We start from the raw sequence: 218,569 nt of genomic DNA on the forward strand, positions 1-218,569 counted from the left end.
CTCCTTCAAGTCCGCTCGACTTGCATGTATTAGGCACGCCGCCAGCGTTCGTCCTGAGCCAGGATCAAACTCTCCATGAATTTGATTGCTCATTACTTTGTTTTATCGCTTTTCTCATGAATGGCGAACCATTCATAAGGGCAGTTTTGCTCGTTGTTCAGTTTTCAAAGAACAATTTCTTTTTGTGTGTCAACCGCGTTTTGCTCAGCGGCGACTTTTATAATATATCACAGTTGCCTATCTGATTGCAAGCATTTTTTTTCGTCTTTCGACATTTTTTTAGAAGCTGATTATGTATTCATTAATTCCTCATAATCTGTTCCTTGTACGATTATTACTACAATCCCCGTACAACTCGCCGATTAACTTAAATGCCTGCTTCAAAAGCGGCGAGTATTAATTTATCATATTACTTTCATTTGAGTCAAGCCTTTTTTAAAACTTTTTTAAAAGCGCTGTCACCCCAACAAAAAAGCCCGCAGCACTACAGTGCTTGCGAGCCTCTTCCTTCATTCTATCTACATCATATAACGCAATTCAAGCGCCTCCGTATCACCATTATCCGGCATTACAGCAACCTCCCGGATCAAGGAACGCTTCACGAGCTTTTGTACAAGCAAAGACAAATCAACATGCAACGCTTCTATAGAAGGATGTAATTGAAGCTCCAGGATACTCCATGGCTCTTCTCTATCCCCCATGAGTCGGAACAATAGCGTGCAGCAAGCTTTCATTTTGTTCATCACGGTAAACTCGCACGCAAGCATTACTAGCTCAACGCGCTGTTGAATGGTCTCGTGACTAACAGTCAGCTCCTCATACAGCTTGTACACTCCAGGGTGAACGAGTCGCATTTGCCGCCATACCGTCAATTCCGGATGTTGTCCTTCTTCTATAAGTACAATGTGCGCCCAATGATGAAGCGCCGACAATACATGGCTGTATGCATCCAATATATTGTTGTTCTCCAGCTCATGCTTTGCCTGTAAATACGTGCGCAGAAAGCCGGTAAACTCGATCAACAGCTTCTGCTCCTTCATCGTATCCGGAAATAACATTAAGCGTTCGCGAATATTCATCAGATAGCCCTCGCGATCCAATACGATCTCCCCCCGAACAATCCACTCAATCAAATTGCGCTGCTCTCCGCTGGAAATCCATTGCTGCATGCTGTCCGAGTCAATCGTACGAATTAGAATACGTTCCCCGTCAAACCGCATGTGCTCGGTTCCGGCGGCGCCATTGCGCTCTCTGATGACCAGCAGTAGTAAGTCCAAACCTTCAATAAAGGGGTTGTATGGATATGGATTCTCGATAGCGGCAAGACTGATGACATCAGGCTGCGAGCGAAAAGTTTGCGTGAAATGCTTTATGATATGTTTCACTTCTGCCTCCATATAGCTTATCCGAGAGGATTCAGCTATAATAATAGTCTATGGGTATATCTTTTTCGACAAGGCAGGTCCGGTTTCCTGCTTCCGCAGTAAGAAAACCGTCCTAATTCTTATATGAACATTGTCATGGAGAGGATTGGAAAACGTGAACAAGTTTTTTTTCAAATCAGCTAAAATTAATGAGTTTCGTTTATGGGGTCTTGTCTTCACTTTGGTCGGCATGGGCGTAATGATTGTCGGCACCGGAGGCATCATCTGGTGGGGGCAAATAGGCAGGATCATTGCCGCCGTCTTTATGGTTATCGGCATGATTTCGCTGCTGATCAGCGTCATGGTCTATTTCTGGGCCGGCATGATGTCCACAAGCGCGACGATGCTGCAGTGTCCGGAATGCGGCCGCCAAACAAAAATGCTTGGCAAAACAGACCGTTGCATGTATTGCAAAACGATACTTACGCTTGACCCGGCGCAAGCCACACATGCTCCTGCAGAATAATCACTCCATTGAAAAGCAAACACCCCCTTCGCCAGTTCCAACCGGCAAAGGGGGTGTTTCTTTATTTATATACGATATTAGGGCCGTTTGCTGATCGCGTCATCAATCGTTTTCCAAATGGAAGGGGTTTGAAATGCTCGCTGCCAAGAAGCAGCGCCTGCCAAGTCGTATTTTCGGACAAGCCCGATTCTCGCTTGTATCGATACTTCATCTTCAATCCATATACGCTGCAAAGCATCATCCTCTTTGTATTCCACGTAATGCTGCCCCGCATCCTTGTCAAACACAGGCTTCAGCTTTTTAGCTGCTACAATTTCCTTTACCCGCTCCATCCCAACAGCTTTCGAGCTGACCTTCTTAGCTCCGTCGCTGTCCGTTTTCTCGGTCCAAATGCGGGTGTAGAGCGGCATGCTCAGCACAAGCTTGCTGGCAGGAACGCCGTCCTCTTCCAAAATACGAACGATCGAGCTCTCCGTCCAGCCGATCGAGGCAACCGAACCGGCCTTCGGACTCGATGCCCAGTGCTCGTCATAAGCCATGACCATCATATAGTCGACAACTTTGCCGAGTGAAGCCCGGTCGAGAAACAATGACCACATCTCACTATTCGATTTAGGAGTAACATCTATGGAGACGACTAATCCTTGCTCATGCAGCAAAGGCGTCATTTCCCGGACAAATTGCACTAGATTAGCCTTGTCCGACGTTTTTACATTTTCAAAATCGATATTGATGCCTTGCAGATCATATAACTGGGAAAAAGCAAGCAGCTGCTGAATCATGGAGAAGCGCGTTTCCACACTGGCGAGCGCTTGCGTTGTCCGCTCCGGTTCAAAACCGTTGCTGAATAACGCCCATACTTGCATGCCCTGATTATGTGCCCACCTTACATAGGCCGGGTCGGCTTTAGCTTTTATCGTTCCCTTCGCGTCCTTCAACTCGAACCAAGTCGGGCTTACGACATTGACGCCTTGCATGTCATTGATCTTAGAAGGGTCGATCTTCTTCTCATATACCGCTTCCCAGACCAGGTTGATTTTGCTGCCCATTACCTTCCACGCTTGAAAAGGAGGCTCTTGCTTCGGCAGCGGAATCGTTTCGATCGTCGTTAACGCGGCACTCTTCTTGGCCATATAGCCGACTTGTCCTTGCGGACCTTGCACGAAGAGCCATCCGTCACGCTCTCCCCATATCCGTACGCTGCCGCCTTGCGGAACTCGTTCCACATAAGGAGCGCGGATCGTCGGCTCAGTCCGGATCGCTTCTCCTTTTTTCCCAACCGCTTGGGCCAGTTGAATGTTCTCGCCTGCCTTAAGCAGTACGACGATCCCGGAATCCGCTTCATATTCCGCTTTCAGCCCGTAAAGCTCCTTGAGCGGTGTAAGCGGGATATAGACGTTTTTGCCATTCAGCTCGGCCGCCATCTCCAGCTTGTAAGGCTTCTGATTGACGGTCGCGGTCAAAGAGTCCGTCTTCATATGAAGCACTTTATCCGCCGTCGTCATAATAATGGACTTTGAATCAGGCTCATAACGGATGAGCTCGTCCGATCCAAGCACATGACCAAGAATGGACAAAGGGAGCTTTACCTCATCATTTTCAATAACGGCCCCTTCCGCCAGCACTTCACCCTCGAACGTGATCGGATGCTCCGCTTCATAATCCATCACCTTAAGTTGAGTATTCGGTATATACCTCATATACAGCATACAGCCGATAACGGCAATCATGCCGACTACAAACATGAACAGCAAAAACTTGAAACCCCCGCCCTTTCGACGGCGCGGCGTCCTGGTGTACGTCGCTTCCAATTGCTCACACTCCCATATCATTCAGTTATCCTTCTTATAAAAAAACGCGCAAAGCCGGAGTTACCGCGATTTGCACGTTCGTTAGCAAGCATTAAGTTACAATTACAATAAGCTGGTTTCCGGCGTCTTCTTCGTTAAGCAGCTGGAACATACGCCGTAGATTTCCATACGATGGCCCTCTACAACAAAGCCAGTAATATTCGACGCGGCCCGTTCCACTTCCAAAAGCGGCGGATAGTGAAAATCGACGATTTGTCCGCAGTCCTTGCATATTGCATGGTAATGGTCCGACAGATCGGCATCAAACCGGCTGGAATCGTCGCCATAGGTCAATTCACGGACCAAGCCCGCTTCCACAAACAATCTCAAATTATTATAGATGGTCGCCACGCTCATACTAGGAAAGTTTGGTGACAGCGCTTTATAGATTTCGTCCGCTGTCGGGTGCGAAGTCGCATCCATCAAGTAACTCAATATGGCATGACGTTGCGGGGTCATACGGACGCCATTCATCTTCAACTGTTCCAATGCCTGGCTCACGCTGGATACTCCCATTCCCCTCACGCCTTTCTGCTAAGTAGTTAAGACCATTGTACGTTCATTCAAAATGATTTGTCAATGAAAGCGCTGCTCGCGAGAAGTCCAATTGCATGAATAGAGATACTGTTTGTCGCATTGATCTGAATCCGGTAGGTACCTGCCCCTACCGTACCTCTTACCGTTTTTTTGCTGACGGTAAACGGAAAGTCGGTGTCAATGCTGCCGAACGTAACCGAGCCGTACACGGTGAAATCCCCATTTTCCGGCGCTTCGACCTTGATCTCGCCTACCGAGCTGTCCACGTCCCAATCGCCGCCGATGACAGAGCTTGATAATTCAATTCCGCCATTCAACGTATCTGCTTTAACGGATGAGGCTGCTTCCTCGATACTGATTTTACCATTTTTCGTCTCGGCTTCGACTGCTCCGCCAGCATCTTTAACCTTCACGCTTCCGTTAATGGTCGTAGCGACTAACTCTCCAGAAACGGAGGCTACATCTACTGCGCCATTTTTAGTTGTTGCATTCGCTGAACCTGTAATACCGGATAGCTTCACGCTCCCCGAAATACCAGAAGCCTCCACATTGCCTTGAATGTCCGATAGTTGGATATCGCCACTGACGTTATTGACCCGCAGTCCACCTGCAGCCGCTACTCCATTCACATCAACTTCCCCGTTGGTCACATGGACGGAGAGCGATAATTCGGTCGCTTCCCGCGGCATCGTCACGATCAGGTTAATGCGCGGCTTGCGGCCGCCGCTCGCTCCATAAGGCTCGCCAATCCCTTGAATGGTCAGCTTAGCCGAATCACTTGAGGTGTCTACCCTCGATTTCTCCGCAATACGTCCCGCTTCCGTCTGATCTTCAGTATCGACCCAAACCTCCGTATCGACGAGAACACTGTTCACATCACCGGAGCGCAGCGTCACGTGCCCGTTAGGATTCGAAATCGTCATTTCGGAAACGCTCTCTTCTAACGGTATGACGATTTGCTCTTTTGTATAACGAAAGCCTTTCTCCTCGCCGTAATCCGCGCTACCCTTCAGCTCGACATATTGGTCCAGCCACTTAAAGGGCAGCTCCGCATATTGCGTGACCACGAGTGCCGTTGCCGCAATAATAATCGCGAGCAGACCGCCCCCGAAATCTAAACGCAGCCTTCTTTCCTTTTTCCGGTTAAAGATGCTGAACAGAATGATTTCTGCTCCAAGCAATACAAAAACCGCGGGCCACCAATGCAGCAGCAGCGCAATGTCATTCCGGTTTTGCAATTGGTCGGACAATAGCAAGCAACCGATTGCTACAATGATTGCGGCTGACGTGAAGCGGCCTAGCTTAAACACATCCACCGCCCCTTTCCAATAAATAATGATTAAGATCAGTGCTGTTACGGCCAGCAGTGGTCCCACCGAGTAGTCCGCGAGCTCATTCATCCAAGGGACGAGACTAGCTGGGGGACGGATGAGAATGGCAAGCAGCAGGCCTCCTATCATCAGCAGAAAACCGCTCACCATCGTCAGTCTGGAAGGCTTCTCCGTAGGCCGCTCGACGCTTTGCAAAGCATCATACACGCTGACGAAATAAAAGGCTGGCACCGCTAGCGCCAAATAAACGATAAATAACAAATGTCTGGCCCCGTTTGCGTCCGCCAAGCGGATGATCGCCGCAACGTCCAGCATCAGTCCAGCCATAATCAACAGGCCGCGCGCATAACGTCCTGCATATAAATGCCCGCTGCCCGGGAGGATAAAAGCAAGCACCGCGGCAAGCAGGCGGCTCTTCGGCCGTTTTACTCCGAGCTCACGCAATGGACTCCCTCCATATGTTTAATTTGGTCGAGCAGCGTAAGCAAGGATTCGGATTTCGGCAGCGTCACGTACAGATGAAGCATGAACTGCCTTTCCGCTTCTTCACCGAGCTCCTCCAGCAGCATTTTCCGGATGACGATCTGTCTTTCGGTCAATAACGCGTTCAATGTCAAAATAATTGCCGAACGCTCCTCCGCCTGTATCTTCAACAAATATTCCCGTTTCGCGCTGATATATCGCTTCTCCAGCTTGTTGAAAGCCCATAGCGTCAGGAGCACCATAATAGTCGAAGAAGCTGCCGCGAAATAAAAGCCTGCACCGATCGCAAGGCCGATCGCAGCCACAACCCATAAGGAAGCGGCTGTCGTTAATCCAGTAATCGATTTGCCCGTATACAATATAGTCCCAGCTCCAAGGAAACCTACGCCCGTAATGACGGCTGCGGCCAGACGAGCCGGATCCACCCTTACATTCGTCTCATTAACGAAATCCGAGAAGCCGTATATCGACAGCAGCATCAGCAGACAAGACCCGATACAAACGAGAATATTCGTCCTGAGGCCGGCTGCATGATTAGACTGTTCACGTTCAAGGCCCACCAAACCGCCCAGCACTAATGCCAGAAGCAGCCTAAGGAAAATATGATATTCGTTAATCGACCAGGGATTGGCGACCGCATGCACCATTTCGCAGACAACCTTTCTATGTGAGCCTATTGTAACATATTTGTATGCGCCCAGCTGCCTAACTCGTTCCTTCCAAGCAAAAAAACAGCGCCGTTCATCATGACGATGAGCGGCGCTAGTTTGATGAAACGCTATTGCAAAAAGCGAAAGCGGGTGCTGATTATTTCAACCGATCAAGGAGCAGCTTGTTAACCAATCCCGGATTTGCTTTGCCTTTCGTTTCTTTCATAATCTGACCGACAAGGAATCCGATCGCCTTTTCTTTGCCTGCCCGGAAATCTTCAACCGATTGCGGGTTAGCCTGGATGATCTGATCCACGATCGCCAAAATCGCGCCTTCATCGCTAATTTGCACCAGCCCTTGCTCTTCCACGATTTGCTGCGGCAGCTTGCCGGATTCCAGCATCGCTTTAAACACGGTTTTGGCGATTTTGTTGCTGATCGTCCCCTTCTCAAGCAGACCGATCATTTCTCCCAAGCCTTGACCGGTAATCAATACATCGGCAAGCTCTTGGTTGTTGGCGTTCAGGTAACCAAGCAGGTCGCCCATAATCCAGTTCGATACGGTTTTTGCATCCTTCGTATGCGCAAGGCTCTCTTCGAACAGATCGGCCAATTTCTTCGAGGATGTAATGACTTCTGCATCATAGGAAGGCAAGCCGTAGTCGGTCGTATAACGAGCTTTGCGGGAATCCGGGAGCTCTGGAATCGAAGCGCGAACGCTTTCCTTCCACTCTTGACTGATATGGAGCTGTACCAAATCCGGGTCTGGGAAGTAGCGATAGTCATGCGACTCTTCTTTGCCGCGCATCGATATCGTTTTGCCCTGAGCTTCGTCCCAACGGCGCGTCTCCTGCACAACCTTCTCGCCGCTGTCGAGCACTTCGGCCTGACGCAGCTGCTCATACTCCAAACCGCGTTGAACGCCGCGGAAGGAGTTCATGTTTTTCAACTCAGCACGTGTTCCGAGCTTTTCTTGTCCGTATGGACGAAGGCTGATATTCGCATCGCAGCGAAGGCTACCTTCCTCCATCTTCACATCCGACACTTCGCAATACAGCATAATCGCTTTCAGCTTCTCAAGGTAAGCTTTTGCTTCCTCTGGTGTACGGATATCCGGCTCGGATACGATCTCAACGAGCGGCGTACCGACACGGTTGAAATCGACAAGCGAGGCGTATCCGCCATCAACGTGAGTCAGCTTGCCTGCGTCTTCCTCCAGATGAAGACGGGTAATGCCGATTCGCTTCGTCTCGCCGTTAACCTCAATATCAATCCAGCCATGTTCACCGATCGGCTGATCGAATTGCGAGATTTGGTACGCCTTCGGAGAATCCGGATAGAAATAGTTTTTACGGTCGAATTTGCTGATGTCGGCAATTTGGCAGTTCAACGCCATCGCCGCTTTCATCGCGTATTCCACGGCTTGCTTGTTCAACACCGGCAGGACGCCCGGATGTCCAAGACAGACCGGACATGTATGTGTATTAGCCGGAGCGCCAAAAGCAGTCGAGCAGCCGCAGAAAATTTTACTATTCGTATGCAGCTCGACGTGAACCTCAAGTCCGACTACTGTTTCGTATTTATTCGCTTCAGACATCGTTATTCTCCTCTCATCCCAGCTGCGGACGGCCGCGGTGGAATTCGGTGTTCTGCTCGAACGCGTGCGCTGCGCGCAATACGGTCGATTCGTCGAAGGCTTTACCGATAATTTGCAGACCGATCGGCAAGCCGTTCGAGCTGCCGCAAGGAATGCTGATTGCCGGAACGCCGGCAAGGCTGACTGGGATTGTACAAATATCGTTTAAGTACATCGTCAGCGGATCGCCGACCTGCTCCCCGATACGGAAAGCTGTCGTTGGCGCCGTTGGTCCCATAATGACGTCAAACTTGCTGAATACTTGGTCAAAGTCTTGCTTGATCAGCGTCCGTACTTTTTGCGCTTTCAAATAATAAGCGTCATAGTAGCCGGAGCTAAGCGCATACGTGCCAAGCATAATGCGGCGCTTCACTTCCGGTCCGAAGCCTTGGCTGCGGGACTTGCGGTACAGATCAATCAGGTTGTCCGGATTGTCGGCACGCACGCCGTATCGAACGCCGTCGAAACGGGCCAGATTGGAGGAAGCCTCCGATGAAGCGAGCAAATAATAGGTCGCGATCGCATATTCGGTATGCGGCAGCGATACTTCTTCCCAAGTCGCGCCCAGGCTTTCATATACTTTCAGAGCGTTCAGAACCGCTTCCTTCACTTCAGGATCGATACCTTCGCCCAAATATTCCTTCGCTACGCCGATTCGCAGACCTTTTACATCGCCTGTCAAAGCACTAGTGTAGTCAGGAATGCTTACATTAGCAGACGTGGAATCTTTGCCGTCGAAACCTGCAATGGCTTGCAGAACATAAGCGGAATCTTCGACGTTTTTCGTCAATGGTCCGATTTGGTCCAGCGACGAGGCGAAGGCAACGAGTCCATAACGCGATACGAGTCCATAAGTTGGCTTCAAGCCCACGATGCCGCAATAGGCTGCAGGCTGACGAATCGAACCGCCAGTATCCGAGCCGAGTGAGAAATACACTTGGCCAGCAGCGACCGATGCCGCAGAGCCGCCGCTGGAGCCGCCCGGTACATAGTCCGTATTCCAAGGATTGCGCGTCGGGTAAAAGCTTGAATTCTCATTCGAGCCGCCCATTGCGAATTCATCCATGTTCAGCTTGCCAATCGTTACCGATTGAGCCGATTTCAGCTTTGCGACTGATGTCGCATCATAGATTGGATTATAGTTGCTAAGGAATTGGCTCGCACATGTCGTGAGCAGCCCTTCCGTTACGATATTGTCCTTAATACCGGCTGGAAGCCCGAACAGCAGCCCCCGCTCCGAGCCGTCCTGAAGCTGCTTGTCCAGTTCCGCAGCTTGACGACGGGCGTTCTCCTCATCAAGCGTAATAAATGCTTTAATGGAAGAATCCGTCTCTGCAATGCGGCGGTAAGAAGCATCCACCAGTTCGGATACTTGAAGTTCTTTATCATTCAGTTTGTTATGTACGTCCTGCAGGCGCAGATCAAACAGTGCCAACTGCAGCTCCTCCCTTCAATTAACCAATCTCTTTATTCCAATACAGCCGGTACTTTAATTTGGCCGTCTTCTTCATCAGGTGCGTTAAGCAGCACTTTCTCAATCGGCAGCGACTCTTTCGTCACGTCTTCGCGCATCACATTCGTGATCGGCAGAACATGACTTGTTGGTGCTACGCCTTCGGTATCCAGGCTGTTCAGCTTTTCCGCATATTTCAGAATCGCATTAAGCTGGTCGGTGAACTGCTCCTTCTCCTGCTCGGACAGCTCCAATCGCGCCAGGTTGGCTACATGCTCGACATCTTTCAACGTTATGCTCATGGAATGCATATTCCTCCCTTTCCATCCTTCACTTCATTCTTCCCATTATAGCTTAGATTCGCATTTTCACAAAGTAGTCGTACAGGTCTCTTTTGCAAAAAATGACGACAAACAAAAGCTCCCCCCGATAGATCGGAAGGAGCGATACCCAATTAAATCCAAGCCTTCAGGTTAACCTGCCGGATGAAATCTTCCTTGCTCTGGCTCTCGCTGCTTGTACTTTCTACCTCAACCTGCACTTCCTCGCCTTTGACGATCCAGTTGAACAGCTCCTCATTATAAGTAGCAAGCGCATAATCAATCAGCGCCTCCCGCTCCACGCGGTCCACTTCTTCTTGAATGAGCACCTCTTCCAGCTCGACATCCTCATCCGGGATAAGAAAATTGCGGTTCGCCGCCGGCACACGCAGCACGTAGTCAAATACATTGTCGACGTTGCGGTCGTAAGCAATTATATAGCCATACTCCCCTACGGGAAGATTTTGTTCGTATTGGTCGGCGATTATGACGACCTTTGACCCTAATTTCAGCATCGTCTTCACTCCAGTCTCTATCAGCCGCGAATTATAACTATTATCCTACTAAAAAATAATAGCCATGTCCAATAGAGTAATAGAAGTTAAGGTTATCGCCTATTTATATGACATTTATGGAAGCTCCATCCGCCGCATCCGCCACACGGCTGCGTATAGGATGGCTGCCGTTAACACGGCGCCTGCGATGATAATCATACCTGCGGCGTCCGGTATAGAACCGAGAAGAAAACCGCTTGCTAAGCCCGGTAACTGCCCGGGACTCCAGGCGAGCGCGCTTGGCAGGAACGAAGCCGTCAGCGACAAAAGAATCGCAAGCCCCAAAGCGGAAAAAGCCGCAGCAGCTCCGCTTCGAAGCCATACGCTCCCCGCTATCATCAACGTGCCAATAACCGACAGCCACAGCGCAAATACAAGCAGTGCTTGTATCGCACGTATTGCATCCACTTCCCCGATGAGCAACGAAGTGTAATACCATGCCCCTAAATAGCCGATCGTTAATGACCCCCATACAAGCACAAGCATCGCCGTCCATTTCGCTAGTAAATAAGCGGATCGGGAAATGGGCTTCACGAGAATCATCGAAGCCGCCCCCGAGTTTCGCTCACTCGATACCGCTCCCATAAAACCCAGAGCGACGATCAAACTGCCGATCATGCCATATTGCTGCAGCGTTTGCGCTAGCACCTCACCGCTTTGAGGCTTAGGCATTTCTATAACCGTACCTTGCGGAAAATTTCCTGCATTTGCTAGTATATCAGGCAAAAAGTAGGTCACAATTGGCTGGCTTACCCCCAATAAAAGAAATACTAAAGGCAACCATAGCAGCTTATAGCTACGAGCAAGCTCCAGCAGTTCCTTCCGCCAAATAATCATCCATTGGCTCATCCAGACACCACCTTCATAAACAAGTCCTCCAGCGTCGAATGGCCAAACTCCAGCTTGGCTACCCGAATCCCATCCTCGGCAAGCTGTCCAAGCAGCTCCCGTCTAGCCAGCTCCATATCGGTTACGACTAGCTCTATTCCCTTCTCAATTCTGCGCAGCTCCTTCACATAGGCTCCGCCCTGATACGACACACACCATTGCTTGGAGTGATCGTCACCTTCGATATGCAGCGTGATGACGGACATACGGTGGTTGTTCTTAATCTCCTCTATGGAGCCTTGCAGAGCCATCTCACCATTACGAATAATAAGAACGTCATCGCATAACTGTTCGGCGTCATGCAGAACATGAGTGGAGAACAGCACCGTCGTCTCCTGCTTCAATTCTCGCAACAGCATCAGCACCTCATGCCTGCCGAGCGGGTCGAGTGCCGATACCGGTTCATCCAATATGAGCAGCTTCGGTCTATGGACAAGAGCTTGCGCAAGCCCAAGTCGCTGCTTCATTCCTCCGGAATAGCCGCTGATTGCACGATTGGCTGCGGCGGAGAGTCCTACCCTCTCCAGCAGCGCGTCGGCTTGACTCCTTGCTTCAGCAGCAGACAAACCGCATAGACGGGCAGCATAGACCGCATATTCACGGCCGGTCATCCAGCCGTAGAATGAAGGTGCTTGCGGAAGATAGCCGAGCAGTGAGTTAGGACTTTGTCCAGGCTTTACTCCCGCATAGCTCAGCTTCCCGCCTGTAGGCTGCAATAATCCCGCCAGCATACGGATGGTCGTCGTTTTCCCCGCACCGTTGGGACCCAGAAGCGCTGTGCAGCGCCCTGGTGCAATGTCAAAGCTGATGCCAGCTACCGCCTGTGTAGATCCAAACGCTTTGGTCAATTGCTCAGCTCGCAACAATGCGCTCATTAATCATTCCTCCTGCCGACCACAAAAAACAATACGGGGCCAATAATATTTACAAATACGATAACCAGCACCCAGAGCCATTTTGGCCCTCTCGTTTGGCTCGCCTTAGCGAGCGCGACCAATGCCACAATAACTAATATGAGCTGTATGACGAAAAGCGGGGCGATGATCGGCAGAAGCTTACTAAGTTCCATTGTCGATTCATTCATTCTCATGCCCTCCCTATTATTAGATTCTTATTAAAGGTATCTTCTTTAGTCTTTTAGTTCGAAGCAAAGCTGGAGAAGTAAATAATGAGTCCAGCGAATAGAAGCAGACCAATGACGATAAGCCAGCTGAGCGGACTCCCCATATTGACCGTATAACCGATGCCTTGTCTTTTCTCTACAAACAGCGACGGGTCGGACTTGTTATAATAGATGACACCCAGCTTCCAATGCTGATCAGCATCCATCGGCAGAACGGCAGTTTCTTCTGCGAACGTTGTTCTCTTCGCACGAATCATAAGCACGATAAATACAGCAACCGTGACAAAAAGTACAATCATGAACGACGTGGTGCCAGCCCCGATAAAACGGCTGCTCGCTTCCAAGACACTAGCTAACTTCAACAGGGAGAATAAGGCCACAATGAGCAGACCCATACTAATCATCAACAAAGAGCTTAATCTGCGGAAATGAACGCTATTGCGGCGCGATGCTTCCGGATTGGCCGGGTCGATCTGCTGTTTGGTTACATCTATGAGCCAATTAATTCCCATGAACATTCCGATCATGACCAATTGAATGATACTGAGGTCAAATACAGTTATGAAGCTTTTCGTCGAGAATCCGTCGGCTACACCTTGAAGGTCATAATGCGTTGCCATTCGCTCGGGAATGGAATCATAGATGACCGTTAAATAAATAGCTGTTCCCGCCACAATAGCGAAATGCAGCAAAAACCATAAATTCGAATATCTTTTTTTCTGTTTATGGAAAGACATATCCACGACGATCTTCTGTCCAGGCGGCGTCTGTACTTCCCAGCCTTTATCGGCTTTCAGCTTCTTTACCCTGTAATAGCTGCGTACATACAGAAAGGAATGACCCAGCAGCGAGAAAAAAATGGCGGTCAGCAGTGCGATTGCGAAGCGTATATCCCCCAGCCATGGCTGCAAAGCGATATAAAGGATCAGCCCGGCTATTGAAACGACAACCGACCACTGCAAATAATTTTTCCTGGCAGCCTCAAGGCTCGTATCTTTCAGGTAAGGCTCTGGAATGGCAACGCCAAATCGAATCGATCGTTTAGCCAGAAACGGCGAAAGGATCATAATGATGTTCATGGGCAAGTAAGCCGCTAGCATAAAAATAATGAAATCCTGCATACCTGTCACTCCTTATCTTGTGGTTGAATGTCGTTGTAAAGCCGGGCGATGATTTCCGTCAGCTGTTCCTGGTTTAGTCCCCGGCAAAGCGATTCGGCTACGACCGGTCTTAACTGCTGGCCTAGCTTCGCTAAATAGTGCTCCGTAACTTGCGGCATCTCTTCCTTCTGCACGACGATGACGCCTTTCTTCCGGTGAACCTGAATAAACCCTTCCTGTTTGAGCAATGTGTAAGCTTTATTGACGGTATGCAGATTGATCCCGATGTCGGAAGCTAAGCTTCTTACTGAAGGGAGAGACTCTCCTGGCTCCAGTCTTCCGCTGGCAATTCCCTCGATGATCTGATCCATAAGCTGCGTATAAATAGGAATTTCCGATTGTAAATCCAATTCAATCATCATATTGGCGCCTCTTTTGCTCTTATTGTTACATCTGTTATACATATAATATAACAGATATCTTTTTACTGCAAGATGATCTGTCGATTTTAGGCTAATACCCCGAGCTGTATGAGGATCAAAATGCAAAAGTACATTTTGATTCGCTGCAAAAGGTCTAAAATCGCTATCAAAATGCAAAAATACATTTGAATTCCGTCTTTTTCGCCTTCTAACAGCCATTTTCGCGATTCAACCTGTACTTTTGCATGTTGAGCCCCGATATGGGCGAAAAAGCTGCAATCGACCTGCACTTTTGCATGTTGATGGACATAGCCTAGAGATTACTCCATGCAAAAATGGCCAAAAAACAGAAATGGCGGTGCCGGGGATTAACTCCCAAGCACCGCCATTTCTTTATTTTCGCTCCCGGCTGTACCATTCCCAAACGGGTTCAATGGAAGCCTGGTCTAAACATCTCACGCTGTACTCCTGCTCGCTGCCCAAAGCATGAACAGATAACGAGTATAGCCGCTTGCGCTGCTGCCACCTCGTTCCTCTCACACTCATTACAACGATTTGCGGCCTGCGGATATAGTAGGTTATGCGGGACAAGTAACGTTTACGCAACGTCAGCTGTCCGTTTTCAAGCCCTATTCCCGCCGTCTTATAACGGGACCAACACCAGTAAGCGACGATTGGCAGCAACACCAGCGACAACAGACCAGGGCCCTTGAACAAGAAGATCAAGGCAGCACTGAGGACTGCGGCAATGATCAGTTCAACTCTCATATAGTAGAGAAGAGCCCGCTTCGGAGCCGGCGTATCCGCCTTTTGAACCTTCAAATGCGGCACATAACTGCCCAATACTTCCTGAAGCTTCACACGCGCAATGAACGGATGAAGCACCAGCCGCTCGTTTTTATCTGAAGATACGACCTGCAGCCGAATTTTCGCATAGCCGGCCATTTGCTGCAGCAGATTCTCCTCGATGATGACTGCCTGCACCTTGCGTGGATCAAACACATGTGTTTTCTTGTCCAGAAGGCCGTAGGAAACTGCTACCCTCTTCCCCTCCATACGAACCTCAAAGCCCGCAAACTTAACGAGAAAGAGTATGCTCGAGAGGATCCATGCCAGCAAGAGAGCGCCTGCAACAATCAATAGAATGCCTAAATAGTCAGCCATGAGGCTTTTTGATTCCTGCGCGATATTTTCAATGAAATGATCGGGGGCAATCAATCGAATAAAATCATCGGCAAAAGAGATTAAACCCGCAACGAAAGCAGCTACGAGTCCGAAGTTCATGGACGTTAAGCCCGCCATAAGCAACTGCCCGCCATTCAAACGGTAACGTGTTTCCTCTTGCCTAGGCACGACAGCTGACGGCTTCTCTTCCGCTGTATCAGAGGACAGCCCGGTTGCAGGTTCGGCGGGAGTCTCTGAAGCCTGTGCAGCACCTTCCATCATTGCACCCTTGTCGCTGCTTCTAAGCAGCTGTGCCCGAAGCTTCTCCGCTTCTTTCGCCGACAAGGCCGCTAATATCCCTTCTGCCTTCTTATTGCCGCCGGGCGTTTCGATTTTAAGCTGAGCAACGCCCAATATGCGCTGAATAAACGGCTGCTCGACATTAACCGAATGGATACGTGAAAAATAAATCGTTTTCTCATCGCGAAATAAAACGCCCTTCTGAATCACGATACGATCCTGCTCCAGCACATAACTGAACTTTCGCCAATCAAAGTAACCATACACCAGAAGCAGCGCGATGACGGCCCCAATTCCGAGGTACCAATAGAGATTCAAGTGGGTAAGCTTCGTCCCCCTCAATAGCGTAATAATCGCCACAGGGAGCAAGCCTTTGACTGTTTGCAGCAGAGCAAACAGCATGTAAACCGGATGCAGCTGACGGCGATCAATCATCCTGATCATCTACTTTCGCCAGCAGACCAATCTGCCGCTTCAAATCAGAAGCTTCATCCTGCTTCAGGCCGCTAATCTCATGAGTCGTGGCCGCCGTCACCACCTTAACACTAGCCAGCTTATATTTCCGCATAAGCGGCCCGCTTTCCAGCTCCACATGCTGGACCCGGACCATCGGAATGAGCACATTCTTCTTGAAAATAATGCCGGAGGCCAGCTCCAGCTCCTCATCAAATAATTCATATTGGAAGCTGCGATACTTCCATAGCGGAATAAACCAGGTGAACCAAACGGCAGATAACGTCACAACGGCCAGTGCGATCCAAGCCGGAAGAAACGTCCACTGATTGGACCCGGCCAATGCCGTGTACGCGATGATCAGCGCATAGCCTATCGAGTGAGTAATTAATGAACTGATTCGGTACACGGTAATATAATCTTGGTCCAATCTCCTGCTTAATGGACGATTCATTCCGGCAGCACTCCTTTAGGGCAATTTAATTAATTCTTCTTTAGTACGCGTTAGCGGACGCGGAGATTCATCGGTTATTAGGTAGCTGTTCTCGATCCCTACCACACCTTGTCCCGGAAACGTAAATTTCGGCTCCACAGCAATAACCATTCCGGGCTGCAGCGGCATATCGAAGCCTTTCGCCAGAACCGGCCATTCATCGATTTCCAGACCGATCCCGTGTCCGAGGAACTTGGCCTGATCGGCCCCGTAGCCCATGAAATGAGCCGACAGACCGGCCGACAACGCCTGCTCCAGCGAATGCGTATACAATGCCGAACATACGGTGCCGGGAATCATTCGTTTCTCCGCCTCGCGCAAAATCGCTTCCGATGTCTGGTAAGCAAATGCCAGCTTCTCCGGAAGCTCCCCGATGACGGCCGTTCTTGTCTGATCGATAATATAGCCGTCGATACAACAGCCAATATCAAGCAAGATGGGCTCGTTTCGCCGAATAAGGCTGCGACTGACGCTTTGCGGCGATGCCGCACCAAGCCCCAACCCGCCTGCGGGACCGTCAAAATAACTCGGCATCGCCGCCGCTGCTCCAGCTATCAGCATGCCTGTCGCAATCTCCTGGTTGTAGCCGCGCATCCGCATAAGACCGATATGCCCGCGTATCCGCAATTCATATTCAATTCGGGCAATCCAGGAAAGCTCCGACATTCCCTCATGCAAATCGTTCAGCGACTCCGTCAGCGCTTCATCCACTGCTTTCGCAGCCGCTTGAATCCGCTCCACTTCCATCTCCGACTTGATCATTCTAAGTTTGCGAATCGATGCCGATCCATCCAGCAGCTTCACATTACCGTCCGGGCCAGCCAACAGTTCGGCCAGCTTCAAGTACGTTTGCGCAGGCAAGACATCGAGATCGGCAGCTATTCGCAAAGGTTGACCTGAACCGAACAATTCGGGATAATCACGCGCAAGCGTTTCCCTAAATTGCCGGAAAGCACCCAGTTCCTTAACGGTAACTCCGGTTTCTTGCTTGGCGCGCTCCACGCTTCTTTTAACATAAAAGACCGGTTCCCCATGGGCAGGGACGAAAGCATATCCTGTCTGCATAGAGCCGGTAAAATAGTATAAATCGATATTTTGAGAGATCAGCATGCCATCCATTCCGCCCGACTGAAGCTCTCCCTGTAAACGGGAGATTCGCTCAAAGGCAACAGATGTAGGGACATCCTGTAATTGATTCATCATTTTCTCAACTCCAAAGCGCAATGAATACTCCCGTATTACTGTAAAATCAATGTGGGAGCTTACGCTTATTACAACAATAATCCTCAGCTTCGTCAACCTGTCATAAGCCTTTCCTTGCATGCGGGCTTCTGAATGAGAGTTCTAAATAGCGAACCTGCTTCGTTATTCGAGAATGACTAGACCTACAGCGAATCACCTTCGCTAATTTGCGAAGGTAAGTTCGCTCGAGGAGGGCTAGTTGCGGTCGCTGCACAGAATAGCGAACCGTTTTTCGATGTTGGTGAACCTAGCTTCTCGGATAGCGAAATTTGGTTCGCTGTTGGCCGTACATGCACGGAATGAGTCAAAATAGCGAAAGTAGGTTCGCTGGAGAGCGAACCTGCTTCGTTAAAACAAGAGTAACTAGAACTGCAACGTAGCGATATCGCAAATAGGGAATCCGCTTCGTTATTCGAGAATGACTAGAACTATAGCGAACCGCCTCCACTAATAAGAGAAGAAATGAACAGTCATCTTCATCAGGTCGTTTAAATCCTCATCCAACCACCTGCTCCGCAACGCCTTTAATTTCCCAGCCAATTGGCTTAGTGGCGGTGAAAATTCTAGGATGCTCCATTCGGATTATAAGAATAACGCCGGGACTGCGCAGCGTCGCTTCATAATCGTATTCATCGTTACGGTAAACGTATGGAAAACTAACGCCTTCATCAATAATCTGGAACACAAGAATTTGAATCGGCTCACGAAGCGGAGAGTTCGGCAGCGGCTTCCAATCATTCCCGCTTAGCTGCAAATTCGCCGCCAAATAAGAGGAAGCTGCGGCTCTCGCCGCAGCTTCGTCAATACGAATGATTCCCTCGGACAAAGCCTGCCGGTCAAGCTGTAAAGCCGCAGCGTGTGCAGCACGGTTCACAGCCCGCTTCCCTTGGTGCAAAAGCTTCATGGCCGCTTCCTCATCCGTCTGCTGCAAATGAAGCGTCATCCACACCGTTACCATCAGCGTCAACAGCAGTAGCTTATACAAACAACGATTGCCCCCTTCTTAAGGTACATATTCGCTCATTTTAATTCCGAAAGCTCGCATTCTCTCATTCTCATCTACAGGAGCCAGACCGATTAAGCGATCGATCTGAAATAAGTTTTCATAAGGATAGCTCATCGTCAGACGCAATCCGCTTCCCCGGGGAAGCGGCGCTGCCGGATTCGTTGCTCCAAGCCCATTGTCAGAGCTTATTTCGTATTCCACCGCTTCCGGCCGCATCCCGAAGCTTGCAAGCCTGCTGCGGGACTGGTCAATCATCTCCGTGTCGATGTAGCCGTAGGTTCCGCTTGCTCCAACCTCCAGCAAATAATCGGTCTCCTGCTGCAAGACAGCCTGCCGGACAACGAGAACATGACGATAGATCGGCGAGAACATCATCCAGCACATCGTTGCGGCGAATAAAACAAATACGAGTATGCTCTTCATGGACTTAATTGCCGGATGTAGCCCCCGATTGCGTCTCCGGAATCGCTTAAGCTCTTGTTCATCCCGCGCTCTCCTTCCATAACGTTCGTATAGATGACAATGACAACAATAAGGAGCAGCAGTGTCATTAGGATGCTTCTCATCCTTCCATCATCCCTCCGGAACAGCCTATCTGCTAGAAAGCATTTGGCTGATTTTCGTATTTGCAGCTTCGCCCTGTGACGTAATTTGACTGCTCGTTCCTGTCGTATCCTTCGTAATAATGTTATTGAACAGCAAAATGACGACAACAAGCATCATAACGGTCATTAAAATATTGCGCATCTCGTTTCACCCCTTTCGATAATGAATTAACCCAAAGACTCGAACAGCTTCTGCCCCTCTCTAATCCAGGGATAAATAAACACTTGAAAGGTATACAGAATCGGAATGCCTGCAATGATAAACAGTCCGTACGAGGCCGTCTCCTTGCGGCTTTCCTTCGCAAGCTCTAATTTCTCCTTATAATCCTGAATTCGCTCGCGAAGCAGCTCATAGTATTCAGGACTCTCATGCAGTCTTAACGAGTCGATTGTCTCGGCAAAGCTCATCCCGTCATCGGTTCCGATCCGATGCTTGAAGCGCCGAAGCGCCTGTTCGGCATCGTGATACCACTCCGTCAGCAGCCTGTCCATCTCCCCCCGCAGAACACGGGTATAGGGTACGCAGCGCGTCAGCTTCGTATGGATATGGAGCGAAGACTCTGCCAAATAAAGCAGTTGATTGCTCATGATGTAAATTTCTTTCGTGATGCGATACGCCCTCAGCTTCCGGATTGAGCGAAGCCAAGGCAAATCTGCATATAGCACTGCAATTAGCACGACAAGTCCAATCGGTAACAGCCCAGCTCGTCCCTGTCTCAGGTCCACTCCAAGCACCCCCAATACAATCAACGGAAGTAGAACTAGCAGAATGCGTCTGCCGGCAACATACCAAGCCGCATCAGCTGTTAAGCCGCAACCGGCCAACAGCGTCTCCCGATCGGCAAAGGAAGACTGATCCCGCCCCAGCCGAAGCCGTCGCAGCCATCTGTCCGGCACCTGTTGATGCTGCCAGTCCAGTTTGACCAAATGTGTCCAGCGTGGTCTTCTTCGCGGAAGCAGCCGGAACAGGGCGAGCACGGCAATAAATCCGAATAGAAGCTGGCCTGCGAACAGACTAAAGCCCGTAAGCCATTGGGTCATTTGCATTTGCATGGCAGTCGCCAGCCCCTTCCCTCTCCTATTTATTGAAACAATTGCGGTGGCTAAAGCTTGCGTCTTGAAAGCCATAATCCCATTAGAAACGAACAAAAGATAAGTACAACCGCATTGAGGAGCATATCTCTCCCGCCAGGGTCAAGAACGTAATACCGATATGCACTTTGTTTGTTGTAATGCACATTAATGCCAATAAACAATGCCAGAAACAGCAGCGGTGTAAAATTGACGATCCGGATTTCAAGCAGCCGATTGCGCTCCTGTTCATTTGATCGTCTAGCCTTGCGCATGTCCCCGATTAGCTCCTTCAAACTGTCGGCAATCGGCGTCCCTTCCGAAAGAGCCGCCCGGATAATATTAACGAAATAATGGCCCCAGATATGGCCCAGCGAAGCAGCGAAAATACGCAGGCTCGCTTCATCATCTCCCCGTACGGACAAATTGCGGTACAACTGCTCAAATACAGGCTGAATCGGGCCGAGCAGACGCCTTTCCTCTACGGTACGCTGGAGTGCAATTCGCACCTGCCTGCCTCCTGTCACTAAATAACATTGATAGAACAGTTCAATGGATGGCAAAAAATCAAGCTGAAGCTGCAATTGCCGTTGAACAAGCATAGCTCTTAGCGTCGTATACGGCAGAAAGCCAGCGACAAGTCCGATAAGAAGCGTCCCCTTTATACTTTGAAAATAAAAACCGCCAGTCGCAATACCGGCCAGAAGCAATACAGCTGAAAAAACCGCCAGTCCCGTTGGCGACAGCTTAAGCTGCAGCGTTTCGAGCAATTCCGCCAAATGGCTGTACAGCCTGTCGTACCGTTTCAATCTCTCGGTCAGCCGAAAACTCAGCCGGCCTCTTTGGCGAAATGCTAGCTTATCCCGCCTTGCTTGTTCGGCGCTCCATAACGTAAGTGCAAACCGGATGGCTATGAAAAGAAGCAGAAACAGCAAAAGGGCGGCTGCGGCAATCGACAGCTTATTCAATAGCCGCCCCTCCCCGATCAAGTCTCACTCTGGCTTTGGCGGACGGGGACTCTGGAAATAGCCAATCCCGGGTATGTTCATCGTAACGCACCCAATCCCGAACGATTACACCTCCTGAAGCCCAATCGATTTCTCCAATCCGGGCAATAATTCGTCTGCCGTCGATATTTCGCATCTCGATGCCGATTTGCGTCACATACTCAGCGATTCGCTTCGTCAGCCGCTCCGGATTCATCCCCCGGCCATCCAGCATGCACATGTCGCAAATCGCCTCCGGCACATCCTCCAGCGTATTAGCATGAACGGTAGTCATGCTGCCGGAATGCCCTCTCGTACAGGCCCGAACATAAATATTGGCATCCATATCCCGAATTTCGGCATGAATAATGCGGTCGGGAGACTGGCGTAATGCAAGCTTGAAAGCCTGTTCCGCCCGGTGCAATGAATCCTCTTCTTCCGCTTCATATTCCACCGTGTTCTTATTTGGAAAATCCCGCCCGAGCATCATCTCGTAACGGCCTTCAATCGTTACAATTCTCTCCTCATCAGGAAGCTCGGCGATGAGCGCCTTAATTAAATGCGTTTTACCGGAATTCGTTGGTCCAATGATAACGAGATTGAATCGGGATTGAAGGACGGCGTGGAGCATGTCCATCATTCGTGCATTCAGCGTCGAATAGGGCGGAGCAGCCAGCGCAGCCAAGCTAAAGCTCCTGACGATGAAGAAGCGGATTGTAAGCGTTGGCCTCGATGTGAAACCGAAGCCTGTCATCGTGACGCGGGAGCCGTCCCGGAGGACAACCTCGGCCCATCTTTTACGCGGACCAATCCGGTCATTATTATAGAGAACGAGGTTTTGCTGAATTCGCTCCACCTCGCGTTCATGCTCGAAGCAGTACCTCGAACGCGCAGCTTGTCCGCCTCGAACTTCATAGATAACCGTACCTACCACCTGAATCTCCTCCAGATCATCCTTCTGGCGAAGAACGAGCTCGAGCACATTCAAACCGATGACCTCGGCAAAAACCGCTTCGGCCAAAGTCTGATAGCTATGCGCATAACCCTCCAACTGATGAATGCGCAGCCGGATCAGTTGATCTTCAATAATGGCTAGAATTTGCTCTCTTTCGTTAGCGAATCCCAGAACAGCCCGGTTCAACGTTTCGTTATACTGCCGCCGTTCCTCCTCCGACAGGCCGCGAGGTGATGCCAGGTAAGCTTTCATTTCCTCCGCCAGCCTGCTGAAATCGTCGCTGCGCTCCTGTCTGCTGCCCGTTCCTTCACTTTCCCCTACGGGCGCAAGCCGGCGGACGGCTGAAGCATAGCCTGTCGGAGAAAATCTTCCGTCGCCAGTACCGGTTTCAACACCTGTTGTCATGAGCCTACCCCATTCCGGTGCGACAGCAGCTTACGGTACCAAGGCTGCGTATGCACAGCCGGAAAGTCGCGGCGAACGCCATGCTTGAGCATAATACTTTGAGCGGATCGCTTCATGGCAGCCTTTCCTTCGGGATCTTCTTTCAGCCATTGACCATAAGTTCCATTGTCCAATTGCGTAAACAGATTGCTGGACAACTGCAGCTTTCCAAGCTTCGCCGTCCCCATCTCTTTGCATATTTCCTTCATACGATAACCTCCAGTGCTCCAAGGCGATTGAATAACGATCGTTGCAAACTGCTCGGATTGAATGCCGAACAAAGGGGATAACTGATGAAGCCAACGCTTCCCATCCTCTTGAAAATGGGATAAAGCACTTGTCGTCACGACAATCCGCGAATCCGCTCTGCGCAAGGCACAAATCGTAGCTGCATTGTCCCAATAAGCACCGACGTCAACGATGACGAGTGAGAAGGCCCTCGTTGCGATGTCTATCAAATGCTCAACTTCCTCCGGCGTGAAATATTCGGCCTGATCCCGGTGCAAATTGCCGAACAGTACATGCAGGCAGGGCCGCTCCTGAACCCGGTGCACTGCCCGCTGCAGCTTCTCTACGGTTAAGAAACCAGATTTAAGCTCCGGGCGAAGCTTGTCCAACGTAACGGGAGGCGAGTCCACGCCGATGTAACGGTGAATTTTGGCGCTTTTCAGATGAAGGCATAAGTAAACGACTTGCTTATCGCTCGCTTCGGCAATCCGGTAAGCCAGTGCAAATGCCGCTGTCGTTGTACCGATATTGGGAGTAGTGCCCACAAAAGCGATAACCGGCGAAGCGGCTCCCGCATCGTTCATGATCCCTCACCTGTCCGCTCCGCAGGCACGTTAAGCGATTCAGGACTGAATGCGATAACCAGCTTTCCCGCACCTTCCTTGCAGTAGCCGTCAATTAGCAGCCACTGCGGTTCCGTCAGATTCAAATTAATATAATCGATCATTCCGTTCGCATCCCGCCTCGAAGCGTACATGCGAGCTTTATCATCGTCAGCGAGCGACAACAGATTCGAGTTTTGCATATTATCGATCTCCGTATTGCCCGATGATTTCACAGATGCGACTGTTACCAGCTCCTCGAACAGCCGCCGGGACGGCTCACCTTCACCGGACACATAAAGGGTTACTTTATCACCAGCGCGAATGCCATTGGAGATTGAGCGGACGTACTCCCTAGGAATCTGAAACGTCGATTCCGAGCCCGCTGGAAGCAAGCGGTAGCGGTTGATTTTCCATGCAAGGATCGGCTCATTCGTTCCAAGCGGAACGACTGTCTCCATTCCGGCTACTGCGCTTGCATCAAGGAGCATATCCTTGTCCAGCGTATCCCGCGGCATGCGCCGGTAAATCAAATCTTCCATTTCAAGCCGCTTGCCTGCTTCAATGAACCGCTTCGGCACGACAACCGCAACCGTCTCCTGCTTCTCCAGCTGCAGCCGCTGCATATGAAACAAACCATAAACGACCGAGACCGACAGGAGCGCGGCCGCCACACTAATACCCGCACTACGCTTTCTGCTCATCTATTCTCTCCTCCTCAGCCCGGCAACGCATAAAAAAAAGAACGCAGCAGTAGCCCTAAGGCTAATCTACTTGCGTTCTTCGCAAAGCATTGCTTAACTATATAGAAATTCAACAACCAATTAATGTAATAATAGCAACTAATAGCAATGTTGTCTACACATAATTTGAATTGCGCAACAATTCCAACAGTTGGTGCAATAACAGAAAAAAGCTTCCCCGCGCTGACGGCGTTTATGCCGGAGCAGAAGAAGCTTCCTTTTCCCTAACTAAATCCATTAAAAATCGATTAATCCAACGCTGATCAGCAAGGCATCGTCGACCTTGCGCATCGTCTCGTCGTCCAGATGGGTTATCTTATCGGTTAACCGCTGCTTATCAATGGTTCGAATCTGCTCCAGCAGCACGACAGAATCACGGTCAAATCCATGGGCGGCCGCATCCATCTCGACATGAGTCGGAAGCTTAGCCTTCTGAATTTGCGCCGTAATTGCAGCCACGATTACAGTTGGGCTGAAACGGTTACCAATGTCATTTTGAATAATAAGCACCGGCCTTACGCCCCCCTGCTCCGATCCGACGACGGGGGACAAGTCCGCAAAAAAAACATCACCGCGTTTAACGATCAAGTTCTACACCCCGCTTACGAGACGCCCCAGCATATGGTCGGCTTCTTCCTCCGCTTGAAAAGCTTCTGAGGCCATATTCAAGTTGATTTTCGCCATCTCGAGATAACCGCGCTGCATGGATTCGCGGATTTGCCGTTTTTTACGTTCGACAAGATACAATTTCATGGCCTGCCGAATAAATTCGCTGCGATTGGAGTTCTCCTTCGCGACGATTCCGTCCACTTCCTCCAATAGCTGATCCGGCAAACTAATCATGATCCTCTTGGTGTTCTGCACATTGGCCACCGAGCAAGCACCCCCAAAACTTTTCCAAAAACCATTCATATTCATTATTGCATTAATAAGCCGTCGCTATACTCCAACATATCTATGTGACGCGTATATCAATTATGCTGTATGATTTCGCGTATAGCACCATGTACGTCAGTTGCCTTACTTAATTCGCGATAATTGGCGAAATTCCTTTTTACTCTAACAATTTTTGCGGTTTGGAAAATTTTCCACCTAAATTAACGGGTTTTCGACTGCAACCGCCTTGCCATTCTTCATATAAATACGCGGAACGCGGGCAGTCATCATACATGTCACTTCGTAATTAATGGTACCGAGCTGCGCTGCAACTTCCTCAGCTGTAATGCATTCCTCACCCTGGCGGCCGATCAGTACGACCTCTTCACCCGGTTGAACCGCTTCTTCACCGGATACTTCGTCCAACGCAATCATACATTGATCCATGCAGATCGTTCCGAGCACCGGCACTTTCACGCCTCTTACCAGCACCTTTGCTTTACCGCCCAGCATCCGGCTAAAACCGTCGGCATAACCGATAGGAAGCGTTCCTATCTGCTCCTGCTTGGAAGTAACGTAACGGGAGCCGTAGCTGATTCCCCAGCCTGGAGGCGCTTCCTTCACCATGACAACCTCGCTCTTGAGCGACATGACCGGCTCTAACGCAATTACGTCCCGCTTCACTTCATCCGAAGGATAAAGGCCATACATGCTGATCCCCAGTCTTACCATATCGCTAGGCCATTCGGGCATATCGATCCCTGCTGCGCTGTTCGCAGAATGAATAATCGAAATCGGCAGCTGATTTTGCTTTACATAATCGACAATTTCACTGAATCGCTCATATTGCTGCTTTGTATGGCTTTTATCCAGCTCATCCGCTCGTGCGAAGTGAGTGAACAGCCCCTCAACCTCAAGCTGCGGAACTTTCAACGCCCGTTCGATAAAATCAGCAACGGCGTGAACCCCCAGCAGACCTAATCGTCCCATGCCGGTATCCATCTTGACATGCGCTTTCAGCCGTTTGCCGTCTTCGCGCAGCGGCAGCGCCGCAGCCGCCTCCAGAACATCCTCACGGAATAAGGCCACCGTAACGTCCTGGCTTCGGGCTACTTCCAGCGCATAAGCAGGAACGTAGCCAAGCACGAGTATCGGTGCCGTTATGCCGGCCTGTCTAAGCTGGAGCGCTTCATCTAGAAAAGCAACGCCCAGATAGTCGACGCCAAACTGTTCGGCTTCGCGAGCAACAGCAACCGCCCCATGGCCGTAAGCATTCGCTTTCACGGCAACAAGCAGCCGCCGGCCTTCAGGCATCGTGTTTCGGAACGCTTGAAGGTTGTGATTGAGTGCATCAAGCGAAATTTCTACCCTCGTCGGGCGATAATACGAATCCAAGTCGTTCACCTAACCTCTCTGACGGCCAATCCCTATATCCAACATCCAGTCCGGACGATAAACATCATAAAAACAATGTTATACGTTGCCGCTTGGGCTGTCAATGAATTGGCCGCCTGAAACAGTTAGTACCTCTTGGAAACTCACTGCCGCTTATTTCGATGTGTCTGCCTGAACGGATTGCGCGATTTTAATCATATCGGATTCTGACAGTGTAGAGCTTGTAAGGCGGAATTGATTGCCTTCATACAGCCAAGTCAACGTATGCTGCTCCTCACCCGTACTCATTTGTCCAATTGTGAAGCCTAAGTCATACATCTCGCCTTCGCTATAGGATGCCGCCTGATCTTTAGGCTGCGTTTGAATGAGCGAATAATCGTAAGTGCCCGTATAACGGGTCATGAGACCGGCATTGCCGCCAAATACGATATCCACACTGTCTTTCTCTGAGACGCCTGTCGGCATATACGTCGGCAGCATCACTTGCAGAATAGCTCCCGCTTCATCTGGATGAGCGATCGTCTCATCGCTCTCATCTTTAGCATTGGCATTATCTGCTTTTCCTGCTGCCGGATCTTTTTCCGAGCCGTTATTGACTTCACCGCCCGCTTTCGTGCCCGCGTTGCTGCTGTTATCGCTAGGAGTAGTCGCTTCCTCGCTGCCTTCTCCATTGTCCTCCGGCTGGACAGTTGTCGCTTGATCGCCTGTGCCGCCATTAGATGGAGCAGATTTCATATTTGCTTCCGTCTCAAAAGCGCTGCTTTCGAATTTTGGTCCAAATTCAAACGTATCGAATTTCACATCGACCATCACGGAAGCATTGGTATCGCTGACTTCCACATGCACCGGTTTGAAATCCGACTTGTTCAGCCAGATTTTTTGACGGGCAAGCGAGCCGTTATTGTAATTGGCCATGACGTCAAATACATAGGAGTTGTCTTCGACTGCGAATTGGCGGGAGTTATCGAGCAGAATGCTTTGTACCAGCGTTTGATACAAATACACCTGACCTTGGTTTTGCGGCCAATCGCTTTGGAAACGGAATACTTTGTTCAGACGGGGAGTGAGTACAAATACGCCGTCGTCATTGCGGAGCACAATTTGCGTAATGTCTTTCTCGGTGTTGGTCAATTTAATCCGGTAAAAATTAGGCTTCTGATAAGAAACCTCAACCGCATACTGGAGAGGCTGTGTGCCGGTATTGAGGGTCATCGTTCCGCTCCCCCGATAGCTCTCCATGCTGCTCACCGTTTTATCGAGCTCCTTGACCACGGACTCGGCGTCCTTCGTCCCGCAAGCGCTCAATACGAGTGAGAAAACTAACAAAATTGCCGCGGCCCATGTAATGCGACGCATTCCAATCAACCCCTCTTCACAATGTTTTTCCAACTGGTAACATGTCTATGAGGGAACTTGGACAATTATGCGGACTGGCAATAGCTTGGCTCTACTTAAATTTTTCGGTGTTTGTGTAAGAAGCTCAGAAAGCTTAGCCATTCAGGGAATATCATACAAAGGATCATTTATTCCATCGACAAAATCATTGAAAATTAGACTATCTATATGCAACTTTGATAGAAACCGACCTTAATAAACAATTAATCTTGAGAAAAGAGGGGGATTTTAGCAAAAAAGGGATTGTAAAGTGAATTTAAGCCGCTATAATAAGATGTGAACGTTGTGTGACGACGTCAATTATTATCAAAGGGAGAGATTATTTTTGGAACTCAATAACGAACCGCAAACAAATCCTTATAATGCGGGGTATAACCAGCAAGTATCGCCGATTATTTCGGTGAAAGAATGGATGCTCATGATGCTCATTTCGATCATTCCGATCGTTGGTATTATCATGATGTTCGTCTGGGCTTTCGGAGAAGGCAACCCTACTAAGAAAAACTACTATAAAGCGGCTTTGCTGTGGTCTGCAATTGTTCTCGTCCTTTATATTCTTATTGTAGTATTGTTCCTGGGCAGCATGTTCGCTGCATTTGGCAATATGTAATACCTGCTACATACCCGCTGAGGGGCGGTCAGGCTGTCGAGAAATTCTCGGCAGCTTTTTCTTTGACCATTTATTGTTCTACGCCGTAACTGCTGCTACAGAATATGTGGTCAAACTCCGCTGTTATCCCCCCAAACTCTATGCGCCATATTCGTTCAGCCAGTCCTTTTGCCACTCTTGAAATGGCTTGGCTTGAACTTCTTCCAGCTTCTTGCCGTCTAATGACCAATATCCTCCATCTGATGCATCTTCATGCGGAACTGAAGTGCCCCCGATCGGCGTGCCGTCGACTACATAGACAAATACATTTACTTTGCCCTGCGACTTCACAATGAACTTTTCAACGTCGATGGTTTTACCGAAATAGGAGGCAGGGTTAACTGACTGCAGTCCCCAATACATCATATAGGGCAGGGTGACAATTTTTTGTTTCGTTAATTCATAGCTTTCTGCATGGGCTTCATAGGACAACACTTCATAGCCTCTATCTTCAAGAAAGCTTATAGCTGCGGATTGGTTTATTGGCCTATCATTGCGACCTGTGCACCCGATCAATAATACAAGCAGAAGAATGGGGATGACATATTTCATTCGGATCCTCCAATTGTTATCGTCTTTACCCACCAAACGCTATCGAACCAAGTAAAGTTGCAGCTCTAGCCTTGTGCAAAAGTGTAAAAAAGCCCCTCGGCATCTTACAAACCGAGGGACTTGCAAATGTTGTTATTTTTCCGCTTCCTTAATTTCAGCCAGCAGCTGTTGCAGCTCCGGATTGGCAGGAGGCTCTTTCAAATCGAGGCTGCGCAATGCTTCTACCGCAATTTTCAGCACTGCGTAATTCCGGTACCACCGATTATCAGAAGGAATCAAATGCCATGGCGATGCCTTGCTGCATTTCTCGAACAGCTCCTCGTAATAGTTGCTGTATTGCTTCCATGATTTACGTTCCAACAGATCGGAAGGGTCGAACTTCCAGTTTTTACTCGGATCCTCGATCCGGCTGATCAGCTTCTCCAATTGGAATTGCTTTGATATATGCAAAAACAGCTTTACAACCTTGACGCCGTTATCGGCAAGCAATGCTTCAAAATGATTGATATGTTTAAACCGGCGTAATGCCTCCGCGTCGTCCACTTTGCCGTGCACTCTTGTAATCAGTACATCCTCGTAATAGGAGCGGTTGAAAACAGCGATTTGGCCAAGTGCTGGCACGGCGTGATGTGTCCGCCACAGAAAATCATGCCGGGATTCTTCCTCGGTCGGAGCTTTGAAGCTATGCGCCGAAATGCCTTGCGGGTTCAATCCGGCAAAAACCTTCTTAATCACTCCGTCCTTTCCGCTGCAATCCATTCCCTGAAAAACAAACAGAACGGCATGCTCTTTCCCAGCGATCAGCTTCTCCTGCAATTCCTGCAGCTCCTGCTCCAGCTCCTTAATCTCCTTCGCAACCTCATCTTTATTCTGAAATCGTCCTGTGTCCTTAGGGTCGAAATTCGAGAGATTAACTTTCTTTTTCACCGAAATCCGAAACTCCTTGCTCATGCCCTCACAGCCTTTCTTCTTATCCTTATATCCTTTTAATTCTATTTTCTTATTCTTATCCCTTCATCATTCCCCTTAAACAAACTTTTCAATGGTCAACATTGTGGGTAATGAAACAAATAGGAACCGAAAGGAGAGAATGAGATGGGAACTTATGTAGAAGTTGAAAAAAACGTTTCTTTATATGTAGAGGATGTCGGAACGGGGACTCCAGTCATCTTCCTGCATGGCTGGCCGCTTAACAGCCGGATGTTCGAATATCAATTTACATGGCTCTCCGAACAGGGGTATCGCTGCATCGGCATCGACCAGCGGGGCTTCGGCAAGTCGGATGCTCCGGCAGAAGGCTACAGCTATGACCGCTTGGCAGATGATATTAAAGCAGTTATCGACCGCTTGGAGCTGGATCAAGTCTATTTAGTCGGTTTCTCTGTAGGCGGCGCAATCGCCGTTCGTTACATGGCGCGCCATGGCGGCTATCGCATCCGCAAGCTTGCCTTGCTGGGAGCAGCCGCTCCAGCTTTCACGCAGCGGGACCAATATCCATACGGAATGAAGCGTGAGGATGCCCAAGCTCAGATTGCAGCAATCCGGCAAGACCGGCCTCAGCTGCTTCGCGACTTTGGATCACAGTTTCTAGACGGTGGCGGGGAGAGAGCTATAAGCGAGCCTTTCAAAGACTGGCTTCAACAGCTTGGCCTCGAAGCTTCCGCTTGGGGCACCGTGCACACCTTCGAATCACTCCGGGATGAAGACTTGCGTGACGATATCCCGCAGATCAAGACAGCAACGACCATCTTCCAGGGAATGAAAGACATCATCTGCCCGCCGGAATTTGCTACGCTGCTGCTTGCCGGCATTGACGGCTCTACGCTTGTTCAGTTCGAACAGAGCGGACACGGGATGCTGTTCGATGAGCCGGACAAGTTCAATGAAGAGCTGCTGCGCTTCCTTAAATAGATCATGTAAGCAAAGGAGGAGCCCTGTGAAGAGGCTCCTTCTTTGCTTGCTCTCATGAGTCTATCCCCTCATAACAGCCACAGAATTTTTACATCTTCCGCTTTATACCGCTTCAAACCGGCTAATATCGTCCCATCCCCGCCGCCCGACCCGGTCGTTCCCCGCCTTAAGACCAGTTCGAGAAACCGACTGGGGACTGTTACGAGCAGCCGGAATCCATACTACAATAAAGACATCGAAGAGCAAGTCGAAAGGATGATGGGAAATGAAAAAATTATTTCGTTCACAGGCTGACCGCAAGCTGACAGGTCTTTGCGGAGGCATCGGGGAGTGGCTGGGTGTTGATCCTACTGTAGTTCGATTGTTGGTAGCAATAGCGGCACTATTCAGCTTCGGGGCGGTCGTGTTGATCTACATCGTCGCATCGATCTTCGTTCCTAAAGCGCCTTACGGCGATTTCAACTACACTAACCAATACCACTTTTAATTTCATTTGATAAAAACTAAGGGAGAGATGATGATGGGAATTTTGGAGAGAGTTTTTTCGATAACGAAGGCAGCAGCAAACGAAATGTTGGATAAAATTGAAAATCCGGTTATGATGCTGAATCATTACCTGAGAGATTTGGATGAGGATATCGCCAAAGCGGAGCGTTCGCTGGTCACTCAGCAAGCTCAAGTACGGATGCTGCAATCGAAGCTCGACGAGCAGAATGGTCAAGCCGCTTACTACGAAGACAAAGCGGTACAAGCTGCATCTGCTGACCGCGAAGCGGAAGCTAGAACGGCATTGGAAGCCAAGCTGCTCTATAAAGAGCATGCGGATGAATCTTCCCGTCTGCTTGAATTTGCACAACAAGCTGTTACCGAAATTGAATTGCGCCTAGAAGCATTGAAGGAAGAACGTACACGTCTGCAAGGAAAACGTACGGAACTGATTGCACGAGTCCAGCAAGCCGGCGTAGTATCCGGGGCACCTGCCCCGCAGTCTTTTGAGGGCAGCTCGGCTGCGAGAGGCTTCGACCGGATTGAGCAAAAGGTAATGGAATGGGAGGCGGCTCGCGAACTCTCGAAAGCGCCATATGGCAGCTACAGCGGTTCAGCGTCCAGCGTTCCGAATCCGCAGCAAGAGAAACGCAATGCGCTAGTTGAAGAAGAGCTTCAGCGTCTGCTGAACAAATAAACGAAAGAGCCCATTCTTGCATACAGCAAGACGGGCTCTTTTTGTTTTTCATTATTTCATTATTGGAAAGGTAACCCGAATTGTCGTACCCGTACCGGGGTAGGTGCGCACCGTAATTTCGCCGCTCATTGCCTCTACGAGCCCTTTCGAAATGGCCATGCCCAGACCTGATCCGTCCGTTGAGCTTGCGCTATCGGTCCCGCGATAATAACGCTCAAATAGCCGGTTTGCTGTATCTCCGTCCATGCCATTGCCGTTGTCGCTGAATGATAGCGCCACTTGCCCTCTGTCCTCCACCTCTTCAACCTTTACCGTCAATATCGTTTCAGGAGGATTATACAGCCATACGTTAGCTGCAATGTTCGCTATGACTCGCTCCATCCAAGGCTTATGCAGCTTTGCATACAACGGTTTGTCCGCCGGAACAAATCGGATTCTCTCTTTATTGAATGACGGACTGGCTCCCGCACGTTCTAAAGCGGCTCCCAGCCATTCATTCAGTTCGATTCGTTCTCCATCTTCCTGCTGCATACCGGCACTGATCCGATAAGACATGGCCAAGTCGTTAATCAGCGTATCCATATGAGCAGCTTTCTCCAGCATGATACGGGAAAATTTGCGAACCTCCTCCAGGCTCCATTCATAGCTGTCCTCGGCAAGCATATGCGTATAGCCTTTAATAGAGGAAAGCGGTGTTTTCAAATCATGGGTAATGCCTGAAATCCATTCTTCGCGCAAATGTTTATTTTGCTCCCGAAGCTTCTGATCTCTTAGCAAAGTAGCAGCCAAATGATCGATCGAATAAAGCACCTCTGCAAACACCCGGTAACGTGAACGCCACTCCCCGGAACGCTTGCGGCTGACAGCAATTCCTCTGCGGTCAAGCGGTTCCTTGAATTCCGCTTTGCCTAATGAATTAAGCCAAGCAAGCATATGAAGCATCGGCACCCCGAAACGATGCGCATTCCATAAGGAGAGCAGGGTAAAGACGATAATTAAAGCAATGAACATAACCGTCATTGCAGTAAGCAGAACCTTCCCCTCCGGCGGCAGCCATCCCCGATCTACTTTTCCGCTCGTTATATTGGGTAGTCCTACGATCCAGGTTCTGCCGGTATCCTCCTCGTAAGAAGTGAGAATGCGGTCGTCAAAACGATAGAAGTACAAAGTACGAACGACCATATCGTCAATTTTATAGCGGCTTTCGACGCCCTTTGGTTTATTGAACGAAGCCAGTTCCGCACCATTGGAATCCAGTAATTGAACAAATCCGCCTAGGGAACGCAGCCTGCTAGCCGCTTTCTCTGGAATGACTAGTTCACTGCCGGAAAACCTGGCTTCGGCCTTCACTTGCTCGAACAACGGGGTCAGTTCATTGCGCGTTCCATAGATCAGTGTAAACAGCTTGCCTTCCTTTTTCTGCACCCATAAATAGATTTCATAGGGAAAAGCATTTTTGTTTAACCAATACTCCATTAACTGCCCGGAAGTATACTGCTTGGGCACATCATTTGGCGTGTTGTAGGAACGCTCCACTTGACCGTTCTCATCCAGGCTTTGCAGCCAGCCGTTATTTTTCTTCACTCGTTCCAGCAAGCCTGGCTCAAACTCGAAGCCGTCAGTCGTAAGCTTGGAGGATTCAACGAGCCGCTCCAGTCCAACAGAGGCAAAATCACGGGAAATTTGAATTTCAGCATATTGGCGTATAACCCACAGGCCCGACAGCACTACGATCAGCAAAGAGACGATACCCGCAATCGATAATTGAAAAACGAACCGCAAAGCTAATCGCCGCTTAATGTTCATCGCTTCTCGATTCCTTTTGCTTTGGGTTGAATCAGCTTATACCCAAGCCCTCTTACATTCACGATAAATTGGGGGTTGGACGGGTCGGCTTCAATTCGCTCGCGGATGCGGTGAATATGAACCATAACTGTATTATCATCGTTAAAGGCGTCAACGCCCCACACTTGCTCATACAGCTCGCTTTTACTAAATATCCGATTCGGATTTTCACATAAAAACAACAACAATTGAAATACGAGCGCCGGGCATGATACCGTCTCGCCCTCAACGATCAGTTCTCCTGCTTCCGCGTTTACCTGAAAACGTCCATAATCATAGACCGTTTGCTGCTGCAGACGTGTACTTTGTCCAGATTGACCCGCCGCAAGCCGTTTGGCATGCGTATACCGACGAAGCTGTGAGCGTATGCGGGCTACAACCTCCATCGGATTAAACGGCTTTGTAATATAATCGTCGCCGCCTACCGCAAAGCCGGTCAATTTATCAAAATCAGATGTCCGTGCTGTCAAGAACAGAATAGGGGCGTCAGTCAGTTCCCGTAGAAATGGAGCAGCCTCAATCCCGCTTCGGCCAGGCATCATAACATCCAGAACGATCAGATCATATTCCTTAACTCTGCAAGCGGCAAGCGCCTCCTCAGCGGATGACGCATTGTCGATGTCGGTAAACCCTTCTTTCTCCAACACGATTTGCATTAATTCAACTATAGAATGCTCGTCATCGACAAGCAGAATGGAATGGCTGTTCATTCCGTACCTCCATCTTCTTCACGCCGTTTATTTCATTAGTTTACCATGATCTTTGCGATGGAACCCATAGCGCTCTCTTAACGCAACCTTAATTCTGCTTCCTATGAAAGCAGCATGAATTAAACTTGTGTTCACTAAAGCGTTCAGTTCCTATAAGGTTGCCCTGTTATTCTAACGGAGGATAGACAATCGATGAATCGGAGGCGTTTAGGTTGGAGAAAAAATCAAATTTTAGAATGAGAAGGATTGCTTTAATATTGGTTGCAGGTGCATTTGCCGGCCTTCTGGCTGGATGCGGAGGCAATAAGGAAGCACCGGCTTCCGCACCGACCGTGAAAGAAGCCGTGACGAACGAAGGCGAGAAAAGCGAATTTAAATTCGAGAATTTACCAGACCTTCTTTTGAACGGAGAGTATGAGACGATCTACAACCATACGAATCAGGCATTCAAAGATGAAATCAGCCTGGCTGATTTCAGTGCCTTGGTTGGAGACTTTAGCAAGGATGTTGATTCACTGCAGCAGTCCTCTATCTTGAAGTTGAACGGAATGGATCTGCGGTCATGGACAACTCCCGGCGGCAATAAAGGACTGATCGCACTCGTCGATGCGAGCAATGAAATCAACAGCCTGCAGGTCCGGTCGCTTGACGTCTACCCCGAAACCGATGCTCAGTTCACCAATACGGCTTTCGAGCCGCCGTTTAAAGGAGACTGGTACGTCTATTGGGGCGGAATCAACGCTTTAGTGAACTATCACTACGAGTATCCTGGCCAGCGTTATGCCTATGACATCATTAAAGTGAAGGATGAGAAATCCTATAAAGGCGATCCGCTTAAAAACGAAAGTTATTACGCCTTTAATCAGGATGCCTTCGCTCCTGCAGACGGTATAGTCGTAAAGGTCGTCAACGATATTCCGGACAATGAGCCTGTTGGCGTTATGAATGAAAAAGCACCCGAAGGCAATGTCGTCGTAATCGATCATGGCGGTGAATACAGCTTTATCGCGCATATGAAGAAAGGCACCATCGTTGTAAAAGAGGGAGATAAAGTAGAAACAGGCGATCTCCTCGGTAAAACAGGTAATTCCGGCAATTCCAGCGAGGCGCATCTTCATTTCCAAGTATCCAATGGCCCTGATTTATTCGATGGCACGCATGCCATTCGTGTACAATGGAAGAACAAAATCGATGACTCGCAAGGACATACGATTTCCAGCGATTAAAATAAAACAAGGCTGGCGCATTCAAATGGCGCCAGCCTTGTTTTATTTTGTCTATTGAGCCGATTGCGAATCCAGCAATTTCAGTATTACCGTAACGACCTCCGCACGGGTAGCGATGGCTTGCGGATCAAATGTATTGCCGGGTTTACCCTCCAGCAGACCTGCTTTAGCTGCAGCAGCGGCTTCTTTCACCGCCCACTTCGGGATACTGCTGTCATCGGCAAAGCTTGTTGACGTTTCTCCGCTCGTATCAAGCTTTGCCGCACGGGCAATAATGACCGCCAGTTCAGCTCGGCTAATGCTGCCGGATGGACGGAAGCTTCCATCCGCATAGCCTTGAATCAATTGCTGTTTCTGGACCGCTGATGCATGCGGACTGGCCCACTCCGGTATTTGGCTGCTGTCCTGGAAGGTGCTTCTTTCTGTTGCTGCTGTGTCGAGCTTCAGCGCCCTGCTGAGCATGACGGCGAACTCGCCGCGCGTAATCGGATTCTCAGGATGGAAGCTTCCATCACTATATCCCTTCACAATGCCTAAAGCTTCTGCACGGGCAATCGCGGTCTCCGCCCAGTGTCCTTTCGTATCAGCAAACGCCTTAGCCGGTTCTCCGCTGGCACCAGGGGACGGGCTTGGACTTGGGCTAGGTGTTGCGCTTGGAGTCGGACTAGGGCTAGAGCTTGGACTCGTACCCGGATTAGAACCCGAACCTGGCGTCGGGCTCGGAGTCGGGCTTGGCTCCGGGCTCGGGCTAGTACCCGGACTTGGCTCCGGACTCGTGCCTGGGCTTGGGCTAGTACCCGGACTTGGTTCAGGGCTGGTGCCCGGTCCTTCGTTTGGAGAAGGAAGAGGCTCTTGTGTCGCAACCGCCGAAGCCGGATCGAATTGAAGCCTCACCTGATCTTCACCGCTGTAATGATTTTCCGGCCAATCGACTTTCACCCAGCCATCTATGACAGATGCCAGATTGGAGACATTAAAATAAACAACACGCGTATTCGCTGCCGTATCTCTGAATAGCACGGGTACATTTTCCCCGTTTAGCTTGAAGCCCGTAATAACGGAATCTTGCTTAATCGTAAAATAAAATGTTTTTTCCGTACCGGAAACGTGAAGCATACCCGGACTGACAACAAATGTCTGCATAACGGAATTGTCTGAGCTTCCGGACTTCAACACTTTAAAATTAACATAATAATTGCCGTCAGCAAGAGCTTCACCCGGAACCCGGGCTGCCTCAAATTGCTGTCTCGCTGCTTCCAAATTTGCAAATGCCGCTTGAATATCTGATCTTGCCGCAGCCGGGTGATCTGCAGTCTGCTTCACCTCGCTAATGACCGCTTGAAAGCTCTCTTTAGCCTCTGTGCTATATTGTCCCGGCTGTGTCCCAGCTTCTGACTCATCATGCAGCTCTTGAGCAGCCTCAACCGCTTGATTCAACTGATGCAACAGCTCCACATTGAAATTCAAATAAAGCGTCTTTTCAACTGTAGGCTGATCAGTCGTTTTGTATACGATAGGAAGCAACCCGTTCGTTGCATTCAGATTTGTCGAATTTAGAATTAACTGCCCGGTATATTCGTCCTTATCAGGACGGTTTGCAACCTCTCTAACCGTCTGCTTGGCGCCAATGCCGGTTCCATCACTGAAGGCTGGATTATAAGTGGCGCTGTACCAATCCAGCGATACGAATTTTGACTTAAATTCACTGTAGTTTTTTATCGTAATCCGCTCATAAATTTTAGCGCCGGAGATCACTTCGACCGTTTCCGGTACGAAAAAGGAGGCAAACTCAGACTCCACCGCATTAGGCGAGCGGCTGTCCAGTACAACAAACCGGCCTACCCCTTGCGTAGCGACATTATCTGCAATTTCAACCAGATAGTTTTGCAGGTCTGACACTCTTCCATTCACTTGGGCCTGTGAGACTTGTGCATTGTCCCGATCCTGAATAGCAGCCGTTATTAGCGTCTGAAGCTTATTCCGATAGCTCGTGCTAATGGGCGTATCGGGAATTTCTCCTCCGCTGACAATATATTTCCGAAGCGCATCCGTTGCACCCGTGTAGGTTACCGGATCAGCGACCGCCGCTGCCCCGAACGGTTTGGAAGCCGCATAGACGGACTGCGCCTCCACAATGACATTGCGAAGTGCTGCTTTATCAACGACAATCTTTGAAGCTTTAACTTGCTCCACATGTTTGTTGAGTTCAAAGAAGGCTAGACCAAACTCTGACTCTGTGGCATTTTCCTCAGCTGCAGCAGCAGCCGCTTTTTGAATTGCGTTATGTAACCCGTTCTTCGTTCCAACTGGGTAATAGCCGTCCCCGGTTCCTTCCGTTATTGTGTCGTGAAGGCTTTGCGCTGTTGCGATAAGCGTATTCAGCCCCTCAAGCGATACTGGATCGCCTTCCGTCCCCGGTACAATTCCGCTTGCATCCAGCTTAAGCTGTACCGGATACCAATTGTCATATTGAATGTGTGCCGTTGAAATATAGACATGAATGAGAATATCATACGTTTTAGACAAATCGGTTACGACATAGCTTGCAATTGATGCGTTCGGGTCATTGCTATAGGCTGATATGTAGTTCTCCGCTCCGCTTATTAGCTGACCGCCGCTAATAACAGCCCGGGACGCTCCATCCCTCAGAATGCCGACAAACGGAATGTCCTGTTTCGCAGTAATTTCATGTTGAAAGGTAATCGTCCCGTTCTGTACAATCAGCTTCCCGCTTCCGGCTACCGAATAATCTTGAAGCTTGGAGGAGGTTTGCTTCCCATCCTCATAATAATGAAATCCTACCGGGTACTCGCCGTCTGTTAGCGAAGCGGCAGCAGCCGACGAACCAAACGGAGCAGCGATGGCCGTCTGTAAAATAAACAAAAAGGCCATTACCGCAGCCAAGCGGCTTTTTCCCTTCAACTTCAACACATCCACATCCTTTTCATTGAATTAGGCCAGTTGTCATGCTCCGGCCAATAAAAGAGAGAAGAAAAGACCTGCCTGCAAGGGCAAGCCTTTTCTTCCTGTCATCTTTACGCTTCGACTGCGCCAGCCGTGTTAAACAAGAGGCGTGCGTCGCGTGTGTATTGATAGCCATTCGGAGGATAGACCGAAGACGGGATGTCTACGTAAATTTGAATATTAACGTAACTGTCAAGATCGTCAGTTGTGAACTGGAAGGCATAGTTGCCTGCCGTTGCAGGCGTTACGCTCGTTGCTTCCACATAACCGGCACCGTTATTGACCCGGAAGTTCTGGATGTAACTGTCGTTAGTGAATTCTACCGTAACCGTAAAGGAATTGCCGTCGGCCACGACAACTGCAGGTGCCGCGATATAGCCGGTCAACATCGATGGAGCGGTGCTGGTAGCCGAATAAGCCGCATATTGAATTTTGTAAGTTCCGTCATCAGGGAAGGTTGCCGCAAATGCAGGCGTGACATAAGCAACAGCTACAGCAATAAGAAGCATGAACATAACGAGATTTTTACGGAATTTGATTACCAATACAAACACTCTCCCTTAATCGTTTTTTGGTTGGACATTCTGCTACTCACCAGCGAAGACGACCTTTCACACTCCTTTCCTTGTAGACGCTGCAAACCGAAAGAGGAGAACGATATTTTGTCGATAATGATAATTATTATCAATACATGCTTAAAAAAAAGGGTTTTGCTGGCAGCATTCTGCTTTACCGGCATCACCAATCATTTTTGATACACTCATGAAAATGAATATCATTATCAATATAGTCGTAAAAAAAAAGCTCCTCTAAGTCCAGTGCCTTTCATTGGCAGCAAACGATATCACCCATAATTTGCTATCAACGACATCATTGTAATAGAGCCAACTAAAAATTGTCAATACATTTTTTTGAAATTATTGCCGTGTTCGGACTGAGAATTGAAAGAGCTCCCGCTCATATGTACATCACTTGATAAGTAAATGTGCATTGTAGATCCCTTGATTGAGGGGCTATAATAACCTCGGTCAGCTTGATTGATAATGAGAATCATTACGCAGTTATTTAGTCAGCCCTCTATCATTCTCGCAACAGACAACAATCAGCATAGGAGTGGATTCTGCAATGGCAAGCTCAAAAAAAATGACAGTGATACTGGCAACGATACTGCTAGTAGCCATGATAGGATTAAGCGGCTGCGCCGCAAACGGAGGTTCCAGCTCCAGTACGAATAACAATCAGACAACGCAAGGCAATAGCACTGCGACTCCTGAAAGCAGTCCTGTACCAGAAGAAGATGCAACGCGAACGGTGAAAGATCAATTTGGCGAGGTCACAGTGCCCGCACATCCGCAAAAGGTAGCCGGCATCTACATGGAAGATTATTTAAAAGCGCTTGACGTTAGCCCTGTTGTTCAATGGTATCACCCGCTGTGGGGGACGCAAGAATATTTGAAATTGACTTCTCCTACATGGGATATTACAGGTGATATGGAGAAATTATTAGCTTATGAACCTGATCTGATTTTTGTTGACGGGGGAGCGGATGCAACGATGTATGAGCAATATTCCAAAGTCGCCCCTACTTACCGTATTCCTGATTCCGCCTTGCAAGATCCTCGCCTTATTCTGACAACGGTGGCTGATGTCTTGGGCATTCCAGAGAAAGCCGAACAGTTGCTCAGCGATTATGATAAGCAAGTAGCCGAGACCAAATCACTGCTGCACGAAAAAATTGGAGACGAAACGGTCGCCGTCCTGCGCATCAACATCAGCGATAAGTCCATTAATATTCTCGGTTACAAGAACAGGTTCATCGGAGCTACACTGTACCATGACTTAGGATTAAAAGCTCCCAAAATGGTCGAGGAAATGGAAGCCTTTATTGACTTGATCTCGATGGAAGCTATTCCCGATTTAAATGCAGACCACTTGATCATTCTCCCGTCTAACGGCAACTGGGAATCTCCAGAAAACCAAGAGGCGATCTCGAACTTGTTTGAAAGCCCCATCTGGAAGTCGGTTCCAGCCGTTAAAAATGGTCATGTGTACAAAGTAGAGCGCTCCCATTGGCAAACCGGCGCTATTCTAGCCAATAAACTGAAAATGAATGATCTTACCGCCATTTTCTCCAAATAACAATTATTCGAGCGAAGCTCTTCAAGCAAATAAAAGCTTGAAGAGCTTCGCTTTTTCTTTTACACTATAACTATGATAATGATTCTCAGTTAGGTGGCGATTAGATTGACGCAGCAAGCGGCTATCGCATATTGCGCGATGAAAGAGATACGGCATGAGCCCTTGCAGGGTTTATATAACGATGAAGATAAAGAAGAAAGCGTCTATACGATGCTCGTTATTACCGAGGGAAGCGGCACTGCCCGCCTTGCCCAAGACGGTATTCGTCTCATCCGCGGATCTTGTCTGATTACCCCTCCCGGCTCAGAGCTTACTATTAAGCCGGAACGCAAAGGACTGCAGGGCTATATCATCTCCTTTCTATGGTCCGGCGTTCCTGGGAAGTTAGCTTCTGCCAGCCGTGACGTTAACCTGTTCCCTTGTACGGGAGAAATGACTTGCCTTCCTTTTTCACAAGCGATAGAAAGTATTGGAGCGATCTATAGCCACCGCTTGCTTCACGGACAATTGGAGCTTTTTCAAAATCAGATTCGATTTCAGCAGCTGCTGCTTTTTCTTCTCCAGCAGAACCAGCAGCAAACGGCAGAGACCGACATTCGCCGCGGAATGGAGCAATCCATCCGGTACTTGAAAGAGCATTACCGCGAACCCTTCACTGTCGATCTGCTTGCCGAGCGGACGATGGTCAGCCGCTGGCGATATACAAGAATGTTCAAGGAGCTAACCGGGCAATTGCCGCTTGATTATGTAAATGGGATACGAATCGAGCGCTCCAAGCAGCTGCTCCTTCAGACGGAAGATCGGCTTCACGCGATCGCAGAAACGGTGGGCTATAACAGCGAATACTATTTTAATCGGCGTTTTAAGCAAACGGTGGGCATCTCTCCCGGACAATATCGGCGGATTCATCGGGATGATTTAAAAATCTACGCTCCCTACATGGAGGATTTCCTGTTGGCGCTAGGCATCAATCCCATTGCGCAATGCTGGGACGCCAGATGGGGCAAGCAGGAGTATCTGGGCCTGCAAGATGTCCCCGTTCTAGACCCAACAAGTCTGTCTGATTTATCCGCATGCAAGCCAGACTTTATCATTCTAGATGGCGGCTATGAAAAATATCCGATTAGCATCCGCCAATTTGAGCGCCTTGCCCCTACGTATCGTCTCCAGCACCCCGGCGAGAATTGGCGTGCCACCTTGCAGACAATGGCCGATTTTTTGGGTAAGACGGAGCAAGCCGATCAAGTAATTGCACAATATGAGAATAAAGCGGAAGCAGCAAGTCTACGCTTGCGACGCTCCGTTTCCGGGCAGTCGGTGGCCTGCGTAAGACTGTCTGCGTCCGGTATTTATCTATATGGGGGAGTGGATCTTGGGTATACAGGCTCCGTCTTGTATGGGGATCTGGATTTGACGCCTCACCCGCTTGCAATCGAACTCTCAGCTCGAGCGTCACGGCTGGAAATGCTGACTGCGGAAAAACTGAAAGAGCTGGATGCTGAGCATCTCTTCGTCGTATACGATAAATACGAAGGATCTATTCCCAACCCGAATATGAACCCGATTTGGAGGTCGCTGCCGGCGGTACAAGCCGGACGCGTATACGAGGTTGATTTTCTTACCTGGATGAATTACGGAGTCCTTTCCCATAACAAAAAAATCGATGACGTTCTTCTTGCTTTAGCTTAATAAACGTATACAAGCACGAAGGCTTAATGCTCCTCCCCTCATAGGAGCTTTCCTATTACGAAAGTTAACATTGTTCTAACGTTTATGAAATACGCCGCTAATACTGTCCCCTTATAGTAAAGATATCAAGGAAACAGGAGGCGAAATCAGCATGATCGTATTCGATGTTGTAGTAGATGGAGAAGTGAAGGAAACGATAAAGCCGGTGAATCAGCGCTTGAAGGAAATTCATGTTTATGTTCAAGAAGAAGCCGTTCGGGTACAAGAACAATATAGCGGAAGCATTTACTTGAGCCGCAGAGTCGAATACAACTAACGCAAAAAGATGACCCCACAACAGAGGCCATCTTTTTTTTTGCCTATTTGAGATGGAATGGTTCAGTGCTGCATGCACATGTTTACAAACGGAAGCTTCCGTTCGTTTCTCCGCCGGCCGCCGCTTGATCACGGAATCCCCGCTTAAACAGCAGTGATACGGAAAATCTGGCGCAGACAAGAGCGAAAGCAACAAAAAGCAGCGCCCATATAAAGCCCGGCAGTATGGTTGCCCGACTTAGATTGGCGGCATCGCCTGCCGCGCCGGGAGATGTAATCGATAGGCTTAAAATAATGAATGGACTCAATATCGACTCCACCAGACAAATGAATGCGATCAACAAATAGTAGCCGTGCCGCAGCCATTGCGGAGCCATCGCTCCGATTACTCCAGTAATAACGGCAAAACCTGCGCACCACAGCATGCCGTAGCCATTTCGCACGAATAGCGCAAGACCAATCGCCGCCAGCGCCGTAACGAGATAAAGACCCGCTCTTTCATTCTTTCTTGCATATAGCCAGAACAACAGCAGGGCAAACAGTGCAGCCCCTGTATAACCGGCAAGCGAGATCGGAATCGACATCCACGATTCTGCATAGCTCGTATAAGTAACCCCGCTCTGATTCGCATATAGGTAAATATGATTGACCTGCCCCTTCAGCAGCAACGCCGCCAGCGCATGCCCCAATTCGTGAACTAGCGTATCCACATTGCGGAAAAAAGCAGAAAACGGAATAAATCTCGTTAAGAAGACCGTAACCAAAACAACCACAGCTGTCTGCAGCCAAGCTCGCATCGCAATCCCTCCAAACCTTCCTACCCTTTTTTACTTCATTATGGCATATGAGGTTTCATCCGGTCTCGCAAAAAGAAAAGAAAAACTGCGGCCCCCTCCTTCTGGAAGTATGCCGCAGTTCATTTTTATTAAACGCCGTATTGATCGATTTTGATCAAATTAGTGGCACCTGCACGGCCGGTAGGCGTTCCCGCTGTAATGACAACATAGTCGCCTTTTTCCAGCAGGCCGGTTTTGCCGCCATTGCTCAAAGCGGTTTGGAAAATGCCGTCAGTCGATTCCGGTCTTTCCTCGCCCTTAACAGGAATGACGCCCCAGAGCAGCGCTAGCCGCTGCAGTACATTGTCATTCGACGTAATCGCGATAATCGGCGATTTAGGACGATATTTGGAAACCATACGCGCCGTAAAGCCGCTTTCCGTTGGCGTCAAAATCGCTTTCGCGTCCAGTTCCAGCGAGGAGCTTACAACGGCTTGACTAATGACTTCAGTAGTTGTTGTCGGCTGCTCCGAGCTGCGCTGACGGAAGCCGTCCGCATAGTCAAGCATCGATTCCGCGCGTACCGCGATAGATGACATCGTGCTGATCGATTGTACCGGATATTTGCCGGCAGCTGTCTCACCCGAAAGCATGATCGCGTCCGTGCCTTGAAGAACGGCGTTAGCTACGTCGCTTACTTCCGCCCGGGAAGGACGCGGGTTCACTTGCATGGAATCCAGCATATGCGTCGCTACGATAACCGGTTTGCCGGCTAGATTACACTTATTAATCATCTCGCGCTGAATCATCGGTACTTCCTCTACCGGGATTTCAACGCCGAGATCGCCCCGTGCAACCATGATGCCGTCGGAAGCTTCAATGATTGCATCCAGGTTGTCCACGCCTTCTTCATTCTCGATCTTCGAAATAATTTGAATATGGCTCGCTCCGTTTGCCTGAAGCAGCTCGCGAATTTGCAATATATCTTCAGCACGCCGTACGAAGGAAGGCGCGATAATATCGATACCCTGCTCGATGCCGAAATGAATATGGCGAATGTCGCGTTCCGTTACGCCTGGCAGCGTCGTGCGGATACCTGGCAAATTAACGCCTTTTCTAGGCTTGATGATGCCGCCGTTCAAGATCATACAAAGGATTTCCGTCCCTTGGGCGGACTGTACTTCAAGCTCAATCAGACCGTCGTCCAGCAAAATTTTATCCCCTGATTTAATAACGAGCGGAAGCTCGCTGTAATTGACATGAATCCGCTCTCCGTTACCAACGATATCCTCTGTCGTCAACGTCAGCGTCGATCCTGTCTTGAGCTCGTAAGAAGCTTCTTCCAGCTTGCCGATCCGAACCTCTGGACCTTTAATATCAAGCAAAATCGGCACGATTGCGTTTGTTGCCTGTGCCGCTTCGCGTATACGTTCAATTCTTCCCGCATGGTCTTCCAGCTCGCCATGAGCCATATTAAGCCGCGCTACGTTCATTCCCGCTTGAATCATTTCCTTAAGCACATCTGTCGAGTCGCAGGCCGGTCCCATCGTACATACGATTTTAGTTTTGCGCATTTTGTCGATTCCTCCCGAAAGAACATTGTCATTGAGTATTGTAGCGCTAATCTTCCCAACGGACTACGAAATATAGTACGCTATATGAAAAATAGTACGTTTTTGAAAGGAGCTTTTGCCATGTTTCGATTTGTACAAATTCGCCAGGACCGGGGCGTAGATTGGTTCGACGACGGGTCAAGAGCACCGGGAGCCTCTACGCTTGTACTTGCCAGCTACGGCAAATCCGTTTATTGGATCGAGCATGAAAAAGTTATTTTGGACAAAGGGGAGGCCCTGTATATTCCCGCCTGCCAATCCTATTACGGCAAGTGTATTCCGACTGTGTTTCATGAGAAATATGTCATCGAATTTACCGGTGCGGATCAGCTTGCGGGACTTCCGATCGCTCAAAGCGATACTTGGGTAAAAACGAAGCTGGGCATGTACGATCTATGCCTCGGACGAATTAGAACGGTCTATGCCGACTGGATCGACAAGGCGCCCTATGCCGATATTCGCGGACTTGCTGTTTTGACTGAATGGCTGGCTGTCTGGAACCGCGAGCTGGACGAGGGTACGAATTCTCCGGAAATTCACCAAAGCGTGGAACGGATGAAGCAGTATATATCCGACTATTACCAGCAGAAAATAACGAAGGAAGAGCTGGGCGATTATATTCATAAAAGCCCTAACTATGCCGCCACGCTTTTCCGCCGGGTAACCGGGCAGACCATCAGCGAGTTTGTTCATGCCGCGCGGATTAAGAAAGCGATCTATATGCTTGTCGACTCTACGCTAACCGTAGGCGAAATCGCCGAGTTTGTCGGCTATAGCGACGTCTCTTATTTTCAACGAATATTCAAGCGGGAAACAGGTACGACGCCAACCGAATACATGCGCGAACGGCCCTCACCTACAGCTTAGTATTTCAAATAATAACCGTTGACAATGAGTCTGATAATCATTATCATTCTAGAGGACAATGTACTCTGTTAATACTGATACTTATTTATTGGGAGGCTTTACTACATGTTTACTAGCAATCGTACAAAACCAGCTTCACTTCTCATACTTTTACTATCGCTCACCCTGCTTCTTGCAGCCTGCGGCGGCAATTCCAACAAAGGCGCGAACCAAAATTCCAACGAAGCGAACGTATCGCCTTCACCTGATGCAAGCACCGAACCCGCTTCCGAAAAAATCGTAACCGATGCTGCCGGCAACAAAGTAACGATCCCGGCTAACCCGCAGCGGATCGTAGCTTCCTATTTGGAAGACCCGGTGCTTACCCTCGGTTCTACACCTGTCGCTCAATGGACTGTCAACGGAGGTGTTCAGAATTATTTGCAGGATAAACTCGCTGGTGTACCAACATTAGATTATGATATGCCGCCTGAGCAAGTAGCGAGCTTTGAGCCTGATTTAATCCTTGTCTCCTCTGAAGCGACTGCACAAAAGGGGCTGTACGAGCAATATTCCAAAATTGCCCCAACGTATGTTGTCGGTGATAAGGTAAGCAACAACTGGCGTGAAGCGCTGCGGACCATTGGCGGTCTGCTGGGCAAATCCGAACAGGCAGAGCAAGCGATCAAAGATTACGAGCAAAAAGCGGCAGACAGCAAAGCCAAGCTGACTGAAGCCATCGGCACGAAATCGGCAGCAGTCTTCTGGCTGACAGGCAAAAACTTTTATCTCGTTGATGAAAAAGTATCGAGCGGGGCCGTTCTATACGGGGACCTTGGCATGAAGCCTTCCAATCTAGTTATCGAAATTCCGGAGGAATCACGCGGCAACTGGAGTCCTATTTCGCTCGAAAAACTCGCGGAACTGGATGCTGACTATATTTTCATCTTAAACAGCGATAAAAGCGCGGGCGATACTTCCATTATTGATGGACCAGTCTGGAAGAACATCCCGGCTGTAAAAGCCGGCAACGTCATTGAGCTTGATTCCAATAGCAGCTGGCTTTACAAAGGCAAGCTTGCCAACGAAAGAATCATTGACGATGTAATGAAGGCATTGGTGAAATAAAATTGAGAAGTCGGGGGCAGCTTGCTCCCGACTTCTCAATCCCCCCTTTTTCGGATGTTCCCCCATTTATAGGCATATATCCTTCGGCATACATAAGGATCTATGCCTTTTATTATGGCCGTTGGCTCCTTCCAAGTTGTAATTCGCATCTTGTATCTTCAGCTGTTTTCTTTGAGAGGTGGCCTCTCTTGCCGATGGTTTATCTTATTAGCTTTGAGCTTTACAAAAAGATAAGCCATATAATGAGAGAATACATACGTGAGAACAGTTAATAGGAGGGTACTTCCAAGACCAAGCTTTTGATGGATTAAAACAGCGTACAAACCAATAAAAAGGAAATGAATAAAATAGATTTCTGTCGTTAAGGCACTTGCGCTCTTTAAGAATGTCCACCCTAGTCCATGTAGTTTATTAGATATAAAATAGAGAATGCTTATCCAGAATAGGATAAAAAGAATATAAACTAGATTCACAATTATCGTATGATGGTAATAAGAACTGTCTGATTCATATCCCGTTGGAAAATTAAAAAGGACAACGCACACAGAATATGCAACGAGAATGATAGAGGTAACTTTGAATACCCTCTTATAAAACTCAAATTTATTACCCGTTTGAATTAAATAAGTACCAAAGAGATATCCCCCAATAGGATAGGCAATCCATGTGAAAAATGGGAAGTATGAAAAATCATTGCCAAACAATAGAGCGGTAAAAGGTGCAACAGCTGTTGCTTCATAATAGGGAATATACGGTAACATGAATAAGTTGAATATCATAAATAATAATAAAACAAGCATGTATTCTCTAATGGAAAAGTTGAAATAGAGTGACACGGCAAAAAACAGCATCGCCAGCCCTGCAAATTGCAAAATATCAATATAAAAAAGGTTCTCATACACTAAGTTACTAACTGCCACAGGAGATTCAAACCCGAGAAAAGTATTGATCCAAGCCGGAATAACTGAACGGAATAGATTTAAGATATAGCCTGCCGCTACTAAGGTTAACCCACGTTTGACAAGTAGACCCGGTGTATTCTTTCGAGAATAAATAATCCCAACCCCAAGTAAAAACATAAAAACGGGAGCGGCCGGAACACCACCTAATAGCTGTGTCAAAATCCCATAAATAGACTCTTCTTGAGTAGAACGATTACTAAGCTCTAATAACATGTGTATCAAAACCATAAAAATAACGGCTAATCCTCTGGCTACGTCTAATTCATTTTGACGCCCAACATTTTTTTTATTACTGACGTCTATCAACGATCGCACCTTTTTTGACGATACATGAGATCGTATCCAATTTTCGGAATAATCTTGGTGATGTGAAAATGATTTTGATCATATAGCATTTGAGCTTTTTTCTCATTTTCATGCGTAGATGTATATAAACATAAATACTCTTTCCCGCGCAGCCTAGCTTTTTCTACCGCGTAATCCAATAGATTGATACCGATACGTTGCCCACGATAACGCTCATCCACACAGTACCAGCCGATCCAATCCTTTTTTTCAAAATCGTTCTGCAATTCATAAAGTCCAATGATCCCCATAACATGATGATCTTGTATCGCAATATAGTATTGAAAAGAGCGGACATCTTGATCGACCGTAGCTTGATACTTACTCAGCTCTTTTGAATCCAAGCTAGCTTCTAATTCCCGCGCAGGAAATACGCCTTCCTCCTCGTCACCAAAAACAGAGTTGACTAATAGACTAGCTTCGCCTAAATATTCTTTTTGAAGCTCAACGATTTTCATTTTACTCATCCTTCGCAATGTTATTCCAAGTTGGGAAACCATATTTCTGGAGCTGCAGCTTCTGTTATAGGGTAATACTCGATTTCTGGAAGCAACGATATGGATTGATCTGAGGTCAGTAACCATTCTGACAATACCCGGTTTCGTGTCTGACTGAAGTCCTCATCGGTCATTCCATTCACTTCGAATTTCACCCAGTTTCTTGGCGGAAATTTGACAACTTCAAATTCATTCATTTCCTCAACTTGATCTGTAGTTACTATTCCTACACCGTAAGTAAACCTATCCGTATCTCCAGCTAGACTAATGCCAACAAAGGAAGTCGCAGCATATTTTTTTTCTAATTGACTCAAAGTGCCCTTCATCGTTTCTTGATGCCAAAAATTTTCGATGTCTTTCAAATAAACGGACTTGTCATTAGAAACAGAAATTGTTTTTCCGACAAAATACATCGTGGGATAATATTCTGTTATAGCTAACAAAGGCGCACTGCTTTCAATGCTAAACTTAATATGCATAGGTCCAAAATAGTTGATAATCTGAGAGGTTGACTGGTTTCGAACGTCTTTGGGAGAGACACCATGAAACCTTTTGAAAGCCTTGGAAAAAGCTTCGGGCGTTTCATAGCCCATGTTCAATGCCGTTTCTAAAATGGAGAGGTTTTTCGTTTTCAAGGAAATTCCCGCGTTACTTAACCTCCGATTTCGAATATATTCTCCGATGGTCATACCTGTTATAATTTGAAAAGTCTTTTGCAAGTCAGATACATTCGTATAAAATTGTTTGGCTAAACTATCAGGAGTCAGCTTTCGATCATACAATTGTTTTTCAATTTCTAATAAAGCCTGGGATATAATTTTTATCTGTTCCATTTTGAAATCTCCTTCTAGTTGCTTATTCTAACCCAACCCAATGAAAAAAGTCTGTCTTATTCAAACGAGTTTTGTCCGTTTTCACAAGAAAAAAAAGGCGTTTCGGGAGATGCTCCCGAAACGCCTTTTGGTTATTTTATGCTTTAGCTATAAACCGGTACACTTTGCTCTCAAAATCGCCATGGAACTGCGGGAATGGCAGACCGGCATACATCAGCTCGTCGCCGCCGTACGACTCTCCGGTCGCTTGGAGCGTGTAGTCCAGCTCTGGATTCAGCCCCTTCAAGGTGAAGCGGTTAAGCGGATGATACGGCTGGCGAAGTACAGTCATGAAGAATACCAGCGCTTCTTGCTTATCCTTGGATACAAACATCCAAGCCGTGTCATTGCCCTCGAACGGGCTTTTCAGACGATAGAAATCCCCAAACTGAACGAGGTGACGGACTTCCTTATAGAATGCAACTTGATCCTTCACCACGGTTTTCTCATCTTCCGTGAATTTCGTCAAATCCAGCTCATAGCCGAAGTTGCCGGATAACGCGACGTTGCCGCGAGTTTCAAGCGGAGTCGAACGGCCAACCTGATGATTCGGAACAGCGGATACGTGCGCGCCCATCGAGCTGATTGGATAAACAATGCTCGTACCGTATTGGATTTTCAGACGGCAGACCGCATCTGTATTATCACTCGTCCAGGTTTGCGGCATGTAGTAGAGCATACCCGGATCGAATCGTCCGCCGCCGCCGGAGCAGCTTTCGAACAGAATGTCAGGGAATGCCGAGGTAATGCGCTCCATCACGTCATACAGACCCAGCATGTAGCGATGCGCAGTCTCCCGTTGACGTTCCGCAGGCAACAGCGCAGAACCAATCTCGGTCATATTGCGGTTCATATCCCACTTCACATACGTAATTGGCGCACTTGCAAGTACGGCCGACACCGTCTCTACGATGTAATTGCGTACATCGGCGCGGGACAGGTCAAGCACCAATTGCTGACGCGCAGTCGTTCTTGTGCGTCCTTCAACGTGCAGGCACCAGTCTGGATGAGCGCGGTACAGCTCGCTCTCTGGCGAAATCATCTCAGGCTCGAACCAGAGCCCGAATTGCATATCCAAGTTGCGGACACGATCTACCAGATCTTCAAGGCCGTTAGGCAGTTTCCGGCGATCAACGAACCAGTCCCCCAGCGAGCTTCTGTCGTTATCCCGTTTGCCGAACCAGCCGTCATCAAGTACGAACAGCTCAAGCCCCAGCTCCTGGCCGGCTTTGGCAATCGCTTCGATTTTGTCTGCTGTAAAATCGAAGTAGGTCGCTTCCCAGTTGTTGATCAGAATCGGACGGCTTTGATCGCGGAATTTGCCGCGCGTCAGACGGTTGCGGTACAGGTCATGGAAAGAGCGCGACATGCCGCCAAGTCCTTCAGAGGAATGTACGAGTACAACCTCAGGCGCTTGGAATTGCTCGCCCGGCTCCAGCAGCCAGCTGAAGTCAAATGGATTGATGCCCATGAACAACCGGGACGTGTGGAACTGGCTAACCTCAACCCCAGCTGTAAAGCTGCCGCTGTAAACGAGGTTTACACCGTAAACTTCGCCATGATCTTCATCTGCGCCTTCGCCAAGAAGGGCGATAAACGGATTTTGCATGGAGCTGCTTGAACCCCTGCGGCTCTCAATGGATTGCATGCCTGGCACCAGCTTGCGGCGGTGAATGTAACGCTCGCGCGCCCAAGCTCCCGACAGCTGAAGCATCTCGTATTCATCATTGGCAAAGTCAAGGCTCATGCTCAATGCGCGCAATACTTTCAGTTCGGCACTGCCATTATTGATCAGTCTAGCGGAGCGCGTGATTGCGTTGTAATTTTCGAACACGGTATAAGTCAACACAACAGTCAGTCCCGACAGCGCATCCTTCAACGTAATTTCAAGCGTTTCCGCTTCCTCGTCGCTCTCCGTGTAAACCGAAGGCAGTCCTGCCAGTTGCGGTTTGCCTTTGCGGATTTCATGCGATTCGTAACGCAGATCGGATACGGTCGTTCCGTTTGTCAGCTGTACTTGATAAGCTGGCGAGCGGAAGTCGGAGTTGCCGAATGCCGGATACTCGTGCGGCAGTGTATCCAGTGAAAATTCCGGATCGGTAGTCGGGCTGAACGACGAGCGTTCTTTCAGCTCCAGCAAGCGCTCAAGACGGCTGCCACGAACGCGGCGGCCCCAGTAAAGATGCGCAGGATAACCGCCTTTTACAATTTTGATCACATAGCTAGTTTCGCGAGACTGCAGGTGAAAAATTTGTTTTTGTTCATCAAATTGAATTCCCATGTTGTAAGCCTCCTAGGTTGTGTTAACTATTTGCAGCTAAACCGCCGCAGCTTTCTCTAATAATAAGCTTGGTTTCAATCGTAACCTCCATCGATGCCTCACGGCCTTCGATTCGCTCCATCAGCAGTTGAACGGCTGTCTTGCCCATTTGCTCCGTATAGGCTTTCACTGTGGATAGCGGCGGACTGAGAAACGCCGACATTTCAATATCGTCAAAGCCAACGATCGCCATTTCATTCGGAATGTCCACGCCATGCTCATGTAACGCTCGCAGAGCGCCGACAGCCATCGGATCGCTGCCGATAAAGCAAGCGGTCGGACGATTGTTTTGCAAGAGCAGCGCTTTCATCTGTTCATAACCGCCGTTTGTCGACCAGTCTCCTGCATGCAGGATCAGCTCTTCCTTAAGAAGGCCTTGCTTCGCCAAACGTTCCTTGAAATGTCTGGTCCTCGGATCAAAGCCTTCGTCACTGTCACCGCCGATATAAGCGATCGTCTGGTGCCCCAATTGCAGCAGATGATCGACCACGCTGTTGACGGCTTGCCGGAAATTGAGATGCACGGAGTCGTAATCGCTCAATTGCTCCCAATGATCGACCAGCACGACTCGGTCTGTATGGCCGATGAGATGAACGATGGTCTCCTGAGCTATCGTGCCCACCGCGATAAGTCCGCTAAGCTGATGGCTCGGTTGAAGCTCCATCCCGCTGTTCAGCCTCCATACTTTGCCGATGGATAAGCCAAGCTCCTCACAGCGGGTTTCGATTCCGCGCCGAATGGAGGCAAAGTAAGGGTCGCTGCTCTCCTCTTCAACTGACAACGAGAGCAGCAGTCCGATTTGCTGGTTTGCCAGCATTCCCTCTTGCTTCAAACGCTTAAGACGGGTCGGCTTGTACTGCAGCTCCTCGGCTGCAGCGAAAATCCGCGCTCGCGTAGCATCGCTGACTGCCATTGAAGCATCGTTGTTCAATACGCGAGATACTGTCGCGGAGGAGACGCCGGCCTTTTCGGCGATTTGTTTGATCGTAGCCATCGCATCACCATTTCAGAGTAATTTCCGTTCATCCGCTCCTATAGCAGCAGAGTTTTATTGCTTTGGTTGTTTGGTTTGTTTGAAAACATAAGACGTTTAATTTTAGTTAATAAATTTACTAAATTACATGATTAATTGTATCAAATATAGTCCGCTCTCTGCAACTGTTAGATTAAAATAGGCTGCGCATGCTGCAACAATACCGTCTGTGTTACGTCTTTGTGGATACAATAAACTTAGAAAGTGTCCGCATTTTGAACAAAATGGAGGGATTCGGTTATGAAAAAAATGCTGCTTCAGCTTATGCTGCTTATCATTGTCTTTGCTACCGCATGTTCGGCAAATAACAGTCCGGAAGGAGCAAGCGTTCCGCCAGCAAGCCCTACACCAACCGGTCAACCGCCTGTTACGACGCCGACACCTGAACTGCAGCCAGCCACAGCCGAGCAAACTGCTAAAGCTATTATTACCGCTTTGAAGAATAAAGATCATCAAACTCTCGTTTCCTACATTCATCCCGATAAAGGAGTCCTCTTCTCTCCCTATGCTCATATTGATGTTACTAGCGCCGAAGTATTTAAAGCGGATAAGCTGCCTCAACATGACGATTCTACCGTCTATTATTGGGGCGATTACGACGGGTCTGGTGAAGCGATATCTTTAACTTACGGCCGTTATTATGACAAATTCGTATATGATCAGGATTTTGCCGCTGCTGAAAAGGTTAGCACGGACTCCATCGTCGGCAAGGGCAATTCACTCCTCAATATCAGTGAAGTTTTCCCGGGCAGCACAACGGTGGAATATCATTTCAGCGGCTTTGACCCGCAATACGAAGGCATGGACTGGGAAAGTTTAATTTTAGTTCTGGAGAAGGACGGCTCTGTCTGGCATCTGAGCGCCATCGTCCACTCGAGTTGGACGATTTGAGTGATCGTTGACGCTCCCACGTTTGCAGGATGACCGACTTCTCTTTCTAAACTAAGGTGGCTCGCCATAGCGAAGCGGATTCGCTATTTTGCGAAGGCAATTTCGTTGTTGGGGCTCGGCAAGACTAATTAGTTGGAGGACAGCGAACTTATTTTCGCTTTTCATGAACCAAGGTTCTCAATTAGCGAAATTTTGTTCGTTGTGGACGTACAGTTGGCGGACAGCGGGCTCTGCTGCGAATATGGCTTCGCTGTTTAGCGAAGCTGGTTCGTTCGGGCAAACGTGACATTTATGCAACGTTCGCCAAGCACTGCTCGAGGTTTGAACGCCGAAGTGCGACTGAGCACTCCGCATGCCGAAATGATAACAGCGCTGCCTGAAGGTGGAAGCGCGCGCAGTGCGAGAATGTGCAAACGTGCAAAAAACAAAGCAGGGCTAGCCATCACCGGCCTGCCCTGCTTCCATAAGTTAAAAATCTTTTCGCGTAATAACGAGCAATCCGGCAAGCAGCACAACCACCGTATAGGCTGCCGAATAAATAAGGAAAGTGTTGGACGGCGGGTTATTTACCGCGAATAACATCATAAAGCTGTTGCCGTGCAGACTGTTCGCGAATTCATGAATCGAAAACATCTCCGCCAGCATGCGCTGCTGCAACGAGTCGGCGGGCATGATGAGCGTAATAAGTCCCGTAATCGTCGACAGCGACTTGACTCCCTCTTCACTAATTTGCCCGGTATCGGATACCCTTGAGATCATGCTTCCCAGCCAGCCCATTCCGAACAACATCGTCATCGCGACTCCGTTGCCAAGCGAGCTAAGCCAGCAGGACCCCAGCATGGTTAGCGAAATAAGCAGCGGCACGACTGATGCATAAAGCAAAAAAGATTTGAACAGCACTGCCATTTCCAATTGGATGCCGGTTTGCAACCAGGTTACACATTGAATCGCAATGAATACGATCAGCGCATACACAATACCAAAGACGTTGAAACCAAGCCATCTGCCCAAATACCATTTCCAGCGCTTTATCGGTCTTGCTAGGACGGACTGCAGGACGCCATGCTCAGCTTCTCCAGAAACGGCGGCAACTGAGCTGAATATCGCTAAAAAAGCCACGGCAAAGGCTCCAAAAAAATAACCTAGAGATAGAATAATAGCCCCATCGCGAAAACGTTCGAACAGATGGCCGAATGAAGCAAATTCATTGACATTAGGCTTCCTGTCCCCAATAATAGCATCCGATACGAACCAAAATGCGATCAGAAACAAGGCGGTCATCACAATCGTCATGAGCGTAACCCGCTTCCGCAGCATTTCCTTGAGCGTCAATCGCCACACTGCGTTCATCGGCGTTCCCCCCTATGATCCAGGCCCGAAACGGATTTCAGGAACCACTGATCCAGACGTGACGAAGCCTTCTTCGATTCATACAGCGTCAGTCCTTGCTCAATCAGCCGAAAATGAAGCAAGCCTATCTGCTCTTCATTCTCTACAGCAGTCTCCAGCCAGACAACGCCTTCCTCCAACAATTCCTCAGCTTCAGCATCACTTTCCGTTACGACTGTAACCGACAACCCCGTTGACTCACTTAGCCAATCCAGTACAAAAGGCGTAAACCCGCCTACCTTAAGCAGCCATTTGTTTCGAGAATGAAGTACATCGTTCAAGGAACCATTGGACAGTATCGAGCCGTTATTAAGCAAAGCGATACGATCGCACATTTGCTCGACATCCTCCAGCAAATGCGAGTTCAGAAAGATCGTCTTCCCTCTTCCGCGCAGCCGGATCAGCAGTTCCCTGACTTCATATCTGCCGACAGGATCAAGCGCCGAAGCCGGTTCATCCAGAAACACGATGTCCGGGTCAGCTAGCAAAGCGCAGGCTAGTCCAAGCCGCTGCTGCATGCCTTTGGAATACCCTTTAATCCGGTCCCTGCCCCGGCTGCCGATCCCTACTTCATCCAGCAGAGAGTGAATACGCTGCTTCGCCATTACGCGGTCAAGTCCGCATAATTGGGCATGAAAGTGAAGCGCCTCCTCGCCGGAGAGCCAGCCCGGGTATCGGAACAGCTCCGGCAAGTAGCCTATTCTTCGCCTAGCTTCAACGCTTCCGGCGGCCATGCCGAATATGCGGGCTTCTCCAGAGGTCGGCTTAATCAAGCCGACGAGCATTTTAACCAGTGTGCTTTTCCCTGCTCCATTAGGCCCCAGAAAACCAAATGCTTCCCCCGCTTCAATGTGAAGAGAGACGCCGCGAATGCCGCGGCCGTCTCCATAATCCTTCGTTAACTGTTTCGTTTCAATTGCAGTACTTGTCATTGATGAGTCAGCTCCGTTATCAGCTCAATAACCGCAGCGCGGTCCTCGTACCCTTCAAAATAGGCGCCGACCCTTTTGCCGTCAGCCAGCCACAACGCGCTCCAGGTTGTTTTTTCTTGATCACGCTGGAACTTTTCCAAATAAATGGTTTTATCGTTGATCGTAAACTGCTCCATTTTGCCGTTTGAGACAATTGGGAAAGGAATTTGGCCTTCTTCCAGCCTCGAGGTGTTTACGATGGCATCTCGTATATAGTCCGGCAATACCGGAAGCCGCACCACGGCATCAAACGCTTCCTGTGCGTCAATGCTCGGATCAATATCGATCGTCGGCGCATCCATATAGCTGAGGCTAATCGAACGGCCTTCACCCGACTTAGAGCCCGTCACCTCTTTGTAATACACATTTAAGGCGCGGCCGATCTTAAGGTTCAACGGTTTTCCGTCGACAGATTCCGGCAGCAGTTTTTTCGCGCCCAGCTTTTTCATCGTTTTATTTATCTCTTCGACGTTCAGCTTCAGCGTATAAACTGAGTTTTGATTGGAGCCTTTCGTTATTTCGGTCTGTTCACCTAGCTTCAGCTCGGGCACAACTACCCCGAATTGCTGCAAAATTTGGCTGTCGGTTATATCGCTGTTATACTCGCTCGTTTTACTTGAAACAAAATCGCCGAAACGGGTGCTCAAATTCGCATCGCGATAAAAGATTTGCGCCAACTGTTCCAAATCATTTTCCTGTACGACGACGACTTCATTCATCTTGAACTGATTAAGCAGCGCAGCCAGCGCCTGATTTGTCGTCGGAATCGCGATCATAATCGCAATAACCGCAGCCGCTCCAGACATGCCGACTTTCAGTGCATGCCGCTTTAGCCATCTGCTGCTACCTGACGGCTTCTTTGCAGCAAACGACGGGATCTCTGCCTCAGCCAAACTGCCGCTCTCCACGTTTTTATGGACTGCTGCCAAAGCAGCCACTTGATCGTTAACGCTCTCTTGTACTTGCTCTGAACTTATTTCAGCAGCAGCGCTTCGCTCTTCCGCCCATTGTGCCCACAGCGGCGACTTCTCTTCTCCTGCAAGCTTTGCCTCCAGCCGGGCCCATGCCTCTTCTTTATGCCGCTTCTCATCTGCAGTCCATTTATCATCCTTCATTGTCATTTCGCTAACCTCCTATTCATTGGACATAATACCGTCCGGCTTCATTGCCTGCCGTTTGAACCGTTCTCCCGCCCGTTTCAAGAGCGTGCCCACCTGCGGCTGCTTCAGTCGCAGCTTCTCCGCTATTTCTGCATAGCTGTATCCCGAATATCGCAGCATCAGAAGCTTGCGGTCCCGCTCGGGCAAAGCCTCAAGCAGTTGCTTCACCTGTTCCTGCTCGTCCCGCTCCAAAATCGTCTCTTCATTGGACTGAAAAGCTTGCGGCTGGACCATAAATTGCTGCTCGGACTTTTGAAGCAGCGCCCGCTCCCGATTTTTTTTATCGATATAGTCATAGGCTTGTCTAGTTAGAACCCGATGCAACCAAGCGCCTGCGGCTTCCAGTTGATCCGGCGGATTTCGGTACAGCTTTAGAAAAACTTCCTGAGCAATATCTTCAGCCGCAGCTTCATCGCGCAATAGCGCTATAAGCTTGCGGCGTACGGACGGATAATGCTGGTCGAATAATTGGCGAAACAGATCCGGCGCCGAATGTTCCACTTTCCGATAACCTCCTTTATTTCGCTTAAGCTATCTATAAGACGAACGATAGAACGATTATGTAACAGGGTCAAAAAAAAAGCCGCCTCAGCGAGGCGGCCTTCATGGCCGATACTTTATTGTTCGGCGGATATAGCCGATTCATACAATGCGGCGAACTGATCGGGCGGAACAGGCGGGCTGTAGAAGAAGCCTTGCACCAAATCGCATTTATGCTTGCGAATGATATCCAGCTCTTCCTGTCTTTCTACACCTTCCGTTACAACCTTCATATTGAGATTATGAGCGATGACGATCAGTGATTTGAAAATCATTTGTTTCTTAATATCGCCAACGATGTCATGAATAAAGGTTTTGTCGAGCTTCAAATAGTGAAGCGGAATATTTTGCAAATAGCTAAGCGAAGAATAGCCTGTGCCGAAGTCGTCCAGCGACAGCTTGACGCCCAGCATCTGCAGCTCATGCAAAATTCTCAGCGTATGCTCGGGATTGTCCATAAAGATCGACTCCGTCAGCTCCAGCTCGATCTGCTCCGGCTTTACCCCAGCCTCTTCAATAATCTTCTCTATCGTATGGACGATGTGCTTCTGCTGAAATTGAATCATCGACATGTTCACACTAATCGAAAGCGGCGTAATGCCTTCGCGTTCCCATTGTTTAATTTGCTTGCAGGCTTTCCGCAGCACCCATTCACCAAGAGGAATAATAAAGCCTGTTTTTTCCGCTAACGGAATGAACTCAAGCGGCGATACCATGCCAAGCTCCGGATGCTTCCAGCGCAAAAGAGCTTCCGCTCCGTATACGCGGCCGGTAGACAGCTCGATTTTCGGCTGGTAGACGAGTGTAAATTGCTCCCCCTCCAGCGCGGCGAACAGACTGTTCTCCAGCACGATTTCTTTCTTCGGCACATCATTCATCGAAGGCGAATAGAGCGTAGACGTATTGCGCTGCTTCTTTGACAAGTAGAGCGCAATATCAGACTCCTTCACCAGCCGGTCGCCTGTCCAGTCATGAAGCTCATGCTGAAGACTCATGCCAATACTTGCAGTCATGTAGAACAGCCGGTCCTTCAATCGAATCGGCTCTGCGATAACCTGCAGGATCGTTTCGCCGACCATAATCGCTTGATGCAGATGGCTGATATCCTCAAGCAGCACAACGAACTCATCGCCGCCGAACCGGAATACATGCCCGGAGACTGAATCCGATGTTCCGTTCTGATTCACCACATCTACAATTCGCATCGCAACTTGCTTCAATAGCAAATCGCCCATGGAATAGTCAAGCGTATCGTTAATGATCTTGAAACGGTCCAAATCGATGTAAAGCAGTGCGGAGTGGCTGAAAATACTTCCCTGCTGCAGACTTTGCATTTTGGATTCCCAGTGCCGCGTATAGCCGTAACGGTTCGGCAAGCCGGTAAGCAGATCATGTGTCGCCTGAAATTCAATGAGATCCTCCGCTTCCTTGCGGTAATCGATCATCCGGTTGAAATGATCCGCCATATGCTCAAACTCGTCATTCGTTTGAATATCGAGTTTTTGCTTCAAATCCCCGACAGCAAGTGCTGCGGAAACCTGCGCAACCTTGCGAATATTTTGCAGCACGATTTTTCTGACCAGCAGCACCATCAACACCGTCATTACAATAAGCGCAGCAATCGATATCGCAATCGAATTCCACAAGCTGTTCCTAAACTCCTTGAGCATGTTCTCCTTCGGGATGACGAGCTCAAAGTGCCAGGTATAATCTTTAATTGCAATCGGATAAAAGATACGAAGCACTTTTTTGGACGTATTCGGATCAACATCATAGGACATCGACGACTCATTCTTCTTCAGCAGAGAAGGATTCTCGAAAGTTGACCACGGTTGATAAGGCTGCAGAACCCGATCAGGATAGGCACTGTTCACCACATATTGATTGCCTGATGAGATGATATTGGCGTAGCCGTCCAGCGGATGGAGCTTGCCCACCTCGTTGCTCAGCATCTCCAGCGAAAAGTCTGCCCCTACAATGCCGAGAAATCGTCCTCCCTTATCCACAATTGGAAATACAAAAGAAGTCATCATGATCTTTTTCCCATTGATTTCATAGTCATAGGGTTCCATCATCGTAAACTTCTTCGTCTTTTTCGGGATTTGATAGAAGTCGCCTTCCCCCGGCACTTCATAGTGCCGAAGAGGCATATATTGAACCATCCCGTTCATTCGAACAACATAAGGCAGAAACCGTCCGGTCTCGTCATCATGGTCCGAGGCGTTGCGGTGGGTGGCATCGCTTTGGTCAAAAGCATCAGGCTCCCACAGTGTATATGTACCTAGCAAATAAGGATTATCCTCTATCATTTGCTCCAATAAGCGCACGACAGTGTCCCGGCTGGCCGCGTCATCCTCCCGCATCTCCAGCATTGTGTCCCGCAGCATTTCCAGTTTTGTGAGCGTTTGATTAACGGATTGCGAGAATCTTCCGATATAAGCAGTAGACTGCGTTTGAGCCAGCAGCTCGCCCTCGCGTAAATTCGCATCGTAAAGCTTCATTAAATGAATCGACACCAGCAACGCAAACGACAGCAGCATGAGAGCCCCTAGTGCCGTAATTAGCTTCTGTGCAATACTGAGCCTCATTTTCTTCAAAGTAACGATCCTCCTGTGACTGGAACCATCAGCGTCGATTCGACGATATTTGTCAAAATATGATTTGTTTCTAGTATACTTGACAAATAATGTGAAGCACAATGCAAATGTTCATCCTTTCGTCACTAGAACCTAATATTAATCGACATATCTTGTCGAATTCTATTCCAATGCTCGCCTATCCCCACAACTCACTCCCAAATGCTTATTCCATTTCTCGTCTATAGCAAAAAACCCCCGGTTTCACCGAAGCGAAAAGCGGAGATTTTAGACCATGCACAGAGCCCGGATAGGCTTCGCGCATCAGCATCTTTTAATAGAAGAGATCGATAGGACTACCCTTTGACAGCCCCAGCGGTCATTCCCTTCATGACTTGCTCCTGGAAAATAAGATAGACGATAATCGTCGGAATAACCGCTAGCGCCATCGCCGCCATCGTTAGCTTATAGTCAGTCGAATAACCGGTTGCAAACACCGACAAGCTGAGCGGCAGCGTCTTGAGCTTCGGATCGCTCATAAATACTAACGCAAACGAGAAGTCATTCCAATACCGAAGAAAAGCGAGTATGCCGACCGTCGCGAGCGCCGGCAGCGCTAACGGCAGCATCATCCGAAAGAAAATACCCCAATAGCCCGAGCCGTCAATCTGTGCTGCTTCCTCGACTTCTTTCGGGAAACTGTTCATATAGGCGACGCAGATAAATATCGCTATCGGCAGTTCAAACGCCGTATAGGGCATAATCAGCGCCGCATAAGTGTTCAAAATATGGATTTTATTCATTAATATAAACAACGGAACGAGCGTACTGTGGATCGGAATCAGCATCCCCAGCATGAATACGCCCATAACGAGCAGCTTGCCTCTGAACTGAAAGCGCGACAGCACGTAGCCGCTTAATGCACCAAGTACAAGCGTAAGAATCAGGGAAAGTATCGTGACGAAAAACGAGTTGACGTAAGCTCTCCCCATCTCGGCAACTTCCCATGCCCGGGAAAAGTTGCTCCAGTTCCAGTGACTAGGCAAGCCGAATGGGCGGGAGAAAAACTCTTCGTTCGTTTTCAGTGCGCTTATAAACAGCCAAAGCAATGGATACAGCGTAACTAAGGCGTAGACGGTAAGAGCGGCCCCGATAAGTTTCGATTTCAGCCAACGGAATCGGGGCAATCCCGCTTCCGATCGGCTGGAGGAGGCTGGCTGCAGCGGCCTGGTCATGGGTGCGGACATACGAATCGTCCCCCTCCTATTTTTTGGATTTCATCAAATATTGGCTTCCGGCTACCATAATCAAGCTAATGACGACAATCATCGTAGACACGGCACTGCCGTAACCGAACCGATAGATCGAGAACGTATTGTTGTACATATAGGAAGCCAGCAGCTCCGTCGAATGGGCAGGCCCGCCGCCCGTCATGACATAGATAAGGTCAAATGCCTTCAAACTTCCGGAAATACAGAGCACGACAGCTACTTTAATCGTGTCCCAGATCATCGGGAGCTTAATAGAGAACAGCTTCCGTGAGCCATGGGCGCCGTCAATCTGTGCCGCATCGTCAATTTCGGAAGGAATGTTCTGCAAGGCTGCGATAAACATAACGAGATAAGGCCCTACGTTCAGCCAAATAATCGGAACCATGATGGCGTACATCGATACCGACGGATCGGACAGCCACTGCATCTTCCAGCTGCCGAGTCCCAAAGAGTCGAGCAGAAAATTAAGGACGCCGATTTGCGGATGATAGATGTAGCCCCAAATGATACCGACGACGACCGATGAGAGAACCATCGGCATAAAGATGGATGCGCGGATAAACTTCTGAAACCAGCCGTTTTTCAACAGCACAAGCGAAAGCAGCAGCGCAATCGGCACCTGTCCGAATACGGAAGCAGCTACGATAAGCAAATTGTTTTTAAATGATTTCCAAAACAGCGGGTCTTGCAGCACTTCGGCATAATTGTTCAAGCCGATAAACTTCATCGGGCCAATGCCCTTCCAATCGAAAAATCCGTAATAAGCCGACCAGACGATCGGTACGATGACGAAAAAAATAAAGATGCCCAGCGTGGGGAGCAAGCCGATCGCGATAAAGCTTCTAGTACGCATTGATGTCATGTTCATCCCTCCAACATCGAGCCAGAACGGCGGCCGTGCAGGCCGCGCGCTCCATTAACGGTTCGACTTGCCCTTATTGGCCTAACGCTTTCGATTGCGCATCTTGAATTTTTTTGGCGATATCCTCTGGCTTGCCGCCCATCAGCAGCTCCTGCAGACCATTATTAACCGCTTCGCCTCCTGCAGACGTCAGTTTACCGTCATATACAGGGGTCAGCTTCACGTTGTTCACCAGCTCATAAACTTCGCTGAAGATCGGCGACACTTTGCTCTTATCCAGCTCGACTTTGTAACTGACCAATTGATTGCTCTCCAGCGTCCGCTTCTGCGCATCTGGGCCCGACATTGCATAGATCAGCTCGAATGCAGCATCCTTCTTCGTGCCGGTTGCATCTTTGCCAAGTCCCATGCCGACGCCAACAACGCCTGACAATGTGTTCGGCTCACCCTTGCCGCCCGGAATCGTCGGCAGCACCGTTGCCCCCATTTGCTCCAGTGCTTCTGCATTCGCATTGGAAGCCAGATTCGACAAAGCCCAGCCTCCGTCGATCATCATCGCTGCTTTGCCTTGAGCAAACATTTGCTCCATTTGTGTATTATCAATGGCATTAAATCCGTCCTGGAAAGCGCCGGCTTTGCCCAGATCCTGCATATACGTCAAAGCCTGTACAAATTCCGGATCGGTAAATGAAGCGCCGTCCTGTTTAACTGCCTTCAAAAACCACTCCGTACCCGTCACCCGGTCAGCGAGCGAGCTGAAAATGCTGGATTGCGCCAGCCAAGCCGCTTTATTGCCCAGCGCGATCGGTGTAATTCCTTTTCCTTTCAACACGCTGATGGCGTTCATCAGCTCATCCCATGTTTTAGGAACCGTAAGACCGTTTTGTTCTAAAATCGATTTGTTATAGTAGAGAATGGAGGTTGGTGACAAGCCCATTGGCGCGCTGTAAATTTTGCCGTCAACCGTGAACGCGTCAAACGAGTTTGGCATGAAGCCGTCTTTCCAATCCTGGTGGCTGTCAATCAGCTCGTTCACCGGCTGAATAAGTCCGGCTGCGGAAAATTCCTGTGTCATTGAGCCATTCGAAAGAATAAACACATCCGGCATTTCGCCAGCAGCCGCTACCGTCTTCAGCCTCGTCTTGTAGCCGTCCGGCGGAATCGCTTGAATATCCAGCGTAACGTTAGGATGATCCTTCTGGTATTGCTCTATAATGGAACGCATCGTTTGCGCCCGCAGATCATCGCCCGTGAAATTATGCCAAAGCGACAGCTTCACTTTCTCGCCGCCCGCAGGCTTCTCACCCTCGCCCGCCGTTCCCTTGTCGTTCGTGCCGCCGCATGCGGCCAGGACGGAAATAAGAAGCGCTGCTATTACTACCAATGCCATTCTTTTCTTCATGTCATGTTTCCTCCTTCAATAGTGGGGTTACATTCGAGTATAGGGAAACCAACCTGACATTGGCAGGGGACAGACACCGGATTAAGGGTAGAAAAAGATCAGCTTCTTGCCCGATATTCGGAAGGCGTTAGCCCCGTGTAACGTTTGAACAGCTGGCTAAAATATTTCATATCGGCGTAGCCAACCCGGCTGGCCACGTCGCTCACCTTAATCGGAGAGTCGCCCAGCAGCGCCTTCGCCCGCTCGATTCGGGCAATGGTTACAAATTCAATATAGGTATGGCCGGTCTCGCGCTTAAACACCTCACTGAAATGGTTCGGGTTGAGATGAACGTTTTTAGCGACTTGCTGCAGCGTAAGCTCCTTATCCAAATGATCGTGGATATAGGCGATGGAGCGGTTAATGTAGGGAATCCCTGCGTTTCCCACCGCTTCTGCGTAGACATGCATAAGGTGATTTAAGGGTGCTAGCATTTGCAATCGTTGGCTGTCGCTAATGGCTGCTTGTTCTGAAATCCGGGGCAGATGGGCAAGCGTCCCGCTCCCTTCTCCAAAGGATGCCAGCACGCGCTCAATCCAGCGATGGGCGGAAATGAGCACAGAATTGACGAACGCCTGCATCGATTGCGGCGTAGCATCAGGATCTGCCAGCAGCGCTTCCGTCGTCGCTTCCACCCATCGCTGCAAGGAGGCTGGATCACCCTCCTTGAGAAGTGTGGTGAGCATTTGCTCCTCTTCGATCGTGCAGACGGTACGACCGCCTTTCCGCTCGATCACATTGGCGTAACACAACAAACGCACCTCCCTTGCGAATTCCTGAAAGCCCAGAGCGATGGCCGACTCTTTATTCGATAACGGCAGGCCGCTCCAATCCGCAACGATGGAGCCTGCCCCCGCAAACAATTTGCATTTCAGTCTCCGCTCGATTCGAAGCAGGTCGCTATCAAAGCGCTTTAGCCCGCCTTCATCGCCCAAAAGGCCGTCCCGTCTCAACACGACGAGCAAAACGTTATCACGAATAAGCGCCTCGCCCTCTACCAGCTCTCTCATCATATTGTGGACCGCGAATAGAAGCAGTCTGCCGTCCTCGGCTGCGCCTCCCCAGCCCGAAGCCGTTACGGTAACAGCCTGTAAGGGGGAAGCTGCGCCCAGCTTGAGTCCCGGCAGCAGCTTTCCAGCCTGTTCCAGCTGCCGTTCATCAGGCTCCGGACCGGAGACGAGCTTCTCCAGCAGCGAATCGCGCAGCTGATCCGGCTTTAACGTATGCAAGCGGCCAAGGACCCGCTGCTTTGCCCCGTTAACTGCACGGATGATCTCGTCCGGACGGCTTGTTTTCAGCAAATAGTCGCTAACCCCCTGACGGATCGCTTGCTGCGCGTAAGAGAACTGGTCGTAGCCGGTCAAGATGAGCACTTCACTATCAGGGAGCAGACGTCTGGCCTCACCGGCCAGCTCCAGCCCGTCGCGTCCGGTCATTCGGATGTCGGTCAGTATAATTTCCGGCCGCTCCAGTGCGATCCTCTCCATCGCTTCCTCTGCGGAGGCCGCCGGCCTGAGCAGCTCATAACCAAGCTCCTCCCATTTGATAACTGTGCTAAGACCAGTCCGAATAATAACCTCGTCATCGACGATTAAGAGCTTCATACCGCTTCCTCCTCCTGTGAGATGGGAATTGCGAAAGAGACGCGCGTGCCGATTTGTTCGGTGCTTTCCACACGCAGTCCCGCTTCCGTTCCGTAATGCAGCAGCAGCCGCTTATGGACGTTGCGCAAGCCATAGCTTCCTTCCTGCAGCCGTTCACGCTCTCTGACCCGGTCATCCGGACCGTGCAGTTCTTTCTCGATTGCAGACAGCTTTAGAGCGTCCATTCCAGCTCCGTTATCCGATACGGCAAAAGCCATCCAGCCCCCTTGCCGCTGGGCGGTTACCGTAATTTCACCAAAGCCTTCTCTTTTCTGAACCCCATGAATGAGCGCATTTTCAATTAAGGGCTGAAGCAGCAGCTTCAGCATGACCTGCTCCCGCAGCTCGGGATCAATCCGCATCGTCAGCTTAAAGCGATCCGGGAAACGAATGGCCTGAATCGTCGCATAGTGACCCGCATGCGCGGCTTCCTGCTCCACCGGGCAAAACTCCTCCCCTTTATTCAGGCTGAATCGCAGAAAATCGCTTAAACTGCCAACCATATCGGCGGTCTTCGCATCCTGATTCATAAGCGCCATCCAGTGAATCGAGGATAGCGTATTGTAAAGAAAGTGCGGGTTGATCTGCGCCTGGAGCGCCTGCATATCCGCTTCTTTTTTGTACGATTCCTCCAGCTTAACCTGCTCGGTCAATGCAGCAATCCGCTCGCTAAATTTGTTATAGCTCCGAACCAGCTGACCAACCTCGTCCATCGTCTCGACTGGGTATGTCTGCATTGGCTCCTCCGGATTCGAGCTTTTTAGAAATTGGGTCAGCATCGTCAACGGGTTCGTAATGCGCTGAACGAAATAAAGCACAAGCGCCGTTACGATAATAATCGAGAGCACGATGACGATCGCCATAATTTTCAGCACATAGTTGTTTTGCGACCGGTACTCGGAGAAAGGCATAATGCCCGTCAGCCGCCAATTGACGCCTGCAACCGTATCATGCAGAACTGTCCGTTTGTCATCGCCGCTTCCGTAATTAGCTGCCCCTGAATGGCCTTTAGCGCTGTAACCGGGCAGCAGCTCCGCCATCGTGGCGGGCATCTTTTCTTGAATGGAGCCCGTTAATAACTGTCCTTCCGCATTGGACAGCACAACGCTCCCGCCTCCCGGCATGCCGGCTTGGGCCAATATTCTAGAAAGCGCTTTCTCATCAACGCTAATAACAAGCGTGCCGATTTGTTTGAACGAATTAATGCTTCGAATCGGCCGGACGAGAGAAATAACCTGCTTCGTTCCCGCCGCTGTCGTCGTCTCATAGCGGGTCGACCACCACTTCTCGGAAGCTTGAAAGCTTTGTCCGTCTTGTCCCGAAATCGTCGGCAGCGCTGTCTTAAAAATCGTTGTATTGGATAATAAATGCGATTGGTACATGGGATAAATCGTAATGTCGGAAATATAAGATTTGGAGAATACGAGATTGGATAAAAACTCGATCATCTGCGTCTGCTTGACGGCATCGTCGCCGCGGTTGCTTAAGTACTGCTGAATATCCTTTTGCCCGATAATAAAGATCGAGATGTTCTCAATATCCTGCACGATGAACTCCAAATTAGTAGCCGTCTGGCTTAAAATGCTCAACCCCGACTGCTTCGCCTTCTGCTCCGTTGCTGTTGACGCCATGTCGTAGGAAAACAAACCTAGCGCGAGCAGCGGAATCAATACAGACAGCAGGAGCAAAAAGCTAAGCTTTCGTTTCAGCGAGCTGCTGATCCAGCGCATTTCCCATCTCTCCCATCCTCGCTTCAAGTTCTAGCCTCTTGGTGTGCTATTCACAGCTATCCTACCATACTTTTTTTTAGCAAAACAGATTTTTTGTTTGATTTTTACAATCATCAGGTGTACCCTGTAGGCAGTAAGCGATTAAGGAAAGCAGGGATAGCATGGAATCGATTGCCCAGGAGCTCAGCTTCATGACCGAGTTGGCGAAAGGCATTACTGCGCAGTTCGGCGATAGCTGCGAGGTCGTCGTGCACGACTGGTCGCGCCCCTATGATTCAACGATTGTCGCGATTGAGAACGGTCACGTCACCGGACGCAAGGTCGGCGACCCCGGCACGAATCTGGGGCTCGAAATTATGCGAGGAACGACCGAAGGCGACAATCGGCATAATTACATTACACAAACGAAAGACGGCCGCATCCTTCGCTCTACTTCGATGTATGTGAAGAACAATGCGGGGACGATCATCGGTGCTATCTGCATCAACTTTGACATCACCGATCTTATGGTAGCGGAGAAAACGCTGCAATCTCTCACCGCAAGCGGGCTCGCGCCTGTTCGCGAGTCTTTCGTCAGCAACGTCAACGATTTGCTGGATACGCTCATTCAAGAGACGCAGGAAGCGATCGGCAAACCGGCGGCCATTATGGCGAAGGAGGATAAAGTCCGCTTCATTCAGCTGCTGGATCAAAAAGGCGCTTTTCTGATTAAAAAATCAGGAGAGAAGGTATGCAGCTACCTCGGTATTTCGAAATATACGCTGTACAGCTATTTGGATGAATCAAAATCTGCGGCAGCCGATTCCGATGCTCAAGCAGAGCCGGCCTCGGTGCCTGATCGAGGAGGTTTGTAAAATGTCGATGTCCTTGCAAGCAGAGGAAGAAATCGTCGTGAAAGGGAATGCCCCGGAAACGCCCTGTATCATCATTGACAGCTCTGTCGTCGACCACAATATCCGTGAAATGGCAGAGCGTATCCGGCGTCTTGGAGTCAAGCTCCGCCCGCATGCCAAGACACATAAACTGCCGGAAATGGCCGCTCGCCAAGTGGAAGCAGGGGCTGTCGGCATTACCGTTGCCAAGCTGTCGGAAGCGGAAGTGATGGCGGATGGCGGCATTGCCGATATCTTCATCGCTTACCCTATCGTCAGCGAGAAGAAGCTGCGGCGGGCCGCGGTATTAAGCCGGCGTATCCGGCTGATTCTTACTGTCGACAGCTTGGAAGGCGCAAGAAGGGCGGCAGCTGTCGCTGTGAAGGAAGAGTCAACCTTTGAGGTTCGTCTTGAAATCGACAGCGGCTTGCATCGTACCGGCGTATTGCCGGAGAACGCCCTTGCGCTTGCCAAGGAGATTCATGCGCTGGAGGGTATTCGCTTGACCGGCATTTTCACCTATCGCGGTGCCATGCTGGATGGCAAGTCCACGATGGATCTGCGGGCAGCGGGTCTTGAAGAAGGACGGCTCATGGCCGTTACAGCTCAGGCATTGCGTGCCGAAGGGCTTCCCATCGCGGATGTCAGCGTAGGTTCTACGCCAACATCCGTGTTTGCAGCAGAGGTTGAAGGCGTAACCGAAGTCCGGCCCGGCACTTATATTTTCCATGATCGGATGCAAGCGGCCTATGGCGTATGTTCCCTTGAAGATTGCGCAGCTACAGTCTGGGTCACGGTAGTCAGCCGTCCTTCGGCGGAATTGATCGTCGTGGACGGCGGCAGCAAAACCTTCGCCACCGACGTGCAGCCGAACAATCCGCCGCTTCATCTGCAAGGCTTCGGCCATATTATGGGGGCGCCTGATGCGGTTCTGGAGCGAATGAACGAGGAGCATGGCATGATTCGCATCGGTGCCCATCATCCATACGAGGTAGGCGACGTTATTCAGATTATTCCGAATCATATTTGCAGCACCGTTAATTTGCATAATGACGTCTATGTCACGGAGCCTAGCGGCGCTTTACGGAAAACGCGGGTTGCGGCGCGCGGCATGCTGGAATAGCAAGGCATTAAAGTTTTTATTATGATCATTCATCCTATTTCCCCCGGGAGGGTCATTGCGGCATGCTGGATCTCATATTGAAAAACGGAAAAATCGTCGACGGCAGCGGAAACCCTTGGTTTGCTGGCGACATCGGCATAAAGGACGGCATCATTGCTTCTATAGGCAGCGTGGATCAAGAGGCTCGCGAAGTCATTGACGTCGGAAAGCAAATTATTTCACCCGGTTTCATTGACGGGCATTGCCACTCCGATCTGATGATTATCGACCACCCTTACAGCGAGATCAAGCTGCAGCAAGGGGTAACGGCCGAGGTCGTCGGCAATTGCGGCCTCGCCCCTGCCCCATTCGTCCGGAGCCGGGCCGAGCTGCTTCAAACCTATGTGCAGCCCGTGCTTGGCAGTACGAATTGGGAATGGCCGTGGGAGACGGTCGGGCAATATATGGAGCATGTCGCCCGATCTAATCCCTCTGAGCATATCGCAACCTATGTAGCCCATGGCGCGCTGCGAATTGCTGTAATGGGATTCGAGAACCGTCCCGCTACTAAAGCTCAGATTGATCGGATGAAAGAGCTGCTGGAGGAAGGACTTCAAGCAGGCGCGATCGGCTTGTCCATCGGCCTGCTGTATGCGCCCGGCAGCTATACCTCCCGCGAAGAGCTGGCAGAGCTTTGCAGTGTGCTTCCAAAATATGATGGTCTGCTCTCCACGCACATCCGGGGTGAAGGCAATAATCTGCTGCCTTCGGTTCAAGAAGTGATCTGGATTGCGGAGAAGGCCGGCATTTCACTGCATATTAGCCATTTGAAGGCCGCCGGCAAGGCGAATTGGGGTAAAGCGCTGGATGCGCTTGAGCTTGTTGAGGATGCAAGGGCTCGGGGCATGGATGTTACCGTTGATGTCTATCCGTATTCGGCAGGCTCCACGACACTCACGACTGTCCTTCCCCCTTGGGTGCTGGAGGGCGGAATTGAGCGGACGCTTGCCGCATTCCGCGACAAGCAGCTCCGCTTGCGTATCAAAGAGGAGCTGAGCCGCGAGCAGGACAGCTGGGACAATCTCGTCTGCTCCACTGGCTGGCAAAGCATTATTATTGCCTCTGTTCAGAGTGATGCCAACCGGCATCTGGAGGGCCGATCCATTGCGGAAGCTGCCGAGCTGCGGGGCGAGCACCCCGTCGATTGCATGATGGACCTGCTGCTGGAGGAAGACGGACAGATCGCGATTGTCTATTTCCATATGTCCGATGATGATGTAAAGCAGGTCATCGGCTACGAGAAGTCGCTGATCGCCTCCGACAGCTTGAATTGCGAAACCGGCAAGCCGCATCCGCGGACTTATGGCACTTTCCCCCGTGTCTTTGCCAAATATGTCCGGCAAGACAAGGTGCTGTCCTTAGAGCAAGCGGTTCGCAAGCTGACCTCCTTCCCTGTGCAGCGCTTTAAGCTGGGCAAAAGAGGACTGCTCGTGCCTGGCTACGCTGCCGACTTGACCGTATTCAATCTCGATACGATCCAGGATACCGCAACCTTCGAGCAGCCTCGCCAATACCCTACGGGCATTAGCCATGTCATCGTTGGCGGCCAGTTGACGCTGCAGCACGGCACGCACACCCATAAACGCGAAGGCCAGTTGATTCGCGCGCATCGCTGCTGCTCGCTTTAGAAGTTTTATTGAGAAAGTAACTACAGAATAGAGCAAAAATAAGGTTAAGGTTAGAGTTAACCCATTATAAGGAGGAATTTATTCATATGTCTAAAATCGATCAACGCCTGGCTGAGCTGGGTATCGTTTTGCCTGAAGTAACCGCCCCTAAATTTTCTTACATCCCGGTGAACCAGACGGGTAATCTAATTTATACATCCGGCTTCGACTGCCGTATTGACGGCGTACTTATGTATGAAGGCAAAGTTGGCTCTGACCTGACAATTGAGCAAGGACAAGAAGCTGCCCGTCAAGTTGTCATTAACCTGCTTGCGGCAATGAAAGCCCATTTGGGTGATCTCGACCGTGTCGTTAAAATTGTCAAAATTCTCGCCTTCGTCAACAGCGCTCCCGGCTTTGGCGATCAGCCTTACGTGATCAACGGCGCTTCTGATCTGCTCATTTCCGTATTTGGCGAAAATGGCCGCCATGCGCGTTCCGCCATTGGCACAAGTGATCTGCCGTTCCATACGCCAGTGGAAATTGAACTGATTGCAGAAATCCGCGACTAGGAAAAAACAAATAAAAGGCTGAAGTTTCAACGGAGTGCAGGACGCGTTCGAATTACTCGAAATGTCCATTCACTCGCTGAAGCTTCAGCCTTATTTCATTGTTGGATTAGCTTTCTTTCACTTTCGTCTTTTGACTCGGAACTGTTTGTTTCTTCTCCTCAGCGCGGCGCTGCTTACGCAGCTCATCGAGCAATTGATCCGCCGATTTGCCTTCCGTGCTGATGCCATGTTCAGTGGCAACGCGCTTCAAATGCTCCAGCCGCTTCGCTTGATGCTCCGCTTTGAAAGCTTCCCATTTGTCCTTGTCCTTCACCTTCGCTGCTTTCAGCTCGTTCTTCAGTTGATCCGCCGTCTTGCCTTCTGTGCTAATGCCGAAATATTTCGCCATATAGCGCAGTTTTGCAAGACGATGTTCTTCTATTTGAGCCGCCGACGGGGGATTGCCATGATGATGCTCATGGTCTGACTTCCAGCCTTCATGGGAGCTGGAATGGGATTGTGCGTCAGCACCCTTCTCTGCCGATTGCTGATCTTCCGGCTGTGCCGCATACGCCGGAGCGGCTGCTACGAACAGCGCTATGGTTAGCAGCGCGACAAACGATTTTGTTCTCATCCTGTTGCCACAACCCTTCTATTCTTTTCATGATGCGTTGCGGGAGCATGCGTGGCTCCTCTTGGATTATTTTTCCCAACGTTCATGACGAATAGACGTGAAGAGCTTTTAATCGTTTCGCTCTAGCTGTATCAATTGCTCCAGCAGGCTCTCCTTCGAGAAATGCTCGCCGATGAATACCGCGACATCATTCACATCCCCTTGCGGAGTAATGCGCATGAAGTCCGTCTCCTTGTACGCATATTGGAATAGAAAACGGCTAGCCGTATCAGAAAAGGTCACAATGCCTTTTGCCCGATAAATATTGTCCGGCAGCCCCTTCAGCAGCGCCTCAAACGCTTCGCTGTCGATTGGCCCGTTCAAATAATGCGTCAATACCATCACATGATCATGCGTGTGGTGATGGTGTTGATGATTGTGGTGCTCATGGTGATGATCATGATCATGTTCATGCTCGTGTTCAGCCTTATCAGATGATGCTTCAGCACTCGCATGATCTCGATTCGGCTTGCAGCCACACGGCTCACCGAATTCTCCCAGGTGGCCGCCTGCTGTGGCGGCTGCGAATGCTGACGATACTGCGCTTTGTTTGGATGAAGCCAGCCACTCCCAATCATCAACGAAGCAGCGAATCGTCGCCATAATCGGTGCATGCTCATTCAGCTCCCGCAGCAGCTGCTGCGCCTCGACAAGCTCCTCTGGCTCCAGCTTATCCGCTTTGTTCAGCAGCAATCTGGTCGCGCAGCGGATCTGCTCTTGCATGAGCTTGTAGGTTCTCCCCTTGCCGCTCCTTCTGCGCTGCAGAAGCTCCGGACCGTCAACGACGGTTATGACGGATTGCAGCTCGATCCGGCAATACATCGCGGCTTCTGTCACACCATCCAGTATTTCAATGGGATTCGCTGCGCCAGTCGATTCAATGACGATCAGATCGGGCTGATGCTCGTCCACCAGTGCTTTGATCTCCATACTCAGGTCGCCGCGAATCGTGCAGCAGATGCAGCCGCTTAACATTTCCGACATCGGCACTTCGCCATCTACCATTTGTCCGTCCAGATTAATATCGCCCAGCTCATTCATAATGACAGCGGGTTTAAGCCCTTGTCCCTTATAATAGTCGAGCAGATTGGTCAACAGCGTTGTCTTCCCGCTTCCAAGAAAACCGGAGAGGAGATGTACCGGAATTAAAGCTTTATTTTCAGCCATCGCTTATATACCTTCTTTACTTATGTAATCGCGTTTTCGCTAACCTTATTATATCGTAACTGTTACGACTGGGACAACGGGGGATCACGAGTGAGATTGAGTCGAGATTGAGATTGAGATCTAGGTCAAGGTCAAGGTCAAGGTCAAGGTCAAGGTCAAGGTCAAGGTCGAGATCCAGATCAGATTCAGATCGAGATCAGGATCGAATTTGGATTTGAATTTGAATTTGAATTTGGATTCGGATTCGGATTCGGATCAAACCCCCAAGACTGCGGGTCTTAGGGGTTCGTCGTCATCTATAATTAGATTTTGGCGGCCACGCCATTACTCTTTCGCTAATCAGCTTTAGACTAGCACCAGAAGGAACGGCTGATAATGACCAGAAGAATAAAGAGGACCAGAATGACTCCAACGCTTGTAAAAGCGCCGCCAACCGATCCGCCGCAGCCAACGCCGGCGTTACCTACTCCATAGCTCATTTGTTCATCTCCTTTAAATAGAAAGATAAGGAAGGAAAAGCTTGCACCTCGGTTTTCTGCCGCCGCGAACTGCGTTGCTGTGGCGTTTGTACGGCAGCATCTTGCTTGGGTACATTTGTATCCTATGTAGAAAAACCTAATGCGTATAGGCATTGAGCAAATATGTGCGTTTGCTTATTTTTGCATGGAAGATGCACGTTTGCGGGTTTCCCTGCTGATACTCTGCTGTTGGATCTGTTGAATGTCAGGCGCACAGATCAAAATGTAAAAGTGCATTTGGATTGGCCAAAAATGGCCCATTTTCCGCTTTAAAATGCAAAAGTACATTTGAAATAGCCTAAATCGCTTGAAATCGGCCGATAGGGTTGATTCAAAATGTATATTTACATTTTGACGGGTATCTAGGGTGCCAAGGAGCTAAATCAAAATGTACTTTTGCATTTTGTTAAACATTTTCATACCGGAATCTTTTTTGGATGCACGTGAGCTTTTCCAAAATCGAACATTTTTTTTTGGAACCTATGAACTATTTTCAAAGTAATAAGGATAGTTATTGGAAAATACATCATAAGGGGGAAACAAAAAATGAAAAAAATTGTGATTTCGGCATTGATGCTAAGCTTGCTATTGGCGGGTTGCGGCAACGGGGACAAGAAAGAGGCTGCAGCTAACGATTCAACTCCAGCTAACGTAACGACGCCTGCAGTGGATACAAATGATAAAGACAAGGCTGCGAATGAAGAAGTGAAAGTCAAAAAGAAATCGAAGGAGAGCGCTATTGCGCTTGAGTTTTTGAAAGTCTATTACAATGGAACAGAAGATGAGAAAAATAAAGCAGTGAAGGAATACGTTCAAGAAGATATGCAGTTGCTGTTTAATATGGGCGGCATGGAAAACGAAACCGAGTTTCTGAAACCTAAAGTCGTTAGCACGATAGAGGTTGAAGGAGAAGAGGGAAATCATTCAGCCACGCTTATCCAAAGCGATAAAAAAGAGGAGCGGATTGTCATGATGCAAGGCGACAAAGTGATGGCTATATTTGCTCCTGGTGCGGATGGCGAGTCCAATGAATTTTTCGACGGTATAAGAGATCAATTCAAATAGTAACTAGAGCCCGCCTGCCGCAAAGCAGACGGGCTTTACTCTAGCACTTTAACTCGACGCGCTTATTTTTGGCATCCCACTTCACTCCGGCACCAAGCGCTTCTGCTACTGTACGGACAGGCACGTAAGTAACGCCTGCTTTCGTGTCATATAAGCCGTCAATCAGCTTCTTATCATTCATATAAACTTCGATTTTTTCCATTATGTCCCCCCGTTCTTGTTCCGGTTCGCTCTTCTGAACGAGTTGAAACAGCTTGGAGCTTACCGTTGCTTTAAAAGCTTCCCAGCCTGACCATTTGCCTCCATCGTACATCAGACGAGGACATATTTTGCCGCTCCAATCGTAATGCCGGCGCAGACGGTCAGCACCCCATCCTCGCTCCTTCAACATTGAAGCAACCAGCGACGCTGCGTTATCAAGTGTTTTTGCATAGTTTCCACTCTCGCAAATCTCAATACCGATAGACGTCCGGTTGCCGGACTTGGCGCCGCCGCCGTCTCCGCTATGCCAAGCGTTTTCTGTTAGCGGCAAGCATTCGATCGCTTCCCGCTCGTCGATGACGATATGGTAGGAAGCCGTACGGTTATTAGACGGATTCGTCAGCCAATTGCACTCATTCCGAGCGGTGCTGGATGGGTTGCCAGTGTTGTGAATGGTAATAGTTACGGGGAGCATAGGGAGTGCAGGACGGCGGTTGCAAGGCGTGTTGGGAGGGATATGGTCAATGAGATAATTACAAGACATCCTTGTTGTTCCCCTTTCCTTTCAGCACTTCAATAATATATTTCAGTTTTTCGGGAAGAGGCACGCCGGCGCGTCCCAGATTCTCAGTGAAAGAAATTAATTCATTAGCGATATAAAAATAAACGGTGGCCATCATCGTCATATTTTCCGTTTCAAGAAGAACATCGATGCGATGAGCCAGTAACACAACTAAAAGCATAAGGCCTTTTTTTGCGAGACCGACCGCGCCAACAGCGCTGTTTAGACCGCGGCCTTCTTTTATAGAAGCATAAAGCCCTGTAATAATATCGACGGAGATCGCGATCAGCAAAAACGTAAGCGATTCATGCCAACTGCCGTAAGCAAACGACAAAAAAGCGCCAGCAATGCCGGCGCCTCCATTTAAAATACTTTGACCATTCATAGTTTACTCACTCTCCTCAGTTATGAGAATAGCCTCCACCTCGTCACGTTTGCTTGCAGGCACTTCTTCAATTGACTTTAGCCCTCTTTTAATCAAATTTGCATAAATTACTGCCATTGGTTGCACCTCCTTACATTCGGGATTCAAGCGCTTCTAAACGGGAATTCAGTACTTCAATTGCCTCCAACTGTGCCGATAGTGTCGTTTGCTGCTCAACAGTTACCTCATAAGCTTCTGTCAGGGCAAGCATCATTTCAATATTTTCTTCTTCCAATCTAACAACTTTTTGTTCTATAGTTTCCGGAACAGGCGGTTGTTGCGCCAACTCGTCTTTAATTTCTGCTTCTGTTTTCTCACGGAACAATCCCCCGTCTAGTTTGTACAGGTTAGCGTTAACGCTGTACAACTGCCATTCTTCAAAAGAAATGGCTAATGCAGTAATCGGTATGTTTTCACCATGGATTTCGTTAAAATAAAAACCTATAATATTTCCATCTTCATTTACATCGGCAAAATATTTAGCGGTAATGCTTCTAGACTCTATTCCTGTTTTTGCTTCCATTCCACTCACTCCTCCTTTAGTAGCCCATTGTCATCCAAGAGATTTGTCTAGCTGACCCGCTTGATTGATAAACTTCTAATTGAGCGAGTGTCACACCCGGCAGGGCTACTGTGTATCCTACCCCACCCCCACCAATAATAGTTGCTGTAACATTAACTATGTTGACTGGATATGCAATAGGGTAGGTTACTCTCGTTGAAGTATTATTAGGAACACTTACTGTCCCCCATTGAATAATTAGGCCGCTGGCAAGTTTTTGATAACCGTTTGATACTAAATTTGAGTCAGCGACTAAAGTTTCAGTAGTTATTACTTCAGACCATTTTGTCCAGTAAGCAGGGCTTCCCATCAATCGTCTTGTAAATAAACGATTGCTATCCCCTTTATATGCAATCTGCATAGTTCCTTCGTGAGGCAATAACGGAAAATTGATGACCTCAACATAGTAAGCAACGATTTTTGAAGGAGCATTCCTTCCATCGTACACACAATATTTTCCATTTCGAATAAGAGAATTCAAGTCCGTTTTACCCGGAAGCATTATACTATCTTCTCTATCGAATTGATTAGCTAAAAAACTGCTCAGTTTACTAAAAGTAGAATACACATTATTCGCATACAAAATAGAACCCGAAATAACTGGAACATTTACCGATATCGTGTTAATGTGGTTAACTCCAGCCTCTAGCACCAACGCTCCACCAATTTGAATATCTTCTAAAACTGGCCTAGCCAGTTGATATAAAAGATTGTATTGTTTTATTCCTGTGTTAGCCATTTCGGTCGGAAGAGTTGTTGTAAATTGTCCTAGAGCTGCTGTTCCATCTGGATTTATTTTATTCCAGTACTTGGTTCCGGTCCCGTTATAATTCTGTCCATCTTGTTGCAGTAAACGCCAGCCGTTAAAATAAGCTTTGATCTCATCAGCAGACGGTGTGTATAAGTCACCCCAGCCACTATCAGAATTAGGAACATGGACATAAACTTGATTATCGGACCACATATTAAACGAATCAGTTGGAAACCCCGATGCTTGCCACGAATATTTCCCATTATTTTTAAGTAATTTACCATCACTTTTGATCATTACTGCACTCTCGTCAAATGGAGTATAAGAAGAAATAGTGTTTGTAAAATAAACTGGCTTGTTATCCTTACCTGCAACTATTTCCCCGTAAGTCCAAGGTAAAGATCCGTCCAGTGTTATCTTTTCCCATTTCTTATTTTTTTTAGGTTTACCCCCAATAAACTCTACTGTATCGCAAACACCATTTTCTACATTACCAAAGAGTTCAGTATAGGCAGTAATTGCAGTCTTTTGTTGTGACCTAAATGGTACAGCAATAGTACCTTGTACCAAGATAGGATTGCGAAAAGTATACGTTCCTGCTCCTGATGTGAAGTTACCCGCTCCAATTCTCAGTTTTCTATAATTACCACTATTGAATGTAAAAGTACTGTTAGACCACTGCTTTATAGTCACTTTCCAATCAATCGTGTGAATACTGTATAAACCGGTTCCAGTCTCAAATGACAAGGTATAATCGGTATTGGGGAGACATTGAAAATCATAGAAAGATACTGAATTATTCTCGGAAGCTAGCAATGTCATTTTATATGGCTCATTAATAAATGATTTCTCGTGGAGCGTCCATTCATTAAAAGAAGGAAGTAAATTACCTTGAATACCGGTTACTTTCGCATCCTTTACACCATAAACACCCGTACCTACATGTGGGTAATTACTTGAAATCAGATCGGCTTGCATATTATCAATTGCGGCAAACTCAGCTGGAGATAATTCAAACAAACGTACATTCTTTATTGAGATACTATACTTAAGATATTTAGATGCTTCAGCATATGGGGTTCCGATAAGAACTTGACAAAGATAGTTATTATTAGGTACATATGTTTTGAAAAATACATTTTGCCATATTCCTAATTTTGTTTTATCAATAGGTCCACTTCCTAGTCCAGTTATTGCTATTTTCAATTCCCCTGCTCCTGGTAGGACTTCGTTAACTTTAACCTCTGCCATAGCCATTACGTATTTTCCTGATTTTAAATTAACTAGTGAATTTGCATTTTCATAGTAAGCGTAATACTCCTTAGATGCATCAGGACAATTCACCACTATTTCTTCCGATGAATTCACTTTCGTGTAATTTATATGTGTAGATGACATACCAATAGTATGATTAAATTTACTAATGCCACCTAATAAATTAATCATCGTTCGACCTTCTATTCTAGGAAAAGCTAAAGCAGAAACGTTACCACCCTGAATAATTTGATCTCCACTTTTAATAGATGCTACGTTGAAGGATTCGTTATTGCTTCCTAAAAAAGAATGTAACTCCTTAATAGCCCCGGCAGCATCCTTAGCAACTGTTTGAACACTGGACATATCGCCTACAACAGCATCAAGTTTATCCCAGTTATCATTTAGCATGGTTTTAATATTAAAAGTCTCATTGCCATCTGTAACCGGATTTTTTTTCAATAAATCAAGATTCTCCGTATTACTAGCCATTATCTGACCCCCCTACAAAATTTGATAACGGTGTTGCTTCCAATTCATTCAAAGTTAATAGAAGATTAATATCTTTAATTAATAGGTATCTGAATGCATATTTAACTGTTAAATGTGATGGAATTATCTCATCAATTGCAGCCTTTAAATCATCAAGGTTGGGAGGAACACCAACCTTACTTACAAACCGAACAATTACCTGATACTGCTCAGATTTTACCGATACATCAACCATTCCCCCGTAATAAGCCTCAGCAACTGACTTAATTAACTGCCCTCTAACTGTCCCCGCCCCCCTTATCCGGGACCGTATAACAGCTCGACGCTGTTCGAGGGGCTGGCTAGCCGATGCTGCGATACCTAACTCCTTTTCCCATCGTTGCAACCCCCAAGTTGCCGAATCAACGAAACGTTGACTCAGCACTCCTGCAGAGGCAGACTCAAGGCTATCGAGTTCCACACCTTCTGTTTGGCAAATGATTCGACTCTCTCTGACGTCCTCATAATACTGTGGCAGATGGTTCAGTAGTACTTTGCCTATTGGACTCACCACTGTGTCATTCATGCAAACTCACCTCGTTCAAAACGGCAACCTGACTCGATGCAATGGCGACATTCGTTGCGTTTCCGTTAACGAGCAAGTTTGTGAAGTCAATAACTCCGGGAGTGTCCAACAACAGTGAGCCAATTCGAACATACTTTGGAGACGGATCTACCGTAAACGCAATACTTCGCAAATAATCGGTCATTACCCTTGTAAAATGCTCCTTAACTGTTCCTAGAGGTTTCGAACCATCCAGCACTAATTTGGCAGTCACTCTTAATGCAACGCCTTCAGCAGGGGCAACTGTTACCTCTGCCCCAATCGGAGCAACTCCTTCTCCCATTCCTAGTTCCGGACTGATAAAATTCTGCACGGAATCGACCAACTGAACGCTTGCTGGCAGCTTCTCACTGTCGATCAGAACAACCCGAACTGTTCCGGGCCCATCCCATAAGGGCTCAACTTGGACGCCTCCGACACCAGCCACGGAAAGCGCCCATTTTACATAATCGGCTTTATTTCCGCTCGTCCCTGGACTCTGAACCTGGGTTAAGAGCCGAGCACGAAGGCTATCATCCGTCTCATCATCCTCCCCCGGGATCAGCACATCTGCAAGCTCGGCCCGCGCAAGGCCATTGATATAATCGATAGGCAGCAGCGCCCCGAAATCGGAATTGCCCGCCGTCCCCGCCGTCTCGCATTCCAATACATAACGCCCTGGCGAAAGCTGCGTCTTCACCTTGTAATTGCGGTCGCGCAGCGAGAAGCGTGCGCCGAGTTGAACCGCCATTGGGGCATTATTTGCATCAAAAAACAACCCAAGCCTGCTGGCCCGGGTTGCTTCTTGCCATTTCACTCCGTAATCCAACGCCCGCCGCCGTAAAAATTCGCCGCTGGATGTGTCTGCGAACGTCAGATCCAGCTGCACGTCCAGCTGCGAATAGACTTCCGCAAGCTCAGCTGCGGCCGGCGCCAGCGCATCATAAATGATGCTGCCTTCCCGCTTGTCCACGTCTCCCGGCACCCGCTCCAGCATGCGCTGCAAGATCGCGCTATAGGTTTGATTTTCATACATTTCCCTTCACCTCCATCGTTGAGAGAAAATCGCCGTAATCACTCTGTACCTGAAAAGTAACCAAAGCGCTATCGCCCTCTACAGTCATTTCGAAATCACTGACACCCGTGATCCGGTCATCCTGAAGCAATGCTTCCTGAATACGCCGTTTTAACTCGGACTTCATATAACCGGCCGCTCCGCCGATCAGGTTCATGGATTCAAAGCCATAATCGAAGCTGTAGATAAAATGCTCGAACCGCTCTGTTTGCAAAATTTTGAACACGGCCTGCTTAACCGCGTCTAATCCATCTACAAAACCGGAAATACGTCCGCCTGCGATGTTTAGTGCGTAAGTTCTGCTTGTCTGCTGAGACTCCGTTACCAAGTCTTCCGTTAATTGAATACCGCCCGATGGAATCATGCGACCACCTTGTCCAAAATAACGAATTTCTGCCCGCCCTGAACGCGCAGCAGCAGAACGGCATCGCCCGCTTCCAGCCCACGGCGGATGAGAAGCTTCTCTTGCAATGCTTCTCCCGTTTGCCCCGATCCGATGCTGTGTGAATGCGTTAAGTCCACCTCAAAGCGCGTCAGACTTTCCGGGACAATTAAAAAATCCTCTGTCAAAGTAAAACGCTGATCAACGTTTACTTGCAGAGGATTGATGCTGAGTACTTTTCCGGCCATCACGGCCATAGGGTTGCCCGACGCATGGGCGGCGGCTCCCGCTTGTTTGATAATGTCCAGCAATGCCATTAAATCACCCTCAATTCCAGATTCATCGTATGCGTGTCTGCATCCAGCTTATGCGTGCATTCCTCAACGAGAAAATATTCCTTCAATTGCAGCTCTTCGATAACAATCGGAACGTAGCAGCCGGCGCGGACCCGAATGTCTCCCAGTGCTTCAATGCTTAGGCTTCGCTGCTCACGGTTTTTCAGCTTCATCAGCTGATCCAACTGCTCGTTGATCTGGGCACTGTTCATGTTGTCATCCGCCTTCTGATAATATTGAAGACGGCCCCAGCGGGCGATATTCGCGCTGTCCTGCACGATGTATACTTCTCGTTTGCCCGCTTCCTTGTTATCCTTGACGATTTTCACCCGGTTGAACGTATCCGAATCGATAGAGCTTTTATAGTCGAAATCATACATGAGGCTCCAGTCGCCAATAACGGTATCCAGCTTCATATCGTCCAATTTCCGGACCGTCAGCTCGCCATAATCGTCAAACAGCATAAAGTTTCCATGCCCATTGATCAGCGTCAGGTCAAGCGCCTTGCACATCGTATCGAGCAGCTTTTTATTGTCCTCCAACATAGTGGGAATTTTGTAGACCGTATCCGCGATTTTTCCCGTTTTTAACCCGCAATCATCGGCGATTTTCTTAATAATATTGCCTGCCGTTTCATTCGTAAACGAATAATGGTCGTTGATGAGCAAATAACGTACTTGGTCGTATGCCTTAAGCGACACGCTTTCGTCGCGGCCAAAGCTTTTCTCAAACACATAGCCGTAGAAAACGTTCACGTTGTCCATTCTGACCCGAATGACGTCGCCGTTATTTACCGTAAAATCACGGTGCTGAAACAATGCTCCTTTAAGCAGAGTCAAATCCAGACTGGACGGGCTGCCGATACGTTTCGTCTTGTAAGTCATCGACGGCACGATGCTCGTAATATTCCACAGTTTACCGTTACGGTTGTCCAAAATAATTTCCAGCATATCCGTCACCCCGGCAGCTTGAGCGTCATCCCGATCGGCAGTCTAGTTAACTGCGCGTCCGTAATGCCGTTCAGCTTCTGAATTTCACGCCAGCGCGAATCGTCGCCCAGCTTTTTCTTCGCCACTTTAATGAGCGTATCGCCAGCAACCAGCTTATAGGTCGTATCCTTTTGCTTATCTGCTGGCCGATCGCTCTTGGTATTAGCCTTGCCTTTATCCACGATAACTGGACGCGCCCGGTAGAATGCATATTGCTTAAGCGCGATACTGTACTCGATATCGCCGGAACCCGCGGCTTCCTTCCAGTCGAACTTCTCGATACTAACCGCGATGTTCAAGTCAAAGGACTCTCCCGTAAATACAAACCGGATCGGCTTTTTCTTCTCCATCCAGTCCCTAATAATCTGAATGTAGAAAACCGGATCCAGCAGCTCATCCTTCCTTACGATAAAAGGATATTCCGACCCCGGCGCCGGAAAAAAGCTGTCGAACGACACGTCCATCAACTTCCGGCTCTGGATGACGTTAATCTCTCCCAAGCCGGACACTTCGTACGTTTTCCCGCCCGCAGAGTCACTGATCTGGATCTCAGGGGGGTTTACCGGAAGAAAAAAGCTCTGCTGCTGATTGTTATAGCTAAGCCCGATCGTATACTTTTCATTACGGTTCGTAATCATGCTACGCGTACACCCCTTCCGCCGACGATGCGATCTCATTAGTCAGAGAAGCTTCCATACGTTTGATGACCGTATCGATATCGTAGCCGTTATTGATGTCGCCAGTCTGCACGCTGATCGACGGCTGCAGCGTTACGAAGTTCTGAATATTCTTCATCTCCGCCAGCTCGCGCATCGTCTTTAAATCCTCGCTCGTAATATCGACCGAGTCATTGATTTTGCCAACCTCGCCGACACGGTTGATGTCTGGGCCGGCTGCAGGAACACCAAGTCCGGGGCCCGCTCCCGCTCCAGCTTTATCTTTCGGGTATTGCCCGTTAAGCTTTTCTTTGAAATCGCCAACCCCGTCAATCGTTTTCGCCATGAAGCCTTTACCAGCTTTATCGCCTTTTTGAAAGGCCTCGCCAATATCGACTTGCTCCATTCGAAGAGAAGATAAATCCAGAACATCTTTATTGCTCGTTGGCGGCTTCATTTCATCGATCGCTTTCATCGTGAATTCACCAATTGTATCAAAATCGGTTTTAAGATATTTATTGGATAAATCAATTAACGCATTTATTCCATCTATCGCAGCGTTAATAATACTACCAAGAAAACCGCCAACATTTTTAACAAGGTCATAGAACAATTTTTTTATTGCATAGACAGGGTCAACAAATATATTGAACAGAAATTCTGCAAACGCCAATAAGGCATTCCACAAATAAGCAACATTATTTTGTATAAATGCAAACAATGCATAAAAAACACCAGTTATAAATCCAACAATTTGTTCTGCTGTGGCTCCAAATTGCATGAAGATTGCAATTAATAAGCCGATTGCAATCATTATCAGCAAGATCGGCCAATTCACTGCCATCCATGCTAAAGCTTGAGCTATCACAGGGGCCACCAACGCCCAAAGGCCGACAAAAACTGCTGGAAGAAATGCAAGTATAACTGGCCAAAACTCCTTATTAGCATCAAAGAAAGCCATGGCTTTCTCTCCTATAGAAGCTAATAGTTCGGCGCCCAAGGTGAGGCCTTTATTCAAGGCATCAAAGAAAGGCTGAAATTTGCCGCTCTGAAATGCATCCAGTAACAGCGTTAATAAAGGCGATATAGCGGCTAGCGCTCCTTCTCCGGCATCAGCAAAAGACGTTTTGAACTGCTGCTTCAGCATATCCAGTTGGACAGCCGGACTTTTCAGCATGGCGGTCAGTTTTTCTTCCCCCATGTTCGCTTTATCGAGCAGCTTGTCGAACGATGCTAGAAAGCTATCCATATTTTTGGAATTTCCCAACATATCACTAACTGTCTTTTCTGGCAGTTGAAGTTGTTTGGAAAGATCCGTAAAATCTCCACTCATCGCTGATTTCATGGCTGTCGAAGATGCCCCAGGATCCTCACCTGTTGGACTCAATGCAGCTATACGTGTAGAAAATTGCGTCAATTTATCCAACTGATCCGTATTGCTTACAAGCGGCATGAATGACAAAGCACCAGAAAAAGTCTTGTTCACATCTTGACCCGAGCTCAGGGCGTTTTGTTTGACCATTTCAAAAACTCCCGATCTTTGAGCTGCACTATCGGTTGTCACCATAAGCTGATCCTTCATTTTTTGCTGATCAATGGCCCCGTCAAATGTCATACTGAGCATTTTCTTTATAGGACCATACATCTTTTTCAAACCTGCAGCGAATGAAGCACTACCGCTTTTCTTATCTTTCTCTTCACCTTTTCCATCGCTTTTCGGTGGCGCTTTGCCAGCTTCTTTTTCTGAAGTTTTTTCAGCGGCGTCTTTGGCAGCAGTTCCTACCTTTGTTTTAGCGGCAGCATCTTTACCTTTTTTAATAACATCATTAAACTTCGTCTGAGCGGTGGTCGATGTCTGAATCGCTTTCGTGATTTTTGAAATCTGCTCGCCCACTTTGACGAAAGATCGAATTCTTTTACCGCCGGTATCGAAAGATTTCAATAAGGTCTTTACTTTCTTATCGTTACCGCCAATTGCAGTTTTCATTTTCGAAAGCTCGCCGTTAGCACCACTAATCTTAAATTTAATCGTATCGAACACATTACCGACCGTCTCCATCTTAACGGCTTGAGTCTCCAGTCTTTTCATGGAATTGTTCGTTGTGTTCATTGATTTGATTACTTTTAATTGCGCATTTGAAAAAGCATCAGAGGCTTTAGCGTTCCTATTCATTTGCCCTTCAAATGTTTTTAAAGTCTGAAGCGTATAGTTTACGGCATACGCCATCGCTCTTAAGGCTTTGGACATTTTGATGGCTTCGGCCGAATTTGTGGCCATCCCAAACACCTCCTTCATAACGAACAGAAGGCGCCCCGCCGGGACGCCTTCTCCTTATTTTCGTTTCGATTTGGCACGCTGCTTGCGCTCATTCTCGACGCGGACGTCGATCATCGCATAGATGGCGGCGCGTTCGCGCCTGCTCATCCCCATCAGCTCATGCGGCAAAATGCGAAGCTCGTGGAGGGCGTAATATGCGTAGTTAGCATCTCCGTCGCCCTCTTTGATTAGTTTTTTACGTCATCCGCCAAATCGTTCATGCTTTGGTTGAAGCCGTTGATATCCTGCACGCGCTGCACCAGGGAGGCGTATTCGCCCGGACGGAGCATCTTGCGCAGCAGATTCTCGGCGCCCAGGACGCCATACGATTTCTGCAGCTCGGCATTTTTGAGCTCTGGAAAATGAATGCTGTTGACGACCAGCTTCGCCAAATATTCATCCGTGTTCGTCTCCGGCGTGTACACACCGTTCTTGCCTTTCACTTTGCGGGTTGCCGATTTGCGGCATTCCTCGTTCTCAGCTTCCGTCATGCTGCGAAGCTCCCATGCGACCGGCTGGCCGTCTTTATCCTTGAACCGTTCCGACACTACAAATTGTTCGGTCGCTTCGGCTCCCGTATTTTGCGCAAAAAATACACTCAAGTCACTCATGAATTCGATTGCCTCCTTTTATTGGTTTAACCCTGCGATGCCGGAGCAGAGAACGGCGACACGATGTCGATATCCGTGAACGTGAACTCCAGCTCCTCCTCCAGCGCTTCGCTTTCTGTATCCAGCTTACCCATGATGACGCTATTCAGGTTGACGTTATAGAGCGTCACCGTCTGTGCGCCGATGGTCGAAGTCGGATCTTCATTCGTAATCTGAACCTCGAAGCCTTTATCCACGCCTGTCTTCACGTAATCAAGCATCAGCTGACGGAATTGGGACGTCACATAATAGATCGTCATGCTGCCCGTACCCGACCAGCCTGTCGCTTTATGCTGCAAACCGCGGTGGCCGAGCGTTTTGATCTCCGCCTTCTGTTTCTCGATGCTGGCCTCCAGCGTCTTAATGTAGAACATTTCCTCGTATTTACCGTCAATCGTCGTATAAGCGCGGCCCTCTTGGCCGGAAATCGTATCGCCTGCGTTCAAAAATGCCATCTTACTTCACCGTCACTTTCATATATACTTTTTCTACGCTGTCTACCGGTTGAATATGAACTTCGATTACAAGGGCATCGCTTTGCGCGCCAGCCGCAACAATCAGATCCGTCTGCGAGTTAAAGTTTTGGATCGCATTCCGCCCTTGCAGAAGCTCCAAATACTTGACAACCTCCGAGCGGAAAAGATTGCGGCCGTCCGCGTTGTTGTCGATTTTGCCAATGTAAGACGATTCGAACAACGCCTTCAGATCGTTGGCGATGCCGTCGAGCACGCGGATAACACGGTTTTTCGAGAAGGAAGGATTTTTAGCCGCTCCATATTGAGTCAGGCTGTTAATGTCCTGCTCCACGATTGCCGTGCCGCGGCTTGCCGTAAATACGAACTCACCGCTGCGAAGCGCTGTTTCGATTTGGGAGTTGGAGTAACGAACATCGACATCCACCGCATTCTCATAAGCGGCGTAGGTCAGAGATTCATTAAGCGCAGCGCCTGCTGTAGCGGCAGCCACCCATACGGTTGCCTTTTCTGCTGGAACGATCGTGCCTTCCGCGAGCTTCACGCCGTTTTTCACGCTGATAATCCCTTCGTGGTTCGCAGAAGGGTAGTTCGCCAAAACTGCCTGAATCTTGCGGCCTTCATCCTCACGCAAACGGCGGACGAAAGCTGTAAACACCGCTTTAAGCGAATCGTCAGCGACCGGAAGAGCAATCGTGTTGAAGTCATGCAGCTCAATAGCCGTCAAATAATCGGCATATTGCTGGTTGGTAACCGTACCGTTGGCACCGCCGGCAAGCGGTACGCCCGCAGAAGCGCTAAGAGCGCCGGAGCCGCTGAATACAACGAAAGAATTCGGCACAAGGTCGGCAATTACCGCAGCAGTCTGTACATCGACCAATTCATCTGCCAAATAAGTCGCGACATCGAACAGCGTCTCGTCATCGACATTTTTCTGAACGGATACCGTGAGCGCGTTGCCGCGTACACCGCCATGCCGTGCCGTCAACGTGAGGCCGCCAATAGTAGCCGATGCTTTGACGCCTGTATTCAGACGGTAAACCAGCAGCTTCTTCGCCCGCTTCAGCGCTTCGCGAACCAGCAGCAATTCCGGTGCATTCAAGCTGTAGCCGAGCAGGCTTCTTACATCATTGCCGCTTTCAATCGAAATGATCGTTTGCGATGCGCCCCAATCCAATACGAGCGGTACGGATACCGTTCCGCGTTCGCCGATGTTCGCACCCAGCTGTCTTTCCCCTGCAAAATTAATGTATACGCCTGGTCTTACCTTGTTCTGCGTTGTCCAAGTTCCTCCTGCCATGATTTACATGACCTCCTTTTTCAAATAGGTGGCAAGCAGCGTTTGCGCCTGCTGATGGGAATAGCTTTGCTCTGCGTCCAGTACCGCGGACAAAAGATCCTTTTGCAATTCGGTGTACACCTTCGACGACAGCAGCTGGCGCTTGCTGAACGTTCCGCCTGACGGCTTGTCTTGATTTTCATTGTTGATCTGATTCATGCCCTTGCTCCCTCCGGTTCATGGTTTGCTTTTGCGATGCTCCAACCGTGCTGCCGACGCGCTTACATACGATCACCCCCTGCAATGGAATAAGAAAGGACGAGTGGCTGTATTCGCCTCTCGTCCCCGCTGCTTACGATGTATTTCACAATATCATAGTAGCACGGTTTTTTAGGCGATATCGGACAAGCGGCGGACATCATTCGGACAAGAAGCGGACAAGCTCGAGAGAAGCCTTTTGCCGCCATCTGCGGAATGTGCGGTCAACGATTCCAAGCTCAGAAGCAACGAAGTCAGCGGGCCTTCCTTCGATATAACGCAATCGAAGCAAACGCTCGTACTCCGGAAAACAAGTCTGCAGCGCCTCCATCGCCTGATCGATCGATTGCAGCTGCCGTTCAATATCTTGAAGCTCGCTCAGCCGGTTAATGACACCTTCATAACCTTCCGCAGCGGATCCTGCCCGCGCTTCAATGACTTTTTCGATTTTGCGGGCAAGCTCGCGAAGCAGCTTCTCATCACCCGGCTCGGCATTCCCGGCAGCCAGCTTAACTTCTCTCAATTGCGCTTTGGTTCCAACGGGATGCTGCGTTAAATGAGCATGGGCTGCTTGCTCCAATTGCTGCTCCCTTTTGTTTAAATACATATAAGAAGGCATCCGTCGAAGCTCGCGGTGCAGCTCCTGCAGCTTATCGTCCTCATAGACCGAGCTGATCGTCACCCCGCTTCCTACCGGCTGCTTCTCGATCCATTTTTTCCGGGCGACGAGACGCTTGTACGCTTTCAATTGCTTCACAACATCCTGCTCCATGTTCATAGAAATACCCTCCGTTTATTAGTTATGGTATTTAAAATACTGTAATTGATCAAAAAAATAGGTAGTCTCTATAGCTGCTTACGGTATTGACATTACCGCATATAACCAATAAAATATTAATATAAGTATTTATACTACGATTCCTCGTTACAAATTCATTATATGTGGTAATATAAATACCGTCAAGTATTTTAAATACCATTTTATATTTCGGAGGATGATAACAATGTCTCTTGGTACGAGAATTAAGGAACTGCGGACGAAAAACGAGTTGACCCAGCAGGACATAGCCACCCGCATTGGTATGGGCCGCTCCAACTTCGGTCATATCGAGAATGACCGGGTTGTTCCGACAAGCGGCGATCTTCAGCGGATCGCAGATATTCTGAATACAACAACCGATTATTTGCTCGGGCGGGAATCTGCAGCTGAATCGATTCCGGATTGGGCTACGTATAAAGATAAGCGCGATTTCAAGAAAATGTTGGAAGAAGACGGCGACCTGATGTTCGACGGCGTGCCGATGAGCGGTACGGACCGCCAGCGCGTTATGGACGTACTGACAGGACTATTCTGGGAAGCCAAACAAATGAACAAGCGTCCTAAAACGCAGGTGCAAGAGGAACCAGACAAACATAACGAGAAGTAGGTGACGCCATGGACAAACTAATAATGAGGCTTATCCGAAAATTCCAAACCAATGATCCTTTTGTCATTGCAGAGGGTTTAGGCATTCATATTCGTTATGCCGATTTGGGGGAAGCCACCAAAGGGCTTTACTATAAAAAGCTGCGTCGCCGCTTCATCGTCATCCACGACGTATTGCCGGATGATTGGCGCCGGTTCGTCTGTGCGCATGAGCTTGGACATGACCGGCTGCATCCGGGGTTTAACCGGTTCTGGCTCGATGAGCAATCCTTCTTTAATGTGGGGAAGTATGAACGGCAGGCTAATAAATTCGCCATCCGTCTGCTAACCTCGGGTGATACGCTGGGCCGCAGCGAGACAGTCGGCGAACTGCTCGCACGCAACGGCATTCCGAAGGAAATGGACAAGTTTTATTTCTGAGGGGATGGCAACTGAAAAAGGTGGAACAACATGCAAATCTGCATTTTGTTCCACCTTTTTAGCCCGATTTTTCTATTCAAAATGTAAAAGTGCATGTGAAATAGCTGAAATCAGCTCAAATCGGCCTATTCTGGCAAAACAACCTGCACTTTTACATTTTGAGGGTGAATATTGAGGGAAATGAAGCAATCAAAATGTACTTTTGCATTTTGATCGCACTGTCCAGCATTTTAATCGAAGGAGGGACTCCTTTAGATGGCTGCCCTCCCTCCTTCTTTTCTAACCCTTACAAATACTTACCCAGCACCTCTGTGAATATCGTCAAAAACCTCGCATCCGTCTCATCAAATCGGGCAAACGAGGGACTGTCGATATCGAGCACGCCAATAATGCGGCCTTCGCGGCGAAGCGGTATGACGAGCTCTGAATTTGATGCGCTATCGCATGCGATATGCCCTGGGAACTGATGCACATCTTCAACCAGCATAACTTCTCCCCGGCTGACGGCTGTTCCGCATACTCCTTTGCCGACTGCGATTCGTGTACATGCCGGCTTGCCCTGGAACGGGCCAAGCACCAGCTCATCTTCACCTTCAAGCAAGTAGAAGCCTACCCAGTTGATATCCTGCAAAAATTGCTGCAGAAGAGCCGAAGCATTTGCCAGATTTGCAATCCGGCTTGGCTCGTCCTCTACTAATCCCTCAAGCTGCTTCAACAGCAGCTGGTAGTTTTCTTCTCTCGTACCTGTATAAAGGGTATTCTCAAACATATCAAATCGCCTCTTTCCTCAAACAAGGTTCATTTCGCTCAAGCCATTACTCTATCTTTTGAATAGAATATCATATCTGCAAGTCATAGACAGGAGGAATGAAATGGCAAGAAAACAAGTCGCTTCTTCAACCCGAAAACGTCGGGTGAAGCCTATAGCCACCAACCGATCTCGTAAATCACGCAAGTACAATCTAATGTTAACCCGCTCTCGCACCCGTTCCCGGGCACGTATTTCCCAGCTCGCTGACGATGTGTTCAATTTGACAAACGAAGCGCGGGCTGCAGCGGGACTAAGGCCGCTGAAAAAGCTCCTCATCACTACCACTCTCCCGAACGGTGAAACGTTAACAACCGATCAACTGAGCGATATCGCAACGTTAAAAGCTCGGGATATGCGCGATAACCATTACTTTGCCCATACCTCCCCCACCTACGGCACTCCAGGAGAAATGCTCACAGAATTTGGTGTGAACTGGACCGCTTATGGTGAAAATATCGCCGCCGGCCAGAGAACACCGGAAGCCGTTATGCAATCCTGGCTGAACAGCCCCGGTCACCGTGCCAACATTCTTAACCCTAATTTCACCTATCTAGGTGTCGGTTATGTCCCTGGCAATGACCAGAGTGAATTTCAAACCTATTGGACACAGCTATTCGTCACTTTATAATACGCCCCTTGCGTGCCAATAGAAAGTGATCAACTACAACAGAGATTAGAATTCCCGCGCTATATCTGACCAGATCAACCACGAGAAATCCTTTTCCAAGTATGAGAGCTCCTAGCGTCGTTCCCCTAATTACTTGAATCCACTCCGCTTGATAAAGCTGGCTGGCTTCTATGCCGAAACAAAAAACGACGGCTAAGACCGTTGACCGAGTTAGCTTCATTGTGGGCCAGAGCATTCGAAAACCAAAATAAATCATGCTCGCCCATAATGCATCACCAAAATGCTCCACAATAAATGGCGGGAGCTGTCCAGCATATTCTCTTGAACCCAGACCAAGAAGCATAGCGGCCACAACAGCGAGCCCATATACGATCCGCTGACGAAGCATGCTTGTTTTCATATTCATGTAGATGCCTGTCCTCCGCTTTCGCTTTATTATGTTCTATTTTGCATGATATTTCCTTTCAATGGAACCTTTTAGAAATACGGAGCGTCTATTCATTACTTTCTAAACGAGGTGTTTACAATGATCATATGGATAAATGGCGCTTTTGGAGCTGGAAAAACACAAGCCGCCTATGAGTTGCATAGACGGCTTCAACATTCTTTCGTATTTGATCCGGAAAATGCCGGCTATTATATTCGTAAGCAGATGCCCCAATCGCTTCTCATTGGAGATTTTCAGGATTATCCGATGTGGAGAGAATTCAATTACAGCCTGTTAAAATACATAAGCAGCAGCTATGAAGGCCCGATCATCATCCCAATGACGATTGTATCCCCCGAGTATTTCCAAGAAATTATCGGGAAATTGCAGTCAGATGGCGCGGACATTCATCATTTTACATTATGGGCTTCCAAAGATGTGCTGCTCAAAAGATTAAAAGGCCGCGGAGAGCGGAAAAACTCTTGGCCTGCTCAACAAATTGACCGCTGTCTGGAAGGATTATCCAACAAAACGTTCGGCCAGCATTTGGACACCGATCATATATCGACAGATGAAGTAGTGAATAGGATTGCCGCACAACTAAATCTAACATTACTGCCCGACAATCGAAACGGGTTGCAAAAGAAAGCCCATCGCCTGCTTACTCAAGTCCGGCATATCCGCTTCTTCAGCTAGCTTTTCGTAATAAATTGAAGAACACCGACTCACAGCTTTGCATGTCCTCTTTTCTGTTCCCTATTCACGCTCGATCAAGCCATACTTAACCTTAATACGATCCAGCTTCTCCAGCATCGGCTTCGATATAATAAATAGAAAAAATACGGTAGCTATCGCATGGACGAGATCAAACCAAAAGCCTGAGGCATATACCGCAAGCAAGGATTGCCACGAAAACGATGGAGAAAATATAGTAGCCGAGCCTAGATTAATAATACCGCCATAGATCACTAATGTAGACAGTCCGCCAAAAACGCATAGGGATAGCTTCCTCCGGCGAAGCAGCCCTTTCTGAAATAAAATGCCGGCTATAAAGCCGATGATGCCAAAGCTGAACATTTGCCAAGGCGTCCAGGGACCTTGGCCAAAGAAGAAATTAGAGACAAACCCCGCTGTAGCGCCAACTAAAAACCCGGCTTCCGCCCCGAAGCTGACACCGGCGATAATGACGATCGCGACAACTGGCTTGAACTGTGGCAGCATGAAAAACGCGCTCCGCCCCGCAACCGCGATAGCGGCCAGTACGGCAATAACGATCAGCTCTCTCGCTTGCGGCTTCCGTTTTTCAAATACCATGGCAAAGGGCAGCATCGTGTAAAGAATGATAAGCAAGCTTATAAAATAATACTTGCGGTCATTGAGCAAATAAATGCCCATAAGAATCGTTGCCGGTATTACGACAAGTATGAGTATGGCAGACAGCAGCGTCCGGCGGCTTAACCGCCGATTCGGCTTCGTTAACTGCTCTTCTTGCATAATGCAATCACATCCTCAATCGTAACTCCCTCTTGCCACACATGCCGAGCCATCCGGTTTGCAGCCGTCGTATAAAAGCTGTTGCCCGCGAAAAAAGCTTTTGTCGCATTTTCCGTAATGATACTGCCGTCGAAAAACATCGCGCATACATCCCCGTGCTTGGCACAAAATTCGATGTCATGCGAGACCATCATTATCGTGACACCTTCTGCATTCAGCTTCTTCAAGTAATGGGCGAGCCGCTCCTTGAAGAAACCGTCCAAACCTTTCGTTGGCTCATCCAGCAGTAAAATACGCGGCTCCAGCAGCAGCACCTTCGCCAGCGCCGCCCGCTGCTGCTCGCCTCCGCTTAGATCATAAGGATGTCTCGTGAGCAGCGGTTCAAGCTCTAGAAATTGTACAACAGTCTCGACCTTCTCTGCTTTTTCTGCAAGACTCAGAGGCGAGCCGGAAAGCATTTCGTACAAATCCTGCTCCACTGTTTTTTTCACAAACAAATGCTGCGGGTTTTGCGGAAGGATCGCCAATTTATTCGTGAACAGCTCTTTCGCGCTCATCTTCGCGATATTTTTGCCATCGATAAGGATCCTGCCCCGATAGGGCTGAACAAGCCCTCCCGTTAACGACAGCGTCGTCGTCTTCCCCGCTCCGTTGCCCCCGACGATGCAATAAAACTGTCCTTCTTCTACTTCAAACGAAAGATCCTTCACCGTGTCTGGTGCTTCTTTTCCATATTTAAACCATACCTCTTTGAACTGGATCACCGGTTTCTGCCGTTTGCCGCCGCCAGCGATAGCGTTAGCGACTGACTGCCCCCGGCTTTCTGTATCAACCACCGGAAGCTCCATACTTCTCCCTTGTAAAAAAGTATCCAGCCATTGCCGGCCTTCTTTTACCGTTACCGGAATCGCGGCTATTCCCGCTTCAACACCTGCACAGATTTGCATCGGAGAAGGCATAGCAGCAAGCATCGGATGCTTCATCCGAAATAATGCTTGGCCTGAACGGCGAGGTGTATCGTCGGCAATAATGGCGCCATCATCCATGACAATAAGCCGGTCCGATACGGGAAGCACTTCCTCCAGCCGATGCTCAGTCAGAATAATCGTCGTTCCAAGCTCCTGATTGATTTTCCGGAGTGTCTCGATAAAATCTGCCGCGGCAATAGGATCCAGTTGCGAAGTGGGCTCATCCAGTATGAGAACGGATGGCTGCATCGCCATAATGGATGCCAGATTGAGCAGCTGCTTCTGACCTCCCGACAGCTCTGAAACACTTTTATGAAACCAATGCTGAATACCGAAAAAGCTGGCCATTTCCGCTACGCGCAGTCGAATCGAGCCGCTGTCATAGCCCAAGCTTTCAAGCCCAAACGCTAGTTCATGCCACACCTTATCGGTAACAATGCCGTTATCGGGGTTTTGCAGCACGAAGCCGATCTCCGCCGCCTGCGTTCGCTGATCGGCTTCCTCAATTGGTTTGCCGGCGTAGCGTATCGTCCCTTCCCGCTTGCCATGAGGGGTCAGAATCGATTTCAGCTGTCTGAGCAGCGTGCTTTTGCCGCAGCCGGACCTGCCGCATATCGTAATAAATTCTCCGCTCGCAATCGTTAAATGGATATGGGAGAGCGTTGCTTGGTCCGACAACGGGAAAGTAAAGCTTACGTCTTGGAGCTGATAGATTTCCATTTCAAAGCCTCCACAACATGAATAATGACTGGCAGCATACCGAGCAGTAAATACGCGGCGAACACAATTATGCTGAACGGCGTAGTATGCGCCATTTTTATCGACGGGAAAAACCGCATATCGTTCCGGCCGCTTGCTTCCCCGATAACCATGATCGCAATTAAAGCCAACATGGTCCCTGCAACCAGACGGTCGCGGCTATCAAAGCGATAGAGCGAGAAGCTGGTGCGGCGCGGCAGCCCATAGCCTCTTGATTTCATCGAATCCGCCGTTTCAATCGCATTTTCCAAAGCCCAGGTCGTCATAATCGACAGTATCGTAATGCCATTGCGTGCTCGCACAAGCATATTTCCTTGGGTAATGTCGCGCCCAATACTTCTTTGAGCCAAAGAAATCCGCTTGATCTGCTCCTTGTAGCGGGGTACGAAACGCAGCACCATCGAGAATATGAGCGATAGAGCAGGCATTATTTTACCGAACAAATAAATAAATTTATCCGAAGTCATGACGGCATTGTAGCAAGAAAACCAGATCAGAATCGTCACAAACATACAGGCCGCCGACACCCCGTAAAGAATAGACTCCATCGTCATCGGATTGCCGTTTTTCAAATAGAAGAGAATCGTCACGCCCGCATGGTTGAATACCGGATTCATCACAGCCATTACAACGAACAACGGAACCATATAGAGCAGGTTAAACTTCACCGCTCTTCTTCCATTTAGAAGGATCGAATAGGTTAATGCGCAAAGCAGCGCAATCACTTGCAGCGCCGGATGCATCAAGAGCATCCCGAACAGCAGCATGGCGGCAAAATAGCCAAAATTAACGATTGGATGGAAGCTTGAGAAGCTGTCCTTCATCATTTACCATCCCCTGCACCAGCCGAATAGCCGCCTACATCCCGTCCCAAGTCGCAAGTATACACCCATTCGATTTTATCGCCGTCCTTCAGCGCATAGCGGCTCGCCCCGTAATTCGGAAACCACCCGTTCACTTTGAACATCCATCCGCTGAGCTCACCGCAGTCGAACTCGTAAATATTGTTGATACCCTCGATATAATTGCTGTTATAGATCGGTGTCATTTCGAATTCCATATGAATTTTGTTTTTCTTCATTTCCCGAAGCAGCACGTCAAAGACCGATTCCCCTTCATAAAAGGTTACTTTCTGCTCCTTATAGATAATACCGTCCTCGGGAAGCACTTCGAGCTTATCTTTATTGAAGCTGTCCATATGATCCAGGATACTCGCTGCCGATACGGATAAAGTTGCCGTAAGCTTCTTTTTCTTATCGACTACCGTATCCTGCCATTCGACCGGCTTTGGCTTCCCGCTAGGGATCGGATCGGTCTGATACTTATCCTTGCCGCCCTTCGGCGTGGACGTTGGCTTTATTGTTGCCGTTGGCTGCTTGCCCCCGGCATCGGCCGGCTTCTTGGTGGCTTCCGGCTTAGGCGTTGGCGTTGGCGCCGCAGATGAATCTGGTTTCGCTGGCGGTGTAGCTGCCGGGCTGCCTTGCTCCAAACCATCCGTCGGGGCCGGGCTGCCTTCTGCTTCAGCTTGACCTGCCGGTTTTTCAACCGCCAAAGGCAATGACTCTGACGACGGGGTACTTGCCGGTTCGGCTTGACCGCCGTCCGCCTTCTCTTCGCCGCCATGCTCCTCCGTTGCAGTTGGAGAAGCAGTCGCATCTTCTTTGCCTGCTGCTGGCGACTCGGTCACGGAGGCTGTGTCCACCTTCGTTGTGTTCTTTGCGTAATCGCCGCCCCAGAAAAATGCGACAGCCAGCACTAAAATCACTGCTATAGCCGCCAGCCATTTTTTGCTGTTCTTCACTCGTTTTCCACCCCAATCGTGAAAATAACGAAGCAAGGGCATCGCATTCAGCCCTTGCTCGCATATTTATTCGGTTAAGCTTTTACATCCGTCATATCGTAAAGACGGGTTTGCCCATTCAGGAACCGGTCATAGGCAACTAGAGCATAGAACGCTTGATCCGTTGCCATCAAATCGACATCACCCGGTTTGGCGCCGCCATTGTCCACACCGCCCGATTTAACGTGATAAAAGCCGCCTTTATCCTTGTTCTTAGCCGCATAGCTTAACAAAGCGTCCACTACGGAATGTCCGTTTTTCACAAATCTCGCATCGGTATGCGGATCAATGCGGAGTGCTGTTAAAGCCACGATAACCTGCGCCGTGCTTTCGGAGTTGGCGGAGCCGCCGCTCGCATAACCGCCGTCAGCCTGCTGTACTTTCGACAACCAGGCGATGCCGCGGTCTACAGCTGCTTTTACTTTCTCATTTGTTGCATAATAAGGTGCGAATGCTTGAATAGCCATCGAAGTAATATCCGGATCAGCAGCTGTTGGTTTTTCGCCCAGCGCCCATCCGCCGCCTGCTATTTCACGATTCAGAATGAAATCAATCAGCAGCTCTCTCGTCGTCTGCGTCTTTACTTTAGCAACCGTCGGAATTTCATAGTTCTTACTGTCCAGGGCAATCAACGCAAAGATCGGACCGTTGATGCCTTGCTTAATCAGCGTCTCGTAGTCAGCAAGCGGCTCCCGCAAATTATAGCCGGCTACATGATCTACGCCTTTGCCGATCGCAGTAAGCGCCAGAATAACACGGTCATACTCTGTATATTTGACATTGTGAAGCTTGCCGTCCACTTCCTTCAATTTCTTTTCTACATTGGCGTAATACTTGGCATAATACGCATCGGGCAGCTTAATTCCGGAGCGGGCCAAGCCAAATACCGTCCACTCCCCGCCAACACTGGCGATTACGGGATTGGTAACAGAAGACTGCAGAAAAGCTGCAGTCTCTTTCACTTGTGTTTTAACCTTTGTGTGTATCGGGCTTACAACAGGCGTTTCAGGATCCGTCTCACTTGGCTTGCCGTAGTCGAAGGTACGCATAGCAACCACAGCAGCCATTTCCCTAGTAACCGTTCCTTGCGGATTAAAGCGGTTGTTATCGCCAAGCATAATTTGCGAAGCGAGAATCGTGGTGACATCCGCTTTCGCCCATGCCGATACGTTGTCCGCGTCAGCAATCAGAGAGGCTGTCTGTACCGGCTTAAGTCCAAGCGCTCTAACGATTGTAGCTGCCATTTGCTCACGAGTAATGCTCGCATTTGGCTCGAACTTCTGATTATAGCCGCTCATATACCCTGCTTGAGAAACGGCGTTGATGTAAGGGTAATACCATTGATTAGATGCCACGTCGGCATAACCAGCAGGTTTGCTTACCATTGGAATATTAAGCACCGATACGAGCATTTTCGCAAACTCCGCTCTCGTTACCGATGACTTCGGATTAAACTTGCCATTGCTGCCTTGCACGAAGCCAAGCTCCGATGCCCGGTCGATTGAAGCTTTCGCCCACTGCGAGATTGATGCGGAATCTGTATAGGTTTGCCCGAGACCTGTAGAAGCATATGAAACCGTTAAATTCGTCGAGAACACGGATAAAAAGACGGCTACTATCAACAACCATGCTAGAAACCGATTTTTTTTCATCCTATTATTCACTTCCTTTCTTCTTCTAAACTTATAGTATTCCAAATAAAACAAACCCCTCGACTCATACAGTCAAGGGGTTTAATCAAGCGGACATCTCAAAAAAGCATGCTTGAATAAACACCTTCCTATCACTCGTAGAATAATTGGTGTAAACAAACAGGCAGGTATTCTGGCTCAAGCGTCATCGCCCATGCTGCCTTCCCGGTTTCCCAGTGGCTTCCTGCAAGGACTCTTCTTTTACAGCGGCGGGACCGCGCGGGACTTTCACCCGCTTCCCATTTAACCCATTCCATCAAATTAGACTAAGGAATAGGCACCTGTTCATTCTTATCCTATTAAATTATCTTGCTCATCATAACGAAAAAATGAAGATTTGTCATGTAGTTATTCGTAAAAAAGCCTCCCCCAAAGCATATAAAATATGCTCTGACGGAAGCCCCTTAGCCTACCCTTATACCGCTAGATTGGCCAAAACTAAACTTAACCCAGCTTCACCAAACTGTAATTTTTCTTGCCTTTACGGATAATGATGAACCGGCCGCCGATTGCATGCTCTGCCGTCACAGTCAACTCCACATCGCTGACGCGTTCTCCGTTCATCGAGATTGCGCCCTTCGTAATGTCCTCGCGTGCTTGGCGCTTGGACGGCTCGATACCCAGATCAACGAGCCAATCGATAATGTTTTTCGACTCCGTGCCTGCCTCGAAGGTTGGCATTTCCTTGAAGCCCTGCTCGATCTCGTCAGCTGTTAGGGAACGGATATCTCCGCTAAACAAAGCCGCCGTAATCCGCTTCGCTTGCTCCAGCAGCTCTTCGCTGTGCACGAATCTCGTCATTTCTTCCGCTAGCGCTTTTTGAGCCTCACGTTTATGCGGCTCCGTTTGCACTTTCTCGGCAAGCGCATCGATTTCCGCTTTATCGAGGAAAGTGAAAAACTTCAAATATTTGATCACGTCGCGGTCATCCGTATTCGCCCAGAACTGGTAGAATTCAAACGGCGTCGTTTTATTCGGATCAAGCCATACAGCGCCGCCGGCTGTTTTACCAAACTTCGTACCGTCCGCTTTAAGCATCAATGGAATCGTAAGGCCAAATGCTTTCGCCTCCGAGCCTTCTTTTTTCCGGATCAGATCCAGACCGCTCGTAATGTTCCCCCATTGATCGGAACCGCCGATTTGCAGCTGTACATCCTCGTGTTGGAACAGGTGCAAGTAATCGAGCGATTGGAGAATTTGGTAGGAGAACTCTGTAAACGAAATGCCGCTGTCGAGCCGGCTCGACACGACGTCCTTCGCCAGCATCGTATTGATGCTGAAGTTTTTGCCGTAGTCTCTTAGGAAGTCGATTACATTGATTTTATGGGTCCAGTCATAGTTGTTAACCATGCGAACTTGATTGTCGCCTTCGGTTACAAACAGCTTCTTCAATTGCGCCGTCAGTGCATCCACATTCGCTTGCACTTGCTCCATCGTTTGCAGCGAACGCTCCGTTTGACGGCCGCTTGGATCACCAATTGTTCCAGTCGCCCCGCCGATCAGAATGACCGGACGATGACCGGCCAACTGGAAACGTTTCAGCATCATAAATGGGATCAAGTGACCGATATGCATGCTGTCGCCCGTTGGATCTACGCCGCAATAGAGCGAAACCGCCTTCGTATTCGTTAATTCACGCAAGCCTTCCGCATCTGTCTGCTGGTTAATCGCGTCCCGCCATTCCAGTTCGTCGATAATGTTCAAATTCATGCAGCTCCTTTTAATAGATAAGTTCATCTCCGTCTGAAAACAACAAAAAATCGCCCCTCGTCTAATTGTAGACATAGGGACGATTGAATAACCGTGTTACCACCCAAATTGCACCAACAGGCCAAGAAGACGCTGTTTATGCCACTCATTGGCGAGATATCGTTCGCCGTTCCGCTTGGCATTACCCAAGATACTCCAGAGTGTAATTCGCAGACCTTGTTTGTATCAGGTTCCATCAACCCCTGACTTTCTATAACAGGGACAAAGCTGCTACTGGGCTCTTTCAACGTATATCGTTATAAGATTACAGACAGTATAGCCGAATTGCAAAATCATTGTCAATAAAGGAACAGGATTTCCATGCAGGATAGGCATCCGTCTCGCTCTATTGCCATTTTTATAGTAGAATGAGCATGCAGCACAATACGAGGATGAGGTGTTTGAATGTCCATCAGCTTCACGGCTTCCCGGATCAGCCGCTTAAAACGGGATATCACAGAAATCCAGAATCAAATCAACAATGATAAAATCAAAGCGGGCAAGGCGCTCTCCAAAATAAAGCAGCTTCAAAAAGAACTCCGAATGAATCCTTCATCCCCTGATTCCAGCAGCAAAACCAAGCAAATCAAAAAGCTGAATGAAGAAGCAGCTAAATTAGCCGCTTCTCAAGAGGAGTTATCCAAGCAGCTATCCGCCAAAAATGCCGAACTTCGGCAGCAGCCTGCCAAGGATCAGAAGAAGGACTAGTTGACTTAAACATCCAATAGTAAAAAAACAAAAGCGCCCATGACAGGCGCTTTTCTACTTATAAAATAACATCAGGTTTACCGAACTGTTCCTGTTCCTGAGCTTGCTTCAGAATATTAATAACAGCCTCGCTCCTAGGCACATTGATCAATTGGGTCTTTAACTTTTTATCAAATTTCTGAGTAACACTTATCATTAGAAAAGGCATCTTAAACGTAATGTTGCGTACTTCTCCATTCGAAGAAACGAATGAGACAATATAGGCATGAATAACTTTGTCAAATACATCCGTACCCGTCTCAATTTTTGATCCTAAAAAGTTCGCAAGCGGAATCTTAAACGTATTTTCAACTACCGATTTAAAGCCTCTAAATCCCTTCTCCTCGATAATAAGAAACTCTGAATTAAATGTTATTTCCAATTGGTTCTCTTCATTGGTCAGTTCCAATCCACTAACTAGTTTCACTAACGCCTTCGCCATTAGTCATCATCCCTTCGCGAAACATGTCGTTTCCTAAAATTATACATGAAGGTGGGATGAATTTCCTCTAGTAATTTAAATCTGTAAATTATTATTTTCGACAGGCTACCCTATCACTTCACCACTACTCTTCTGCTCCTTAGGCAGTGTCAGAAATACCAGCAACCCGATAACAAACAATGGAATGATAGATAAAATGCTGAGTTTAGCATTGCCTGTTACCGTCGTCGTTATCGACATAATGAATGGCCCGAGTATGGCTGCGAATTTACCGAATATGTTGTAGAACCCAAAAAACTCATTCGAGTTTTCCTTCGGAATGATCTTGGCAAAGTAAGATCGGCTTAATGCCTGTATGCCGCCTTGCGCTGATCCAATTAGTGCGCCAAGAATGAAGATATGCCATACGGACGAAATTAAAAACGCAGCGACGCAAGACACGATATACGTGATAATGCCTGTAATGATCAACGCTCTTGTCGAATATTTCTTCGCTAAATTCCCATATAGGATCGCAAATGGAAATGCAATAATTTGAATAATCAACAGTATTCCTAATAGCGTAAATGTATCGAGTGCATCCGCACCAAGCACCGCAGTTGCATAGGGCACAACCATTTTAATAATGGTATCTACCCCGTCAATATAGCAAAAATAAGCAATTAGAAATACAAACACGATTTTATAGTTGCGAATTTGTTTAAACGTTTGCGCCAGCCTTTTGAAGCTGTTCAAAACCGGACGCGGCTCAGGCTCGACATAGTAACGCTGTTGAACGTCCCTAACCATTGGAATCGTGAGCAATCCCCACCATAATGCGGTCATAATAAAGCCAATTTGATAACCAATCGCTTTATCCATGCCCATAAAGAAAATCAATGCTAGGCTGATACCGAAAGGAATCACACTCGCTATATAGCCATAAGCAAAACCTCTTGATGAAACCTTATCCATCCGATCGTCATTCGTTACATCCACTAGAAAGGAATCATAAAAAATATTAGATCCTGCAAAGCCTATTGCTGATAATACATAAAATAGGATCAGCAGCTGCCACTGGCCGCTATCAGGCGAAACAAAAGCTAGAGACAGCGTGGATAAAATACCGATGAGAGCAAAAAATAGGAAGAAACGTTTTTTCTTATCCTTATAGTCAGCTAGTGTACCTAATATGGGGCTCAGAACCGCAATAATGATACTTGCTAATGAATTGAAGTAGCCTAGGTCCATGCTGCTGTTCACATTGTTGAACATTCCAAAAACAATCGGCAATAACGCCGTTGTAACCGCTAATGAATAAGCCGAATTCCCGCAATCATATAAAATCCACGATCTTTCTTCCCTGCTTAGCTTCATAGACACCCTCCCGCTTATTATTCATTGCGCAATTGTAACATGCTTCCAGTCATCCTATGGTCATGCTAATATTATATTCCTATTAAGAAGACGTAAAGTTATGAAAAAGACGCTTCCAAAATCACTTTAGAAGTGCCTGGAAGCGTCGTTTTACATACTTATTCTAAACCGATCCTCTTTATTTCCGCTCTCGCCGAATCCAAAAACTAAATACATCATTTCTTAGATAGTCAAAAGAATACAGCACCTCTTTATTCTTCTCATCATAATGGAGCTGCTTCATCAGAATGACCGGCGTTTCTTCTTCCTTATCAATCTGCAGTCTCGATACATATTTGTCTTTCTTCAAGGGGACAAGCAGCTCTGTGTCAGCTCTAGCAATATTGATTTTGCATTTATCCTCCAGAAAACCAAACAGGGATCCGGAGAAATCCACACGCTCAAACGCATCGCCGACTAACTCTTTAGGCAAAATATTGATCGAATAAGCGACCGGCTCACCATCGGCATAACGAATCCGTTCCAGCTTAATAACCGTACTGTTCTCTTCAATATTCAGTGCATCTGCCCATTCCTTGCTGCATCGCACTTCTCCGATCATTTCCTTATTCTCTTCCTCATTCAGACCCGCTACTTTAATCATCGTGCCGATACTTTGCAGCATCTCAAGACGGCTTGGAATAATCGGGAGCGGTTGAATGACGAAGGTGCCTACACCATGCTTTACAAGCAGCTTGCCCTCCTGCTCCAGCAGCTTAAGCGCTGCGCGCAGCGTCTCTCTGCTCACATTGAAATATTTGGCCAACTCATATTCAGCCGGCAGCTTTTGCCCAACCTTCCAGAGCTTATTGTCGATCATTTTTTCGATTTCCAGCTTAATCGTCTGATAGCTTCCCATTTAGCCCGGCCTCGCTTTATATAAATTCAAACCTGAATAAGTAAGCTTTCTTTTAAGATATCATATAGCCGGTCATTACTACAGAGAGTAAGTGAATGCTCATCAACTTCCAGCCGTTTTACGATTCCGCCCGCTTCCTCTGCAATTAACGCACCCGCGCACATATCCCAATCATTAAGATTAAACTCCCAGAAGCCGTCAAAATACGAAGCCGCTACAAAGCATAAATCCAGCGCAGCGCTCCCGGTACGACGAATGCCAGCCGTCTGGCTAATCATATGGTTGAAATATTTGAGATTAATATATTCGGAATAACCGCCGCCGGGAAATCCTGTGGCCAGTAAACTCTTTTCCAATTGCGAAGTATGGGACACGTAGATACGCTTCCCGTTCAAATAAGCGCCGCCTTGTCTAGTTGCACGAAACTTCATGTTAAGCCATGGCGAATAGACCATACCAGCCTGAGTAACCCCTTTATGTTGTAAAGCAATCGAAATCGATGATATTGGAAAACGATGAATGAAGTTCGTCGTACCATCTATGGGATCAATCACCCACAAATAATCGCTATCGTTCGTAAAACTCCCTCTTTCTTCCGTAAGAATGCTATGCTCAGGATAAGCGTTCTTAATACATTCAATTAGAATTTCTTCGGATTTCACATCTACATTGGTAACGAAATCCGTCGCATAGCCCTTTGTGCGAACTTGAAGCTGATTTTGCTCATTGGCGATTTTCTGATAAGCGGCTACTTTGTCTACCCAAGACTCTATTTCAACCATTAATTGATCTAAATTCATGTCATCACAATTCCTTATTGTATGAACTCCACTCTGCATTGCTCTGCATCTACACGAAGAATCCGATGGGTTGTCGCTGCAGCTTCCGTATAATATAGCTTTGCCTTACTGTGTTCTGCGATCATCGCTTCAATCTCTTTATGCGGAAGCTGATACGTTCCTTCATCATCAGCACTAACAATGACAGCTTGTGGGTTTATGCTGCTAAGCCACTCCCCTGAAATCTGATGCCGGTCTCCATGGTGAGGAGCCTGCACAACAGCGATGTTCTCAATCTCTTCACGATAGGGCTCCCAGAAGTCCAAAGCCACATCAGAAGTGATCAGCGCAATCGATTCGCCTTTATAGCTAATGAGGACTGCCATGGCTGTCGAATTCAGCATCCGGTCAATTTGGTTCAAAGGCTCCAATTGCTCTTCAAGACAGCTCATGTCGAGATCGTTCAACTGGAGCTTCAATTGTTCAAGTTTGCTTCTATCCGGCATTAACAGCTTATAAGTCAATTCTTGCTCGTAAAATGCTGCAGGCTCCTCTATCCTATCAATAGGGATGTTAAGTTCCTTCGCTCTATTCAAAATTTGAATATACAGCGATAAAGAAGCCAGCATTGGCGTGGAGTCATTCAGCACACCGCTTTCCAATATAAATTCAGGCAGCATCAGATGAATTTTTATTTTCCCAATCGGAACATGGCCTAAAATATCATACACACCGCCAATATGATCCCTATGGAAATGGGTGATGACGAGCACATCGATTTTCTCAATATGATGCTCTTGGATATATTGGGCCAAGCTGCATCTGCGTGAATTTGCACTTGCAGTTGCATGAACATCTCCGCCGTCCACTACGAGGCAAAAGCTGCGATCGCCGTATGTATATTGAATAATCGTCGCTTCACCAAAGCCTACATTCAAAAAATCAATGACGCATGTCATGCTGAGCCCCGCCTATCGAACGTTTAATATAAAAGACTGAGAATACAAGCACGAGTCCAACCATAACGATTGCCGCTGCGGATCCATAACCAATTTGCAGATTGTAGACGCCTTGGCGATAAATATACTGCGTGATCGTCGTTGTGGAATTCGCAGGTCCGCCGCCGGTCAGAATGTTAACCTTATCGAACAGTCTAAAGGTATCAATCGTGCGCAGCAAAATAACAAACAACAGGGCAGGCATAATATTCGGAACGGTAATATGTCTGAAAATGCTCATCGAATTCGCTCCGTCTACTTTAGCCGCCTCGTATTGAGACTTAGGAACAGCCTGCAGAGCCGCATAGATCAACAAAAAAGCAAACGGCGTCCATTGCCAAATGTCGATAAACAGAATCGCATAAAACGCGATTCGAATATCCATCAGAAAATTAAATGGATCGAATCCAAACCAGGACAGCATATGATTGATGATCCCATTGTGATTACTAAGCATCATCTGCCAGATTAGAGCTACCGTAACAGGCGGCAATAAAGAGGGTATCAGAATCGATACCCGCAATATTTTCACCCCGCGCTTCATGCTCTCAACCAACACGGCAATAGCCAGACCCAGAATCGTCTCGATCGTAACCGCAAGCAGCATGAATTTGGTGGTATTCCAGACGGCTTGCTGGAACACCTCGTCCTTCACCACTTTCATATAATTGCTTAGCCCGACGTATTGTTTAGCTTCACTAGCCAGGTAGTAGTAATCCGTAAAACTATTAATTACCGTATAGACGATTGGAAATACCGTTAAACCCGTCAGCAGAATGAGAACCGGAGCCAGCATGAGCCACTGAAAACGACGTTTACTATGCACTTCTGTAACACTCCTTCATACCGTGAGAACCATTATTGCATAATCTGATCGATTGCTTGATTGGCATCAGACAAGGCTTTCTCTACGGTTTTTGTTCCTGCAATAGCTGCGGATAGCTCAATACCGAGCGCTTCTTCTACACGGGACCATTTCGCAGTTCTTGGCCGAGCTACAGAGTTTTGCAGCGCTTCTAGCTGTGTTGGAAAGTGCTTATATTTTGCCGATAATTCTTTATCCAGGTAGACGCTTTTGCGAGTTGGAACTCCGCCATGCTCGACCATTTTCTTCTGCGTCTCGCTGCTCGTAATGAACGTTAGAAACTTCGCTGCCAGCTCTGGGCTCTTCGCATTTGCCGTTACGCCCATCATCCAGTTCCCGATCATACCAGTTGCAGCTGCCTCTGCATTTGCAGTTGCTTTAGCCGGAATTGGAGCATAATCTGCGCTTGCATTTTCCCCTTTAATAAACCATGACGGCCAGCCTAATGCCATCGCTGCGCGACCCTCTGATACAGAGCTAACGATATCCGTTGTCTCATAGTTCGAACCGACAGCCAGTAATTGAATGTAAGTGTTCAATGCTTGTTTTGCGGGTTCGGAATCCACTTGCGCTTTCCAAGCATCATCAAATACTTGACCGCCATATGCCCACAGAATAGGCAGGAAATCGGAAACGATCGGGTTTCCTTGCTGACCGCGAATGACATATCCCGAAGCACCATCTGCATGAATGCCTTTAGCTACTGTCAGTACTTCTTCCCAGCTTTTTGGAACCTCATAGTTATGACTCTCGAGCAGCTGTTTGTTATAGAAGAAGAGTTGAACATTTCCCGAGAATGGCAAAGCGTACAGATCACCAGTCGCATATGGATTTTTACCTAATGCAATTGAGGATTCTTCAAAATCAGCATCGGCTTCGACACCAAGCTTGGACAAGTTTGCGAATAGTCCACCTTCACTAAACTCAGGCATCCAAGGGTCATCCGCCATAATTAAATCATAAGCGCCTTTCTTGTTTTTAGCGTCCAATGACACTTTCTGTTTAAGATCTGCCGCTTCAAGCCCAATGATCTCAACTTTAACATTATGCTCCTTCTCGAACGCTTCCTTCACAGCTTCCATTGCCGTTACATGCGAGCCGCCTCGTGCGGCGATGACCAGCTTGTCCGGTCCTTTCGTTGAACAGGCTGTAAAAATCGACACCATCATAACTAAGCTTAGTAATATCGCAAATCGTTTTTTCATCTCTCTTATCCTCCTCTATTCTTTTACTGCACCAGCAGTTAGACCGTTCATTAAATGTTTTTGCATGAACATCGCGATAATGAGCACAGGAAGCATCGATATCATACCGCCGCTTGCCACCTTGCCCCACTCTGTTAATTCTTGCTCGCTATTTAGCGTTGCCAGCTTCAATGGAATTGTGAAATCGCTTGGGCTTTGAATAAAAATGACACTGTACAAATATTCATTCCACGAAGCCATAAACGACAGAATCGTAACCGCTGCAATGCCCGGCATGACCAATGGCAGAATGACTTTGTAGTAGATCTTGAACTCCGAAGCTCCATCGACTCTTGCGCTCTCTTCAATTTCATTCGGAACGCTAGCGAAAAACGCAAGCATAAACCAGATAACGAGCGGCAAATTCACTAGAATATGAGCTAGAATGATGGGGATTTTCGTATTTAAGAGCCCTAATTCATTCATCAATATGTAGAGCGGCAGTGCAAAAGTAATCGGCGGCAGCACTCTAACCAGCAAAATCCATATCAGCAGTGATTTATTGTAAGCGATAGAAAAGCTTCTTCGTGCCAGTACATAAGCACTTGCCAAGCCGCATACCATGACAATTGTTAGCGAGGCTGCTGTAATGATGAAACTGTTGAATAGCGGAAGGAGATAATTCTCCGTTGTGAAAATGCTGATCATGTGCTCGAATGTAATGGAGCTAGGCCATAACGATACATTTTTGAATAAATCCTCTGATCGCTGCAGCGCCATGATCGCCATCCAATAAATCGGAAACAAGGTTGCGACTACCACCACAATCAACAACAAATATTTGGGATGAAACTTCAAACTCATTCTTGTGCTGTTCAAAATGTTCTCCTTCCCCTTCATTTGTCTAGACGTCTATACAACTACTATAGATTTGCGGTGTTAACGCTCTGTCATCGTCATATTAATAATTGGTTAAGGAGCGGGACTGGTTGGTGAGGGGATGAAAAGCAGAAAAAGGCACGATCACGGAGTCTCCTGTAGGAGATCTCCATGATCGTGCCTTAGCTGTTAATTAACCTGCCTGTCGGTTTATTTTATGTTGTGTGGGCGTAAAAAAGTTCCTAAATAAACAAAAGGGCAGACTCGCGAAAAACCTCTATGCTCAAACTGTCTAGATGGGATTAGCAGAGAGTTTTGGTTCATATCCTTGATTTCATTTTCCTCGCAGCAAAAATCCCTTCTGAACTTTATAGTGCTCCGATCACCTCATATTGGCTATGAAATCAGATGTTTCAGAGAAATTCACTCAGAACCGATCGTTTTCTAGCCAGTAAGCATGCTTGCCGGTGGCTGCAACGAATCAAAATGTAAAAGTGCATGTTGCCAGCCGCTTTTTTGACGAATTTCCGCCTCAAAATGCAAATATGCAGTTTGATCGGGCTAAAAAGCCTCTTTAAGGCGAAAAGTAGTCATCTCAAATGCACTTTTGCATTTTGAAGGCGATTTTGGCCCTTTTGAGGCTAATCAGCCTGCACTTTTACATTTTGTGGTTCCGGATATAACGGAGAGGGCAGATATATGGGGTTGATTTTCACATCCGGGTAGACAAACGTGATCAAGATCATTATGATGTCTACCTAATGATCATAGAAAATAAAAAAGAGGCTTCACATAAGTTCAATAAACTCATGCAAAGCCTCTTTTTTCAAGCCACAAAAAATCACAATTGTGATTTTTTACGACTTATTCAAAACCTCAAACCCTTATAGAATAAGGGATTTGGGCCTTATTACATCATTCCGCCCATACCGCCCATGCCGCCCATATCAGGCATGCCAGCGCCAGCACCCTTAGGTTCTGGTTTGTCCGCAACAACTGCTTCAGTTGTCAGGAACATAGCCGCAACGGAAGCTGCGTTTTGCAGCGCGGAACGCGTTACTTTCGCAGGGTCAACGATGCCCGACAAGGCCTTAGAGCATATATGTCACTTTTCATTATAATAAATTTCGAGCAATAACCACTTCTTGCAATCATGCTTACAATTACATTCTAAAGTAGTGGTTGTGATAAGTAAATACTCTTTTGAGACTTACTTGGAATCATAAACAACACACTACTTACTGTTGCAACACTAATTTTCCTAAAATATTTATTCGTTCAAGAAGTTTCTCTCTTTTTTCTGAATTACTTTGTTGATGTGCCTCTTTAACAATGATTGCGAGTTCCCTATGGTTTGAGTTACTCGAATCGAACTCTGGTAAGACAAGGTGCTTAAACACATTTCCTATCTGTGTTTTAATCACATGACTTTCTACAAAAGTTTTAACTCTTGTAGTGTTTAGCAAACCACATAGAAAATAAGCTGGTTCTGGTTCAGTAAAGTCTACGAAGAATATTTTATGATCTGGGATATAAACTCTTTCTCCCAATCCAGGAATTTCTGTACTAGTAACTACAGCTGCACAAAAATCTTTTTGTTCTGCCCATATTACTTTCCAAGGAGAAAATGTATAGTCACCCACATTATAGATAGCGAAATACGGTGCATTTTTCATTCGTAATCGATACGTTGACCTTTGTCTAAGTAGCGATTCAAACGATTTAAAATATTCAGCAGTCTTGGGAAGTTCTGCATCAATCTTAGCTTCAGCTTTCGAATACGCCTCTTTAACAATTCCTCGGTTTGGCACAAGAACGAACAATTCTTCTTTCGGATGCACGTAACATGCCGAAAAATCGCTCGCTCCTTTTAAAAGTGGATAAATAAATTCTGGCTCAATCCATCTAATTTGTTGTGGTCCAATGTCTGTTTTTCCAGCATGAGGTCTTGTTTCAATTTGTACAAGAGAACCATCTACGCTAAGATTCAATAACCTCACAAAATATATTCCATTAAGGTCAACTGTTACTCCTTTTCTACCTTGTACCCAACTACTATTACCAATTAAATGTTTCATACTGGAAAACTCGCCTTTGGGCAGTATAGACCAAGGAGAGCCTTCACCCCCAACAGGGGTTGCCTCGTATTCAGAAATTACAACTCTTTTCAAAGCTTCCGATTTATCGAGAGCGACTGGCAAAACCTTTTTCGCCCCTGCTGCTGCCACCCATACAAAATACGGCAATGGATACTTTGGCTTTACATTCCTATGTTTATCGGCAACAAAAATCGCAGTTTTGTTCGCAGCATCAGGAAACGGTCGTAATGCTTTTAGGTCATCCACTGATTTTGGAATCAAGTTTTCATTTCCTTTGATTTTAAACTTCCTAAAACCTTCTGAAGAAGGTGACTGAAATAATGACTGTGTTACGAGGAAAACTAACCTTCCATTTTCACGTAACCATTTATCAGATACTGTATACGAAATCATCGCAGAAATATCAAGTTCATTACCACCATGATGAGGCGTAGAAGAAAAGATTTCATATTCTCTACATGTTGGCATCACCCTTTGACGGTATAACTCAGGGAGTTTCGACCATCGAACCCAAGGAGGATTACCAATAATTACATCGAAACTTCCTGCTGTCGCAGACCAAAAAAAGTTCCTTACAATTCTGAACCATATTCCATTCCAATTTTGTCTATGCAGTTGAAGCACTCTGTTATAAGTTTCTGATAGTGCTTCTCTCCAACTTTCTGCTTCAATTAATGTTATTTGTTTTTTACTTAACAGTTTCTTTTCAGCAATTGGGTAATTAGCATCCTTTTCGACCATTTCACTCATTGTAGAAAAGACTTGATCTAGTCTAATCCGATTCAACGCAAGTGCTGAAGGAAGTTTAATTTGCAAATTTGCTATCTGACTTCCAATTGTATACTCTATAATATCCTCATTGCCATCTGGGTTTCTTGCTGGTGAATAAACCGCATCAGCTAACAAAACTGGTAGTTCGACTCTTACGCCAGGACAAGAATCAATTAAATCAGATACAGAAATTAGTAAATTAACTCGTGCTGCTTGAACAGCTAATGGGTTTAAATCAAACCCCCAAACATTTGCAGTAATATGTTCTAGTTGCTTACTTGGACTCCAACCAGCAGTTTCTGCTTCGATTCTAATCCTTTTAATTACTGCGAGAAGAAACGATCCTGATCCACAAGTAGGATCAAGAAAGCGTTTATTTGTCCACTCTTTAGTATCTACTTTATCTAGTGCAACTTCGACAAGCCAATCAGGCGTATAAAACTCTCCTAAACTTTTCCTAAGATGATCTGGTACAAGGTCTTGATAAAAGTATTTAAGAACATCGCGTGATCGAGCAGTAGTTAATTTATCCGTCCTATACATGGCAAGATTCACGAATACATTTCTAAGTGCAAAGCAGATATTTTGTCCATGTTGAGTATCCAAACAAGCGTCTATATACCAACTAAATATTGCTTCTTCTACAAACCCCACTATGTTCGCGCGACTAAAAAATTCGCCCTTTTCTATCTCAGTATTGATTCGATTTATTAAGTCCCTGTCTTCAAGTGTAGCAGTTGATTCTGCAAATCCTTTGTACGCAGTATTGTCACTCAATGATGATACAATTTCAGCCCCTAATAGCTTAATAATAAGTGAGTTGTAAGTATGAATGACAAATAGTGCAGCAGATATTGTATTCTTAGAACTTTCCCCATTAATAGTAAATCCAAGATTTCTAACAATGCCATCGACTTGATTATTTGAAAAATCAGCTACTTGACCATAAAGATTTCGCCACTCTTCAAACAACATTTTTATTTTGTTGGGTTGCTCCTCCATTAACTTATCACTTAAAGCGTTTGCTAAAGCTTGCATTAAGGTAGCACCTGAGTTTGAAGAATGTCCAAAATCATCAATAAGATTTTCTGCCGTAACCGCACGTCTTTGTGACCCTCGTATAGCTTCTACAACTAGGGCTATTGAAGTCGAATTTATTGGCATTAAATGTCCATGTTGAATATCATTATTTTTTATATGTGCAAAAGCTACATGTACCCCGTCAGTCGCAATTCCAATGTAATCAGATGGGTCAAGTCCTTCAGTAACTGACTTTGTAAAAATATACTTTTTCAATCGATCTTGAATAGCTTCTTTAAATGCTGGGCTAGTAACCTTACCACCAAATAAGCCCACATTCTTAAATTCGATTATTACACCGTTATAGTACGCATCATTGCGTTCTCTCTCAGATTGGAAGTTAATGTTTAGTCCATTCTTCAACTCGCTAAGCCACAGTAGTCTTACTTCTTCTTCAGTAATACATAAACTAATGCCTTTAATTAAAGCTGTAGTCAACGTCTCAATCACAGGAATCCACCTATTCATTTGAAATACCAATCTTTGATCTATTGTAGCACATCCAAGTTCGTTCTATAAATTGGTAAACATTAACCAAACGAATTGTTATAGTTTTGCGAGTCCTATCTTTTTTAAATATTCTACTAAAGTTCAGTACTCTAAGTTACATTACGACCATTCATCTTGCTTGATACGTTGCCATATGCTCCAGTATTAAAAACTCCCTTCTACTGCTTTTGCCATAGATAGGAGGGAGTTTTAAAATTGTGATATTACAACGTGATAGAATAGAGAAAATCAATATCTTCAACAGTTCCAAAATTAATTCACCATTCAGCAGTATACACATTAGCCATTTTGCCTTGCTGTTCTTCATATTGATAGCTTGGAATCTTTGCTTCCACCAATACATGTTTCTCGCCATTTAGAAGGTCGTTGAATAGTTCTTCAAAATCCTTGCGTGAGAAATACAAATACCATCCATCAGAGTACGTACCATCGTCAGGTATTAAATATGTAGAGAAATGTGTCTCTTCTTTCTTAAATCCATAATTATAATAATCGTCCAACTCAAGTACTCCACTGATTGCAAATGATTTATCCAAATTGTTCGCCATATTAAACTGCACAGTCTTGGCATCCAGACTTATCTTATTTTCCCTCTTAAACTGCTCGACAGGACTATTGGCATCTTCTTGTTCATCTTGTTTAAGTTGGTCACCTGCTACTGTTATTAATAATGGCTCTAATTTAGTAACATCATAGTTAGAATAATCAAGCGCTTTTTCTCCAAAAATCCCTTCGACTGCCTTCAAAGCTTTATAGTATCCTTTATTTTTCTCGACTCCATCCCCAAAAATCCCATAAAACAATGATTGCTGATAAAAATCACTAACAGATTCCACTAATTTAATTTCACTTTCATTAGTATCTTCTCTATTCTTATAGCCACCAAATGTTCCAGCCACATGAGCAAATTCCTTTAATTCTTCTTTCTGTCCTTGTTCAACATAATGTTTGACTGTAATGGCTATTTGCTGCCCTTCATTCCATACTTTATTACGTATGTCTTGCGGTCGTTCATGACTTCCTTCTGAACCACAAGCAGTAAGTAAAATTATAAATAGAGATATACTCAATATCTTCTTCATTCATTCCCCTCCACTTTTATCCAAATCAGTAATTACCTTTTCTAATAATAGTTCTTTTAAGTACTATAATCAACAAAATTAAATTCTTCGATTATCTGTTTGTATTCAAAAAACTAACCTAACCTTTACTTAAGGCGGTGGTTAAATGTCTGCGTTTTCATATTCTGTCGGAAATAGAATCAGAGCTTTACGCAAGCAACGTGGATGGACACAAGAGCAACTTGCTGAGAAAGCAAATTTACACTATAGCTATCTCTCTTCAATGGAACGTGGTGAACGTAATGTTTCAATTGATTCTTTAGAAAAAGTCATCAATGCGCTGAAAATTAATCCTATGCAAATTTTCAATTTCATGGATACAGAGGTATTAGAGGGGACAGCAGATAAAGAATCGACATTGCAAGCAATTAATGCTCTTCTGCAAGTTAGAAATACGGATGAAGTAAAAATGGTTTACCGTATTTTGATAGATATGCTAGAAACATTTAACGGAAATAGCAATAATACAAACAACAGCACTTAGTCCCAATGGCTAAGTGCTGTTGTTTGTATTATGTTTAGTATCTACTCTAAATTTCTTGAATTACTTTTTTTACAATGCCCCATGCTAAAATTGCATTATCTTCATTCACAACAATAGATGCCTTCCTTTTTTCAACACCTGGATGGATTAAGTTTCTAAAACCTCTTATGGCATGAGCAAGATGATATAGTTGAGGCTCAATGTACCCTTCTTTGTTAGCAACATAAAGTAATTCATTTAAGTCCATTTGATTTACTTTCTTTGCTTTTCCATTTTCCAAAGTATGCGAGGCTATATTTTTAGAAGTTAGGTGATCTAAAAGAACCGCTTCAACTATACTACCACTCATTATTAAAGCAGTTTTATAAGACTTAGTAATTAAGGCAGTTACGTTTTCATTTATATCTCTTTCTAACATACTTTTCAGATCAGGGGAACTTACTTTATTCAGATATTTCAGTAATCTTTCGTCAAATCCAATGTTGGAGTATTGTTCTATATTAAAGTTCTCAGCAATACTGATTAATTCAATTTCTCTTTGATTTTTCGTCAATAAATCTTCTATCATGTCAATTATTTTTGAATTTATCCTATAAACAGAACTATTTGTACCTAAGTTATGATTGGTTACCTTAAACACGTATTTTTTCTCTAAGAATGTTTTAATTAGTTCATTAGCTCTTATTTCCGTTACGCTTAATAAGCGTGGCAACTGACTATAAGGACAGATGATTAAGCCTTCTTTATTTCTTTGATTTGAAAAAGCTATTAATTTGCCCTTTAACCACGCATTCTCTAAGTTAAAAGTTGAAGCTGCTTTATACAATTCTTCTTCTTCTTGTTGCTGTTCAACAATTAATTTTGTTACAACCTCAAGATTATTTAATGCTGTTTTATCATCAGCATTTAAGGATACCGCCTTCCTAAACATCTCCTGTGCTTTGTATAGATTATTTTGTTTACGATAAATTACTCCTAGGTTGTTCAAAGTGGCATTTGACTCCCCCTTCTTTTTTTGATGTAACTCATAAGTTTCTTTTGCCAAATTTATATCACCTTTTATGGAGAATGAGTATGCCACTTCAAACAAAAAATCACCTTTCATTTCCTGCAAATTAAAGTGATTGTATATTTCTATAATTTCTTCATATCTTTTCAGGGAATACAACTTTTCTATAAGAAATTCACAAATTTTCCCAGAGTAAACTTCTACATTAAAAGAATCAGCCGTAATAAAACTAATCAATTCTTTTTTCATTTCCAGTACATCTTCAAGATCTGAATTTTTTATGAAATGCCAAAAATACTCGCTCTCTAAATACTCTTCATTTTCAATATAAGTGTGCTTTATAAGTGACAGACCATAATTAAATGCATCTCTATTCCTAACATTCGACTCCGCAATGCTTTTAAGTGCCTCAATATAAATCAAATTATTCGGTAAGTATTTGTTCGCATATTCAAGGTCTTTAACAGCTCTTTTATCATTAAAATTTGAAAGATACAATCCTCGTAAACCTTTAATTTTTGCTAAACTACCTGTTTTTTTAGTTCTCGACTGTAGCTCTTTAAAAAACTCTAATAGCTCCGTATCAAATGAAAATACCAGCTGGGGATATGAAAATAACTCTGCTGAAATTGAACTATCAAATGGAATTTCATCAAACATCTCAAATGCTATCTCAAGTTCTTCTTGCTTTAGATTACATAGTATAGCTCCAATAAGAGGAAAATAACTAAGTTCTCTATTTACGTCTTCATTTATTATTAAATTAAAGCTACTCTTTGCCTTTGAGAACTCATTCATTCTATAAAAACAGAACCCCTTTGCTAATTCAATTAACAATGTATTGTTCTTACTTAAACTTTTCATCTTTTTAGCTATTTCATATGCTTCCTGATATTTTTTATATCCGTAGTAGTAACTAAACATATAATTATATATATCATTAGAACAAATATCTTTTTTTATTGCATCTTGAAATATGTTCTCTTTTTCCTCATCAGGGCTGCGTACAAGTAGCATCTCAATAAGTTCATGGCTGTCTGGAAATACCTCCAGTCCTTTTTTTATTAACCTCAAAGACTGATTTTTATTGCCCTCGAATTTTGCCAAGTAAATAAATGCATACTCGTAAACATACTCCCCGTTGACAACATCCTGAAAAAATCTTTTTGCTTTCTCCTTTGAATTATCAGGATTATCGTAAGTAGAAAATAATACTCCTAAGTAGAAATTAATTTTTTCATTTTTGTAGTCTTCTTTCCTCAATTGGAAAAGCAACTTTTCAGCATCATTATATTTTTTCTCTTCTAATAATAAAACTGCCTGTTGGATTCTTTCTTCCATAAAACCACGAACTCCCTTTCTTCCTAAAATAGCATTACAGTTATGTAAACAATTTATATTGAAAACTTTACTATTTCCTAAAATTTTCCATAGTAAAATATTACTACGTCTATACGAATCATGACATGCCCACCCTTAAAATCAACAAATGTTGACAACATAACTAATGTCCTATCTCGAGTATGTTTATCTTTGTATTTAGGGCATATAAATAAAAAAGCCAATGCTAATAAAGGCGTTGACTTTTTCTACTTCTTCTTCTCTTTTTACTTTAGATTTTATTCAAAACCCGAAACAAATTTCCGTGGACATAAATTTCGATATTCTCTCTAATAAAATAACCCCCCGAAAATTTTATTACTTCGCTATTAAACTCTATAATTCGTGCGGTCAGCTCATATTCCTCTTGAAACCAAACATCTACCTCAATTTGATTCATTACACAGCATTGAAACTGCTCGTTTGATTTCACTTGTATACACTTTTTCATATTCTACCAACTCCTTATATAAGCAATAAAGCACTCACGAACAGAAGAGGAAATAACCCCAACTGAATACGAGTGCTTCTCGCTTATTATTTCACATGAAAAACCACAGTTAAAGTTTGATACATTACTACTATAAAATTAGAATATAGAAACTACTCCATCTTTTATACACTTGACAAATCACAATGATATTTATCTGGTATAAAAGATGCGACAAATTTATTTTTCCATTTTATAGTGGTAATTTCGGAGGAGTCACCTTCCGTTCCAAAAGGCTCTTGTTCAACAAAACCAATACCATGTATAGTAACTCCCTTGTATTTCTTCACATCATCCAGATGATTGTCAAGGCATTTTTTTATTCTATAGTCACACATATCATTCATACGGGAAATTGAATACAGATCAGATATTTGTTCTTCATTGTCATTGTAATAATCTAATATATCATTGATTTGATAAATTAAATTATCTGTTTCTATATCACTTTTTATAACCGATGAGTGACTTTCGTAGTCTTCTGAACATACTGATACTATACTCACATTTAAATGCCCATATTTATGATTTACATCTTCAAACACAAGTACGTTACACAGTGTACCCTTGCATTTTTTTTCTTCACACTTTTCAGTATTAATTAATTCTTTAAGTAATTTGCGTTCACTTTTCATAAGTAATTTAAATTCATCATTAAATTTTCTTACTGCTATTTCATCTATTACTACCATTAAGTTTTCAAAATTTTTCTTCGCATTTGAAGTCCAGTTATAAGAGCCAGTTAGGATTATTTTATTATCTATAATACAAAATTTATGGTGCATATAGTTCCTTTCAAAAGGCATCTTTAAAAGCTTAACTATTGCACCTTTCTCTTGTAATTTGCCTAAAAGCGATGAATACCGTTTATTCATAATATCATCAGATATTACTAATTCTATTTCCACCTTTTTTTCAAGCAAGTTATTGAATGTTTCAAGATAAATAGGAATATTAATCCAAGCAACAGCCAACTTTATACTCTCTTTAGTTTTTTTCAGTTCACGTATTATGACTTCTTCAATATTATCAAAATGAACATAAACTTCCGTCTCCATTTTGAATACTCCCTCCCTTACTCACACTAATCGTTGTCGAACAACAATTCCTAATTGTATGCGACTTTTATTTTAAGAAGCTTGTTTAAAATACTCCGAATTTGCATATGCAATGCTATTCGCCAAAATCATCCTTTGAAATGCTTATTAATCATCGAAATATTTAAATAACCCTTAGATTCAATTAAAAAATTTGTGACACACTCAGAACTAAGTTCTCCTTCTTTTACTCGAACAAACAACTCGATTAAAGCATACAAAGGAACTAATTTGAAATTGTGTTTCTTACCCAAATGGATCGCTTGGTCAATAGCCAACTCTTGGAAATCAGGTCTACCTAAGCATACATAACCATCTGGGTCTAACCGTGCTGATTGTGATATAACATCCCCTGCCTTTTTTGAATCAATATGCTTAGTCTTGTCTAATTTTGCCGTTACTTGAATAGTATACTTATGTCCATTATCTAAAATCATTAAAAGATCAGGTTCGCCATTGCTTTGCTGTGCAATTCTATCCACTGTACCATTAATGAAATCTATGTTAAACAATTCGCATAGTTTATGCTCAAATTCAAGACCTGGAACATTATATAAACTTTTAATTAGAGATGAATCGAAGCCTAATTTTTCAATTCTTCTGATATGATCTTTTTCCCAAAATTGCGAATTTCTATCTCTTTTATCGTTGATAGCTTTGATAATCTTATCGACTTTAGTAGGGTTTATTATACCTTTAAATTCTGAGGGGTCTTTCTCCAAAAAGTCATCCAAAGCCACTACACCAGATTCAACTAATCTTATTTTCTCTTCTCGTGTTAAATCCTTAGAAAGGATATTTAGGAAATGACTTCCTAGTGTCGATCTATTTGAAACACACTTATTAAGTCGTTCTATTTCATTTGAAAATTCTGGTTTTATCACGTTAGATATTTGATAAACTACATCTAGCATCCAACTCAAATTAAGTGAAACGCTTCTAATGCTAGCTGATGTAAATCCAAAACCTTTTTTTATGGTAGCTAGACTATTCTCGCTATAAAGTATCTCTTTGACTAACAAAACCATTGAAAATGATGCACACAATGATTTGGTTAACGGTCTTCCAATATTTGCGTGTCTCTCATACTCTGATAGATAAAATCCTGTCATTTCACCTTTGGAATGTTCTTCTACAAGTCGAACTTGTATTTTTTGTTTAAGCTCTACATTATCCCATCTTATCCTATAGAATTTCCCATTTACTTCCTCAGTTTTTGACAATAGAAATATAAGTTCAAGATCATTCAGTTGACTAAGTGTTTGTATATGTTCTACTAATAAAGAAAATGATTCTATAGAACAACCCATGGAAGCACATATTTTTCCCAATTCAGTTATAGTGATTTTAATATGTGCAGACTGCTCAAACAATCCATATGTTAGACAAATATCTATTCCTTTATTTATGTGATCTACAATCTGTTGCTTTGCAATATCATTATTCCAAGAAAGAGCCGCATAACTTTTAAATATAAAATCAGTAATATTTTCAACACTATCTCCATATCCTGATGCTACTACATCTAACACCCTTAAGCTAATATCCTTGCCTTCAAATGCTGATGTAAATTCCTCTAAAGGAGCATTCAAATATGTTCTTTTAATAAATTCACGTTCTACTGCATTTTTGACTAAAAAAATCCCCCTACCAAAATCGTTTTCTATTCCATAACGACCCGCACGACCAAATATATTTCTCACCTCACCTACACTCCAATTTACAAGCGTAGGGGGCGTACTTGTTGCATCCCATTTCTGATGGTCTGCAAGTATTACAGTCTTACATGGAAGATTGACCCCCATTGATAGAGTAGTAGTTGATACTAATATCTTGATATGTTTTTCTTTAAAACCTGCTTCAACCAATCTACGCTCGTTAAGATCGCAGTCAGAATTGTGGAATGCAATAGAATTTCTGAGTGTTTCTAATAATTCATCACGTATTTCAGTTTCAGGTTCGTCTCTAAGTTGACCAATTACTTTTGATGCTGCTGGCATCCTCGAAAAGTAGCGCGCCAAATCTTGGGCTAATTGTTGTGTTGATGGGACTGAGTTCTTGATAATTATTATTTGTTCGCCCTTGTCCAATAAATATTCAATTAAGCCATATAAGTTAGTAGCATTTATTTGCTCTTCACCAATTAATGATGTATTCCATTCTTTATATTCAAATTTCCCATTTGTAAATAATACTCCCTGCCTTAATTCCACAGGTCGTTTATCTACTTGTATTACTTCGGCTCCAAGCCATTTATCAAAACCATTTAGCGAACTTAGTACTGCACTTAAAGCTATAATTTGGGTTCTTTTATTAGACTCTTTCATTTTAGTCAATAAAAGTTCCAAATTCCCCCCTCGTTGTGGGTCGCTCATCATTTGTACCTCATCGACAATAACACAATCACAGTTATTTAACATACTAGGACTGGCTATTAGCATTCCCGATAGTTTCTCATAAGTCATTACTGCTATATGATAGTTGCCAACTCGAATATCATCATCATCATCCCTATGATCTCCATCAGAAATTCGAATATTAAACCCTAGATCGTGATATTTTTCTCTGAAATCTTCATATTTTTCATCTGCTATAGCTTTAAATGGTACTAAATAGATAGTTTTTTTATTCGAATATGAATATTGAATAGCAGCCATTTCACCTATGAAAGTTTTCCCAGAAGAAGTAGGGGCAGCTATTACCAAATTGTTCCCACTAAACAAACCTTTATTAACCGCTTCCTCTTGAATTGGGGTTAAATTGCATAAACCAGCATTTTCCCACATATTTATAATATCCGCTGGAAAATCTAAATTTAACAATTTTCTAATTTCCATAAGACACCTCGTTGTTTTTTTATGAAATCCTCTTCCAAAATAAAAAACCAAATAAATCAAAAAATAGTTATTTGTCACCAGTTAAATAGTACCATAATTTGTCGTAATATAATATATGAAGATAAAAAGACAGTCGAAGTGACTGTCTTTTTATCTTCATATATTATATTACCCAAACACCGAGACCGTATTCAGACCTGTAACTGTTGCACCACTAAAATCCCATCCACCCAAGGGGTGCGCCTTACCGCTGACACTAGAAAGTCTTAAATGCCCTCTGTCTCTATGTTTAAGAGTAACACTATCAATATCGTTATATACAGTAAAATAATTACTTCCCTGATAATACAACTCCAAATCACCATACTGTCCACCTAATACTACATAATTATTAGGAGAGCCATTTTGATATAGTCTTGCAACGGATAGATTTGTCGTATCAATCTGGCTGGCTGTAATTTTCCCTGCTCTTATCTGATCAGCGGTAATCTCTCCAGTGTATACACCAGTAGAAGTAATATTTGTCAGCTTTGGCGAACTTGAAGCCAATGCCCCAACTTCACTCGCACTGTATGTTGGCTTTCCTACATTTGCCCAACTGATACTTCCACCTGTCATGTTCATGTTACCACTAAGATTCACATTTGTTGCAATTAAGTTTCCTCTCAGATCGCAATGATAAGGAAATGCTCTTCCTTCATAAGTTCTCAGTGGTCTACTATCGTTTATCACAGCTTGTCCTTCCATTATCCCATCTTTTGAAATAATGAAGCAGTGCAAAGTACCACCTATAGCTTCATCCGCTACATACTCATACGATTTCAAAATCGCTTCTTCAATACCTTCATACTGTCCTTTAATCTCAAGACAGTATGCCAAGGCTTCTTCCTGATTTGCCCCCATAGCATAGATTTTACCTTTACTGCTGTCTTGCTTTGTAAGTAACAAATCCTCACTATTAATAAAGTAATATGCTGGCTTGCCTAGTTTCATCATCAATATCTTGATTACAAATCCAGTATCATCTTTAGGTTGTTTCTTCTTCGTTTCAGTAAATGTCTTCTGTACATTGTGTTCAATAGATTTCAATGAACTCTTCTCATTAATTCTATTGAACATCCGCTCTGCAAGCTCCACATCACCGCTGAAAAAGATCACTTTATCACCTATTTTTCTAATTTTCTTATACTTGTCTGTTACAAAGTAATGTTTTCCATTAACTGTTATGGATACACGACTATCTGACGCTACAAAAATCTTATCATCATCAAAATAGCTAAAACATAAACTCATGATTTGATCGCTTCTTTCATTTCTATAATTTTTAATTCTTTGTATTTTTCATTTTCCACTTCTACTTCCTCCACAAAATCCGCATAGATAATGCCTATATCATCAACTTGCAATCGTACCTTACTGCATCCAACTTCCGAAATTCCAGGCAAAGCAACTAGCCTCACGCTTGCGTCATCAATAATGTTGTGCATTGTTACGCCCACATCAACGACTTTTGGTGCTTCGAGTAGCCTATCGCGGCTGACAAGAAAAACTGAATAATCTTTGTCCATACGAGTCAGTCCATTATCGAGATTCCCTTTCAGCATACTCCTTGTAATATCCAACTCCATTACTTCATTAATTCTCGCTATGGCATTAGTGGAACTTGGTGATTCGAAAAGCATTCCAGTATCATCAGCCTTATTTACTACAAGTGCTATGCATTGTTTTGAAAATCTTTCTCCTGCCCTCTGTGCAGCGTTACTGCTGTATGCTTGAACTCCAAGATTGTCCAGTGAATAACCTAAATCATGATTAATTCTCCCTAACGATGGTCTATTGTCCATCCTTCTATTCTGCTTGTACTTTGTATACTGAGTCATCCAATCGTTAAGAAACTCAGTTATGTGAATTATTTCACTTATCATTTCATGCCTATGTGTAAATTGATGTGGTTTACCATAATATGATGGCTTACTGCTATTTTTCACACGCACTAATGAGTTTCTACATGAGTTAAGCAATAGTGCTAACATCTCCATTGTTTCTGCTTGAGAAAGTTCTCCAGCCTGACTCATAAACCTCTGATTCTCCATAATTTCTCTACATAAAGCTTCATCCTTCTTTCTCCATATTGAACCTTTCGCTCTTTGTAAATTTTTTTCTTCTGTTGTTATTGATTTTGCCATTTCTAAATGCCTTCTTTATTGTGTAATCTCCGTTTCCCCATATCACATTTATGCAAACGCTTACAAAATATCTTATGAAATTCCGCTATTACTACTAGTATAACATACCAACATCTCATTTGTCAACAAAAATATGCATTAATGTTTATATATGGTATTTTGTTTTCTTTCTATTCTTTCAACTAATCCTTTACGTTTCAATTCATATGCTTATTCTATTTTCACACTATTAGCATTATTCAGCTTCATTCAACCATTGATCAAGCCAGACCATTCATTGTGCTATGCAATTTAAGGCTAAAAAAAATTAAGAGTAAAAAATAAAGTACCTATGCACAGAGCGTAGGTACTTTATTTTGCCTTTATAACATTTTTTCCTAAAGCCCACCTGCTTCATTATGAGCAAAAGCAGGTGGGCGACCTCTATATTGTGTTACATCTTGTTTTTCCTCATTTGAAGAGCACTATCCTCCTGCACTTCATTTGAATTTTTCCCCTTAACTTCCTTTGAGTAACTCTTGTTGTATTGTATTTCAATGCTAAATTGGATACGATTCAAAAAAAATAAAGCGATGTATCCACCAAAAAGAACAGTAACCATACTTGTTAGAAAGCCTAATAAATCTGCCATCCAGATTTCCCCCTAGTATTAAGAGGTTTCGCCCACCTAGAGACATACTCTATTATGATAGCAATGTTTTTATTTATATTCAAGCACTAATCTCGCAATCTGCTTTACATGCCGTAGGGCTTGAGGTAGTAGCTCAATATACTACAAGCATTCTAAATATTTCCCCATCTATCTAGTTGATGCATTATTTATGAGAAATTGTGCTACTTCTTCACACTTTGTCACACATCTTCACACGAAATTATGGGTCAAGGTATACATAAATGTTTATTTAATTATGGTGCGGCGATTCTTCAAAATATAAAGCCTGTCGTGGTAGAACAGTGTATGGGAATTTATGGTAATAAAATAATGGTCTTGATCTAAACTATCCCCCCCTATGTCTATAAGTGTTACCTAATACGGATTAGAATATCACTTAAATATTTTTAAAATTAGTAAATGTAATTTGATCGCCATTATATCAATTTATAATTTTTCTATAAATTTATTAATTACGTTCATCAATTTTTCATCGTGTCTGTTGTCAATATCGAAAATATATGATGATAACTCTTTTCGTACCAAATCGATAGCATTAAGCTTACTTTTATTAAGATGATTCTCTGCTATTTGTCTCTCAAACTTTATCCAATTTGACTCTTGAGAATTTTCAGAGACGAGTAAAACATAATAATCAGATGATTTTAATCCTTCTGTGATTTGTCTATGTAAATCTTGACCAAGATTTAGGTTTTCAACATCATACCATGTATTAAAACCATCCTTCTTCAATAAATCAACTAATATATTTGCGTAACTTCTATCTTTATGACTATAACTAACAAACACTCTATTATTATTTTTCTCCATCGTCATCCCTCTTATTTGCTGTAGAAATTGGATTAGGTATATTATCAATTTCTATACTCCGTCCATCTTCTCTTATTTTTTCGATAGCTATAGCATAATTTATTCTCTTATTTTCATCACCCTCACCAAAAGAATCAGGGTCGTATTTCATTTTTCGTACATTCATATAAATTGAAGATTCAAGCAGTCTATACCTTTGATATAGTTCTTTCATCTTAAAGGTGGAATGTAGTCCAAACATAATTGCCGAGAACGCTGTCGCGATTTGAACCAATAATCTCGCATATTCATTATTAGCAACATATTGAATTGTAAAAGGTAAACTCAATGATGTTATAGTTGTCCATAACACAATATAATAATGCATAGCCCCGTATCTCCAAGCCCTCTTTTGCCATATATATAATACAGGCGTTATGCTGTCATAATGCTCTTGCAACCATCTCCTTAATTCCGATGATAAAAAAGCGGCATCATTAAATGCATTATAACGAACTGACTTAACCTTCAATTGTGGTTTGAAAATCTTATAGAAAACTACCGCAGTTATTATAACAGACATTAAATAAAGAATTAAAATTACTCCCCACACATCATCAAGCACTTTCATAAATATCCCCCTACAGAAGTATTTATCAATGTAGTCCCTATATACAGAATCAAGTATCTCCTCTTTTTAATTTACATGCAATAATTTAATTAGATACGAGTACAAAAAAACACTCTTATCGAGTGGTTAGTCCTTGTATATGTGTGCTACAGCTTTCTGCTTATCGTCCTCACTTGGCATCGAATACCTTAAAATCATATCCGCACTTGAATGACCACTCAAACTCTGAATCACACTAATATCTTCTCCTGCGCGTACAAGACCTGTAATGAAGCTATGACGTGTCTGATGAACATTGTGTCCATTCTTCTCCATTAGATGCTGAACGCTCCTGATGCTGATACGATCTTGTCGATTACTGAGGAATAGGGCAGGGTGGCTATCTATTCGTTCATCAAGGTACTTTTCAATAGCCCTTCTTGCTTCAACGTTGAGTGGAAGTGTACGCTCCTTGTTACCTTTACCCAACCTAACTATCAACGAGCCTTTACGCTCGCTTACATCAACATCTGTGCGATCTAAAGCCACTAATTCAGACACCCTAATACCAGTCATAAGCAACGTCATCAGAATTGCAAAATCTCTTTTATTGCCTGTACGATCAATATCTCTAATCAGCTTATTACGTTCCAGCTTATCCATTGCTTTTGGTGCTTGCTTCTTTATATCGGCAACTTTCACGATTGCTATGTCTTCAATAGTATCGTTCTTCCCAGCCCACTTAGAGTACGACTTTATTGCATTCCACAACTTATTGATCGTAGATGCTGATTTCTTCTTAGCTGATAAGTAATCGATGTACTGTTGAACATCTGATCTTGCGTAGTCCCTTAGATTCGTTCCTGCTCCATCTAGCCACTTCTCGAATTGCTCGATAGCGTGACCATAAGTTTTAATTGTTGTTGATGATTTGCTCCGTAAGCCTTCAATAAGATATTGGTCTAACATACACCTTTCACCCCTTAAAATGTCGTTAAATAATTCTACGCAATATTTTCCGTTAGTTAATCCGCTATTTATGTACAATATCCGTTCAATATACGTCTTATTATAGCATAGAATTATAGTTCTACGCAATAATTCTACGACAATACATCTTTATTTTTTAGTAATACTATTTTTATGTATATAGATGTTATAATAATGCCTACGACCATTTTCTTGATTTGGAGGAGAATCATGTATAAAGTAGAGTATCTTATATTGACTAAACAAGAAGGCTCATTTTGTGACAGCGCAATTACTTTTATTAAATTGCTTGAGGTCGATTCTAGTATTTCTATTGAAGGTAGCAACATTACATATCAAAGCAACAACATCTCAGTGAAAGCTATTTATAAATTAAAGACAGGTGAAATCAGTGAAAAAAAAGAACGATACTTTCATTTAGAAGTTGAAAGCATCTCTTCCGAGGATCTGGACAACTTCTCAAGTTTAATTACAAAACTAAAAGAAATCTTATTAAGAATTTCTCCTAATAATACTAAAGTGAATACACTTTGGGATGATATTGGAAGAGAATATGCTATAAAAGCATATCCATTAATAAATGAAACTGAAAATTTAATGCGTAAACTTATCTCACAATTTATGCTCATCAATGTTGGAATGGATTGGTCTGCTGAAGAAATACATGATGAAATCAAAGAAAAAATTCAACGGTACGAGCAACAAGAATCATATGTTGATGATTTATACAAGACCGACTTTATTCACCTTTCTGATGTATTATTCAAAAAATATAGAACTTTATCAGTTGAACAGATGAATAGACTACTATCAGGTATGAGAAAGTCTGAGGATCTGGATATTTCTATTTTAAGAAAGTTTATTCCCCAATCAAATTGGGAAAAGCATTTTGATTCCAAAATCAAGTACGACGACAAAAAACTAAAGGATAAATGGCATTTACTCTACACACTTAGAAATAATATTGCCCACAATAGATTTATTAGCAAAGAAGACTTTCAAAAAATTAATGGATTGGTTAATGAATTAAATAAAATTATTATAACTTCTATTAAAAAGTTGGACGTTATTAAGTTGGAAACGCAGGAAAAAGAAGAAGTAAAATTGTCCTATAAACCTAATTCAATGGCATACATGGGCTTCATAGCTGAGAAAGCAGTAGCAGACTGGTATTTAACTAGAAGTAACGTTAAGTCTATAATCCCAACTTCTGATGGAATAGATGTAGGTTATGATTTCATTTTAGAGTTTGCAACAGATTCTCAAGAGAAAATCGCTGTTATTACGAAAACTAGGAGACACAGATCAATTTTTTCAGATTTAAGATTATCAATCAAAAAAGCAGAGTATCAACTAATTAGTAATTTTAGTGAAATTCATCTTGTTTTAGTAATAAACGATTACTCCCCTGAGATGCATATCAATACTAGGAAGCTAGATGAACTACGTATACATACAAAAGTTTCAATCATTATTGGTTTTATTAATAAGAAGGGGTTCTTTAACCCTTTAGAAATATAACGTTTCATTACCAGTTCTTCCTATCGCTATATGCAGCAAACTAGTAAATATCCAATTATCAACTGTTTCACAAGTCTGACCCACCTGATCATCCTATCGCTCCAGCGATATGAGTTATCTATTTTTCATGTCATTTTTTTAGTTGGACTACATCGCAAATTATAACAGGCGGAGCATCGTAGGACACTCAATACAGTTGAAAATGTGCCGTGAGGGGGACGAGTGCGCTTGCGCGCTCTGGGGGTGGTGCGGCAGGTGATTGAGTTTTGTAGCGACAGCGGAAACAACTCAATCAGTTGGTTTCAGCACCCCCATTAACCATTTTAATCACAGAATTTAATCAAACTATGCTCTAACTTCTCTCGATTCACCTTAATAGAACATCAGTATTTTACATGAACAATTACCAAAGTCATCACGCTCTCTATATAATAATATAGGATGATGACATGAACAGATTAGCAATGTGCTTACAAAACCTCAACATGTTTATTGTGTATTCGTATATTGCTGGTTTGGATTAAATCTATAACTCTTTCGTCCTTTGCTATTCGAGAAAAATTAGATACTTTTATGTCGGACAATATTTGCTTCTTCTCATAAGTCCCTTTCTCTTTAGCGGTAATATATTCAATGAATTTATCCACATTATCTGGCTCTTTTGTAGTAAATCCGTTCCTAGTAAAATCAAGCTTTATTGCTTTCCTTTGTACCATTCCTTTTATTTGACTAAATACGCTAGATATAATCTCAGGGTCGCTATTTACAAGGAAAAACTCTCCTTTGGGATTGGAATTTCGCTGAATACGTTTTATACTTTGATATATCTCTGCGGCTATAAACCCCACCTGAACAAGGTTAAGTTCAGGATTTACAAATCGTCCTTTAACAATATTTAACGATCTTTTTCCTATACCATTCTCAGCATATTGCATGTACTGAATCGGATACTTTTCATATGATAGATTCGGAGTACCTATAATCCAACACTTGGTAAAGTCAGAATAGAGATTTTTGCCAACCAAGTTATTGAACCAATTTATTGCGTACTCTTGATTAAAATAATCATCGCCCACACCAATAGAGGTTACACCAGACTGTAGCAACTCCAAACGTATAGAATTTGCATTTTCTTTATGACATATAATCAAAGTCTTATCATCTATCTTATGGTTACTTTTGATTCTGGCGCTAATCTCTGCAAAATATTCATCTTTGTTATGCTTAATTTTTTCCTTACTACTATTAAAATCAACAATGTGGAAAAAGCTTTTGCTATGATCAACAATTCTTTCTTGACCTAAAAGTGTGAATCGTTTGTTGTCAACTCTATAAATGCCATCTACTATTGCTCCTGCATCGAGAATAATATTGTTTTCAAGCCCCCACAGACTATGCTTTTGATTACAGGTAGAAATATTACCGCCATTGTAAATACACTTATTGCTATACCAAAGTGCCAGTCCTTCAATAAAGTTTTCGACAGTCTTACGGTGAAGCATATTACTTATTGATTTCATATTAACTTCCATCAGTTTCATGAAGTTTTCAAGTGTTCGTGGATTTATCTTCAGTTCACAGCGGATGCATCTTGTTTGGTGCTTTTCAATAGAATTTTTTTGTAATTCACGTAATAACTTATCACACACTTTATCAAGATCACCTTGAATAGATATGCCAAGAATACTCCTAACTTCATCGTATACAGTTTTCGAGAACGTGAAAATGGGGAAATTGATTTTCTCGTCAATAATCAATACATTCCTATCCTTTGAATAGGCATCTCGCAGTTCGTCTTTTAAGCATAAATCTTTATATCGTTGATGGGTTATAATGATTACTCTAATATCTCGTAGACGTTCACAATTCTCTTCCCATTTTTGAGAATTTTCAGAAGTTATCCCTAGAACATTAGGTTTCATACCCATATTCCAATGTTTAAAGTATTCCTCTGTATCGATCACATCTTTCTTGAATGGCTTTACAATTAGAAACTTATTCGTGTTGTTCCAGTCATCAAAGCTTTCATCTATTATTCTATTTGTCTCTCTGCTCTTACCTAAGCCAGCCTCAAAGCCAAAAACATTAAAATGCAAAGGTCTATTTATCCTAGTGTTAATAGTCCTCTCCAATTCTAATATTTTTGATGTGTATTCTTCACCATAAAGGTCAACATAGTCTTCGCTTGTTTGTTTATGATCTATATGCTTCATTTGTAACGACTCCCTTGAAACTCAATTTCGGCGATGCACTCTCCATTAAGTGATATTCCTGACCACATGCCCTAAAGCGCCAGCCCTTTATAGTTCCTCTATGTTCAGTTGCTTGCGCAACTTCAATAAAATTACTACCTTTGCATTTTAAGCATTGTTCAATCCGATTGGAGACATTGTATATTTATTATGTATCCCTAATGATAAATGGCTTGATGACTTCCTTACCTCCGATATGTGTGAAAGGCATCGGCTCGATACCTGTAATACCAGCGGCGCACAGATCAAGGACACATTCATCCTCGACTTCTTTATGAACTACTGTGTCTTGATCAAAGATAATAGCAATATCATCTTCATCCTGCGTTACCGTAGCATTGTGCAACGGAAATTCGTTTGCTCCTACCTCTGGCAACACAATACTCGTTCCTATATATCAGATCGTTGACTCATAATGTTTATCCCGATAAAGTTATCTTCCGAGTCCCACAGTAATTTGCATTTTACATCTGCTAAACTCCCTTGATGATGCATTGATTTGTTTTTAAGGTAGATATACATTTGGCAATCACCAGCAATTGTAATCTGCATAGTAAACATCCTCTCTCTCAACTTCATTAGCTTCAAGAAACTGTGCCTTTTAATCTCAACAGTTCTCTTTCAATTTTTGCTTGCTTTTCCCAAAGTATTTCTAAGTCTATCTTATTTTCCGCGACCATCTTCTCCAACTCTTCTATTCGATCATTTGTAGTGTCCAATGTAGCTACTTCCGTTTTTCTTGTAGTCACAGAATGGCTATTACGCAATGCTTGCAACTCTTCTACATGCTTGTAGACTCTTTCCCAACGCGCTTTTTTCTCTTCATCAGAGATTGATTTATCAAAAGACAGTCTTTCCATCTCGTCAAGTATCTCTTTTGCTTTCGCCATTTTTTGTTGCTCTCTATCCCAGTCCATGAAATAACCATCCTCTTTTCCATTCGCTGCATTGTTGCATAAATGATATTTTTCACATTGTGATTTGTTATCATTAGCTTCTTACTGGTATCATATAATGTTAATTCAATGTCCAACAGAGAACGAATGTTTCCTTCTGCTGCTTCTCACCTAAATAAATAAAAAGTAGACCGTCCCTCTCAAGGTTGATGGTCTACTTTTCTGATCGTTTATACCTTGTTTGAAGCCAACCGTTCTTAAAACGGTGATCGTATTACGAGTCATTGGTGTTAGCGCATCTTTGTCTCAATTGGAATATTACCACTATAACCCATCTGAAATAAAGGCATATTTTATTAGCTTATTGCCTCTTCATAAAGCCAACATCCATGAACTCGCTCAATAGTGCCTTGAATCCTCCGGTGGTATATGTGAGCGGAATCCATTCCAGAATCATTAAGTTTATCAACAATATGGTCATAGATCGGTTCGACAAATAGCCGCTCCAATGCTAATCTCGCATCCTCAAGATAAAGTCGCTTAAATTCAGCAAGTGTAAGATTGGCATGGCTTTGCTTAATCTTGTACTGCCGATAATCGCTAATGTTAGCAATCAAGTTATCAATATTGCCGCTCCAGTAGTTGTTCCATTCTTGAAGATCGTCATCTGTTTGAAGTAGGAAATTCAATGTCTCTTTCCAGATATAATTAATGTCGTTGTATTGCAGTAATTGAATCCATGCATGCTTTGATGTACCAAGATTGGATAGGATGGATTCGTAAGTATCATAGTCCGTATTATTAGTCTGTTCTTTGAGTAGTTTAGCAACTGTCATGGTTATTCGCTCCTTAGTTTGGTTTTTGGCAATAGGAAAGTAAGGATATGTATATACATTCCTTTAGCAAGATGATATAATCGTTTTACGAGTATAGACGTTAAACGTATATACTTTCTACACTCACTATAAGACTATAGACGTTTAATGTCAATAGTTGATTTTACTTTCGGAGGGAATATCATGGATAAACGGTACACGTTGATTTGTAACTTGGACGATATTTTGAAAGAGAAAAATATTACTCCATATAGACTTTCAAAGGATACAGGAGAACGAATAGGAACTATTTACAAAATGGTCGGTGGTAAAGACGGTAAAGTTAAAATTGAAGATGCTCGATTCCCTGCAACTTTGTTAGCAAATGTGTGTGGCTATCTAAACATTACAATGGGCGATTTATTTACTGTCATTGAAGAGAAGGAGGACAAACAATGATTTCAGATAAAACACTTCTCGAGCTTGGTGTAGTTAAAAACGAAGCAGGAGTCTTCATCCCCAAGGATTTCTGTCTTGTATCTCTGCTCAATTGGTATCAATCAAAGGACGTTAAGTTGAATGACGAACAACATGAAGCCATTACGGATTTCTTGTTCCATCTGGAGTTAGATTTAGGTATTTGTGATGGGACTAACAAGGAATATCTAAAACAGAGGATTGTTAATTAAGATTGATTATTGAGCGATGTTTAGTTAGATTTATATCACGCCACTTCCATAGCCATTCCAATAATGCTCTACGCCCTCTACTCACCACAACCAACATTCCTGTGTCTGAGCCTACCAAGGAGCGCACAACCTTACATGATGCGCTCTCATTGCTATTGAGGAAGCAGGAGACACCGCTCAACCACGCTACGAGGATTTCTACAAGAATCACTCAGCCAAGAAAGATACTATTATTCTGAGTAGTGAACCGACAAAACTACTTAATTCCCAAGGGATTTCTGAGCATTTTACACTCCAAAATTACCCTTGATATTTTGCCCGATTCTCCCCTCTGGCTACCATTTTGGGGTGATAATTTTCCCTCAGTTTAGGATATGCCAAGCATCCCCCATAAAGCTATACCGCTCTATGGTTGAGGTGTCAATTCCGAAATTTGATCGGCGTGATATTTTTCGGAATCTGCCCTCAGTGGAGCGAAATCGGCGTGATATTTTTCACCCAAAATGGGATATAATATTCTTTTTAAATCTTTAATATTCTTTTAATATCTCTTGTCGAACGAAGTTCTCCAATCGGGCGGCTTCGCCTTGTGTCGCTTCGCTTATGGGGCTACTCCCCTTTCACTTTGTCGGACGATAGCATTAATCGATTATCGAAATAATGAAGTAAGTATCGGTATTTTTGCTTCTAAAACACAAAATATTAATTTTGAATAGTCATAATACTTCTTTAGTGACTTTTCATTCAAACAGCATTAACCCATACATCAATTCTGTAAACTCTCTCCAGTATAGCTTAATGCGATTCTATTGGTTTAGCGATTAATATTCCCCTTTAATTGATTGTAGTGCGTATGGCTGTACGCAAACGCTTCTCAGTAGTATTCAGGAGTATAGTCGCTACAAAATATAGCTATGTATCTTGGTCAACCAGCATAACAGTACCCATTTTCCTGATATGAACAGACAGTACCAAGTAAGGAACGTAGATTAGATAGATGAAAATACTCTTCAAGGCTATGACCTGCGATTAGCCATTCCAGTATCACTTCACGCTCCTCAAATTGTCTGATCAACATTTCCCTGTTTAAGCGCTCTGAAGAGCGTACAACCATATGTGATGTGCTCTCAGATGCTATCAGAGCGGCAATTGCCTTGAGCAGGACGCAGAGTGAGGTTACTGGTTTAATTGGAGCAGTGATGAATATGTATGCATTGGGGGTAAACAAGAAGAAACCTTACCGCCACTAACATGCAATAAGCTTTCTTCTTGTTGATTCCTTTAAGCTATTCCAGCACAGTTTTACGCGCTCTTGCTGGTTAGGTGATAATTCATTCATCCTATCTGATTGAAGAGCGTCAAACTATACACAAACGCCTCACAGCAGTATTGTAAACAAGGAGGCTCAGTCAGTTATATTATACACTTCCCATAGCCCCATAGCTGAGTAGCTAATTTGCTATTCTGCAAGTCTTTAACATCAATTTTGTTATTAAAAAACCTCTTTCCGCCCATGTATCACCTCAAGTATAGTTACTAGCCTTTCTCCAAGGGATAACGCATCTTCTAATATATCAATCACCTAAACCTACTAGCTATTTGCTGACAGCGGTGAGTTACCTTACTATACGAACGATTCATCAAAGTCATCATTTACCTAATCATTAAGCGTTTTATAGTATTATAAATCTAATATTAAACTTTTATATAGAAGGGATGATTTATTTGGAGAACAATTTTGAAGAAACACCTATACAAGAATTACCTATTCGCAGATTTTACTTTTCTGTAACCTTAATGTTGAGTCAAATGCAACATAATAAAAGAGGACAAGAACTTTTTTCTGGATTGTACACTTGCATAAATTCTTATCATGATGAATCTTTAGCATTGTTAAGAGCAACAACTAAATTGTTTAAAACATCTTTAGAGCAAGAACAGAAATTTAAAACCAGTTATTTAAAAGAACGATCTGAAATAGATAAGCTATTAATAGATGAAGATGATGAAGAAAAAAAAGAACATTTAAAAATTATTGTCTCTAGAAATTTAGAAGCAAAGAGGCACTTTTATGAAAACTTAGACCTAGAACAAAATGTGTTTTCATTAGGAACTATTGTTCAATTTCTAAGTTCATTTGAATCAACTTTACATTCATTTTATAAAAAAATAATTGAAATAGACACGCACCTTCCGAAAATAGAAGATGTTTGTAAACGTGACAAAGGAATAATAAAGTACCTAAAGTATTTTGAAAAAGCACTTACTACAAATCCAAATTCCGTATTAATTGGAACTCCTGATTTTCAAAAAGTACATCAATGGATTGATTTTAGAAATAACATTGTACATAATAACAATCTATCAACAGAAGAATTAAAGAATGTAATCAATCAACGAAAATTAAGTATCCGTTATAGAAGAGGGAAATTTATTTTTAATGAAAGTAATATTAGAGACATAGCCGATATATGTGGTGTAACTCTTGATAAATTAGTTGAAGAGGTGTTAAGACCATACTTTAAACAATCAGGAGCATTAGTTGAATAAATTACTGTTCAGAGTTTCTATTTGGGTTATTTGCCATACTCAACTAGATTACTCACACTCAAAGATAAAAAGAAGTAATCCATCACAACCTTGATAAAGATGGATTACTTCAATGTTAGAACTCACGACAACAAACTGGTAAGGTCGCCGTTCAACTCTATGCAGCTACCCCTCAGTAAGGAAAGGAAAAGGAAAGTCATCAGGATAAGATTCACTCAAATCCGCAAATGTCTCACCTAGCTTAATAATAAGTTTGCTTTGTTCTAATTCGTTAAGGATAAGTGTAGTTCTAATCGAACTTAATTCAACATCACATCTTAAAATGATTTCTTCCACTGTTGCAAAATTAAAATCAGCACCATATTCTCTTGCAGAACTTTGAATCAATCCAATGATCTTTTCATAGGTATATTGCCTTTTAGACAGTTCAATCGCTTCATACACCAAAGACTTATATTGTACAAAAAGCACTCTTTCTTCTTCGCTCACATCGTTCAAAGAAACCATTATGAATCCTCCATTTTAATTAATTTGATTTTTGGTGAGTAAGGCATCCCTTTCTTCAAGTAACTGCTTTATCTCCTGCTTGATGGCTTTGCGGCCTCAGATGGAGTATTGGGCGCGGAATGTTCCAAAGCCAATTTACAGTGACGTTGGGCGATTTGTACAAGACGTGTGTTGGTTGCATCGTCTTCTATTTGAACTGTGAATTGTCTAACCACAGGTACTCCCTCCAATTATTATCAACGTAATTTAGATGTTTAGAGAGTTTAATGGATTGTACCTATCGTTTTGCTCCCGCAATTCATTACCCCACATAGCAACGTATCGCATTGTCACAGCTATATTTTGATGCCGCATTAGCTTCTGGATAGCAAAAGCACTCATACCTGACATAGCAAGTCGATGACAAAAAGTATGCCTGAATGTGTGCGGTGACACTCTTATGTTTGGAAAATTCATCTTCTCGCCTAAATATTGAAATATCTGCATTAGTGAAAACTCAGTTATCTGATTATAGTCCCTCTTTGTGAAGACATATTCGCTAGTCTTCCCCCAGTGTTGTTTGCAGAAGGTTTGATATGCTCGAAGTTCTTTGGTTAGTTTCTCTGTCATAGGTAATGTCTCTCTACGTCTCGTTTTGCCAAAGACAGATATTGATTGATTTTCAAAATCAATGTCTGACCATTTCAAATTGATAATTTCCCCTCTTCTAATACCAGTACCTAAAATCACAACAATAAGCATGTAGTCACGATAGGCACAATAACTCTTCTCTCTGCGTTTAATTCTCCTATAGTAACTCAACATTTGAATAATTTGCTCGTCATTAAATACTTCAACTTTCACATCATCTTTCAATAGCTTAATTTTTTTAACTGGACTGATCTTTATTACCTCGCACTCCACCATGTAGTTGAAGAATGCTCTCATTCTCATAAGTTTTGTGTTTACAGTACCAGCTTTATTTCCTTTTTCTTGACAATGTATCAAGTAGCTTTTTGCGTGACTTTGTGTAATATTTTCAACGTTGACTACTTCATTCTCCACACAGTAATTGATGAACTCGCCAAGTAACGTTTGATAATTCCTGATGTTAACCTTTGTCGTATTCTTGAACGTGCGGTCATCTAAAAAATCTTGAAATGCAAACTTTAACAACACAAAAAACCACTCCTTAATAAATATTAAGAAGTGGTTATTGCTTCATTTATTATTTGTAACAGTGACTGCTTCACAAATCGAAGTCAAAATGACCACAATTCAAGGAGCATATTGGTCTGATGGTTTAGAGCAGAAAGGCTGAAAAGCCTTATCTACCCTTATTACATCATGCCGCCCATACCGCCCATGCCGCCCATATCAGGCATGCCAGCGCCAGCACCCTTAGGTTCTGGTTTATCAGCAACAACGGCTTCAGTTGTCAGGAACATAGCCGCAACGGAAGCTGCGTTTTGCAGCGCGGAACGCGTTACTTTCGCAGGGTCAACGATGCCCGCTTCGAACATGTTTACCCATTCGCCAGTAGCTGCGTTGTAGCCTACGCCGACTTTTTCGTTTTTCAGACGCTCAACGATTACGGAACCTTCTTGTCCTGCGTTCGCAGCGATTGTGCGAATCGGCTCTTCGAGGGAGCGCAATACGATGTTAACGCCAGTTTGCTCGTCACCGTCTGCGTTAACAGCAGCAACTGCATTGTATACGTTGATCAGAGCTGTACCGCCGCCGGATACGATGCCTTCTTCCACAGCTGCGCGAGTGGAGTTCAGTGCATCTTCGATGCGGAGCTTGCGCTCTTTCAATTCAGTTTCAGTAGCCGCGCCGACTTTGATTACCGCTACGCCGCCGGACAATTTAGCCAGACGCTCTTGCAGTTTCTCTTTGTCGAACTCGGAAGTTGTTTCTTCCAGTTGCGCACGGATTTGGTTCACGCGAGCTACGATGTCGGAAGCGTCGCCGCTGCCGTCAACGATGATCGTGTTTTCTTTCGTTACGCGTACTTGACGAGCGGAGCCCAGTTGTTCTACAGTAGCCGATTTCAGCTCAAGGCCCAGCTCTTCTGTAATCACTTGGCCGCCAGTCAGAGCAGCGATATCTTGCAGCATTGCTTTGCGACGGTCGCCGAAGCCTGGAGCTTTAACGCCTACGCAAGTGAATGTGCCGCGAAGTTTGTTCACTACCAGCGTAGCTTGCGCTTCGCCTTCGATGTCTTCAGCGATGATCAGCAATTGCTTGCCGGATTGAACAACTTTCTCAAGAACCGGAAGGATCTCTTGAATGTTCGATACTTTTTTATCCGTGATCAGGATGTATGGGTTGTCGAGGACAGCTTCCATTTTATCCGTATCTGTGATCATGTAAGGGGACACGTAGCCGCGGTCGAATTGCATACCTTCAACCACTTCCAGCTCCGTAACGAAGCCTTTCGACTCTTCTACAGTGATAACGCCGTCGTTGCCGACTTTTTCCATCGCTTCTGCGATCAGTTGGCCAACTTCTTCGTCTGCCGAGGAGATCGAAGCAACTTGTGCGATCGATTGTTTGCCTTCGATTGGTTTTGCGATAGCTTTCAGCTCTTCAACAGCTGCTTTAACCGCTTTTTCGATACCTTTGCGGATAACCATTGGGTTAGCGCCAGCTGTTACGTTTTTCAGACCTTCGCGAATCATCGCTTGAGCCAGAACTGTAGCAGTTGTCGTTCCGTCACCGGCAACGTCATTTGTTTTTGTAGCTACTTCTTTAACGAGTTGTGCACCCATGTTTTCGAAAGCATCTTCAAGCTCGATTTCTTTCGCAATGGATACGCCGTCATTCGTGATGAGCGGGCTGCCGAATTTTTTCTCCAGTACAACGTTACGGCCTTTAGGGCCGAGCGTTACTTTAACCGCATTTGCAAGAGCGTCAACCCCGCGCAGCATGGAGCGGCGAGCTTCTTCACTAAATTTAATGTCCTTAGCCATTATCGATTACCTCCCGGAAAATAAATAAATGTATAGTGATACTTAGGTTCTTGCTCTATATGTCCCTAACGGGGCTTATCCAAAGATCGCGTGAATGTCGCTTTCTTTCATAATCAAATACTCTTTGCCTTCGTACTTGATTTCAGTTCCTGCATATTTGGAGAAAAGAACGCGGTCGCCTTCTTTTACTTCAAGCGCAACACGAACGCCATCTTTCAACGTACCGCTGCCTACTGCTACTACTTTGCCCTCTTGCGGTTTCTCTTTAGCCGAGTCCGGCAATACGATACCGCTTGCGGTAGTCTCTTCTTTTGCGATCGCTTCGATCAGTACGCGTTCACCCAAAGGTTTGATCATTGAAAATAGCCTCCTTAAAAAGTTTGTCGCTTATTGTTTTTTATTAGCACTCGTAAGCGTAAAGTGCTAACAACCATAATTATCATACTTTTTTTTCGCTTCGATTTCAAGTGCTTCCTCTATTTTATAGCCGCCCACGGGCACTTTAACCATTATAGCCTTTTGTAAAATAACCTATAAGGAGCAAGCCGTCTTTTTTTACTCCCGCTTCAATGAACGCTTATCTGTTTATCTGCCGAAAACTGATAGTCGGTTTTCTTCCCGCCTGCCTCGGTATAAAAGTCGGCCAAAGCCTTGATGTTATACTCGCCTGCCGGAAACGTATCCCCTTTCAGAAACGCTTCAATAAAAGCTGCTTGTGAATCTGAATCGATATAACCAGCCGTTTTTTTGTAGGGTAACTCCAGCCACATTCCTTTTTGCATCTCAGTCGTAATTAATGGATCCTCCATGGAATAACCGAAGTCGATTCCCCTCGTCAGCTCCGTTACGCCAAACGCGACCGGATACATCGCATGGTAGATCGTCTCCGATTCCTTATCCCCGTCATATTTCAATAACGCCCTGATCGCCACAGCATCCTCTGTTCCATAGATCGACTTGCCGGTATCCAGACGAAGAACAAAATCCCCCATCCGAGATTCGATAAAAGCCGGTGCTGGCGATGCCTGTTCACCTTGCCCGCCCCCGCCCCGTTCCGGTTCGTCGATTTTATTAACCGATTCGTTACTGCAGGCACTGAGCACCAGAACTAGCAGAAGTACATACAGGTTTTTCATCCGTCCGCCCCTTTGTCAATTTTTCACTATTATCTCTGACGAGCAGGGCGCCCATTTTGTTCCTGATTTCAAGCGCGAATTCCGAGCGGAAGCATATAGATGCCGGACTCCTCGTCATGACTGATTTTCACATCAACGCCATAGACAGTCCTCATAACAGCCGGTGTCACTACGGTCTCCGGATCGCCCATAACAAGCACTTCGCCTTCCTTCATAACAATGAGATTGTCGCTGTAGCGAATCGCTTGATTAATATCATGGAGCACCATCACAATCGTCAGGCCATGCTCCGCATTCAGCTTTTTCACAAGCTCGAGAATTTCAAACTGATAATAGATATCCAAATAAGTCGTCGGCTCATCCAAAAATAAGATCGGCGTCTTCTGCGCGAGCGCCATCGCAATCCACACCCGCTGCCGCTCGCCCCCGGACAACCGGTCGATTCGCAGTTCGCGCTTGCCGATGAGATTCGTGCTGGCGAGCGCCCATTCCACCGCTTCTTCGCCTTCGTCGCTATCTGGCCGGAAGAGCCCTTTGTGCGGAAGTCTGCCGAAGCTGACCAGCTTCTCAACCGTCATATCTGCCGGCGCTTCATTATGCTGATGAACGACAGCCAGCTTTTTCGCAAGCTCCTTCGGCTTATAGCCGCTAAGCTCCTTGCCGTCCAGCACGATTTGCCCGTGGCGGGGCGCATAGTTGCGGGACATCAGTCCAAGCAGCGTCGACTTGCCGCTGCCGTTCGGTCCGATTATCGTCGTAATGGCGCCTTCGGCCACGGTGCAGGTTACATTTTTAATAGAATCGGTTTGTTTATCGTAAGAGAAGCTCAGCTCGTTAATTTCCATGATGGCGATCACTCCTCCTTAGCATAAAAATGAGAAACGGGCCGCCGATCACGGTCATTATTATAGAAGCGGGAATTTCGGTCGGTGCCAAAATCGTTCTTCCAAGCGTATCCGCCGTCAGAATTAGAAGCGCCCCCGCCAAAGCCGAGAACGGAATCAGCGCCTTATGGTCGGAGCCCACCGCCATTCTTCCGATGTGGGGGACAAGCAAGCCAACGAAAGCAATCAATCCGCCGACTGCCGTTGCAACAGAGGCCAGCAGCACAGCAACAACGGAGATCAGGAGACGGGCTTGTGTAACCCGCAGCCCCAGATTGCCCGCCGTTTTATCCTGCAGGGAAAGCATATTGCACCAGGAAATAAGAAACAGGGACAGCACCAGTCCGATCGAACCGTACAGTCCCAGTATTTCGACGTCGGCCCAGGTTTTCATCGTAAAAATCGAGCTGATCGCCTGATTGACGGACGTTACCGCGTAACTGCCCCGGTAGTTAAAGGATTGTGCCAGTCCCGTGAAAGTCGCATTTATGGCGACGCCCACCAGAATGAGCCGCATCGGCTGCAGTCCTGAACGCCAGGAGAATGAGTAGACAAGCAGACAAGCGATCGCTCCGCCAATGCAGGAGAACAGCGGCATCCAGAAATACATCGCCGGAAAAATCGTCACCATCAGCAGCGACACGAGTCCCGCTCCCGAGGAAATGCCGATTACACCTGCATCCGCCAGCGGATTCCGCATAACGGCTTGAAGCAATACACCCGATACCGCGAGCGCCGCTCCTGTAAGCAATGAAACGATCAAGCGCGGAAGGCGCAGATCCCGGATGACCGCGACCTCTTCATTCGTTCCCGTTATTAAACCTTTAATCAGCTCCAAAGGGCCGACCTTAATGCTTCCAGTCATCGCCGAGAATATCGTCACTCCCAGCAATAAAATAATGACGGCGCTAAACCACGCAGCTTTTTTGTACATAACACGCTTCCCCCAATTATGGATACAGCATTCCCATCAGCGCATCCAGCGCTTCGTTTGCCGCCAGATTGCCCGTCGTTCCAAACAACGACTCCTCCAGGTCATACACCCGGCCGTTCTTGACCGCGTTGAAGTGCTTCCAAATATCATTCTTTTTAAATTCCTCGTCGAACATCTTCACAACTTCCTCCGGCATGCCGTGTGCCGCCCGAAGAATAACGTCGGGATTCGCCTGCTGCAAATATTCCGTATTGGAAGCGAGATACTCAACTTTTTCGCCTTGCACGATATTGACACCGCCCGCTAGTTTCACGAGATCGCCGATATACGAATGCTCGGTCGCTACTAAATAGCTGCCAGGCACACCTAGCAAAATAAGTACGGTTGGAGCGGGACGGCCTTCGGTTTTTTGACGGATATCGGCAATTTTATCGTCGTAGCCTTTCACGATCCCCTTTGCCTGATCGGCACGATCGTATTTCTCACCCAGCTTTATAATCGCGTTTTTCATGTCGCCAAGACTCGTCAAGTTAAGAAAAGTCGCATCTACGCCGACATTTTTGAATACCGGCTCGAGCTCATATTGGAGTGTCGTAACGGAAAGCACCTCCGTCGGTTTGAGCGATTTGACGATTTCCATATCCGGGCTCATCGGATTGCCGACCTTTTTCACGCCATCATAACGGGACGGCAGCGTTTTGGAACTGGAAGGAATGCCGACAACATCGTCAATTCCCAACAAGTCCAGCATTTGCGTAATCGCAACAGTAGTCGAAACGATACGCGCCTCCGGTTTTTCTGAAGGTACTGTGGTTGCAGCCGCTTGTTGAACATCCTGCCCTGGTTTCTCAGTTGGCTGCGACTGCGCCGCACAGCCTGCTGTGAGCAGAATCAGCAGAGCGAGCTGCGTGAGCTTTGTTCCAAACCCTTTCATCAATAGCCCCATTCCTTTCTCTACAAGGAGAAAAATCGATAAAGGACGCCGGTTTCCCGGCATCCTCTTCGATTTCTAGTTTCATTCTTACGCCCGGTTTAGGCTGCTTTTTCTTCCTTCTTCTTGCTTTCTTCCGCTGCTTTTGCTTGTGCTTCCGCATAATCGTAAGCACGCAGAATGAGTGTTACCGCTTCGGCCCGCGTAGCGTTGGAGGACGCGGCGAATTGGTTGTTCTCACGGCCTGTAATTAAGCCGGCTTTAACCGCTGCAGCTACGTAAGGCTTCGCATAAGCCGGAATTGCATCGGCATCGGCGAAAGTCAGTTCGGCTTTCTCGTCAACGGTAATGCCAAGTGCGCGAACCATCATCACTGCGATGTCAGCCCGGTTCACATTTTGCGCCGGACGGAAGGATTCATCGGCGAACCCGCTAATTACGCCTGCTGCCACCGCGTGCTCCACATAAGCTTTTGCCCACGCTGGAATGCTGTCATTGTCTTTGAATACCGCTTGTGAACCCGAAGCGTTATTCAGCTTCAATGCTCTGCTAATCAAAGCCGTAAATTCTACGCGGCTAATTGTTCCTTCAGGACGGAAGCTGTTATCGCTATAGCCTGTTACAAAACCGAGTGAAATGGCACGCTCAATCGAAGCTTTAGCCCAGCTGTTCGCTACGTCTTTCAAAGTGACCGAAGGGTTGCCGCCGCCTGGTTTTTGTTCGTTGTCTTTCCCGCCTTCTTCGTCTTTCCCAGGTGTTTCGCCTGGAAGATCTGTTGGCGGTTTCGGATTACCTGTATGGCCCGGATCGCCGGTATAAGCGCTATAGCCGCCTAACTGGATTTGAACATCGTATTCATGATGATAGTCGATTTCCGCCCAATCGATTTTGACCCAGCCATTGATCAAGCCGCTCAGGTTGGAGACTTCGAATTTAACGTCTCTCGTATTGGCAGAAGTATTAGTTGCCGTAACTGTAGGGCTAACACCCTCTACTTTAAACCCTGTAATTTCATTGCTTTTCGTCAGTCGCAGCGTCACATATTTCTTGCCGCCTGATACTTCGAGCTTAGCGGGACGCACAACATAACCGTCCATCACAGATGCGGAGCTAGTGCCCTTTTTCAAAATCTGGAACGACAGGTTGTAAGTGCCGTCCGCAATATCACCTGGTACTTCAGGGTTTGGTGTTCCGCCGCCGTTGTTGCCGCCACCGCCATTGTTGTTTCCTACTACTGCCGCCTGGAAGGCAGTTTTTGCCGCCGTCAGCTCCGTAACTGCCTCGTCTACAGCAGCTTGAGCCGCCAGCCATGTTCCTTTTGTTTTAGCTGCGTCGATTGCCGTTTGCAATGCTGTTTTTGCGCTCTGCGGGTATTGTCCAGGCTCTGTGCCGACCACTGCACTGTTGTACAATGATTCTGTACTAGTTACCAATTGATCCAGCGCTGTTTTGTTCGCAGGACTAAATTTAAAAATAATGCCGTGTGTCGCCTTGTAAGCTTGACCGTTAATAACGGTATCGATGCTGACCGAGCCGGTCAAATCATCTGTCAAACTGTCGATTTCAAACTCTACCACTCTTGTATCAGCAGTTGGGTTCGAGCTGACGACCGTCGTTTCAACGAGCGCTCCGTCTTGCTCCACCTTCAAGCTAGGAATAATACTGCTCTCTTTTACGGAGAACGAAGCGTATGTTTTGCCATTGCGGGTTTTCACTTCAGCCGGCTTCGTAAAGTAACGCTCCATGCTGGAAGCCTTGAACGTATTCGTTGCATTGATAACGACATAGTTAACTTGCTGCGTCGGCTCACCAATTACTGAATTAGCGAAAGTGCTGCCAGCCGCTTGAAGAATCGGCAACGCGCCATTTACTTCTCCAGCTGTTGCATTTGCATCGTAAGCGGTCAGGAATGCCTCATCGATGGCATTTTTAAAAGCTTGCTTAGCTGCAGCTGGATATTGGCCTTGAGCCGTTCCTTCCTGCGTCGCGGCATAAACCGTTTGTGCAGCCGCTACTGCTGTGAGCAGCGCCGCAGAATCGCCTGCAGCCGCATTGAATTGCAGTTGAACATCATAGTCATGATCGTAGTTTGGAACGATTTCCGGCGGGATCGTGACATGGGTTTTTGCATTCAGCTTCGTGCCCAAATCCGTTACTTCGAATTTAACTTCGCGGTGTTTGATACCGCCAATAGTCGTTTCCTGCACATTGTCAGCATCCGTGTAGGCGCCGTTAAATTGTGTTTGAAACACGGTAATCCAATCGCTGTTTTTCAGCGTGGCGTAAATATAGCTCTTACCGTTTTCCAGCTTCAATACAGCTGGTTTTACCAAATAACCATCCATAACGGATATATCTTCGGTCTGATCCTTTAACACCTTGAAATTAATGGCGACTCCGTCTGTCAACCGATCGTTTGAAGCGGCTTGCGCCGGATACAGCTGTACCGTCCCTAATACGACGAACAACAGCAGCGCCATTGTCATGAGCTTGAACCATTTCTTATTCATTTCTTCATATCCCCTCACTATGATTGTTCATTATTTTTTAAAGCTTGCTTTCTTGCTGCGTAAAAATAGTACAAGACCGCCGCCCAACAAAATGACCGCCAATATAGCAATCACCAGCGTCTTGCTGCGTCCGCCTTCTTCTTGGCCTTTAGCTGGATCGCCGGCGGGATTGCTTGGCTCCGCCACCGTTTGCACGACTTCGGCCGTACCTTCACTGTTCGCTAAGGCTTGCTGTTCTTGCGCATCTGTACTTTCAGCAGATGGAGACGGGGAAGCGGGAGGATCAACCGCCTGATTGCTTTCAGTCTCTTTATTTTCCACATCCGGAACCGTCGGTTCCTCGGAAGGAATTGAAGTTGCCTCAGGTGTTGATTGGCCTCCAATGTCCACTTTCTCAGCATTCACCCCGGCAGAGGCAGCAGGAGAAGATTCCCCGGCTTTTGCTCCTGAAACGCCGCCAGCGTTTGAGTCAGGCTTTACCACGGAATCCGGCTTTACCGTAGGATCTGTTGGTTTTACAGCAGGTACAGATGGTGCTGCTTCTCCAGCAGCTTCCGTCGGCTTAGCTGTTGGTTTAGCTGTCGGTTTAGGCGTCGGCTTAGACTCGCTGTCCGCTGGCTTGTTGACGTTATCAGCCGCTTTGATCAGCGTTAAGGAATCGGTATCGAAGGCCATTCGAATCGTATATTTGTGGTTATAGTCAATCGATTCGACGATGACATGGATTTTCGCCATGACCGGCTTGGAGAAGTCGTCTACCTGAAACTTCACAACTCTCGTGTCTGCCGTATCGTTTTTGCTAACCTGCTTCGCCTCCGTGTAACTTCCTCCGGCTTCAACCTTGAACTCCTTCACCCATTGGCTGTGGTTGATTTGAAGCTGAACGGACAACTTGCCCTTATCCACGTATACAGTCGCCGGCTTTTCCCAATAATCATTGGCCATCGATACGGAATCATCCTCCGCTTTCAGCACGGTATAGACGATAGAGTAGGTCCCGTCGGCGAGATCGGATGCTGCTTGCACAGAAACTGCACTTACAAACAGCGCCATGCTTAGCAGCGAAAACATAAGTGCACGACAGAAAAATTTCATTTCTATCCTCCTTATATTGTAAAAATATCGATATTTATTGTTTATGAAATAATAAAAATCGATAAACAACGCATTCATTAACTTCCAATTGCATTATCAGTTAATGATTATCATTCTCATTAAATATACAAAAAAAATAGACGTTCTATTATTCGCTTCACTTACCTAATCCCTATGTAGCAAGGGTTTAGAGCTTCCCAGCTCGCATATCCTCCAATAAACCAACGTAATAATTATTTACACAGCATGCCTCCAGCGTTGAAATCATTACCATTTTGAGCTCGATGTGATCGTAACGTACAAAAATTATCCTGTCAATAACATTCCGCAATAAAAAAAATAAATAGAAAAATAAACTAAAAATTTCTCAGAACCTATTGACGACGATAACGATTATCACTATCATTTATGTGATGGACTCAATTGATACTGATTATCAATGATAATAAACTTGGAGGAGGCTGCTTTTATGAGAAAGCTTATACCTCTGGCACTATGCGCCTTATTGGCCACAGCAGGCTGCAGCGCCTCGAAGGCATCAAGCACGACAGATTCATTATCGAATCACCCGAATGCTGCTGCCGCGGTCTCCATTAAGGACTTTGCCGGACGCGGCGTGGCATTTTCCCAAGTACCGCAACATATCATAGCGCTGAGCAACGGAGAGATGGATATTGTTTACGCGCTAGGAGGCACACTCGTCGGAAGACCGACGACAAACGGCCCTTCCCCTGTGAAGGAAGCGCAAGATGTCACCCAAATCGGTTCGACGCATGAGGTCGATCTGGAGCGTATCACGCTGCTGAAGCCTGACGTCGTATTGGGCCATTATCCGATGAACAGCAAGGATGTTCCGATTATCGAAAGCATTCATTCCAAGATGGTACTGACGAGCGCCAATTCTGTCGAAGACATCAAACGTCAAATAACGCTGTTCGGAGAAATGCTTCATAAGGAGACGAAGGCCGCTGAGCTTATTGCCGCCATTGACGACAAGCTTAATGACTATCGTCCATCAGATGGCGCACAGTCAACAAGGACGCTCATTGTATATGGCGCACCCGGTACTTACATGGCTGCACTGCCCAATTCTTTAAGCGGCAACTTACTGGAGCTTGCTGGCGGCTACAATATCGCCTCGGATTTCGCAGTTTTGCAGAGCTACCCGCAGTATGCGCAAATCAATACGGAACGCGTGGTGCAAGCGAATCCGCAATTGATTCTTATTATGACGCACGGCAATCCGGAAGAAGTGAAGGCAGGCTTCTTGAAGGAAATGCAGGGCAATGCCGCTTGGAACGGGATCGATGCGGTTAAAAACAACCAGGTCGAGATTTTGCCGTCCGAGCTGTTCGGCACGAATCCGGGGACGAGAGTCATCGATGCGTTAGATGATTTGCATCAGCTCGTCGAGAAAGCGAAGCAGCCGTCATGAATCTGGCTACCCGTACAACAAGACGACGCTGGCTCTCTGCTGGTATGCTGCCGCTTATCGTTCTCATTTCCGTTTATGGCATAAGCTATGGCTCGGTCCCGATCCCGCTTCGTGATATTTGGATCGTTCTAACCGGAGACGGCGATTCTACTTACCGGACTATCATTATGGATTTAAGACTGCCTCGCGTGCTGATCGGCCTGCTTACAGGAGCTTGTCTCGCAGCTTCCGGCGCACTGCTGCAGGGCGTTATGCGAAACCCGCTTGCTGATCCCGGCATAATCGGTGTTTCCTCTGGAGCCGGTCTTGCGGCTGTCATCACAATGGTGCTTTTGCCGCAATTCAGCTATTTATTGCCTTTGTCCGCGTTCGCTGGCGCTTTTATCGCCGCGATGCTTATTTATTTGCTAGCTTGGGATAAAGGCAGCTCGCCCATCAAAATCGTTCTGGCCGGGGTAGCAGTCAACGCCCTGCTTGGCGCCGTCATGAACGGCGTGATGGTCATCTACAGCGATCGCGTGCAGGCTGTGCTGCCTTGGCTTGCTGGGGGACTTAACGGACGAAGCTGGCCTCATCTCTCATTCATGCTGCCTTATGCGAGCGTCGGTCTCCTTCTATCCCTGATCGCGATTAAGCCGGCTAACCTGCTGTTGCTAAGCGACGATTCAGCGAAGCTGCTCGGTCAACGCGTCGAGCTTCACCGCCTCCTTCTTATCGTGCTGGCTGCTTTGCTTGCCGGCTCTGCCGTCAGCGTCGCCGGACTAGTCGGCTTCGTCGGATTGGTCGTTCCCCATGCGATAAGACTGCTAATCGGGGAAGATTATCGCTTTCTGCTGCCTCTGTCCATAGGTGGCGGAGCGGCACTTGTTGTGCTGGCAGATACGATTGCAAGATCATGGATCGATTCGATCGAGCTTCCCGTCGGCATTTTGCTGGCCTGTGTCGGAGCGCCATTCTTTTTACTACTTTTGCGGAAACGGAGTGTCATGGGATGAGTGCAATTGAAATGAAAGAGCTAGATCTGGAACGCGGTATGTTCCGTCTGCACGACGTGACGGCATCCATCCCCAAGGGGCAAATGACCGCGATTATCGGACCAAATGGATCAGGCAAATCAACGCTTCTTAAGCTGGTTGCACAATTGCTCGAAGCGGATAGCGGCGCCGTTCTCATCGATGGGAAGGAAGGAAAGGCATTCAAACGGGCAGAGCTTGCCCGAACGATATCCATGCTTCCGCAAGCAAAAGATACTGCGCCTTATATGACCGTCAGGGAGCTCGTTTCCTACGGCCGCTCTCCTCATCAAGGACTGCTTCGCCAACGGCTGACAGAGGAAGATGAGTCGATTGTCCAGTGGTCGCTGAAGCAGACGGGCATTTTACGTCATGAAGACCGCATGTTCCATACGTTGTCGGGCGGCGAGCAGCAGAAAGCGAGAATCGCTATGGCGCTGGCTCAGAAAACCGGCATCATACTGCTCGATGAGCCAACTACCTATTTGGATATCTCCCATCAGCTCGACGTGATGGAAATGCTGCGGAAGCTAAATAAACAATTGAACTTGACCATTGTCATGGTGCTGCATGATCTTCAGCAGGCAGCCGCCTTCTGCGATTACTTAATCGCGATGGATGGCGGACAAATCGCAGATGCGGGTCATCCCAAAACTGTTATTACTTCCAGGTTACTGCGGGACGTCTTCGAGCTTGAAGCGAAAGTCAGCTACGAGGAAGATTACCCGATTATCATTCCTAAACTAAAAAAATTCGAGGAGGACAAAACGATGGTTATCGTAACGAACGTATCGAAGATTACAAAGGGCAACGGTGAGAAATTGATTGAGCGCTTTAACAAGGTGGGTAAAGTCGAAGGCATGGAAGGGTTCCTCGGACTGGAAGTCATGCTTACCGAGAATACGAAGGAATATGATGAGGTTTCGGTCGTCACCCGCTGGGAATCCAAAGAAAACTTTCAAGCCTGGACTCGCAGTGAAGCGTTCCGTGAGTCTCATCAGCACCGCAAAACGCCGGACTACATTATCGATAATAAAATTCAGTTTTACGAGGTAAAAATCGTTCGCAACCCGCTGCCTCTGGAAGCCTAGTCCGCAGCTTGCTTGCGAATTAAAAATCCCCGGCAGCCCTTGGGTTCAAGGCTGCCGGGGATTCTCGCATTAATTAGATTTGTATTGAAGCCCATTGAGTATGAATCGGGTTAACTCCGCAATTAAGCCGTCCATATCCGTCTCTACTTCCGTTAGGGCTCGCCAGTAATCTGAATGCCGGTAAAAGAGCAGCGCACCGACGATAGACATAAATACGGTGTCTGTTGATCCAAACTCGAACACGCCTTGTTTTCTGCCGGCTTCCAGCCATTTCCTCAGCAGTTGCCAGATCGGCATCGCATGCTCTCTAATTTTTTGAATCCGGGGGGTATTCAATATAATCTCTTGCTGCATAATCCGGATGAGCTCCGGCTCACGCATACGATATTCGGTCACTTCCTTAATCAATATGCGGATCCCTTCCACCGGCTCTACGTCCGGACCGATCGAAGCAATTTGTTCATTCGGAAAAAAGTTCTCAAACAACGCAGCGAACATGTTTTCCTTGCCGCCGAAATAATAGGAGACGAGGGCTACATTCGCCCCCGCTTCCTCACAGATTTGCCTGACCGTCGTACCGTCATAGCCTTGATTTGCGAACAATTTTCTGGCCGCAAGCAATATTCGCACTTTCATATCGTTGTTGCCACAGTTGTTCATGCCAAGGTCTCCAGTCGATTTAGGTGGTTTGTTTTGCTAACGCTCCAGAGGGTTGCGGTGCAGACTGCCGTTTCAGTGCAACTGCTGCGCCGCTGACAAGGAATGCAATTGCCGCAATAATCAGCAGTACGCCTGCATCGCTTCCGATACCAGGGCCTCCGAACAGCAGATTCATTCCGCCTTCTACGGCGTACGTAGCCGGCAGTATATCGCCAAGACCCGTGAAGAAACCTGACAGCAGCTCGCGAGGTACGACCGCTCCGGAAGTAACCAGCTGCGCCGATAGCAAAATAATATTAAACAGCATACCTGCCATACCAAACAGATATAGGAACATTTGCGAGACGAACATGAACGTAACCAGCACGACAAATTGGAACAGCCACAAGTGGAAGAAGCCACTTTCCATTTGACCGCCAAATGCAGCCAGCAGCGATGCTCCTACCAGGGAAACGAAAATAGCTGCCACCACATTTATTACGCTCCGGGCAGCGAAACGGTTCCAACGTCCAACTTGACCGCTAATTGCCATTCCTGATTGCTCCAGATTCATCCCCATAATCATCGAGCCTACATACGATGCCAGTACAAGCATCATTGGCACCATCTGGTTGTTCATTCCATTCACTTTGTTCGACGATTGAATGTCGGCTGTCACTCGCTGCGACAGGCTTTGCGATGCGGCCGCAGCCTGTTCAGCAGGCAAGTTGGCTTGTGCCAGCGCGCCTTGAATACCTGCAGCAACCGCTTGCTGATTCACCTCTGCCGTTACTTGATTCGCGACCGAGCTCATAATGCTTTTAATTAGTGCAGGGTTCGATTCATTAATAAAATATTGTACAGCCGCTTTGCTGTCCGGCGATGATGCTTTTGGCGTAAAATCAGCAGGCAAATAAATAATCATTTGCAGCTCACGTTCATTTAATTGCTTTTGCGCTTCCTCTAAGCTCGAAAGCTGCGACATATTAAAAGGGAGCCCTTTCGCTAACGTGCCTGCTACCTGCTGGCCGAGCTGCTTGTCTTCATTAACAACCGCTATTTTCAATTGGTCGGCGCGATCCGTTACGCCGTTATATCCGGTCATCCAGATGACCGAAAAAATAACTTGGAACATAAGTGCTGTAACGATACCAACGATCGTCGTCGGCCGTTTAAAAAAAGCTTTTAAAGCTGTTTTCATCTAAAATCCACTCCCTATTGCATTCTCTATTTCCGCATTAAACACTTGTTTAAAACGTTTGTTTAAATCATACTCCTGGCCTATGCGGCTGTCAATACTAACATGAAAAAACTGTCCTCAAGGACAGTTTTCCTCTTGCTGCTGCATAGCCTATAGCGAACCTGCTTCGCAAAAGAACGAATCCTAATTTCGCTGTAGACGAACTAAATTGTGCCGGCTCTGGCTACAGCGAACTAAATTTCGCTTTTGGAGAACCTAGCTTCTCCGATTGCGAAATTCACTTCGCTAATGCTGAATGGCGACTCGAATCCCTCTATTTTCTGTATTATTTGCGAATTCGTCCTCGTTAAACAGCGAAGTCGATTCGCTAATTTCTACTGCGGAGCGGAAAACGGGAATGAATCCCATTCCCTTTCCTTTTCCCTTCCTTTTCCTTTTGCGAGGTTAGACTGAGGAAATGGCTGTCTGGCTGTCTGGCCGTCTTGTTTTGAACATGTTGTGCGGTGCGAAAGGGGGAGCGGAGTGTTTCGAGTTCATGATGACTTTTTGGCGATTCACTTCATTTTCATCGTGTATACGATGTGAAAATAGAATCTAGAATGGCAGCTTGGACCGAAACGCGCAGCGAGCCCGGAACTTGCAGCATCCCCTGCATACAAAACAAAAAAGGCTGTCGAGTTACTCTCGACAGCCTTACCGTGCTAGTTCTTATCGTTAGTCAAACTCCATATCGTCTTCCCACTGCTTATCCCTTGCAAGCTGCTTCTTATACACCATAGCGGATAAGAACACACTGACTTCATAAAGAAGGATGAGCGGGATCGCCACCAGAATGTCCGATATGAAATCAGGGGGAGTCACGACAACTCCGATAAATACCATAATGAAATAGGCCAATTTCCGCAGCTTGCGCAGCCGAAGCGGATTCAGCACGCGAATAGCCGTCAAAAACATAATGACGAGCGGCAGCTCGAACAATAATGCGATCGGCATGATAATGTTGAACATGAAGGAGAAATACTGGGTAATCCCGATTGTTTCCTCCAGATTCAAATTAGCCGATACGGTTCTTGTGAAATGAAAGGCGAGCGGAAATACGACAAAATACGAAAACGCCAATCCTAACAAGAACATAAAGAGCGCAAACGGTATGTATTTCAGCGTTGCACGCTGTTCATTCTTTCTCAGCGCCGGCTTTACGAAAGCCCAAAGCTGAAAAGCGGTAAACGGAATCGCTAAAATCAGCGCAATAATGAGCGAGAATTTCATATACATGCCGATGCCGTCCCACATGGAGAAAGCATGCAGTGACAATCCGTTCGCCGGCTTTTGATTCATTAAAAAAGTATAGACTGGGTCTGCGACTATCAACCCGATCACCATGCCGATTACGACAATAACCAGCACATAGATGATTCGTTTGCGAAGCTCACCCAAGTGCTCCAGCAGAGGCATGAGCCCTTCTTCCCGAATCCGCTCCCTGTCAAAGGGCTCTTCGGAAGCTTCGCGCTGCGACGTTCCCATCTGAATAGCCTCCTTTTCAGCAAAAAAAGCGGGCCCGGTTAGTCCGGAAGCCGCTTGTTGTTCGAATCATTATGTTCCCTCTCGGTTACATCGATCCGCTTGCTGTCCTTATTCTTATCATTCTGATCGTCATCACCCATAATATCTTTCGCGCCTGCCTTAAACTCTCTCAGCGTGCGGCCGAAAGCGCGGCCCAGCTCAGGCAGCTTGTTCGGTCCGAACAGCAGCAGAGCAACGAGCACGAGCAGGATAACACCTGTTGTTCCAATTCCCATTTTTGACACCTCCATATTAATGTTAAACCCTGTAATTATGAATTACGATTGCAAACCTCCGTAGCCCATCTGAACAATATCATCTCTAACGATCGTCTGCCCAGCTAGAATACGGGGCAAGAGCACGTCGAATGATGTATAGGGATCATGCATCACGCAACCTGGCAAGCCCATAATCGGGACCTCTCCTATGTATCCTATCAACAGCATCGATCCAGGCAGCATTGGCGTTCCATAACTGACTATTCGTGCGCCAGACGCTTTGATTGCGCCCGGTGTGCGATCATCGGGATCTACCGACATTCCGCCCGTTACGAGTATCATATCATAACGTTGCTCTAGCAAATAGTGTATTTCCTTGACAATTATTTGTCGGTCGTCAGGCGCAAATCGCTGCTCGACGATTTCTGAGCCGAATGCTTCCACTTTGGCGCGAACAGCCGGTCCGAATTTATCCTGAATCCTGCCGGAGAACACTTCTCCTCCAGTCGTCAGCAGACCAATCCTCAGCTTGCGAAAAGGCTTAACGCGGAGCGGTGCTTGTCCGTCATTCGCGGCACGATATTCTGCCGCCAGCCTCTCCACAGCTTCTACCTTTGCTTTATCGACTACCAGCGGTATGACCCTCGTTGCCGCTATAGACTTGCCGGCTTGCAGCACCGTATTCGCTTTCACCGTTGCCAATGCAATTTCGCCAATACTGTTAATAGCACAAACGATCGTCTCATCCACATAAGCCAACCCTAGCTCGGCAGCCTTCAAATTCACTTTACCCTCATGCGGTTCAGTCGTTGTGATGCCCTTTCCAGTCAAAGCTTGAGCCATTCTCTCAGCAGCATCATCTTCATGAAGCTCTTCAGCACCAAGCTCCAAGATATAAATATGCTCTTTGCCAATATCGAGCAAACTTGGAATATCCGCTTCCGTTATGATGTGGCCCTTTTTGAACAGCCGCCCCTTAAATTTCCCGGGCAAAATCTGAGTCAAATCATGCGCCAGCCTCATGCCAATTGCATCCCTGACTGGAACCTCCTGCAGAACCGAGCCCCCGGCTTTACCGCTCATCTCATTGCTTTCGTTCATTCGCTGTGTTCCCCGTATCTCCCGGAGACGATCTCCAAAGCATGCGGGAGCTGATCCATAATCGCCATCAATCCCTCATGCACACCCTTCGGGCTTCCCGGCAGGTTTATAATCAGCGTTTGTCCGCGAATACCGCAAACTCCGCGTGAAAGCATCGCTCTGCGCGTTTTTTGCAAGGCTCCCATTCTCATCGCCTCAGCTAAGCCTGGTACCAGCCGGTCTACGACTTTGAGCGTCGCCTCCGGCGTTATATCCCTAGCTGCCAGCCCAGTGCCGCCGGTCGTCAACACGAGATCCGCCTGATAATATTCGGTCATTTCAATGATGGCGGCCATAATTTCATCCTGCTCGTCAGGGACGATCCGATAATCGACGATTTCCCCGCCAAGTTCCTCCTCTACAAGCTCGCGAATGACTTGCGCGCTCGTATCTTCCCGCTCGCCGCGCGAGCCTTTATCGCTTGCTGTCAAAATCGCAACCTTCCACTCCAACATTATCCATTCCTCCCGTCCCGGCTCATTGACAAGCTGCTAGGCTTCTTCTTCTTTTTCTTTTTCTTTTTCTGCATCCACGCGGTAATCGCCATTTTTCCCGCCAGTTTTTGATACTAAATAAGTAGGTCCAACGATCATATCCTTCTGAAGCGCTTTGCACATATCATAAACGGTCAGAGCAGCAGCGGAAACGGCCGTTAAGGCTTCCATTTCAACGCCAGTCTTCCCAGTTGTCTTTACCATCGCTTCTATGTAAAGCTCATCCTTGCCGTTGTCGTCAAAACTAACGTCTATCCCTGTCAACGGAAGCGGATGGCACATCGGAATCCAATCCGATGTTTTTTTGGCTGCCATAATGGCGGCAATTTGCGATACGGCAAGCACATCGCCTTTCCCAATTGCCCCTTGCTTAATGCGAGTTAATGTTTCCTCATGCATGATAACCTTCGTTCGGGCGACCGCGGTACGAGAGGTCATTTCCTTCTCGCTAACATCGACCATTTTAGCCCTGCCTTGTTGGTTGAAATGCGTCAATTCCATCATGGTCACCCCATTTATAATGATTTCTTTACTCAAAATAAGCGCAAGCCGCTTTCCGTAATCAGCCCATCCATCCGCTTATCATGAGGCTGCATCGGCAGCTTCTCCATCTCCAAACTCATCAGTTGGACATCGAAGGCCGCACCGATCCATACACTCTCATCTCCAAGCCGCTGGGCAAACCGGTCATAATAACCGCCGCCATAACCGAGACGTCCGCCGCAGCTATCGAATGCTACACCTGGAACGATAATGATCCTTGGCCACTCCTGCTCCGCAAGAGCGGGACTAGCGGCAGGATCGGGCTCCATGATGCCGTAAGCTCCGGCAATCAAATCCTCCCACCGTGAAATAAGATGAAGCGACATAGAACGATCAGCGGGCTCGCTTCTTGGCAGTACAACTCCAAGCCCCGATTGCCAAGCCCATTCCATGAGAGGCCTCGTATCCAGCTCGGATCGGAACGGCGCATAGCACATCACGCGCTTAGCAGCCTTTTCCGTCAGCCATTCGGCTAAATACCGGCATACTACAGCCGATTTCTCCGCGCATTCTTCTGCCGATAAGCTATTTCGTGCCGCCAGCATCTTCTGACGCAGCATGTTTTTGTCTAGGCCGGCAGCCAAGTGCAATTGCTCGTCCATGGGTTTGTCTCAGCCTTCCCGTCATTCCCTTTTCGTTACTTGTAGTTTACCATTGTTATGCAACTTTCGCCAATGTTGGCGGCGGTTTGTGGTAATATAGAATGAAACGGCAAGCATCCCCGCATCTTGCCATTATTTGGTGGAGGTATTGTTGATATGCTGCTTCAAGTGTCGAATATTCGTAAAAGCTATGGCATCGATGTCATATTGCAAGATATATCCATGCAGGTGCTCGAACGCGAGCGAGTCGGGCTAGTCGGCGTCAACGGCGCAGGCAAGTCTACCCTTCTAAAAATCATTGCCGGGGAATTGAGCTTTGATTCCGGCGCCATTCATAAAGCAAAAGAAACTCGGATCGGTTATTTAGCCCAAAACAGCGGCTTGCAATCCGACCGTACGATTGAAGCGGAAATGCGTGCCGTTTTCGCTCATTTACTAGACGCCGAGCAAGAGCTTCGTCAGCTCGAGCAGCAAATCGCTGATCCCGAGCTTCATAATCAGCCGAAGCGGTACGAAGAAATACTCGAACGGTATGCCCGCCGCTCTGACTGGTTCCGTGAGCAAGGCGGATTTGAAATGAATACGCGCATTAATAGCGTGCTTCACGGCATGGGATTTGGAGAGTTTCCGTCCGATACGCGAATTGCTACATTAAGCGGCGGGCAAAAAACCCGACTTGCGCTTGCCCGGATTTTATTGCAATCGCCTGATTTACTCATGCTCGATGAGCCGACCAACTATTTAGATATCCCGACGCTGACTTGGCTGGAAGGCTATTTACGCAGCTACTCTGGCGCCATTCTCGTCGTTTCCCATGACCGCTATTTTCTAGATGCGCTGGCGACGACTATCATTGAGATCGAACGTCATGCTGCCAAACGCTACACTGGCAACTATAGCCGATATATGGAACTAAAGTCAGCCGAATATGAATCCGAGCTGAAGCAATACGAAAAACAGCAGGATGAAATCGCCAAAATGGAGCAATTCATTCAAAAAAACATCGTACGAGCTTCGACAACAAAACGCGCGCAAAGCCGGCGTAAAGCGTTGGATCGAATGGATGTACTCGACAGGCCGCTTGGTGACTTGAAAAAAGCGAACTTTATGTTTCAAATCGAGCGCCATACCGGCAAAGATGTGCTTGATGTCGCTGACTTGTCAGTCAAATTCGACGAGAACAGCGACCGTACGTTATTCCGTCAGGTATCCTTTCAGCTTCAACGAAGCGAGACTGTAGCACTTATTGGACCAAACGGCATCGGCAAATCGACTTTGCTTAAAGTGCTTGTTGGACAACGCCAGCCTACAACCGGGACTGTGCGTTGGGGCTCGAACGTCAAGCTTGGCTACTATGACCAGGAGCAAACTGGCCTTACCCCTTCCAATACTGTGCTTGAGGAACTATGGAGCGAGTATCCGCACCTGGAAGAGGCTCGTATTCGCACGGTGCTGGGAAGCTTTCTCTTTAGCGGTGAAGATGTACTGAAAAGGATCAGCTCACTAAGCGGCGGCGAGAAAGCGAGAGTCTCGCTAGCTAAGCTCATGCTCCTGCAAGCCAATGTGCTCATTCTGGACGAACCGACCAACCATCTCGATTTGTTCAGCAAAGAGGTTCTGGAAGCCGCCTTACTCGATTTTGAAGGAACGTTGCTATTTATATCTCATGACCGGTATTTCCTAAATAAAATGGCTGAACGCATTGTCGAATTGTCTCCAAATGGAACCGAACATTTCCTAGGAAATTACGACGATATGATTGAGAAAAAGGCCGAGCTTGAAGAGATTCGCCGGGAAGCCGCTGCCAAGCTAGCTGCTGCCTCCAACAAACAGCAGACATCGACAACAGCGCCTACCTCTTACGAAATCGATAAACAAGCGAAGCGGGAGGAGCGGTCCCGACTACGCAAGCTGGAGCAGACCGAGCAGACCATCAGCGAGTTAGAAGAACAGATCGCTGAGCTCGAAGTACAGCTTACCGATCCTTCCATATTTAACGATTATATGCGGATTCAAGAAATTCAGGCTCAAATCGACAAACATCGCTCCGCTTTGGCGGCTGCCTATGAGGAATGGGAACAGCTTAGCGAATAGCAAAAACATAAAGCTCCGAAACATGACTCTAATAACGGACTCGTCATTGGTTGCAATTAACCAAATGGGTCCGTTTTTTATTCCATAAAAAGATGCTTACGCTATAAAAGCGTAAGCATTGAGAGGGAAACCATAGTTAGGGTACTGCTGCTTGCTTGGACTAGCACTTGCCATTATTGCTGGGATACGATGCTTCAATGGACAAGCCATGGAAGTTATCCCTTATTAGAATATCATTCCGTCTTTGGAATCAACGGAGTGATCGTATTCTCAATAGTTAGAATTGCTATTTAGAATTGTTCGATTCGAATTAGGCCGAGCCTTTTTGCTTCCACAATTGCTTCCGACCGGGATCGAACGCTTAGTTTTTCAAAAATACGGGTGAGATTATATTCAACCGTTCGTTGACTCATATGCAGCTTGGCTGCAATATCTTTATTGCTGTTGCCATTTGCAACTTCCTGCAATATATCTTGATCGCGTTCATTAATGGAAACTTCCTCGATTGCTTTCTCCGCCCGCGTAATTTTGACTTCATTGCGTCGAAGCTGTTTCAGCAGCGAGATCGGAATGACCGCTTCTCCACGCATTGCGCAGCGAATCGTATTATGAAGCTGTTCGCGGGAAACCGTCTTGGATATGAATCCGGACACACCGCATTCAATCAATAGATTAAAGTGAGTGCTTATTTCATAGCCGGTATAGATGAGCACCCTGCGGTCCGGAACTTGCTGAATCAATCTCTTCGTTAGTTCCAAACCGCTAATTCCCGGCATATTCAAATCGCATAAGATGATATCAAAGGATTCGTTATTAACGACCTCCAACGCTTCCATCGCAGAAAGTACAACCGTTACTTTCATTTCCGGATCCTGTTCAATCATCGTTTTCGTGCCTTCGCCTACCGAAGGGTGGTCATCAACTAATAAGATACGAATCACGCAGTAAACCCCTTTCCGATCGGCCGTTTGTCATCATTTCAGGCAAACTAATAACAACTTCAAGACCTTCTCCACGCTTCGATCGGAATGAAATGTCTCCTTCTAGGCTCGCAACCCTTTCTTTGATGCCGGATAATCCCATATGTTCGAAAGACGCTTTCATGTAATCGACATCCATACCCTTGCCATCATCCTTGTAACGGAAATAAATTTCATCCGTTCTTTGCTCCAGCTCCAGAGTAACCATATTAGCATGCGAGTGCTTGGCCGCATTTCGGAGCAGCTCCTGAACGATCCGGTAGATCGCTGTAATTTGCTCCTCGTTCAATGGATGCTGGAATGTCTTGGGACGGAAATCAATTGCGAAGTTATCCCGCATTTGGGAGTGCTCCACGATCGACTCCACCGCTTCGACAACCCCCATCTCCTTAAGCAAAGGAGGGCGAAGCTCGTTGCAGGTTTCACGAATCTGGTGGATGACGTCAAGCAGACCTTCTTTTATATCTTCAAGTTCATGCCCCAGCTTATCCGAGATTGGATGATCCATAATGACCGATTCCAGCTTGCGATACCACAGCAGCTGATCCTGCAGCGCAGAATCATGCAGATCGGCAGCGAGCTTGCGGCGCTCATTCTCCGAAAGACAGAACAGGAGGCGAAGCACCCATGGAGCCGTCGTCTGTTCCTTCCGTACTTCCGATTCCAAATCCTCGATGAGCCCTTCAATCAGATAAAGGTTCTCGAACACGATGCTGGCATAGTTCGCCATCGTTTTCAACCAGCGGAGTTCATCCGAGTTGAAGCGTGTATGATTGGTTTTGGAGCCAATCCATACGACATGGTATTTCGAGCGCTGTCTGCCAATCACAAGACCAAGTCCATGCGGCAGCTCCACCATCTCTCCTACTTTCAGTGTGTCGGCTACTTGAAGTAAAAAGATCGCAGTCCCTTGCTCCTCCGCCGTTTCACCGATCGGCTTCACGACGGAATCCGTCTGATCCACAAGCAAAAAATCGATTCGGCTGACGGGCAGCAGCTCATTGAGCTCCTGGCGCAGTACAGCTTCCAAATCCGCTCGCTTCATTACTCTCGCAATTTTACGGGAGAACCGGTCCAGACTGTCTTGGTAGCTGTACATGGCCTTGAATAGCTTAGGCCGGAACTTATGATCGATCTGCTCCTTGATATACAAGAAAAGGGTTACCCCCGTATAGACGATTACAAAGGTCTGCACAAACATAATCCAAGACATGCTCGATTGGCTCTTCATGACCGCCGTTACACCAAAGGTAATGAGGACCGAGGGCAGCAATGCCAGAGACGTATAGTATTTAAACCTCGTAAGGATGAAGTCGATGTCAAATAGCTGATTGGAAGTTAGCAAGTAGAAATAGACAACCGGCAATACAAATAGAAATGGTGCGGTAAATGCAGCCGGTAAAAACTGTGCGCTTCCGATAAATAGCGGCAATACGTTCATTACCGTAAACGGAGTAAACGCTACAATATGCGAAGTCAGCGTAATTTTGAACAAGGAGTTCAGCTTCGTATGTCTGTGATACAAATATTTCTTGATCAACAGAACGATACAAAGGAAATTACCTACCAGCAGAGTACCGTAATAAACCGTCCGGATCGATACGAAAACGTTGCTTGGGATCATCTCTGTCCATACATAGATCAAACAGCTCAATTGCACGATACCTGAAATTGCAAAAAGAGAGATCAACCACCGCTTGCCAATAAAAACGACATCATACCGTTTAAGGTAGCTGTTCATAAACAGCAAAAAGAGAGAAGGTATAAACGGGATGGCTACATAAATGATCGAGTAGCCTACCAGGTCGCTGCGATAGGACGCCGCAGATGAATAGTAACTAAGACCGATAATGACAAAAAACATCATCAGAATCAGCGCCGCTTGATCGTCCTTGCGTTTCCGGTATAAAAATACGGATAAACCGGTAAAAAGAACTAGTGAGCATAGCGGCAAATAGAGTTGAATAAGCAATTCCGAACCTGTGTGCTCCCCATTCCAGCCTTTGCTGAAAGAGACGAGCGCATAATCTCCGTCTATGTGCTTGACCAGTACCGTTACAGCCTTCTCAACAGAGAAAAACTTGTTCAAATAATGGTACTCGGTGGCAGCACTGCCGTTCACTTCGATAATTTCGTCGCCTATTGCAACTCCCTTGAGAATTGCTTGCCCTGCCGGTTCAATCGCTTCTACAAAATATCGTCCTGACGTTTCTTTGACTTCCATTCCGATAAACGGCTCTCTGACAACCGTCAAAGTCAAGTAAAGCAAGGTCGACAACAGGATGAGCAGAAAGAGAAAGGTCATAGTGCTCTTGATATGTATATTACGCATACTTCTCCTCCTGCATCATATCCTATCGCTTAAGGACTAGCCCCAGAAAGCCAGTTGATAGTTGCCTTTCTTCTCTTGTTGATTCTTCAATGCATCTTGGAGAGCGCCGTGCTCAGCTGCGGATACGCCAGCCAGTTGCGGTTGTGCACCCAGTACAAATCCATTGCTTGCCAACGAACGAATTGTTTCTTTTAACATTTAAATCTCCTCCTGCTATATTAGAATCAATTACTGATTCTAATATAGCAGGAATTCTATCGACAGCAAACGCTAAACTAGTTCGTATTTACCGCAATGTTCATTGCGGTATCCCGGTATTCGCTATTTTTCCCGACACAATCGCCATTATTTCCTCAATTTTCCCGGACGTTTCCGGGATGCCTCCAAGCAATTCCTGAAAGCGGTTGAAATAAAGACTAAACATCGCCGAGCCGTACAGCAGCGTTCCCGACCGCTCGCACAGCTGTTCGAATTCCGCCTCCATGCCCAAGGCTTCCGCCTCACCTAGCCGGCCGGCATAGTACTCCGCAACCCAGCGGTCCTCATCTCCCAAGTCCTCTAGTAAAAATAGAGTCAGCAGCGTTTTTTTGCGTTGCAGAAAATCGTTTTTCTCATCCCAGCGAAGCAGGTCTCTTCTATCATTTTCAATTTGAGCCGCGATGCCCAATTGTTCCGCATACTCGGCCACGCCTGCGTGCCATTCCCGGCCCGTCAGCATGACTCCGGTCATGCAAGCAAGGACAAGCAATGCCGCAGATTTGCTTCTAACGATATCAAGATATGAAGCTTCATCCGTCGCTAGATTGGCAAGATCGGCCATTTGCCCGTTAGCGGCAACAAGCAGTTGCTTGTTCATCATGTCGATGACCCGCAATACCGTTACTGCCTCCAGGCCGCATTCCGTCATCGCTTGCTGCGATAGGGTCATGAATACACTAGCCAGGTGAAGCGCAATCGGCAAAGGCGCTTGTGACCAAGGCTGGTGAGGCGCATCCTGATCCTGCAAATCATCCAATATATCCGAAGCCAGAATAAACAGCTCAACAGATGCACCCGCACGATAGACCGCTTCCGACGTACCGCCAAACAGCCGGTAATGGAGCACCGCAAGCGGACCAAACTTCATCGGTTCGGTAAATTTGCGTTCCATAAATAGATTCGCATAATAGAGCAGTTGTTCATCCTTAAAATACCGCCCTGCGAATTGTTTCATTTCCTGTCTAATAAGCGGCGCAAAATCTTCCATCGGAAAACCTCCGTCTTGTCTGAATGACTTCATTCTACACGATGGAAGAAAATGCCGACAACCGCCCGCATAAATCTCCTCTTATTTCTCCCCTTCCATTTGGTAGATTCCGCTTTTTCCTTCTGCAGTCTTTGTTCAGCAATCGCCTCCTCATTCAATTTATCGAGCAGCGTTGCCAGCATTTCCATACGTTTTTCGACAACTTCGCTGCGATGCAATGACGGACTTTTGATGTCGTTTCTTTGATCCTTTTTCAAAAAAGCCCTCCTCCAGGTCTGGGGGCGGTCACACCTCAGCGTAGGCGAAGTGAACGTAGACGGCCTCCATCGTTAAGCCTCCTGCAGGGATTTGCGATATCAATTTGCCCGGCGTATCGCATTTAACAATGCTGCCTTTGCGTAATACAGCTATCCGATCGCAATTACGCTGCATTTCACCCATGTCATGAGACGAGATTACAACCGTTTTCCCCTGACGCTTCAAATCTAATACTAATGACCAATATTCAGCTCTAGCCTGCCAATCCAACCCCGTTGTCGGCTCGTCCAGAAATATAATTTTAGGATCGTTTACAAGTGCGATTGCAAGTGCGGCGCGCTGCTGCCAGCCTCCTGACAGCCTCCTGACAGCCTTTTCACAATTTTATTCTCGAACGGCTCCAGCCCGAACCGTCCAATCAGTTCGTCGAGATCCATTTTCCGCGTATAAAACGATTGAAACATTTCGAGTGCTTCCCGCAAAGTCAGCTTGTCCACCAAAGACGTGCTTTGCAAATAGATGCCGATATAGTCCTTCAGCTTCTCCGCTTCCATTATCGCATCTATACCTAGTACATCAATCCGCCCATTGTCCGGCTTTCGCAGTCCCATCAGCATTTCCAACAGCGTCGTTTTGCCTGCCCCATTGGTCCCTATAATTCCGAAAAGCTCCCCTTCTTTTACCCGAAAGGATACTTCTTCAACCGCCTGGTTGCTCCCATAGCTTTTGCTTACCGAGCTTACTTGAATGACTGTCCGCTTTCTCATTGTAGTAATCCTCCATTCACGCTGGAAATCGCAATTGAGCAAATCTTTACCGACCTATCGACGAATCGATTTCTGACGGCTGCTGCCTGCCTGATCAATTCTATTAACTCTACCTTAACGCAACGCTAGCAATCTTGCACCGAAATACTAGGTGCGATTCCACGCAATCTTTTTGCGGTCACGCAAGCGGCATTCCAAATCGCTCATCTGTTTCCAGCGTAAAAAAAGAGCTCTCGCAAGGCGCTAAAGTCGCGCCCAGCAAGAGCTTTCAATAAACTGTCCACCTTATCCACAGAGTTATCCACATCACTTGATAAATTGTTAGTCAATTCTGTCGATATCGATTCCCAAAAACAAAGGATTTGTAAAGGTTAACGCCGCTAATTACTGGAAACTGTTGTATGTTGATTGCACTTATACACGTTATCAACATTATTCACAATACGGCTGTGAAAAAAATATCCACTTTCCACACACAGTCATCTCGACTGAAAACCCGCATTCTATAACGGTTTTCCTTCATTATCCACAGGAAGCTTTTCAACTGTGGGTAATTCCATCTTCTTCCTGACCAGAAGGGATTAGACAGCCGTATTTTCTTTCGTCCCGCGTTTATTTCCGGTCATCACCGCTTGATTGCAAGCTGCGACATAGGCTTGTGCGGCGGCGAAAATAATATCCTTATGGATCGAAGTGCCGCGGTATCGCTCGCCGTTATTTACAATCGTGACGACAGCCTCGCCATGCGCGTCTTCTCCCGTCGACAGCGAATGCATCTCCAAATCCTCGAATTCCGCCGCAACAGGAATCGCCTGCTGAATGCAGTGGATAACCGCCTCCAGCGGCCCTTCTCCCATGCCTGTATAAGAACGCTCCTCGCCTTCCGCACTATTCTTAACCGTTACCGAGGCAATTCTTGATTTATGGCTTCCAGCCAGTACTTGCAGGTCGACCAGTACATACGGGTCAGGCTGAGTTGCCGTCGTCTCTCCGGCAATACGGATCAGCTCATCGTCGGTGACGATCTTTTTCTCATCGGCCAATGCTTTGAAGCGATCATATACTTCCGTCAGCTCTTTGTCCGCAACATCGACGCCATATTCGGCCAGACGGTGTTTAATTGCGTGGCGGCCGGAGTGGCGGCCCAGGATAATCATGCTGCGGGAAATGCCCATCGCTTCCGGGTCCATAATTTCGTAGGTATTGCGGTTTTTGAGCAAGCCGTCCTGATGAATGCCGGATTCATGCTGGAAGGCATTGCGACCCACAATCGGTTTATTGTAAGCAATCGGATAGTGCATCGCATGGCTGACCATCCGGGACGTTTCATAAATTTCACGCTGCTCAATTCCCGTCTCCAGCTGCAGTACCGATTTCCGCGTTTCAATAATCATCGCCAGCTCCTCCAGCGAGCAGTTGCCTGCGCGTTCACCGACGCCATTGACGGTAACCTCGATTTGCGTCGCTCCCCCGCGAATGGCTGCCAGACTGTTCGCTACCGCTAGACCCAGATCATTATGATTATGGGCACTGTATCGAACCGACTCACCGCCGCGCGCTTGCGTCCGAACGGATCGGAACAGCTCCTCAACCTCATCTGGCAGTGCATAACCAAGCGTATCCGGCAGATTAATGATCGTGGCCCCCTCGGCAATGGCCGCTTCTACCAGATCGATGACAAACGCCCGATCGGAGCGTGTCGTGTCCATCGCCGAAAACTCGATTTCATCAACGAACTGCTTGCCGTAGGCGATCATTTCCTTCGCAATCTGCAGCACCTCAGCACGGGTCTTGCGCAGCTGGTACTGAAGATGAATGTCCGAGGAAGAGATAAACAGGTGCAGCCTTCTTCTCGCCGCATCCTGAGTCGCCTTAACTGCAGCATCAATATCAACCTTCATCATGCGGGCAAAACCGGAAATTTCTACATGCTGCAGCTCACGAGAAATTTGCTGAACAGCTGCGAACTCGCCTGCACTCGATACAGCGAAGCCCGGCTCTATAATGTCGACACCAAGCTTCCCCAGTTGACGGGCGATAATGATCTTCCGCTCTGGATCGATCGATGCGCCAGGTGACTGCTCACCATCACGTAAAGTCGTATCAAAAATTTGAATCTTCTTCGTTTCTTGTGCAGTATTCGTCGTTTCGCTCATGTGAAAAACCTCCGTTTATTGGGTGATTTAGATTTTTTGAATACAAAAAAACCTGCCGTCTCTGGAAAGAGACGACAGGTTTTCAATCCGCCGTGGTACCACTCTAATTGGCCGGACCCTCATATTGGTCCTGACCCGCTTGATGCCCGATGACGGAGGCTTTGCCGTAATGATGTACGAGCAGCCGCTGCCGCTTTCCACCATTCCGCTCCCAGGCGAGTTCAGACCTAAGCATCGACTGCGTCGCACCGACCCGCAGCTCTCTGCGGCAGCTTATGCAAGGATAACCTTGTCTTGGCTGCCGTTTTCCCGCTTCATTGCCCTACTGTTCCTGTTCCTAGCGTTATGTGTATGGGATTGTGGTTGATTATCATTCAAGTTAGTTGCTGAATACTTCCCTACCCTGCCGCAAAACAATAAAAAAAGCCTATCGTCTCTATATTCAAGAGACGACAGGCTGTTATGTCCTGCGCGGTACCACCCTTGTTGACTCCAAACGCTATGCTTCAGAAAAGCAAAGGTTCGTAAGTCCACCTTAGGCACATCGCCAACTCCGGATGTTAGTCGATGCGCACCCGATTACGGGGGTTAACCGTAACGACGTACGCGCTAAAGCTGCCATGGTCAGCCTTTGCCTCCGTCATTCCGCTCCCAGGCGAGTTTCAGGTCTCCATCGACTGCGTTGCACCAACCCGCAGCTCTCTATACCCGGATAAACCTTACTGATCCTGTTCCTTGCGTTTGCAAAGTATGGAATTGAAGTATTGTTGCTTATTATATTCACCGGAAAGTATTCTGTCAATTCCCATTGATCATATTTTTTTCAGATCGTTCCGCCTGCTGCCCAACCCTCCAGCGAGAAGTTAGGCTCGGCTTTCATATCCAGCGGGGTGAACTCGCCGCGCTTCCATTTCAAATATGCCGCGGCACCAATCATGGCCGCATTATCCGTACACAGACGATGCGGCGGCACCAGCAGAGGTACTGATTCTTTGACGCAGCGTGCTGTAAGTGCCTCTCTTAAACCCCGATTGGCCGCTACTCCACCGCATAACAGCAGCTGTTTGGCTCCAAATTCACGTACGGCGCGAAGCGCTTTTTCCACAAGCACTTCGATAACAGATTCCTGGAAGCCTCTAGCCAGTGCTGCTTTATCAAGCTCTTCGCCTTTCATGCCCGTCTGGTTAATAACGGCAAGCACCGCCGACTTCAAGCCGCTGAAACTGAAATCATAGGAACCAGCCTCCAGCCAAGCGCGGGGCAGCGTAATCGCTCGCTCAGCTTCCATTGCCAGCTTGTCGATATGCGGCCCGCCTGGATATGGGAATTTGAGCGCACGCGCTACTTTGTCATATGCTTCCCCAACGGCATCGTCGCGGGTTCTGCCGATCATTCGGAAGGAGCCTTCGCTCTCCAGCAGAACAAGCTCGGTATGCCCGCCCGATACGACGAGTGCCATACATGGATATTCCAGCTCATGAACGAGTTGATTGGCATAAATATGTCCGGCGATGTGATGCGTGCCAATCAGCGGCACATCCAGTGCCATCGCCAAACTTTTGGCCGCTACGATTCCGACCAGCAGGGCGCCGACAAGTCCGGGACCCTGCGTGACCGCCACAGCTGACACATCGCCTAATCCATAACCGGATTCCTCCAGCGCTTGCTCGATCATCAGCGTGATGACCTCCACATGCTTCCGCGAAGCGATTTCCGGCACCACACCGCCAAACCGCTCATGCACCTCAATCTGGCTGGAAATGACGTTTGATGCAATATGGTTGCCGCCACGGACAACAGCCACTGAAGTCTCATCGCAGCTTGTCTCGATTGCAAGAATAATACCTTCGTTGTTATTGTACTCATCTATATTACCGATTCCGCTCACAGTCCCTGATCCTCCGCCCCAACCTCATCGTCGTTCTGCTTCCCGCCCGCTAGCTCCGCCCACATAATGATTGCATCTTCCTGGTTATCAGAATAATAACCGGGCCTAATGCCGGAAGGCTCGAACCCAAGCTTCCCGTACAGCTTTTGAGCAATTCTATTGGAAGCTCTCACTTCGAGCGTCATTTTTGCCGCGCCATAATAAACGGCTCTGCGCTGCAACTGATCCATCAGCCGCTCGCCCAGCCCTTTTCCGCGCCAGTCCGCTTCGATGGCTATATTCGTTACATGCGCTTCGTCCATAATGATCCACATGCCGCCATATCCGATAATCCGGTCATTCCATTCCATGACGACATATCTGGCGAACATATTGTTCAACAGCTCGTTGCGGAACGCTTCCGCCGTCCAAGGCGTAGCGAATGCCTCTTCCTCGATAGCCACAATTCGTTCGATATCCTCCAGCGCCATCGTCCGAAAGAGAACTTTCCCGTCTATAGCAGATTTTCTCATTCTTTAATTTCCTCCGTACGTTTGGCTTGTTCAGCCAGCTTTTCCTTCAGCTTTACTTCCGCCTCGGTCAACTGCGTATAGTTTGGCGTAAAGGTGTGCGTATCATCGAACTGTCCCGCACTCAAACGCTGCTGGCCCAGCTCCGCAACCCATATGCCTTCCAGCTCGTAGGGCTGCAAGCGCACATCGGCAGCAATACCAGCTTCTGCACAAAGCTGCTTGAGACGCAGAGCCTCAGCTTCATGGAGGGTTAGATCACCGCAAATCGAAATAACTGCAGGATCATGGCCGGCTTCGCCTGCCAGTAATTCAGCAATGGTATCGACCCAATCCTTCATAAGCCGAACGCCGTCATCGGCAAAGCGGCTCCATTCGCCATCTGCGGTCATCGCAAACCCAGCTGTATACACCTGGCCTCGCCTCGCGTCCATGATCGGCAGTACCCAATGCACGCCAGCCAGGGCTTGAGCTTCATTCGTTTGATGGATACTGCCATATGCAAGAGCCTCTAGACTGGAAATGCCGATTAGCGGCTTCTTCCATACCCAAGCAAGCGTTTTGGCCGCAGCTACTGCGATTCTCATCCCGGTATAAGAGCCCGGCCCATTGCCGACAGCAATGGCTCCCAGCCCTTCGCCGCTTACGCCGCATTGCTCCATTAGATGCTTCAAATGGACGATAATATGAACGGAATGGTTCCGCTCCGCAAGGGAATGAATCTCGCCAAGCGTTTCATGCCCCTGTCGGATTGCCGCAGACATCGCCGCTGTAGACGTATCAAATGCCAATATCGGAAGTTGTTTAGTTTCTGTCATCGTTCTTCCCTGCTCCTATCTCGTTCAAAGCCGTACACCATGAAGCGTACAGTTCTCCAATACCCGTTACTCGAAAACGGCGGCCCGCTTCACCTTCATGCTCGATATAAATATCGAGTCGTTCCGGGGGCAGCAGCTCCTCAATTAAGCTCGCCCATTCCACGATCGTCGCGCCGTTTCCGTAAAAGTAATCGTCCAAGCCAAGCTCATCCGCTTCCTCCATTGAAAGCCGATAAACGTCCATATGATAAAAGGGCATCGCTGCGCCTTCATATTCCTTAATAATCGTAAAAGTAGGGCTGTTCACCACACCATTTACACCAATCGCTTTTGCAAAATATTGCGAGAACGTTGTTTTACCGGCGCCTAAGTCGCCGTCCAACGCTATGATAGTGCCAGGAGAAGACATACCCGCCAGCAATTCGGCCAATTTTGCCGTTTCCCGCTCATCCTTCACGCTAATTGCAGCTTGTCCTATCTGCTTGCTCATATCTATCAACCACCTGCTCATCAACGAAAATGATTAAAGCCCCGTTTCGCAAGCGGCACCACCCGCTCTGTCTCTGCTTCGATGAGACGTACGCCCGGGTCGCCTGCTTCTGTCTCACCAATTATATAAAACGGCAGACCCTCTGCATGAAAAGCTGCTTGAGCCGCCTCGGCATCCGATGCCGCTATCGTACCTAGCAGCGCAAAGTCTTCTCCGCCGTAAAGCATCCACTCCAGCGGATCAACGGCAGCGCGGCTGGCATAGCTTGCCATGCTGCCGCTGCGCGGAAGCTTGTACTCGTGCAAAATGAGTGCAAGGCCGGAAGCTTCAGCGATCTCCCATGCTTCACTAGCGAGGCCATCACTCACATCGTTGAGCGAATGGCAAGTGCCGCGCCTAAGGAGCATACGGCCCGCTCTAACGCCGGGCTCAGGCCGTTGGTGCGCTTGCACTAGCGCCGCCGGCAGCTCCACTCCCGATGCGCTTCGACTCTCTTGCTGCGCGAACAGACCATGCAGGCCGGCTGCCGACATGCCGATCGGCTGCCCCGCCAAGAAAACGGCATCCCCGGGCTTCGCGCCGGAGCGCCGCAGCGCCTTCCCTGCTTCGACGGCTCCTGTCACCGTCACCGCAACGACCAAATGCTGCGGCGACGACGTTGTGTCGCCGCCAACGACCGCTACGCCATAACGCTCCGCGCACGCATACAACCCATCGTACAACCGGCGCATTCGCTCCGGCCCGAATGACTTCGGCACGCTTACGGAAACCAGCGCGTGAAGCGGGATGCCGCCCATTGCAGCAATATCGCTAATATTGACGGCAAGCGCTTTATAGCCAATATCCTCTTCTTCCATCGTTGCGTCCACAAAATGAACGCCTTCTACCATCGTGTCCATCGCCATGACCCATTCATACGGTCCTTTGATGTCCGCAATCGAAAAATTACCGTCCACGAGCGCCGCATCGTCGCCGATTCCGAGCACGACCCCGCGGCTGCGCTGCCATTCTGCGCTTTGCCGGTCCGCCGTCCAATGGCGGATGCTTGCAAATTCATCCACTGCTCTTGTCTCCTTCGCTTCCGCTAATGGATGTCCCGTTTCTTGAAGCGGCCGCCTTTCACATCATGAATATTGCCGACGGCAAGAAACGCAACGGGATCAAGCTCATGCACGATCGACTTCATCTTTGCCTCTTCAAGCCTCGTAATGACGCAGAAGATTACCCGCTTCTGGCCGCCTGTAAAGCCGCCTTCCCCATGCAAGTAAGTAACGCCGCGTCCAAGACGGCTCATAATAGCCGCCCCGATCTCCTGCGAGTCCTCGCTAATGATCCATACCGCCTTCGATTCCTCGAAGCCCTCGATCGTAATATCAATCATTTTGAATGCAATGTAATAGGCCACCAGCGAATACATCGCTCTGTCCCATCCGAATACAAATCCGGCGCTGCATAAAATAAACAGGTTGAAAAACATAACGATTTCCCCCACTGAAAAGGGAAGCCGCTTATTGAACAAAATCGCGATAATTTCAGTCCCATCCAGTGATCCGCCAAAGCGGATAACCATACCGACGCCGATACCCAGAATAACTCCGCCAAAAATAGTTGCCAGCACGTATTCTTCCGTCAATGGAGGAACTGTATGAAGCAGAAACGTTCCCAGGGACATCACGCTGACACCATAAAGCGTCGACATCGCGAACGTCTTCCCTATTTGCTTATAGCCGAGTACAAGGAAAGGCAAGTTGAGTAAAAAGAGAAAGAGACCAAGAGGCAAACCCGTCAAATGCGAAATAATAATCGAGATGCCTACGATGCCGCCATCAATGATATGATTCGGCACGAGAAAGATTTCAAGTCCTACCGATACGAGCGCCGCCCCTAACGTAATGAAAAGCATGCGACGGAGCACTTCAAGCTTCGGCAGCTTTAAATGCTGTTGATGCTCACTCATGAAACCTTCTCCCTCTCCCAGAATCGGCCTTTTCCTTCTATTTTACCTTAAGAGTGGAGATATGGAAACGGCCTATAAAGCAAATCCCCCTATCAAGTGCCGCCAGCTGCGGCTGATAGGGGGATTTGCGGGTACTTCTGCGTCGAAGCTCTATTTATAGCTCTTTGACGATCGTCAGATGGAGCTCGTCCTTTAGCTCCAAGTCATAAGGCTGCGACGGCTCGCTCCCATCCGCTTCGCGGATAATTCGCACGCGCGGCCGGTGAAGCGCAAGCTCGCTGTTCACGGCTACGACACCGATTTGTCCTGAACTCAGCAGCAGCGTTGTCGACACGGGGTAAATGGATATATGACGGCAAAAAAGCTTAATCAGTTCAAAATCAAAATAGGTATTGCCCGCCGCAAACAGAAATTCGATGGCTTCGGCGGAAGTATAGCGTTTACGGTGCGGTCTAGGGGAAGTAAGCGCATCATAGACATCGGAGATTGCAACGATTTGCGCATACATATGTATTTCGTCCTTTTGCAGGCCGCGCGGATAGCCCGAACCGTTGTAGCGCTCATGATGCTGCAGCGCGCAGTGGGCCGAGACGATCGAAATATCATGATATTTACGCAAAATATCGAAGCCGTCTTTCGTGTGGTTTTCTACAATACCACGCTCTTCCTTTGTCAGAGGACCTGCTTTTTTGAGCAGCTCCTGAGGAACCTTGGACATTCCAATATCAAACATCAGCGCACCGATACCAAGCTCCTCAAGCTGATTTCGGTTATAGCCCTTGGCTATGCCGAGCACCCCAGCCAGCACCGCAACGTTAACGGTATGCTGGAATAAGTAAGCATCAGTCGTATGTATGCTTGTCAGATTGACGAGCATGTTGGGTCTCGTCGACAAATCGGTCATAATGTCGCCAAACACGTTGCGGAAGGTTCTCCCGAGATCCGGGACGATAGCCCTTCCTTTCATGGGTGAGAAGTCCTTAAATGAATTCATCGTTTTATAAATCGCATCGACGGCATGTCTGCGCGTTTCATCGCTGATTGTTTCTTCCGGAATTAAATCTTCTGTCTTCCCATCTTCGATAAACAAAAAATCGATTCCCAGTGATTGCAGCCGATTTATAAAACGTTCGCTTAGTTCGACTCCTTCGCCAAGAAGAACGCTCCCATTGTCTTGAAAGATGGGCTTGGCGAGTTTGTCTCCAGGATTGACCAATCCAATTTGCACTTTTCTCATTAGATAGTTCCCGCCTTCGATCGTTTTCTAGCGCTTACCGGAATGAATCTATTTTAGCAGATTAGAATGGGACTTACTATCTCCCCTTACTGTTTGCATCGCATGATCCCTGTATCATTTTGGATAAAAATCGACAGAATGTGCTATTTTACGGCAATCTTAGAGAGTAATCGGCATCAAAAAAAAGGTAAGAAGAATGAAATCCTCTTACCCTAATCACTTCCGGACCTGGATAACTTTAAGCCAGCTTCCGCTTGACGATGCGATTGCGTCCATTGTACTTGGCTTCATACAATGCAGCGTCGGCTTGTGATAATAGTTCCCGAAGAAACGCTTTCGGGTCTTCCAGCACCCTCGCATCGAACTGCTCGATTGATACGACGCCCATGCTGATCGTAACCGATACCGTCTGATCGCCATTGCCGGTTCTTACGACGTTATGCTCCACGGCTTCCTTGATCCGGTCCGCAACCAGATCGGCATGCTCCCGGTTCGTATGGGGCAAATAGACGGTAAATTCCTCGCCTCCATAACGCGCCAATACGTCCGTAAGCCTCAGCATGCTTCGCACCGCATCGACTGTGGCGCAAAGCACCTCATCTCCGGCCAAGTGTCCGAACCGGTCGTTAATCGATTTAAATAAGTCGATATCGAACAGAAAAATCGAGAAGGGAATGCCTTTCCGAACGTTGATCGCTACTTCCTGCTCCAACTGCTGCAGCAGGTACCGGCGGTTGTAGCAGCCAGTCAGACTATCCGTAATCGCCATATTTTGCAGCTTCTTATTCACTTGGGACAGCTCTTCTTGCATGAGCATCAGCTCACGGTTCCGATCATGAAGCAGCTCATTTTGCGTGTTGGTTTCATCCAGCAGGATGCGAAGCTGCGTTACGTCATGAAAGGTAAGCAGCCGGCCGATCGGCAGTTTTTTCTTATGTTGATTCAAAATTGGAGCAGATTGAATGACGATGTAGCTCGATTGTTCCAAATGAAGCGCAAGCTCAACCTCCAGACGCTCCAGCGGCTTCTCGTGCTGCTCTTCAAAAAACTTCAAAAAATCCCTCGCCGCTGACTTGGGCAACTGAGAAGCTATAGCTCCAGGATTGAACTTGTCACCGATTCTCAGCCGAATGATTGGCCTCATCGCCTTGTTGATATCAATCACGACATCGTTATCATCCAGTACGATAATGCCAGTTGACATCGTATTCATAATATCGCGCTGCACGACCTGAATAATATTAAAGACGCGGTGCTTCGTAATCGCATGCGCCAGATAACCTGTCGAAATGGCCATACCGCAAGAAATGATAGGAAAATAGCTGTTAAAAGAATCAATAAAAACAATATTAACAAGCAAATCGCCAATGCCAAACAGAATAAGCAGGAAGACGGTATTCATCGCCGTCCGGACAAGCGTCTTGTGACGGGAGGATACATCTTTGCGAAGCGTATATACCATAATGAACACCGACATAAAAAGATAGATCAAAACCTGAACGATCATCATCCAGTAAAGGGGCCCGTTCTCAAGCTGTCCGTTTGGATCAAGACCATAATTAATATTAAGAAACAAATTTCCGGGATTGGCCAGCGCCGCGAGAGCGGATACCACACCGGGAATAGAAAGCAGAATAATCCGGTTCTTCCTGATCACCTTTGCTTGTCCGGTGAGGACGACGATAAAAACGAACCAGCCAACACCTAGCAAAGAGAGAGCGACATATGCGCCTATAAGATAAAACAACTTGTATTGCGGATCTATCGCCGTTTGCGAAATAAACTGAAATAACGGCCACACCATAAATACGAAATGAAGGACCAAATAGATTTTATGGAGAACCGTAACAGAGTTAGCCGCAAACACGTAGAAGAATAATCCAAATAAAACTAGGAAAATGCCAAAATCCAACCAGATCATCGATTCCAATACGGTCACCCATCCGTTATATAGCCATCTATTTCCATTGTATCAAATGATTTATATAACGACAATTAATACTTCATCTCTTAGCGATTATTGTTGATTCTCTTTGCTTGGCAGCCGGTCGCCCAGCATCGCTTCCAACGACGGGGAAAGATGCAGGAAATTGCGGAATTGCTCATACTGCTCCCACTTTTTCGACGAAACAGCCTGCTTCTCGCCGCGTACGGCGCGAATTAGCAGGTTTTTTGGCGTATGCTCAGGATCAACAAACTCCAGCATTTGCACTTTGTAGCCGATCGCCTCAAGCAGCGTTCCGCGCGCCGCATCCGTCGCCAAAGCAGCAAACCGTTCCTTCAGCAGCCCTTGCGACAAAAGCGGCAAAAGCGTGTCATTCTGAATTTGCTTGAATGCCTCATGCTGACAGCAAGGTACCGACATAATGACCGACGCACCCCAACCGACCGCTTTCGCCAAAGCGGCGTCCGTTGCCGTATCACAGGCATGCAGCGTAACGACCATATCGGCTTCATTCAGCCCTTCATATTCAGCGATATCCCCGACCATAAATGTCAGGTTGCCGTACCCAAGCTTATCTGCAAGTCCAGAACAGAAGGAGATAACATCCGCCTTCAAATCCAGACCGATAATTCGAATGTCGCGCTGCTGCTCGATCGCCAGCAGATGATAGAGCGCGAAAGTAAGATAAGATTTGCCGCAGCCGAAATCGACAATCGTAAGCGGCCTGTCCTTCGGCAAATGCGGAAGCACATCCGTTACCATTTCCAGAAAGCGGTTGATCTGCTTGTACTTATCCTGCTTCTTGGCATGCACCATGCCTTCTTTCGTCATAATGCCCAGCTCGACCAGGAATGGAGCAGCCGCTCCTTCTGCCAATATCCGCTGCTTCTGACGATTATGCTGCAGCTCGGACGGCTGACGCACGCTTCCCGTAGGCGGCTTGCTGAGCACCGTCGCTTTCCCCTTTTTACTGAACAGCAATTGAAGATCGGCTTCCGGCGTTTTGACCAGCGCTTGCCGGTAGTCCTCGTTCAAGAGCGCCAGCAGCTTTGCTCCGGCCATTTGCGGCACGACGTTTTCATGCGTCACTTTATTTGCATAATGATATTCGAACTGATAGTGCAGCCCTTGCTTCAGTTGGATCGGTCTAACGATCGTCTTTGGCGGTGCCGCTCCATCCTTGCGCCGCAATTGGCTTAGCGTGCCTTGCAGCAGCTCGCCGCGGTCAATACTTGTGAGCAAATCTTGCTGCCATTGTTCTGTCATGAACGTTCAGCTCCCTGATCTTTTGAATTGCTATGCTTTGCATTGCTATAAGCTTTCTAGCCGAAACAAGGGAGCAAGCTGCATGATCCGCAGTTTGCTCCCTGCCTTCCGCTTCGCATTTCAATCATTGTTGCGTCTTAGCTGCCAGTTCTTCCACGCCTTGCTCCAGCTCTTCCCGGGATAAGCCGCCGGATAGGAGCTTCTCATCATCGTATAGCAGCAGCCGCCGGTAAAAATCAACGACCTCTTCCTTCGGAATGGCGCCATCCTCAAGCAGCTCATGGAGCACATTATCCGCCTGATCGAATTGAGACTCGCCCTCATGCCATTCTGCACGCAGCAGCTTCGTCTCCTCCGGCAGCTCGTAGAGCTTCAGCTTATCCAGAAGCTGCTCTGCTTCCTTCGCCGGCTCTACAAGAGTAGGCGCCGCTCCCAGCAGCGACAAACGCATAAATAAATGAAGCGACTTTAAATAATGAATAAAGCTCGCTTCCTCTTTGCCCTGCGCCTCCAGCAGTTCAGCTTCCTGCTTCATTAAGACAGCGATAGCCTGGAGATTGTCCGTCTCCACGACACCGTTGGTCGTCATGACCCCGATTAAATCCTTATCCGACAGCGAGCGGATCAGCTTCCCGCTTAAACCAAATCTCTTGTCCAGAAGCTCGTCAATAATAAGCAGCGCTTCGTCATGCTTCATTTCCCGCTTCAGTTGCATAATCTGTCCAACCGCTTCCGTCATTTGCCCGATCATCCGCATGAAATAGTCCCGTTGAAACATCGATTATTTCTCCCTCCCAAGCCTGACGATCCTTATTTATTCAAAAAACCGGTTACCGCTTGCACAAAAGCATCGGGCTGCTCCAGCATGCCCATATGCCCTGCGCCTTTCAAAATGACCTGTGTCACGTTATTCCCGTCAACAACCAATGTTTTTTCCACCGGTATAATGGCATCAAGTTCACCTGCGAGCAGCAGAAGCGGCAGATTTGTTTCTGCAAGAATCACATTCCTGTCGGGCCGTTCCTTCATCCCCAAAGCCGCTCCAATGGCACCAGCTTCGCTTGTTCCGTAGCCGATCTCCTTGGCCCGTCCCACTTGCTCAGCCCTGGATTCCAGACTTTCCGGCGCGAACAGTTTCGGTACAAGTCCATCAACGAAAGGCACAATGCCGTCTTTACGGATTGCTGCCACCGCCTTGTCGCGATTGCCCTTCGCAGCTTCACTGTCCGGGAACGGGGTCGAATGAACGAGCCCAAATGCCTGAAGCTTATCCGGATAGCGATCAGCAAACGCCAGCGTAACATAACCTCCCAAAGAATGGCCGAGTAAAGTGACACGGGGTATATTCAGATGCTCGAGCATACCTGCCAAATCATCGGCATACAATTCCATCGTATATGCCTCTTCCCCGGCTGCGGGAGAATTCCCTTGCCCCCGCAAGTCTGGCGCTATAATTCTTGCATGCTGTGCAAGGCGAGCGACTACTCGTTCCCAGTAAGCCGAACTTCCGCAAAAGCCGTGCAGGAGAACTAACGCCGGCTTGCCTGGCTCCTGCTCTCCAGAATCGTAATAAGCGAGCTCGATGCCGTTGCCGAGCCGAACTTGATGCTGCGCGATTGATTTCTTGCTCATTCCACGTCACTCCTTTATTCGACTAAGTTCCGTATCTCGCATTGGTCGGCTTCTTCGCACTGTCCTTCCAAGCCGCCTCGATTGCATCCGCTAAACCTGATGCCATTTGCAGCACGCGATGCAGCGGAGTCGTCTGCAGCGTCATATACGGCTTATGGCTCATACCGTTGACGATTCCCGCTATGCTGTAATGGCCCGCTTCAGGCAAATTCGCGCCAGTCGCTTGCCCCGGCTTTAACGGACCCTCAGCGACCAGATAACCGCCGACCGACTGTGCCTTGCCCAAGCAGGCATCAACGGCAATAACGACGGCGTGCTCTGCGATGGCTGCGCGAACCGCTTGCTCGACCCTGTAAGCATCGCAAGGCTCATCCAGCGTTCCTACTACATAAGGCCAGCCTTGCGCGCGAAGCATCGTCCCGAGCAGCGGACCAAAGCTATCTCCCGTAGAACGATCCGTTCCGATACACAGAAACAGAATCTCATCTCGGCTGGGGTGCTTTTCCGCAATACGGGATAAAAACGCGTTCAATCCGAAATCCGCGTAAAGCTGTCCGTTCTCACCTTTTTTCTCTATGCTGCCAATGCAGGCTTTCAAATGTTCCATCATCCTGCACACCCGCTTTTCTCTGTTTGCATTTTCGTTATGGCTTCATTGTATCCAATTTGGCACCGCGGTTCAATTTCCAGGCATCCGGACTCGGAAATATGGTACAATGGCGAAAGCAAATCGCTGTCCAGCGGCCGTTTGGGCCGACCGGATCAATTAGAGGGAGGACTGCATTCAATGGCAAACCTAGAACTGCAATCACAGGAAAATGTAGAATTTATGATCGAGACGATTAAGGTTAAGCTTCGGATGGCAACAGGTGCGGCTATGCAAGCGTCCCATTTCGGCGTCGATCAATATGAAGATATTAAAGACCTGTATGAGGTTGTTGCATCCAAAGACAAGTTCAGCATCAGCGAAGTGGAAGCTCTCGTCTCCGAGTTAGGCAAACTGCGAAATAAATAAAATATAGTATCAACACACAAATTATTCCATAAACAGACATTAAATTTCAGTATTCGACAAACTTCAATGTACGTTAATAAAAACAAAAGGAGCCGTCCCTAGGGAGCGGTTCCTTTTGTTTTGTCGCTATGTTTGAACATTTACTCGTCGTCTTCGCTCGTCTCAGCGGCGTTCACGGCTGCTGCCGATTCAATCGAAAGCGTAATGGTCACTTGCTTCTGCTCGCCTTTCAGAAAGAAAGCAAGACGCTCTAGCTTCTCTGCCAGTTCTGAGCCGCTAAGAGTCGTGTTCAACTGGTAATTAAAGCGGTCAGCAGGCTGTTCCTCATGCTGCACATAGGCGGATCTGCCTCTCCAGCCGCGGTCCTGCTGAGAGCCGGATTGAGCCAGCAATTGCTCCGATACCGGGTAAAACTTATCCGACTTATTGACTACACGCTCATAGATACGCAGCTTCTTAAGCAGCATGTAATATTGCGCAGAATGCTTGAAGCTCCAAGCCTCGCGGATATCCTTAAGCGTATAATCCATCTTCCAGCGTTTCAGTTTTTCTACTTGCTCGTCCGAATCCAGCTTCAAAAAGTCGTCCAACGGTATAATTTGTTCCGGCACGTAAACCCCTCCGATTGTTGTTTATAAATACACATAATTAATCATAATTAACGTCTTTGTTTTTCTTATAAAAAATACCATAATTTTTGATTCATTTCAAATTAATTTATTTACAGAATTATAAAAAACCGCCGCATCGTCCCGAAGGACAGCGGCGGCCTTATGACCGCAACTCTCTTTATTTGTTCTCCTGCAGCCCGATCGCGTCCAAAAACCGCCGGAATGCAGCAGCACCCTCTTCATTTCGCTTGTAGACACCAGCATCCTTAAGTACGTCCAGGAACTTAGCGCCTGTCTCGCTTTCAACAGCCGCTTTCGCTTCCTCTGCCGTACAAGCTGTGCCATACTGCGCTGCCAGCGATTCGATCCAGCTTGCATGGTTATGAAGCGGATGTCCCGCATCATGCAACCCGCTGTCAATCGCTGTGGAGCCCGTCAAATAAGCGGCGATTTGCTCCAGTTCGTCTTTCAGACGTCCAGGCAATACCGCAAGGCCCATCACTTCAATCAAACCGATGTTTTCTTTCTTGATATGATGCAGATGCTTGTGCGGATGGAAAATGCCGTCCGGATGCTCTTCGCTCGTCCGGTTGTTCCGAAGCACCAGATCCATCTCATAGTCACCGTTGTCGCGCAGACGGGCAATCGGTGTAATCGTATTATGCGGCGTACGGCTGCCATCGGCATTTTCCGTAAAGGCATGCACTTCCGCATTAGTATCACTGTAACCCCGCCATTCATCAAGCAAACGGCAAGCCGCACGGTGAACGTCGCTCTTCGAGGAGCCGCTTACGCGAATGACGGACATCGGCCAGCTGACGATGCCAAAGAATACGCCAGGCAATGCCGGATCAGCAAACGTCGCTTCGATCGGTGCCTTTTCCATCGGGAACGTATGGCGTCCTGCCTGGAAATGATCGTGGCTAAGAATCGAGCCCCCGACAATCGGCAAGTCCGCGTTGGAGCCGATGAAGTAATGCGGCAGCTGCTCGACAAAATCAAGCAACCTAGCGAATGAGCTATGCGAAATTACCATCGGCTCATGCGCGCCTTTGAATACGATGCTGTGCTCGTTGTAGTACACATAAGGCGAGTACTGGAAGAACCAAGGCTCATCTTGCAGTGTCAACGGCAGCACGCGCAGATTCTGACGGGCCGGATGATCCGCGCGTCCCGCATAGCCGACATTCTCGGCGCATAGCAGACATTTCGGATAATGCGCCTGCGGCATCGAGCGAAGCAAGGCGATTTCCTTCGGATCTTTCTCGGGCTTGGAAAGATTGATCGTAATTTCCAAAGCGCCATAGTCCGTCTCGTGAAGCCAATATTTATTGCGGCGGATGCGATCCATCCGAATATAGTTGGAATCGATATTCAGCTTGTAGAAAGCGTCGGTAGCTGCCGCCACTCCCTTTTGTTCCGCCGTTCTGGCAAATGCGCTTGCTGTCTCGGAAGGCCGGGGCATAAGCAGCCCCATAATCCGTGCGTCCAGCAAATCGCGGTAAGTCGTAATGTTATCGGTAATCAAACCGATGGAATATCCGTAATCGAGAAGCGACTCGAGCAGCTCTACTGCGCTCTCTAATTGTTCTTCCGGCACTTCTCCCTCATACGGCTCCGTGAAGCCGAACAAATCGAGCAAGGCGTTTCGCGATGCGTTGACGTCAAGCGCCTCGATCATCCCTTCGCGAAGCGCGAAGCGGACGAGCCGTTCGATGTTCAGCAAAGCGTTTTGAGCATTAGCCTGTGCGTATTGCGGGTCCGTCATGATGTGCGTTCTCCTCTCGGTATTCTGTACGCAGCTATCGACCTTTGATCTTTAGCCTTTTGCGTAGCCTTCCGGATTAGCCAGATGCCAACCCCATGCACTGCGGATAATGTCCTCCAGGCTTGCGAACTTCGGCTCCCAGCCCAGCTCCTTGCGGGCACGGTCCGAGGAAGCAACCAGTACGGCTGGATCGCCAGCGCGGCGCGGCTCAATTACCGCCTTGATTTCGCGGCCTGTAACGTTGCGGGCGATGTCGATGACTTCCTTCACCGAGAAGCCTTGCCCGTTGCCCAGATTATAAATTGCGCTGTCAGCCCCGCTTCTCAAGCGGTGTACAGCCAGTACATGGGCTTCAGCCAAATCGCTGACGTGAATATAGTCGCGAATACAAGAGCCGTCTGGCGTCTCATAGTCTTCGCCAAACACAGAAATATGCGGACGCTTGCCCAGCGCAGCCTGCAGTACGATTGGTACCAGATGCGTCTCAGGGCTATGGTCTTCGCCGATTTTGCCGTCCGGATGTGCGCCTGCTGCATTGAAATAACGCAGCGACACATATTTCAAGCCATGTGCGACATCGAACCATTTCATCATTTTTTCCATAGCCAGCTTCGTTTCGCCGTAAGCGTTCGTTGGCAGCGTGCGGTCAAATTCGTCGATCGGCACGTTCTCCGGCTCGCCATAAGTTGCAGCCGTAGAAGAGAACACGATGCGAAGCACATTGTGCTCGATCATTTTTTCCAGCAGGCAAAGCGTTCCGTACACATTGTTATGATAGTATTTGCCTGGCAGCGTCATGCTCTCGCCTACCAGCGAGTTCGCCGCAAAGTGAATAACGGAATCAATCTTGTTCTCTTTAAATACCGTCTCCAAAAAATCAGCGTCTCTCAAATCCCCAACATACAGCTTGCCGCCGGTAACCGCATCGCGATGACCTTGCTGCAAATTGTCGACAACTACGATTTCCTCTCCGCGCTCCGCTAATGCGGCAACAGCGTGGGAACCGATATAACCGGCTCCGCCCGTAACCAATACTGCCATATCCGTCACTCTCCCTTTGTTATGATGAGTCGGTATTAAACCAGCTGTTCGACGCCGTTGCCGATGGTGCAGACATAGAAGTCAGCCGTCAAGCCGGTTGCTTCTGTATATTTGCGCCCTACTTCTTCTTTGAACAGCTCGATGCTGTCTTCATGTACAAGCGATACCGTACAGCCGCCGAAGCCAGCTCCGGTCATCCGGGAGCCAAGCACGCCCTCTACGCCGCGTGCAGCGTCTACCATCGCATCCAGCTCTGCGCCTGTTACTTCATACAGATCGCGGAGCGAATCATGGGAGCCGTTCATCAGTTGGCCGAACTGAGCCAAATCATCGGCTTTCAGCGCTTTGATCGATTGCAGAACGCGGTCAATTTCTTCCACGACATGTTGTGCGCGGTTGCGAACGACGTCTTCTTTGATCAAGTGCTTGTTAGCGTTGAATTGCTCCAGCGTAAGCTGACCGAGCAGCGTCAAATCTGGGAATGCTGCTTTCAGCTCTTCTACCGCCTGGTCACATTGGCTGCGGCGCTCGTTGTAAGCGGAGTCCACCAAGCCGCGGCGTTTGTTCGTATTGCCGATCACCAGCTTGTAGCTGCCCGATTGGAACGGAATCAGATCGTATTCCAGCGTGTCGCACATCAGCAGAATGGCATGATCCTTCTTGCCGTTGGCAACTGCGAATTGGTCCATGATGCCGCATTTAACGCCGTTGAATTCATTTTCCGATTTTTGCGAGAGCAGAGCGATCTTCACCGTATCTGTCGGCAGACCTTCCAGCGTAAGCAGCGCGTATGCCGTTACGACTTCGATCGAAGCGGAAGAGGACAATCCGGCGCCATTCGGAATTTCGCCGTGATAGAGCAGGTCATAGCCGTTTTTGAAGCTCACTCCGGTTTGTTGAAGCTCATGTACAATCCCCTTCGGATAGTTCATCCAGTCGTCAGCTTCGTCGAATACGATCGAATCCAGCGAAAATTGCTTGGAGGAAGGGAAGTTTGTCGTTGCAAGGCCCAATTGATTGTCCGCGCGTTTGCGGATAAGGAGCGTCGTTCCGAACGTCAATGCCGCTGGAAATACGTAGCCTCCATTGTAGTCTGTATGCTCGCCGATCAGATTGACGCGGCCTGGCGCGTGAAATACGCTAATCGATGTTTCATTCTCACCATATTGCTGTATAAATTGCTGTGTCAGCGCTTGGATGTTTGCCATTATGCGATCACATTCCTTTGTTATGAGGTAGTAGATTCCACTACAGTATAGCGCAACGTCGTGCGTAAACAAATGGCGGAAAATGAGTTTCATATGGATTTATGTGACTTTTATGTTAAGCCTGTTGCATGGTATCATAAAAAGACAAGACTCGTTTTCATCCATTCCATGAACAGAAGGGCTGATTATCGTATGCGGCGACAAGATTTCTACACGGTTGCTTCCAATCCCGTCATGGTTCCCGAGGCTGGGACGAATGTGCTGTTTGGCGGAGAAAGCCAGACGAAGCCTGCTCATCGGCTAGGCCCTAAGGTGTATGACTTTTACTTAATGCATGTTGTGCTCAGCGGGAAGGGCGTATTCGAATGCGGGGGCAAACGGCATGAGTTGCAAACCGGCGATACGTTTCTAATCGAGCCCGAGCAATTAGTCAGCTACGAATCCGATCAAGCCGACCCTTGGCGGTATCGCTGGGTCGCTTTTACCGGACCTGAAGCTCCCGGACTTGTCGCCGCCGCAGGTTTGTCTACCGCACAGCCCGTTGCAGACAATGCAGCTAACCGCCGTATTCCCGTCCTCTATAACCTTATCTTCAACAGCTTTCGGCTAGGCGGCTCTTCGGCACCCTTGAAGGCGGCTGGCTATCTACATTTGCTCGCAGCGGAGTACCGGGAAGCGGCACAACAGGCTGCGGGAAATTCCGGACTGGAAGCTGCCGATGGCAGCGAGCGGCTGCTGCAGCAGGTTATTCATTACTTGTCGACCCAATATGCCCATCCGGTATCCATCGAACAGATGTCTGAATCCCTTGGCTATAACCGGGCGTATCTGTCCCGCTTGTTCAAACGTCATACCGGCGTATCCCCCGTTACATTTCTATTGAAGCTTCGCATCGATAAAGCGCGGCAAATGTTGCGGGAACGCGACGAGCTGACAATTGAACAAATCGCTGCCTCGGTCGGATTGCAGGATTCACTTTACTTCTCCAAGCAGTTCCGCCGTTTTTACGGCCAATCCCCCACCTCTTACCGAGAGGCCATGCGAAGCTTGAACAAACCGCAATAGGTTGCCTTGCGCAATGCCGTATCCGCGCTGATGCGACTGGACATAGTAAATTTATTGTTTGTCCCCTATTCGTTCAAGAAGGAGCGTTCTTTCATGAAAGAGTTGCATACCGGAGAGTTATTTTGGCCAACGACTTTACAATCTGTTCAAACGTATGAGCCGCTAGGTGCTCCCTTGCAAGTTGATGTCGCCATCGTCGGCGGCGGGATGTCCGGCATTGTGTGCGGTCTCTCCCTGGCAGAAGCAGGTATATCCGCAGCCGTGCTGGAGCGCGGGACGATCGCCGGAGGAAGCAGTTCCGCCAATACAGGCCTGCTCCAATTTTCCAATGACATCATGCTTTGCGATCTGATCGATCAAATCGGCGAAGGGCCAGCCGTGCAGTTTTATAAAGCATGCGAGGAAGCGGTTAAGCGGTTTGGACAGATTTGCGAGCAGTTGCCCCGAGATGTGGGGTTCCGCAATCGCAGCAGTCTTTATTACGCCAGCTCTGAACAGGACCTCCCCAAGCTGAAGCGGGAATTCGAGACTTTGAAGAAGCATGGCTTCGATGTCGAGTTCTGGAGCCCGGACGATATTTCTTCACGCTTTCCATTCCGTCGTCCCGGCGCAATCATTACCCGAGGGGACGCCGAGATCAATCCGTTCCGCTTCATTCAAACAGCAGCTGATCATGCGGCTAGAGCCGGCCTCCGTATTTATGAACACACCGACATTACCGGACAACGCCGCTCGACAAACGCCGACAGGCATATTCTAACGACTGCGGACGGTCATGAAGTAACCGCGAAACATGTCATATTCGCTATTGGCTACGAGCCGGAAGAATTGCGAGGCCGTTTAGTGAAAGCAGAGCTTAACCGGTCATTTGCTGCAGTAACCCGTGTACAGCCCAGTTCATTGCTCGACCGCTTATGGCCGGAACGGCTCATGATCTGGGAGACGGCCAGACCTTACCTTTACTTGCGCACAACCGTCGACGACCGGATTGTCATCGGCGGACTGGACGAGCATACGGAGCATCCGATTGAAGGCGAGAAGGCGCGGCACAAGCGCATTCGTCAGCTCCAAGAGAAGCTTCATGCACTGTTTCCGGGGCTGGACTCCGAATTCGATTATGAGTGGAGTGCCACCTTTGGGGAGTCTCGCGATAATCTGCCCTTTATAGGCGAGGACCCCAATATACCAGGCTTGTATTATGGTCTTGGCTATGGCGGCAACGGTTCGGTATACAGCATTATAGCGGCACAAATCATTCGGGACAGTATTCAAGGCAAGGACCATCCCATAGCCCCGATTGTAGGACTGGATAGGCCGTCTCTCTTGAAAATTTAACGTTAGTCGCATAAAAAGCCATTGCACCCGCAATGGCTTCTATGTAAACCATCGCTCCGCTAGGAGCCGTCTATGATCCGGTAGGCTTCATATTGGCGGAACACTGACTCCGCTATCCCCAGCTTAGACAAATCCGGGCCGCCATCCTTATCGAGCAGCGACTTGCTTTCGTCGGTCTCGACGACAACGATGATCTGCCCATTTTCCAAAGCGTTGCGGCAAAAATCAGATTCCTTCGTATCTAAGCCGCTTGCCATCAAGGCCTGCGTCACACCAGCGTCGTCTCCTATAAAAGCAGCGCCAAATATACCGTTCCAGCCTGCCGTGCCGCTAACACCGCTGCCCGCCAGTATGCCGGGAGCCGCAAAGGTCATGCCTGCGCGATCATAAGGGGACGTGTTCTCTCTCGTCTCTGCGAGCTCTCTGATCTCGTCCACATGCATATCGCTCTCCGCTTCAATTCTGCGGGAGTGCGTAGCATCTTTAGCGTAGATTTTCAGCTCGCCTGTCTCAAAACCGGCCTGCTGCATAGCGGCAATCGTATCAATAACCTGCCGCTGTGTTTCGAATGCGGCAATCTTTTTAGCCATTCTAATTCCTCCTGACTGAGTCCAACTTCGCTTATTCCCAATTAGCTATTCCCAATCTCTAGTTGGATCACTCAAATCATATGCAATTCAAGATAGGCATTCATGCAGGTTGTGCATCATAGCGGTTCGAGTTATGATGGAAGGAAGTGTATTGGAAATCGGACAAGCAGGGGGCAAATCGATGATTCATCGGGTGCTTCAATATCCCGCAGAGTGGGAGTGGCATGTGCTGCAGCAGGAACGGCAGCAAGCGGTATCGGCAGACGGACTGCCCAGCCGTAAATTCAAGAAAAACAATTCGCCGCCAGCCGGCAGCGAATCCGATATAAAGTTATCCCAAGAGACGGAAGATCAGGAGTCCAAGCTGGCGCGAATTAAAGCAGCCCTCCCGGAATGCGCTGCCTGGCTGGATGAATGTATGGAGAGAACGACCAATCAGGTCATCGTCTCCGAATCGCTTGAATCCGGCCCTTATGTTTATGGCACCGTCATGTTCCAAGCCTCAGAGCAGCATAGCGATACGATTCCGTTTCATTTCTGGCTGTCTCAGAATAGGCTGGTAACGCTTCATGATGATTTGCGTCTGATGATCCGGCTGCAGGCCGATACGGTCGTTGCGCGTCTGGAGAGCTGCTCCTCTGCACCTGAGGCTCTGTTCGTCATGGTAAGCGTCGTGCTGGCTCCTTTTCATGGAGGTCTGGATGAGTTTGAATATCGGCTTGGCCAGCTGGAAGGCACAATGCGCAGCTCCAACCGTACGGGCTTAATGGATGTTATTTTCGAGCGCCGTTATGATTTGCTCCATTGGAGCCATTTGTTTCTGCCTATACGAGAGCTTCACGGCGCTGCCAAAGAGGCTTTCATGGATCTATTGATCGAAAGCGACAACTTCAAACGAATGACGCATCGGCTGGATCGGATTGAAAATTTGCTGAAGCATTATGCGTTTGAGATCGATACGCTTATCTCAATGGACGGATCGATCTCCAGCTTCCGCGGCAATGACATCATGAAGACGCTGACCATCTTCACCGTATTGTTCACGCCCGCTTCCGTTCTGGCCGCGATTTGGGGGACGAATTTCAATAGGCTGCCATTTGATGAGCATAAATGGGGCTTTGCACTGCTCTGCGGCATCGTATTTGCCGTCACCGTGCTGATCTACATCTGGCTCTGGCGCAAAGGCTGGACGGGTGATCTATTGACCGGCCGGAAACCGACGGACAAGCATATTATGGGACAAGGTGAAAGTTTGAAGATAAGCGAAATCTTCGGCATCAAGCAATCGCAAGCAAGCGGCGGGGATCACGCTTCACCTCCACCGCTGCCGAAACGCCGCAGCCGCTCCTCGAAATAAAAAAGAGCTGTACCCTTGATTCAATGTCATTAAGTAAGCTCTCCTAATGTCATTGAATCCTGGGTCAATGTCATTAAGTTACCCTGATGACATTGACCCGTTAAGGTACAGCTCTTTTTTTATAATTATAATTTTACAGGCAAGCCTGTCTCTGCAGATTGATTAGCGGCTATCGTCACTTTATGCGTAAGCCATGCATCCGCATATGAAGAGCGAATACGGCTCGTATCGCCGGTTCGAATCGCATGAAGGAATGCTTCATTTTCCGCCTGATAAGGATCGTTACCGCTTAAATATTCCGTCTTCGTATTCGAACGCAAATCCTTCAGACCGCCGTCGCTCCCCAGCTCAAGCACGCCTTGATCTGTATAAATATGCAGTCCGGCACGGTCTCCGCCTTGAATGCCGCAAGTATTGCTGATCGTCGCTACCGCTCCGCTAGCCAGCTTCAGCGTAACGGTTCCCACATCTGGAACAGTAACCCCTTCCTCTTTGCTCGCCATGATCCGATTTCCGTAAGCAGCATATACTTCCGTTACTTCACCCATCAAATAGCGCAGCAGATCAACGATGTGGGTCGTTTGCTCAACGAATTGCCCGCCTGAGCCATCAATTTTCCGCCACCAGTATACGCCCGGCATCGAGCCCATCCAATAACCAAGCGCCATTAAGGCTGTTCTTTCCTTCAGCAGCTCTCTCGCCCGCTCCGTTCCTTCCATATAGCGGAAATGATAACCTGCCGACGTGATGAGACCGCTGCGCTCAACGGCCTCCGCTATCGCTGCCGGAGTTTCCACATCCAATCCGATCGGCTTTTCCACCAAGAACGGAATGCCTCTCTCCACCAGCGCTAGCTCCGTCTCGCCATGGGCAAAAGGAGGTACGCAAATATATACCGCATCCAGCTTGCGGTCATCGAGCATTTCCGTTATAGAATCATACCCTTTGGCATCGTTAAAAGGCAGTGCTGCCGCTTCTGCTTTCTCCTTGCTCGTCCCGCAGAAAGCGGATACATGAATATCGTCCATTTTTGACAACTTCTCTGCATGCATACGGCCAAACCAGCCTGTCCCAACCATCCCAACTCGAAGAGTCATTTGTTCGATCTCCTTCCAATTTATAAAAAATGACAATCGCGGTTCAACGTCATTATAACCGCAACCCTCCGGCTGCGCATCAATTTAATTGAAGCGGCAACCAATCTAAGAGAGGAATAGGTACCAAGTTGCCCACCCTTTCATACAATACAAGATCAGCTTGCGCATGAGAGCGGAGGGTTCATGATGGCTACTCGAACGAAAACCCAGCAGCCCACCCGGCAGCGGCAGCAACCGCAGGAATTGGATATGCGGACCGCTTTGTTTCTAGCCGCCGTATGCGGACAAACATACGTACAATTCGATAACAGTGACGGCCTGTTTATCGTTCCTCGAAATTACAGCCTGGAAGGTTCCTTCACTGGAGAGGTTTATGATTATGCCGAGGAAAAGTTCGGCTATGTGCTTCAATCCGAAAGATCCTCGGTGCTCGCCTTCCGGGGTTCCGGCTCCGCCGTCGATTGGGTAGCCGACTTTATTGCCCAGCAAACGCCCTATACGCCCGTTAAAAATTGCGGTCAGGTGCATAAAGGCTTCACCGATATTTATACGGCCATCCGTCCGCAAGTGCTCGCATTAATTCAGCAGTTGCCTCCTGACAAGCCCTTATTCATTACGGGCCATAGCCTGGGAGGCTCGCTTTCGACGCTGGCGGCACTTGATATTGCGAACAATACGGCAATCAGAACTCCAATTGTCTATACCTTTGGAGCGCCCCGCGTCGGTGACGTAAAGTTTGTGCGCGCCTACAATGCGAAGATGGCGACCCACTGGCGTTTCCAGAATGAATATGACATCGTGCCTCATCTGCCGCCGCTCGTCTATCAGTCGCCTGATACAAAAAAAACGTATTACTACATGCATGTAAAAGGTGAGGTTAAGCGTTCTTTTCGCATGGGCTCCGTTTCCGGCAATCATGTCCTAAGCAGCTACTTCGCCGATCTGGTTCAAGAAGATCCCGTTTTCGCCGCTTCTTTATGTGCAGAAAATCCAGGCTGGTGCCCCATTGACGATTAATGAAACGCATAAAAAAATCCCCGCTCCGAAGCGAGGATGATAAGACGGCTTATCCGTTCGGCAATATATAGAGCAGAATCGCGAAGAAATGAACGATCGAGCCCCCAAGCACGAATAAGTGCCATACTGCATGATGATAAGGAAAACCGCGCCACATATAAAAAATCGTTCCAAACGTATACAGCAACCCTCCGGTAATAAGGAGCTGCAGTCCTCCTGGCGCCAAATGATCTGTTAACGGTTTCCATGCAAACACGATCATCCAGCCCATCGCAATGTATACGATTGTAGAAGTAAATAGAAATTTGGAAGCGAAAAATGATTTAAACACAACTCCGACCAATGCGCAGCCCCACACGATTCCGAACAGCACCCAGCCTAAAGTACCCTGAACGATATGCAATAGAATCGGCGTATAGGTGCCGGCTATAAACACGTAAATACAAGAGTGATCAAGCGATTCAAAGACACGCTTCGCTTTCCCTTCCGGAAAGCTGTGAACCAGCGTCGATGCCGCATAGAGCAGAAACATTGCGCTTCCGTAAATTGTAAAGCTGACAACATGGAAAGCCGTGCCTTTCCATGCGGCAAAGACGATGAGCAGCACCAATGCGGCTACGCTTAATGCGGCACCAATGCCATGTGTAATAGCATTTGCGATTTCTTCCCGCTTCGTATAGGTATGAGTATTCGCCATCCATTAACAACCCCTTCGTTCCCGAATCCAGCAAAGCTGCTGTCTTCAGTGTAACGAATCAGCCCCAGCCTTTCAACCAGACGCGCACCCGATCGATCGTTTTATCGAGGTTGCATACCGCATCCTGATCAATAAAGGGTTGCTGATGGCGGAAATAATGGGCATGCCCGCCGATTAGCGGAATGCCTTCCACCTTAACGGGCGCATGCTTCATCCGGTTCCATTGGGGAACTGTCCTACCCCGTTCAGCCTGCCAGCCTCCCCAGCTGCCGATCCGGCTTATCGGGTCATTCAATTTGCCATCTGCGTCAACCGAATGAAAATAACTGACGCGATCCCTCAAATCAGGCTGTATCGGGATGCGTGGCGAACCGACTTGCACGATTCGGACATTGCGTGCCAAACGCTGGTTATGCAGCATTCTGCCAGCTTGATAAGCAGCAATGCCCCCTCCGCTATGTCCGATAAGGAGCGTTGGCTCATCCTCGTCCCGCAGCGTTTCCATAATTTTGCGAAAAGCAGCTTTTGCCCCAACCCGTCCGATTCCGATCCGGTTGCTGAGATCGCTCCCTACTTCAACGATTTGCCTGTATAAATTGCGGCTTGCGTCTCCGTACGGATGCAAAATATGAATAAACGGCTCCAATCCGTCAGAACGGAACAGCCGGTCCAGCTTATCTCTGCATTCATTGAATGCCGTCTGAGTCGTGGCAACTCCGGCAAGCAAATAAATGCTGATGGAAGATTTGGTCGCCGTCATCGTAATCCCTCCGTCATGTATCATTATGTGAAAGTTGATGTATGTACATTATGCGAGGGTAAGAGCGTATTCATTCCCGTATGTTGATGGCAGTTCCGTTCACTTTCACCTTATAGCCCAGTGATTTGGCAGTTGAGAGCAGGGGAAGCGCGATCAATTCCCTGTTAATTGGAACGTTGCCGTCCATTTTATAGCCGCTCCATATTTTATGGCGTATGACATCAACCTGTGCCGTCTTTAACGTATCGGAAATGGACAACCAGCGAGTCAATACTGCCTGCTCCCCGTTTGCTCCCACCGAATAAAGCTGAACGTTGAGCAGCGTCGTAAACAAGGTCTGATCCGCATACAGCACGCCATCCTTGTAAAAAAGGAATCCGCGATACGTAAAGGTTTCGCTAATGGTTCTGTCGTTATCCTTTGGGCTTGGTGCAGCGCTGCTCAAATAATGAACGTTCGCGATTACGCTTTTATAGGCCTCCAGCAGATCATCGTCCGCCGTTATCGCGTAATTATTGACGCGGCGGGATTCGTTGTATTCCGTCAAATTGTTCACGTCGAAATAATAAACTGCCTTTACCCGCGGATACAGCTCGGGCAGCGACCTGTACAGCCGTTTTATTTTGTCCGCCGCAAAGTCCAGATCAGGCACGCCGTCAACGGCCGTGAAATGGGTCGCCCCATACTCCGACAGCTGTATCGGTTTTCGCCGGCTGAACCGGTTGTATACATAATCAAGAAGCATGAGCGGGTCCTCAAACTGTGCTGGCTGCCTGACATTTCCGTTATGATACTTTACATTATACACGTTCAAACCGACCCAATCGACATAGGCATCACCGGGATAAAAGCTTTCTATCGGCAGCTCGGGCACATTTAATACCGTCCATACCATCGCCACTTGGGGCGCTTCTGTCTCGAATACATCATGAACCATCCGCCATACTTGAATATAGCGTTCCGCATCACCGCTGTATGCTGTCCAAGTCCCATTCATTTCCGAGGCGAACCTCAGGAAAATAGCAACATCTGCCGCATTCGCCGCTTTGGCGAAGGCATGCAAATATTCGTCATCTTGGACAGCATCCAATCCGCTGTTCGGTTCCCAAGCGATATGAGGAAACGCACCCTGTTCCTTCACCTGCTCTACCCACTGCGCGGGAAAGGGCTCGCCATAGCCGACATATTTGAAGTAGCTCGCATGCTTCTTATCCGTTCTGCGATTAAACTCAGCCATGCTATAGCCGATCTCGCGATCCTGCAATACGTAAGCCCCCAGGTAAGCTCCTTCCTTGGGCTCAGCCTTCGCCAGCGTATAATTATAGCCTTTGGAGGTAAAACGTACCGTCCATGGCTGCCCCTCTGCTGCTTCATCACCCATATCCTGCATCACCGGATAAGCCCACTCCGTATGGGGGATCGGAGCACCGCCCTGTTGGATCAACAGAAATGCAGAAATTGCCCCGAGAGCCATAAGCCTCTGCCACTTTCTTGGTGAAAAGTGCACAATGACCGCCATCCTTCCGCCTCATTCATGATCTGGTAATCAGCATGAGGCATTTATTGGCGGAATATACCTTTAAAGCGATGAACAGACGCTAAATAAAATAAGACCTCCAATCCGAATACAACGGATTTGAAGGTCTTCGATTTCGATGCCGACACCGGGCTATACGCCCATTTTTTTACGCTGATTGTTGACTTTTTTCGTGTTTTGACTTCTCATTTCTTGCATATTAGTCGATTGGTGCTGCTTGCCTGGCAGATTTCCTTGGCCATTCTTCCTCTGCGCCAGCAGCTGCTTGGCTTTCTCAGCCTGCGTGAGCTGCTTTTTCGGCTGCTCAACGGCTTCATTTTGATTTTGTTCATTAGCGGACATACGATCACCTCGCTTTTATTCACAAGCCTTACTATCCAAGCATATCAAGCCTTTACGCAAACGGCAAGGCCGAATCGTGCATTTATTCAGCCGATCCGGTCGCCTGCGTGGAGCTCTTGGAAGCCGGAGCCTCCGTCTCTTTCTCCGATACGGGATGAGCTGCTGCACCTGCAATTCCATCCTCCGACGGCGGAGCCAGCTCAGCAAGCCGTTTCTCAAGCGAACGGACGGTGCGCTGAAGACGGAATTGGCGGATTATGCCGAATGAACCGACGATAAGCCCTCCGAATAGCGTAGAAGCCAATATGACGAGGATAAGCGGAATTTGCGTTTTCGTAAACATGAAATTAACTTGCACTGAATCAACGTTAATAACCGCAAACCAGGCGATAACAAAAGCAAACGCCAAGGCGGCAATCAGAAAGTTCTGACCTTTCATCGCATTCCCCTACTTTCTATGCCATGCTTTATGTCTCATTTTACCACATTCGGGCGAAAAAAAGGATATTTGGCTGCTCGCTGCCAAACATCCTTTCACAGAGGCTATTCCGTTGCCGGTTTTTGTACGCCCGCCGTTTTCCCAAGCTGAACCCATAGGACTCGGCCGATGATGAAGACAATAAAGAGAAGCTGCGGCAATGCCGTCTCCCAAGTCGGGTATGCGCCCAGGAAACGGATGCTCGGCAAGTGCTCCGATGAATGAGCCGGTAGCCAAGCCGCAACCTGCAGCGAGTGAATGCTTTCGCCGAGAAAGCGGATGACCAGATAATAAATTAACGCCGAAGCCGTCAGGAAAAACGGCCGGATCGGTAGCTTCGCGCTAAAGCGGATAATCGCAAAACCAAGCGCCAGCAGCACAATAAAGGTAACCGCAATACCGATGATCATATCGGACACCGCGATGGACGAAGACATACCCACGTAGAAGATCGTGGTCTCCGCCCCTTCCCGCAAAATAGCGAGGCCGGATACGATAAACAGCGACCATAAGCTTCCACGCGCAATAGCGCTGCCCATTTTCCCGTCAATATAACTGTTCCACGCCCGCATATTCGACTTGTTATGCAGCCAATTGCCCACTGTCAGCATGAGCAGGACGGAAGCGAGGCCCGTAATGCCCTCCATCGCTTCCCTGGCACTGCCAGCAGACGCCTGTGCGATAACTGTCGTAAGCACAATGGCCAAGACGACGCTAAGTCCCAGCCCTGTCCATACACCTGACCAGACCCAGACGCTTTTGGCTTGATTGCCCGTACGCTTCAGATAAGCAAGTAAAGCAGCCAGAACAAGAATGGCCTCCAGCCCTTCACGGAATAAAATCATACCGGCATCCCACGCTGTATATTTTTTGTCCGTAACTAACGGTGCCAGCAGTTCGCGCATTGATGCAACAACCGCTTCCGCTTTGTCCGGAGCGGGAGGGCTGGCAAGCAAGTACTTCGATACGTCCGTCATCTTAATCTCAATCTTGCTGTAAATGTCGGCTCCCCGTATTTGAACTTGCCCTTCAACCGCCGGCCAGGTAGCGATGAACGCATTCATCTGGCCGTTTGCTTCCTCCAAATGAGAGGATGCAATATCTTTAGATGCTTTATCGAGTATCACAATTAAATCGGCAATCGTCAGCTTGCTTGTAGCGGATTCATCGTTCTGTGCATTCAGCTTGCCATCCTTATAATCTTGAATAACGGCAATGAATGACAAGGTCTCCTTCTCCGCTTGCTCCGCACGCGGCGGCTCTGCCTGCAGCGCAATCCGTATCATGCTCATTGCGGTCTCCAGCTTGCCATACACCGTCGTATTGTCAGTCCGGATCGCTTGTTCGATTGGCGGCCAGCTGTCATTGATCCCCTTATAGGCGGCATTCGCCTTGCTCCATTCGCCCGCTTGAATATCAGCTAGCAGCTGCTCGGCCGTCGGAAGCAGACCAACAGCCGCTTCCTTGCCGTTCAATGCGGCCGTATCGGGAGCGGGTGCTGCTGTGCTTTTCACATAGCGATTGATTGCTTTAGTCAACGTCGATAAAGCATCCTTCGCTTCCTTAGGCTCCTCACTCGCTGCCTTCAATGCCTTATCGGCATGAGCAAACGCAGACTCTACGTCAGCCGAGAGCCCTGTTGACTTCACCGCCAGCTGCTTCCACAGCTTATTCGCGTCTGCCACATGTCCGGCAGCGGCGCTCCAATCGTCCTGACCGGCGGAAGCCAACGCTCCTCCCACTAGCGGCAGAAGATCGTTGAGCTCTCCAGCAGCCAAATCGGCGCTAGCCACTGCATTGGCGGCAGCAGCTCCCGCATGAGTGAAACCGGATGGAACTGTTGAAATGAAACTAACGGTTATTACAAGCAGCAAAACGGAAGCTGCCAGCTTGCGCGGCAATAGCTTCTTTACATGTGCAACCATAGATGTGGCCGCCCCTTCCTTATGTGAACAATAGAGCGATTAAAATAATGTTTCACCAATGTAGCCGCCCGGCTGCACACCAGGAAAACAAGCGAACATCGCGCTTCCGGTATGCACGATATATTCGTTCAAGCGATCGCTTTGGCCAAGCTTTTGCTGCATCGGAATAAACTGCTTTCGCGGATCGCGATTAAAACAGACGAACATCAAGCCCGCATCCAGTTGGCCGGTCCGATGATCCATGCCGCTGGAGTACGAATAACCTCTGCGTAATATTTCAATTGAGCCGTCCCCTCGCGCAAGCGCCATATGCGAGTTGACCGGGATGAGCGGTTTCCCGTTTTCGCCGTTTTTTTTCAGATCAACGGCCTCAAACTCCTTGCTTCCTCCAAGCGGTGCGCCGCTATCACGGTGACGCCCGAAGGTCGCTTCCTGATCACCAAGGGTAGAACGGTCCCATACTTCGACCCGAATGCGGATGCGCCGTGCAACCATATAGGTTCCGCCTGCCATCCACGGTTCGCCGTCGCCTTGTTGCACCCAGACGATATCGTTCATTTTCGCCGTATTCTTTGCATCCGGGTTGCCCGTTCCATCCTTGAATCCCATTAAATTACGCGGGGTAGCGCCAGCAGGATCCGCTTTCCCCGTTCTTTGAAAGCCCTCCTGCGTCCACCTCAGTACCGCTTTGCCTCGGGCAATTCTTGCCAAGCTGCGGATGGCATGAAAAGCGACCTGCATATCATCGGCATTCACTTGAACGCCGATATCGCCGCCTGTCCATTGCTCCTGAAGCTCATCGCCTCCAAAGGCAGGCATGTCGACTAACGCAGCCGGCCGCTGAGCGGACAGCCCGAAGCGGGCATCAAAGAAGGTAGCACCCACGCCAAACGTAATCGTCGTTCGCGATGGCGACAAGCCAGCAGCTTCCCCAGTATCGGAAGGCGGAAGGTTAAGACGGTCATTGCTGTCGCCGAGCAGTTGCCCTTTAGCCAGAGCTGCTGAAGCTTTCGTCCATGCCTGGAACAGCTTCCGGACCTCTTCCTTGCTAGAAACGGTCAAATCAAAGGCCGCAAACAATAGAAAGTCAGGAGCAGGCGTCACAATGCCCGCCTGATGCTCACCATAAAACTCAATTGTATCGGCTGCTTTGGAGGCGGTCGCAGTTTCAACTGTTGCTGTGGCTGCCCGGTTAAATGCGCCCATAATACCGCCAACGCCAGCGGCGCCAAGCAATAGCCCGGCGCCACCAGTTCCCGCCAGCCGCAGCATATCTCTGCGGCTAAGCGGTTTCTCCAGCACGCTGTCTCCAGGCGGCGAAGAGGTTTGATTTTGTTCTCGTTGTTTATCCCGCTCTTTGCCGTTGCTGCTCATCACGTTATGCCCCCAGAATGGTGCCCATCTGCGACAACGGCTCGGCAAGCGCGTCCAGCAGCTGGCTCAGCTTTTTCGTGTCTTCCTGTTTCAAATCCAGATAAGAGACATATCCGTCCCCGCTCTTATAAGATGCCAACGCTTCTTCGAGATTTTTGAAGCTGGTGCCAATTTCCGATTCCAGCTCGGCGTCTTGCTTGCCAAGCTCGACTTTCAGCAATTCATATATTTTTTTCGCACCTTCAACATTCGCAGCGAAATCATAAAGATCGGTATGGGAATAACGTTCTTCCTCTCCTGTAACCTTGGAGGAGGAAACCTCATTCAACAGTTCCACCGCTCCGGTCACGAGTAAGCTCGGCTCCACCTCTACCGTCTCCATCAGTGCGCGAAGCAGTTTAGCGTCCTGGAGAAGCGTATCCGCGTACCCGTCCATTCCTTCTGTCGTGTTGTTCTCCCATAATGCTTTCTCAATGCGGTGGAAACCGCGCCAATCCTTCTCTTCCACATCGTTCTCGCGCGCGTCGATGTTCGGATCGAAGTCGCCCAGCGCTTCGGCGATCGGCTCGATTCGCTCGAAATACATCCGTGTTGGCGCATAAAGCTTTTTCGCGCCCTCCAGATCCCCAGACTTGACTGCTTTCACAAACTTCTCCGTTTCAATAACGAAAGAATCCGCTTGTTCTACTGCGAATTGCCGGTATTGTTCCGTAATTTCATCCCAATTCTCTACTTTGGGCGCATCTTGTCCGATTTCTTGGGCTGCTGCCGGCTGTTCGTTTTTCGCTGGCTCGACAGCTTCCTTATTCGATCCGCAGCCCGCAAATACTAACGCGCTGGCAAGCATCAATGCTGTAAATTTCAACTTCATTTCGATATCCCCTTAACGTTTATAAACCGCTTATTTTAGTACTAAAACGAAGTATAATCTCGAATGATAATCATTGTCAATTGAAATTTTACTAATAAATAGACGCTTGGAAATAGGCAAGGTATGAACCCTCTTCATCTATACCACAATAGAATAGAAAGGAAGGAGGCTTCTATTTATGCAAGCATCATCTGCAACCCCTCAAACACCGCAATTCCCGCCGCAGCATCAATCCCAGCAGCCCGGCATCGAATCGCAAATGAAGCCGCTGCCCGTCTACAAATCGGACAGCTATAAAGCGGCCGGCAAGCTGGCCGGCAAAGCAGCCATCATTACGGGCGGCGACAGCGGCATAGGCCGTGCCGTAGCTATCGCCTTCGCGCTAGAAGGCTGTGACGTCTCTATTCCTTACTATAATGAGCATGAAGATGCTCAATTGGTACAGAAAGAAATAGAAGCAGCGGGCAAACGCTGCCTGCTGCTTCCTGGCGATGTCGGCGATGAAGCGTTTTGCCGAAGCGCGGTAGAACGGACGGTGCTGGAGTTCGGCAAGCTCGACATTGTCGTCAACAACGCAGGCGAACAGCATATCCAGCAGCGGCTGGAGGATATTACGGAGAAACAATTGGAAGCGACGTTCCGCACCAATGTGTTCGCAATGTTCTTTCTGGCCAAAGCTGCACTGCCGCACTTGAAGCAAGGCGCTTCTATTATTAATACGACGTCCGTAACGGCTTATCGGGGCAACCCTACGCTAATAGACTACTCTGCCACAAAGGGAGCGATCGTCTCCTTTACCCGTTCGCTTTCCGCCAATTTGGCGGAGCAAGGCATTCGTGTCAACGGCGTTGCCCCGGGGCCGATCTGGACGCCATTCATCCCCTCGTCCTTAGACGAGCAATCGGTTACGACCTTCGGTGCGGATACGCCGATGAAGCGTGCAGGTCAGCCTCATGAGCTGGCTGGCGCCTACGTCTTTCTGGCATCTGATGATGCCAGCTACGTGACCGGACAAGTGATGCATGTAAACGGCGGCGAAGTCGTTAATGGCTGATCGGCCTTGATATTAGAACGACAAAGGCTGCCCCTTGTAAAGGGGCAGCCTTTGTTCAAATTGGATATGTGACAATTGCAATCAACCTGTTAATGCTGTTCTGGCACTCTCCACAGCTGCCATTGTTCTTCCCAAGCCTGTAACGCCTCCTCCAAGGCCGCTGTCCATGTATGACTGCAGAGTACCTTGGTAGACGAGCTCCAGCACAGGCGTATTCTCCAAATCACCCGGTGTTACCATGAACGGCGATTTATTGCACAGCTGCACGCCGCTCTCCGCAAAGACGGATGCGACGAACTGGGAGCAAAAGTAAGCGTATTCCCGCTTCATTTGAATATTAAAAAGAAGACCTACTACACCCAGCAAGTTATAACGATATTGATCGCGATTGCGTTCCATATATTCGATTAAATTGCGCATTTTTACATACTCTGCCTGATTGACGCGAATCCGATACAACGCGCACGACGCTTGCTCGAACAGCTGCCCCCGCATGTTCTCCTTCACAAAACCGCCGAAAAACGGATTATGCGGATTTTTACGGCCGAAGCTATACACCTCGTTCAATTGACTGTCAAAAGCGATGGATGCGTGATTAAGAGGATCTCTCGTGAAGAGCTTGATCGTTCTCGTAAACAACGTTCCTGTATCGGTTAATATTACGTACACATCGAATTCGCTTGTCATGCCTTACTACCTCCACATTAAAGAACTATCTTTCCTTCTATTACTTTAATGCAGGAGCATCGGTTTCATAACCTGCTCGGGTATTAACGGTGTCCACGACTAAGGTCTAGTTTTTCATCTTTTGACCCATACCCTATATTTTAATGGAATCTGTCTGCATTCTCAACCAAAACTTAGTAAAGCTGTATATTTAGAAGAAATATCTCCCTATCCTATTCTATTTAACAGGTTAGTTCATTGTGCTATAGTTGGACTAGAAAATTATAACAGAAAAGGTGTGGGCTATGACTGTTCATCCAATCGATCTATTCGACGAGATGCTTGAATTGACGACAACGCTTTTTTTCGAACATGAAAATGAGCTCTTCTTTCGCTTTCTGGAACAAGAGTCCAGCGCTCTTATCGATGTAGGCTGTGGAAACGGCGCTTACCTGTCGCGACTGCATGATACCTATCCTCATCTGCCGTTTATAGGTCTGGAATATGAAGCAGGTATTTTCGAAAGAGCTGTCCGCAAAAAAACAGATGGGCTGGATTTTCAGCTATCGAGCTATGAGTCAGCTTCAGTCGAACCAAGCAGCGCTGGAGCAATCGTTGCCCGCTTAGTTATGCAGCATATCTCTGATCGAATTCAATTTGCCGAATGGGCGTATAAGCATATGGCACCCGGGGGGCATCTCCTACTGCTGGACGTGGACGAAAACGCTTTGCAGGTAAATGACCGTTTGCCGCTGTTCTCACAATTATATGTACAATCCCGGCAATCCATTCAAACATGGCTTTCCTTCGCCGATCGCCTGAAGCTGGAGATGACCCATGCAGGCTTTGCTCATTTGCGGACGGAACGATATCGTTTAAAGGCAGAGGATCAGGTAACGAAGCTGAAGCTTTACCGCTATATGATATGTGTGACTGAACTTTACACGCAAGAACCAATCTCGGAGGAGCGGGAAAAGGAATTGTCGGCATGGCTTGATGACGACTCCTGTTCGCATGAGATCCATATGTTCGGTCTTGAATTCCAGAAGCAATAGAGGGGGAGCAGAATGAACTATTTCACGCCATTTGAAAGCGAGATGCGGATTGTCTTTGATGAAGCGAAGAAGAGAATTTCTTTATTTCCCGAACCCTTTGATGCAATCGGACTCAACTATCTGCAAAAGTTTGACGTCTTCCAGACGGATAGCGCCAAAAACTATATTTGCTATCTGCTTCCCTACTGGATGAGAGACATCGCTCCCATTAGCGACGAGCAAGCGAGAAAGCTTTCGATCGCGGGCGTGTTTAACATGCTCTATTATTTTATACTGGACGATGCGATGGATTCCGTACAGATGGATAACAAACAAAAGCTTTCCATCGCTCAATTATTTCATTTGGAAACTCATGGGCTGTTGTTGGAGTTTTTCCCAGCCGAATCATCTTTATGGGAAAATATGAGACAATATGTGAAAGAATGGGCTGTAAGCGTGGCTGCTGAAAACATAGAGGATTATTTTCAAAACGATAGGATTAAAATTGCAAATAAGGCTGCTCCCATTAAATTTGCCAGTACCGGAGCTCTTCTTTTGAGCGGCAAGCCAGAGTTAATCAAGGAAGTAGATGCTTTGATCTCTTACGTGCTTGTCACCCTTCAAATGGCAGATGATTGGGCCGACTGGAAAGAAGACCTGAAAGACGGTAGCTATAACTGTTTGATATCATTAGCAGCCTCTAAATATTTAATTGGCTGGTCCGGAACAATTACAGAAAAACAAATGCAAAATGCAATCTACATTAACGATTTGCTCAAAACCTACTCCGCTCAAGCAGAGCTCAATCGTTCCTTTTTAGAAGCCTCTTCTGTACAATTACAATACCTTTCCTTATTTCATTCGTCGATCTGCTCCAATCTTGAATTAGGGGCCAAACGTGTCGAAAAGAATCGCTCATTGCTGTTATCCGGCGGAGGTTTACAATTATTTCTATCCAAATAGTTACATAGAACGACTTTTTGTCGAATAATAGATAGATTTAGACCCTAAGTCATGGTAGACTAGAAATAGGAAAAACATTACATATGACAAAGGGTGATTATCAATGTCGGCAGAACAAATCTTGAAGGAACAAATTATTAAAAAAGCTTGGGAAGATGAGACCTTCAAAGCTCGCCTTCTGAGCGATCCAAAGGGTGCAATTAAGGAAGCTTTCGATGTTGATATCCCTGAAGGACTTGAGCTTACCGTAGTTGAAGAATCTGCCAAGCACTACTACCTCATAATTCCACAGCATCCGGCTGAAGCTTCTGCTAAATCATCAGACCCATCCACTCAAGTAGAAATGTGGTAGTACACTTGGCGCCGAGCCCTTGCCCGGCGCTATTCTTTTAAAATAGGAAATTGGATATTAACTTCCGTTCCTTTCCCCTTCACGCTGCTGTAGTGAATTTTCCCCTGCATGCTCTCAATAATTCGGAACGAAACCATCAGACCGAGACCAGTACCTTTTGTCTTTTTAGAGAAATACGGCTCTCCCAGCTTCTCAAGCTCATTCGCTGACATCCCCTCGCCGTTATCGCGGATCTGTATACGAACCATATCCTCTTCAATTTGAGCAAATACATCGATTTTCCCTTCGCCATTCAAAGCTTCAACGCTATTCTTAATTATATTAATAATACATTGTTTGAATTTCGAAGAATTGCCTCGTACAAGCATCTTTCGACCAGCTTTTAAAGTAATTTCTCCACCCTGCAGATTAGCGAGCGGAATAAGGATTCCTACAATTTTGTCCAATTCCTCACCAATATCAAGAGCTCCATTATTATCGCTCTGCGGCTTGGCAAAGGTCAGAAAATCAGTAATGATGGCCGAAGCCCTGTCTAATTCGTTAATAGAGAGATCTAAATAACTCTTTTCTTTTTCTTGTGAAGATCTCTCAAATAGCAATTGCAGAAAGCCTCTAGTGACTTGTAACGGATTACGGACCTCATGTGCAACCGAAGCAGCCAATTGACTGATAATCTCCATTTTCTCTGAACGCTGCAGTTCGTTATTGTACATTTCAAGCTTTTTCGAATAAGCGACAACCTGTTCATAATTATGCGCTATTCGTTTACCAAGAATGACAATTAGGGATATGACGAAGCATACAACTCCCCATTTCCATAAATACAGTTCATAATGGGTTTCCTTAATATAGAACCAAAGTATTTCCATACTTACGGTCAAAAGGAATATACCTAATCCCACACATAGAATATAGGCTTCTTTGTTTTTTTTCAGACAATAATAGACTAATGCCCAGACGAGGACAACACCGCTTGCAATCATAACAATTCCAAACAGAAATACGGAGAATAAAAAATAAATACTATTAAACCGATCGTGGGTAAGCAGGTTGAAAGTCATAAATGCTAGGCAAAAGACCGCGTAGGATACGGTAATTCGGAAAGCGATTTTAATTAATGAGTAAGGTCCGACCCCAAAAATTTGCCTTACGAAAAGAATCATTGAAGGTAAAGTAACCGTCTGAGCAATGTCAAATAATTTATAATACAATTTTCCGTAATTGCCGTAAAAGCTGTATAAAAAGGGTGAATACGTAACAATCATTGTACCTACTGAAAGAATGGTAACGCTAAGCGCATTCCATCCGACAAAGAAATTTCGGCTGACAAAGCCAGCACATAAAAACATAATAATTGAAACAAAAATAAAGGATGAACCAAGAATGACATCAACCATTTCCCGCTGCATGAAATTCTTTAATAGCACTTGATAATCATCAAAAATTAGGACATCGGGGATACCGATTCGGCCATTTTTACTTTCAAGCTTTATGTAAATTGTATGATTAGAGTGCGATGGATCAAGCGGTAACAATATTTTATTCACATCATAACGGTAATTTCTTACCGAGTGGTAGATATCACGATCATCTAAATAAACATGCACGCTTTCTGCATAGGCCTTTTTAATTAACAATCCTGGGTTCTCCATCAAGGTGTCAGGTATTTCCATTTTAACCCAGGCTGCATTTACTCCGCTAGGTTTAATAGGGTCAGAATCTCCTTGATAAATAGGAAACCAGCTATCTTCTATCGCAGCTTTGGATGTTATTGTATTAGCGCCATTTGTCTCCCATCTCATCTGCCATTCTTTAATCGTAATGGCGGAGCCCTTCTCAGCGGCATATGACGGGGGAACGAAAAGGCCAAGCTGAAAAAGTATAAATAGCAGCAAGACAACCGCTATTCGTTTCACGAACGCATTCATTTAAGACACCCCAAAGCTCGACAAGTAATTTTTAGTTCTTAATACTCATGATTTCGACAATCTTCGATGGTCTTCCTTCTAGCAATTACCTTTTTTTAATATTTAATCGATTTTTATCGTAAAAAGCCGATTTCGCTGTAAAAAAGGCGCACATGGCATTGGCTATGCACGCCTTTTTCTGTTTAAAAAGCTATATTCTTCCACGTATAGACGGCACCTGAAGAGTTCTTATCAGATCCGGTCCCATAATCTCCAGCGCGTTCAATTGCAAACCAACCGAACAGCCTCCGTCGATGCCGATTTTCCCTTTGCCAAACCATACATCCGGTTTCCCATGTAAGTCGATTGTCTTCGTATGTCCAAATACGACTACTTTAGATAAGAATGGGTCTGCACGGTGGAAAGGTTCTTTCATGTACAAAAAATCACGCTTCGGCTGCTGCTTCCAATTTAGCGCATACCGCGGGTTCAATCCAGCATGCACGTAAATATACCAGTCATCCTCGTAATAATAGGGCAGCTGCTCTAGAAATTCAATATGATGGGCGTAGCTGCCGTTAATAGTATCCCTAAATTCCGGGAGCAGCTTTTCTGGGGAAGTGCCTTTGACAGCTGCCTTTCCTACATAACTTGCAAACGTATCGAAACCGCCATGTTTGAAAAACTTCCCTTCTGCCTCACCGTTGCCACTCCGGGCCACATGAACAAACCTCTCGTCATGGTTACCTTTTATAGCGATAGCACCATGATCGCGGACCAGACCTAACGTCTGCTCGACAACTAGTCTGCTGTCAGGCCCTTTATCGACAAAGTCGCCCAGCAACAGCAGAAGGTCGTCAGCCGGATCGTAAGCCGCCAGTTCCAGCAACCGGTTAAACGCGTCGTAGCATCCGTGGATATCGCTTATGACTAGCGTTCTTTTGGTCATGTCCCCCACTTCCTTCCTGTACTAATAGGTTCCACGACAAGGGTTTTATTTCCTCTATCCCTTTCGTAACTTCATAAGCGATGAATGCCCCTCACCATTCTACCAATTCCACATATGATGCTATAGAAACAAGAGAAAGGAGAATGAAAATATGGCCGTAAATGACGAAACGCCTCTCCCGCGCCTTCGCACGCTTATCAACAGGGCCGAGCAATCCTGGTTCGTTGTGTACAACTCCGCCTCTGACCGCAAAGTCATCCTTATCAACGGAAACGAATACGCCCAATTGCCGCTGCGCTTTAGTACCCGCTCCAAAGTGCTGGCATACTTCAAGCGATATTGGAGCAGCCAAGCGAGCAATACTTTATTTTGCAATCTGAAAACCATTGTGTATAAAGGCAGACTTTACGTTATCGTTGGAGATCCCGGTCCGGTTCCGGATGAAGTCGTATCTTTGCTCGTTAAAAGTGAGACAAGCCGCTATCTTTTCGTCCGGACGTCCTTATCTGGTGACCCGGATAGAAACTATATTGTTTATTACCGCATTCACAAACAGACAGACGGTAAATTAATGATTACTAAGCGCATTTCCGATTATTTGGATTACAGATATCTGCCGTGCCATTAGTTGCTGCCGCTTCCTTCCGCACCTGATTCATTCTATAATAGAAAGGAAAGCAGAATGAAAGGGGCTAAGATCGAAATGGCGACAAGCAAAGCGAAAAAGCTGCGGCAAAAACAAGAACGGCAAGGCATGCTCAATCCAGAAAGCTTGCGGGGAAGCTGGCATCACGTTAATCCGGCATCACGTACAACACCTGGTCTGCAAGACAAGCAAAACCGTATATACAACAAACACAAAAGGAATCACGCTTCATACGGCGACGATTCCTTTTGTGTTTGTTGGCGCTTATTGTAGTTAATCGCTTCAAGGCGCTGTTTATTTGTACTTGCTATTGTCGACTTTATAATGGTCCAGCAAATAGCTCATATCATTCTCATTTCGCTTTTGCTCCTGCTTGCGGGCTTCCTCTGCTTTCGCCAAAGCATCCTGCTTCTGCTTCTCCTCCGAGGCTTTAAGCTCATCCGCTTGCAGCTTCAGCTTCTGGAGGATGTCTGCGCTAAGCATATCCTTCAACGTAGGCGCCTTATCCTCGCGTGAAGATGTGTTAGGCTGTGGCGCAGCTTTTCTTTTTTTGGACAATGTTATCACCCCAACTTCAATCATTGCCCATTATTATAACATACGGATGCTATCGGCTTCTCTACTTATTGCTCCAATAATTCCAGCTTGCGCAGCAATTCGTAAATGACGATTGCGCCTTGAGCACGATTCGCGATTGCGAGCGGCTCAAATTGCTCTTTCTCGTTGCCGCGAACAATGCCAAGAGATTTTGCGAACGCTGCCGCCTCAGCTGCCCATGGCGCAATAGCGCCGCCATCTGCAAACTCCGCCTTCACCCGTTCCGCCTCTTCCTTGCTCCAACCTGGTATTTTTCCATTGAAAGCTAATGCATGGTAAATCATAGTCACCATTTCTTGCCGGCTCAGCGGCTGCTCCGGATTGAATTTACCGTCCGCACTCCCCTGTACAAGTCCCAATCGATATGCTTCTGTAACGGTACCTGCATACCATGAGTTACTGTTAACGTCTGGGAATACGCTGCTTTGTTCTGACCCGCTTCCCGCTTGCGTATCGATACCAATCGCCCTGAGGATCATCGCTGTAAATTGAGCACGGGTTAATGGATCAAGCGGTTTAAATTGGCCTGCGCCATCGCCTTGCACAATAAACCGGTCTGCTAATACCGTTATCGCCTGCTCCGCATATGCCGCAGCTTTTAAATCGCGAAACTCGGCACGATGCTTCAGAATAGTTGCATAGCCGCCATTTTTCAATTTCAACGTCGCCCATCCGTCTGCACTTCTCATTGATACCGGATAAAATCTGCCGCCGTCCATGCTGAACATAGCACCTAATAGACTTCCAGTGCTACCAGAGGAGTCACCTTCGCGAATTTTCAGCTCTACATAACCTTTCGTTAGAGAAAGGCTGCGCTTGCCGCCGTCCTTAGTTGCTGCTTGAAGCTCGTATCTAATTAATGAAGCACCTGAGAAGCTTGCCCCTGCGGCAGCTGCTGTCTGCTTCGCTATGCTTTCTGTTTTCTCGTCGGCCACTTGAAGTGTAAGAAGTAGTCTCTCCTCACGTTTGACTGCCGTTTGGAGATCGGCCAGATGGATCGTTATTGTTCCAAATGCCGTTTCGATCTCCAATGTCGCTGCGGGGTTAGCCACAGCCCATTCCATGAGCGCGCCCGGTAAACTGAGTTCAACTCCATTTATTTTCGCATTCACACTGAGTTTTACCAGATCCGGCTTCGGCGTTACGGTTAGTAAATCCTCTACCGCTTTTTCTGTTACCAATATGCTTGTATGACCATTGCTTTCACTAATGCCTGCACCTTTCAGCAGCGCTGCTCCTGTAGTGTTGCCGCTCACTGCATGACCGCTGTTGACCGGGGAACTGCCGCCTGCAGGGCCACCATTGTTTCCTCCGGGCTCACCACCATTGCCTCCACCGGGCTCACCACCATTGCCTCCTCCGGGTTCACCGCCGTTACCTCCACCGGGCTCACCGCCGTTGCCTCCTCCAGGTTCACCACCGTTGCCTCCTCCAGGTTCACCACCGTTGCCTCCTCCAGGTTCACCGCCATTGCCTCCCCCAGGCTCGCCACCGTTGCCTCCATCCGTATATTTAAATTTCTGTATACGCTGGTTCTCACTGTCGTTCACGAAGACATCCCCTGCAGCATTAACTGCAATCGAAGTTGGCCAATTGAGCTGGCCTTTGCCCGATCCTTGACTGCCCCAAGCTGCGAGCAATCCACCGGAAGCATCAAACTTCTGAATCCGGCTAGTCGCCGAGTCTGTCACGTAGACATGGCCAAGGCTGTCCAACGCAATGCCACCAATATGGTTAAAAGCATCTCCCTCTGGATTTCCCCAATTTGCATCGAGCAAAGTGCCTTCTTTACGATCCAATACCGCGATATTCTGTCCATATCCATAAGAGACATATACTTTGTCGTGATCGCTGTCAATCGCAATTGCCTCTGGCCGGAAATCAAAACCTTGTTGCAGTTGCTCTATAGCTTCCTCACTAATAAAAGGCTGCACTTCCCCTTCCGGGTTCAGCTTCACAACGGTTTGTGCGCCAGAACTGGCGACATAAATGTCCCCGTCGGCATCAATCGCCACTCCCCGCGGGTCACTCAGACCATATGCAAGCAGCTCAGCTCTGCCGGCAGAAGCGCTGAATTTATAAAGCTCGCTGTAACTTGTAATGTACAGATCACCGCTTTTATCCACGGCAAGCGCAGTTGGCTGGAAGGTTCCAGCACCGCCATAACCGCCTTGCTCCGCCAGGTAGTTCAGATTGTCATCGAAAAGCTGTACCCGCTCATTGCCAGTATCGGCTACATAGACGTTACCGCTCGTATCGATTGCAATGCCCGACGGATACTGAAATGAACCGGCTCCTGTACCTTTCGTCCCCCAGCTTGCTGCATGACTGTAATCAGCATGGAATTGCTGAACACGATCGTTGAATCTGTCTGCTACATAAATAATGCCTTCTGCATCGACTGCAATTTCCTGGAGACCATCGAATTGCCCCGGGCCTGCGCCATACTCGCCAAATTGAGCGAGCACGGACCAATTGGAATCGAATACGATCACTTGATTTCGATCATAATCCGTTGCGTACAGTTGACCCGATCGGCCAACATCTATGCCATAAATATCGCCATAGTTTCCTTCCTCGTCCACCATCTCGTCTACATATTGGCCATTCTGGTCCAATACGACGATCCGGCTCCATTGATCGCTCTCCACATCCTGATAATCCGATATATAAACTTTGCCTTCAGCGTCGACCGATACATCCTTGGGATGGAAGAAAGACTCCACGATCAATTCCCCGGGCTCAAAAGAATCCCAATACGACCAATCTCCCGTAGCCGTATCCAGTAAGTGGATTACACTGCTATCATAATCGGCAGCATACAAAATGCCAGATTCCGAATCTATCGCAATACCGTCTCCGCCAATGCCTCTGCCGCTGGCGTCCCACGATGCAACCGGTTCCGCTTGCGAGATATCCAGCTTCAGAACCTCATCGTCGTTAACTGCATAGACAAAACCTGCAGCATCAACCGCGACAGACTGAGGATTGAAATGCTGATCGCCCTGCCAGACGGCTAGACGGCTTCCGTCCCGGTCATATTGTTCAATCCGATTGCCATCATTTGCAATCACATACACATTGCCTTGAGCATCCGTCTCGACATCCTGCAACTGGTCAAACGGATAGATCCGCTCTGGTATCGCCGCCTCAAAGACATATTCGCTGACCGACCCAGCCGCTACAGCTATAAATATGCCCCCGGTGCCAAAAGCGCTTCCTATCGTTAGACAAGCGGCCAGCATCCATAAACCAAGCTTTCTCCTCTGTTGTAAAACTATCATTTCTTATCACACCCCTACGGAAAGAATAGATCAATCGACTACTATTCTATCAAGGCATGTAGGTTAAAAACGATTGACGAAAGTTAACTGATCATCGATTTTACGTCGAAATATGACGTATAATGAGAAATAAACCTCAATTTTCCCGACTGCGATCGGAAGTCCGGAGGGACCGAGATGCTCGATTCTGCTATTCTTGTCAAAACAAAAACAGCTCTTCCCCTGCATAAACAAGGCTGGATTAACCGCGGGCGGCTGCTTGAGCAATTGGAGCGGGGTTCGAACGGCAAGCTCATAGCTGTTTGCGCTCCTGCAGGCTTCGGAAAAACGACGCTTGTTACACAATGGCTCAATCAGTCAAACCATCCCGCTGTCTGGCTCTCCATTGATGAGATGGATAACGATGAGATGCGTTTCTGGCGGTACGTAAACCAAGCCGCATCCGCCATACTTCCATTGGACGGAATGAATCAGTTAGACCAGCTTGCGAGCTCATTGCCAGGCGTCTCAATCCGAACGTACATCGACGCTCTCATTAATGAGCTGTATGTACTGGAAAGTCCGCTATCCATCGTATTTGATGACTTTCATCTGCTGACGAACGCGAGTGTTTACGAGCATCTCGCCTATTTAATCGAATATTTGCCGCAGCAGGTCCATCTTATTGTGACATCTCGGGATGTACTGCCTTTCTCTACAGCCAAATGGCTCGCCAAAGGCCAATATACCGAAATCAACGCCTCACAGCTTAGCTTTACGCTGGACGAAACAGTATCCTACTATGCAGCGTACAGCAACAACAATACAGTCATCCCCCCTCTAGCAGAACGGCATATCCGAAAGCTTCATAACCGAACAGAAGGCTGGGTTACAGGTCTGCAGCTCATCTCCCTGTCTCTACAGACGGTAGACAGCTTCGATCGGTTTATCGATGCTTTTACAGGATACAACCGCAATATTGCCAGCTATTTATTTCATGAAGTTGTGTCTCAGCTGCCTGATCGAACACGCCGCTTTCTCGAATATACGACTTTACTGCCGCGAATGAACGCCTCGTTATGCGAAGCGTTAACCGGTGATACGGATAGTCAGGAAATGCTGGAACAATTGCGATTTAAAAACTTGTTTATCCTTCCGCTGGACGATACGGGGGAATGGTTTCGCTACCATCACTTGTTTTCCGAATATGTGCAAAATGACTTTAAGCGCGGAAGCAGCAAAGAGCAATGGCTGAATACCCATTGCAATGCCAGCCAATGGTTCGCAAATGAGGGAATGCTTGACGAGGCGATCGATTACGCCTTCGCCGGAGAAGATTACAATAACGCTGAGAGATTGATCCAGCGCCATATGACAAAGGTATTGAGACAAGGGGAGTTTGCAACGCTGCTGCGTTGGTTCGAGCGCTTCCCGTCCTCTTTCGCCCTAGCACCAGACATGCAGCTTTTATATACGTTTTGTCTGGTCGTTACGGGACAAATCGACAAGGCAGAAGGCATGCTCTCTGAAGTAGAGCAGCTTGTAAGCCGCTTGCCAAAGGGGGAAGAAAAAAGCCGGCTGCATAGCGACATTTTATTCGTCACCTCCAATCTGCTCTTCAGCGGCGGCAGCTATGAGCGCTGGTTTGCCTTTTCACAACTGTTGATTGGCGATTCGCTGCCGCGCAACCCGCTCTACTACAACTTCAACTATAATCTTTCTGAACCGCTGGTACGGCGGACCCTATTTGGGTTAAAAGGAACTCTCTCTCCCGAAACGGAGCAGATCGGACTTATGTTCAGAAATGTGCTTGAGGGGCAAGGCTGGGAAGAATCCTTAATTAATTTGTATCTGGTGCAGTCTTTAATCGAGGGTTATTACGAGTGGAATCGACTGGAGGATTCTCGAGTGCTTCTCCCCATTGTCGATCGTGCCGCACAACAGAACCGCATTCCCGGATTATTCGTGCCTAATCGTCTAGCTCAATCGATGATTTATTCCGCACAAGGCCAGCATCAACTCGCACGAGATACGTTGGATGAAGCGATCGAACAATTGGAGAAGCCGTCTTCGGATGCTGACAGCTACAATACCAGCAGTCCCCACTGGCTCCGTCAATTGCAAGCAGGCAGGACACGCATCTTTATGCTGGAGGGCAGAATCACTTCTGCACGGGTGGAAGTGGCCAAGCTCGGACTTAAACTGCAGGAGCGGCCTACCTTTGACCGGTATTATGAATATATGACGCTCATTCGCCTGCTTAGCGCTCAACGCAAGCCATCGGAAGCTTTGCGGTTGCTGGAACTGCTGCTCCCGCAAGCATTCCGGGAGAACTCGTTAATCAGCATCGTTGAAATCTACATTTTGCAGGCTTGCATTCACTATCGGCTCGGCCATAAGGAGACAGCCAAAACCTGCATCCTTGAAGCGCTCGGGCTAGGATGCGCTAATGGTTATATAAGAAGCTTTCTTGATGAAGGGAAAACGATGGCCGCATTACTGCAGCGGCTGCTGGAGGAGAATGACGTGACGACAACGCTGGAGGATCCTATCGCCGATTACGTCTCTATGCTGCTTCGGTTATTGTTCTCGGAAGAGACAACTGCAGCGCCTTCCTCGCCGGGAACAGCCCTGACATTGACCGAACCGTTAAGTCCCGGCGAGCTGCAATTGCTGGAACTCATTCGTCAAGGGGAGACGAATAAACGAATTGCTCTGAAGTTAGGTCTCTCCGAAGGCACAGTTAAAGTGTACGTGTCGAGGATTTACGGCAAGCTGGGCGTTTCTTCCCGCACACAGGCACTGGCAGCCGCCCAAACGCTTCAATTACTGGAGCAAGCATAGCAGCCGTTGTAACAAAAAAAGGGTTGTCCAGGACCGGTCACGATACCGATCAGGACAACCCTTTCATCTATTTTTCTTCTTTTTCCTCTGGCTCGTATTGCATCAAGACGACTGGCTTATCGTTTTTAGCCTGCTCGACAATGACATTGTCATCCGACAAAAATTTAATTTCCTTTAAATTATGTTCAATTTCCTCCTGCAAGCCTTTGATCGTATTCATGAAAGGCTCCAGGTCATCGCTGGAAAGCGCTGCTGCCGAATCCAGCTGCTTTGCTTCAAAAACCTGCTTCCCGATTTCACGGTACTGCCTTTCGATTTCATTCAGCTTTGAATTGTTTTGCAGCTTCAGCTTATTAATTTCCATAACCGTCTTTGCCTTGTTGCCTGCCTCCACGACGCCTGCTTTCACCTTATCGCCAGCCTCGGCGACACTAGCCTTTACTTTATCGAAAAAACTGCTCATTTCATATGCCTCCCTATCGAGCAGCCGCTATCTGGTCGTTTTGAAGTTGACCAGCTTTCTGGAAGCGACTCTGCTCTTCGAATCAAATACAATAATTTCAAGCTTATGACTGCCTGTCTTCAACTTCTTAGGATCTATAGTAAAAGCATATGGATATTGCTGTTTGCTCATAACCTCAATCCCATCCACCTTGGCTACCACCTTGCTAATATAAGGATCATAGGTTTTCACCCAGACGATCCCGGTTGCCGTATTGCTGATTGTACCCTGATTTGCGAATTTCGTCACGCTTTTCTCATAGCCTTTCGCTTGCTGCTTAGGCTCCACGACTTTAGACAAATAGTAGGGATCCTTAATTAATCGGCTATACGCGGCTAACAGCGGAGCGCTTTCCGTCAGACTGAAATTGTTCAGGCTGCGATCCGCGCTATGCGAATCCGTCAATGTATTGAGGCTGAACCAGTTGATGGATTTCAACCGCGGATATTTCAGCTTGGCGCCATGGTAAAGCATATTCATTTTCGTAATGGCAAAATTGACCGTCGACGTGCTGCCCGCTTTGCTGAAATGCGTCGCACCGTACTCGCTGACCATAATCGGCTTGCGGCCTGCATACGTCTGATACACGAAATCGAGCGAGTCGAGCGGATTGACCTGATCGGCCGGCGTTTTCACATTGCCATTGAAATACTTCACACTGTAGATGCTCAAACCAACCCAATCGACATAATCATCACCGGGATAATACGCTGTAATTTTTTGTTTCGGATTGGCAGCAGGCGACCATACCATTGCGACATTTGGCGCCTCTTCCTTCATTACTTTAGATACGAGCCGGAATTTCTCGATATACAGCGACGGATTGCCATTCCATTTCACCCAGCTGCCGTTCATTTCCGACGCGAATCGTAGAAATACTGGAACACCCGCCTCCTCCGCATCTTTAGCGAATTTCCGCAGGTATGCGTCGTCCTTGACCTCACTCAGTCCTTTGTCCGGCTGCAGCGCCAATTGAATTGCGCCTCCAGCCTTCTTCACTTGCTCCGCCCAATGGTAAGGGAACGGACTGCCGTATTTATGATAATTGAAGTAGACCGCATGCTGCTTGCCCGTCTTGTCGTTAAAAGCCTTAAATTTCCCGTCCCGCAGCTTTTCCACACCGCTGTCTTTATCAATATAGGCCCCAATATACATGCCGCTCTGTGGCTCGAATTTGGCGAGCTTAACCGATGTTGCTGGCGGAGCTGCTTTGTTTTGTTCTAAAAAGAACTCAATTTCCGTGTTCAGCCCATCGGCTAATGCCATTACGGCATAATACGTATTCAGGTCACCGGACTTCTCGCCCAGCTTCTTATGAATTTTGGCTTCCCGATAATAGGTGTCGGCTGCTTTCTGAAACTGAGTGTCCAACTGATAGGCCTCAGCCAGCTTGCGCAAATAACCGGCTTGCTCGGATTGCGCGACAGCCAGCTCCAATTCCTTGATCGCAAGCTTCGTCTTGCCTTGCTTTAAATAGTTGACGCCGTTCGTATAATGCTTCCAATGATGAATAGAATCAGCATTGGCCTTGGGCGTGAGCGGCTGCAGCACCGCAAAGAGCAAGGCGATTATTAGCATTAGGCGCAAGCCCAATGAGCCGCGTTTTACTGCCATCATGTCGTTATCCTCCTGTGTCGTATTCGATTTGTACAAATTCATTCACTTATATTACCATGGCATGACCCAAGTAGTTTCGTTTTTATGCAAAAAAAACCAGGCAGCTCCATTATCGGTCTGCCCGGCTCTCCTTGCTTCATATCTAACAGAGAAATTAAATCGCCCAGTTTCCTTTACGGAAGACTGGCACAACCGTACCGTCCGCCTGAATGCCGTCGATATCCATTTCCTCGGAGCCAATCATGAAATCGACATGCGTGATGCTTGAATTTACGCCGTTTGCCTCAAGCTCTTCAGGAGACATCGTTTTGCCTCCGTCGATATTGAACGCATAGCCGCTGCCGATTGCCAGATGGTTGGATGCGTTCTCGTCAAACAGCGTATTGTAGAACAAAATATTTGACTGTGAAATTGGAGAATGATGAGGGACAAGCGCTACCTCACCCAAATAATGCGAGCCCTCGTCGGTATCGACCAGCTGCTGCAAAATCTCCTGTCCTTCCTCTGCCTCTACCTTCACGATCCTTCCTTGCTCGAAGGTAAGCTTGAAACCGTCGATAATGTTGCCTCCGTAGCTGAGCGGCTTCGTACTCGACACATAGCCATTAACGCCTGTTTTCACCGGAACGGTAAATACCTCTTCCGTAGGCATGTTGGCCATGAACGGAACGTTATTCGCGTTGATACTGCCTGCGGCAACCCACAGATGCTTATCGCCCAGCTCAATCGTCAGATCCGTTCCTGGAGCCGTATAATGCAGCTGTTTGAAATGACGGCTGTTGAGTGCTTCTCCTTTTGTATGCAGCGTTTCATTATGCTTCTCCCATGCCGCTACCGGATCTTCGGACCGCAGTCTTACCGCATCAAAGATCGCATTCCATAGCAGTTCCACTGCCTCTTCTCCAGAAGCTTCAGGAAATACCTTAGCAGCCCATTCTTTGCCCGCAGCGGCAACGACTGTCCAGCTCACCTTATCGGCTTGCATGGCACGGCGGAAATCCTTCAGTCCTTGTCCTGCTGCCTTCTGGAAGCTCGCTATCCGCTTGGAATCAATTCCTTTCAGCAGATCGGGGCTTGCCGATACGATAGAGATGAAGACCGCACCACGCTCTACGAATGAATTCCGTTTAGCCGTCTCCCACTCCGGATATTGCGTAAATACTTCATCTGATGCCTTCTCGTATTTCAAACGGGATAACGCATCGTCGGTCCATTCAATATGTACATTCCCTGCGCCTGCGTCATAAGCTTTAGCTGCGATCAGACGGACGAGATCGGCCATCTCCACCGCCCCTGTAATAAAGACTTCCTGCCCTTGCTGTACATTGGCACCGGTGCGTATGATCAGCTCCGCGTATTTTGGCAGGTGGGTTGTATAAGATTGTGTCATTTGTCATTTCTCCTTGAGGTTTATAGTTTTGAAATAAGCTTACGCTTGCAGGCTCTCCGTCATTCCTATTCTGTCCAATATCCGCCCGTTTCCCATATGCAGCTCATTTTGTGGTATGATAGACAAATGTGCTTTTATGCAAAAAGACCAACGTTAGAAGGAGCTACGAATTTTATTATGTCTAAACTAGGTAGAAACGAGCCATGTCACTGTGGCAGCGGAATCAAGTACAAAAAGTGCTGCATGGCAAAAGACGAGCAAACCGCTCGCGACAATCGTCAGCAAGCAGCAGCAGCAAATGGTACACGTTCCGTCCAACAGTCGGATTTGGCTGGCTTTATCAACTCGCAGCTGACCTGGAGCAATCCTCAATACGCAGAGCTGGCTCTGCAGTTATCCGAAAATATGCAAGCGGATTATACGCCTGATCAAACCGTCATGACAGTTATGGTCTGGCATACGTATTCGACCGCTACGTCCCCGAGCTTCCGGAAAATGGGCGTGTTCTGCGCAGCGCTTGAATTCATGGCCAGCGAAGTTCACGGCATGAACAAAAACCGCAACGAGCTCGCTGAGAAATATGAAGTATCGGCAGCAACCGTACAGAAGCGGTTCCAGGAAATCTCCGCATTTATGATGGAGCAAGCGGAACAAACGCAATCCGCTTAATGATAGTAAGGTTGCAGATAGGCAGACGGCTACTGCTGTCCGTAATGGACAGCGAAGCCGTCTGCTTTTTTACTATAATTGATCCGCTGCGAAAACAAGACCGATCTGTCTGCGCGCCTCATCCATAATCTCCATAACCGTCAGAGAGTTTGTAAAGGAATTCACTGGCGACTCCGTCTGACCAGCTTGTACGAGATCGGCAAACGACTGAATCTCATATACCATCGTATTGCTGGCCTGCGGTCTGCTTACATCCTCTTCACGCCCATCTCGATACTGCAAGCGTACGCTGGCAGGCTGGCTAATCCGTTCAATGATGATATTCCCGCCCTCGCCTTGAATCTCGGCAGGCAGGTTAGAGCTGGATATTTTGGAATGCTGAAGTACAGCCTCCATATCTCCGTAGCTCAGAATCAAGCTGCCTTTGCCGTCCACACCCGATTCAAGCATAACAGCGCTAGCCTGAACGCTATCCGGCTTGCCGAACAGAACAACGAGCGGATAGATGCAATACGTACCGATATCCATCAGCGAGCCGTTGGAAAGCTCCGGAAGGAATGCATTCATGACGACGCCTTCCTTATAAGCATCATAACGGGAAGAATATTGACAGAAGGACGCATAGTAGTGACGTACTTTGCCGATCTTATGCAGATTTTGCTGAATGGCTTCAAAGTTCGGTACCAGTGTTGACTTCATCGCTTCCATCAGCAGTACCTTATTCTCCTTAGCCGTCTCGATCATTTGGCGAAGCTCTTTCGTATTGGAAGCAATCGGCTTCTCGCACAGAACATGCTTGCCTGCTTTCATAAAAGTAATCGCATGCTCCGCATGAAGCGAATTTGGGCTTGCAATATAGATGGCGTCGATCAGATCGCTGCTTGCCATCTCTCCGATATCGGTGAACGTATTCGCAATGCCATGTTTATCTGCATAAGCTTGGGCCTTGTCCGCTGTCCGGGAGTAGATGGCCGTAATTTCAACTTGATTCGCTTGACTTGCCGCATCTACGAATGATTCTGTAATAAAATTGGAGCCGATTATGCCAAAACGCACCATATGCAAGTTCCTCGCATTCTGTATGTAGTCTCCACTTTATTTTAACACATTCCGACAATCAAAAAAGCCTGCCTCGCGTCATTTATACGCAAGTGCAGACTGTGATAATCGATTAAATGGTCGGGATGACACGATTTGAACATGCGACCCCCTGGTCCCAAACCAGGTGCTCTACCAAGCTGAGCTACATCC

The 218,569-nt window shown here is 47.0% G+C and carries 210 protein-coding genes, 1 tRNA gene, 1 rRNA gene, 2 pseudogenes, 1 riboswitch and 1 other annotated feature; of the genes and pseudogenes, 45 read left to right on the forward strand and 169 right to left on the reverse strand.

Annotated elements, in window-relative coordinates:
• Window positions 1–80, reverse strand: a 16S ribosomal RNA gene (locus tag IEX98_RS21470); the annotation flags it as partial.
• 438 nt (window positions 81–518) lie between these two features.
• Window positions 519–1,385 (reverse strand): nucleotidyltransferase-like protein, encoded by an 867-nt coding sequence (locus IEX98_RS21475; RefSeq protein WP_229692306.1) that lies wholly within the window; start codon window positions 1,383–1,385, stop codon window positions 519–521.
• A 154-nt stretch (window positions 1,386–1,539) separates the two neighbouring features.
• On the opposite strand from IEX98_RS21475, the gene IEX98_RS21480 reads away from it, so the two are divergent.
• Window positions 1,540–1,890, forward strand: coding sequence for a DUF2614 family zinc ribbon-containing protein (locus IEX98_RS21480; protein ID WP_188891262.1), 351 nt, complete (start codon window positions 1,540–1,542; stop codon window positions 1,888–1,890).
• Between the two features lie 77 nt (window positions 1,891–1,967).
• Here IEX98_RS21480 and IEX98_RS21485 read toward each other — a convergent pair whose 3' ends face one another.
• The 29 genes and pseudogenes from IEX98_RS21485 to IEX98_RS21625 form a co-directional block, all read right to left on the reverse strand.
• On the reverse strand, window positions 1,968–3,722 hold the full coding sequence (locus IEX98_RS21485; protein WP_188891263.1) for a glycosyl hydrolase family 18 protein: 1,755 nt from the start codon (window positions 3,720–3,722) through the stop codon (window positions 1,968–1,970).
• Window positions 3,723–3,803: 81 nt separating this feature from the next.
• Window positions 3,804–4,256, reverse strand: coding sequence for a peroxide-responsive transcriptional repressor PerR (gene perR / locus IEX98_RS21490; protein ID WP_188891264.1), 453 nt, complete (start codon window positions 4,254–4,256; stop codon window positions 3,804–3,806).
• A gap of 47 nt (window positions 4,257–4,303) precedes the next feature.
• Window positions 4,304–6,052, reverse strand: coding sequence for a DUF6677 family protein (locus IEX98_RS21495; RefSeq protein ID WP_188891265.1), 1,749 nt, complete (start codon window positions 6,050–6,052; stop codon window positions 4,304–4,306).
• On the reverse strand, window positions 6,034–6,738 hold the full coding sequence (locus IEX98_RS21500) for an MgtC/SapB family protein (RefSeq protein ID WP_188891266.1): 705 nt from the start codon (window positions 6,736–6,738) through the stop codon (window positions 6,034–6,036). The genes IEX98_RS21495 and IEX98_RS21500 overlap by 19 nt, the downstream gene beginning before the upstream one ends.
• A gap of 160 nt (window positions 6,739–6,898) precedes the next feature.
• On the reverse strand, window positions 6,899–8,338 hold the full coding sequence (gatB, locus tag IEX98_RS21505; protein ID WP_188891267.1) for an Asp-tRNA(Asn)/Glu-tRNA(Gln) amidotransferase subunit GatB: 1,440 nt from the start codon (window positions 8,336–8,338) through the stop codon (window positions 6,899–6,901).
• A 13-nt stretch (window positions 8,339–8,351) separates the two neighbouring features.
• Window positions 8,352–9,812, reverse strand: a complete 1,461-nt coding sequence (gene gatA / locus IEX98_RS21510; protein WP_188891268.1) for an Asp-tRNA(Asn)/Glu-tRNA(Gln) amidotransferase subunit GatA — start codon at window positions 9,810–9,812, stop codon at window positions 8,352–8,354.
• A gap of 32 nt (window positions 9,813–9,844) precedes the next feature.
• Window positions 9,845–10,132 (reverse strand): Asp-tRNA(Asn)/Glu-tRNA(Gln) amidotransferase subunit GatC, encoded by a 288-nt coding sequence (gatC, locus tag IEX98_RS21515; RefSeq protein ID WP_188891269.1) that lies wholly within the window; start codon window positions 10,130–10,132, stop codon window positions 9,845–9,847.
• A 152-nt stretch (window positions 10,133–10,284) separates the two neighbouring features.
• Window positions 10,285–10,665: an ATPase gene (locus tag IEX98_RS21520; RefSeq protein ID WP_188891270.1), complete on the reverse strand. Its 381-nt coding sequence runs from the start codon at window positions 10,663–10,665 to the stop codon at window positions 10,285–10,287.
• 291 nt (window positions 10,666–10,956) lie between these two features.
• Window positions 10,957–11,553: pseudogene (locus IEX98_RS21525) on the reverse strand (ABC transporter permease); the annotation flags it as partial.
• Window positions 11,550–12,467 (reverse strand): ABC transporter ATP-binding protein, encoded by a 918-nt coding sequence (locus IEX98_RS21530; RefSeq protein ID WP_188891272.1) that lies wholly within the window; start codon window positions 12,465–12,467, stop codon window positions 11,550–11,552. The pseudogene IEX98_RS21525 and the gene IEX98_RS21530, both read right to left, overlap by 4 nt.
• Window positions 12,467–12,676 (reverse strand): PLD nuclease N-terminal domain-containing protein, encoded by a 210-nt coding sequence (locus tag IEX98_RS21535; RefSeq protein WP_229692307.1) that lies wholly within the window; start codon window positions 12,674–12,676, stop codon window positions 12,467–12,469. The genes IEX98_RS21530 and IEX98_RS21535 overlap by 1 nt, the downstream gene beginning before the upstream one ends.
• A gap of 53 nt (window positions 12,677–12,729) precedes the next feature.
• The gene (locus IEX98_RS21540; protein ID WP_188891273.1) at window positions 12,730–13,836 is read right to left on the reverse strand and encodes a DUF1648 domain-containing protein; all 1,107 of its coding nucleotides are present in this window, start codon (window positions 13,834–13,836) and stop codon (window positions 12,730–12,732) included.
• A 5-nt stretch (window positions 13,837–13,841) separates the two neighbouring features.
• Window positions 13,842–14,237: a GntR family transcriptional regulator gene (locus IEX98_RS21545; protein WP_188891274.1), complete on the reverse strand. Its 396-nt coding sequence runs from the start codon at window positions 14,235–14,237 to the stop codon at window positions 13,842–13,844.
• A 393-nt stretch (window positions 14,238–14,630) separates the two neighbouring features.
• Window positions 14,631–16,145 (reverse strand): PH domain-containing protein, encoded by a 1,515-nt coding sequence (locus tag IEX98_RS21550; protein WP_188891275.1) that lies wholly within the window; start codon window positions 16,143–16,145, stop codon window positions 14,631–14,633.
• Entirely contained in the window at window positions 16,129–16,608 is a 480-nt protein-coding gene (locus tag IEX98_RS21555) for a PH domain-containing protein (protein ID WP_188891276.1), read from the reverse strand. The genes IEX98_RS21550 and IEX98_RS21555 overlap by 17 nt, the downstream gene beginning before the upstream one ends.
• Before the next feature lie 15 nt (window positions 16,609–16,623).
• A complete protein-coding gene (locus tag IEX98_RS21560; RefSeq protein WP_374705374.1) occupies window positions 16,624–17,850 on the reverse strand; it encodes a M24 family metallopeptidase in 1,227 nt (408 codons plus the stop codon).
• A gap of 535 nt (window positions 17,851–18,385) precedes the next feature.
• Window positions 18,386–18,874 (reverse strand): hypothetical protein, encoded by a 489-nt coding sequence (locus IEX98_RS21565; protein ID WP_188891278.1) that lies wholly within the window; start codon window positions 18,872–18,874, stop codon window positions 18,386–18,388.
• Window positions 18,875–18,892: 18 nt separating this feature from the next.
• Window positions 18,893–19,318 (reverse strand): hypothetical protein, encoded by a 426-nt coding sequence (locus tag IEX98_RS21570; RefSeq protein ID WP_188891280.1) that lies wholly within the window; start codon window positions 19,316–19,318, stop codon window positions 18,893–18,895.
• Window positions 19,315–19,461: a hypothetical protein gene (locus tag IEX98_RS21575; RefSeq protein ID WP_188891282.1), complete on the reverse strand. Its 147-nt coding sequence runs from the start codon at window positions 19,459–19,461 to the stop codon at window positions 19,315–19,317. Before IEX98_RS21575 ends, IEX98_RS21570 begins: the two co-directional genes overlap by 4 nt.
• 25 nt (window positions 19,462–19,486) lie before the next feature.
• Window positions 19,487–19,642 carry a hypothetical protein gene (locus tag IEX98_RS21580; RefSeq protein ID WP_188891284.1) on the reverse strand — a complete coding sequence of 52 codons (156 nt, stop codon included), beginning with the start codon at window positions 19,640–19,642 and terminating at the stop codon, window positions 19,487–19,489.
• A 26-nt stretch (window positions 19,643–19,668) separates the two neighbouring features.
• Complete coding sequence (locus IEX98_RS21585) at window positions 19,669–20,553, reverse strand: hypothetical protein (protein ID WP_229692308.1); 885 nt, start codon at window positions 20,551–20,553, stop codon at window positions 19,669–19,671.
• 50 nt (window positions 20,554–20,603) lie between these two features.
• A complete protein-coding gene (locus tag IEX98_RS21590; RefSeq protein ID WP_188891286.1) occupies window positions 20,604–21,539 on the reverse strand; it encodes a type II secretion system F family protein in 936 nt (311 codons plus the stop codon).
• Entirely contained in the window at window positions 21,532–22,917 is a 1,386-nt protein-coding gene (locus IEX98_RS21595; protein ID WP_188891288.1) for an ATPase, T2SS/T4P/T4SS family, read from the reverse strand. The genes IEX98_RS21590 and IEX98_RS21595 overlap by 8 nt, the downstream gene beginning before the upstream one ends.
• On the reverse strand, window positions 22,914–23,768 hold the full coding sequence (locus IEX98_RS21600) for an AAA family ATPase (RefSeq protein WP_188891290.1): 855 nt from the start codon (window positions 23,766–23,768) through the stop codon (window positions 22,914–22,916). The genes IEX98_RS21595 and IEX98_RS21600 overlap by 4 nt, the downstream gene beginning before the upstream one ends.
• Window positions 23,765–24,490, reverse strand: coding sequence for an SAF domain-containing protein (locus tag IEX98_RS21605; RefSeq protein WP_188891293.1), 726 nt, complete (start codon window positions 24,488–24,490; stop codon window positions 23,765–23,767). The genes IEX98_RS21600 and IEX98_RS21605 overlap by 4 nt, the downstream gene beginning before the upstream one ends.
• A 276-nt stretch (window positions 24,491–24,766) precedes the next feature.
• Window positions 24,767–25,117: a type II toxin-antitoxin system PemK/MazF family toxin gene (locus IEX98_RS21610; protein ID WP_188891295.1), complete on the reverse strand. Its 351-nt coding sequence runs from the start codon at window positions 25,115–25,117 to the stop codon at window positions 24,767–24,769.
• Between the two features lie 3 nt (window positions 25,118–25,120).
• A complete protein-coding gene (locus IEX98_RS21615; RefSeq protein WP_042170506.1) occupies window positions 25,121–25,402 on the reverse strand; it encodes a CopG family ribbon-helix-helix protein in 282 nt (93 codons plus the stop codon).
• 219 nt (window positions 25,403–25,621) lie between these two features.
• Window positions 25,622–26,800 (reverse strand): alanine racemase, encoded by a 1,179-nt coding sequence (alr, locus tag IEX98_RS21620; protein ID WP_188891671.1) that lies wholly within the window; start codon window positions 26,798–26,800, stop codon window positions 25,622–25,624.
• A gap of 153 nt (window positions 26,801–26,953) precedes the next feature.
• Window positions 26,954–28,156 (reverse strand): outer membrane lipoprotein-sorting protein, encoded by a 1,203-nt coding sequence (locus IEX98_RS21625; protein ID WP_188891297.1) that lies wholly within the window; start codon window positions 28,154–28,156, stop codon window positions 26,954–26,956.
• 364 nt (window positions 28,157–28,520) lie between these two features.
• Between IEX98_RS21625 and IEX98_RS21630 the strand changes: the two genes are divergently transcribed.
• Window positions 28,521–28,805, forward strand: a complete 285-nt coding sequence (locus tag IEX98_RS21630; protein WP_188891299.1) for a hypothetical protein — start codon at window positions 28,521–28,523, stop codon at window positions 28,803–28,805.
• 138 nt (window positions 28,806–28,943) lie between these two features.
• Here IEX98_RS21630 and IEX98_RS21635 read toward each other — a convergent pair whose 3' ends face one another.
• Together IEX98_RS21635 and IEX98_RS21640 are read right to left on the reverse strand one after the other, a co-directional pair.
• Window positions 28,944–29,396: a hypothetical protein gene (locus IEX98_RS21635; protein WP_188891301.1), complete on the reverse strand. Its 453-nt coding sequence runs from the start codon at window positions 29,394–29,396 to the stop codon at window positions 28,944–28,946.
• A 132-nt stretch (window positions 29,397–29,528) separates the two neighbouring features.
• Window positions 29,529–30,347, reverse strand: coding sequence for a PPK2 family polyphosphate kinase (locus tag IEX98_RS21640; protein ID WP_188891303.1), 819 nt, complete (start codon window positions 30,345–30,347; stop codon window positions 29,529–29,531).
• Window positions 30,348–30,491: 144 nt separating this feature from the next.
• On the opposite strand from IEX98_RS21640, the gene IEX98_RS21645 reads away from it, so the two are divergent.
• From IEX98_RS21645 to IEX98_RS21655, 3 genes are all read left to right on the forward strand, one after another.
• Window positions 30,492–31,307, forward strand: a complete 816-nt coding sequence (locus IEX98_RS21645) for an alpha/beta fold hydrolase (RefSeq protein ID WP_188891305.1) — start codon at window positions 30,492–30,494, stop codon at window positions 31,305–31,307.
• A gap of 265 nt (window positions 31,308–31,572) precedes the next feature.
• Complete coding sequence (locus tag IEX98_RS21650; RefSeq protein ID WP_188891307.1) at window positions 31,573–31,794, forward strand: PspC domain-containing protein; 222 nt, start codon at window positions 31,573–31,575, stop codon at window positions 31,792–31,794.
• Between the two features lie 33 nt (window positions 31,795–31,827).
• Window positions 31,828–32,490 carry a PspA/IM30 family protein gene (locus IEX98_RS21655; RefSeq protein WP_188891309.1) on the forward strand — a complete coding sequence of 221 codons (663 nt, stop codon included), beginning with the start codon at window positions 31,828–31,830 and terminating at the stop codon, window positions 32,488–32,490.
• A 51-nt stretch (window positions 32,491–32,541) separates the two neighbouring features.
• On the opposite strand, the gene IEX98_RS21660 is transcribed toward IEX98_RS21655, so the two are convergent.
• Together IEX98_RS21660 and IEX98_RS21665 are read right to left on the reverse strand one after the other, a co-directional pair.
• Window positions 32,542–34,296 carry a sensor histidine kinase gene (locus IEX98_RS21660; RefSeq protein WP_188891311.1) on the reverse strand — a complete coding sequence of 585 codons (1,755 nt, stop codon included), beginning with the start codon at window positions 34,294–34,296 and terminating at the stop codon, window positions 32,542–32,544.
• Entirely contained in the window at window positions 34,293–35,045 is a 753-nt protein-coding gene (locus tag IEX98_RS21665) for a response regulator transcription factor (RefSeq protein ID WP_188891313.1), read from the reverse strand. The genes IEX98_RS21660 and IEX98_RS21665 overlap by 4 nt, the downstream gene beginning before the upstream one ends.
• A 212-nt stretch (window positions 35,046–35,257) precedes the next feature.
• Between IEX98_RS21665 and IEX98_RS21670 the strand changes: the two genes are divergently transcribed.
• A complete protein-coding gene (locus IEX98_RS21670) occupies window positions 35,258–36,271 on the forward strand; it encodes a M23 family metallopeptidase (protein ID WP_229692310.1) in 1,014 nt (337 codons plus the stop codon).
• Between the two features lie 51 nt (window positions 36,272–36,322).
• Here the strand turns inward: IEX98_RS21670 and IEX98_RS21675 are convergent, their stop codons facing one another.
• On the reverse strand, window positions 36,323–39,199 hold the full coding sequence (locus IEX98_RS21675) for an S-layer homology domain-containing protein (protein ID WP_188891315.1): 2,877 nt from the start codon (window positions 39,197–39,199) through the stop codon (window positions 36,323–36,325).
• A 107-nt stretch (window positions 39,200–39,306) separates the two neighbouring features.
• The gene (locus IEX98_RS21680) at window positions 39,307–39,780 is read right to left on the reverse strand and encodes an NEAT domain-containing protein (RefSeq protein ID WP_188891317.1); all 474 of its coding nucleotides are present in this window, start codon (window positions 39,778–39,780) and stop codon (window positions 39,307–39,309) included.
• Window positions 39,781–40,360: 580 nt separating this feature from the next.
• Between IEX98_RS21680 and IEX98_RS21685 the strand changes: the two genes are divergently transcribed.
• From IEX98_RS21685 to IEX98_RS21695, 3 genes are all read left to right on the forward strand, one after another.
• On the forward strand, window positions 40,361–41,374 hold the full coding sequence (locus IEX98_RS21685; protein WP_229692311.1) for an ABC transporter substrate-binding protein: 1,014 nt from the start codon (window positions 40,361–40,363) through the stop codon (window positions 41,372–41,374).
• Window positions 41,375–41,479: 105 nt separating this feature from the next.
• Window positions 41,480–43,063, forward strand: coding sequence for an AraC family transcriptional regulator (locus IEX98_RS21690; RefSeq protein WP_229692312.1), 1,584 nt, complete (start codon window positions 41,480–41,482; stop codon window positions 43,061–43,063).
• A 151-nt stretch (window positions 43,064–43,214) separates the two neighbouring features.
• On the forward strand, window positions 43,215–43,379 hold the full coding sequence (locus IEX98_RS21695) for a mechanosensitive ion channel protein MscL (RefSeq protein ID WP_188891320.1): 165 nt from the start codon (window positions 43,215–43,217) through the stop codon (window positions 43,377–43,379).
• 82 nt (window positions 43,380–43,461) lie between these two features.
• Here IEX98_RS21695 and IEX98_RS21700 read toward each other — a convergent pair whose 3' ends face one another.
• A complete protein-coding gene (locus IEX98_RS21700; protein ID WP_188891322.1) occupies window positions 43,462–44,175 on the reverse strand; it encodes a M50 family metallopeptidase in 714 nt (237 codons plus the stop codon).
• A gap of 128 nt (window positions 44,176–44,303) precedes the next feature.
• Entirely contained in the window at window positions 44,304–45,728 is a 1,425-nt protein-coding gene (gene pyk / locus IEX98_RS21705) for a pyruvate kinase (protein WP_188891324.1), read from the reverse strand.
• Between the two features lie 120 nt (window positions 45,729–45,848).
• On the opposite strand from pyk, the gene IEX98_RS21710 reads away from it, so the two are divergent.
• Together IEX98_RS21710 and IEX98_RS21715 are read left to right on the forward strand one after the other, a co-directional pair.
• Window positions 45,849–46,634, forward strand: a complete 786-nt coding sequence (locus tag IEX98_RS21710) for a helix-turn-helix domain-containing protein (protein ID WP_188891326.1) — start codon at window positions 45,849–45,851, stop codon at window positions 46,632–46,634.
• A 105-nt stretch (window positions 46,635–46,739) separates the two neighbouring features.
• The gene (locus IEX98_RS21715; RefSeq protein WP_188891328.1) at window positions 46,740–47,741 is read left to right on the forward strand and encodes an iron-hydroxamate ABC transporter substrate-binding protein; all 1,002 of its coding nucleotides are present in this window, start codon (window positions 46,740–46,742) and stop codon (window positions 47,739–47,741) included.
• Between the two features lie 158 nt (window positions 47,742–47,899).
• Here IEX98_RS21715 and IEX98_RS21720 read toward each other — a convergent pair whose 3' ends face one another.
• The 5 genes from IEX98_RS21720 to IEX98_RS21740 form a co-directional block, all read right to left on the reverse strand.
• On the reverse strand, window positions 47,900–49,009 hold the full coding sequence (locus IEX98_RS21720; protein WP_188891330.1) for a heparan-alpha-glucosaminide N-acetyltransferase domain-containing protein: 1,110 nt from the start codon (window positions 49,007–49,009) through the stop codon (window positions 47,900–47,902).
• Window positions 49,006–49,506 carry a GNAT family N-acetyltransferase gene (locus IEX98_RS21725; protein ID WP_188891332.1) on the reverse strand — a complete coding sequence of 167 codons (501 nt, stop codon included), beginning with the start codon at window positions 49,504–49,506 and terminating at the stop codon, window positions 49,006–49,008. Before IEX98_RS21725 ends, IEX98_RS21720 begins: the two co-directional genes overlap by 4 nt.
• Window positions 49,507–49,526: 20 nt before the next feature.
• Complete coding sequence (locus tag IEX98_RS21730; RefSeq protein WP_188891335.1) at window positions 49,527–50,378, reverse strand: AraC family transcriptional regulator; 852 nt, start codon at window positions 50,376–50,378, stop codon at window positions 49,527–49,529.
• A 136-nt stretch (window positions 50,379–50,514) separates the two neighbouring features.
• The gene (locus tag IEX98_RS21735) at window positions 50,515–52,698 is read right to left on the reverse strand and encodes an alpha-galactosidase (protein WP_188891337.1); all 2,184 of its coding nucleotides are present in this window, start codon (window positions 52,696–52,698) and stop codon (window positions 50,515–50,517) included.
• Window positions 52,699–52,720: 22 nt separating this feature from the next.
• Entirely contained in the window at window positions 52,721–53,731 is a 1,011-nt protein-coding gene (locus IEX98_RS21740; RefSeq protein ID WP_188891339.1) for a LacI family DNA-binding transcriptional regulator, read from the reverse strand.
• A 279-nt stretch (window positions 53,732–54,010) separates the two neighbouring features.
• Between IEX98_RS21740 and IEX98_RS21745 the strand changes: the two genes are divergently transcribed.
• Window positions 54,011–54,661 (forward strand): hypothetical protein, encoded by a 651-nt coding sequence (locus IEX98_RS21745; RefSeq protein WP_188891342.1) that lies wholly within the window; start codon window positions 54,011–54,013, stop codon window positions 54,659–54,661.
• A gap of 468 nt (window positions 54,662–55,129) precedes the next feature.
• On the opposite strand, the gene IEX98_RS21750 is transcribed toward IEX98_RS21745, so the two are convergent.
• From IEX98_RS21750 to IEX98_RS21795, 10 genes are all read right to left on the reverse strand, one after another.
• Window positions 55,130–56,011 carry an ABC transporter permease gene (locus IEX98_RS21750; RefSeq protein ID WP_188891345.1) on the reverse strand — a complete coding sequence of 294 codons (882 nt, stop codon included), beginning with the start codon at window positions 56,009–56,011 and terminating at the stop codon, window positions 55,130–55,132.
• Entirely contained in the window at window positions 56,008–56,982 is a 975-nt protein-coding gene (locus IEX98_RS21755; protein WP_188891347.1) for an ABC transporter ATP-binding protein, read from the reverse strand. The genes IEX98_RS21750 and IEX98_RS21755 overlap by 4 nt, the downstream gene beginning before the upstream one ends.
• Window positions 56,979–58,142 (reverse strand): hypothetical protein, encoded by a 1,164-nt coding sequence (locus tag IEX98_RS21760; protein ID WP_188891348.1) that lies wholly within the window; start codon window positions 58,140–58,142, stop codon window positions 56,979–56,981. The genes IEX98_RS21755 and IEX98_RS21760 overlap by 4 nt, the downstream gene beginning before the upstream one ends.
• A gap of 12 nt (window positions 58,143–58,154) precedes the next feature.
• Entirely contained in the window at window positions 58,155–58,682 is a 528-nt protein-coding gene (locus tag IEX98_RS21765; protein WP_188891350.1) for a sigma-70 family RNA polymerase sigma factor, read from the reverse strand.
• Between the two features lie 116 nt (window positions 58,683–58,798).
• Window positions 58,799–61,309 carry a bifunctional diguanylate cyclase/phosphodiesterase gene (locus IEX98_RS21770; protein WP_229692328.1) on the reverse strand — a complete coding sequence of 837 codons (2,511 nt, stop codon included), beginning with the start codon at window positions 61,307–61,309 and terminating at the stop codon, window positions 58,799–58,801.
• Between the two features lie 344 nt (window positions 61,310–61,653).
• Complete coding sequence (locus tag IEX98_RS21775; protein ID WP_229692313.1) at window positions 61,654–62,544, reverse strand: carbohydrate ABC transporter permease; 891 nt, start codon at window positions 62,542–62,544, stop codon at window positions 61,654–61,656.
• Between the two features lie 16 nt (window positions 62,545–62,560).
• A complete protein-coding gene (locus IEX98_RS21780) occupies window positions 62,561–63,436 on the reverse strand; it encodes a carbohydrate ABC transporter permease (protein WP_374705375.1) in 876 nt (291 codons plus the stop codon).
• Between the two features lie 67 nt (window positions 63,437–63,503).
• Window positions 63,504–64,832: an extracellular solute-binding protein gene (locus IEX98_RS21785; protein WP_188891359.1), complete on the reverse strand. Its 1,329-nt coding sequence runs from the start codon at window positions 64,830–64,832 to the stop codon at window positions 63,504–63,506.
• Between the two features lie 98 nt (window positions 64,833–64,930).
• Window positions 64,931–66,475, reverse strand: coding sequence for a helix-turn-helix domain-containing protein (locus tag IEX98_RS21790; protein WP_188891361.1), 1,545 nt, complete (start codon window positions 66,473–66,475; stop codon window positions 64,931–64,933).
• Window positions 66,472–68,271: a cache domain-containing sensor histidine kinase gene (locus IEX98_RS21795; RefSeq protein WP_229692314.1), complete on the reverse strand. Its 1,800-nt coding sequence runs from the start codon at window positions 68,269–68,271 to the stop codon at window positions 66,472–66,474. The genes IEX98_RS21790 and IEX98_RS21795 overlap by 4 nt, the downstream gene beginning before the upstream one ends.
• A gap of 134 nt (window positions 68,272–68,405) precedes the next feature.
• Here IEX98_RS21795 and IEX98_RS21800 point away from each other — a divergent pair, with 134 nt between their 5' ends.
• The 4 genes from IEX98_RS21800 (at window position 68,406) to IEX98_RS21815 (ending at window position 72,457) form a co-directional block, all read left to right on the forward strand.
• Window positions 68,406–69,098, forward strand: coding sequence for a helix-turn-helix transcriptional regulator (locus tag IEX98_RS21800; RefSeq protein WP_188891363.1), 693 nt, complete (start codon window positions 68,406–68,408; stop codon window positions 69,096–69,098).
• Window position 69,099: 1 nt separating this feature from the next.
• Window positions 69,100–70,239 (forward strand): alanine racemase, encoded by a 1,140-nt coding sequence (locus IEX98_RS21805; protein WP_188891366.1) that lies wholly within the window; start codon window positions 69,100–69,102, stop codon window positions 70,237–70,239.
• A 62-nt stretch (window positions 70,240–70,301) separates the two neighbouring features.
• Window positions 70,302–71,906, forward strand: coding sequence for an N-acyl-D-amino-acid deacylase family protein (locus IEX98_RS21810; protein WP_188891368.1), 1,605 nt, complete (start codon window positions 70,302–70,304; stop codon window positions 71,904–71,906).
• A gap of 86 nt (window positions 71,907–71,992) precedes the next feature.
• Window positions 71,993–72,457 (forward strand): RidA family protein, encoded by a 465-nt coding sequence (locus tag IEX98_RS21815; protein ID WP_188891370.1) that lies wholly within the window; start codon window positions 71,993–71,995, stop codon window positions 72,455–72,457.
• Between the two features lie 106 nt (window positions 72,458–72,563).
• On the opposite strand, the gene IEX98_RS21820 is transcribed toward IEX98_RS21815, so the two are convergent.
• The 3 genes from IEX98_RS21820 to IEX98_RS29375 form a co-directional block, all read right to left on the reverse strand.
• Window positions 72,564–73,070: a hypothetical protein gene (locus IEX98_RS21820; RefSeq protein ID WP_188891372.1), complete on the reverse strand. Its 507-nt coding sequence runs from the start codon at window positions 73,068–73,070 to the stop codon at window positions 72,564–72,566.
• A 108-nt stretch (window positions 73,071–73,178) separates the two neighbouring features.
• Window positions 73,179–74,276, reverse strand: coding sequence for a CobW family GTP-binding protein (locus tag IEX98_RS21825; protein ID WP_188891374.1), 1,098 nt, complete (start codon window positions 74,274–74,276; stop codon window positions 73,179–73,181).
• 350 nt (window positions 74,277–74,626) lie between these two features.
• Entirely contained in the window at window positions 74,627–74,755 is a 129-nt protein-coding gene (locus IEX98_RS29375; protein WP_268237839.1) for a hypothetical protein, read from the reverse strand.
• A 585-nt stretch (window positions 74,756–75,340) separates the two neighbouring features.
• Here IEX98_RS29375 and IEX98_RS21830 point away from each other — a divergent pair.
• Window positions 75,341–75,859 (forward strand): hypothetical protein, encoded by a 519-nt coding sequence (locus IEX98_RS21830; protein ID WP_188891376.1) that lies wholly within the window; start codon window positions 75,341–75,343, stop codon window positions 75,857–75,859.
• 40 nt (window positions 75,860–75,899) lie between these two features.
• Here IEX98_RS21830 and IEX98_RS21835 read toward each other — a convergent pair whose 3' ends face one another.
• The 17 genes from IEX98_RS21835 to IEX98_RS21910 all read right to left on the reverse strand — a co-directional run bounded on the left by IEX98_RS21835 (window position 75,900) and on the right by IEX98_RS21910 (window position 89,880).
• Entirely contained in the window at window positions 75,900–76,604 is a 705-nt protein-coding gene (locus IEX98_RS21835; RefSeq protein WP_188891378.1) for an N-acetylmuramoyl-L-alanine amidase, read from the reverse strand.
• Complete coding sequence (locus tag IEX98_RS21840) at window positions 76,594–77,007, reverse strand: phage holin family protein (protein ID WP_188891380.1); 414 nt, start codon at window positions 77,005–77,007, stop codon at window positions 76,594–76,596. Before IEX98_RS21840 ends, IEX98_RS21835 begins: the two co-directional genes overlap by 11 nt.
• 3 nt (window positions 77,008–77,010) lie before the next feature.
• Window positions 77,011–77,124, reverse strand: coding sequence for a CD1375 family protein (locus tag IEX98_RS29270; protein ID WP_229692315.1), 114 nt, complete (start codon window positions 77,122–77,124; stop codon window positions 77,011–77,013).
• A gap of 13 nt (window positions 77,125–77,137) precedes the next feature.
• Window positions 77,138–77,569, reverse strand: a complete 432-nt coding sequence (locus IEX98_RS21845; protein WP_188891382.1) for a hypothetical protein — start codon at window positions 77,567–77,569, stop codon at window positions 77,138–77,140.
• A 16-nt stretch (window positions 77,570–77,585) separates the two neighbouring features.
• Entirely contained in the window at window positions 77,586–80,105 is a 2,520-nt protein-coding gene (locus IEX98_RS21850; RefSeq protein ID WP_188891384.1) for a pyocin knob domain-containing protein, read from the reverse strand.
• The gene (locus tag IEX98_RS21855) at window positions 80,098–80,670 is read right to left on the reverse strand and encodes a putative phage tail protein (protein ID WP_188891386.1); all 573 of its coding nucleotides are present in this window, start codon (window positions 80,668–80,670) and stop codon (window positions 80,098–80,100) included. Before IEX98_RS21855 ends, IEX98_RS21850 begins: the two co-directional genes overlap by 8 nt.
• On the reverse strand, window positions 80,663–81,724 hold the full coding sequence (locus IEX98_RS21860) for a baseplate J/gp47 family protein (RefSeq protein ID WP_188891388.1): 1,062 nt from the start codon (window positions 81,722–81,724) through the stop codon (window positions 80,663–80,665). The genes IEX98_RS21855 and IEX98_RS21860 overlap by 8 nt, the downstream gene beginning before the upstream one ends.
• Complete coding sequence (locus IEX98_RS21865; protein WP_188891390.1) at window positions 81,717–82,127, reverse strand: DUF2634 domain-containing protein; 411 nt, start codon at window positions 82,125–82,127, stop codon at window positions 81,717–81,719. The genes IEX98_RS21860 and IEX98_RS21865 overlap by 8 nt, the downstream gene beginning before the upstream one ends.
• Window positions 82,124–82,462: a DUF2577 domain-containing protein gene (locus IEX98_RS21870; RefSeq protein ID WP_188891392.1), complete on the reverse strand. Its 339-nt coding sequence runs from the start codon at window positions 82,460–82,462 to the stop codon at window positions 82,124–82,126. Before IEX98_RS21870 ends, IEX98_RS21865 begins: the two co-directional genes overlap by 4 nt.
• Window positions 82,462–83,430 carry an XkdQ/YqbQ family protein gene (locus tag IEX98_RS21875; protein WP_188891394.1) on the reverse strand — a complete coding sequence of 323 codons (969 nt, stop codon included), beginning with the start codon at window positions 83,428–83,430 and terminating at the stop codon, window positions 82,462–82,464. Before IEX98_RS21875 ends, IEX98_RS21870 begins: the two co-directional genes overlap by 1 nt.
• A gap of 5 nt (window positions 83,431–83,435) precedes the next feature.
• The gene (locus tag IEX98_RS21880; protein WP_188891396.1) at window positions 83,436–84,107 is read right to left on the reverse strand and encodes a LysM peptidoglycan-binding domain-containing protein; all 672 of its coding nucleotides are present in this window, start codon (window positions 84,105–84,107) and stop codon (window positions 83,436–83,438) included.
• Between the two features lies 1 nt (window position 84,108).
• Window positions 84,109–86,403, reverse strand: coding sequence for a hypothetical protein (locus tag IEX98_RS21885; protein WP_188891399.1), 2,295 nt, complete (start codon window positions 86,401–86,403; stop codon window positions 84,109–84,111).
• 227 nt (window positions 86,404–86,630) lie between these two features.
• Complete coding sequence (locus IEX98_RS21890; protein WP_042170632.1) at window positions 86,631–87,053, reverse strand: phage tail assembly chaperone; 423 nt, start codon at window positions 87,051–87,053, stop codon at window positions 86,631–86,633.
• 26 nt (window positions 87,054–87,079) lie between these two features.
• The gene (locus IEX98_RS21895; RefSeq protein ID WP_188891402.1) at window positions 87,080–87,547 is read right to left on the reverse strand and encodes a phage tail tube protein; all 468 of its coding nucleotides are present in this window, start codon (window positions 87,545–87,547) and stop codon (window positions 87,080–87,082) included.
• Between the two features lies 1 nt (window position 87,548).
• Complete coding sequence (locus IEX98_RS21900; RefSeq protein WP_188891404.1) at window positions 87,549–88,865, reverse strand: phage tail sheath family protein; 1,317 nt, start codon at window positions 88,863–88,865, stop codon at window positions 87,549–87,551.
• Between the two features lie 3 nt (window positions 88,866–88,868).
• The gene (locus IEX98_RS21905) at window positions 88,869–89,063 is read right to left on the reverse strand and encodes a hypothetical protein (protein ID WP_188891406.1); all 195 of its coding nucleotides are present in this window, start codon (window positions 89,061–89,063) and stop codon (window positions 88,869–88,871) included.
• Window positions 89,064–89,262: 199 nt separating this feature from the next.
• Window positions 89,263–89,880, reverse strand: coding sequence for an RNA polymerase subunit sigma-24 (locus IEX98_RS21910; protein WP_229692316.1), 618 nt, complete (start codon window positions 89,878–89,880; stop codon window positions 89,263–89,265).
• Window positions 89,881–90,106: 226 nt separating this feature from the next.
• On the opposite strand from IEX98_RS21910, the gene IEX98_RS21915 reads away from it, so the two are divergent.
• Together IEX98_RS21915 and IEX98_RS21920 are read left to right on the forward strand one after the other, a co-directional pair.
• The gene (locus tag IEX98_RS21915; RefSeq protein ID WP_188891408.1) at window positions 90,107–90,529 is read left to right on the forward strand and encodes a helix-turn-helix domain-containing protein; all 423 of its coding nucleotides are present in this window, start codon (window positions 90,107–90,109) and stop codon (window positions 90,527–90,529) included.
• An 8-nt stretch (window positions 90,530–90,537) separates the two neighbouring features.
• Complete coding sequence (locus IEX98_RS21920) at window positions 90,538–90,948, forward strand: ImmA/IrrE family metallo-endopeptidase (protein ID WP_188891416.1); 411 nt, start codon at window positions 90,538–90,540, stop codon at window positions 90,946–90,948.
• Window positions 90,949–91,234: 286 nt separating this feature from the next.
• Here IEX98_RS21920 and IEX98_RS21925 read toward each other — a convergent pair whose 3' ends face one another.
• On the reverse strand, window positions 91,235–91,717 hold the full coding sequence (locus IEX98_RS21925; RefSeq protein ID WP_188891418.1) for a GAF domain-containing protein: 483 nt from the start codon (window positions 91,715–91,717) through the stop codon (window positions 91,235–91,237).
• A 103-nt stretch (window positions 91,718–91,820) separates the two neighbouring features.
• Here IEX98_RS21925 and IEX98_RS21930 point away from each other — a divergent pair, with 103 nt between their 5' ends.
• Complete coding sequence (locus IEX98_RS21930) at window positions 91,821–92,387, forward strand: CAP domain-containing protein (protein WP_188891420.1); 567 nt, start codon at window positions 91,821–91,823, stop codon at window positions 92,385–92,387.
• On the opposite strand, the gene IEX98_RS21935 is transcribed toward IEX98_RS21930, so the two are convergent.
• Window positions 92,377–92,793, reverse strand: a complete 417-nt coding sequence (locus IEX98_RS21935) for a ribosomal maturation YjgA family protein (RefSeq protein ID WP_188891422.1) — start codon at window positions 92,791–92,793, stop codon at window positions 92,377–92,379. The two genes, IEX98_RS21930 and IEX98_RS21935, sit on opposite strands and share 11 nt — an antisense overlap.
• Before the next feature lie 120 nt (window positions 92,794–92,913).
• On the opposite strand from IEX98_RS21935, the gene IEX98_RS21940 reads away from it, so the two are divergent.
• Complete coding sequence (locus IEX98_RS21940; protein ID WP_188891424.1) at window positions 92,914–93,510, forward strand: AAA family ATPase; 597 nt, start codon at window positions 92,914–92,916, stop codon at window positions 93,508–93,510.
• A gap of 60 nt (window positions 93,511–93,570) precedes the next feature.
• Here the strand turns inward: IEX98_RS21940 and IEX98_RS21945 are convergent, their stop codons facing one another.
• The 6 genes from IEX98_RS21945 to tyrS form a co-directional block, all read right to left on the reverse strand.
• On the reverse strand, window positions 93,571–94,308 hold the full coding sequence (locus tag IEX98_RS21945) for an ECF transporter S component (RefSeq protein ID WP_188891426.1): 738 nt from the start codon (window positions 94,306–94,308) through the stop codon (window positions 93,571–93,573).
• On the reverse strand, window positions 94,290–95,996 hold the full coding sequence (locus IEX98_RS21950) for an ABC transporter ATP-binding protein (protein ID WP_188891433.1): 1,707 nt from the start codon (window positions 95,994–95,996) through the stop codon (window positions 94,290–94,292). The genes IEX98_RS21945 and IEX98_RS21950 overlap by 19 nt, the downstream gene beginning before the upstream one ends.
• Window positions 95,969–96,862, reverse strand: coding sequence for an energy-coupling factor transporter transmembrane component T (locus tag IEX98_RS21955; RefSeq protein ID WP_229692317.1), 894 nt, complete (start codon window positions 96,860–96,862; stop codon window positions 95,969–95,971). Before IEX98_RS21955 ends, IEX98_RS21950 begins: the two co-directional genes overlap by 28 nt.
• On the reverse strand, window positions 96,859–97,836 hold the full coding sequence (locus IEX98_RS21960; RefSeq protein WP_229692318.1) for a DUF4430 domain-containing protein: 978 nt from the start codon (window positions 97,834–97,836) through the stop codon (window positions 96,859–96,861). Before IEX98_RS21960 ends, IEX98_RS21955 begins: the two co-directional genes overlap by 4 nt.
• A gap of 74 nt (window positions 97,837–97,910) precedes the next feature.
• Window positions 97,911–99,527, reverse strand: a complete 1,617-nt coding sequence (locus IEX98_RS21965) for an S-layer homology domain-containing protein (protein WP_188891438.1) — start codon at window positions 99,525–99,527, stop codon at window positions 97,911–97,913.
• Window positions 99,528–99,672: 145 nt separating this feature from the next.
• Window positions 99,673–99,866: riboswitch (cobalamin riboswitch) on the reverse strand.
• 144 nt (window positions 99,867–100,010) lie between these two features.
• Window positions 100,011–101,270, reverse strand: a complete 1,260-nt coding sequence (tyrS, locus tag IEX98_RS21970; protein WP_188891439.1) for a tyrosine--tRNA ligase — start codon at window positions 101,268–101,270, stop codon at window positions 100,011–100,013.
• 78 nt (window positions 101,271–101,348) lie between these two features.
• Window positions 101,349–101,572 (reverse strand) — a binding site (T-box leader).
• Between the two features lie 148 nt (window positions 101,573–101,720).
• Between tyrS and IEX98_RS21975 the strand changes: the two genes are divergently transcribed.
• A complete protein-coding gene (locus tag IEX98_RS21975; RefSeq protein WP_188891441.1) occupies window positions 101,721–102,023 on the forward strand; it encodes a hypothetical protein in 303 nt (100 codons plus the stop codon).
• A 58-nt stretch (window positions 102,024–102,081) separates the two neighbouring features.
• Here IEX98_RS21975 and IEX98_RS21980 read toward each other — a convergent pair whose 3' ends face one another.
• From IEX98_RS21980 to IEX98_RS22030, 11 genes and pseudogenes are all read right to left on the reverse strand, one after another.
• Window positions 102,082–102,504 (reverse strand): hypothetical protein, encoded by a 423-nt coding sequence (locus IEX98_RS21980; RefSeq protein WP_188891443.1) that lies wholly within the window; start codon window positions 102,502–102,504, stop codon window positions 102,082–102,084.
• Between the two features lie 105 nt (window positions 102,505–102,609).
• Window positions 102,610–103,860 carry an MFS transporter gene (locus IEX98_RS21985; protein ID WP_188891446.1) on the reverse strand — a complete coding sequence of 417 codons (1,251 nt, stop codon included), beginning with the start codon at window positions 103,858–103,860 and terminating at the stop codon, window positions 102,610–102,612.
• Window positions 103,861–104,038: 178 nt separating this feature from the next.
• Complete coding sequence (locus IEX98_RS21990) at window positions 104,039–104,758, reverse strand: GntR family transcriptional regulator (protein ID WP_188891448.1); 720 nt, start codon at window positions 104,756–104,758, stop codon at window positions 104,039–104,041.
• Window positions 104,759–104,784: 26 nt separating this feature from the next.
• Window positions 104,785–105,558 (reverse strand): inositol monophosphatase family protein, encoded by a 774-nt coding sequence (locus IEX98_RS21995; RefSeq protein WP_188891451.1) that lies wholly within the window; start codon window positions 105,556–105,558, stop codon window positions 104,785–104,787.
• A gap of 14 nt (window positions 105,559–105,572) precedes the next feature.
• Window positions 105,573–106,496, reverse strand: coding sequence for a ComEC/Rec2 family competence protein (locus IEX98_RS22000; protein WP_188891453.1), 924 nt, complete (start codon window positions 106,494–106,496; stop codon window positions 105,573–105,575).
• A complete protein-coding gene (locus tag IEX98_RS22005; RefSeq protein ID WP_188891455.1) occupies window positions 106,480–107,361 on the reverse strand; it encodes a carbohydrate ABC transporter permease in 882 nt (293 codons plus the stop codon). The genes IEX98_RS22000 and IEX98_RS22005 overlap by 17 nt, the downstream gene beginning before the upstream one ends.
• 32 nt (window positions 107,362–107,393) lie before the next feature.
• Window positions 107,394–108,605, reverse strand: a complete 1,212-nt coding sequence (locus IEX98_RS22010; protein ID WP_188891458.1) for an extracellular solute-binding protein — start codon at window positions 108,603–108,605, stop codon at window positions 107,394–107,396.
• Window positions 108,606–108,620: 15 nt separating this feature from the next.
• A complete protein-coding gene (locus IEX98_RS22015) occupies window positions 108,621–109,463 on the reverse strand; it encodes a carbohydrate ABC transporter permease (RefSeq protein ID WP_229692319.1) in 843 nt (280 codons plus the stop codon).
• 910 nt (window positions 109,464–110,373) lie between these two features.
• A pseudogene (gene groEL / locus IEX98_RS22020) lies at window positions 110,374–110,544 on the reverse strand (chaperonin GroEL); the annotation flags it as partial.
• A 157-nt stretch (window positions 110,545–110,701) separates the two neighbouring features.
• Window positions 110,702–113,863: an Eco57I restriction-modification methylase domain-containing protein gene (locus IEX98_RS22025; protein WP_229692320.1), complete on the reverse strand. Its 3,162-nt coding sequence runs from the start codon at window positions 113,861–113,863 to the stop codon at window positions 110,702–110,704.
• Between the two features lie 317 nt (window positions 113,864–114,180).
• A complete protein-coding gene (locus IEX98_RS22030) occupies window positions 114,181–115,005 on the reverse strand; it encodes a hypothetical protein (RefSeq protein WP_188891463.1) in 825 nt (274 codons plus the stop codon).
• 145 nt (window positions 115,006–115,150) lie between these two features.
• On the opposite strand from IEX98_RS22030, the gene IEX98_RS22035 reads away from it, so the two are divergent.
• Window positions 115,151–115,528 carry a helix-turn-helix domain-containing protein gene (locus IEX98_RS22035; protein WP_188891465.1) on the forward strand — a complete coding sequence of 126 codons (378 nt, stop codon included), beginning with the start codon at window positions 115,151–115,153 and terminating at the stop codon, window positions 115,526–115,528.
• 46 nt (window positions 115,529–115,574) lie between these two features.
• Here IEX98_RS22035 and IEX98_RS22040 read toward each other — a convergent pair whose 3' ends face one another.
• The 9 genes from IEX98_RS22040 to IEX98_RS22080 all read right to left on the reverse strand — a co-directional run bounded on the left by IEX98_RS22040 (window position 115,575) and on the right by IEX98_RS22080 (window position 127,568).
• Complete coding sequence (locus IEX98_RS22040; RefSeq protein WP_188891467.1) at window positions 115,575–117,878, reverse strand: tetratricopeptide repeat protein; 2,304 nt, start codon at window positions 117,876–117,878, stop codon at window positions 115,575–115,577.
• Window positions 117,879–118,532: 654 nt separating this feature from the next.
• On the reverse strand, window positions 118,533–119,465 hold the full coding sequence (locus tag IEX98_RS22045) for a phospholipase D-like domain-containing protein (protein ID WP_188891469.1): 933 nt from the start codon (window positions 119,463–119,465) through the stop codon (window positions 118,533–118,535).
• Between the two features lie 128 nt (window positions 119,466–119,593).
• On the reverse strand, window positions 119,594–122,341 hold the full coding sequence (locus IEX98_RS22050) for a DEAD/DEAH box helicase (RefSeq protein WP_188891471.1): 2,748 nt from the start codon (window positions 122,339–122,341) through the stop codon (window positions 119,594–119,596).
• A gap of 168 nt (window positions 122,342–122,509) precedes the next feature.
• A complete protein-coding gene (locus IEX98_RS22055; RefSeq protein ID WP_188891473.1) occupies window positions 122,510–123,634 on the reverse strand; it encodes a hypothetical protein in 1,125 nt (374 codons plus the stop codon).
• Window positions 123,631–124,527, reverse strand: a complete 897-nt coding sequence (locus IEX98_RS22060; protein WP_188891475.1) for a hypothetical protein — start codon at window positions 124,525–124,527, stop codon at window positions 123,631–123,633. Before IEX98_RS22060 ends, IEX98_RS22055 begins: the two co-directional genes overlap by 4 nt.
• Window positions 124,528–124,960: 433 nt before the next feature.
• The gene (locus IEX98_RS22065) at window positions 124,961–125,158 is read right to left on the reverse strand and encodes a hypothetical protein (protein WP_188891477.1); all 198 of its coding nucleotides are present in this window, start codon (window positions 125,156–125,158) and stop codon (window positions 124,961–124,963) included.
• A 468-nt stretch (window positions 125,159–125,626) separates the two neighbouring features.
• Entirely contained in the window at window positions 125,627–126,010 is a 384-nt protein-coding gene (locus IEX98_RS22070; RefSeq protein ID WP_188891479.1) for a toll/interleukin-1 receptor domain-containing protein, read from the reverse strand.
• Window positions 125,997–126,620 (reverse strand): hypothetical protein, encoded by a 624-nt coding sequence (locus IEX98_RS22075; protein ID WP_188891481.1) that lies wholly within the window; start codon window positions 126,618–126,620, stop codon window positions 125,997–125,999. Before IEX98_RS22075 ends, IEX98_RS22070 begins: the two co-directional genes overlap by 14 nt.
• A 126-nt stretch (window positions 126,621–126,746) precedes the next feature.
• Window positions 126,747–127,568, reverse strand: a complete 822-nt coding sequence (locus tag IEX98_RS22080) for a tyrosine-type recombinase/integrase (protein ID WP_188891484.1) — start codon at window positions 127,566–127,568, stop codon at window positions 126,747–126,749.
• Window positions 127,569–127,799: 231 nt separating this feature from the next.
• Here IEX98_RS22080 and IEX98_RS22085 point away from each other — a divergent pair, with 231 nt between their 5' ends.
• The gene (locus IEX98_RS22085) at window positions 127,800–129,110 is read left to right on the forward strand and encodes a HEPN domain-containing protein (RefSeq protein ID WP_188891486.1); all 1,311 of its coding nucleotides are present in this window, start codon (window positions 127,800–127,802) and stop codon (window positions 129,108–129,110) included.
• Window positions 129,111–129,580: 470 nt separating this feature from the next.
• Here IEX98_RS22085 and IEX98_RS22090 read toward each other — a convergent pair whose 3' ends face one another.
• The 4 genes from IEX98_RS22090 to IEX98_RS22105 all read right to left on the reverse strand — a co-directional run bounded on the left by IEX98_RS22090 (window position 129,581) and on the right by IEX98_RS22105 (window position 133,094).
• Window positions 129,581–131,323: a hypothetical protein gene (locus tag IEX98_RS22090; RefSeq protein ID WP_188891488.1), complete on the reverse strand. Its 1,743-nt coding sequence runs from the start codon at window positions 131,321–131,323 to the stop codon at window positions 129,581–129,583.
• Between the two features lie 187 nt (window positions 131,324–131,510).
• Complete coding sequence (locus tag IEX98_RS22095) at window positions 131,511–131,741, reverse strand: hypothetical protein (RefSeq protein ID WP_188891490.1); 231 nt, start codon at window positions 131,739–131,741, stop codon at window positions 131,511–131,513.
• Window positions 131,742–131,946: 205 nt separating this feature from the next.
• A complete protein-coding gene (locus IEX98_RS22100; RefSeq protein WP_188891492.1) occupies window positions 131,947–132,279 on the reverse strand; it encodes a hypothetical protein in 333 nt (110 codons plus the stop codon).
• 335 nt (window positions 132,280–132,614) lie between these two features.
• Window positions 132,615–133,094, reverse strand: coding sequence for a hypothetical protein (locus IEX98_RS22105; RefSeq protein WP_188891494.1), 480 nt, complete (start codon window positions 133,092–133,094; stop codon window positions 132,615–132,617).
• A gap of 183 nt (window positions 133,095–133,277) precedes the next feature.
• Between IEX98_RS22105 and IEX98_RS22110 the strand changes: the two genes are divergently transcribed.
• The 3 genes from IEX98_RS22110 to IEX98_RS22120 all read left to right on the forward strand — a co-directional run bounded on the left by IEX98_RS22110 (window position 133,278) and on the right by IEX98_RS22120 (window position 136,312).
• On the forward strand, window positions 133,278–133,532 hold the full coding sequence (locus IEX98_RS22110) for a helix-turn-helix domain-containing protein (RefSeq protein ID WP_188891496.1): 255 nt from the start codon (window positions 133,278–133,280) through the stop codon (window positions 133,530–133,532).
• Window positions 133,529–133,762, forward strand: coding sequence for a hypothetical protein (locus tag IEX98_RS22115; RefSeq protein ID WP_188891498.1), 234 nt, complete (start codon window positions 133,529–133,531; stop codon window positions 133,760–133,762). Before IEX98_RS22110 ends, IEX98_RS22115 begins: the two co-directional genes overlap by 4 nt.
• A 1,725-nt stretch (window positions 133,763–135,487) precedes the next feature.
• On the forward strand, window positions 135,488–136,312 hold the full coding sequence (locus IEX98_RS22120; RefSeq protein WP_188891500.1) for a hypothetical protein: 825 nt from the start codon (window positions 135,488–135,490) through the stop codon (window positions 136,310–136,312).
• Between the two features lie 165 nt (window positions 136,313–136,477).
• Here the strand turns inward: IEX98_RS22120 and IEX98_RS22125 are convergent, their stop codons facing one another.
• From IEX98_RS22125 to isdC, 10 genes are all read right to left on the reverse strand, one after another.
• Window positions 136,478–136,819, reverse strand: coding sequence for a hypothetical protein (locus tag IEX98_RS22125; RefSeq protein WP_188891502.1), 342 nt, complete (start codon window positions 136,817–136,819; stop codon window positions 136,478–136,480).
• Between the two features lie 246 nt (window positions 136,820–137,065).
• The gene (locus tag IEX98_RS22130; protein ID WP_188891504.1) at window positions 137,066–137,977 is read right to left on the reverse strand and encodes a tyrosine-type recombinase/integrase; all 912 of its coding nucleotides are present in this window, start codon (window positions 137,975–137,977) and stop codon (window positions 137,066–137,068) included.
• Between the two features lie 161 nt (window positions 137,978–138,138).
• The gene (gene groL / locus IEX98_RS22135; protein WP_188891506.1) at window positions 138,139–139,773 is read right to left on the reverse strand and encodes a chaperonin GroEL; all 1,635 of its coding nucleotides are present in this window, start codon (window positions 139,771–139,773) and stop codon (window positions 138,139–138,141) included.
• A gap of 75 nt (window positions 139,774–139,848) precedes the next feature.
• Complete coding sequence (gene groES, locus IEX98_RS22140) at window positions 139,849–140,130, reverse strand: co-chaperone GroES (RefSeq protein WP_102714681.1); 282 nt, start codon at window positions 140,128–140,130, stop codon at window positions 139,849–139,851.
• A 209-nt stretch (window positions 140,131–140,339) separates the two neighbouring features.
• Window positions 140,340–140,909, reverse strand: a complete 570-nt coding sequence (locus tag IEX98_RS22145) for a hypothetical protein (protein WP_188891508.1) — start codon at window positions 140,907–140,909, stop codon at window positions 140,340–140,342.
• Between the two features lie 68 nt (window positions 140,910–140,977).
• On the reverse strand, window positions 140,978–141,754 hold the full coding sequence (locus IEX98_RS22150; protein ID WP_188891511.1) for an ABC transporter ATP-binding protein: 777 nt from the start codon (window positions 141,752–141,754) through the stop codon (window positions 140,978–140,980).
• Window positions 141,744–142,727 carry a FecCD family ABC transporter permease gene (locus IEX98_RS22155; protein WP_188891513.1) on the reverse strand — a complete coding sequence of 328 codons (984 nt, stop codon included), beginning with the start codon at window positions 142,725–142,727 and terminating at the stop codon, window positions 141,744–141,746. The genes IEX98_RS22150 and IEX98_RS22155 overlap by 11 nt, the downstream gene beginning before the upstream one ends.
• Window positions 142,728–142,743: 16 nt before the next feature.
• Window positions 142,744–143,661, reverse strand: a complete 918-nt coding sequence (gene isdE, locus IEX98_RS22160) for a heme ABC transporter substrate-binding protein IsdE (RefSeq protein ID WP_188891693.1) — start codon at window positions 143,659–143,661, stop codon at window positions 142,744–142,746.
• A gap of 98 nt (window positions 143,662–143,759) precedes the next feature.
• Window positions 143,760–146,168 carry an NEAT domain-containing protein gene (locus IEX98_RS22165; protein ID WP_188891515.1) on the reverse strand — a complete coding sequence of 803 codons (2,409 nt, stop codon included), beginning with the start codon at window positions 146,166–146,168 and terminating at the stop codon, window positions 143,760–143,762.
• A gap of 30 nt (window positions 146,169–146,198) precedes the next feature.
• Window positions 146,199–147,263 (reverse strand): heme uptake protein IsdC, encoded by a 1,065-nt coding sequence (gene isdC / locus IEX98_RS22170; RefSeq protein ID WP_188891517.1) that lies wholly within the window; start codon window positions 147,261–147,263, stop codon window positions 146,199–146,201.
• A gap of 469 nt (window positions 147,264–147,732) precedes the next feature.
• Here isdC and IEX98_RS22175 point away from each other — a divergent pair, with 469 nt between their 5' ends.
• From IEX98_RS22175 to isdG, 3 genes are read left to right on the forward strand one after another with little or no spacing between them, the layout of a single operon-like run.
• Window positions 147,733–148,698, forward strand: coding sequence for an ABC transporter substrate-binding protein (locus IEX98_RS22175; protein ID WP_188891519.1), 966 nt, complete (start codon window positions 147,733–147,735; stop codon window positions 148,696–148,698).
• The gene (locus tag IEX98_RS22180) at window positions 148,695–149,693 is read left to right on the forward strand and encodes a FecCD family ABC transporter permease (RefSeq protein WP_188891521.1); all 999 of its coding nucleotides are present in this window, start codon (window positions 148,695–148,697) and stop codon (window positions 149,691–149,693) included. Before IEX98_RS22175 ends, IEX98_RS22180 begins: the two co-directional genes overlap by 4 nt.
• Window positions 149,690–150,802, forward strand: coding sequence for a heme oxygenase (isdG, locus tag IEX98_RS29455; protein ID WP_188891523.1), 1,113 nt, complete (start codon window positions 149,690–149,692; stop codon window positions 150,800–150,802). Before IEX98_RS22180 ends, isdG begins: the two co-directional genes overlap by 4 nt.
• Before the next feature lie 69 nt (window positions 150,803–150,871).
• On the opposite strand, the gene IEX98_RS22190 is transcribed toward isdG, so the two are convergent.
• From IEX98_RS22190 to IEX98_RS22225, 8 genes are all read right to left on the reverse strand, one after another.
• Window positions 150,872–151,462: a TetR family transcriptional regulator gene (locus IEX98_RS22190; RefSeq protein WP_188891525.1), complete on the reverse strand. Its 591-nt coding sequence runs from the start codon at window positions 151,460–151,462 to the stop codon at window positions 150,872–150,874.
• Window positions 151,463–151,481: 19 nt separating this feature from the next.
• Window positions 151,482–152,642, reverse strand: coding sequence for a YhgE/Pip domain-containing protein (locus IEX98_RS22195; RefSeq protein ID WP_188891527.1), 1,161 nt, complete (start codon window positions 152,640–152,642; stop codon window positions 151,482–151,484).
• 714 nt (window positions 152,643–153,356) lie between these two features.
• Entirely contained in the window at window positions 153,357–154,166 is an 810-nt protein-coding gene (gene tatC, locus IEX98_RS22200; protein WP_188891529.1) for a twin-arginine translocase subunit TatC, read from the reverse strand.
• Between the two features lie 38 nt (window positions 154,167–154,204).
• Window positions 154,205–154,441, reverse strand: a complete 237-nt coding sequence (tatA, locus tag IEX98_RS22205; RefSeq protein WP_188891531.1) for a twin-arginine translocase TatA/TatE family subunit — start codon at window positions 154,439–154,441, stop codon at window positions 154,205–154,207.
• 42 nt (window positions 154,442–154,483) lie between these two features.
• Window positions 154,484–155,524 (reverse strand): molybdopterin-binding protein, encoded by a 1,041-nt coding sequence (locus IEX98_RS22210; RefSeq protein ID WP_229692321.1) that lies wholly within the window; start codon window positions 155,522–155,524, stop codon window positions 154,484–154,486.
• Window positions 155,521–156,015 (reverse strand): MogA/MoaB family molybdenum cofactor biosynthesis protein, encoded by a 495-nt coding sequence (locus tag IEX98_RS22215; protein ID WP_188891698.1) that lies wholly within the window; start codon window positions 156,013–156,015, stop codon window positions 155,521–155,523. The genes IEX98_RS22210 and IEX98_RS22215 overlap by 4 nt, the downstream gene beginning before the upstream one ends.
• 39 nt (window positions 156,016–156,054) lie before the next feature.
• On the reverse strand, window positions 156,055–156,558 hold the full coding sequence (moaC, locus tag IEX98_RS22220) for a cyclic pyranopterin monophosphate synthase MoaC (RefSeq protein WP_308421819.1): 504 nt from the start codon (window positions 156,556–156,558) through the stop codon (window positions 156,055–156,057).
• A 32-nt stretch (window positions 156,559–156,590) separates the two neighbouring features.
• The gene (locus tag IEX98_RS22225; protein WP_188891535.1) at window positions 156,591–157,202 is read right to left on the reverse strand and encodes a 5-formyltetrahydrofolate cyclo-ligase; all 612 of its coding nucleotides are present in this window, start codon (window positions 157,200–157,202) and stop codon (window positions 156,591–156,593) included.
• 156 nt (window positions 157,203–157,358) lie between these two features.
• Between IEX98_RS22225 and IEX98_RS22230 the strand changes: the two genes are divergently transcribed.
• Window positions 157,359–159,296, forward strand: coding sequence for an ABC-F family ATP-binding cassette domain-containing protein (locus IEX98_RS22230; RefSeq protein ID WP_188891538.1), 1,938 nt, complete (start codon window positions 157,359–157,361; stop codon window positions 159,294–159,296).
• A 290-nt stretch (window positions 159,297–159,586) separates the two neighbouring features.
• On the opposite strand, the gene IEX98_RS22235 is transcribed toward IEX98_RS22230, so the two are convergent.
• The 9 genes from IEX98_RS22235 to IEX98_RS29380 all read right to left on the reverse strand — a co-directional run bounded on the left by IEX98_RS22235 (window position 159,587) and on the right by IEX98_RS29380 (window position 167,270).
• Window positions 159,587–160,237, reverse strand: a complete 651-nt coding sequence (locus IEX98_RS22235) for a response regulator transcription factor (RefSeq protein ID WP_188891540.1) — start codon at window positions 160,235–160,237, stop codon at window positions 159,587–159,589.
• Window positions 160,215–162,608 carry an ATP-binding protein gene (locus IEX98_RS22240; protein ID WP_188891542.1) on the reverse strand — a complete coding sequence of 798 codons (2,394 nt, stop codon included), beginning with the start codon at window positions 162,606–162,608 and terminating at the stop codon, window positions 160,215–160,217. Before IEX98_RS22240 ends, IEX98_RS22235 begins: the two co-directional genes overlap by 23 nt.
• Before the next feature lie 36 nt (window positions 162,609–162,644).
• Complete coding sequence (locus tag IEX98_RS22245) at window positions 162,645–162,806, reverse strand: hypothetical protein (RefSeq protein ID WP_188891544.1); 162 nt, start codon at window positions 162,804–162,806, stop codon at window positions 162,645–162,647.
• A gap of 100 nt (window positions 162,807–162,906) precedes the next feature.
• Window positions 162,907–163,854 carry a polyprenyl synthetase family protein gene (locus IEX98_RS22250; protein WP_188891547.1) on the reverse strand — a complete coding sequence of 316 codons (948 nt, stop codon included), beginning with the start codon at window positions 163,852–163,854 and terminating at the stop codon, window positions 162,907–162,909.
• A gap of 29 nt (window positions 163,855–163,883) precedes the next feature.
• Entirely contained in the window at window positions 163,884–164,111 is a 228-nt protein-coding gene (locus IEX98_RS22255; protein WP_042170769.1) for a hypothetical protein, read from the reverse strand.
• A gap of 28 nt (window positions 164,112–164,139) precedes the next feature.
• The gene (locus tag IEX98_RS29460) at window positions 164,140–164,472 is read right to left on the reverse strand and encodes an ATP-binding cassette domain-containing protein (RefSeq protein ID WP_308421820.1); all 333 of its coding nucleotides are present in this window, start codon (window positions 164,470–164,472) and stop codon (window positions 164,140–164,142) included.
• Entirely contained in the window at window positions 164,424–164,879 is a 456-nt protein-coding gene (locus IEX98_RS29285; protein ID WP_229692322.1) for an ATP-binding cassette domain-containing protein, read from the reverse strand. Before IEX98_RS29285 ends, IEX98_RS29460 begins: the two co-directional genes overlap by 49 nt.
• 581 nt (window positions 164,880–165,460) lie before the next feature.
• Window positions 165,461–167,035 carry a 2-isopropylmalate synthase gene (locus IEX98_RS22265; protein ID WP_188891549.1) on the reverse strand — a complete coding sequence of 525 codons (1,575 nt, stop codon included), beginning with the start codon at window positions 167,033–167,035 and terminating at the stop codon, window positions 165,461–165,463.
• 103 nt (window positions 167,036–167,138) lie between these two features.
• Complete coding sequence (locus tag IEX98_RS29380; protein WP_268237840.1) at window positions 167,139–167,270, reverse strand: hypothetical protein; 132 nt, start codon at window positions 167,268–167,270, stop codon at window positions 167,139–167,141.
• A gap of 332 nt (window positions 167,271–167,602) precedes the next feature.
• Between IEX98_RS29380 and IEX98_RS29635 the strand changes: the two genes are divergently transcribed.
• Window positions 167,603–167,761: a hypothetical protein gene (locus IEX98_RS29635; protein ID WP_445376017.1), complete on the forward strand. Its 159-nt coding sequence runs from the start codon at window positions 167,603–167,605 to the stop codon at window positions 167,759–167,761.
• Window positions 167,762–167,858: 97 nt separating this feature from the next.
• On the opposite strand, the gene tsaD is transcribed toward IEX98_RS29635, so the two are convergent.
• From tsaD to yyaC, 12 genes are all read right to left on the reverse strand, one after another.
• A complete protein-coding gene (gene tsaD / locus IEX98_RS22270) occupies window positions 167,859–168,923 on the reverse strand; it encodes a tRNA (adenosine(37)-N6)-threonylcarbamoyltransferase complex transferase subunit TsaD (protein ID WP_229692323.1) in 1,065 nt (354 codons plus the stop codon).
• Window positions 168,920–169,435, reverse strand: coding sequence for a ribosomal protein S18-alanine N-acetyltransferase (rimI, locus tag IEX98_RS22275; protein ID WP_188891552.1), 516 nt, complete (start codon window positions 169,433–169,435; stop codon window positions 168,920–168,922). The genes tsaD and rimI overlap by 4 nt, the downstream gene beginning before the upstream one ends.
• Window positions 169,432–170,250, reverse strand: coding sequence for a tRNA (adenosine(37)-N6)-threonylcarbamoyltransferase complex dimerization subunit type 1 TsaB (gene tsaB, locus IEX98_RS22280; protein ID WP_188891554.1), 819 nt, complete (start codon window positions 170,248–170,250; stop codon window positions 169,432–169,434). Before tsaB ends, rimI begins: the two co-directional genes overlap by 4 nt.
• A complete protein-coding gene (gene tsaE, locus IEX98_RS22285; protein WP_188891566.1) occupies window positions 170,237–170,740 on the reverse strand; it encodes a tRNA (adenosine(37)-N6)-threonylcarbamoyltransferase complex ATPase subunit type 1 TsaE in 504 nt (167 codons plus the stop codon). Before tsaE ends, tsaB begins: the two co-directional genes overlap by 14 nt.
• A gap of 20 nt (window positions 170,741–170,760) precedes the next feature.
• Window positions 170,761–171,801 carry a thiamine-phosphate kinase gene (gene thiL / locus IEX98_RS22290; protein WP_188891568.1) on the reverse strand — a complete coding sequence of 347 codons (1,041 nt, stop codon included), beginning with the start codon at window positions 171,799–171,801 and terminating at the stop codon, window positions 170,761–170,763.
• A 23-nt stretch (window positions 171,802–171,824) separates the two neighbouring features.
• Entirely contained in the window at window positions 171,825–172,697 is an 873-nt protein-coding gene (locus IEX98_RS22295; protein ID WP_188891570.1) for a YitT family protein, read from the reverse strand.
• A 154-nt stretch (window positions 172,698–172,851) separates the two neighbouring features.
• Window positions 172,852–173,934, reverse strand: coding sequence for an HD-GYP domain-containing protein (locus IEX98_RS22300; protein WP_188891573.1), 1,083 nt, complete (start codon window positions 173,932–173,934; stop codon window positions 172,852–172,854).
• Window positions 173,935–174,172: 238 nt separating this feature from the next.
• Window positions 174,173–175,855, reverse strand: a complete 1,683-nt coding sequence (locus tag IEX98_RS22305) for a histidine kinase N-terminal 7TM domain-containing diguanylate cyclase (RefSeq protein WP_229692330.1) — start codon at window positions 175,853–175,855, stop codon at window positions 174,173–174,175.
• A 96-nt stretch (window positions 175,856–175,951) separates the two neighbouring features.
• Window positions 175,952–177,145 carry a class I SAM-dependent methyltransferase gene (locus IEX98_RS22310; RefSeq protein WP_188891585.1) on the reverse strand — a complete coding sequence of 398 codons (1,194 nt, stop codon included), beginning with the start codon at window positions 177,143–177,145 and terminating at the stop codon, window positions 175,952–175,954.
• Between the two features lie 124 nt (window positions 177,146–177,269).
• Complete coding sequence (locus IEX98_RS22315; RefSeq protein ID WP_188891587.1) at window positions 177,270–177,923, reverse strand: DUF6483 family protein; 654 nt, start codon at window positions 177,921–177,923, stop codon at window positions 177,270–177,272.
• Between the two features lie 32 nt (window positions 177,924–177,955).
• Window positions 177,956–178,777 carry an alpha/beta fold hydrolase gene (locus IEX98_RS22320; protein WP_188891589.1) on the reverse strand — a complete coding sequence of 274 codons (822 nt, stop codon included), beginning with the start codon at window positions 178,775–178,777 and terminating at the stop codon, window positions 177,956–177,958.
• A gap of 22 nt (window positions 178,778–178,799) precedes the next feature.
• Window positions 178,800–179,387: a spore protease YyaC gene (gene yyaC / locus IEX98_RS22325; protein WP_229692324.1), complete on the reverse strand. Its 588-nt coding sequence runs from the start codon at window positions 179,385–179,387 to the stop codon at window positions 178,800–178,802.
• A gap of 177 nt (window positions 179,388–179,564) precedes the next feature.
• Between yyaC and IEX98_RS22330 the strand changes: the two genes are divergently transcribed.
• Window positions 179,565–179,792 (forward strand): DUF1128 domain-containing protein, encoded by a 228-nt coding sequence (locus tag IEX98_RS22330; RefSeq protein ID WP_188891591.1) that lies wholly within the window; start codon window positions 179,565–179,567, stop codon window positions 179,790–179,792.
• Window positions 179,793–179,932: 140 nt separating this feature from the next.
• Here IEX98_RS22330 and IEX98_RS22335 read toward each other — a convergent pair whose 3' ends face one another.
• The 4 genes from IEX98_RS22335 to IEX98_RS22350 form a co-directional block, all read right to left on the reverse strand.
• Window positions 179,933–180,403, reverse strand: a complete 471-nt coding sequence (locus IEX98_RS22335) for a hypothetical protein (RefSeq protein WP_188891594.1) — start codon at window positions 180,401–180,403, stop codon at window positions 179,933–179,935.
• A 178-nt stretch (window positions 180,404–180,581) separates the two neighbouring features.
• On the reverse strand, window positions 180,582–182,171 hold the full coding sequence (locus IEX98_RS22340) for a UDP-glucose--hexose-1-phosphate uridylyltransferase (protein WP_188891596.1): 1,590 nt from the start codon (window positions 182,169–182,171) through the stop codon (window positions 180,582–180,584).
• A gap of 51 nt (window positions 182,172–182,222) precedes the next feature.
• Window positions 182,223–183,212: a UDP-glucose 4-epimerase GalE gene (gene galE / locus IEX98_RS22345; protein ID WP_188891598.1), complete on the reverse strand. Its 990-nt coding sequence runs from the start codon at window positions 183,210–183,212 to the stop codon at window positions 182,223–182,225.
• Window positions 183,213–183,247: 35 nt separating this feature from the next.
• The gene (locus IEX98_RS22350) at window positions 183,248–184,420 is read right to left on the reverse strand and encodes a galactokinase (protein ID WP_188891601.1); all 1,173 of its coding nucleotides are present in this window, start codon (window positions 184,418–184,420) and stop codon (window positions 183,248–183,250) included.
• A gap of 192 nt (window positions 184,421–184,612) precedes the next feature.
• On the opposite strand from IEX98_RS22350, the gene IEX98_RS22355 reads away from it, so the two are divergent.
• Window positions 184,613–185,485: an AraC family transcriptional regulator gene (locus IEX98_RS22355; RefSeq protein WP_188891603.1), complete on the forward strand. Its 873-nt coding sequence runs from the start codon at window positions 184,613–184,615 to the stop codon at window positions 185,483–185,485.
• A gap of 93 nt (window positions 185,486–185,578) precedes the next feature.
• On the forward strand, window positions 185,579–186,820 hold the full coding sequence (locus IEX98_RS22360) for an NAD(P)/FAD-dependent oxidoreductase (RefSeq protein WP_188891605.1): 1,242 nt from the start codon (window positions 185,579–185,581) through the stop codon (window positions 186,818–186,820).
• A 59-nt stretch (window positions 186,821–186,879) separates the two neighbouring features.
• On the opposite strand, the gene IEX98_RS22365 is transcribed toward IEX98_RS22360, so the two are convergent.
• Window positions 186,880–187,410, reverse strand: coding sequence for a general stress protein (locus tag IEX98_RS22365; protein WP_188891608.1), 531 nt, complete (start codon window positions 187,408–187,410; stop codon window positions 186,880–186,882).
• Window positions 187,411–187,543: 133 nt separating this feature from the next.
• Here IEX98_RS22365 and IEX98_RS22370 point away from each other — a divergent pair, with 133 nt between their 5' ends.
• The gene (locus IEX98_RS22370; RefSeq protein ID WP_188891610.1) at window positions 187,544–188,767 is read left to right on the forward strand and encodes a magnesium transporter CorA family protein; all 1,224 of its coding nucleotides are present in this window, start codon (window positions 187,544–187,546) and stop codon (window positions 188,765–188,767) included.
• A 125-nt stretch (window positions 188,768–188,892) separates the two neighbouring features.
• Here the strand turns inward: IEX98_RS22370 and IEX98_RS22375 are convergent, their stop codons facing one another.
• On the reverse strand, window positions 188,893–189,864 hold the full coding sequence (locus IEX98_RS22375) for a Gfo/Idh/MocA family protein (protein ID WP_188891612.1): 972 nt from the start codon (window positions 189,862–189,864) through the stop codon (window positions 188,893–188,895).
• A gap of 183 nt (window positions 189,865–190,047) precedes the next feature.
• On the opposite strand from IEX98_RS22375, the gene IEX98_RS22380 reads away from it, so the two are divergent.
• On the forward strand, window positions 190,048–190,881 hold the full coding sequence (locus IEX98_RS22380; RefSeq protein ID WP_229692325.1) for a lipase family protein: 834 nt from the start codon (window positions 190,048–190,050) through the stop codon (window positions 190,879–190,881).
• A gap of 49 nt (window positions 190,882–190,930) precedes the next feature.
• On the opposite strand, the gene trhA is transcribed toward IEX98_RS22380, so the two are convergent.
• The 8 genes from trhA to efeO form a co-directional block, all read right to left on the reverse strand.
• Window positions 190,931–191,578 carry a PAQR family membrane homeostasis protein TrhA gene (gene trhA / locus IEX98_RS22385; RefSeq protein WP_188891614.1) on the reverse strand — a complete coding sequence of 216 codons (648 nt, stop codon included), beginning with the start codon at window positions 191,576–191,578 and terminating at the stop codon, window positions 190,931–190,933.
• A 58-nt stretch (window positions 191,579–191,636) separates the two neighbouring features.
• Window positions 191,637–192,338, reverse strand: coding sequence for a hypothetical protein (locus IEX98_RS22390; RefSeq protein ID WP_188891616.1), 702 nt, complete (start codon window positions 192,336–192,338; stop codon window positions 191,637–191,639).
• Window positions 192,339–192,408: 70 nt separating this feature from the next.
• Entirely contained in the window at window positions 192,409–193,812 is a 1,404-nt protein-coding gene (locus IEX98_RS22395; protein ID WP_229692326.1) for a glycosyl hydrolase, read from the reverse strand.
• A 195-nt stretch (window positions 193,813–194,007) separates the two neighbouring features.
• On the reverse strand, window positions 194,008–194,217 hold the full coding sequence (locus IEX98_RS22400) for a hypothetical protein (protein WP_188891620.1): 210 nt from the start codon (window positions 194,215–194,217) through the stop codon (window positions 194,008–194,010).
• 82 nt (window positions 194,218–194,299) lie between these two features.
• Window positions 194,300–194,656, reverse strand: a complete 357-nt coding sequence (locus IEX98_RS22405; RefSeq protein WP_188891622.1) for a LapA family protein — start codon at window positions 194,654–194,656, stop codon at window positions 194,300–194,302.
• Between the two features lie 104 nt (window positions 194,657–194,760).
• A complete protein-coding gene (locus tag IEX98_RS22410) occupies window positions 194,761–196,620 on the reverse strand; it encodes an FTR1 family iron permease (protein ID WP_188891625.1) in 1,860 nt (619 codons plus the stop codon).
• A 39-nt stretch (window positions 196,621–196,659) separates the two neighbouring features.
• Window positions 196,660–197,994 carry an iron uptake transporter deferrochelatase/peroxidase subunit gene (gene efeB, locus IEX98_RS22415; RefSeq protein ID WP_188891627.1) on the reverse strand — a complete coding sequence of 445 codons (1,335 nt, stop codon included), beginning with the start codon at window positions 197,992–197,994 and terminating at the stop codon, window positions 196,660–196,662.
• A gap of 4 nt (window positions 197,995–197,998) precedes the next feature.
• Window positions 197,999–198,865: an iron uptake system protein EfeO gene (gene efeO, locus IEX98_RS22420; RefSeq protein ID WP_188891629.1), complete on the reverse strand. Its 867-nt coding sequence runs from the start codon at window positions 198,863–198,865 to the stop codon at window positions 197,999–198,001.
• A gap of 178 nt (window positions 198,866–199,043) precedes the next feature.
• On the opposite strand from efeO, the gene IEX98_RS22425 reads away from it, so the two are divergent.
• A complete protein-coding gene (locus tag IEX98_RS22425; RefSeq protein ID WP_188891631.1) occupies window positions 199,044–199,919 on the forward strand; it encodes an SDR family oxidoreductase in 876 nt (291 codons plus the stop codon).
• An 81-nt stretch (window positions 199,920–200,000) separates the two neighbouring features.
• On the opposite strand, the gene IEX98_RS22430 is transcribed toward IEX98_RS22425, so the two are convergent.
• Window positions 200,001–200,606 (reverse strand): hypothetical protein, encoded by a 606-nt coding sequence (locus IEX98_RS22430; RefSeq protein WP_229692327.1) that lies wholly within the window; start codon window positions 200,604–200,606, stop codon window positions 200,001–200,003.
• Between the two features lie 284 nt (window positions 200,607–200,890).
• Between IEX98_RS22430 and IEX98_RS22435 the strand changes: the two genes are divergently transcribed.
• The 3 genes from IEX98_RS22435 to IEX98_RS22445 all read left to right on the forward strand — a co-directional run bounded on the left by IEX98_RS22435 (window position 200,891) and on the right by IEX98_RS22445 (window position 202,934).
• Window positions 200,891–201,640: a class I SAM-dependent methyltransferase gene (locus IEX98_RS22435; RefSeq protein WP_188891633.1), complete on the forward strand. Its 750-nt coding sequence runs from the start codon at window positions 200,891–200,893 to the stop codon at window positions 201,638–201,640.
• A gap of 12 nt (window positions 201,641–201,652) precedes the next feature.
• Window positions 201,653–202,582, forward strand: a complete 930-nt coding sequence (locus tag IEX98_RS22440) for a class 1 isoprenoid biosynthesis enzyme (protein ID WP_188891635.1) — start codon at window positions 201,653–201,655, stop codon at window positions 202,580–202,582.
• 103 nt (window positions 202,583–202,685) lie between these two features.
• Window positions 202,686–202,934, forward strand: coding sequence for an NHLP leader peptide family RiPP precursor (locus IEX98_RS22445; protein WP_188891637.1), 249 nt, complete (start codon window positions 202,686–202,688; stop codon window positions 202,932–202,934).
• 29 nt (window positions 202,935–202,963) lie between these two features.
• Here the strand turns inward: IEX98_RS22445 and IEX98_RS22450 are convergent, their stop codons facing one another.
• Together IEX98_RS22450 and IEX98_RS22455 are read right to left on the reverse strand one after the other, a co-directional pair.
• The gene (locus tag IEX98_RS22450; RefSeq protein WP_188891640.1) at window positions 202,964–204,862 is read right to left on the reverse strand and encodes an ATP-binding protein; all 1,899 of its coding nucleotides are present in this window, start codon (window positions 204,860–204,862) and stop codon (window positions 202,964–202,966) included.
• 190 nt (window positions 204,863–205,052) lie between these two features.
• Window positions 205,053–205,790 (reverse strand): metallophosphoesterase, encoded by a 738-nt coding sequence (locus tag IEX98_RS22455; protein WP_188891642.1) that lies wholly within the window; start codon window positions 205,788–205,790, stop codon window positions 205,053–205,055.
• Window positions 205,791–205,941: 151 nt separating this feature from the next.
• On the opposite strand from IEX98_RS22455, the gene IEX98_RS22460 reads away from it, so the two are divergent.
• Together IEX98_RS22460 and IEX98_RS22465 are read left to right on the forward strand one after the other, a co-directional pair.
• Window positions 205,942–206,418 carry a DL-endopeptidase inhibitor IseA family protein gene (locus tag IEX98_RS22460; protein ID WP_188891644.1) on the forward strand — a complete coding sequence of 159 codons (477 nt, stop codon included), beginning with the start codon at window positions 205,942–205,944 and terminating at the stop codon, window positions 206,416–206,418.
• Between the two features lie 75 nt (window positions 206,419–206,493).
• Complete coding sequence (locus IEX98_RS22465) at window positions 206,494–206,709, forward strand: hypothetical protein (RefSeq protein WP_188891646.1); 216 nt, start codon at window positions 206,494–206,496, stop codon at window positions 206,707–206,709.
• A gap of 21 nt (window positions 206,710–206,730) precedes the next feature.
• Here the strand turns inward: IEX98_RS22465 and IEX98_RS22470 are convergent, their stop codons facing one another.
• Both IEX98_RS22470 and IEX98_RS22475 read right to left on the reverse strand, forming a co-directional pair.
• On the reverse strand, window positions 206,731–206,994 hold the full coding sequence (locus IEX98_RS22470) for a YqkE family protein (protein WP_188891648.1): 264 nt from the start codon (window positions 206,992–206,994) through the stop codon (window positions 206,731–206,733).
• 65 nt (window positions 206,995–207,059) lie between these two features.
• Window positions 207,060–210,317, reverse strand: coding sequence for an S-layer homology domain-containing protein (locus IEX98_RS22475; RefSeq protein WP_188891650.1), 3,258 nt, complete (start codon window positions 210,315–210,317; stop codon window positions 207,060–207,062).
• A 177-nt stretch (window positions 210,318–210,494) separates the two neighbouring features.
• Between IEX98_RS22475 and IEX98_RS22480 the strand changes: the two genes are divergently transcribed.
• Window positions 210,495–213,140 (forward strand): LuxR C-terminal-related transcriptional regulator, encoded by a 2,646-nt coding sequence (locus tag IEX98_RS22480; RefSeq protein ID WP_188891652.1) that lies wholly within the window; start codon window positions 210,495–210,497, stop codon window positions 213,138–213,140.
• A 67-nt stretch (window positions 213,141–213,207) separates the two neighbouring features.
• Here the strand turns inward: IEX98_RS22480 and IEX98_RS22485 are convergent, their stop codons facing one another.
• The 3 genes from IEX98_RS22485 to IEX98_RS22495 form a co-directional block, all read right to left on the reverse strand.
• Complete coding sequence (locus IEX98_RS22485; protein WP_188891654.1) at window positions 213,208–213,603, reverse strand: hypothetical protein; 396 nt, start codon at window positions 213,601–213,603, stop codon at window positions 213,208–213,210.
• Between the two features lie 27 nt (window positions 213,604–213,630).
• Window positions 213,631–215,259 carry a glycosyl hydrolase gene (locus IEX98_RS22490; RefSeq protein ID WP_188891657.1) on the reverse strand — a complete coding sequence of 543 codons (1,629 nt, stop codon included), beginning with the start codon at window positions 215,257–215,259 and terminating at the stop codon, window positions 213,631–213,633.
• Window positions 215,260–215,413: 154 nt separating this feature from the next.
• Window positions 215,414–216,649 carry an aminopeptidase gene (locus IEX98_RS22495; protein ID WP_188891659.1) on the reverse strand — a complete coding sequence of 412 codons (1,236 nt, stop codon included), beginning with the start codon at window positions 216,647–216,649 and terminating at the stop codon, window positions 215,414–215,416.
• A 177-nt stretch (window positions 216,650–216,826) separates the two neighbouring features.
• On the opposite strand from IEX98_RS22495, the gene IEX98_RS22500 reads away from it, so the two are divergent.
• Window positions 216,827–217,318: an SEC-C metal-binding domain-containing protein gene (locus tag IEX98_RS22500; RefSeq protein WP_188891661.1), complete on the forward strand. Its 492-nt coding sequence runs from the start codon at window positions 216,827–216,829 to the stop codon at window positions 217,316–217,318.
• Between the two features lie 72 nt (window positions 217,319–217,390).
• On the opposite strand, the gene IEX98_RS22505 is transcribed toward IEX98_RS22500, so the two are convergent.
• Together IEX98_RS22505 and IEX98_RS22510 are read right to left on the reverse strand one after the other, a co-directional pair.
• Window positions 217,391–218,377 carry a Gfo/Idh/MocA family protein gene (locus IEX98_RS22505; protein WP_188891663.1) on the reverse strand — a complete coding sequence of 329 codons (987 nt, stop codon included), beginning with the start codon at window positions 218,375–218,377 and terminating at the stop codon, window positions 217,391–217,393.
• A 117-nt stretch (window positions 218,378–218,494) separates the two neighbouring features.
• Window positions 218,495–218,569, reverse strand: a tRNA-Pro gene (locus tag IEX98_RS22510).

Source organism: Paenibacillus radicis (ex Gao et al. 2016) (genome assembly GCF_014641555.1).
In the GTDB taxonomy this organism is placed as follows: Bacteria; Bacillota; Bacilli; order Paenibacillales; family Paenibacillaceae; genus Pristimantibacillus; species Pristimantibacillus radicis.

Bases quoted from the DNA above. Each gene is read 5' to 3' on its own strand.
- IEX98_RS21485 (WP_188891263.1), bottom strand. From the start codon at position 3,722: ATGATATGGGAGTGTGAGCAATTGGAAGCGACGTACACCAGGACGCCG.
- perR (WP_188891264.1), bottom strand. From the start codon at position 4,256: ATGGGAGTATCCAGCGTGAGCCAGGCATTGGAACAGTTGAAGATGAAT.
- IEX98_RS21500 (WP_188891266.1), bottom strand. From the start codon at position 6,738: ATGGTGCATGCGGTCGCCAATCCCTGGTCGATTAACGAATATCATATT.
- gatB (WP_188891267.1), bottom strand. From the start codon at position 8,338: ATGTCTGAAGCGAATAAATACGAAACAGTAGTCGGACTTGAGGTTCAC.
- gatC (WP_188891269.1), bottom strand. From the start codon at position 10,132: ATGAGCATAACGTTGAAAGATGTCGAGCATGTAGCCAACCTGGCGCGA.
- IEX98_RS21520 (WP_188891270.1), bottom strand. From the start codon at position 10,665: ATGCTGAAATTAGGGTCAAAGGTCGTCATAATCGCCGACCAATACGAA.
- IEX98_RS21530 (WP_188891272.1), bottom strand. From the start codon at position 12,467: ATGAGCGCATTGTTGCGAGCTGAGCAATTGACCAAAGCGTTTGGATCT.
- IEX98_RS21535 (WP_229692307.1), bottom strand. From the start codon at position 12,676: ATGAATGAATCGACAATGGAACTTAGTAAGCTTCTGCCGATCATCGCC.
- IEX98_RS21540 (WP_188891273.1), bottom strand. From the start codon at position 13,836: ATGCAGGATTTCATTATTTTTATGCTAGCGGCTTACTTGCCCATGAAC.
- IEX98_RS21545 (WP_188891274.1), bottom strand. From the start codon at position 14,237: ATGATGATTGAATTGGATTTACAATCGGAAATTCCTATTTATACGCAG.
- IEX98_RS21550 (WP_188891275.1), bottom strand. From the start codon at position 16,145: ATGATCAGGATGATTGATCGCCGTCAGCTGCATCCGGTTTACATGCTG.
- IEX98_RS21555 (WP_188891276.1), bottom strand. From the start codon at position 16,608: ATGAATCGTCCATTAAGCAGGAGATTGGACCAAGATTATATTACCGTG.
- IEX98_RS21560 (WP_374705374.1), bottom strand. From the start codon at position 17,850: ATGATGAATCAATTACAGGATGTCCCTACATCTGTTGCCTTTGAGCGA.
- IEX98_RS21570 (WP_188891280.1), bottom strand. From the start codon at position 19,318: ATGAAGAGCATACTCGTATTTGTTTTATTCGCCGCAACGATGTGCTGG.
- IEX98_RS21575 (WP_188891282.1), bottom strand. From the start codon at position 19,461: ATGAGAAGCATCCTAATGACACTGCTGCTCCTTATTGTTGTCATTGTC.
- IEX98_RS21580 (WP_188891284.1), bottom strand. From the start codon at position 19,642: ATGCGCAATATTTTAATGACCGTTATGATGCTTGTTGTCGTCATTTTG.
- IEX98_RS21585 (WP_229692308.1), bottom strand. From the start codon at position 20,553: ATGCAAATGCAAATGACCCAATGGCTTACGGGCTTTAGTCTGTTCGCA.
- IEX98_RS21595 (WP_188891288.1), bottom strand. From the start codon at position 22,917: ATGACAACAGGTGTTGAAACCGGTACTGGCGACGGAAGATTTTCTCCG.
- IEX98_RS21600 (WP_188891290.1), bottom strand. From the start codon at position 23,768: ATGAACGATGCGGGAGCCGCTTCGCCGGTTATCGCTTTTGTGGGCACT.
- IEX98_RS21605 (WP_188891293.1), bottom strand. From the start codon at position 24,490: ATGAGCAGAAAGCGTAGTGCGGGTATTAGTGTGGCGGCCGCGCTCCTG.
- IEX98_RS21625 (WP_188891297.1), bottom strand. From the start codon at position 28,156: ATGCGTCGCATTACATGGGCCGCGGCAATTTTGTTAGTTTTCTCACTC.
- IEX98_RS21635 (WP_188891301.1), bottom strand. From the start codon at position 29,396: ATGAAATATGTCATCCCCATTCTTCTGCTTGTATTATTGATCGGGTGC.
- IEX98_RS21640 (WP_188891303.1), bottom strand. From the start codon at position 30,347: ATGAGCAAGGAGTTTCGGATTTCGGTGAAAAAGAAAGTTAATCTCTCG.
- IEX98_RS21645 (WP_188891305.1), top strand. From the start codon at position 30,492: ATGGGAACTTATGTAGAAGTTGAAAAAAACGTTTCTTTATATGTAGAG.
- IEX98_RS21650 (WP_188891307.1), top strand. From the start codon at position 31,573: ATGAAAAAATTATTTCGTTCACAGGCTGACCGCAAGCTGACAGGTCTT.
- IEX98_RS21655 (WP_188891309.1), top strand. From the start codon at position 31,828: ATGGGAATTTTGGAGAGAGTTTTTTCGATAACGAAGGCAGCAGCAAAC.
- IEX98_RS21660 (WP_188891311.1), bottom strand. From the start codon at position 34,296: ATGAACATTAAGCGGCGATTAGCTTTGCGGTTCGTTTTTCAATTATCG.
- IEX98_RS21665 (WP_188891313.1), bottom strand. From the start codon at position 35,045: ATGAACAGCCATTCCATTCTGCTTGTCGATGACGAGCATTCTATAGTT.
- IEX98_RS21685 (WP_229692311.1), top strand. From the start codon at position 40,361: ATGGCAAGCTCAAAAAAAATGACAGTGATACTGGCAACGATACTGCTA.
- IEX98_RS21695 (WP_188891320.1), top strand. From the start codon at position 43,215: ATGATCGTATTCGATGTTGTAGTAGATGGAGAAGTGAAGGAAACGATA.
- IEX98_RS21700 (WP_188891322.1), bottom strand. From the start codon at position 44,175: ATGCGAGCTTGGCTGCAGACAGCTGTGGTTGTTTTGGTTACGGTCTTC.
- pyk (WP_188891324.1), bottom strand. From the start codon at position 45,728: ATGCGCAAAACTAAAATCGTATGTACGATGGGACCGGCCTGCGACTCG.
- IEX98_RS21710 (WP_188891326.1), top strand. From the start codon at position 45,849: ATGTTTCGATTTGTACAAATTCGCCAGGACCGGGGCGTAGATTGGTTC.
- IEX98_RS21715 (WP_188891328.1), top strand. From the start codon at position 46,740: ATGTTTACTAGCAATCGTACAAAACCAGCTTCACTTCTCATACTTTTA.
- IEX98_RS21725 (WP_188891332.1), bottom strand. From the start codon at position 49,506: ATGAAAATCGTTGAGCTTCAAAAAGAATATTTAGGCGAAGCTAGTCTA.
- IEX98_RS21730 (WP_188891335.1), bottom strand. From the start codon at position 50,378: ATGGAACAGATAAAAATTATATCCCAGGCTTTATTAGAAATTGAAAAA.
- IEX98_RS21735 (WP_188891337.1), bottom strand. From the start codon at position 52,698: ATGGGAATTCAATTTGATGAACAAAAACAAATTTTTCACCTGCAGTCT.
- IEX98_RS21740 (WP_188891339.1), bottom strand. From the start codon at position 53,731: ATGGCTACGATCAAACAAATCGCCGAAAAGGCCGGCGTCTCCTCCGCG.
- IEX98_RS21745 (WP_188891342.1), top strand. From the start codon at position 54,011: ATGAAAAAAATGCTGCTTCAGCTTATGCTGCTTATCATTGTCTTTGCT.
- IEX98_RS21750 (WP_188891345.1), bottom strand. From the start codon at position 56,011: ATGAACGCAGTGTGGCGATTGACGCTCAAGGAAATGCTGCGGAAGCGG.
- IEX98_RS21755 (WP_188891347.1), bottom strand. From the start codon at position 56,982: ATGACAAGTACTGCAATTGAAACGAAACAGTTAACGAAGGATTATGGA.
- IEX98_RS21760 (WP_188891348.1), bottom strand. From the start codon at position 58,142: ATGACAATGAAGGATGATAAATGGACTGCAGATGAGAAGCGGCATAAA.
- IEX98_RS21770 (WP_229692328.1), bottom strand. From the start codon at position 61,309: ATGAGGCTCAGTATTGCACAGAAGCTAATTACGGCACTAGGGGCTCTC.
- IEX98_RS21775 (WP_229692313.1), bottom strand. From the start codon at position 62,544: ATGTCCGCACCCATGACCAGGCCGCTGCAGCCAGCCTCCTCCAGCCGA.
- IEX98_RS21780 (WP_374705375.1), bottom strand. From the start codon at position 63,436: ATGAACATGACATCAATGCGTACTAGAAGCTTTATCGCGATCGGCTTG.
- IEX98_RS21785 (WP_188891359.1), bottom strand. From the start codon at position 64,832: ATGAAGAAAAGAATGGCATTGGTAGTAATAGCAGCGCTTCTTATTTCC.
- IEX98_RS21790 (WP_188891361.1), bottom strand. From the start codon at position 66,475: ATGAAGCTCTTAATCGTCGATGACGAGGTTATTATTCGGACTGGTCTT.
- IEX98_RS21800 (WP_188891363.1), top strand. From the start codon at position 68,406: ATGGAATCGATTGCCCAGGAGCTCAGCTTCATGACCGAGTTGGCGAAA.
- IEX98_RS21805 (WP_188891366.1), top strand. From the start codon at position 69,100: ATGTCGATGTCCTTGCAAGCAGAGGAAGAAATCGTCGTGAAAGGGAAT.
- IEX98_RS21810 (WP_188891368.1), top strand. From the start codon at position 70,302: ATGCTGGATCTCATATTGAAAAACGGAAAAATCGTCGACGGCAGCGGA.
- IEX98_RS21815 (WP_188891370.1), top strand. From the start codon at position 71,993: ATGTCTAAAATCGATCAACGCCTGGCTGAGCTGGGTATCGTTTTGCCT.
- IEX98_RS21820 (WP_188891372.1), bottom strand. From the start codon at position 73,070: ATGAGAACAAAATCGTTTGTCGCGCTGCTAACCATAGCGCTGTTCGTA.
- IEX98_RS21825 (WP_188891374.1), bottom strand. From the start codon at position 74,276: ATGGCTGAAAATAAAGCTTTAATTCCGGTACATCTCCTCTCCGGTTTT.
- IEX98_RS29375 (WP_268237839.1), bottom strand. From the start codon at position 74,755: ATGAGCTATGGAGTAGGTAACGCCGGCGTTGGCTGCGGCGGATCGGTT.
- IEX98_RS21830 (WP_188891376.1), top strand. From the start codon at position 75,341: ATGAAAAAAATTGTGATTTCGGCATTGATGCTAAGCTTGCTATTGGCG.
- IEX98_RS21835 (WP_188891378.1), bottom strand. From the start codon at position 76,604: ATGTCTTGTAATTATCTCATTGACCATATCCCTCCCAACACGCCTTGC.
- IEX98_RS21840 (WP_188891380.1), bottom strand. From the start codon at position 77,007: ATGAATGGTCAAAGTATTTTAAATGGAGGCGCCGGCATTGCTGGCGCT.
- IEX98_RS29270 (WP_229692315.1), bottom strand. From the start codon at position 77,124: ATGGCAGTAATTTATGCAAATTTGATTAAAAGAGGGCTAAAGTCAATT.
- IEX98_RS21845 (WP_188891382.1), bottom strand. From the start codon at position 77,569: ATGGAAGCAAAAACAGGAATAGAGTCTAGAAGCATTACCGCTAAATAT.
- IEX98_RS21850 (WP_188891384.1), bottom strand. From the start codon at position 80,105: ATGGCTAGTAATACGGAGAATCTTGATTTATTGAAAAAAAATCCGGTT.
- IEX98_RS21855 (WP_188891386.1), bottom strand. From the start codon at position 80,670: ATGAATGACACAGTGGTGAGTCCAATAGGCAAAGTACTACTGAACCAT.
- IEX98_RS21860 (WP_188891388.1), bottom strand. From the start codon at position 81,724: ATGTATGAAAATCAAACCTATAGCGCGATCTTGCAGCGCATGCTGGAG.
- IEX98_RS21865 (WP_188891390.1), bottom strand. From the start codon at position 82,127: ATGATTCCATCGGGCGGTATTCAATTAACGGAAGACTTGGTAACGGAG.
- IEX98_RS21870 (WP_188891392.1), bottom strand. From the start codon at position 82,462: ATGGCATTGCTGGACATTATCAAACAAGCGGGAGCCGCCGCCCATGCG.
- IEX98_RS21875 (WP_188891394.1), bottom strand. From the start codon at position 83,430: ATGCTGGAAATTATTTTGGACAACCGTAACGGTAAACTGTGGAATATT.
- IEX98_RS21880 (WP_188891396.1), bottom strand. From the start codon at position 84,107: ATGATTACGAACCGTAATGAAAAGTATACGATCGGGCTTAGCTATAAC.
- IEX98_RS21885 (WP_188891399.1), bottom strand. From the start codon at position 86,403: ATGGCCACAAATTCGGCCGAAGCCATCAAAATGTCCAAAGCCTTAAGA.
- IEX98_RS21890 (WP_042170632.1), bottom strand. From the start codon at position 87,053: ATGAGTGACTTGAGTGTATTTTTTGCGCAAAATACGGGAGCCGAAGCG.
- IEX98_RS21895 (WP_188891402.1), bottom strand. From the start codon at position 87,547: ATGGCATTTTTGAACGCAGGCGATACGATTTCCGGCCAAGAGGGCCGC.
- IEX98_RS21900 (WP_188891404.1), bottom strand. From the start codon at position 88,865: ATGGCAGGAGGAACTTGGACAACGCAGAACAAGGTAAGACCAGGCGTA.
- IEX98_RS21905 (WP_188891406.1), bottom strand. From the start codon at position 89,063: ATGAATCAGATCAACAATGAAAATCAAGACAAGCCGTCAGGCGGAACG.
- IEX98_RS21910 (WP_229692316.1), bottom strand. From the start codon at position 89,880: ATGAACATGGAGCAGGATGTTGTGAAGCAATTGAAAGCGTACAAGCGT.
- IEX98_RS21915 (WP_188891408.1), top strand. From the start codon at position 90,107: ATGTCTCTTGGTACGAGAATTAAGGAACTGCGGACGAAAAACGAGTTG.
- IEX98_RS21920 (WP_188891416.1), top strand. From the start codon at position 90,538: ATGGACAAACTAATAATGAGGCTTATCCGAAAATTCCAAACCAATGAT.
- IEX98_RS21925 (WP_188891418.1), bottom strand. From the start codon at position 91,717: ATGTTTGAGAATACCCTTTATACAGGTACGAGAGAAGAAAACTACCAG.
- IEX98_RS21930 (WP_188891420.1), top strand. From the start codon at position 91,821: ATGGCAAGAAAACAAGTCGCTTCTTCAACCCGAAAACGTCGGGTGAAG.
- IEX98_RS21935 (WP_188891422.1), bottom strand. From the start codon at position 92,793: ATGAATATGAAAACAAGCATGCTTCGTCAGCGGATCGTATATGGGCTC.
- IEX98_RS21940 (WP_188891424.1), top strand. From the start codon at position 92,914: ATGATCATATGGATAAATGGCGCTTTTGGAGCTGGAAAAACACAAGCC.
- IEX98_RS21945 (WP_188891426.1), bottom strand. From the start codon at position 94,308: ATGCAAGAAGAGCAGTTAACGAAGCCGAATCGGCGGTTAAGCCGCCGG.
- IEX98_RS21950 (WP_188891433.1), bottom strand. From the start codon at position 95,996: ATGGAAATCTATCAGCTCCAAGACGTAAGCTTTACTTTCCCGTTGTCG.
- IEX98_RS21955 (WP_229692317.1), bottom strand. From the start codon at position 96,862: ATGATGAAGGACAGCTTCTCAAGCTTCCATCCAATCGTTAATTTTGGC.
- IEX98_RS21965 (WP_188891438.1), bottom strand. From the start codon at position 99,527: ATGAAAAAAAATCGGTTTCTAGCATGGTTGTTGATAGTAGCCGTCTTT.
- IEX98_RS21975 (WP_188891441.1), top strand. From the start codon at position 101,721: ATGTCCATCAGCTTCACGGCTTCCCGGATCAGCCGCTTAAAACGGGAT.
- IEX98_RS21980 (WP_188891443.1), bottom strand. From the start codon at position 102,504: ATGGCGAAGGCGTTAGTGAAACTAGTTAGTGGATTGGAACTGACCAAT.
- IEX98_RS21985 (WP_188891446.1), bottom strand. From the start codon at position 103,860: ATGAAGCTAAGCAGGGAAGAAAGATCGTGGATTTTATATGATTGCGGG.
- IEX98_RS21990 (WP_188891448.1), bottom strand. From the start codon at position 104,758: ATGGGAAGCTATCAGACGATTAAGCTGGAAATCGAAAAAATGATCGAC.
- IEX98_RS21995 (WP_188891451.1), bottom strand. From the start codon at position 105,558: ATGAATTTAGATCAATTAATGGTTGAAATAGAGTCTTGGGTAGACAAA.
- IEX98_RS22000 (WP_188891453.1), bottom strand. From the start codon at position 106,496: ATGACATGCGTCATTGATTTTTTGAATGTAGGCTTTGGTGAAGCGACG.
- IEX98_RS22010 (WP_188891458.1), bottom strand. From the start codon at position 108,605: ATGAAAAAACGATTTGCGATATTACTAAGCTTAGTTATGATGGTGTCG.
- IEX98_RS22030 (WP_188891463.1), bottom strand. From the start codon at position 115,005: ATGAAGAAGATATTGAGTATATCTCTATTTATAATTTTACTTACTGCT.
- IEX98_RS22035 (WP_188891465.1), top strand. From the start codon at position 115,151: ATGTCTGCGTTTTCATATTCTGTCGGAAATAGAATCAGAGCTTTACGC.
- IEX98_RS22040 (WP_188891467.1), bottom strand. From the start codon at position 117,878: ATGGAAGAAAGAATCCAACAGGCAGTTTTATTATTAGAAGAGAAAAAA.
- IEX98_RS22045 (WP_188891469.1), bottom strand. From the start codon at position 119,465: ATGGAGACGGAAGTTTATGTTCATTTTGATAATATTGAAGAAGTCATA.
- IEX98_RS22050 (WP_188891471.1), bottom strand. From the start codon at position 122,341: ATGGAAATTAGAAAATTGTTAAATTTAGATTTTCCAGCGGATATTATA.
- IEX98_RS22055 (WP_188891473.1), bottom strand. From the start codon at position 123,634: ATGAGTTTATGTTTTAGCTATTTTGATGATGATAAGATTTTTGTAGCG.
- IEX98_RS22060 (WP_188891475.1), bottom strand. From the start codon at position 124,527: ATGGCAAAATCAATAACAACAGAAGAAAAAAATTTACAAAGAGCGAAA.
- IEX98_RS22065 (WP_188891477.1), bottom strand. From the start codon at position 125,158: ATGGCAGATTTATTAGGCTTTCTAACAAGTATGGTTACTGTTCTTTTT.
- IEX98_RS22070 (WP_188891479.1), bottom strand. From the start codon at position 126,010: ATGGAGAAAAATAATAATAGAGTGTTTGTTAGTTATAGTCATAAAGAT.
- IEX98_RS22075 (WP_188891481.1), bottom strand. From the start codon at position 126,620: ATGAAAGTGCTTGATGATGTGTGGGGAGTAATTTTAATTCTTTATTTA.
- IEX98_RS22080 (WP_188891484.1), bottom strand. From the start codon at position 127,568: ATGTTAGACCAATATCTTATTGAAGGCTTACGGAGCAAATCATCAACA.
- IEX98_RS22085 (WP_188891486.1), top strand. From the start codon at position 127,800: ATGTATAAAGTAGAGTATCTTATATTGACTAAACAAGAAGGCTCATTT.
- IEX98_RS22090 (WP_188891488.1), bottom strand. From the start codon at position 131,323: ATGAAGCATATAGATCATAAACAAACAAGCGAAGACTATGTTGACCTT.
- IEX98_RS22100 (WP_188891492.1), bottom strand. From the start codon at position 132,279: ATGGACTGGGATAGAGAGCAACAAAAAATGGCGAAAGCAAAAGAGATA.
- IEX98_RS22105 (WP_188891494.1), bottom strand. From the start codon at position 133,094: ATGACAGTTGCTAAACTACTCAAAGAACAGACTAATAATACGGACTAT.
- IEX98_RS22110 (WP_188891496.1), top strand. From the start codon at position 133,278: ATGGATAAACGGTACACGTTGATTTGTAACTTGGACGATATTTTGAAA.
- IEX98_RS22115 (WP_188891498.1), top strand. From the start codon at position 133,529: ATGATTTCAGATAAAACACTTCTCGAGCTTGGTGTAGTTAAAAACGAA.
- IEX98_RS22125 (WP_188891502.1), bottom strand. From the start codon at position 136,819: ATGGTTTCTTTGAACGATGTGAGCGAAGAAGAAAGAGTGCTTTTTGTA.
- groL (WP_188891506.1), bottom strand. From the start codon at position 139,773: ATGGCTAAGGACATTAAATTTAGTGAAGAAGCTCGCCGCTCCATGCTG.
- groES (WP_102714681.1), bottom strand. From the start codon at position 140,130: ATGATCAAACCTTTGGGTGAACGCGTACTGATCGAAGCGATCGCAAAA.
- IEX98_RS22145 (WP_188891508.1), bottom strand. From the start codon at position 140,909: ATGAAAAACCTGTATGTACTTCTGCTAGTTCTGGTGCTCAGTGCCTGC.
- IEX98_RS22150 (WP_188891511.1), bottom strand. From the start codon at position 141,754: ATGGAAATTAACGAGCTGAGCTTCTCTTACGATAAACAAACCGATTCT.
- IEX98_RS22155 (WP_188891513.1), bottom strand. From the start codon at position 142,727: ATGTACAAAAAAGCTGCGTGGTTTAGCGCCGTCATTATTTTATTGCTG.
- isdE (WP_188891693.1), bottom strand. From the start codon at position 143,661: ATGAAAGGGTTTGGAACAAAGCTCACGCAGCTCGCTCTGCTGATTCTG.
- IEX98_RS22165 (WP_188891515.1), bottom strand. From the start codon at position 146,168: ATGAATAAGAAATGGTTCAAGCTCATGACAATGGCGCTGCTGTTGTTC.
- isdC (WP_188891517.1), bottom strand. From the start codon at position 147,263: ATGAAATTTTTCTGTCGTGCACTTATGTTTTCGCTGCTAAGCATGGCG.
- IEX98_RS22175 (WP_188891519.1), top strand. From the start codon at position 147,733: ATGAGAAAGCTTATACCTCTGGCACTATGCGCCTTATTGGCCACAGCA.
- IEX98_RS22180 (WP_188891521.1), top strand. From the start codon at position 148,695: ATGAATCTGGCTACCCGTACAACAAGACGACGCTGGCTCTCTGCTGGT.
- isdG (WP_188891523.1), top strand. From the start codon at position 149,690: ATGAGTGCAATTGAAATGAAAGAGCTAGATCTGGAACGCGGTATGTTC.
- IEX98_RS22190 (WP_188891525.1), bottom strand. From the start codon at position 151,462: ATGAACAACTGTGGCAACAACGATATGAAAGTGCGAATATTGCTTGCG.
- IEX98_RS22195 (WP_188891527.1), bottom strand. From the start codon at position 152,642: ATGAAAACAGCTTTAAAAGCTTTTTTTAAACGGCCGACGACGATCGTT.
- tatC (WP_188891529.1), bottom strand. From the start codon at position 154,166: ATGGGAACGTCGCAGCGCGAAGCTTCCGAAGAGCCCTTTGACAGGGAG.
- tatA (WP_188891531.1), bottom strand. From the start codon at position 154,441: ATGGGAATTGGAACAACAGGTGTTATCCTGCTCGTGCTCGTTGCTCTG.
- IEX98_RS22210 (WP_229692321.1), bottom strand. From the start codon at position 155,524: ATGAACGAAAGCAATGAGATGAGCGGTAAAGCCGGGGGCTCGGTTCTG.
- moaC (WP_308421819.1), bottom strand. From the start codon at position 156,558: ATGGAATTGACGCATTTCAACCAACAAGGCAGGGCTAAAATGGTCGAT.
- IEX98_RS22225 (WP_188891535.1), bottom strand. From the start codon at position 157,202: ATGGACGAGCAATTGCACTTGGCTGCCGGCCTAGACAAAAACATGCTG.
- IEX98_RS22230 (WP_188891538.1), top strand. From the start codon at position 157,359: ATGCTGCTTCAAGTGTCGAATATTCGTAAAAGCTATGGCATCGATGTC.
- IEX98_RS22240 (WP_188891542.1), bottom strand. From the start codon at position 162,608: ATGCGTAATATACATATCAAGAGCACTATGACCTTTCTCTTTCTGCTC.
- IEX98_RS22245 (WP_188891544.1), bottom strand. From the start codon at position 162,806: ATGTTAAAAGAAACAATTCGTTCGTTGGCAAGCAATGGATTTGTACTG.
- IEX98_RS22250 (WP_188891547.1), bottom strand. From the start codon at position 163,854: ATGGAAGATTTTGCGCCGCTTATTAGACAGGAAATGAAACAATTCGCA.
- IEX98_RS29285 (WP_229692322.1), bottom strand. From the start codon at position 164,879: ATGAGAAAGCGGACAGTCATTCAAGTAAGCTCGGTAAGCAAAAGCTAT.
- IEX98_RS22265 (WP_188891549.1), bottom strand. From the start codon at position 167,035: ATGAGCGAAACGACGAATACTGCACAAGAAACGAAGAAGATTCAAATT.
- IEX98_RS29380 (WP_268237840.1), bottom strand. From the start codon at position 167,270: ATGCTTAGGTCTGAACTCGCCTGGGAGCGGAATGGTGGAAAGCGGCAG.
- IEX98_RS29635 (WP_445376017.1), top strand. From the start codon at position 167,603: ATGCGCACCCGATTACGGGGGTTAACCGTAACGACGTACGCGCTAAAG.
- rimI (WP_188891552.1), bottom strand. From the start codon at position 169,435: ATGAGAAAATCTGCTATAGACGGGAAAGTTCTCTTTCGGACGATGGCG.
- tsaB (WP_188891554.1), bottom strand. From the start codon at position 170,250: ATGACAGAAACTAAACAACTTCCGATATTGGCATTTGATACGTCTACA.
- tsaE (WP_188891566.1), bottom strand. From the start codon at position 170,740: ATGAGCAAGCAGATAGGACAAGCTGCAATTAGCGTGAAGGATGAGCGG.
- IEX98_RS22295 (WP_188891570.1), bottom strand. From the start codon at position 172,697: ATGAGTGAGCATCAACAGCATTTAAAGCTGCCGAAGCTTGAAGTGCTC.
- IEX98_RS22300 (WP_188891573.1), bottom strand. From the start codon at position 173,934: ATGAGAAAAGTGCAAATTGGATTGGTCAATCCTGGAGACAAACTCGCC.
- IEX98_RS22305 (WP_229692330.1), bottom strand. From the start codon at position 175,855: ATGATCTGGTTGGATTTTGGCATTTTCCTAGTTTTATTTGGATTATTC.
- IEX98_RS22310 (WP_188891585.1), bottom strand. From the start codon at position 177,145: ATGACAGAACAATGGCAGCAAGATTTGCTCACAAGTATTGACCGCGGC.
- IEX98_RS22315 (WP_188891587.1), bottom strand. From the start codon at position 177,923: ATGTTTCAACGGGACTATTTCATGCGGATGATCGGGCAAATGACGGAA.
- IEX98_RS22320 (WP_188891589.1), bottom strand. From the start codon at position 178,777: ATGAGCAAGAAATCAATCGCGCAGCATCAAGTTCGGCTCGGCAACGGC.
- yyaC (WP_229692324.1), bottom strand. From the start codon at position 179,387: ATGATGGAACATTTGAAAGCCTGCATTGGCAGCATAGAGAAAAAAGGT.
- IEX98_RS22330 (WP_188891591.1), top strand. From the start codon at position 179,565: ATGGCAAACCTAGAACTGCAATCACAGGAAAATGTAGAATTTATGATC.
- IEX98_RS22340 (WP_188891596.1), bottom strand. From the start codon at position 182,171: ATGACGGACCCGCAATACGCACAGGCTAATGCTCAAAACGCTTTGCTG.
- galE (WP_188891598.1), bottom strand. From the start codon at position 183,212: ATGGCAGTATTGGTTACGGGCGGAGCCGGTTATATCGGTTCCCACGCT.
- IEX98_RS22350 (WP_188891601.1), bottom strand. From the start codon at position 184,420: ATGGCAAACATCCAAGCGCTGACACAGCAATTTATACAGCAATATGGT.
- IEX98_RS22355 (WP_188891603.1), top strand. From the start codon at position 184,613: ATGCGGCGACAAGATTTCTACACGGTTGCTTCCAATCCCGTCATGGTT.
- IEX98_RS22360 (WP_188891605.1), top strand. From the start codon at position 185,579: ATGAAAGAGTTGCATACCGGAGAGTTATTTTGGCCAACGACTTTACAA.
- IEX98_RS22365 (WP_188891608.1), bottom strand. From the start codon at position 187,410: ATGGCTAAAAAGATTGCCGCATTCGAAACACAGCGGCAGGTTATTGAT.
- IEX98_RS22370 (WP_188891610.1), top strand. From the start codon at position 187,544: ATGATGGAAGGAAGTGTATTGGAAATCGGACAAGCAGGGGGCAAATCG.
- IEX98_RS22375 (WP_188891612.1), bottom strand. From the start codon at position 189,864: ATGACTCTTCGAGTTGGGATGGTTGGGACAGGCTGGTTTGGCCGTATG.
- IEX98_RS22380 (WP_229692325.1), top strand. From the start codon at position 190,048: ATGATGGCTACTCGAACGAAAACCCAGCAGCCCACCCGGCAGCGGCAG.
- trhA (WP_188891614.1), bottom strand. From the start codon at position 191,578: ATGGCGAATACTCATACCTATACGAAGCGGGAAGAAATCGCAAATGCT.
- IEX98_RS22390 (WP_188891616.1), bottom strand. From the start codon at position 192,338: ATGACGGCGACCAAATCTTCCATCAGCATTTATTTGCTTGCCGGAGTT.
- IEX98_RS22395 (WP_229692326.1), bottom strand. From the start codon at position 193,812: ATGGCTCTCGGGGCAATTTCTGCATTTCTGTTGATCCAACAGGGCGGT.
- IEX98_RS22400 (WP_188891620.1), bottom strand. From the start codon at position 194,217: ATGTCCGCTAATGAACAAAATCAAAATGAAGCCGTTGAGCAGCCGAAA.
- IEX98_RS22405 (WP_188891622.1), bottom strand. From the start codon at position 194,656: ATGAAAGGTCAGAACTTTCTGATTGCCGCCTTGGCGTTTGCTTTTGTT.
- IEX98_RS22410 (WP_188891625.1), bottom strand. From the start codon at position 196,620: ATGGTTGCACATGTAAAGAAGCTATTGCCGCGCAAGCTGGCAGCTTCC.
- efeB (WP_188891627.1), bottom strand. From the start codon at position 197,994: ATGAGCAGCAACGGCAAAGAGCGGGATAAACAACGAGAACAAAATCAA.
- efeO (WP_188891629.1), bottom strand. From the start codon at position 198,865: ATGAAGTTGAAATTTACAGCATTGATGCTTGCCAGCGCGTTAGTATTT.
- IEX98_RS22425 (WP_188891631.1), top strand. From the start codon at position 199,044: ATGCAAGCATCATCTGCAACCCCTCAAACACCGCAATTCCCGCCGCAG.
- IEX98_RS22430 (WP_229692327.1), bottom strand. From the start codon at position 200,606: ATGACAAGCGAATTCGATGTGTACGTAATATTAACCGATACAGGAACG.
- IEX98_RS22435 (WP_188891633.1), top strand. From the start codon at position 200,891: ATGACTGTTCATCCAATCGATCTATTCGACGAGATGCTTGAATTGACG.
- IEX98_RS22440 (WP_188891635.1), top strand. From the start codon at position 201,653: ATGAACTATTTCACGCCATTTGAAAGCGAGATGCGGATTGTCTTTGAT.
- IEX98_RS22445 (WP_188891637.1), top strand. From the start codon at position 202,686: ATGTCGGCAGAACAAATCTTGAAGGAACAAATTATTAAAAAAGCTTGG.
- IEX98_RS22450 (WP_188891640.1), bottom strand. From the start codon at position 204,862: ATGAATGCGTTCGTGAAACGAATAGCGGTTGTCTTGCTGCTATTTATA.
- IEX98_RS22455 (WP_188891642.1), bottom strand. From the start codon at position 205,790: ATGACCAAAAGAACGCTAGTCATAAGCGATATCCACGGATGCTACGAC.
- IEX98_RS22460 (WP_188891644.1), top strand. From the start codon at position 205,942: ATGGCCGTAAATGACGAAACGCCTCTCCCGCGCCTTCGCACGCTTATC.
- IEX98_RS22465 (WP_188891646.1), top strand. From the start codon at position 206,494: ATGGCGACAAGCAAAGCGAAAAAGCTGCGGCAAAAACAAGAACGGCAA.
- IEX98_RS22475 (WP_188891650.1), bottom strand. From the start codon at position 210,317: ATGATAGTTTTACAACAGAGGAGAAAGCTTGGTTTATGGATGCTGGCC.
- IEX98_RS22480 (WP_188891652.1), top strand. From the start codon at position 210,495: ATGCTCGATTCTGCTATTCTTGTCAAAACAAAAACAGCTCTTCCCCTG.
- IEX98_RS22485 (WP_188891654.1), bottom strand. From the start codon at position 213,603: ATGAGCAGTTTTTTCGATAAAGTAAAGGCTAGTGTCGCCGAGGCTGGC.
- IEX98_RS22490 (WP_188891657.1), bottom strand. From the start codon at position 215,259: ATGATGGCAGTAAAACGCGGCTCATTGGGCTTGCGCCTAATGCTAATA.
- IEX98_RS22495 (WP_188891659.1), bottom strand. From the start codon at position 216,649: ATGACACAATCTTATACAACCCACCTGCCAAAATACGCGGAGCTGATC.
- IEX98_RS22500 (WP_188891661.1), top strand. From the start codon at position 216,827: ATGTCTAAACTAGGTAGAAACGAGCCATGTCACTGTGGCAGCGGAATC.
- IEX98_RS22505 (WP_188891663.1), bottom strand. From the start codon at position 218,377: ATGGTGCGTTTTGGCATAATCGGCTCCAATTTTATTACAGAATCATTC.